The 230,686-nt window shown below is 69.4% G+C and carries 204 protein-coding genes and 5 pseudogenes (1 of these 209 cut by a window edge); 120 read left to right on the top strand and 89 right to left on the bottom strand.

The window, feature by feature from the left end:
* Positions 1–36 carry the beginning of a MarR family winged helix-turn-helix transcriptional regulator gene (locus AC1DWC_RS05510; RefSeq protein WP_477906523.1) on the bottom strand. It extends 471 nt beyond the left edge of the window, so 36 of the gene's 507 nt are visible here — the first part of the coding sequence; it begins with the start codon at positions 34–36; the stop codon falls past the left edge of the window.
* Between the two features lie 248 nt (positions 37–284).
* On the opposite strand from AC1DWC_RS05510, the pseudogene AC1DWC_RS05505 reads away from it, so the two are divergent.
* A pseudogene (locus AC1DWC_RS05505) lies at positions 285–1,215 on the top strand (NAD(P)/FAD-dependent oxidoreductase).
* A gap of 296 nt (positions 1,216–1,511) precedes the next feature.
* Here AC1DWC_RS05505 and AC1DWC_RS05500 read toward each other — a convergent pair.
* From AC1DWC_RS05500 to AC1DWC_RS05490, 3 genes are all read right to left on the bottom strand, one after another.
* Positions 1,512–2,321 carry an SGNH/GDSL hydrolase family protein gene (locus AC1DWC_RS05500; protein ID WP_477906522.1) on the bottom strand — a complete coding sequence of 270 codons (810 nt, stop codon included), beginning with the start codon at positions 2,319–2,321 and terminating at the stop codon, positions 1,512–1,514.
* Positions 2,318–2,980 (bottom strand): hypothetical protein, encoded by a 663-nt coding sequence (locus AC1DWC_RS05495; RefSeq protein WP_477906521.1) that lies wholly within the window; start codon positions 2,978–2,980, stop codon positions 2,318–2,320. The genes AC1DWC_RS05500 and AC1DWC_RS05495 overlap by 4 nt, the downstream gene beginning before the upstream one ends.
* Positions 2,981–3,114: 134 nt before the next feature.
* Positions 3,115–3,888 carry an SDR family NAD(P)-dependent oxidoreductase gene (locus AC1DWC_RS05490; RefSeq protein ID WP_477906520.1) on the bottom strand — a complete coding sequence of 258 codons (774 nt, stop codon included), beginning with the start codon at positions 3,886–3,888 and terminating at the stop codon, positions 3,115–3,117.
* 50 nt (positions 3,889–3,938) lie between these two features.
* Between AC1DWC_RS05490 and AC1DWC_RS05485 the strand changes: the two genes are divergently transcribed.
* Positions 3,939–4,427 (top strand): MarR family winged helix-turn-helix transcriptional regulator, encoded by a 489-nt coding sequence (locus AC1DWC_RS05485; protein WP_477906519.1) that lies wholly within the window; start codon positions 3,939–3,941, stop codon positions 4,425–4,427.
* A gap of 73 nt (positions 4,428–4,500) precedes the next feature.
* On the opposite strand, the gene AC1DWC_RS05480 is transcribed toward AC1DWC_RS05485, so the two are convergent.
* Entirely contained in the window at positions 4,501–5,133 is a 633-nt protein-coding gene (locus AC1DWC_RS05480; protein ID WP_477906518.1) for an NAD(P)-dependent oxidoreductase, read from the bottom strand.
* A gap of 113 nt (positions 5,134–5,246) precedes the next feature.
* Positions 5,247–5,966: a DUF4386 domain-containing protein gene (locus AC1DWC_RS05475; RefSeq protein WP_477906517.1), complete on the bottom strand. Its 720-nt coding sequence runs from the start codon at positions 5,964–5,966 to the stop codon at positions 5,247–5,249.
* Between the two features lie 117 nt (positions 5,967–6,083).
* On the opposite strand from AC1DWC_RS05475, the gene AC1DWC_RS05470 reads away from it, so the two are divergent.
* The 3 genes from AC1DWC_RS05470 to AC1DWC_RS05460 all read left to right on the top strand — a co-directional run bounded on the left by AC1DWC_RS05470 (position 6,084) and on the right by AC1DWC_RS05460 (position 8,358).
* Complete coding sequence (locus AC1DWC_RS05470) at positions 6,084–6,782, top strand: TetR/AcrR family transcriptional regulator (RefSeq protein ID WP_477906516.1); 699 nt, start codon at positions 6,084–6,086, stop codon at positions 6,780–6,782.
* 90 nt (positions 6,783–6,872) lie between these two features.
* A complete protein-coding gene (locus tag AC1DWC_RS05465) occupies positions 6,873–7,451 on the top strand; it encodes a transposase (protein ID WP_477906515.1) in 579 nt (192 codons plus the stop codon).
* Between the two features lie 484 nt (positions 7,452–7,935).
* Complete coding sequence (locus AC1DWC_RS05460; protein ID WP_477906514.1) at positions 7,936–8,358, top strand: hypothetical protein; 423 nt, start codon at positions 7,936–7,938, stop codon at positions 8,356–8,358.
* Between the two features lie 235 nt (positions 8,359–8,593).
* Here AC1DWC_RS05460 and AC1DWC_RS05455 read toward each other — a convergent pair whose 3' ends face one another.
* The 4 genes from AC1DWC_RS05455 to AC1DWC_RS05440 are packed head-to-tail and all read right to left on the bottom strand — an operon-like array spanning position 8,594 to position 12,453.
* Positions 8,594–9,175 (bottom strand): GTP-binding protein, encoded by a 582-nt coding sequence (locus AC1DWC_RS05455; protein ID WP_477906513.1) that lies wholly within the window; start codon positions 9,173–9,175, stop codon positions 8,594–8,596.
* 6 nt (positions 9,176–9,181) lie between these two features.
* On the bottom strand, positions 9,182–9,571 hold the full coding sequence (locus tag AC1DWC_RS05450) for a DUF742 domain-containing protein (RefSeq protein WP_072847197.1): 390 nt from the start codon (positions 9,569–9,571) through the stop codon (positions 9,182–9,184).
* Positions 9,572–9,577: 6 nt separating this feature from the next.
* A complete protein-coding gene (locus AC1DWC_RS05445; RefSeq protein WP_477839173.1) occupies positions 9,578–9,991 on the bottom strand; it encodes a roadblock/LC7 domain-containing protein in 414 nt (137 codons plus the stop codon).
* Positions 9,992–9,993: 2 nt separating this feature from the next.
* Positions 9,994–12,453 (bottom strand): sensor histidine kinase, encoded by a 2,460-nt coding sequence (locus AC1DWC_RS05440; protein WP_477906512.1) that lies wholly within the window; start codon positions 12,451–12,453, stop codon positions 9,994–9,996.
* Between the two features lie 979 nt (positions 12,454–13,432).
* Here AC1DWC_RS05440 and AC1DWC_RS05435 point away from each other — a divergent pair.
* Positions 13,433–14,377 carry an esterase/lipase family protein gene (locus AC1DWC_RS05435; RefSeq protein ID WP_477906511.1) on the top strand — a complete coding sequence of 315 codons (945 nt, stop codon included), beginning with the start codon at positions 13,433–13,435 and terminating at the stop codon, positions 14,375–14,377.
* Between the two features lie 362 nt (positions 14,378–14,739).
* Here AC1DWC_RS05435 and AC1DWC_RS05430 read toward each other — a convergent pair whose 3' ends face one another.
* Positions 14,740–15,180, bottom strand: coding sequence for a VOC family protein (locus AC1DWC_RS05430; protein WP_477906510.1), 441 nt, complete (start codon positions 15,178–15,180; stop codon positions 14,740–14,742).
* Between the two features lie 179 nt (positions 15,181–15,359).
* Positions 15,360–16,223: a hypothetical protein gene (locus AC1DWC_RS05425; protein WP_477906509.1), complete on the bottom strand. Its 864-nt coding sequence runs from the start codon at positions 16,221–16,223 to the stop codon at positions 15,360–15,362.
* Positions 16,224–16,685: 462 nt separating this feature from the next.
* On the opposite strand from AC1DWC_RS05425, the gene AC1DWC_RS05420 reads away from it, so the two are divergent.
* The 4 genes from AC1DWC_RS05420 to AC1DWC_RS05405 all read left to right on the top strand — a co-directional run bounded on the left by AC1DWC_RS05420 (position 16,686) and on the right by AC1DWC_RS05405 (position 19,337).
* Positions 16,686–16,883 (top strand): hypothetical protein, encoded by a 198-nt coding sequence (locus AC1DWC_RS05420; RefSeq protein WP_477906508.1) that lies wholly within the window; start codon positions 16,686–16,688, stop codon positions 16,881–16,883.
* Positions 16,884–17,072: 189 nt separating this feature from the next.
* Complete coding sequence (locus AC1DWC_RS05415) at positions 17,073–17,657, top strand: hypothetical protein (protein ID WP_477906507.1); 585 nt, start codon at positions 17,073–17,075, stop codon at positions 17,655–17,657.
* Between the two features lie 195 nt (positions 17,658–17,852).
* Entirely contained in the window at positions 17,853–18,728 is an 876-nt protein-coding gene (locus tag AC1DWC_RS05410) for an alpha/beta fold hydrolase (protein ID WP_477906506.1), read from the top strand.
* A gap of 156 nt (positions 18,729–18,884) precedes the next feature.
* Positions 18,885–19,337, top strand: a complete 453-nt coding sequence (locus AC1DWC_RS05405; protein ID WP_477906505.1) for a hypothetical protein — start codon at positions 18,885–18,887, stop codon at positions 19,335–19,337.
* Between the two features lie 282 nt (positions 19,338–19,619).
* Here AC1DWC_RS05405 and AC1DWC_RS05400 read toward each other — a convergent pair whose 3' ends face one another.
* Complete coding sequence (locus tag AC1DWC_RS05400; RefSeq protein WP_477906504.1) at positions 19,620–20,138, bottom strand: hypothetical protein; 519 nt, start codon at positions 20,136–20,138, stop codon at positions 19,620–19,622.
* Positions 20,139–20,244: 106 nt separating this feature from the next.
* On the opposite strand from AC1DWC_RS05400, the gene AC1DWC_RS05395 reads away from it, so the two are divergent.
* From AC1DWC_RS05395 to AC1DWC_RS05385, 3 genes are all read left to right on the top strand, one after another.
* A complete protein-coding gene (locus tag AC1DWC_RS05395; protein ID WP_477906503.1) occupies positions 20,245–20,508 on the top strand; it encodes a hypothetical protein in 264 nt (87 codons plus the stop codon).
* Between the two features lie 193 nt (positions 20,509–20,701).
* Positions 20,702–21,220, top strand: coding sequence for a hypothetical protein (locus tag AC1DWC_RS05390; RefSeq protein WP_477906502.1), 519 nt, complete (start codon positions 20,702–20,704; stop codon positions 21,218–21,220).
* A 255-nt stretch (positions 21,221–21,475) separates the two neighbouring features.
* Complete coding sequence (locus AC1DWC_RS05385; protein ID WP_477906501.1) at positions 21,476–22,147, top strand: hypothetical protein; 672 nt, start codon at positions 21,476–21,478, stop codon at positions 22,145–22,147.
* A gap of 326 nt (positions 22,148–22,473) precedes the next feature.
* Here the strand turns inward: AC1DWC_RS05385 and AC1DWC_RS05380 are convergent, their stop codons facing one another.
* Positions 22,474–22,971, bottom strand: a complete 498-nt coding sequence (locus AC1DWC_RS05380; RefSeq protein WP_477906500.1) for a TetR/AcrR family transcriptional regulator — start codon at positions 22,969–22,971, stop codon at positions 22,474–22,476.
* A gap of 726 nt (positions 22,972–23,697) precedes the next feature.
* Between AC1DWC_RS05380 and AC1DWC_RS05375 the strand changes: the two genes are divergently transcribed.
* Entirely contained in the window at positions 23,698–23,901 is a 204-nt protein-coding gene (locus AC1DWC_RS05375) for a hypothetical protein (RefSeq protein ID WP_477906499.1), read from the top strand.
* A gap of 4 nt (positions 23,902–23,905) precedes the next feature.
* Here the strand turns inward: AC1DWC_RS05375 and AC1DWC_RS05370 are convergent, their stop codons facing one another.
* Positions 23,906–24,346 (bottom strand): DUF7832 domain-containing protein, encoded by a 441-nt coding sequence (locus AC1DWC_RS05370; protein ID WP_477641358.1) that lies wholly within the window; start codon positions 24,344–24,346, stop codon positions 23,906–23,908.
* A gap of 379 nt (positions 24,347–24,725) precedes the next feature.
* Entirely contained in the window at positions 24,726–25,496 is a 771-nt protein-coding gene (locus AC1DWC_RS05365; protein WP_477906498.1) for an IclR family transcriptional regulator, read from the bottom strand.
* Positions 25,497–25,753: 257 nt separating this feature from the next.
* Here AC1DWC_RS05365 and AC1DWC_RS05360 point away from each other — a divergent pair, with 257 nt between their 5' ends.
* From AC1DWC_RS05360 to AC1DWC_RS05350, 3 genes are all read left to right on the top strand, one after another.
* The gene (locus AC1DWC_RS05360; protein WP_477906497.1) at positions 25,754–26,572 is read left to right on the top strand and encodes an SDR family NAD(P)-dependent oxidoreductase; all 819 of its coding nucleotides are present in this window, start codon (positions 25,754–25,756) and stop codon (positions 26,570–26,572) included.
* Positions 26,573–26,611: 39 nt separating this feature from the next.
* Complete coding sequence (locus AC1DWC_RS05355; protein ID WP_477906496.1) at positions 26,612–27,526, top strand: NAD-dependent epimerase/dehydratase family protein; 915 nt, start codon at positions 26,612–26,614, stop codon at positions 27,524–27,526.
* A 72-nt stretch (positions 27,527–27,598) separates the two neighbouring features.
* Positions 27,599–28,462 carry an SDR family NAD(P)-dependent oxidoreductase gene (locus AC1DWC_RS05350; RefSeq protein WP_477906495.1) on the top strand — a complete coding sequence of 288 codons (864 nt, stop codon included), beginning with the start codon at positions 27,599–27,601 and terminating at the stop codon, positions 28,460–28,462.
* A 45-nt stretch (positions 28,463–28,507) separates the two neighbouring features.
* Here the strand turns inward: AC1DWC_RS05350 and AC1DWC_RS05345 are convergent, their stop codons facing one another.
* On the bottom strand, positions 28,508–28,894 hold the full coding sequence (locus tag AC1DWC_RS05345; protein ID WP_072846856.1) for an HsmA family protein: 387 nt from the start codon (positions 28,892–28,894) through the stop codon (positions 28,508–28,510).
* Positions 28,895–29,100: 206 nt separating this feature from the next.
* On the opposite strand from AC1DWC_RS05345, the gene AC1DWC_RS05340 reads away from it, so the two are divergent.
* Both AC1DWC_RS05340 and AC1DWC_RS05335 read left to right on the top strand, forming a co-directional pair.
* Positions 29,101–29,901, top strand: a complete 801-nt coding sequence (locus AC1DWC_RS05340) for a lysostaphin resistance A-like protein (RefSeq protein WP_477906494.1) — start codon at positions 29,101–29,103, stop codon at positions 29,899–29,901.
* Positions 29,902–30,009: 108 nt separating this feature from the next.
* On the top strand, positions 30,010–30,498 hold the full coding sequence (locus AC1DWC_RS05335) for an SRPBCC family protein (protein WP_477906493.1): 489 nt from the start codon (positions 30,010–30,012) through the stop codon (positions 30,496–30,498).
* A 130-nt stretch (positions 30,499–30,628) separates the two neighbouring features.
* Here AC1DWC_RS05335 and AC1DWC_RS05330 read toward each other — a convergent pair whose 3' ends face one another.
* Positions 30,629–32,005 (bottom strand): flavin-containing monooxygenase, encoded by a 1,377-nt coding sequence (locus AC1DWC_RS05330; protein ID WP_477906492.1) that lies wholly within the window; start codon positions 32,003–32,005, stop codon positions 30,629–30,631.
* Between the two features lie 132 nt (positions 32,006–32,137).
* Here AC1DWC_RS05330 and AC1DWC_RS05325 point away from each other — a divergent pair, with 132 nt between their 5' ends.
* Positions 32,138–32,980 carry a poly(ethylene terephthalate) hydrolase family protein gene (locus tag AC1DWC_RS05325; protein ID WP_477906561.1) on the top strand — a complete coding sequence of 281 codons (843 nt, stop codon included), beginning with the start codon at positions 32,138–32,140 and terminating at the stop codon, positions 32,978–32,980.
* 511 nt (positions 32,981–33,491) lie between these two features.
* On the opposite strand, the gene AC1DWC_RS05320 is transcribed toward AC1DWC_RS05325, so the two are convergent.
* Complete coding sequence (locus AC1DWC_RS05320; RefSeq protein ID WP_477906491.1) at positions 33,492–34,736, bottom strand: MFS transporter; 1,245 nt, start codon at positions 34,734–34,736, stop codon at positions 33,492–33,494.
* Between the two features lie 79 nt (positions 34,737–34,815).
* Between AC1DWC_RS05320 and AC1DWC_RS05315 the strand changes: the two genes are divergently transcribed.
* Both AC1DWC_RS05315 and AC1DWC_RS05310 read left to right on the top strand, forming a co-directional pair.
* Positions 34,816–35,715: a LysR family transcriptional regulator gene (locus AC1DWC_RS05315; RefSeq protein WP_477906490.1), complete on the top strand. Its 900-nt coding sequence runs from the start codon at positions 34,816–34,818 to the stop codon at positions 35,713–35,715.
* Positions 35,716–35,898: 183 nt separating this feature from the next.
* Positions 35,899–36,522, top strand: coding sequence for a LysE family translocator (locus AC1DWC_RS05310; protein WP_477906489.1), 624 nt, complete (start codon positions 35,899–35,901; stop codon positions 36,520–36,522).
* Between the two features lie 26 nt (positions 36,523–36,548).
* On the opposite strand, the gene AC1DWC_RS05305 is transcribed toward AC1DWC_RS05310, so the two are convergent.
* The gene (locus tag AC1DWC_RS05305; protein ID WP_477906488.1) at positions 36,549–37,358 is read right to left on the bottom strand and encodes a class I SAM-dependent methyltransferase; all 810 of its coding nucleotides are present in this window, start codon (positions 37,356–37,358) and stop codon (positions 36,549–36,551) included.
* 168 nt (positions 37,359–37,526) lie between these two features.
* Between AC1DWC_RS05305 and AC1DWC_RS05300 the strand changes: the two genes are divergently transcribed.
* The gene (locus AC1DWC_RS05300; RefSeq protein ID WP_477906487.1) at positions 37,527–38,210 is read left to right on the top strand and encodes a class I SAM-dependent methyltransferase; all 684 of its coding nucleotides are present in this window, start codon (positions 37,527–37,529) and stop codon (positions 38,208–38,210) included.
* Positions 38,211–38,311: 101 nt separating this feature from the next.
* Here AC1DWC_RS05300 and AC1DWC_RS05295 read toward each other — a convergent pair whose 3' ends face one another.
* The 3 genes from AC1DWC_RS05295 to AC1DWC_RS05285 form a co-directional block, all read right to left on the bottom strand.
* Entirely contained in the window at positions 38,312–38,797 is a 486-nt protein-coding gene (locus AC1DWC_RS05295) for an SRPBCC family protein (RefSeq protein ID WP_477906486.1), read from the bottom strand.
* Between the two features lie 3 nt (positions 38,798–38,800).
* Positions 38,801–39,142 (bottom strand): ArsR/SmtB family transcription factor, encoded by a 342-nt coding sequence (locus AC1DWC_RS05290; protein ID WP_477843800.1) that lies wholly within the window; start codon positions 39,140–39,142, stop codon positions 38,801–38,803.
* Positions 39,143–39,312: 170 nt separating this feature from the next.
* Complete coding sequence (locus tag AC1DWC_RS05285) at positions 39,313–40,221, bottom strand: hypothetical protein (RefSeq protein WP_477906485.1); 909 nt, start codon at positions 40,219–40,221, stop codon at positions 39,313–39,315.
* A 257-nt stretch (positions 40,222–40,478) separates the two neighbouring features.
* On the opposite strand from AC1DWC_RS05285, the gene AC1DWC_RS05280 reads away from it, so the two are divergent.
* From AC1DWC_RS05280 to AC1DWC_RS05270, 3 genes are read left to right on the top strand one after another with little or no spacing between them, the layout of a single operon-like run.
* On the top strand, positions 40,479–40,997 hold the full coding sequence (locus AC1DWC_RS05280; protein WP_477906484.1) for a cysteine hydrolase family protein: 519 nt from the start codon (positions 40,479–40,481) through the stop codon (positions 40,995–40,997).
* An 11-nt stretch (positions 40,998–41,008) separates the two neighbouring features.
* Positions 41,009–41,443, top strand: a complete 435-nt coding sequence (locus AC1DWC_RS05275; protein WP_072846848.1) for a MerR family transcriptional regulator — start codon at positions 41,009–41,011, stop codon at positions 41,441–41,443.
* Entirely contained in the window at positions 41,440–42,474 is a 1,035-nt protein-coding gene (locus AC1DWC_RS05270; protein ID WP_477906483.1) for an aldo/keto reductase, read from the top strand. Before AC1DWC_RS05275 ends, AC1DWC_RS05270 begins: the two co-directional genes overlap by 4 nt.
* Before the next feature lie 24 nt (positions 42,475–42,498).
* Here AC1DWC_RS05270 and AC1DWC_RS05265 read toward each other — a convergent pair whose 3' ends face one another.
* A complete protein-coding gene (locus tag AC1DWC_RS05265) occupies positions 42,499–43,122 on the bottom strand; it encodes an IMPACT family protein (protein ID WP_477906482.1) in 624 nt (207 codons plus the stop codon).
* 175 nt (positions 43,123–43,297) lie between these two features.
* On the opposite strand from AC1DWC_RS05265, the gene AC1DWC_RS05260 reads away from it, so the two are divergent.
* The 6 genes from AC1DWC_RS05260 to erm all read left to right on the top strand — a co-directional run bounded on the left by AC1DWC_RS05260 (position 43,298) and on the right by erm (position 49,521).
* The gene (locus AC1DWC_RS05260) at positions 43,298–44,251 is read left to right on the top strand and encodes an STM4015 family protein (protein WP_477906481.1); all 954 of its coding nucleotides are present in this window, start codon (positions 43,298–43,300) and stop codon (positions 44,249–44,251) included.
* A complete protein-coding gene (locus AC1DWC_RS05255; protein WP_477906480.1) occupies positions 44,248–45,342 on the top strand; it encodes an STM4014 family protein in 1,095 nt (364 codons plus the stop codon). Before AC1DWC_RS05260 ends, AC1DWC_RS05255 begins: the two co-directional genes overlap by 4 nt.
* On the top strand, positions 45,329–46,195 hold the full coding sequence (locus AC1DWC_RS05250) for an STM4013/SEN3800 family hydrolase (RefSeq protein ID WP_477906479.1): 867 nt from the start codon (positions 45,329–45,331) through the stop codon (positions 46,193–46,195). Before AC1DWC_RS05255 ends, AC1DWC_RS05250 begins: the two co-directional genes overlap by 14 nt.
* Positions 46,192–47,556, top strand: coding sequence for an STM4012 family radical SAM protein (locus AC1DWC_RS05245; RefSeq protein WP_477906478.1), 1,365 nt, complete (start codon positions 46,192–46,194; stop codon positions 47,554–47,556). The genes AC1DWC_RS05250 and AC1DWC_RS05245 overlap by 4 nt, the downstream gene beginning before the upstream one ends.
* Before the next feature lie 2 nt (positions 47,557–47,558).
* Positions 47,559–48,440, top strand: coding sequence for an STM4011 family radical SAM protein (locus tag AC1DWC_RS05240; RefSeq protein ID WP_477906477.1), 882 nt, complete (start codon positions 47,559–47,561; stop codon positions 48,438–48,440).
* 268 nt (positions 48,441–48,708) lie between these two features.
* Entirely contained in the window at positions 48,709–49,521 is an 813-nt protein-coding gene (gene erm, locus AC1DWC_RS05235) for a 23S ribosomal RNA methyltransferase Erm (protein WP_477906476.1), read from the top strand.
* A 170-nt stretch (positions 49,522–49,691) separates the two neighbouring features.
* Here erm and AC1DWC_RS05230 read toward each other — a convergent pair whose 3' ends face one another.
* The 4 genes from AC1DWC_RS05230 to AC1DWC_RS05215 form a co-directional block, all read right to left on the bottom strand.
* On the bottom strand, positions 49,692–50,207 hold the full coding sequence (locus tag AC1DWC_RS05230; RefSeq protein ID WP_477906475.1) for a putative immunity protein: 516 nt from the start codon (positions 50,205–50,207) through the stop codon (positions 49,692–49,694).
* 49 nt (positions 50,208–50,256) lie between these two features.
* The gene (locus AC1DWC_RS05225) at positions 50,257–51,906 is read right to left on the bottom strand and encodes a GMC oxidoreductase (RefSeq protein WP_477906474.1); all 1,650 of its coding nucleotides are present in this window, start codon (positions 51,904–51,906) and stop codon (positions 50,257–50,259) included.
* A gap of 48 nt (positions 51,907–51,954) precedes the next feature.
* Positions 51,955–52,611 carry a hypothetical protein gene (locus AC1DWC_RS05220; protein WP_477906473.1) on the bottom strand — a complete coding sequence of 219 codons (657 nt, stop codon included), beginning with the start codon at positions 52,609–52,611 and terminating at the stop codon, positions 51,955–51,957.
* 211 nt (positions 52,612–52,822) lie between these two features.
* Positions 52,823–53,677, bottom strand: coding sequence for a hypothetical protein (locus AC1DWC_RS05215; RefSeq protein WP_477906472.1), 855 nt, complete (start codon positions 53,675–53,677; stop codon positions 52,823–52,825).
* Positions 53,678–53,966: 289 nt separating this feature from the next.
* Here AC1DWC_RS05215 and AC1DWC_RS05210 point away from each other — a divergent pair, with 289 nt between their 5' ends.
* Positions 53,967–54,308, top strand: a complete 342-nt coding sequence (locus AC1DWC_RS05210) for a Rieske 2Fe-2S domain-containing protein (protein ID WP_477906471.1) — start codon at positions 53,967–53,969, stop codon at positions 54,306–54,308.
* 3 nt (positions 54,309–54,311) lie between these two features.
* Here the strand turns inward: AC1DWC_RS05210 and AC1DWC_RS05205 are convergent, their stop codons facing one another.
* From AC1DWC_RS05205 to AC1DWC_RS05180, 6 genes are all read right to left on the bottom strand, one after another.
* The gene (locus tag AC1DWC_RS05205; RefSeq protein ID WP_477906470.1) at positions 54,312–55,931 is read right to left on the bottom strand and encodes a hypothetical protein; all 1,620 of its coding nucleotides are present in this window, start codon (positions 55,929–55,931) and stop codon (positions 54,312–54,314) included.
* Positions 55,928–56,299, bottom strand: a complete 372-nt coding sequence (locus AC1DWC_RS05200) for a DUF4259 domain-containing protein (protein WP_477837564.1) — start codon at positions 56,297–56,299, stop codon at positions 55,928–55,930. Before AC1DWC_RS05200 ends, AC1DWC_RS05205 begins: the two co-directional genes overlap by 4 nt.
* Before the next feature lie 90 nt (positions 56,300–56,389).
* Positions 56,390–56,821, bottom strand: a complete 432-nt coding sequence (locus tag AC1DWC_RS05195) for a hypothetical protein (protein ID WP_477906469.1) — start codon at positions 56,819–56,821, stop codon at positions 56,390–56,392.
* Positions 56,822–56,877: 56 nt separating this feature from the next.
* A complete protein-coding gene (locus tag AC1DWC_RS05190) occupies positions 56,878–57,285 on the bottom strand; it encodes a hypothetical protein (RefSeq protein ID WP_477906468.1) in 408 nt (135 codons plus the stop codon).
* 93 nt (positions 57,286–57,378) lie between these two features.
* A complete protein-coding gene (locus AC1DWC_RS05185) occupies positions 57,379–58,401 on the bottom strand; it encodes a MerR family transcriptional regulator (RefSeq protein ID WP_477906467.1) in 1,023 nt (340 codons plus the stop codon).
* 14 nt (positions 58,402–58,415) lie between these two features.
* The gene (locus tag AC1DWC_RS05180) at positions 58,416–59,081 is read right to left on the bottom strand and encodes a HEAT repeat domain-containing protein (protein ID WP_477906466.1); all 666 of its coding nucleotides are present in this window, start codon (positions 59,079–59,081) and stop codon (positions 58,416–58,418) included.
* A 172-nt stretch (positions 59,082–59,253) separates the two neighbouring features.
* On the opposite strand from AC1DWC_RS05180, the gene AC1DWC_RS05175 reads away from it, so the two are divergent.
* Together AC1DWC_RS05175 and AC1DWC_RS05170 are read left to right on the top strand one after the other, a co-directional pair.
* On the top strand, positions 59,254–60,054 hold the full coding sequence (locus AC1DWC_RS05175) for an IclR family transcriptional regulator (protein WP_477906465.1): 801 nt from the start codon (positions 59,254–59,256) through the stop codon (positions 60,052–60,054).
* Positions 60,055–60,161: 107 nt separating this feature from the next.
* Positions 60,162–63,497, top strand: a pseudogene (locus AC1DWC_RS05170) (NAD-glutamate dehydrogenase); the annotation flags it as partial.
* Positions 63,498–63,548: 51 nt separating this feature from the next.
* Here the strand turns inward: AC1DWC_RS05170 and hutC are convergent.
* The gene (gene hutC, locus AC1DWC_RS05165; protein ID WP_477906560.1) at positions 63,549–64,322 is read right to left on the bottom strand and encodes a histidine utilization repressor; all 774 of its coding nucleotides are present in this window, start codon (positions 64,320–64,322) and stop codon (positions 63,549–63,551) included.
* A 177-nt stretch (positions 64,323–64,499) separates the two neighbouring features.
* On the opposite strand from hutC, the gene hutU reads away from it, so the two are divergent.
* The 6 genes from hutU (at position 64,500) to AC1DWC_RS05135 (ending at position 71,452) form a co-directional block, all read left to right on the top strand.
* Entirely contained in the window at positions 64,500–66,194 is a 1,695-nt protein-coding gene (hutU, locus tag AC1DWC_RS05160; protein ID WP_477906464.1) for a urocanate hydratase, read from the top strand.
* Positions 66,195–66,197: 3 nt separating this feature from the next.
* Positions 66,198–67,394, top strand: coding sequence for an imidazolonepropionase (gene hutI / locus AC1DWC_RS05155; protein ID WP_477906463.1), 1,197 nt, complete (start codon positions 66,198–66,200; stop codon positions 67,392–67,394).
* On the top strand, positions 67,391–68,353 hold the full coding sequence (hutG, locus tag AC1DWC_RS05150) for a formimidoylglutamase (protein WP_477906462.1): 963 nt from the start codon (positions 67,391–67,393) through the stop codon (positions 68,351–68,353). The genes hutI and hutG overlap by 4 nt, the downstream gene beginning before the upstream one ends.
* Before the next feature lie 278 nt (positions 68,354–68,631).
* On the top strand, positions 68,632–69,819 hold the full coding sequence (locus AC1DWC_RS05145; RefSeq protein WP_477906461.1) for a hypothetical protein: 1,188 nt from the start codon (positions 68,632–68,634) through the stop codon (positions 69,817–69,819).
* A gap of 68 nt (positions 69,820–69,887) precedes the next feature.
* A complete protein-coding gene (locus AC1DWC_RS05140; RefSeq protein ID WP_477906460.1) occupies positions 69,888–70,427 on the top strand; it encodes a TetR/AcrR family transcriptional regulator in 540 nt (179 codons plus the stop codon).
* A complete protein-coding gene (locus AC1DWC_RS05135; RefSeq protein WP_477906459.1) occupies positions 70,424–71,452 on the top strand; it encodes an SDR family oxidoreductase in 1,029 nt (342 codons plus the stop codon). The genes AC1DWC_RS05140 and AC1DWC_RS05135 overlap by 4 nt, the downstream gene beginning before the upstream one ends.
* Before the next feature lie 50 nt (positions 71,453–71,502).
* Here the strand turns inward: AC1DWC_RS05135 and AC1DWC_RS05130 are convergent, their stop codons facing one another.
* The 6 genes from AC1DWC_RS05130 to AC1DWC_RS05105 form a co-directional block, all read right to left on the bottom strand.
* Entirely contained in the window at positions 71,503–72,099 is a 597-nt protein-coding gene (locus AC1DWC_RS05130; RefSeq protein WP_477906458.1) for a HutD family protein, read from the bottom strand.
* A 23-nt stretch (positions 72,100–72,122) separates the two neighbouring features.
* The gene (gene hutH / locus AC1DWC_RS05125; protein WP_477906559.1) at positions 72,123–73,670 is read right to left on the bottom strand and encodes a histidine ammonia-lyase; all 1,548 of its coding nucleotides are present in this window, start codon (positions 73,668–73,670) and stop codon (positions 72,123–72,125) included.
* Positions 73,671–73,757: 87 nt separating this feature from the next.
* Positions 73,758–75,152 carry an amino acid permease gene (locus AC1DWC_RS05120; RefSeq protein WP_477837552.1) on the bottom strand — a complete coding sequence of 465 codons (1,395 nt, stop codon included), beginning with the start codon at positions 75,150–75,152 and terminating at the stop codon, positions 73,758–73,760.
* A gap of 575 nt (positions 75,153–75,727) precedes the next feature.
* Positions 75,728–76,174, bottom strand: coding sequence for a hypothetical protein (locus AC1DWC_RS05115; protein ID WP_477906457.1), 447 nt, complete (start codon positions 76,172–76,174; stop codon positions 75,728–75,730).
* Between the two features lie 172 nt (positions 76,175–76,346).
* A complete protein-coding gene (locus AC1DWC_RS05110) occupies positions 76,347–77,480 on the bottom strand; it encodes an alanine racemase (RefSeq protein ID WP_477906456.1) in 1,134 nt (377 codons plus the stop codon).
* Positions 77,473–78,186: a GntR family transcriptional regulator gene (locus tag AC1DWC_RS05105; RefSeq protein WP_477906455.1), complete on the bottom strand. Its 714-nt coding sequence runs from the start codon at positions 78,184–78,186 to the stop codon at positions 77,473–77,475. Before AC1DWC_RS05105 ends, AC1DWC_RS05110 begins: the two co-directional genes overlap by 8 nt.
* A 254-nt stretch (positions 78,187–78,440) precedes the next feature.
* Here AC1DWC_RS05105 and AC1DWC_RS05100 point away from each other — a divergent pair, with 254 nt between their 5' ends.
* The 7 genes from AC1DWC_RS05100 (at position 78,441) to AC1DWC_RS05070 (ending at position 87,776) form a co-directional block, all read left to right on the top strand.
* Positions 78,441–79,589 carry an ABC transporter substrate-binding protein gene (locus AC1DWC_RS05100; RefSeq protein WP_477906454.1) on the top strand — a complete coding sequence of 383 codons (1,149 nt, stop codon included), beginning with the start codon at positions 78,441–78,443 and terminating at the stop codon, positions 79,587–79,589.
* Complete coding sequence (locus tag AC1DWC_RS05095; RefSeq protein ID WP_477906453.1) at positions 79,586–80,515, top strand: ABC transporter permease; 930 nt, start codon at positions 79,586–79,588, stop codon at positions 80,513–80,515. The genes AC1DWC_RS05100 and AC1DWC_RS05095 overlap by 4 nt, the downstream gene beginning before the upstream one ends.
* On the top strand, positions 80,503–81,336 hold the full coding sequence (locus tag AC1DWC_RS05090) for an ABC transporter permease (protein ID WP_477906452.1): 834 nt from the start codon (positions 80,503–80,505) through the stop codon (positions 81,334–81,336). The genes AC1DWC_RS05095 and AC1DWC_RS05090 overlap by 13 nt, the downstream gene beginning before the upstream one ends.
* Positions 81,333–82,454, top strand: a complete 1,122-nt coding sequence (locus AC1DWC_RS05085; protein WP_477906451.1) for an ABC transporter ATP-binding protein — start codon at positions 81,333–81,335, stop codon at positions 82,452–82,454. The genes AC1DWC_RS05090 and AC1DWC_RS05085 overlap by 4 nt, the downstream gene beginning before the upstream one ends.
* Before the next feature lie 59 nt (positions 82,455–82,513).
* Positions 82,514–83,197, top strand: a complete 684-nt coding sequence (locus AC1DWC_RS05080) for an HAD family hydrolase (protein ID WP_477906450.1) — start codon at positions 82,514–82,516, stop codon at positions 83,195–83,197.
* Between the two features lie 2 nt (positions 83,198–83,199).
* A complete protein-coding gene (locus AC1DWC_RS05075; RefSeq protein WP_477906449.1) occupies positions 83,200–85,065 on the top strand; it encodes a phosphocholine-specific phospholipase C in 1,866 nt (621 codons plus the stop codon).
* A 92-nt stretch (positions 85,066–85,157) separates the two neighbouring features.
* Positions 85,158–87,776, top strand: coding sequence for a LuxR C-terminal-related transcriptional regulator (locus AC1DWC_RS05070; protein WP_477906448.1), 2,619 nt, complete (start codon positions 85,158–85,160; stop codon positions 87,774–87,776).
* Positions 87,777–87,821: 45 nt separating this feature from the next.
* On the opposite strand, the gene AC1DWC_RS05065 is transcribed toward AC1DWC_RS05070, so the two are convergent.
* From AC1DWC_RS05065 to AC1DWC_RS05050, 4 genes are all read right to left on the bottom strand, one after another.
* Positions 87,822–88,685, bottom strand: a complete 864-nt coding sequence (locus AC1DWC_RS05065; RefSeq protein WP_477906447.1) for an RNA polymerase sigma-70 factor — start codon at positions 88,683–88,685, stop codon at positions 87,822–87,824.
* Positions 88,682–89,260, bottom strand: a complete 579-nt coding sequence (locus tag AC1DWC_RS05060) for a carboxymuconolactone decarboxylase family protein (protein WP_477906446.1) — start codon at positions 89,258–89,260, stop codon at positions 88,682–88,684. Before AC1DWC_RS05060 ends, AC1DWC_RS05065 begins: the two co-directional genes overlap by 4 nt.
* A gap of 219 nt (positions 89,261–89,479) precedes the next feature.
* Complete coding sequence (locus AC1DWC_RS05055; protein WP_477906445.1) at positions 89,480–90,931, bottom strand: carotenoid oxygenase family protein; 1,452 nt, start codon at positions 90,929–90,931, stop codon at positions 89,480–89,482.
* A 373-nt stretch (positions 90,932–91,304) separates the two neighbouring features.
* Complete coding sequence (locus tag AC1DWC_RS05050; RefSeq protein WP_477906444.1) at positions 91,305–91,958, bottom strand: hypothetical protein; 654 nt, start codon at positions 91,956–91,958, stop codon at positions 91,305–91,307.
* 270 nt (positions 91,959–92,228) lie between these two features.
* On the opposite strand from AC1DWC_RS05050, the gene AC1DWC_RS05045 reads away from it, so the two are divergent.
* The 5 genes and pseudogenes from AC1DWC_RS05045 to AC1DWC_RS05025 form a co-directional block, all read left to right on the top strand.
* Positions 92,229–92,630: a GntR family transcriptional regulator gene (locus AC1DWC_RS05045; RefSeq protein WP_072846814.1), complete on the top strand. Its 402-nt coding sequence runs from the start codon at positions 92,229–92,231 to the stop codon at positions 92,628–92,630.
* Positions 92,627–93,487: an ABC transporter ATP-binding protein gene (locus AC1DWC_RS05040; protein ID WP_477906443.1), complete on the top strand. Its 861-nt coding sequence runs from the start codon at positions 92,627–92,629 to the stop codon at positions 93,485–93,487. The genes AC1DWC_RS05045 and AC1DWC_RS05040 overlap by 4 nt, the downstream gene beginning before the upstream one ends.
* Complete coding sequence (locus AC1DWC_RS05035; RefSeq protein ID WP_477906442.1) at positions 93,484–94,542, top strand: ABC transporter permease; 1,059 nt, start codon at positions 93,484–93,486, stop codon at positions 94,540–94,542. The genes AC1DWC_RS05040 and AC1DWC_RS05035 overlap by 4 nt, the downstream gene beginning before the upstream one ends.
* A gap of 97 nt (positions 94,543–94,639) precedes the next feature.
* The gene (locus AC1DWC_RS05030) at positions 94,640–94,993 is read left to right on the top strand and encodes a glyoxalase superfamily protein (protein ID WP_477906441.1); all 354 of its coding nucleotides are present in this window, start codon (positions 94,640–94,642) and stop codon (positions 94,991–94,993) included.
* Between the two features lie 170 nt (positions 94,994–95,163).
* Positions 95,164–95,940 (top strand): annotated as a pseudogene (locus tag AC1DWC_RS05025) (metallophosphoesterase); the annotation flags it as partial.
* 34 nt (positions 95,941–95,974) lie between these two features.
* Here AC1DWC_RS05025 and mqo read toward each other — a convergent pair.
* The gene (gene mqo, locus AC1DWC_RS05020) at positions 95,975–97,573 is read right to left on the bottom strand and encodes a malate dehydrogenase (quinone) (protein ID WP_477906440.1); all 1,599 of its coding nucleotides are present in this window, start codon (positions 97,571–97,573) and stop codon (positions 95,975–95,977) included.
* A 93-nt stretch (positions 97,574–97,666) separates the two neighbouring features.
* Here mqo and AC1DWC_RS05015 point away from each other — a divergent pair, with 93 nt between their 5' ends.
* Both AC1DWC_RS05015 and AC1DWC_RS05010 read left to right on the top strand, forming a co-directional pair.
* Positions 97,667–98,590, top strand: coding sequence for a LysR family transcriptional regulator (locus tag AC1DWC_RS05015; protein ID WP_477906439.1), 924 nt, complete (start codon positions 97,667–97,669; stop codon positions 98,588–98,590).
* 153 nt (positions 98,591–98,743) lie between these two features.
* The gene (locus AC1DWC_RS05010) at positions 98,744–99,289 is read left to right on the top strand and encodes a hypothetical protein (protein ID WP_477906438.1); all 546 of its coding nucleotides are present in this window, start codon (positions 98,744–98,746) and stop codon (positions 99,287–99,289) included.
* Between the two features lie 75 nt (positions 99,290–99,364).
* Here AC1DWC_RS05010 and AC1DWC_RS05005 read toward each other — a convergent pair whose 3' ends face one another.
* A complete protein-coding gene (locus tag AC1DWC_RS05005; protein WP_477906437.1) occupies positions 99,365–99,949 on the bottom strand; it encodes a TetR/AcrR family transcriptional regulator in 585 nt (194 codons plus the stop codon).
* A gap of 88 nt (positions 99,950–100,037) precedes the next feature.
* On the opposite strand from AC1DWC_RS05005, the gene AC1DWC_RS05000 reads away from it, so the two are divergent.
* Complete coding sequence (locus AC1DWC_RS05000) at positions 100,038–101,075, top strand: beta-ketoacyl-ACP synthase III (protein WP_477906436.1); 1,038 nt, start codon at positions 100,038–100,040, stop codon at positions 101,073–101,075.
* Between the two features lie 131 nt (positions 101,076–101,206).
* Here the strand turns inward: AC1DWC_RS05000 and AC1DWC_RS04995 are convergent, their stop codons facing one another.
* Positions 101,207–101,953, bottom strand: a complete 747-nt coding sequence (locus AC1DWC_RS04995) for an SMI1/KNR4 family protein (RefSeq protein ID WP_477906435.1) — start codon at positions 101,951–101,953, stop codon at positions 101,207–101,209.
* Positions 101,954–102,001: 48 nt separating this feature from the next.
* Between AC1DWC_RS04995 and AC1DWC_RS04990 the strand changes: the two genes are divergently transcribed.
* A complete protein-coding gene (locus tag AC1DWC_RS04990) occupies positions 102,002–103,255 on the top strand; it encodes a DUF4303 domain-containing protein (RefSeq protein WP_477906434.1) in 1,254 nt (417 codons plus the stop codon).
* A 73-nt stretch (positions 103,256–103,328) separates the two neighbouring features.
* Here AC1DWC_RS04990 and AC1DWC_RS04985 read toward each other — a convergent pair whose 3' ends face one another.
* Positions 103,329–105,650 carry an FHA domain-containing protein gene (locus AC1DWC_RS04985; protein WP_477906433.1) on the bottom strand — a complete coding sequence of 774 codons (2,322 nt, stop codon included), beginning with the start codon at positions 105,648–105,650 and terminating at the stop codon, positions 103,329–103,331.
* A gap of 583 nt (positions 105,651–106,233) precedes the next feature.
* On the opposite strand from AC1DWC_RS04985, the gene AC1DWC_RS04980 reads away from it, so the two are divergent.
* Complete coding sequence (locus tag AC1DWC_RS04980) at positions 106,234–107,472, top strand: DUF4303 domain-containing protein (protein WP_477906432.1); 1,239 nt, start codon at positions 106,234–106,236, stop codon at positions 107,470–107,472.
* A gap of 17 nt (positions 107,473–107,489) precedes the next feature.
* Here the strand turns inward: AC1DWC_RS04980 and AC1DWC_RS04975 are convergent, their stop codons facing one another.
* Both AC1DWC_RS04975 and AC1DWC_RS04970 read right to left on the bottom strand, forming a co-directional pair.
* Positions 107,490–108,422, bottom strand: a complete 933-nt coding sequence (locus AC1DWC_RS04975) for a hypothetical protein (protein WP_477906431.1) — start codon at positions 108,420–108,422, stop codon at positions 107,490–107,492.
* 96 nt (positions 108,423–108,518) lie between these two features.
* Positions 108,519–108,923 carry a DUF4259 domain-containing protein gene (locus tag AC1DWC_RS04970; RefSeq protein ID WP_477906430.1) on the bottom strand — a complete coding sequence of 135 codons (405 nt, stop codon included), beginning with the start codon at positions 108,921–108,923 and terminating at the stop codon, positions 108,519–108,521.
* A gap of 266 nt (positions 108,924–109,189) precedes the next feature.
* Here AC1DWC_RS04970 and AC1DWC_RS04965 point away from each other — a divergent pair, with 266 nt between their 5' ends.
* Both AC1DWC_RS04965 and AC1DWC_RS04960 read left to right on the top strand, forming a co-directional pair.
* Positions 109,190–109,960, top strand: coding sequence for a class I SAM-dependent methyltransferase (locus AC1DWC_RS04965; RefSeq protein WP_477906429.1), 771 nt, complete (start codon positions 109,190–109,192; stop codon positions 109,958–109,960).
* Positions 109,961–109,965: 5 nt separating this feature from the next.
* A complete protein-coding gene (locus AC1DWC_RS04960; RefSeq protein ID WP_477906428.1) occupies positions 109,966–110,862 on the top strand; it encodes a mycobacterial-type methylenetetrahydrofolate reductase in 897 nt (298 codons plus the stop codon).
* 40 nt (positions 110,863–110,902) lie between these two features.
* Here the strand turns inward: AC1DWC_RS04960 and AC1DWC_RS04955 are convergent, their stop codons facing one another.
* Positions 110,903–112,366 (bottom strand): flavin-containing monooxygenase, encoded by a 1,464-nt coding sequence (locus AC1DWC_RS04955; RefSeq protein WP_477906427.1) that lies wholly within the window; start codon positions 112,364–112,366, stop codon positions 110,903–110,905.
* A 207-nt stretch (positions 112,367–112,573) separates the two neighbouring features.
* Between AC1DWC_RS04955 and AC1DWC_RS04950 the strand changes: the two genes are divergently transcribed.
* On the top strand, positions 112,574–113,440 hold the full coding sequence (locus AC1DWC_RS04950) for a hypothetical protein (protein WP_477906426.1): 867 nt from the start codon (positions 112,574–112,576) through the stop codon (positions 113,438–113,440).
* A gap of 119 nt (positions 113,441–113,559) precedes the next feature.
* On the top strand, positions 113,560–115,977 hold the full coding sequence (locus AC1DWC_RS04945) for a cellulase family glycosylhydrolase (protein WP_477906425.1): 2,418 nt from the start codon (positions 113,560–113,562) through the stop codon (positions 115,975–115,977).
* 95 nt (positions 115,978–116,072) lie between these two features.
* Here AC1DWC_RS04945 and AC1DWC_RS04940 read toward each other — a convergent pair whose 3' ends face one another.
* The 5 genes from AC1DWC_RS04940 to AC1DWC_RS04920 form a co-directional block, all read right to left on the bottom strand.
* Complete coding sequence (locus tag AC1DWC_RS04940; RefSeq protein WP_477906424.1) at positions 116,073–117,401, bottom strand: MFS transporter; 1,329 nt, start codon at positions 117,399–117,401, stop codon at positions 116,073–116,075.
* Between the two features lie 13 nt (positions 117,402–117,414).
* Positions 117,415–118,350 carry an alpha/beta fold hydrolase gene (locus tag AC1DWC_RS04935; protein WP_477906423.1) on the bottom strand — a complete coding sequence of 312 codons (936 nt, stop codon included), beginning with the start codon at positions 118,348–118,350 and terminating at the stop codon, positions 117,415–117,417.
* 73 nt (positions 118,351–118,423) lie between these two features.
* Positions 118,424–119,971, bottom strand: coding sequence for a long-chain-fatty-acid--CoA ligase (locus AC1DWC_RS04930; RefSeq protein ID WP_477906422.1), 1,548 nt, complete (start codon positions 119,969–119,971; stop codon positions 118,424–118,426).
* A gap of 266 nt (positions 119,972–120,237) precedes the next feature.
* Complete coding sequence (locus tag AC1DWC_RS04925) at positions 120,238–120,828, bottom strand: hypothetical protein (protein WP_477837517.1); 591 nt, start codon at positions 120,826–120,828, stop codon at positions 120,238–120,240.
* Between the two features lie 82 nt (positions 120,829–120,910).
* The gene (locus AC1DWC_RS04920) at positions 120,911–121,801 is read right to left on the bottom strand and encodes a TauD/TfdA dioxygenase family protein (RefSeq protein ID WP_477906558.1); all 891 of its coding nucleotides are present in this window, start codon (positions 121,799–121,801) and stop codon (positions 120,911–120,913) included.
* Between the two features lie 465 nt (positions 121,802–122,266).
* Between AC1DWC_RS04920 and AC1DWC_RS04915 the strand changes: the two genes are divergently transcribed.
* Positions 122,267–123,259, top strand: coding sequence for an AraC family transcriptional regulator (locus AC1DWC_RS04915; RefSeq protein ID WP_477906421.1), 993 nt, complete (start codon positions 122,267–122,269; stop codon positions 123,257–123,259).
* Positions 123,260–123,271: 12 nt separating this feature from the next.
* Here the strand turns inward: AC1DWC_RS04915 and AC1DWC_RS04910 are convergent, their stop codons facing one another.
* Positions 123,272–123,922 carry a TetR/AcrR family transcriptional regulator gene (locus AC1DWC_RS04910; RefSeq protein ID WP_477906420.1) on the bottom strand — a complete coding sequence of 217 codons (651 nt, stop codon included), beginning with the start codon at positions 123,920–123,922 and terminating at the stop codon, positions 123,272–123,274.
* 99 nt (positions 123,923–124,021) lie between these two features.
* On the opposite strand from AC1DWC_RS04910, the gene AC1DWC_RS04905 reads away from it, so the two are divergent.
* The 11 genes from AC1DWC_RS04905 (at position 124,022) to AC1DWC_RS04855 (ending at position 135,691) form a co-directional block, all read left to right on the top strand.
* A complete protein-coding gene (locus tag AC1DWC_RS04905) occupies positions 124,022–125,167 on the top strand; it encodes an Rv3169 family protein (protein WP_477906419.1) in 1,146 nt (381 codons plus the stop codon).
* On the top strand, positions 125,160–126,191 hold the full coding sequence (locus tag AC1DWC_RS04900; protein WP_477906418.1) for a phosphotransferase family protein: 1,032 nt from the start codon (positions 125,160–125,162) through the stop codon (positions 126,189–126,191). The genes AC1DWC_RS04905 and AC1DWC_RS04900 overlap by 8 nt, the downstream gene beginning before the upstream one ends.
* A gap of 797 nt (positions 126,192–126,988) precedes the next feature.
* Positions 126,989–127,870 carry a MurR/RpiR family transcriptional regulator gene (locus AC1DWC_RS04895; RefSeq protein ID WP_477906417.1) on the top strand — a complete coding sequence of 294 codons (882 nt, stop codon included), beginning with the start codon at positions 126,989–126,991 and terminating at the stop codon, positions 127,868–127,870.
* Between the two features lie 150 nt (positions 127,871–128,020).
* Positions 128,021–129,154, top strand: coding sequence for an ABC transporter ATP-binding protein (locus AC1DWC_RS04890; RefSeq protein WP_477906416.1), 1,134 nt, complete (start codon positions 128,021–128,023; stop codon positions 129,152–129,154).
* 37 nt (positions 129,155–129,191) lie between these two features.
* Positions 129,192–130,556 (top strand): ABC transporter substrate-binding protein, encoded by a 1,365-nt coding sequence (locus AC1DWC_RS04885; RefSeq protein ID WP_477906415.1) that lies wholly within the window; start codon positions 129,192–129,194, stop codon positions 130,554–130,556.
* A 41-nt stretch (positions 130,557–130,597) separates the two neighbouring features.
* On the top strand, positions 130,598–131,335 hold the full coding sequence (locus AC1DWC_RS04880; RefSeq protein ID WP_477906414.1) for a tyrosine-protein phosphatase: 738 nt from the start codon (positions 130,598–130,600) through the stop codon (positions 131,333–131,335).
* A gap of 45 nt (positions 131,336–131,380) precedes the next feature.
* On the top strand, positions 131,381–132,271 hold the full coding sequence (locus AC1DWC_RS04875; protein ID WP_477906413.1) for a phosphodiesterase: 891 nt from the start codon (positions 131,381–131,383) through the stop codon (positions 132,269–132,271).
* A gap of 27 nt (positions 132,272–132,298) precedes the next feature.
* Entirely contained in the window at positions 132,299–133,270 is a 972-nt protein-coding gene (locus AC1DWC_RS04870; RefSeq protein WP_477906412.1) for a carbohydrate ABC transporter permease, read from the top strand.
* Between the two features lie 63 nt (positions 133,271–133,333).
* On the top strand, positions 133,334–134,230 hold the full coding sequence (locus tag AC1DWC_RS04865) for a carbohydrate ABC transporter permease (protein ID WP_477906411.1): 897 nt from the start codon (positions 133,334–133,336) through the stop codon (positions 134,228–134,230).
* A gap of 76 nt (positions 134,231–134,306) precedes the next feature.
* Positions 134,307–134,972 (top strand): MspA family porin, encoded by a 666-nt coding sequence (locus AC1DWC_RS04860; protein ID WP_477906410.1) that lies wholly within the window; start codon positions 134,307–134,309, stop codon positions 134,970–134,972.
* A 50-nt stretch (positions 134,973–135,022) separates the two neighbouring features.
* Positions 135,023–135,691: an MspA family porin gene (locus AC1DWC_RS04855; RefSeq protein ID WP_477906409.1), complete on the top strand. Its 669-nt coding sequence runs from the start codon at positions 135,023–135,025 to the stop codon at positions 135,689–135,691.
* 7 nt (positions 135,692–135,698) lie between these two features.
* On the opposite strand, the pseudogene AC1DWC_RS04850 reads toward AC1DWC_RS04855, so the two are convergent.
* Positions 135,699–136,095: pseudogene (locus AC1DWC_RS04850) on the bottom strand (IS3 family transposase); the annotation flags it as partial.
* Between the two features lie 213 nt (positions 136,096–136,308).
* Here AC1DWC_RS04850 and AC1DWC_RS04845 point away from each other — a divergent pair.
* Positions 136,309–137,910: a hypothetical protein gene (locus tag AC1DWC_RS04845; protein ID WP_477906557.1), complete on the top strand. Its 1,602-nt coding sequence runs from the start codon at positions 136,309–136,311 to the stop codon at positions 137,908–137,910.
* A gap of 179 nt (positions 137,911–138,089) precedes the next feature.
* Positions 138,090–139,475 carry a flavin monoamine oxidase family protein gene (locus AC1DWC_RS04840; RefSeq protein WP_477906408.1) on the top strand — a complete coding sequence of 462 codons (1,386 nt, stop codon included), beginning with the start codon at positions 138,090–138,092 and terminating at the stop codon, positions 139,473–139,475.
* A 51-nt stretch (positions 139,476–139,526) separates the two neighbouring features.
* Here AC1DWC_RS04840 and AC1DWC_RS04835 read toward each other — a convergent pair whose 3' ends face one another.
* From AC1DWC_RS04835 to AC1DWC_RS04820, 4 genes are all read right to left on the bottom strand, one after another.
* Positions 139,527–141,152 carry an AMP-dependent synthetase/ligase gene (locus tag AC1DWC_RS04835; protein ID WP_477906407.1) on the bottom strand — a complete coding sequence of 542 codons (1,626 nt, stop codon included), beginning with the start codon at positions 141,150–141,152 and terminating at the stop codon, positions 139,527–139,529.
* A 71-nt stretch (positions 141,153–141,223) separates the two neighbouring features.
* A complete protein-coding gene (locus tag AC1DWC_RS04830; protein ID WP_477906406.1) occupies positions 141,224–142,741 on the bottom strand; it encodes a flavin-containing monooxygenase in 1,518 nt (505 codons plus the stop codon).
* A complete protein-coding gene (locus AC1DWC_RS04825) occupies positions 142,738–143,958 on the bottom strand; it encodes a serine hydrolase domain-containing protein (protein ID WP_477906405.1) in 1,221 nt (406 codons plus the stop codon). Before AC1DWC_RS04825 ends, AC1DWC_RS04830 begins: the two co-directional genes overlap by 4 nt.
* A gap of 73 nt (positions 143,959–144,031) precedes the next feature.
* Positions 144,032–144,760 (bottom strand): SDR family NAD(P)-dependent oxidoreductase, encoded by a 729-nt coding sequence (locus AC1DWC_RS04820; RefSeq protein ID WP_477906404.1) that lies wholly within the window; start codon positions 144,758–144,760, stop codon positions 144,032–144,034.
* A gap of 248 nt (positions 144,761–145,008) precedes the next feature.
* Between AC1DWC_RS04820 and AC1DWC_RS04815 the strand changes: the two genes are divergently transcribed.
* The 4 genes from AC1DWC_RS04815 (at position 145,009) to AC1DWC_RS04800 (ending at position 148,878) form a co-directional block, all read left to right on the top strand.
* Positions 145,009–145,899 carry a crotonase/enoyl-CoA hydratase family protein gene (locus AC1DWC_RS04815; RefSeq protein ID WP_072843270.1) on the top strand — a complete coding sequence of 297 codons (891 nt, stop codon included), beginning with the start codon at positions 145,009–145,011 and terminating at the stop codon, positions 145,897–145,899.
* A 43-nt stretch (positions 145,900–145,942) separates the two neighbouring features.
* Positions 145,943–146,497 (top strand): TetR/AcrR family transcriptional regulator, encoded by a 555-nt coding sequence (locus AC1DWC_RS04810; RefSeq protein WP_477837507.1) that lies wholly within the window; start codon positions 145,943–145,945, stop codon positions 146,495–146,497.
* 158 nt (positions 146,498–146,655) lie between these two features.
* Positions 146,656–148,176, top strand: a complete 1,521-nt coding sequence (locus tag AC1DWC_RS04805) for a long-chain-fatty-acid--CoA ligase (protein WP_477906403.1) — start codon at positions 146,656–146,658, stop codon at positions 148,174–148,176.
* Positions 148,177–148,275: 99 nt separating this feature from the next.
* Entirely contained in the window at positions 148,276–148,878 is a 603-nt protein-coding gene (locus tag AC1DWC_RS04800) for a TetR/AcrR family transcriptional regulator (RefSeq protein ID WP_477906402.1), read from the top strand.
* Here the strand turns inward: AC1DWC_RS04800 and AC1DWC_RS04795 are convergent.
* Genes AC1DWC_RS04795 through AC1DWC_RS04770 form a run of 6 tightly spaced genes read right to left on the bottom strand, consistent with a single transcriptional unit; the run spans position 148,852 to position 155,350 of the window.
* Positions 148,852–149,673, bottom strand: a complete 822-nt coding sequence (locus AC1DWC_RS04795) for an SMP-30/gluconolactonase/LRE family protein (protein WP_477906401.1) — start codon at positions 149,671–149,673, stop codon at positions 148,852–148,854. The two genes, AC1DWC_RS04800 and AC1DWC_RS04795, sit on opposite strands and share 27 nt — an antisense overlap.
* Position 149,674: 1 nt before the next feature.
* Positions 149,675–151,918 carry an acyl-CoA dehydrogenase gene (locus AC1DWC_RS04790; protein WP_477906400.1) on the bottom strand — a complete coding sequence of 748 codons (2,244 nt, stop codon included), beginning with the start codon at positions 151,916–151,918 and terminating at the stop codon, positions 149,675–149,677.
* 12 nt (positions 151,919–151,930) lie between these two features.
* Complete coding sequence (locus tag AC1DWC_RS04785; protein ID WP_477906399.1) at positions 151,931–152,911, bottom strand: SDR family NAD(P)-dependent oxidoreductase; 981 nt, start codon at positions 152,909–152,911, stop codon at positions 151,931–151,933.
* Positions 152,908–153,723, bottom strand: a complete 816-nt coding sequence (locus AC1DWC_RS04780) for an enoyl-CoA hydratase/isomerase family protein (protein ID WP_477906398.1) — start codon at positions 153,721–153,723, stop codon at positions 152,908–152,910. The genes AC1DWC_RS04785 and AC1DWC_RS04780 overlap by 4 nt, the downstream gene beginning before the upstream one ends.
* Positions 153,720–154,733: a TIGR03617 family F420-dependent LLM class oxidoreductase gene (locus tag AC1DWC_RS04775; RefSeq protein WP_477906397.1), complete on the bottom strand. Its 1,014-nt coding sequence runs from the start codon at positions 154,731–154,733 to the stop codon at positions 153,720–153,722. The genes AC1DWC_RS04780 and AC1DWC_RS04775 overlap by 4 nt, the downstream gene beginning before the upstream one ends.
* Positions 154,730–155,350: a TetR/AcrR family transcriptional regulator gene (locus AC1DWC_RS04770; RefSeq protein ID WP_477906396.1), complete on the bottom strand. Its 621-nt coding sequence runs from the start codon at positions 155,348–155,350 to the stop codon at positions 154,730–154,732. Before AC1DWC_RS04770 ends, AC1DWC_RS04775 begins: the two co-directional genes overlap by 4 nt.
* Before the next feature lie 93 nt (positions 155,351–155,443).
* Between AC1DWC_RS04770 and AC1DWC_RS04765 the strand changes: the two genes are divergently transcribed.
* Genes AC1DWC_RS04765 through AC1DWC_RS04755 form a run of 3 tightly spaced genes read left to right on the top strand, consistent with a single transcriptional unit; the run spans position 155,444 to position 158,899 of the window.
* Positions 155,444–156,919 (top strand): aldehyde dehydrogenase family protein, encoded by a 1,476-nt coding sequence (locus AC1DWC_RS04765; RefSeq protein WP_477906395.1) that lies wholly within the window; start codon positions 155,444–155,446, stop codon positions 156,917–156,919.
* 58 nt (positions 156,920–156,977) lie between these two features.
* A complete protein-coding gene (locus AC1DWC_RS04760) occupies positions 156,978–158,114 on the top strand; it encodes a thiolase family protein (protein ID WP_477906394.1) in 1,137 nt (378 codons plus the stop codon).
* Between the two features lie 20 nt (positions 158,115–158,134).
* The gene (locus AC1DWC_RS04755; RefSeq protein WP_477906393.1) at positions 158,135–158,899 is read left to right on the top strand and encodes an SDR family NAD(P)-dependent oxidoreductase; all 765 of its coding nucleotides are present in this window, start codon (positions 158,135–158,137) and stop codon (positions 158,897–158,899) included.
* Between the two features lie 99 nt (positions 158,900–158,998).
* Here the strand turns inward: AC1DWC_RS04755 and AC1DWC_RS04750 are convergent, their stop codons facing one another.
* Positions 158,999–159,991 (bottom strand): poly(ethylene terephthalate) hydrolase family protein, encoded by a 993-nt coding sequence (locus AC1DWC_RS04750; protein WP_477906392.1) that lies wholly within the window; start codon positions 159,989–159,991, stop codon positions 158,999–159,001.
* Positions 159,992–160,123: 132 nt separating this feature from the next.
* Between AC1DWC_RS04750 and AC1DWC_RS04745 the strand changes: the two genes are divergently transcribed.
* From AC1DWC_RS04745 to AC1DWC_RS04725, 5 genes are all read left to right on the top strand, one after another.
* The gene (locus tag AC1DWC_RS04745; RefSeq protein WP_477906391.1) at positions 160,124–160,741 is read left to right on the top strand and encodes a TetR/AcrR family transcriptional regulator; all 618 of its coding nucleotides are present in this window, start codon (positions 160,124–160,126) and stop codon (positions 160,739–160,741) included.
* 148 nt (positions 160,742–160,889) lie between these two features.
* The gene (locus tag AC1DWC_RS04740; protein ID WP_477906390.1) at positions 160,890–163,316 is read left to right on the top strand and encodes a glycoside hydrolase family 3 C-terminal domain-containing protein; all 2,427 of its coding nucleotides are present in this window, start codon (positions 160,890–160,892) and stop codon (positions 163,314–163,316) included.
* 24 nt (positions 163,317–163,340) lie between these two features.
* The gene (locus tag AC1DWC_RS04735) at positions 163,341–163,943 is read left to right on the top strand and encodes a TetR/AcrR family transcriptional regulator (RefSeq protein WP_477906389.1); all 603 of its coding nucleotides are present in this window, start codon (positions 163,341–163,343) and stop codon (positions 163,941–163,943) included.
* A 22-nt stretch (positions 163,944–163,965) separates the two neighbouring features.
* Positions 163,966–165,510, top strand: a complete 1,545-nt coding sequence (locus AC1DWC_RS04730) for a flavin-containing monooxygenase (RefSeq protein WP_477906388.1) — start codon at positions 163,966–163,968, stop codon at positions 165,508–165,510.
* Positions 165,507–166,322, top strand: coding sequence for a mycofactocin-coupled SDR family oxidoreductase (locus AC1DWC_RS04725; protein WP_477906387.1), 816 nt, complete (start codon positions 165,507–165,509; stop codon positions 166,320–166,322). The genes AC1DWC_RS04730 and AC1DWC_RS04725 overlap by 4 nt, the downstream gene beginning before the upstream one ends.
* Positions 166,323–166,374: 52 nt before the next feature.
* Here AC1DWC_RS04725 and AC1DWC_RS04720 read toward each other — a convergent pair whose 3' ends face one another.
* The gene (locus tag AC1DWC_RS04720) at positions 166,375–167,001 is read right to left on the bottom strand and encodes a pyridoxamine 5'-phosphate oxidase family protein (RefSeq protein WP_477906386.1); all 627 of its coding nucleotides are present in this window, start codon (positions 166,999–167,001) and stop codon (positions 166,375–166,377) included.
* Positions 167,002–167,081: 80 nt separating this feature from the next.
* Here AC1DWC_RS04720 and pdxR point away from each other — a divergent pair, with 80 nt between their 5' ends.
* Positions 167,082–168,527 carry a MocR-like pyridoxine biosynthesis transcription factor PdxR gene (gene pdxR, locus AC1DWC_RS04715; RefSeq protein WP_477906385.1) on the top strand — a complete coding sequence of 482 codons (1,446 nt, stop codon included), beginning with the start codon at positions 167,082–167,084 and terminating at the stop codon, positions 168,525–168,527.
* Positions 168,528–168,554: 27 nt separating this feature from the next.
* Here pdxR and katG read toward each other — a convergent pair whose 3' ends face one another.
* The 3 genes from katG to AC1DWC_RS04700 all read right to left on the bottom strand — a co-directional run bounded on the left by katG (position 168,555) and on the right by AC1DWC_RS04700 (position 173,481).
* Positions 168,555–170,714, bottom strand: coding sequence for a catalase/peroxidase HPI (katG, locus tag AC1DWC_RS04710; RefSeq protein WP_477906556.1), 2,160 nt, complete (start codon positions 170,712–170,714; stop codon positions 168,555–168,557).
* Between the two features lie 428 nt (positions 170,715–171,142).
* Positions 171,143–172,837, bottom strand: a complete 1,695-nt coding sequence (locus AC1DWC_RS04705) for an alkaline phosphatase D family protein (RefSeq protein ID WP_477906384.1) — start codon at positions 172,835–172,837, stop codon at positions 171,143–171,145.
* Between the two features lie 272 nt (positions 172,838–173,109).
* Positions 173,110–173,481: a hypothetical protein gene (locus AC1DWC_RS04700; RefSeq protein ID WP_072843290.1), complete on the bottom strand. Its 372-nt coding sequence runs from the start codon at positions 173,479–173,481 to the stop codon at positions 173,110–173,112.
* 522 nt (positions 173,482–174,003) lie between these two features.
* Between AC1DWC_RS04700 and AC1DWC_RS04695 the strand changes: the two genes are divergently transcribed.
* Positions 174,004–174,402, top strand: a complete 399-nt coding sequence (locus AC1DWC_RS04695) for a hypothetical protein (RefSeq protein ID WP_477906383.1) — start codon at positions 174,004–174,006, stop codon at positions 174,400–174,402.
* Between the two features lie 29 nt (positions 174,403–174,431).
* Here the strand turns inward: AC1DWC_RS04695 and AC1DWC_RS04690 are convergent, their stop codons facing one another.
* Positions 174,432–175,586: an RNA polymerase sigma factor gene (locus AC1DWC_RS04690; protein ID WP_477906382.1), complete on the bottom strand. Its 1,155-nt coding sequence runs from the start codon at positions 175,584–175,586 to the stop codon at positions 174,432–174,434.
* A 15-nt stretch (positions 175,587–175,601) separates the two neighbouring features.
* The gene (locus AC1DWC_RS04685; RefSeq protein WP_477906381.1) at positions 175,602–176,021 is read right to left on the bottom strand and encodes a YciI family protein; all 420 of its coding nucleotides are present in this window, start codon (positions 176,019–176,021) and stop codon (positions 175,602–175,604) included.
* A gap of 153 nt (positions 176,022–176,174) precedes the next feature.
* Here AC1DWC_RS04685 and AC1DWC_RS04680 point away from each other — a divergent pair, with 153 nt between their 5' ends.
* The 8 genes from AC1DWC_RS04680 (at position 176,175) to AC1DWC_RS04645 (ending at position 184,810) form a co-directional block, all read left to right on the top strand.
* On the top strand, positions 176,175–177,179 hold the full coding sequence (locus AC1DWC_RS04680) for a LysR family transcriptional regulator (protein ID WP_477906380.1): 1,005 nt from the start codon (positions 176,175–176,177) through the stop codon (positions 177,177–177,179).
* Between the two features lie 181 nt (positions 177,180–177,360).
* Positions 177,361–178,698 carry an MFS transporter gene (locus AC1DWC_RS04675; RefSeq protein ID WP_477906379.1) on the top strand — a complete coding sequence of 446 codons (1,338 nt, stop codon included), beginning with the start codon at positions 177,361–177,363 and terminating at the stop codon, positions 178,696–178,698.
* Entirely contained in the window at positions 178,695–179,885 is a 1,191-nt protein-coding gene (locus AC1DWC_RS04670) for a CaiB/BaiF CoA transferase family protein (RefSeq protein ID WP_477906378.1), read from the top strand. The genes AC1DWC_RS04675 and AC1DWC_RS04670 overlap by 4 nt, the downstream gene beginning before the upstream one ends.
* A gap of 50 nt (positions 179,886–179,935) precedes the next feature.
* On the top strand, positions 179,936–181,084 hold the full coding sequence (locus AC1DWC_RS04665; RefSeq protein ID WP_477837477.1) for an acyl-CoA dehydrogenase family protein: 1,149 nt from the start codon (positions 179,936–179,938) through the stop codon (positions 181,082–181,084).
* A gap of 82 nt (positions 181,085–181,166) precedes the next feature.
* Positions 181,167–181,931 carry an SDR family NAD(P)-dependent oxidoreductase gene (locus AC1DWC_RS04660; RefSeq protein ID WP_477837476.1) on the top strand — a complete coding sequence of 255 codons (765 nt, stop codon included), beginning with the start codon at positions 181,167–181,169 and terminating at the stop codon, positions 181,929–181,931.
* Positions 181,928–182,707, top strand: coding sequence for a crotonase/enoyl-CoA hydratase family protein (locus AC1DWC_RS04655; RefSeq protein WP_477906377.1), 780 nt, complete (start codon positions 181,928–181,930; stop codon positions 182,705–182,707). Before AC1DWC_RS04660 ends, AC1DWC_RS04655 begins: the two co-directional genes overlap by 4 nt.
* Positions 182,708–182,737: 30 nt before the next feature.
* Positions 182,738–183,898: a thiolase family protein gene (locus AC1DWC_RS04650; RefSeq protein ID WP_477906376.1), complete on the top strand. Its 1,161-nt coding sequence runs from the start codon at positions 182,738–182,740 to the stop codon at positions 183,896–183,898.
* On the top strand, positions 183,899–184,810 hold the full coding sequence (locus AC1DWC_RS04645) for an SDR family oxidoreductase (RefSeq protein WP_477906375.1): 912 nt from the start codon (positions 183,899–183,901) through the stop codon (positions 184,808–184,810).
* Between the two features lie 75 nt (positions 184,811–184,885).
* On the opposite strand, the gene AC1DWC_RS04640 is transcribed toward AC1DWC_RS04645, so the two are convergent.
* A complete protein-coding gene (locus AC1DWC_RS04640) occupies positions 184,886–185,443 on the bottom strand; it encodes a TetR family transcriptional regulator (RefSeq protein WP_477906374.1) in 558 nt (185 codons plus the stop codon).
* A gap of 204 nt (positions 185,444–185,647) precedes the next feature.
* Here AC1DWC_RS04640 and AC1DWC_RS04635 point away from each other — a divergent pair, with 204 nt between their 5' ends.
* Positions 185,648–187,165, top strand: coding sequence for an LVIVD repeat-containing protein (locus tag AC1DWC_RS04635; protein WP_477906555.1), 1,518 nt, complete (start codon positions 185,648–185,650; stop codon positions 187,163–187,165).
* The gene (locus AC1DWC_RS04630) at positions 187,162–187,821 is read left to right on the top strand and encodes a DUF305 domain-containing protein (protein WP_477906373.1); all 660 of its coding nucleotides are present in this window, start codon (positions 187,162–187,164) and stop codon (positions 187,819–187,821) included. Before AC1DWC_RS04635 ends, AC1DWC_RS04630 begins: the two co-directional genes overlap by 4 nt.
* A gap of 23 nt (positions 187,822–187,844) precedes the next feature.
* Here the strand turns inward: AC1DWC_RS04630 and AC1DWC_RS04625 are convergent, their stop codons facing one another.
* Positions 187,845–188,717, bottom strand: coding sequence for a class I SAM-dependent methyltransferase (locus tag AC1DWC_RS04625; RefSeq protein ID WP_477906372.1), 873 nt, complete (start codon positions 188,715–188,717; stop codon positions 187,845–187,847).
* 47 nt (positions 188,718–188,764) lie between these two features.
* On the opposite strand from AC1DWC_RS04625, the gene AC1DWC_RS04620 reads away from it, so the two are divergent.
* Positions 188,765–189,355 carry a helix-turn-helix domain-containing protein gene (locus AC1DWC_RS04620; protein WP_072843303.1) on the top strand — a complete coding sequence of 197 codons (591 nt, stop codon included), beginning with the start codon at positions 188,765–188,767 and terminating at the stop codon, positions 189,353–189,355.
* Positions 189,356–189,388: 33 nt separating this feature from the next.
* On the opposite strand, the gene AC1DWC_RS04615 is transcribed toward AC1DWC_RS04620, so the two are convergent.
* Entirely contained in the window at positions 189,389–189,856 is a 468-nt protein-coding gene (locus AC1DWC_RS04615) for a PaaI family thioesterase (RefSeq protein WP_477906371.1), read from the bottom strand.
* Between the two features lie 181 nt (positions 189,857–190,037).
* Here AC1DWC_RS04615 and AC1DWC_RS04610 point away from each other — a divergent pair, with 181 nt between their 5' ends.
* A complete protein-coding gene (locus AC1DWC_RS04610) occupies positions 190,038–190,418 on the top strand; it encodes a hypothetical protein (RefSeq protein ID WP_072843305.1) in 381 nt (126 codons plus the stop codon).
* A 106-nt stretch (positions 190,419–190,524) separates the two neighbouring features.
* Here the strand turns inward: AC1DWC_RS04610 and AC1DWC_RS04605 are convergent, their stop codons facing one another.
* On the bottom strand, positions 190,525–191,136 hold the full coding sequence (locus tag AC1DWC_RS04605) for a hypothetical protein (protein ID WP_477906370.1): 612 nt from the start codon (positions 191,134–191,136) through the stop codon (positions 190,525–190,527).
* A gap of 317 nt (positions 191,137–191,453) precedes the next feature.
* Complete coding sequence (locus AC1DWC_RS04600; RefSeq protein WP_477906369.1) at positions 191,454–191,861, bottom strand: hypothetical protein; 408 nt, start codon at positions 191,859–191,861, stop codon at positions 191,454–191,456.
* A 549-nt stretch (positions 191,862–192,410) separates the two neighbouring features.
* On the opposite strand from AC1DWC_RS04600, the gene AC1DWC_RS04595 reads away from it, so the two are divergent.
* From AC1DWC_RS04595 to AC1DWC_RS04580, 4 genes are all read left to right on the top strand, one after another.
* Complete coding sequence (locus AC1DWC_RS04595) at positions 192,411–192,614, top strand: cold-shock protein (RefSeq protein ID WP_072843309.1); 204 nt, start codon at positions 192,411–192,413, stop codon at positions 192,612–192,614.
* A 243-nt stretch (positions 192,615–192,857) separates the two neighbouring features.
* On the top strand, positions 192,858–194,591 hold the full coding sequence (locus AC1DWC_RS04590; RefSeq protein WP_477906368.1) for an Ig-like domain-containing protein: 1,734 nt from the start codon (positions 192,858–192,860) through the stop codon (positions 194,589–194,591).
* A 38-nt stretch (positions 194,592–194,629) separates the two neighbouring features.
* On the top strand, positions 194,630–196,339 hold the full coding sequence (locus tag AC1DWC_RS04585) for an Ig-like domain-containing protein (RefSeq protein WP_477906367.1): 1,710 nt from the start codon (positions 194,630–194,632) through the stop codon (positions 196,337–196,339).
* A gap of 188 nt (positions 196,340–196,527) precedes the next feature.
* Positions 196,528–200,106 carry a protein kinase domain-containing protein gene (locus AC1DWC_RS04580; RefSeq protein ID WP_477906554.1) on the top strand — a complete coding sequence of 1,193 codons (3,579 nt, stop codon included), beginning with the start codon at positions 196,528–196,530 and terminating at the stop codon, positions 200,104–200,106.
* A gap of 60 nt (positions 200,107–200,166) precedes the next feature.
* On the opposite strand, the gene AC1DWC_RS04575 is transcribed toward AC1DWC_RS04580, so the two are convergent.
* Positions 200,167–201,186, bottom strand: coding sequence for a beta-ketoacyl-ACP synthase III (locus tag AC1DWC_RS04575; protein ID WP_072843311.1), 1,020 nt, complete (start codon positions 201,184–201,186; stop codon positions 200,167–200,169).
* A gap of 333 nt (positions 201,187–201,519) precedes the next feature.
* Here AC1DWC_RS04575 and AC1DWC_RS04570 point away from each other — a divergent pair, with 333 nt between their 5' ends.
* From AC1DWC_RS04570 to AC1DWC_RS04560, 3 genes are all read left to right on the top strand, one after another.
* On the top strand, positions 201,520–202,590 hold the full coding sequence (locus AC1DWC_RS04570; RefSeq protein WP_083577063.1) for a DUF4185 domain-containing protein: 1,071 nt from the start codon (positions 201,520–201,522) through the stop codon (positions 202,588–202,590).
* A 35-nt stretch (positions 202,591–202,625) separates the two neighbouring features.
* On the top strand, positions 202,626–203,225 hold the full coding sequence (locus AC1DWC_RS04565; RefSeq protein WP_477906366.1) for a class I SAM-dependent methyltransferase: 600 nt from the start codon (positions 202,626–202,628) through the stop codon (positions 203,223–203,225).
* Positions 203,226–203,324: 99 nt separating this feature from the next.
* On the top strand, positions 203,325–205,160 hold the full coding sequence (locus AC1DWC_RS04560; protein ID WP_477906365.1) for an acyl-CoA dehydrogenase: 1,836 nt from the start codon (positions 203,325–203,327) through the stop codon (positions 205,158–205,160).
* A gap of 96 nt (positions 205,161–205,256) precedes the next feature.
* Here the strand turns inward: AC1DWC_RS04560 and AC1DWC_RS04555 are convergent, their stop codons facing one another.
* Both AC1DWC_RS04555 and AC1DWC_RS04550 read right to left on the bottom strand, forming a co-directional pair.
* Positions 205,257–207,704 (bottom strand): VanW family protein, encoded by a 2,448-nt coding sequence (locus tag AC1DWC_RS04555; protein ID WP_477906364.1) that lies wholly within the window; start codon positions 207,702–207,704, stop codon positions 205,257–205,259.
* A 709-nt stretch (positions 207,705–208,413) separates the two neighbouring features.
* Entirely contained in the window at positions 208,414–209,247 is an 834-nt protein-coding gene (locus tag AC1DWC_RS04550; protein WP_477906363.1) for a glycoside hydrolase family 19 protein, read from the bottom strand.
* Positions 209,248–210,047: 800 nt separating this feature from the next.
* Between AC1DWC_RS04550 and AC1DWC_RS04545 the strand changes: the two genes are divergently transcribed.
* Positions 210,048–211,589, top strand: a complete 1,542-nt coding sequence (locus AC1DWC_RS04545; protein WP_477906362.1) for a GMC family oxidoreductase — start codon at positions 210,048–210,050, stop codon at positions 211,587–211,589.
* 141 nt (positions 211,590–211,730) lie between these two features.
* Here the strand turns inward: AC1DWC_RS04545 and AC1DWC_RS04540 are convergent, their stop codons facing one another.
* Entirely contained in the window at positions 211,731–213,077 is a 1,347-nt protein-coding gene (locus AC1DWC_RS04540; RefSeq protein WP_477837457.1) for an acetyl-CoA C-acetyltransferase, read from the bottom strand.
* A 131-nt stretch (positions 213,078–213,208) separates the two neighbouring features.
* On the opposite strand from AC1DWC_RS04540, the gene AC1DWC_RS04535 reads away from it, so the two are divergent.
* Together AC1DWC_RS04535 and AC1DWC_RS04530 are read left to right on the top strand one after the other, a co-directional pair.
* Positions 213,209–214,555 carry a 3-oxoacyl-ACP reductase gene (locus AC1DWC_RS04535; RefSeq protein WP_477906361.1) on the top strand — a complete coding sequence of 449 codons (1,347 nt, stop codon included), beginning with the start codon at positions 213,209–213,211 and terminating at the stop codon, positions 214,553–214,555.
* Positions 214,555–215,361: a MaoC/PaaZ C-terminal domain-containing protein gene (locus AC1DWC_RS04530; protein WP_477906360.1), complete on the top strand. Its 807-nt coding sequence runs from the start codon at positions 214,555–214,557 to the stop codon at positions 215,359–215,361. The genes AC1DWC_RS04535 and AC1DWC_RS04530 overlap by 1 nt, the downstream gene beginning before the upstream one ends.
* On the opposite strand, the gene AC1DWC_RS04525 is transcribed toward AC1DWC_RS04530, so the two are convergent.
* Both AC1DWC_RS04525 and AC1DWC_RS04520 read right to left on the bottom strand, forming a co-directional pair.
* Positions 215,358–215,957 carry a TetR/AcrR family transcriptional regulator gene (locus AC1DWC_RS04525; protein ID WP_072843320.1) on the bottom strand — a complete coding sequence of 200 codons (600 nt, stop codon included), beginning with the start codon at positions 215,955–215,957 and terminating at the stop codon, positions 215,358–215,360. The two genes, AC1DWC_RS04530 and AC1DWC_RS04525, sit on opposite strands and share 4 nt — an antisense overlap.
* A gap of 130 nt (positions 215,958–216,087) precedes the next feature.
* Positions 216,088–217,290, bottom strand: coding sequence for a glycoside hydrolase family 3 N-terminal domain-containing protein (locus AC1DWC_RS04520; RefSeq protein ID WP_477906359.1), 1,203 nt, complete (start codon positions 217,288–217,290; stop codon positions 216,088–216,090).
* 89 nt (positions 217,291–217,379) lie between these two features.
* Here AC1DWC_RS04520 and AC1DWC_RS04515 point away from each other — a divergent pair, with 89 nt between their 5' ends.
* The 5 genes from AC1DWC_RS04515 (at position 217,380) to AC1DWC_RS04495 (ending at position 225,244) form a co-directional block, all read left to right on the top strand.
* Positions 217,380–217,847 carry a universal stress protein gene (locus tag AC1DWC_RS04515; protein WP_477906358.1) on the top strand — a complete coding sequence of 156 codons (468 nt, stop codon included), beginning with the start codon at positions 217,380–217,382 and terminating at the stop codon, positions 217,845–217,847.
* Between the two features lie 47 nt (positions 217,848–217,894).
* Positions 217,895–218,986, top strand: a complete 1,092-nt coding sequence (locus AC1DWC_RS04510) for an isochorismate synthase (RefSeq protein ID WP_477906357.1) — start codon at positions 217,895–217,897, stop codon at positions 218,984–218,986.
* Between the two features lie 105 nt (positions 218,987–219,091).
* Entirely contained in the window at positions 219,092–220,546 is a 1,455-nt protein-coding gene (locus AC1DWC_RS04505) for a glycosyltransferase 87 family protein (protein ID WP_477906356.1), read from the top strand.
* Between the two features lie 41 nt (positions 220,547–220,587).
* Positions 220,588–220,758, top strand: coding sequence for a DUF2613 domain-containing protein (locus AC1DWC_RS04500; protein WP_477837451.1), 171 nt, complete (start codon positions 220,588–220,590; stop codon positions 220,756–220,758).
* 13 nt (positions 220,759–220,771) lie between these two features.
* The gene (locus AC1DWC_RS04495; RefSeq protein ID WP_477906553.1) at positions 220,772–225,244 is read left to right on the top strand and encodes an alpha-(1->3)-arabinofuranosyltransferase domain-containing protein; all 4,473 of its coding nucleotides are present in this window, start codon (positions 220,772–220,774) and stop codon (positions 225,242–225,244) included.
* Here AC1DWC_RS04495 and AC1DWC_RS04490 read toward each other — a convergent pair.
* A pseudogene (locus AC1DWC_RS04490) lies at positions 225,214–226,317 on the bottom strand (acyltransferase family protein); the annotation flags it as partial. The gene AC1DWC_RS04495 and the pseudogene AC1DWC_RS04490 sit on opposite strands and share 31 nt — an antisense overlap.
* Positions 226,318–226,523: 206 nt before the next feature.
* Here AC1DWC_RS04490 and pgfA point away from each other — a divergent pair.
* Both pgfA and AC1DWC_RS04480 read left to right on the top strand, forming a co-directional pair.
* Positions 226,524–227,720: a cell envelope lipid trafficking protein PgfA gene (gene pgfA, locus AC1DWC_RS04485; RefSeq protein ID WP_477906355.1), complete on the top strand. Its 1,197-nt coding sequence runs from the start codon at positions 226,524–226,526 to the stop codon at positions 227,718–227,720.
* Between the two features lie 131 nt (positions 227,721–227,851).
* The gene (locus AC1DWC_RS04480) at positions 227,852–228,607 is read left to right on the top strand and encodes a Mut7-C RNAse domain-containing protein (RefSeq protein ID WP_477906354.1); all 756 of its coding nucleotides are present in this window, start codon (positions 227,852–227,854) and stop codon (positions 228,605–228,607) included.
* An 84-nt stretch (positions 228,608–228,691) separates the two neighbouring features.
* Here AC1DWC_RS04480 and AC1DWC_RS04475 read toward each other — a convergent pair whose 3' ends face one another.
* Positions 228,692–229,903: a polysaccharide biosynthesis protein gene (locus AC1DWC_RS04475; protein WP_477906353.1), complete on the bottom strand. Its 1,212-nt coding sequence runs from the start codon at positions 229,901–229,903 to the stop codon at positions 228,692–228,694.
* A 32-nt stretch (positions 229,904–229,935) separates the two neighbouring features.
* On the opposite strand from AC1DWC_RS04475, the gene AC1DWC_RS04470 reads away from it, so the two are divergent.
* On the top strand, positions 229,936–230,686 hold a 751-nt coding region (locus AC1DWC_RS04470), incomplete at its 3' end, for an MmpA family trehalose lipid delivery protein (protein ID WP_477906352.1).

Here is a 230,686-nt window from a genome sequence, read left to right as displayed (position 1 = left end):
CTCGCAGGTGCGCGATCGAAGAGTGGAGTCAGTCATCGCCACCATCTTTGTTAACTAGTAAACAGTCTGTTAGGTTCCCAGCGTAGCCCACCGCCTCCGCCGACGGCGGGCCGCGACGGCCGGTGGGGGCTCCAGTGGAGGCGCGGCGAGGAACGAACGCCTGATAGAGGTCGCGAACCTCGCCAGCAGTGGCTGAATCGAAAGCCTTTGAAGGTTGCGGAAGTTCGACATCGACGGACTTAGTGGACGTGCTCGCGCCATGCATTGGCAAGGGCGGGAGGGGAATCGCAGTGGAGTACGACGCAGTGGTGATCGGCGGCGGTGCGGCAGGGCTGAGCGCTGCGACGGTACTGGCCCGCGCTCGCCGTCGGGTGGCCGTGGTTGATGCCGGCGAACCCCGCAACGCCCCGGCAGAACACGTCCACGGCTTCTTGTCTCGGGACGGAATGTCCCCCGCGCAGCTGCTCGCCGTCGGCCGGGCCGAAGTGATTGGGTACGGCGGCGAGGTGATGCAGGGCCGAGTGCTGGCCATCGAGAAACTCGGTGAACGTCGGTTCGTCGTGCGTCGAAGCGGCGGACCTGACATAGCGACGCGTGGGGTCATCGTCGCCACCGGACTGCGCGACGAATTGCCCGAGATCCCCGGCCTACGCGAGCAGTGGGGAATCGGCGTCCTGCACTGCCCCTACTGCCACGGGTACGAGGTTCGGGACACGCCCATCGCAGTGCTCGGCGGCGACAACAGGCCGTTCACAATCCACCAGGCGTCACTGGTGCGCCAATGGTCCGCCGACGTGACCTTCTTTCCGAACCGGATCGTCCTGGACACCGAAGAACGCACCCGACTTACCGCCCGCGGGATCCGCGTCGTCGACGGAGACGTGACACGAATCGTGATGGAGGACGGGCAGCTGTGCGGTGTCGAGCTTGCGGACGGCCAGGTCGTGCCCGCGGTCAACGGTGTTCGTTGGCCCGCGCTTCGTGCCACATGACGACCTGCTCACCGATCTGGGGTGCGACACGGGCGAGGACGGTTGGGCGGCAACCGATCCGACCGGGCTCACCAGCGTGCCCGGAGTGTGGGCTGCCGGCAATGTCGTCGACTCGCCGGCCCAGCTGATCACGGCCGCCGGCGCGGGGTCGAAGGCCGCCATCGCGCTCAACCACTACCTTCTTGCGCAAGATGTGGAGCAAGCTGTGGCGACAGTCCACTGAGTGCGCGGGCACGGCCCGCGGGGGGGCCAGTGGGCAATTGCGTTGAGGTGGATCGCCGCTGCTCATGTCGGACACCTGATCGCACGCATTCCTGCCACAAACTGGAAATCATCCAGATTTGTGTGATCTGGAGCCCTCCTTAGGTGTGATTACCGACTGGTCAACCTACTCAATCCGCATGCAGCCCAGAACGAACCGCCATTGGTGAACACCCCTCCATTCACGCCGCTAGGAGACATGCCTAGGTCGAGGGTGATCTCACGCATGCGGACCATCCTGACCCATCCGCTACCTCGTCACCGGGTCAATGCGTCCAAGACCAGGCCCGCCACGGCCGCCTGGGTCGCGGCCTGGGGATGGACCCCGTCCTCGAGCAACGATTCGGGCCCCGTGACGGCCGGGCTCGTGTCGATAACCAGGTCCCGGTCCCCCGCGATCCGGCGGATCGCACCGCCCGTGCGTCGGACGTCGTCGTTGGACCAGTGCAGTCCCGCGCCGCCGAAGAACGGGAACGCGGCGACTGCCGCCTCGTCCACCGGCGGCGGGGTCAGCCAGATCCATTGCGCCGCATCGCCGGATGCTCGCTCGCGGAGAAGCCTCAGGTTCCGCTCGGACTCGGCCTCGCTGACCAGCCGCGGCCCGTCGACACCGTACCGCTGGATGTCGTTGCCGCCCAACAGGATGAACACCCGATCCGCCGGCTGCCTGCGGATCCCGGCCAGTCCGGCCAGCGTCCCCGTGGTGGACGCCCCCGACACCGCGAGGTTGATCAGCTCCAACCCCAGGTCGGGCCGGTGCCGAGCGATCAGTGTGCGTAGCACCTCGAACCAGGACAATCGGTCGGCCGTGGTGCTCTCGCCGATCGCCACGATGCGTTCCCCCGCGGCGAACGGCAGGCGACGCAACCGATCCGCCACCCCCGCGTCCGCGATAAGCCGGTCGGCGGCCTCGTCCCGCTGGCGATCCAGATCGGCCAGCGCGGCCTCGTATCCCGCCAGGTCGGTGCCGAACACCGCCGCCTCGGTGGCCCGGTCCGGCCGCGCCCATGGCAGCGCCCGCTTCGGCCGCTGAAACCGCACCAGCTTGGGCAACATTGGATTGCTCATCGTGAACTCCCTTGATTCGCAGTGGTTTCGCCACGCCGGGCCCGCCGGCGCGGCAGCAAGAAGGCCGCCGACACGATCCAGGCGAAGGCCGGGAAGCGGGCGATCGGCAGCAGGATCGACAGGCCGGGCAACGCCACAGACAGCGTCGCGACCATCGCCACCGCCGCGATCACCAGGCCCGCCCAGGCGTGCCAGCGGGGCAGCAACCGGGCCAGCAGCCCGGGCACGGCGATGCCGGCCACGAGCAGTCCCAGCGGCACCACGAACCCGGCCCCGCCGGTGACGAAGGCCAGGTCGTGCATCAGCCGGATCAGTTCGTCGTGCGCCAGGACCTCCGGCCGGGTCACTGCCCAGCTGAAGCCGGCCGACATCGCCAGCGCAGCCGCGGCCAGAACGCCGCCCGCGAAACCGATCCGGGGACCGGGTGCCTGCACCCCGAGCCGGCCCAGCCGAACCGACACGACCGCGGCGAAGACGGCCAGCGGCAGCGAGGCGGCGAACTGCAGCAGGCTCGCGACCAGCACCTGGTCCGAGTGGTCCCGGAAGTAGCCGACGATCTCCTCCCCCGGGGCGAACGGCGAGGGGTAGACGGCCCCGCCGCCCAGCACGATCGGCAGCACCAGCGAGGCCATGAACAGCGCGACGGCGGCGATCGCCACCGGCGGTAACGGCGGCCCGTCCTGCCGCCGTCTCCCTGGCGCCGGGCCCGGCGCCCGGTCGAGTGTTTGCACGCCGCCCGACGGTCCGCTCGGTCGCTGTCCGACGGCACTCCTCGTGTCACTCGCGCTCTCGTTCACAGCGTCATCCCTCCGGTGATGTCGATGGTGTTCCCGGTGATCCAGCCCGCCGCGTCCGAGACGAGAAACGCGACGGTCTCGGCGATGTCGGCGGGTTGGCCGATGCGGCGCAGCGGCACGTGTCCGGCGACTGCGGCCAGCTGCGCAGCGGACATTCGGTCCCGCAGCGTGTCGGTCTCCACGATGGACGGCGCCACGCAGTTGACCCGAATGCCGTTGCCTGCGTGCTCCTTTGCCAGGTGCTCGGTCAGCATGACCACGCCGGCCTTGGCCGCGGCGTAGGCGGCGTTGGCCTGCGACGCTCGGCGTCCGGCGCTGGAGGCGACGGTGACGATCCGCCCGTCACCGCGCTCGACCATTCCTGGCAGCACGGCCCGCAGGGTGAGGAACGTCGAGGTCAGGTCGAGTTCGACGACCTCACGCCAGCGCTGCGCGCTCATCGCCGCCGACGGTTCCGGCGCGCCCGCGCCGCCCGCCAGCGGGACCGCGATGTCGATCGGCCCGAGGTCCGCGGCCACCCGTTCGGTCAGCTCCGCCAGGTGGTCGGGGTCGCGCACGTCGCCGAGGTGCACGGCGGCCGTGCCCCCGGACCCGCGGATCTGCTGGACCAGCGCGGTCAGCCGGTCCTCGGTCCGACCGTGCACGGCGACCGCCGCGCCGCGGTCGGCGAGGGCGCGACTGACCGCCGCCCCGATCGATCCGGACGCCCCGGTCACCAACGCCACCCGACCGGTGAGGTCGGCTCTGTCGAGCTTATTAGTTCCAGTCATGCAATCATTCATAGCACAGAATGATTGCGTGTCAATGGTATGGTGCGGGCATGGCCACCGACCCCGCGGCGCAGCCGTTCCGACCGCCCGCGCAGCGGGTCAGCTTCCTGTTGTCCCAGCTCGGCATGTACGCCACCGCCCGATTCGCGGAGCGACTGTCCGCGCTGGAGTTGCAGCCCAGCGACGTCGGCCTGCTGCGGCTGATCGCGACCGATCCCGGAATGAGCCAGCAGGCGCTGGCGACCAAGCTCGGCGTGGTGCCGAGTCGGGTGGTGGCCTTGGTGGACGGCCTGCAGGCCAAGGGGCTCGTGGAGCGTCAACGCAGCGCCCGGGATCGTCGCAACTACGAACTGCACCTGTCGGTGGGCGGACGCGCGGTGATGGCGCAGATGCGCGAGATCGGCGAGGCACACGAGGCCGACCTGGTCGAGGCGCTGTCGGCCGAGGAGCGACGCACCCTCGGCGAGTTGCTGGCGAAGGTGGCCACCAGTCACGGCATCGAGCCGGACGTGCACCCCGGCTACCGCGCCCAATCCTGAGCGGCCCGCGCCGGCCCCACCCGCCTGCGCCGCGCAACGGAAAGCGTCGCGCGGTGCAGGGCCGACGTTTCGGTCAGGCCGAGACCTCGACCGTCCCCTTCCAGGTCGTGGGTTCTTCCAGGATCCGAACCGCATAGTCGGCCAGGGCGGCACGGCTGATCGACCGAGGCTTGTCCAGGTGCCGGTTCACGGCCGCCCGGGCCTCACCCGTCGAGGCGGCATCGGTCAGCATCGGCGGCCGGATGATGGTCCACCGCACGTCCTGCGCCGAGACGAACTCCTCCATCCGGGCCATGTCGGTGTATCCGTGCCGGAACCGTGGCTGGATCACCAGGTGGGTCACCATCCGCTGGGCCCACGGGGTGCCGGGCGCGATCTCCAGGCCCGCCGAGGACAGGCAGACGAGCCGCCGCTCCGGCCCGCCGGCCAGCGAGTCCAACAGGTTCGCGGTTCCCTGCGAGTAGACGGTGGTCGGATGCTTGCGATCCGTGCTGCCCAGGCAGGACAGGACAGCCCGGCAGTCGCCGACCTCCGATTGCCACTGCCCGCCCTGCAGGACGTCGCCCCCGATCACCCGCAGTCCCGGCCGGGCGGCCACCGCCTCCGGTCGGCGGGCGACCGCCACCACCCGATGCCCGGCGTCCAGCGCCCGCTCCAACGCCAGCTTCCCCGTGCCGCCGGTCACCCCGGCCATCAACAGGTCCATCGCAACTCCGATCGCAGCAGTAAATGATTCACTTCACTGAATCATAAACTCATCGATCACGCACGCAATCGACATCGGACAGAGGGCTCCCGCGGGCCAGGAAGGCGCAGGGGTCACGCCATGGACGGTTCGGGGCGCAGGTCGCCCGAGGCAATGATGCGGTCGGCGACGGGAACTGCCTTGAAGCCCTTGGCGATCAGGTAGACGGCGAAGCTGACCTCCCACGCGAACACCGGCAGCGCGGAGATCGCATGGGCGGCAGGGCCGTAGAGCCCGAAGAGCACGGCGATCGCGGAGACGGTGACGAGCGGTCCGCCGACGAGCCCGAGCACGGCGATGGGCCGGGGCGCGAGGTCCGACCGGTACACCAGGTAGGCCAGCAGCAGGCTGTTCACGCCCAGCACCACGCTCGGGCCGAGCAGGAACGTCCAGTCGTGGATGGCGACCAGCGCCTGCCCGACCGCGCCGAGTGCGCCCTCGTCCGCGCCTGCGGCCGCGCCGTCCTGCCGCAGCGTCACCAGCGACAGCACGCTGACGATGCCGACGGTGATGATGGCGGCCTCGAGGATGCGGCCGGCGACGTGACCGAGGGCGAGGCCCTCGTTCTGCCTGCGGATGACCGGGTACAGCGTGACGGCGGTGCCGATGATGGCCGCGATCAGGATGAGCTCACAGAGGGCGCCGAGCAGCACCCGGCCGTCGGCACCGGCGCCGCCGACATAGCCGGGATCCGAGAGCGCCGGCTGATAGAGGGCCAGCCCCGCGATCGCCGAGACCTCGGTGATCAGGAACAACACACCGGCGGCCATTGCAGTCCTTCTTGCTGAGGTCATCGCGCAACTCCCTAGGGATCCAGAGGTGTACGTAGTACACCATCGGCCAGAACGCTAAGGTGTACGAAGTACACCTGTCAACCGACGGCGGGTGGCCCGCAGGAGAGGACGGAGCCGATGGCCCGCAGCAAGGCGGATGCCCGCCGCACCCCCCTGAACCGAGATCGCGTGCTGGCCGCCGCCATTGCCCTGGCCGATTCGGACGGGATCGAGGCGGTGAACATGCGCCGGCTGTCGCAGGAGCTGGGCGTGGTCCCGATGGCGCTCTACAAGCACGTGGCCAACAAGGACGAGCTCCTCGACGCGATGGCGGACACCGTCGTGACCGAGATCGACGCCCCGGACCCAAACCTGCCGTGGCGGAACGCGATCCGGTCCCGCATCCTGTCCGCCCGCGCGATGCTGCTCCGGCACCCGTGGGCGCGACGCGTCATGGAGTCGAGGACCGCCCCGACCCCGGCGGTGCTGGCCTACATGGACTCCACCATCGCGACGTTCACCGCCGGGGGCCTGTCCGTCGACCTCACCCATCACGCGATGCACGCGCTGGGGAGCCGCATCTTTGGGTTCACCCAGGAGCTCTACACCGACCCCGCGGACGCCGATCAGGAGATCCCCGCGGCCGCCGCCGCGCAGCTGGCCGAGGCCTACCCCCACATCGCCGCGGTCGCCGCCAGCCGCCCGCACGACGGACACTCGGTGGTGGGCACGGGCTGCGACGACCAGTTCGAGTTCGAGTTCACCCTCGACCTCCTGCTCGACGGCGTCGAGCGGCTCCACCGACAGGCCTGGAGCTCCGGCGGAACACCGACCTAGAGCGTGCTCCCAACTGGCAGTAGCGGGATCAAATCAGCGACACTGGGCGTCGTGTCACGTACCGAGTACCTGTCCGACGCCTAGTGGGCGTTGATCGAGCCGCTGCTGCCGTCTGTTGGCGAACAGGGTGGACGCCCGTTCCGCAACCACCGTCGAGTCGTCGAGGGCATCGTCCATCGGCACCGGGTCGGTGTGCCGTGGCGTGACGTGCCTGCCGAATTCGTTCCGTGGCAGACGATCTGGAAGCGTCACCGCCGCTACGCCGGCGACGGAACCTGGGACACGATCCTGGCCGCGCTCCTCGCCAACGCCGACGCGAACGGCCTTCTCGACTGGACTGTCTCGGTGGACTCGACGATCTGCCGCGCCCACCACGAAAGTCAACCGGACCCTGCTCCGATCGCGGGGTTTCGAGGCGGTGATCGCCGAACCGGAGGACCAGAAACGCAACAGGCTCCGAAGGGGCAGTCGCGGTGGCCGCCCGGTCCGGCTCGATGCCGAGAAGTACAAGGGCCGCAACGTCGTCGAGCGGTCGTTCTGCACTCTCAAGCAGTGGCGTACGCTGGCCACTCGCTACGACAAATTGGCCCTCACGCACCGAGCTGGGGCGCTCCTGTCAGCGGTGTGCACCTGGGTCAAACACCTCGCAGGCTAGGAGACATGCCCTAGTTCAGCCGATTCGTCACCCCGCTCGGGGGGCAATCCCTCCCGTCGCCGTTCAGACGGCGCCGGCAAGTCGTCGAACCGGTGATGGCGTACCCGACTGCCCCAACCTGGAGTTCATCCAGATCTGCGCGATCAGGGGCCATCCTTAAGTGCGACTACCGACTGGTCGACCTATCCAATTCACATGCAGCCCAGAACGAACCGGCATTGGTGAACACCCCTCCATCCATTCCATCCCCCCGTCCGTCCGGTGTCCTACGTCCGCACCCGGGAGACCTGTCGAACGTGCCGACCCCCACGGCTCCGTCACTGATGGCTACCGTCGCCCTGGAGAAGAACCGACGCTGGGATGGGAGGGTCTGTGGGGGCATTCCTCGCTCCGCTCCTGTCGCCTATAGGCCTGGCGCTTGCGCTATTGGGCGCGATTATCTGGCTATCCTTCAGCGCCGCTGGTCGACACGCACGCAGGTCTGCGGCTGCAACCTCTGTGCTGCTGTCGATCGGTGGATCGATCGCCGTCCTCGTGTTCGCCAGCATCGACGACTACAACGACTACCCCGGCTATACCTGCTCCCAACGCGACGGGCACGTGCCGGACGGCTTCCCCTCCGACCGACTCCCTCCACCAGATCCGGACCTGGTGAGCAGGTTCCATCCCAATATCGCCTGGTCCCACGAATACGAGCTCTTCCCTGCCGGCGTGCGCTGCACCTACTGGACCAAGGACGGCCCCCGCATCACCGCGGTCACCCACAGCCCCTGGGCGTACTCGGTGTGGGTCTATGGACTACTCATCATCACCCTGGCCCAAGCCGCGCGAGCGGTCAACCCTGACCTGCTCACCCCGACACGACGACCAACCCACGACGGCGAAAACGCCGATCGATGCGATGCCGAAGACCGGCCTTAGTTCACATAGTCCTGTCGCCCTCGCTCTCTCCCCCTCAATGCTGCCCTCCGAACTCTGCAGGCAGCCACCAGAGCTGCGCTCTCTTTGCCAGACCGGGCGCCGCCGATGACTCCTCGTGTTGCACCGAGGCGAAGTGACAGCGCCGCCGGCGTGGTGTGTGCTCTGGTTCCGGCTCACCGAGGAACCGGCCCCACGGATCGAGGCAATCCGGCCGCGACGACGAACGTTGCGTTGCTCAGGCCACTGAGCTGCTGGTCTGGGCGATGAGGTGTTCGACAAGCGTTATCAGTACAGACTTGCACGAATCGCGATCACGAGCGTCGCAAAGCACGATGGGGGTTCTGGTGTCGAGGTCGAGTGCTTCGCGAACCTCGTCAGTTGTGTAGGCCTCGGCACTGTCGAAGCAGTTCACCGCGATCGTGAACGAGACTCCGCGCCGTTCGAAGAAGTCGATGGCAGCGAACGAGTTCTCCAACCGACGGGTGTCTGCGAGAACGACGGCGCCGAGGGCCCCGCGCACCAGTTCGTCCCAAAGGAACCAAAATCGGTCCTGTCCAGGCGTGCCGAACAGGTACAGAACTAGGCTTTCATCGAGGGTGATACGACCGAAGTCCAGGGCCACGGTGGTCGTGGTCTTCCCCTCCACGCCCGACAAATCGTCGATGCCGGTGGACAATTCGGTAATCGTTTCCTCGGTACGTAGTGGTGCGATCTCACTGACGGAGGACACCATCGTGGTCTTACCGACTCCGAAGCCGCCGGCTACGAGGATTTTGACCGAAGCAGCCAGGTCGGCTGAGGACGCATTGTCATGCATAGTTGTCTACAGCTTTCGGATTCCATCGAGTACTGCTTGCAGAATGTTCAGGTCGCCGATCCCGGCAATGTCGTTGTAGGAGTCGCTGCTGGCGGGAGCCCGGAAGTTCAGCATTCCCTCGGCGATGAGATCACCGACCAGGATTTTGGTTACCGCCAGAGGCAGATTCAGGTGCGCGGAGACCTCGGCCACCGACTGCGCAGTACAGCACAACTGAACGATCTCCGCGTACTCCGTTTCGATGTGCTGCAGCCGCGGAGCGGGGGACACGGTCACTACGAGCGTGAGCATGTCGAGATCGTGTCCCGCACCCATCGTGCGGCCCCGCGTGACGGCGTACGGGCGGACCAGAGGACCGGCCGCGTCGTCGAACCACGGTTGACCTATTCGTGTCACGGCAATCTACGCTCCATGCTCGGCCACACCGTTACGAGGATTGGCAGACAGATAGCTACCGACACGCTGCACAGTCATGTTCATTTCATACGCGACCATACCCAGATTCGCGGTGTCGTTGGCTTGCAATGCGATACATGCGTTGCTTCCGGCCGCCGTCACGAACATCACCGCATTCTCAAGTTCGATGACGGCTTGGCGAACGCTGCCGCCTTGAAAGCGATGTCCCGCGCTGCGTGCCAGCCCGTACAAAGTGGCCGACATGGCACCGAAGTGCTCGGCGTCCTCACGGCTCATGGACGTGGATCGGCCCAGCAGCAGCCCATCGGTGGAAAGCACGACTGCGTAGCGCACCCCGGCAAGACGATTGACTAGATCGTCGAGAAGCCAGTTCAGGTCACCTGAGTTAGAAGTCGTCACCTTCACCTTCCTTCACCTTCCATTTCGTCCCTGGTTGTATACCCGGGCGGGGGTTCCGAATGCCGAGCCTGCTGGGTACCGTACGCGATGGCGGACATCAGATCTCGCGCTTGCTCCGCCGACCGTGACGGCTGCTGCGCTTCCACCTCGAGCCGAGGATCGTGCGCCAGCTCCGGCGCCAGACTGGCCTGCCGGCGACGGCGAGGCAGGCTTGGGCGAACGCCACCGCCGTTGTCGGGCAACGGTTGCGGGGTGAGGGACTCCGGTTCGACAGCGGGGGTCGGCGGCTCGTGCCACGGGGTTGCCACAGAATGTTCTGTGTACTCGGCGTGTGGCGCGCTATCGATGTACTCGACGTTCGCCCACGCCTGCGGCGGGGCCACCGACTGCACCGGCTGTTCGGCGGGAGACACTGGAGTCGGGGGCGCAAGTGTCGCGACACCCACTGCAGCCGAGACAGATTCGGCAGAATTGGGTTCCGGGATCGCGCTGGCTATCCGCCCTTCGGGCCGACGTCCGGCGAACCGATCTGGCACATGGCCAGCCACAGGTGTCGCATCGGCGGCGACCACCGAGTTCGGCACCAGCACGATGGCACGAATGCCGCCGTACTCGGATTCGGTTAGCTGCACAGAGATTCCGTGCCGTACACCCAGCTGCGAAACGATGAACAAGCCCAGACGTGAAGTCGCCGAGAGCGTGTCGACACCGAAATCCGGTGGATTGCGCAGCATCTCGTTGACGCGGTCGAGTTCTTCGGCGGTCATTCCCATGCCCTGATCAGTGATCTCGATCGCGACCCCCTTGCCGACCACGTTGCCGCTCACTTCGACGCGCGACTGCGGCGGGGAGAACGCCGTCGCGTTGTCGACCAGTTCGGCGATCAGGTGGATGAGGTCGGCGACCACGTTGCCGACGATGAACACCTGAGGCATGCGGCGGGTGTGCACCCGCGTGTAGTCGAGGCTCTCGCCGATCGCGCTACGCACCAGATCGGACAGTGGCACCGGACTCCGCCACTGGCGGCCGGGCTCGCCGCCACCGAGGATGATGAGGTTCTCGGCGTTGCGGCGTTCGCGGGTCGCCAGGTGGTCGAGTCGGAAGAATGTCTCCAGCAGGGCAGGATCCTCTTGGCTTTGTTCGGCCTCGTCCAGGACCTCGAGTTGCCGGTGCACCACCATCTGGCTTCGGTGGGCGATGTTGAGGAACACCGCGCGCACGCCCTCGCGGGTGCGGGCCTCGGTGACCGCGGCGGAAACGGCCGCTGTGTGTGCACGGTTGAAGGCCTGTGCCACCGAGCCGATTTCGTCGTCACCGAAGTCCAGGTGCGCAGCTTTGGGATCGATTTGCTCGCCCGCGCCCAGCTTGCGCATGGTTTCAGGCAGTTCGACCTCTGCCAGGTCCAGTGTTTCCTTGCGTAGGCGCTTGAGCCGCCCGATCAGTCGGTTGGCCAGCCACAGCGACAGCAGGAACGCCACGAGCGCAAGCGCGAGCACGGCGGCACCCGCCCACAGTGAGTTCGCCGCGGTGCGTTTGCCCTCGTCGGCAGCGATCTGGTTCGCATGGTCGTTCAGGCCCGTCCATGCGCCGATCACCGCTTCAGACAGCGGTTCCTGCGCGGTGCGCCACTCAGCGAAGGTCATTGGCGGTGCCGGGACGTCACCGTTTTTGTCCGGCTCCGGCGGGTTGATGAGGTAGTCCTCCATCGCGGCCACCTGCTGCCAGCCGGGAGAGGCCAGTGCCGCCCGGATCTTCTCAGCTGCTGGATCAGCGCCCAGGTCGGCGGCGAGCTGCGGAAGTACGGTCCGGTAGAACCCGACCAGATTTCGATAATCGTTACGCATTGGACCGCTGCTGAGCTGTCCCTGAAGTTCGGCAGCGGTGAGCGCGGCGGAACGTGACATTCCCTCCATCGCGTGCAGGACGCGCACGCCATTGAGGAGCGTGACGCCTACCTGGGCGTCGGGCGCCTTGGAGGTGATGAGGTTGGTGCCGAGCGCAACTGCATCGAGAATGCTGTTGTAGAGGGCGTATGTGTCGTCGATCGACATTCTTCCTGCATCGATCAGACCGCGAATCTGGGGCAGGCGAGCTATCAAGGTGTCGAATCCGCCAGTGTCGGCACCCATGGTGCCCTCCGACACGCTCTGCAGCCTTGATTCGTAGGGGGCCAGCGCCTCGAACGCGGCGTCGAGCCTGTTCCGTGCTGCGCCGAGCGCGGCCGGATCGCTCTGTTCACCGGACAGATGCCACAGCGACAGCATCCGTTCCTGTTCTACCCCGGCAACCACGTCGCGAGCGTGGTTCACGGCATCTCCGTTCGCTGCCGCCCATTGTTCGGACTGTCGGCCCTCACGTATCAGGTATCCCGCTGTGCCTACACCGATCCCGAGCAACGCCAGGCTTGGAACCAGTGCGATGGCCAGGACCCGAGCGCGGATACCGAGGCGCACTTTCAACATCCGGGGAATATAGCGGGTCGAATACCTCACGTGTACTTCGGCCTCACTACCCCGATCTTTCTTGATTCGACTGGGCCGCTTGGTGTTTAACCCTATCGTCGGGCGGGCGATGTGGATTGCAAGGCTAACGAATTTCTCTATTCGTAGTGCTTCTAGAGACGATGGCGGACCTGGCCGACGGGGACTGCCCCGGCGGCGTCCCGTGCGGCCGGCCTGATCGAAGCGATGCGCGCGAGTGCGTTGAATGATCGGCCCGTGGAACGCGAAGGAAGGCGGGCCCGGCCTGCCCCCTTTCGTCGCCCACCGGCGAGGCGACTGAGCCGACGGGTAGCCCAATCCGCCCCGGTCCTAGGCGGGGCCTCAGAGCCCGTTACCCCAACCATGCGAACAGGGCCAGGCCCCGTGTGCCGTCGCGCGGCTGCGGTCGGGGCAGAGAGAGGACGGCGCCGAAGACGGCGAACAGCGAGTAGCAGCGACTGTTCGTCATGCCGCCAGCCACCAACGATTCACCCACCTGACATTCGAGGAATACCGCGCAGGCGTGCCCGGCCGCGGCTGCGGGGAACTCTGATCACCAACCGGCCAACCTAGTCAATCCGCATGACGCCCACCGCCACCCGCCAGTGGTGAACACCCCTCCACTCCATCCACCACCACTCTCTCCATCTCATTCCGTTCTCTCTGGCTGGCTGCCATGCACCGGACCAGCGTCCTGCCATGCGCCGGACCAGCGTCGCAATGGGACCGCTGGGCGGACCAGGCGTGAACCGCCACGTACGACCAAGTCACAGCGGCGAGGGCCGCAAGGCCCCGTCCGACCAGCGGGCTCCCCGAATGTCCAGGCAAATTCAGGTCGTAGTCGAGACGGGGGTTTACAGAGCATGGCGTGGTCTGACACGACGTATGCCGAAACTGTTGGGCTATGCAGACAAACGAACGATCGATAGGTTCAGTGACCTGTACAACAATCGGAGGCCAAGTGTTCCGGGTATCACGTGTCGCAGTCTTCACGCTCTCGCTGATCGCGTTGGTGTTGCCGTTCGGGACGGGTGCGGCGAACGCGGTGCCGCTTCCCGAGAACAACAACTTCTCCGCAGGCGACCCGAACGAACTGACCAATCCGGGCGGATCGCTACCCGGATCCAACGACTTCAGCTGTAAGCCCACTGCGGAGCACCCACGCCCCGTGGTGCTGGTGCACGGAACGGGCAGCTCGCCAGCGTCCTGGAGCGCTTACGTCCCGCTGCTCAAGGACGCCGGATTCTGCGTGTTTGCCCTGACCTACGGTGCGATTCCCGATGCGCCGGCGTCGAACTCGGCGGTCGGCGGGCTGATGCCGATCGAGGGCAGCGCGCAGCAGTTCGGTGTCTTCGTCGACCAGGTCCTCTCGGCAACGGGCGCGTCGACGGTAGACGTCGTGGGGCATTCGCAGGGCACGGTCGTACCCGGCTACTACGCAAAAGTCCTCGGTGGGCAGTCGAAGATCTCGAACTACGTGTCGCTGGGTCCGGCATGGATGGGAACGAAAGCGCTGGGAGTCGACGCGATTACGGCACTTCTCCACCGGCTTGGGCTTCCGGACACCGCGGTCCCGGTCTGCCAGGCATGCGGCCAGCTCACTTCGGAATCGGACTTCATGCACAAGCTCAACGCCGGCGGCACCCCTTACGTCAAGGGCATCAAGTACACCAACATCAGTACCCGGTACGACGAAGTGATTCAGCCCTTCACCCAAGGTCAGGTGCCCGGACCTCCCGGCTACGACGTGACCAACATTGTCGTCCAGGACGGCTGCCAGCAGGACTACTCCGATCACCTCTCGATCGCTGGCTCGCAGAGGGCGGCCTACATGGTCCTCAACGCCCTCGACCCGGCCCACCCGCGTGAGGTGCCATGCACGTTCACGCCCCCGTTCACGCGATGATCCACACAGCCAGCGCGGTTCGATGAGCGAACGGTGCGGGCGTCGACCACGGTCACGAGCGCGTTGCGGACATCCGCACCGAGCCGCAGCAACCTGATCGCGCGCATGACTGACCACAACCTGGAACTCATCCAGATTTGTGTGGTCCGGAGCCGTCCTTGAGTGTGACTACCGACCGGTCAACCTAGCCAGTACGCATGCAGCCCAGAACGAACCGCCATTGGTGAACACCCCTCCATCTCTCCATCCATTCCGCTCTCTCTTCCTCTCCCCTCTCTTCTCTCTCTATGCACGCCAACGATGTCGAGCTACCGCCACGTCCATGGCGACGGATTGACACACGTGGGCAATGCGCACGCGCGTCAGCCGATCTGCTCGAACAGGGACACGATGATCCCTTCGGGCCCACGCACGTAGGCCATCCGCACGCTGTTCTCGTACTCGCCGATGCCGCCGATTAACCCGTACCCGTCCGCAGCCACCGCGTCGACGGCCGCCTGGAGGTCTCCGACCTCGAAGGACACGTTGCGCAGCCCAAGCTCGTTGGCCATCGCCGTTGGCGATCCGGGCACGTGGTCGGGTGCGACGAAGGTCGCGAGCTCCAGCCGGGACCCTCCGTCGGGCGGCCGCAGCATTGCGATCTCACAGTGCGCGCCGGGGATGCCGCAGACGGTCTCCACGAACTCGCCCTCCACGGATCCGGTGCCCTCTACCTCGAGACCCAGTCCGACGAAGAACGCCGTTACCGAGTCGAGGTCCGCGACGGTGATGCCGATGTGGTCGAGACGTTGTACGTGTGCCATGGATCCCATCCTCCAACTGTTGTCTTGCCGATTCGATGCTGGGACGGAGCCGGGGCTGGGATCTCGACATGTTCTTGCCGCAAAGCTGCGGTCAACCCAGGGTTTCGAAAGGTCGTGCGGGACGACATGTTGCTGCCGATCAGGGCGGTGGTCGGCGCGGCGACAGCGCTCCGCCGCGATCAGGTGTCGAGTTCGGCGGCGAGCTCCCGAGCCCGCGTCAGCTCCGCGGCCGCGCGCTGGGCAGCCTCCTCAGCCGAGTGGCGTGCGGAGTCTGCGAACCGGCTCTCCTGCTCGGCTCGCATCAGTTCGTCCCGGAGTTCCTCGACCCTGTGAGTTGCCTCCGCCGCCCGCTCGGTTGCCACGTCGAGGTCAGACGCAGATTCACGAGCCGCGCGTGCTGCATCTGCGACCGCCGGCGCTTGACGCCGCACCGCCGCCTCGCGTGCGTTCCGCCTTGCCTCTTCGCCGGCCCCTTCCTGCGCCTGGCGAATGTCGTCTGGCGGCCGCTCCGCCGGCGCGGTGGCTGACGGCGGCGGTGCAGGAACTGTGTCGGGCACCGCGGCGAGCACTGCGGGCCCGAATCCGCTGTAGGACACCGCACCAAGCATCCGGCCGCGCCGCAGGTCGGCGCCGATGTCGGGGTCGGCGAGCGCCGCCGACAGCGACTGGCCAACCTCCCGCAGCACGGTCTCGGACAACTCGTGGCCGCGTTCCCTCGCCGCGGCCGCCGCACGGTCCGTCAGCGCCGAAAGTGCTGCGGCGCGTCGGGTTGCCAGCGACCGCAGCTCATCACCACGTAAGGCCTGCTGCGCTGAGCGCAGCGCAGCCCCGAGGTCGAGAAGACGCTCGACGCCCTCCGGCTCGGCCCGGACGATCACGTTGAGGGCCCACCCGGTAGTCGTTGGCTTCCGCAAGCCGGCCAGTTCCTTCGCCAACGCTTTGTCGCCCGCCTCCTTGGCACTCGCAATCGCGGTACGTCGAGCGGCGACGAAGTCGGACGGGGCGACCGCGTAGAGCTCATCGGCGACGCTGTCGAAGTCCACCCGTTGATTGTGGCATCGCGTACCCCTTGACGCGGTCCGTGGTGCAGCAGCAGCCCGGGCCACGCGCCCTGCCGCCGCCGGGTATGCCCTACCGGACAGCGGCGCCGATGCCGGCATCCGACGTGACACCGGTGCGCCGCACCTTGCCGTCCCGGACAGGCCGGCTCCAGGCATACTCGCGACCCACAACCCGGAACTGGCTGCCCAGTGGCATCCGACGAAGAACGGTGACCTCCCCAACACCAGGGTGTTCACCCATGAACACCGTCTGGGTTCACCAATGCGCGCGCAGCGAATGATCCGACCGCCCCTGAATGGTCGGGCTGTGTGTGTCCGCGGGTACGCATTTGCATGGGTACCGCCGGGTTCGCCGAGTCCCGTGATCTTGTCCAGTCGCCGATGGTCGGTACCACCGTGCCCTGGAACCTGATCCGGTCGCCAAACCAGCTATATCATGGGCAAATGGGCACGAACCCTGCTGCGGATCAAGTTGCTCGCCTCCTGGTTGAGCGGGAGGAGGTCCTGCTCCGGGTCCGCGAACTCGAGGCACTCCTGGACCGATCGCGGCGCCAGCTCGACGACATGAACGCAGAGATCTCCTCGCTGCGCCGAGTCGAGGGCGAACTGCTCCGGCGCCACCCTGAGCTCGAGCAGCAATGACTGCGAAACGTCGTCACAGAGGGACAACGCGGCCGTCAACAAGACTGACGTTGGTTGCCGTCGACAACGATCATGAAACAGGACAACGGTGGGGGTGGTCACCGGTTCGCCGAGACGTCGGCGTGGGTGCGGCCTACCGATGCCATCGCTGGGCAGTTCGGGTGCGGAAGCACGTGTCACACTGGCCCGATGAACAGGATCGCCTTCGCGGCGATATCCGTGCTCGAACAGGCCGGTGTGGAACTTGCACCTGGCCTGACCGGCGGCGAAATCCGTTCGGTACGTGAGCGATTCGGATTCGAGTTCGCCCAGGACCACCTCGATCTACTTTCCTCAGCGATGCCGGTGGGCGATCGATGGCCCGACTGGCGCGGCGGGGACGATTCTGAATTGCGACGGATGCTCGACTGGCCGATCGACGGCTTCGTGTGGGACGCCCTCAATCAGGAGCCACCCTTCTGGCCGCCGTCTTGGGGTGCGCGACCGAAGAACACTACGGAGGTTGAGCGCACCGTCCGAAGCAAACTCGCCGAACGGCCGACCCTGGTGCCGATACACGGGCGCCGGTACACACCGGCCGCCCCAGCCCCCTCCGGTTCTCCAGTGTTCTCTGTGTACCAGACCGACGTCACCTACTACGGCCCCGATCTGGTCGAGTACCTCAGGAACGAACTCGGCATCGGGGCTGCACCGAGGGACACCTGGTCGTTTCGGACCAAGGTTCCGTTCTGGTCGCGGTTCGTAGAATCAGCGAACCACGCTGACTCCATCTGACCGACCGATGTCGTGGACCCAGCAGTCGCGGCCCATCCCTTCCTTCTCTTCCGCCCTCTCGTCGTCATCTCCTCCGAGGCCGAATGACGGGGCGTCCAGCGCCCATCCACGCCGGCCAGCCGGTGGTGCTCCGCGACAGTAGTCGGCACCAAAAACCCCTTGCGAAGCCCGGCGCTGCAGGCGACGATCGCGACCATGTCTGTAGATATCTCGGCCCCGGCCCGGCTGGGCGAATCGCTTCTCGCCGACGGGCGAGTGATCGGGTGGGCCGAATGGGGCCGCCCGGACGGGGTTCCGGTGCTGCTGAGCCCGGGCGCCGCCACCACCAGCTCGCTCGGGTTCGGCGCCGGCGTCGTCGATTCGCTCGATGCGCGGATCATCTCGCTCGACCGTCCGGGTCTCGGCCGGTCAACACCACTTCCTGGTAGAACATTTCGGCACTTTGCGGCCGATGTCGGCGAGTTCGCCGCGCTGCGCGAGCTCGGCAGGCCGGCGATCGTGGGCAACTCTCAGGGTGCGCCCTTCGCGCTCGCATGCGCGGCGGCGGGTGTCTGCGCCGCGGTCGCGATCGTGTCCGGCAGCGACGAGGTCGCGGCGCCGCGGTTCGCCGATGGTCTACCGGCGCCGCTGCGTGATCTCGTCGAACTGACCGCTTCAGACCCTGACGCCGCGGAGCGCCTCTTCGCGACATTCGATGCGGACGCCCTGTGGCAGATGGTGATCGACTCCAGCCCCGCATCCGATCTCGCAGTCTATCGGGACCCCGCCTTCGAACGTTCCTACCGTGGCAGCATGCTCGAGGCGTTCGCGCCGGGCCCCGCCGGCTACGCCCGCGACACGGTACTGGCGATGGGCAACTGGACCTTCGACCTCGCGACGATCCGTGTCCCCGTAGACCTCTGGTACGGCGACCAGGACACCAGCCACTCACCCGACCACGGCGAGTCGCTGGCCGCCCGCATCCCCGGAGCCGTACGCCACTTATTGCCTGGTATCGGCGGGGCCGTCTTGTGGACACACGCCGAACCGATCCTGCGCACGCTGCTCGGTCATCCAGATCCGCGGGGCTAGGACGTATGCGGTAATTGCGCCGTGGTGAACAGGCGAGGCTCGGTGTGCGACTCGCCGCGCTGTGTTCACAACAACCACCTCCATCATCGACCATTCGAATCCAGGAGGTGATCCGACCTCGGCCAGAGGGGGCGTATGGATCCCTATGATGTGGGCATGTTCGAGTTCGTTCTCTGGGGCTCCACGGGGCTCATCGTGGCGGGGCTCCTCGCATTCTGGTGGCGTCAAGATGCCCGAGAACGCAAGGAGACCGAGCTCTTCAAGCGGTGGGCCAACGCGACGGTCTGGAACAGCGATCCATCGGCGAAGATCGTGGTGATAACTCGGACGGTCGAGGATGTCGTCTCGCTCAGCGACGGCGTCGTGGAGATCGAAGCGGTCTTGACCTCAGACTCGCCAGTAGTCGCGGAAGCGGGATGGTATCTCCTCGTCACGGGTTGGACGGATGCTCGAGACCGTGCGAAACGACGCGAACCCATCGCGATCGGGCCCGCTGAGATCCTCGACTCGTTCCCACCCCACACGCCTGAGCTCGTAGATCGACTGAGAGGGCGAGGGGATCGACCACCTCGACTCGCGAGTCGACTGCTCGGGCTCAGGGGACTCTAGGGTGCGTCTCCTACCGCGGTGAGCCAGAGCATGATGGCTCGTCAGGACGGCTCCGCCGCGGTATGTGAGGGCGAGTTTGTCGTAGCGGGTGGCGAGCCCGCGCCATTGCTTGGTCTCGTTGAACGCGCTCGATGACGTTGCGACCCTTGCAGTCCTCGGCGTCGTAGGTGACGGGGCGACCGCCTCGGGAGCCGCGCCGCTTGCGGTGCCCCTGCTGATCAGAGGGTTCCGGGATGACGGCGACGATCGCGCGAACCATCACCGACATTTAGGAGATACGCCCTAGGTGTCGTACTCTCCGTCATCCCATGGGGCGTAGAAGGCCATGTAGTCGCCCGGTTCGACCGTGACATTCCAGTACCACTCATGGTCGTCCTCCGAATCCGGTCCGTTGAGGATTAGGCCGAACTCGTGCCCGTGCGCCGTGACGGAGAACGGGGCGACGGTGATGTCGCAAAACGAGACGGGTTGAATCGCCGAAAGCAGGCGCTCGACGGCATTCCCCTGCTCGTCGAAATGCGCGACGTTACCGGGAGGCGAACCACCCCCGGGCCGGGTTCCCAGTGGAACAATCGTCGAATCCACAAGCGCCCCACTCGTATCGAACAGGTATCTGGCTGCGAACTCCGCCCCGGACGCGTCATCGATCGCCCACGCAAACGGAGTCGTGACAAAGAACTGGCGGCCGTCAGCAGTGGTCCCGACAAACGCCGCGTGGTAGTCGTCATGCGCAATCACAAGGAGCAGGGGAGCCAACTGCCCATCAGCGTCGCGCATACCAGCATCGAGATGATCGGTCACCGAAGAATGATAGCGATCGATCAACAGCGCTGTTGGGGCCAACTCGACGTGGACGCGCTGATCCCTTCCGAGACAATGACATGCTCCGGCGCTTCAGTGGCCGCAGTTGGCGGGGTGGCGGGCCCTGAACGGCACCGGTGATCCGGTCGAGGTCATCGAGAAGATGATCGACGTCCTCGCCCATCACGGGGGTTTCGACGGGGACCTGCCGTACTGGCGGGAGTTCCGCGACGTGGCGTCGGCCGGGGACCGGGCGGCCACCGTGCGGTGGCTCGACGGGCAGCGGCGCCGCATGCTCACCGATTTGCTCAACTTGCCCGACCGCTACGACGCTGACGTCATCGACGCCGACGGCCATCCCCCGACCTGACACGTCCCTCTCAGGAGCCTCCTCAAGGGTGATCACCAACCGGTTGACCTAACCAATCCGTGTGCAGCGCAGTACGACCCGCCATTGGTGAACACCTCCCTCTCCGCGAGGATCCATCCGTCGACCCATCTCCCATGGCCCAGCAGTTGGGTAGGGACGTCTGCGGGGCGGCGGCGGGAAATAGGCTTTTGAGGTGACGGATCTGATTACGAGCGGGGTTGCAGCCTTGCGTGCTGCTGGATGGGCGTGGAAGTCTGTGGGCGACCGGCAGGTGGTGTTTCCAGGGTCTCGTTATGAGGTGGTGCCACCGGAATTCTTGGCGTGGTCGTCTGCCTTTGGCAGCCTGTCGAATGCGGAAGAGACAGTGTGGTTTCTGTCCGTGGGCGACTACTCGTGCGTCGGGGATGACGCTTTTGCGTGGAACGAGATCGAGACTATGAGTTTGGGCGCCGCGACAACCGACGCGCAGGTGTCGGCCGTGGTTCGTTTCTGGGATCGTCACCTTCCGGTTCTGTTGTCGGTGAAGGACGGTTATTCGTATGTCGCACTCGTGACGTCGGGCGAGGGTGCCGGAAGGACGGTCTTCGGCGAGGAGCCGGAGTTCGAGGAGACAGTGCCGCTAGCGGACGACTTTGACCAGTTCCTCGCCATAATCGCAGGCAAGCGGGAGCCTGCCGATGCGCATCCTTGGAACTCACTCTTCGACAAGTGAGCCGGTTCGTGCGTGGTTGAGTCGGTAAGAGGCGGTTCCGGTTTCGACCGAGTTGCCGTGTCGCTCACATCGCGCTCAGCGACCTGCTGCGCCAAGGACGCGGATGCCGTCGCGCAGGGACCCAGCCAACCTGCCACAGCCGTTCCACGGTCCAGCGGGACTGATCCCATACGAGGTCGTTTGAAGGCACGGGCGGCGTATCATTCGCCCGGTTGCCGAAGGGCGGCAACGGTCTCGACGGGTGGGGAAACACGAATGGTCGAACGTCCTGAGCAGCTCTGTGGCCGGCGGGCCGGAAGCTCGGCACCCAAGATTCTCGCCGCGTGCGTGCTGGCTACCGGCATCGCGCTGGGGGGTACGGGAGTTTCCGGGGCCGAACCCGATTCGGGTTCCTCGTCCACACTGGACGCGGAGTGGGAGGCCTCGTGGGCGGCCTATGAGTTCGAGCAGAGCCACGCCGGCCCGGCACTGGTGACCGTGAACGTCGACCTGCCCGTCACCATCGACGCGCCCATCGATCGCGTGTTCCCGGCGTATTCGAACTTCTCCAACAGCTTCGGACGGCACCCGTTCCTGAAGGGCGTGCTCGATCGCCGCAAATACACCGAGGGCGGCGCCGAAGTCTGGGAGTTCATCGCCCTCGAGGACATCCCGGCAGGTCCGGTAACGATCCCGGGACGCACCGTCGGGCAGCAGCGGGTTTACGCCGCCGACCACTGGTACAGCACCGATACCTGGGACATGCCCGGCGTGATCACCCACCAGAAGGTCACCTTCGCCGAGGACGGCGACGCGACCGCGGTCACCGAGCACCTGACGTTCTCGGCGCCGGCGGCGCTGATCGAGTTCACCGTGCAGAACGGCGTGTCCTCGCACATCGCGAACCAGCAGGCCATGCAACGCGACATCGAGAACGGCACGCTCTAGACACTGATCGCGACAGTCGAAGGCCAACCGCGCTCATCTGCGATCACGAGGCATCGAGGCGGTGATCGCCGAACCGGACGACCAGAAGCGCAATTGCCTCCGACGAGGCAGGCGCGGTGGCCGTCCGTCGGCTTCGATGCCGAGAAGCACAAGGGACGCAACGTGTCGAGCCCTGGCTACCCGCTACGACAACTGAAGAATAATGTCAGAGTGCCCACCCATGGCATCACCCGCACAACTAGAGGGCGGGACAGTGACGGACATGGGCGAGGAGGTCGTGTTCCAGGTTGCCTGGAGGGCTTACCGACACTCTCCGCGCCCGCCGCTCAGCGCATCGAAGGACCGAACCGGTCGATCATCCTCTCGGGATCCACCGTCTCCGGCACCCTCCGCCGCAGCAGAGCATCCAGCACGAGCCCGTCCATCCCCGCGACCAGCTCGGCGGCGTCGACGGGAGCCATACCGCGTTCCATCAACGTGGCGACAAATCGATCCCGGCCGAGCACAAGTTCCGCCGCGAGCTCGGCATCGTGGAAGGACGCGACGATCAGTTCGTAACGGGCCCGGGTCCGGCTCGACTCCGGCCCCAACCACCGTGCGATCTGCTGCCGCGGCGTCTCCCCTGGCCGAGGCAGGTCGCCGCCGAGCAAATGGTGCACCAACTCCGACACCAGGCCCCGCTGGTTCGCGAAATAGTGCCGCGCGCTGCCGTGGGGCACACCCGCCTCATCCTCGACGCCACGCATCGACCAGCCTCGAAACCCCACCCTTCCGAGCAACTCGAGCCCGGCGTCCAGAATTGCCTCCCGCGTCGACTTCTCCACGCAGAGAAGATACCGTGCTACCTTCTTCTCCGTGCGGAGAAATTCTCCGAACGGAGAACGAATCGAGCCGACCGCACCCAAGAGAGGAACGCATGCTCATTCTCTTCGACATTCTGCTCTTGCTCTGCGTCGCCATGGTCACATCGTTCGGTGGGTACGCCATCTATCGCTTGGTGTCCGACGAATCGGGTCGACGGTAGCCTGGCTCGATGCGGCGATGCCCCACTCGGACGCGCCCGCCGTCAGCAAACATGGAACCGGATTTGTGTGATCAGGAGTTCTCCTCAACTGTGACTACCGACTGATCAACCTGTCCAATCCGCATGCAGCCCAGACGAACCGCATTGGTGAACACCCTTCACTCTCACCGCCGGCACGATGAACCATGTGTGACATTTGGAGATTTTCGACAGCTCTGAAGAGAGCTACTGAACCTCGGAGACAGCATGAGAATCGGCGGGGTGCAATACCCACTCGAAGCACCGCATGCTGCAGGACCGGCGGTGAGCGACGGCATGGAGTCCGGAGCAGATCTCGCGGCGGCCTGGTGCTGCGTTCGGCCAGGGCGCCCCACCGCACCGGCTCAGCAATCACCGACTACCGGCCGGCGGCTCGTTCAGCGCAGCACGGCGAACTACGCCCGGCGAGCTGCCGACGGTCCGGGTGAATGCCCGACTGAACGATGCTTCGGACAGATACCCCGGTTCGGCTGCGACTGCTGCGACGGTGGCGTCACCCGCGGCCGTCGCATCTGAGCTTCGGCTGACGTGGCTGATCGGGCACGGCGCCTTCGCGCTGCGCGAGGTGCGTCGGGCCCAGAAGCCGTGCGGCGCCCTGCATTTCGCCGAACACGGTCGCACCCCCACTTCTCTCTCCAACCCCTCCACTGCGGAGCGGAGCGAGCTGCAGCCGGCGCTGACGCTGCTGTGACCCGCTAGCCGAGGTAGCGCGGCCGTCCGGCGTCCACCCAGTCGCGGAAGCGGGCGTCGATCCGGTCCGCGATCACGACGTACGTTTCCCAGCTGTCCTCGACCCGGTAGATATCCGCCGCGGTGGTGTCGAACGCGTCGAGGTAGTCGTCGATGAATCGGGAGTCGTCGTTCTCGCCGGCGTAGTACGCGACGGCGAAGGCGCTGCCATCGGCGGTGAGATCGTCGCTGACGAACTTCTCGTCGAGCACCTTCATCAAAAAGGCGCCGGGCGTCGCCTCCCGCGACTCGAGCGGTTCGAGTTCGTCCTCGACGTCCTCCCCCGCGAAGCCGCTCAACAGGCACCACGCTGCAAACATGCCGATGTGAGTGCCACCGGCAGCATTCGGCAGATCGTCGGGAAACTCGCCGCCGTAATGCCAGGCGGCGTCGTCGTACTTCGTCACGGATTCGCTTCCTTCGGTTCGGCCCGCGTTGCAGTGCCCCACGATCGACATCGTCGCCACAACTCCTCGAGAGGAGCCATGCGGAGCCGTCCGATCACCTGGAACGGGGCCCTTCCAGAGTGAATGCGCTTCGTACGTGAGTACGTCGGAGCCGAACTGGACATGTTCCTCCGACGCCGCGATTCCGCCGAGGTCTGGCCGCCGGAGACCTGAACGCGCACCTGACCGGCAACAACATGGAACTCATCCAAATTTAGGTGATCAGGAGCCATCGTCAAGTGCGACTACCGACTGGTCATCCCAGGGATTCGCATGCAGCCCAGAGCGAACCGGCAAGTCGAACGCCCTCCCTTCGCTCTCGTGCGGTGTCCGGGAAGCCCTACCCGAGGGCGTCCCTGATCCGCCGCACTGCCACCGTGAGGGCGGGGGTCAGAGAGTTCAGCCGCGCCGGGTCGACGTGACCGCGGAGCGAAACGCAGGCCATGGACACCGGCCCACCGTCGTCGTCCCGAACAGCCACACTGACCGCGGACTCGCGGCGCTCCAGGTGTCCGAACATCAGCGACATGCCATTTCGGCGACGAATCGTGAAGAGCTCCTCGTGCAGAACCCCGAGATCGACCCCGTGGTCGTTCCGCCCGGCGTAGAGCGCATCGACCTTCTCGATTGGCAGTGTCGCGAGCACCGCCCTGCCCTCCGGGGTCTGATGTGCAGGGGCGCGCCCGCCGACACGGGTGCGGATCGTCGGCGCACAACGTCCGCCCACCTTGTCCAGATACACGACATCCGTTCCCTCGAGCACGGCGAGGTGGGCGATGAGCTTGGTCGCCATGTTCAGATCATGGAGGTGGGGAGCGGCCGCCGCCCGCAGGTCGTCGCGCCCGCCCGAACCGCCCAACTCGAGCGCCCGGCAGCCGAGACGATAGAGCCGGCCCGTGCGCGTGAGCCAGTGCAGCTGGGCCAGTTGCTCCAGGATGCGATGGGTGGTCGATCGGGGCAGCCTCGTCCTGGCCACGACATCCTCCGCGCGCAGGTGCGACGAGGGCCCCTCGAACGCGCCGAGAATCAACGTCAGGCGCGCCGCGTACGACGGGTCGCCGGCGTGGATCCCCGCAGGGGGCCGCATACCGGCAAGGTCTTCGGTGTGCATGGGGCTCCTATCCGGGTGGCGGCCCCCATTCTGTCAAACGCCCGGACATCCGGCTGTCCGCCCCAAAAGTGTCACGCGCCAAGGAAAAAGGCTCCCGCTGAGCGGACCGGCACCTTGCCTTGATCCCTTCCTGGTGATTTCGCGGGCAACGACGAGCGCCGCGCCGATCGCGGCCTCTCGGCCGGGTCCGACCAGGGTTTCTCACTCATCGGGAATTCCTCACGATCGCGGAGCGACGCTCGGTGTGAGATGGGCGCATGTCACACCGAGCAGCCTTCACCCCCGGCGCGATGCTGACCGGGCGGCGCGCGGTCGTCACCGGCGGCGCAGCGGGCATCGGCGCGGCCATCGCGCGCAGCTTCGCCGCGCATGGCGCGGACGTCCTCGTGGCCGACGTCGACCCCGTCGGAGACCTCGACTACGACCCCGCCGCGGGCGGGCGACTTCACGCGATCGAGGCCGACGTCTGCGCGCAGCAGGTTCACCCCGCGCTGATCGACCACCGGCCCGACATCCTTGTGAACAACGTCGGACACTTCCTGCGCGGACCGCAACCCTTCACCGCGGACACCGCCGAGCAGTGGTCCCGACTACACGAGATCAACCTCGGCCACACCTTCCGCCTGACACATGCGCTGCTGCCGGGAATGACCGAACGCGGACGCAGCGGCACGATCATCAACCTCACCACCGTCGAGGCGCACCGGGCCATCCCCGGGCACACGGTCTACTCGGCGTACAAGGCTGCGCTGATGCAGTTCACCCGCTCGCTCGCGGCCGAAGTGGGCCCGGCGGGCATCCGGGTCAACGCGATCGCCCCGGACCTGATCGACTCCGCGCAGGTGCCCTACGACGACATCGTGCCCACCGAGGATCTGCCCCTGTGGCCCACCTGGTCCCCACTCGGCGGTCCGGGCCGGCCAGAGGACGTCGCGGGTGCCGCGCTGTTCCTCGCCTCCGACCTGTCCCGCTTCGTCACCGGCAGCACCATCCACGTCGACGGCGGAACCCACGGCTCGGGCGGCTGGGTGCCGCGGGCCGCGGGCGGCTGGACCAACCGCCCTCGCAACCCCTGACCCTGTTCTCATCGGTTAACACTCGAAAGGTCCACTGCTGTGAAGATTCTGGTCCTCGGAGGCACCGGCATGATCGGTGCCCACGCCGCCCTCCATCTGCGCGAACGGGGCAGTGACGTAACCCTGGCTGCCCGCGGTCCGATCGCGGATGACTCCCCGGTCGCCGGGTTTCCCGTGTTGGTCGGCGACTACACCGGCCCGTCCTTCACGGTGGAGCAGCTGTCGGGGTTCGACGGGATCGTCTTTGCTGCCGGCCAGGACGTGCGGCACAAGGGCCCCGACGTCGACGACGGCCCGTTCTGGGAGCGAACGCAGAGCGTCGGCGTCCCGCGATTCGCGGCGCTCGCCAAGAAGGCCGGTGTTCCCCGTTTCGTACAGGTCGGAAGCTACTACCACCAGCTCCGCCCCGACCTGGCCTCGAACAACCCGTACGTGGCCGCGCGGCAGGCGGCCGACGAGGGGGCCTGCGCCCTCGCCGACGAATCGTTCAACATCTCCACCCTGAATCCCCCCTCCATCATCGGTGCCGTCCCCGGTGCGTCCGCCAAGCGCTACCGCCGGATGATCTCGTGGGCGGCCGGGGATGAGCCCGGGATTCCCGACTTTGCCCCGGCCGGCGGGACGAACTACATGTCGGCTCGTTCGTTGGCGGAGGCGATCTGGGGCGCTCTGCACAATGCCGAGCCGGGCGCGGCCTACCTTGTCGGCGACCAGAATCTCACCTTCCGCGAGTTCTTTCAGATGCTCGTCGATGCCGCGGGCGGCAACCGGGTCATCGACGAGCGCGACGAGGAACACCCGCTGCTGCCGGACCCGTTCATCGTCCAGGGTCGCGGCAACACGCTGGCATACGAGGTGGGCTCGGAAGTCACTGCCCGGCTCGGATACGCGCGCGACGACTGCGCTCGTGCAGTCGACGATCTCGTCCGGGTGGTACGAGCCGCATCTCGCTGATCCGTCGACGAGTGTCCCGCTCGACAATCGACAATCTTGCAAGTCTCCGCCCACCTCGAAAGGTGCACCCATATGAAGCTCGATCTGAGCGGTAGGACGGCGCTGGTCATCGGCGGAGCCGGCGGCATCGGCGGCGAGGGGGCTCGAGCGCTCGTGTCGGCGGGCGCATCGGTGACGATCATGAGCCGGGACGAGTCGAGGATCGCGGCGTTTGCGGCCGAACTCGCATCGCATGCCCCCGACGGCGCCCGCGTCGATCACATCGCCGGCGACTCACTGGTCGAGGACGACGTCGCCGCCGCCGTCGCGAGGGCAGGCGGGGCTGCGGGACTCGACATCTGCGTGAGCACGGTCGGCCGGGGCAGCACCACGCCGCTGCTGATGAACAACGCGCGCGACTTCACCAACGAGCTGCAGGTCAACATCACCAGCGCGTTCGTCGCGATCAAGTCCTGCGTGCCGGCCATGGCGAGGGCGGGCGGCGGATCGATGGTGTTCACCTCGTCGGTAATCGCCGCCCAGACCTTTCCGTACATGAGCGGCTACTGCGCGGGCAAGGCCGGACTGGAGGCACTCATCCGCACCGCCGCAGACGAATTCGGCCACCTCGGCATCCGCATCAACTGCATCAGGCCAGGCCTGGTGAACTCACCGGACAACCCCAAGGTCGCCGCCAGCTTCGAGGGCGGCCGGCCGACTGCCTTCCTCGAGCAGACCCCACTCGGGCGACTCGGCGTGCCGACCGACATCGCCGGCGCCATCCGGTTTCTCGCGGGCCCGGAATCGTCCTGGGTCACCGGCACGGCGATCACCGTCGACGGCGGCGCCCACATGCGCAGGGCGCCCGACGTCACGAGCCGGCTGCGGGAGGAGCTCGGCGACGAGACCGTGGAGATGCTGCTCGCGGGACAGGTGCCGAACCACCGGGGCCGCTGACCCGCGGGCAACGAGCGTCATTCTTCGGCCGTGGCTGAGCACACGCTAGCCGGTCATGGCGCCGATGGCCCCCGTGAAGTAGGGCACCAGCCAGATCGACCACACGACCAGGCTGAACTGGTGGAACTTTGCCTTCTCGGAGGGGCGATCGCGGAGCAGGACAATGACGGCCCACACCAGGTGAATGGCCATGAGCACGATCGCCAAGGCTCCGGTGACGATCATGATCTGGTCAAACGTGGATGTTCCGGCTTCCGATGACTCGTCGGAGATTTTGCTCATCAGGAAGGTACCGGTGGCGTCGCAGACCAGGCCGAGCGTGAAGGCGCCGGCATGCCACCACTTCAGGGTCTTTTGGATGCGTTCCGACCACACGCCGATTGAATAGAAGACTAGGGCAAACGTGATGACGATGATCGCGGTGGCCAGCATGCCCCGAGACTAGCCGGGGCCTGTTGCCGATCCGCGACGCCTCGCTGCCGCTGTCGCCGAAAGCTGAGACAAGGATCTGCGAGAACTCTCGACGAGACGCTCGTGGGGGCGAGCGTTGAAAGGCGGCGGGATGACCCCCGGGCATCAGGAACGGTTGATACCGAGGGTTGATGTGCTCCCGGGGGCGCCGCGGGAGGCTCTGACGCATGACTTCACCACCGCCCCGGATATGCGCGCCGACAACGGTTTACACGCTCGTCGTGTTTCTGGTCGGCGGCATCCTCGTCGCCACGCAGTCCGCGACCGGCCCCGATCCGGACCTGCTCGAATTGGTGCAGTTCGCACCCGCGGTCGCGGCGGGGGCGGTCCTGCTGGCGTGGCGGGGCCGGTGGGCTGCACCGCTCGAGATGAGTCTGTGGCGGCCCGACACGGCTCTGACGGCCACCGCCGCCGGATCGGTGCTCGTCGTCCTGGCCCTGCCCGCGGTGGTGTTGGCCGCGCTCGGCGGCAGCGTCAGACTCTCCGCGGTGCACGCCGGGTCGGCGCCGATCGGACTGCTCGTCCTCGCGCAGTGTGTCGGCGCCTGCGGCGAAGAGATTGGATGGCGCGGTTTCCTGCAGCCCTACCTGCGCAGCAGGTACTCCGTACTGGTCACCGGCGTGCTGGTCGGGACCGTGTGGGGGGTGTGGCATGTGCAGATCTTCACGGTCGGGATCGCGTATGCGGCCGCCTTCCTGATGGCGACGATTGCCATGTCGGTGCTGTTGGCGGTCCTCTTGGACCCGTACCGCAGCGGGAACCTGCTTGTCGCCACCCTGTTCCATGCCGTCGTCAACCTGGGGCTGCTGGCGTTCGGCGATGCCGGCGGCCGGGAGCCGCTGCTCTGGATGTCGATGGCGGTCGGCGCGGCGTGCTGCGCCGCCGCGATCGCGGCGGTCAGGACCTTCAGAGGCCGCTCAGGCTCGGCGAACGTGGACACGGCCAGAGCGGCCCCAATCCACATATGACCCAACACGACCCGCCGTTGGTGAACCCCTCTCTCCTCTTCCTTCTCTTCTCACATAGCATCGGCACCGCCTTGCCCCCGAACACCGAATCCAGCCCGGAGGAGCCTCATGCGTCTGCGCGATACCCCAACCGTCGAGGTCGCCGAACGTCTGGACTGCAGTCCCGAGCACGCCTGGGCGCTGATCACCGACATCGAACTGCCCACCCGTGCCGACGGCGAACTGCAGCGGGTGGAGTGGCTGGACGGGGCAAACGGGGTCGCCGTCGGCGCTCGATTCCGTGGGTACAACGCCAACCCGCAGGCCGGAGAGTGGCACACCGAGCCGGAGATCATCGAGGTCGAGGAGGGCCGTCGCTGGGTGTGGCGTGTGGGCCCAGCGGACGAGCCGCTGGCAGTCTGGGGCTTCGAGGTCGACTCCGACGGCGACGGCGCCGTCGTTCGACAGTGGGCAAAGGCGGGCACAGGGCGGTCACCGCTTTCCGACTTCATCGAGCAGTACCCGGACAAGGAGGGCACGATTCTCGCCCACCGGCTGGCCGTGTGGCGGGACGGCATGGCCGCCAACCTTGCGGTCCTCAAGCAGCTCGCCAGCTGACGTACCAGACCGTCGGCATACCTGTGTGATCCGACGCCCTCGTCAGGCGTGACTGTCGGCCGGTCCACCACCCAAGTTCATCCCGTTGTGGGCCGGTCACCATGACCGCGCGTGCCCCTCGCACTGCCGGTCAGCGCGTGGCGCCGGCACGGCGGGCGCCGCGCCGTCGCTCCCGGTCGAGACTCCAGAGGTAGTGCTCGAAGTCGACCTCCATGGTGTGCCGTGGGGAGTTGTAGAACCGCCGCTTGGCGCGATCGTGCTCGGCCGTCATCTGCGACCGGATCTCGGCGTCCGGCGGCGGTAGGTACCGGCCGGCGAGGGTCTCGGCGATCCACGCGCTCTGCGCCTCGGCGAGCGGCATCACCGCGCCGAGCGGCTGCAGAAGCCCGACGAAGTACAGGCCGGGAAGATCCGGGTGCACAGTTCGCTTCCACAGCGGCAGGTCGTTCTCGGGGGCGGCGACGAGCTCCGGGTCGAAGAACGGAAAGCTCACCCGGTAACTGGTGGCCCACACGATCAGGTCGGCCCGGGACCGGGTCCCGTCCTCGAAAATGACTGTGTCGCCGTCGAACCGGTCGATCTTCGGGCGTGGGCTGATCGCGCCGGCCCGCAGTCGCGCGCGGATCTGCTCGGACTGCACCGGGTGCGCTTGACCGGGCCGATGCGTCGGCCGCGGAAGCCCGTAACGGGTCAGGTCACCACCGGCGGTGAGGGCGGTGACGCGGAGCCCGGCAGAGATCGCCCAGCCGGGTACCCAGCCGGGCATCACAAATCGGTCGGCGGGCTTGCCGAGCAGCATCTTGCGCATCACCCAGTGGCTGCGCCGCACCGCCAGCGTGGTGCTGCGCGCGACCTTGGACGCCTCGACCGCGATGTCGAGACCCGAGTTCCCCATGCCCACGACCACCACGTCGCGGCCGGCGAGCTGGTCGGCGGTGTGGTAGTCGTGGGAGTGGATCTGCTCGCCCGCAAAGGTCCCCGGAGTGGGGCCCGGCCAGCGGGGGTCCCAGTGGTGCCCGTTCGCAACCAGCACGGCGTCGTAGCTCTCCACGCGCTCGCCGGCGGGGCCGGTCGTACGGACCGACCACGTGCCGTCCGGGGCTTGCTCGACCTGCTCGACGGTGGTGCCGAACGTGATGGTGTGCCGGAACCCGAAATGCTCTACGTAGGACTCGAAGTAGGCTCGGACCTGGTCGTGGCGCGCGTAGGGCGGATAGGCGGCGGGCATCGGGAAGTCCGAGTACGCCATCCGCGGGCAGGACGTGTTGATCTCCAGTGTCTCGTAGCAGGCGGACACCCCGTTCGGGTTGTCGTAGACCCAGTTGCCGCCGATCACGCTTCCCTGCTCGAAGCAGTCGAACGGAATTCCGGCGACGTGGAGCGCCTTGGCCGCGGCGATGCCCGACGATCCCGCACCGATGACGCACACGCGAGGCAGGGTCTCGACGTTCGGAGCCGGGGTGGCGGCGGCCGGGGCGCTGTGCCGGGGTTTGACAGATTTGGGCATGGCGGCCAGGTTCGCACGAGATTCCGCCACCGACGCTGGGTAGGATGGGTTTTCGTGACGATACGGCGACCTCTGCTACCCACCACCCGACACACCCGGACACTGCTCCTCGCCGCGATCATCGCGATCCCGATGGCGTCCGGATTCTCAGCCCCGGTCCTCGCATCGGTTCCCGCGGCAGGTCCAGCGGCGCCGGCGGCTCCCGCCGCTCCGGAACGGCAATCCGTCAGCGAGTGCTATGCGGCCACCGGCCTCCGTGCCGTCACATCGGTTGCGGTGCCCGGATACCAGGTGTTCCACCCTGCCGACATCGCCACCAGCCCCGAGCGCCATCCGGTGGTCACCTTCGGCAACGGAAGCCACGCGACGTACGAGCAGTACGAGGAGTTGCTACGCCACCTGGCCTCCTGGGGCTTCGTCGTCGTGGTCGCCGACAGCAGCGTCACCGGCGACGGGACCGAGATCCTGGCGGCAGCGCGGTACATCCTGGCGCAGAACGACAACCCGGAGAGCGTCTTTCACGATCGCATCGACGTCGCAAACGTCGCCGCCGTCGGACACTCGCAGGGCGCCGGGGGGTCGATCAATGCCAGCACCGACTCCGACGGACTCATCACCTCCACCGCCGTGCTCGACCTGCCCGATCCCTGGTGGGCCACCCGGCCCGTCGACGTGGTCGACGTGACTCGCCTGACAGGTCCGGTGTTCTACCTGACCGGGGCAGAGGATCCGGTCTCGACGGCCATACCGCAGGCCGCCTATCACGCCGTGAGCCCGGTGCCCGCGGCTCGCGGCCGCCTGCTGGGGGTGGGGCACAACTGGCCCACCGACGGAGGTGGATTCCGCGGGTACCTCACCGCGTGGCTGCGCTTCACCCTCACCGGCGACACCGACGCCGCGCGCGCCTTCGTCGGTCCGGCACCGGAACTGTTGGCCGATCCACGGTGGGACGGGACTGCGGTCAAGGGCTTGTGAATCGACGGTTCGGGGCGCGGCGTCGATCGCGTCGTCGACGTCCGGCCTGCTGGAACGGTCGCCCGCGGCGGTGACGATCGCGAGGCATCGACCGGGTGACCGCCCTCGATGTCGACCGTGGTGGCCACGTCGGCCAGCGGTGCCGGTGTCGGTGGCGTGCGCGCCCAACCGGTACCGGCCGGTGCGCCTTCCCGGCTCCAGCAGGGCGGGCGAGCTCAGGTATGCCCAGTCCGTGCCGGTATCGGCGCGGCACGCCTCGAGCTGGTCGGCGCACGCCCGCGCGATGCCGAGCAACGTCGCGGGGAACTCGGGGTCGTCCATCACCGTTACGCCGGCCGTGCCGGGCATGGTCAGGGTCGCGGCGCCACCCACGACGAGCAACCTGACACCGGTCCGGGCGAGCCCGGCCAGCAGCACCTTCGTGGCCGTGACCAGTTCGGCCTCACGGCCCTCGTTGTTTCACTCCTACCGGATTGAGAATGGAATACCGGACCGCCCGGAATCGGTGCGATCACGCCGACAGGGTCGGACGACGCCGCGCGGTGCTCACGCGTTCGGCGACCCACACCAGGAAGGTGGCGCCGGCCAACGCTCCGCCGAGGACGCTCACCCCGGACCATCCACCACGCACCCAGGCGACGGCGGTCATCGCCGAGCCGACGGCGCCGCCAACGAAGAACGCCGTCATGAACGCGGAGTTCAGCCGGTTGCGGATCTCGGGAGCGAGCGCGTAGATGACGTTCTGGTTGCTGTTGAGCACGGACTGCTGCGCAACGGTCAACGCGATCGCTCCGCCGAGCAGCCACACGAGCGAAGTCCCACCGGCGCCGATGGCGATCCAGGACAGGGCCAGCAGCGCCGTGCCCACCCCCGCCACCCAGTGCACGTATCCGCGGTCGGCGAGCCGGCCGGCCACCGGGGTGGCGATCGTCCCCGCGACACCGACCAGTCCGAAGAGTCCGATGACCGCCTCCGACCACCGGTAGTGGTCCCCGACCAGCAGGAAGGTCACCGCAGTCCAGAACACGTTGAACGAGGCGAGCGAGAGCGCGGCAATGCCTGCACGCCAACGAAGTACGGGTTCGGTCCGCAACAGGACCACGGTCGAGCGGAGCAAGGCGGGGTAGGACATCCCGGCGGGCGTGTGCAGTCGGGGCAGGACGCGCCACAGCAACACCGCCACGACGGCCAGCAGGATCGCGTTGACCCAGTAGACCGTCCGCCAGCCCCCGAACTCGGACAACACCCCCGAGATCGTCCGTGCCAGAAGGCCTCCGAGCAGTAGTCCGCTCATCACCGTCCCCACCACCCGGCCGCGATGCTCGGGCGACGCGAGGGCAACGGCGAATGTCACAAGCACCTGAGCCGACACCGAGGTCACGGCGGCGAGGGCGGTGCCCGTCAGGAGCACGGCGCCGTTGGGCGCGGTGGCCGACATCAGCAGGAACACCGCGGTGGCGCCGAACAACCCCACCGTCAGGCGGCGCCGCTCCAGGAGGTCTCCCAGCGGAAGCAGCAGGATCAGACCCACGGCGTAGCCGGCCTGGGCGGCGGTGACGATCAGCGCCGCCATCGACGGGCTGAGTTCGAGGTCCCGGCGGATCACGTCCAGCAGCGGTTGCGCGAAGTAGTTGCCCGCCACCACGAGGCCGGTCGAGACCGACATGAGCAGCAGCAGCCCCCGGCTCAGCCCTCCCCCGGCCTCCGGGGCGTCCACGGGGCCGCGCTGCCCGGTTCGCGTCATCGAGTTCGTCATGCACGCAAGCCTGGCCAGGATTGATCAATGAGTCCAACACATGTTTGTCACCGGAACGATCGTGATTCAAGATAGATGGATGGAGCTGCAGCAGATGCGTTACGTCATCGCCGTCGCGGAGACGAAGAACTTCACCCGGGCCGCGGAGCGCTGCCTGGTGGTCCAGTCCGCCCTGAGTCACCAGATTGCCCGCCTGGAGCGCGAACTCGGCGCCAAGCTCTTCGACCGGACCAGCCGTAGAGTTCAACTCACACCCGCCGGCGAGGCATTTCTCCCCGCTGCCCGGCAGAGCGTGGAAGCCGCCGAACGAGCCCGCGCGGAGGTCACAGCCGCCGCCGGCGAGATCCGCGGCCGGCTCGCGATCGGCGCGATCCCGACTGTCGGCGCGATCGACCTCGCCGCGTCGCTGAGGGACTTCCGTTCGCTCCACCCGCAGGTGCGGATCAGCCTGCGGATGGGCGCGAGCGGCGACCTGGTCGACCACGTCCGGCAGGGCGCCCTGGACGTCGCCTTCCTCGGTTTGGCACCGGGCATCCAGCCGACGGGGGTGCGAAGAATCGAGCTTGCGCGTGGCGAATTGGTTGCGCTGGTGCCGGCGGGCCACCCGCTGGCCGAGGACCGCGGGGTGGACCTGCGCCGGCTGTCCGGCGAGACGTTCGTCGACTTCCCGGCGGGATCCGGCGGCCGCGCGCAGTCCGACGAGGCCTTCGCGGCGGCCGGCGTTCGGCGCGAGGTCGCCTTCGAGGTGATGGCCGTGGACTTCTTCGCCCGCCTGATTCGGCAGGGCCTGTGCATCGGCCTGCTGCCCGCATCCGTGGTGTCGCAGTTCCCCGACCTGTGTGTCGTCGAACTGCTCGACCCCCCGACGAGGATCGAGCACCTGGTGTGGAGCCGGCTGCGGCCGGCGCCGGCGGCCGCGGCCTACCTGTCCGGGCTGGGGGTCGCGGAGGAGGACCTGCAGTCCACACCCGGAAGCTGACCGCTGAGGAGACCGCGGCCGCCCACGCGAACAGCGGCCGCGCCGACCTCCGGACCGCCCGACCTCGAGCAGGTGGGCCCGGCGGCCGACCAGGCAGTCCACTCACTCCCAAGTGGATCTTGGCGCCGGAACCCACCCGAGGTTGACTCGACGAGTCCGCATGACGAGTCAAAGGAATTGACGATGGTGACAACGGCCGCGATGGCAGGAGTGGCACTCGTTGCCCTGACAATGGTCCTGACCCCGGGACCCAACATGATCTACCTCGCCTCTCGCAGCATCAGCCAGGGGCGGCGTGCGGGAATGATGTCGCTCAGCGGGGTGGCCGTCGGCTTCCTCGCCTATCTGACCGCTGCCTCACTGGGACTGACCGCCGTGTTCTTCGCTGTCCCCGCACTGTTCGTCGTGATCAAGATTGCCGGCGCGGCCTACCTGGGCTATCTCGCGTGGCGCATGCTCAGACCAGGCGGAAGGTCCGCGTTCGAAGTTTCAGAACTGGAGCGCCACAGCAGTTTCCGACTCTTCGGAATGGGATTTGTCACCAACATCCTCAATCCGAAGATCGCCCTGATGTACGTCGCACTCATCCCGCAGTTCGTCGATCCGTCACGCGGCCCCGTCTGGCAGCAGTCCCTCCTCCTGGGAACCATCCAGATCCTGGTCGCGGTGGCCGTCAATGCCATGATCGTTCTGGCGTCGTCGTCCATCTCGTCGTTTCTCACACGGCGGCCGGTCTGGTTGAGCATCCAGAAGTGGCTCGCCGGGGGGATACTCGGAGTATTCGCGGTGCGGATGGCGCTGGACTGAGTACCCCGGCCTGGTTGCCGCGGGCGCTACACGCTTACGCGGCAGAGGATCTCACTGTGGAGCAGGGCGAACCAACCGTCGTCGTCGGCGGTCCAAGTTCGCCAGCCTCCCGAGAGGCGCGCGAGGTCATCCGGGGCGGCGAGTCCCAGTTCGACGGCCCGGTCGGCGTAGTTCGAGTGCAGGACCCGGTCGGCCCACGACCCGCCCCACCATTCCCTGTCGTCGTCGGACGAGAAGCACCACGTGCTCGCCGTTGTGACCACGTCGTCGAGGCCGGCGGCGTGCGCCCAGGCGCGGAGGCGCCTGCCGGCGTCGGGCTCGCCGCCGTTCGCGCGGGCGATGTCCTTGTAGAGCGACAGCCACCGGTCGAGCTCGGGATTCTCGGGGTACCAGGTGAAGGTGCCGTAGTCGGCATCACGGGCCGCGACGATGCCACCCGGCCGGCAGACGCGGGCCATTTCGCGCAGCGCCTGCACCGGGTCGCCGACGTGTTGCAGGACCTGATGGGCGTGGACGACGTCGAAGGTGTCGTCGGGGAAATCGAGCGCGTGGATGTCGGAGACGACCGCCTCCACGTTGGTGACGCCACGCCGCGCGAATTCCTCCCGGGCGAGGTCGAGTGCGCCGTCGGTCTTTTCGACGGCGGTGACCTGAGCGACGAGTCCAGCGAGGTCGGCGGTGATTGTCCCGGGACCACATCCGACGTCGAGGAGGGTCATGTCCGGCCGCAGGCTCGGCACCAGGTACGCGGCGGAGTTCGCGGCCGTCCGCCATCGATGATTGCGCAGCACGGACTCGTCGTGACCGTGCGTGTAAACGGTTTCCTCGTTGCCCATGGCTCAAGCGTACGCATTCGTTCATTCAGTGGGATTGCAATCCCATAATGCAAGATTATCGATATGCGCCGTCGAGCCCGCCCGCGCAACGCAAGTCGCCGGCCCAATGCCCTGCGTGACCGTAGAATGCTGGGACAGGCGGGAATTGCGAGCAATGGGGAGGCTGCCATGGGGTTCTACGGGGATCAGATCGTTCCACGACTGGTGAACAGCTCGTGTGGGATGTCATTGACCGAACCGTCACGGAAGCGGGTGTGCGCCGGACTGCACGGTCGCGTGATCGAAATCGGGTTCGGGTCCGGTCTCAATGTTCCGTTCTACCCCTCCACCGTCGATTCCGTCGGCGCCGTCGAACCCGCGGACCTGGCGTGGAAACTGGCCGGCAGCCGACTCGCGGCCTCCCCCGTCCCCGTCGAACGCTCCGGGCTGGACGGCCAATCACTTCCCTACCCCGACAACACCTTCGACACCGCACTGTCGACCTGGACGATGTGCACCATCCCCGACGTGGACGCCGCCCTGCGCGAGGTGCGGCGGGTCCTGAAGCCGGGCGGCACCCTGCATTTCGTCGAACACGGTCGTGCCCCGCACGAGAAGGTCCGACGCTGGCAGCACCGCCTCGAACCGATCCAGAGGGCCCTTGCGGGCGGCTGTCACCTCACCCGCGAGATCCCAGCTCTCGTGCGAGCAGCCGGGTTCGAGATCCGCGATCTCGACACGTTCTACGAGAAGGGCGCCCCGAAGATCATGGGCGCCCTGTCACTCGGTCACCGAGCCCCTCGTCGGTTGATCTCCGCGCCCCTGGGCCAGTCGACGCTCGAACTCCATCACCGGTGCTTCGCGGCGACGTAGGTGGTGGCGGCACCGGCTACCACGATGCTCGGGGTCAGCCGGCCGGCGATCCGCCCGGACCGCCCCCGAGACCCTGGGGACGGTCCGGCGCCGGCGCGCTCTCAGGCGGAGATCAGGTCGTCGATCTGGTTGATCGCCGACGAGGCACCCTCGACCACACCCATGTCCAGCACCTGCTGCAACGCCTCGACGGACTCGTAGGTGCTCACGTAGGTCGCGCGCGTGCCGCCGTCGTGCTCGGCGAAGGTGAAGACGTTCTTCGAGACCGGCATCGCGGGGTTCGGGTTGAAATCCTCGTCGGCGAAACCGTCGTCGAACGAGAAGCTCGTCGGCTCGTCGACCGCCGAGATCTCCCAGTAGCCGGCGAACTTGCCGCCGTCCGGGCCGGTCATGAAGTACGTGACGCGGCCGCCCGGCGCGAGCGCGTGGTCGACCACGGTCGCCGGGTAGGTCGGCGGGCCCCACACCTTCTCCAACTGGCGCGGGTCGGCGTAGACCTGCCAGATGCGCTCCACCGGCGCGGCGAAGTCTGCGGTGATGGTCAGGGTGCGGTTGTCGAGGTCCTGCTGGACGTCGGTCACAGGCATGGTTCAGCCCTCCTTGGGCGAGTCGAACGCGATGAGTTCGTCGATACGTGCGATGCGGCCGCGCCACACCTGCTCCAACTCGGTGAGCATGGCCGCCACCGACCGCAACGCCGTCACGTCGCCGCTGGCGAGATGCTCTCGACCGCTGCGTCGCTTGGTGATCAGGCCGGCCTTCTCCAACACGGCGACGTGCTTCTGCACCGCGGCGAAGCTCATCTCGTACTTCGCGGCGAGCGCGGAAACCGAGTGCTCCCCGGCCAGCACCCGACGCATGATGTCGCGCCGCGTCCGGTCGGCGAGCGCACGGAACAGGGCGTCCGCGCGGTCCTCGTCGTCTCCGTTCACCCAACAAACATACAACCAACTGGTTGTAAGTTGTCAACCCCTGGCGCGGCGTTGGCGCGGGCCGACGAACCCCAAGCGACCGGTCCCATCAGGGTTGACCGCCGAGCAGCTCGGCGTGCCGGACCTACCGCCGGTGAACGACGAGACCTCGCCGGGGCTTCGGAATCGAATCAACGGAAGTAGGACGCATAGTCGCTGAAAGGAACCTGGCCGGTGGGGCTCGACCTCACGGCGTCGGCAACCGCCGAGGGAATGGGGGCCCAGTGGGCGGGCATCGCGGCGGCCAGGGAAGGCTTCAAGATGTAGAGCAGGGCGAAGTTCACTATCCACAGCGGCGGCGCCATCGACATGCCCACCTCCGAGCTCACATCCCCCTTGGTGTTGGTCACCAGTTGGGCTGTGCCCGAAATCTGTTGCGCCGCGAAGCCGTACACCGCTTGCACCGTGTACGCCGACCGGTAGAGCGCTGTCAGGGTCCGTGTCGCACCGTTGTCCCTCAACCACGTGCCCACAAAACCGCCGGGCGCGATCAATGAGTTCACCTGCCGCGTCGGCGCGGCCGCGTTGGCCGGACTCTCCAGCAGCCCACCGGTGTTCACGTAGAGCCCGTAGCTGGCCAGAACCGACGGTGCGGGGTGGCCGTCGACGTCGGCGTAGAGGGGACGACCGGTCGTATTGGTGAGGATCCGGGCGCATGCATCGATCACCTCGCCGGCCTCGCGGCTGCCGCCGACTCCGCCGCCGGCGACGAGGTCGCGATACTGCTGCTCGGACAGGGCGTCGGCCCTGCTGAGCCCCACCTGGCCGGCAATCTCGTCCGCCGCTTGCTGTCCGAGTGGCTCGTTGAGCTGACCCGGGCTGGTCACCTGCGTCGGCGCCAGGTGCTCGTAGCCGGGCGCCCCGGCAAAGGGGATCGCGAACCCGGTGTCGACGTTCCCTGCCGCTGGTTCGGCCCCGGCCGTCTGGGTAGTCGCCTGGGAGAGGATGCACGCTCCAACCAGTGCCAGTACCGCGACGGTCCTGCGGCGGGATGATGCGCCGCGTCGATGCCCCGGACCCGCCAACCCTGTGCCGCGCATACGTCAACCTCCCAGACCGTCGGGCGAGCCAACACAAGCTTGCGTCCCAGTCAACGGCCGCGGCTGACGTCGTGTCAAGACCCACGTCGACTCGCGCGGAGACGCTGGGGAGCAGGCGATACCGGAACCGCCACAGCGGAAGTGGACGACGACCACCTCCCCGTGGCGCTCCCGGTGGGGACTGCCCCGGTTCGGGTGAGCCGACCCGGCGCACGGGGCTTGCGCTGGAGCGCTCTCCAGCCGCTAGCGTGCCGCGAATGGCCACCACCGCACTGATCGAGATCGACTTCCAGCACTGGATCGTCGCGCTGGCGCACGACCGCGAGGTCGTCGGCCGGGCGGCGTCGGCCCGCGCCCGGCTTCGGACCGAGGGAGCGGCGGTTGTGTGCACCCGGTACGTGAGCACGGACCCGGCCGATCCGATGCGGTCGGATCCGGCGGGCCACGGCGCGTCGTTTCATCCGGGGTTGGCGCCGGACGAGGGCGATCTGGTGCTGACGAAGTACGAGCGCGACGTCTTCACCAACCCCGACCTGGACACGAACCTGCGCCTGCGTGGGATCACCGATGTCGTACTCACCGGCATCGCGACCGAGCACGGGGTTGCGCTCGCGGCGGGGTCGGCTCGCGCGCTCGGGTACCGCGTGTCCGTCGTCGCCGATGCCTGCGCGGGCACGACTGCCGGGTCCCATCGCCGGGCGCTGGCCGCACTGGCGAAGGAGGGAATCACGGTGATCCGAGCCGACGCTTGCGCTGGAGTGCACTCCAGCACCTAGCGTCGGTACCCATGACGACGGCACTGGGCATCGCGGAGGTCTCCGAGGCGACCGGGCTGACCCGCGACACGCTTCGCTGGTACGAGCGTGAGGGTCTGATCCCGCGGGTCGAGCGCGGGAGCGACGGGCGCCGCCGATACGACGACGCCTCACTGCGGATGATCCAGCTGATCATTCGGCTCCGCCGCACCGGCATGCCGGTGGCGGAGATCCGGCGGTTCCTCGAACTCTACGAGGAGGGCGCAGCCAGCCACGGACGCCGGATGACGCTGCTGCTCGCGCATCGTGAACGAGTCCTCGCCCAACTCGACCAGCTGCACCAGGACCTCGGCGCGATCGACGACAAGGTCGAGCACTACCGAGGGCTGATCGACCGCGGCCTGGACTGCGGCAACGCGCCGATCACCGACCTCACCGTTCTCGAACGACAAGGAGATTCGCTATGAGTCAGGCATCGACGGTCGACCTCGGCCACGGGCTGGCGGTCAGCCGCATCGGCTTCGGCGCGATGGCGCTGAGTCACGTCTACGGGCCGACCGATCCGTCCGAGGCGCTGACCACCCTGCACCACGCGCTCGACATCGGCGTCACCTTCATCGACACCGCCGACGTGTACGGCCGACCCCGCCCGGACGCGCTCGGGCCTGCGGGCACCAACGAGGAACTGATCTCCCAGGTGCTGCGCACCCGCCGCGACGAGGTTCAGCTCGCGACCAAGTTCGGAATCACCGGAAGAATCGGCGACCAGCCCGGGGACACGCCGACCCGCGGCGACCGCGACTACATCCGGTCGGCGTGCGAGGCCTCGCTGCGGCGGCTCGGCACCGACGTCATCGACCTGTACTACATGCACCGGCGTGAGCTCGGCCGGCCGATCGAGGAGACCGTCGGCGCGATGGCCGAACTGGTCGAGGAGGGCAAGGTGCGGCACCTCGGACTGTCCGAGGTGACCGGCGACGAGCTGCGTGCGGCCGCGGCGGTGCATCCGATCACCGCGGTGCAGAGCGAATGGAGCATCTGGTCGCGCGATGTCGAGCGTCAGGTGGTGCCCGCCGCGATCGAGGTCGGGGCGGGTTTCGTCCCCTACTCGCCGCTCGGTCGCGGATTCCTCACCGGCACGCTCACCAAGGACAGCGTGTCCGGTTCGATGCGCAAGGGACAGCCCCGATTCGACGAGAACTTCGAGGCGAACCAGGTCGTCGTGGACGTGGTGCGCGCGGTCGCCGACGAGGCGTCGTCCACGCCGGCGCAGGTGGCGCTGGCATGGCTCTTGGCACAGGGCGAGCGGCTCGGTGTGCCGGTCGCGCCGATCCCCGGTACCCGCCGGGCGGCGCGGGTCGACGAGAACGCGGGCGCGGTCCGGGTGTCGCTCGGCGACGACCAGATGTCGAGGCTCGACGGCGCGGCGGATCTGGTCACCGGCGATCGCAACCTGACCTTCAATGGACCGCAATGGATCTCGGCGGGGCGAGAGTGACGTGAACATACGCTCGCGGCCTGCTCACACGTCCACCCACCGCGCACCCGCCGGGACGAGCTCGCCTGCGCCGGCAGTGATTTCGGCTACCGTGTCGGCCAGCCGGGCGGGGTCCCGGGTGGCGAGGGTGAGGGTGACGGCCGCGCCGTAGTCGGTGTCGACGACGGCGACTCCGCGACCGCGGAGTTCGGCCTCCACCCTGCCCGCGGTGTCGTGACCGACCTCGAGCGTCAGCAGCTCGAGGCGTTGGCGGCCGACCAGTGGCGCCGCGTCGACCACCGCCGCCACCGCCCCCGAGTACGCCCGCACGAGCCCACCGGCGCCGAGTTTGACACCGCCGAAGTACCGCGTCACGACTACTGCGACGTCGACCAGGTCCCGGGTGCGCAGTACCTGCAGCATCGGCACCCCGGCGGTTCCGCCGGGTTCCCCGTCGTCCCCCGCGCGTTCGGCCCGCTCCGATGGCTCGTTTCCGGTGATATAGGCCCAACAGTGATGCCGCGCATCGGGATACCGGCGTCGCTGCTCGTCGAGGAAGTCCTGCGCCTCGGCTGCTCGGTCGACACGCCGCAGCACCGCGATGAACCGGGAGTGTTTGACCTCGGTCTCGACCAGGATGTCGGTGCCTGCAGGCAGAGTGAAGGGCATGAGCCATCTTCCCCCGGGTGCATCCCTACGTGCGCACCCCACCGAAGCCGGACTCGAACACAACCACTGAATGCGTCTCTCGAATTGACACCCATCCACCCGGTGGGTTCATCTCGACCTTCGCAAGTCCGGCATAATCCCCGTCGAATCCGCCCGAGAACCAGGAGCGCCCCAGGTGATCACAGAGCTGCAGACCGAATTCCACGGCCTTCCCGTCGTGGAATTCCCCATCGACACTGCCACCGCCCCCACCGTGCCCGACCAGGGCCCGGTCGCCTGGCGAATCTCCGTGCCCACGTACGAACCGCCCTTCGACTGGCCGGAGGCGTTCGCAAAGTTCCGTGCCGCGGTCGAGGCGGCGAGCGTGCAGGCGATCGTCGTCGGCGGCTGGTCCGATCCGTACGACGAGGGCTCCGCTCCCGTGGTGGCGGCTCTCGCCGCGGCCGCCGGCGAACTGCCCGCATTGCGGTCCCTGTTCCTCGGGGACATGACCTCCGAGGACTGCGAGATCTCGTGGATCGTGCAGTCGGACGTCACGGCCCTGCTGACGGCGTTTCCTCGGCTGGAGCACCTGGGGGTACGCGGCGGCAACCAGCTGGAGCTGACCCCTGTCCGGCACGAGAACCTGCGCAGCCTGGTGATCGAGACGGGTGGCCTGCCCGCCGACGTGGTCCGCGCCGTGGCCGCTTCGGATCTGCCGGCCCTGACCGAACTGGAGTTGTGGTTGGGCACAGAGGAGTACGGTGCCGATTCGTCCGTCGAGGACCTCGCCCCGATCCTCTCCGGTGAGAAGCTCCCGCGGTTGACCCGCCTCGCACTCTCGAACAGTGACCAGCAGGACGCGGTCGCGGCCGCCGTCGCGACGGCGCCGATCCTCCCGCAACTGCGCGCCCTGGATCTGTCGAAGGGCGTGCTGCTGGACGCGGGCGGCGAGGCGCTGCTCGCCGGGCAGTCGCTCACCCACCTCGAATCGCTGGACCTGCACCACAACTACCTCAGCGACGGCATGCGGGAACGTTTTCGGGCGGCACTCGAGCCGTCCGGGGTGGAACTGAACCTCGACAGCGAGGATGCCGACGAGGACGAATACGACGGAACGATCTACCGGTCGGTCGCGGTCGGCGAATGACACGTCCCCGCCTGGCGGTAGTGGGCAATCCGGAGAACCGCCGCGTGACGATGCTGCTGGACGCCGCGGCCCGCTCCGGCATGCCCACCCCGCGGGTGGTGTCCTGGCGCGAGGTACTCGCAGAGCGCGGCGCACGGTTCGACCCCGACGAGTTGGTGCGCCTCGACTCGCCCGGCGAAGACCCCGAGGTGGACGCGCTGCTGCGCGGACCCGGAGATCCGACCCGCATCGCCGGCGGCCCTCGGTGGTACGCGTCGCTGCTCGCCGCGGTCGGAACGCTGCGCGGCGGACGACCGCTGACCGATCCGGACGATCTGGCCGTGCTGTTCGACAAGCGACGGTGCCACGCGGCCCTCGCGGCCGGGGGCGTCCCGGTGCCGCCCTCCCCCACCTCGGGCGGCGATGCGCCGGTGCCGCGGGACTGGCCGGAGGTGCGCGAATTGGCCGCCGCCGCCGGGTTGCGGCGGTTCTTCGTCAAACCCGCGCACGGATCCTCCGCGGCCGGGGTGGTCGCGGTGGAGACCGCATCCGGTGACCGGATACAGGCCCGCAGCAGCACGGAGATCGCGGCGGACGGTGTCTACAACTCGCTGCGCGTCCGCCGATTCACGGGAGAAGCCGAGGTCGGCGCCCTCGTCGACGCCCTGGCCGCCGAACTCCTGCACATCGAGGCGTGGTTGCCGAAGCCGTCATGGCGGGGCGCCGCCGCGGACCTGCGCATCGTGGTGGTCGCCGGCCGGGCGACCCACGCGGTGCTCCGCACCAGCGCCCACCCCATGACCAACCTGCACCTGGGCGGGCAACGCGGCGACCTGGAGATCGCGCGGGCAGGTTTCGACGCCGCGGGATACGGCTGGGAAAACGCGCTCGCCGTCGCGGAACGGGCCGCCGCACAGTTCCCGCGCACCCTGTGCGTCGGGGTGGACCTGCTGCCCGCCGCGAACTGGCGCGGCGCCGCGGTCGGTGAGGTGAACGCGTTCGGTGACCTGCTCCCGGGACTGAGCGGGCTCCCGGGCCGCGCCGACGGGCTCGACACCTATGCGGCGCAACTGGCCGCGGTCACAGGATGGGCCGATCATGTCGCGGCCTGACGGGGTGCCCGCCGCACCGCCGGAATCGACTGCGGCACAGCCGGACATGAACGCCGTCGTCGGCTCCGACGACATCCTGCTGGTCACACTCGACACCCTGCGCTACGACGTGGCCTGCGAGCTGGCGGCCGCCGGGCGGATCCCGAACCTGGCGCGGCACCTGCCCGGCGGCCGATGGGAGGAACGCCACTCCCCCGGCAGCTTCACCTACGCCACGCACCAGGCGATGTTCGCCGGGTTCCTCCCCACCCCGGCCCGGCAGGGGCCGCACCCGCGGCTGTTCGCGGCCGAATTCGCCGGGAGCGAGTCCACTGCGAACGGGACCTTCGTGTTCGCGGAGTCGAATCTGGTCGCGGGCCTCTCCGCCGCCGGCTACCGCACGGTGTGCATCGGCGGTGTCGGCTTCTTCAACCGCCAAGGTGCGCTGGGTTCGGTGCTTCCCGATCTGTTCGACGAGGCGCACTGGTCTCCCGAACTCGGGGTGACCTCACCGACCTCGTTCGAGGCACAGGTGGACCTGGCCGCCCGGGCAGTGGCTCGGCTTCCCGCCGATCGCCGCCTCTTCCTGTTCGTCAACGTTTCCGCGCTGCACCAACCGAACTGGTTCTTCACCGACGGAGCCACCGCGGATCACGGGGACACCCGGGCGACGCACGCGGCGGCGCTGGAGTACGTGGATCGGCACATCGGTCGGCTGTTCGCGGCAATGTCGAGCCGGCGCCGGTGTCTCGCGATCGTGTGCTCCGACCACGGCACCGCCTACGGCGAGGACGGGTACACCGGGCATCGGCTCGGCCATCCCATGGTGTGGACGGTGCCCTACGCCCACTTCTTCCTAGAGGGACCACGATGACCACGATTGACCTGCCCCTGCCGATGCCTCCGGGCGTGGCGCCGACGGGATACGTTCCGCCGTACCAGAACTACGTGTACGCGTATCCGCACAAGACGGCGTACCGGCCGCTGCACCCGCGTCCAACCCTGACCGAACTGTGGGCGGACGAACCACAGGACGCACTGTCGCTGTACCTGCATGTGCCGTTCTGCGAGGTGCGCTGCGGCTTCTGCAACCTCTTCACCCGGGTCGGCGCACCGGGCGAGCTGACCACCCGATACCTCGACGCCCTCGAGCGGCAGGCCGAGGCGGTGCGCGAGGCCCTGACACCGTCGGCCCGGTTCGCGACGGCGGCGTTCGGCGGCGGTACCCCCACCTACCTGACCGCGGCGGAACTGAACCGGCTGTGCGACATCGCCGAAGGCATGGGCGCCGACCTGCGGGCCGTCCCCCTGTCGGTGGAGGCGTCCCCGGCCACGGCCACCGCCGACCGGCTCGCTGTGCTGGCCGAGCGCGGCGTCACCCGGCTCAGCCTCGGGGTGCAGAGTTTCGACGACACCGAGGCCCGGGCGGCGGTCCGGCCGCAGCGGCGCTCGGACGTCGAGGCCGCCCTGCAACGGATCCGCGACGCCGCGATCGCGGTCCTGAACATCGATCTGATCTACGGGATCGACGGCCAGACACCGGAATCCTGGATCGCCTCCCTCGACGCCGCGCTGGCCTGGCGTCCCGAGGAGTTGTACCTGTACCCGCTGTACGTGCGGCCGCTCACGGGTCTGGCCCGCCGCGGGGCCGGGCCCGATCCGGCATGGGACGCCCACCGCCTGGACCTGTACCGCCGCGGACGCGATCACCTGATCGCATCGGGCTACGTCCAGGAGTCGATGCGCATGTTCCGCCGCGCCGACGCACCCGATTTCGGTCCGAACGACTACGCCTGCCAGACCGACGGAATGATCGGACTCGGTTGTGGCGCAAGGTCGTACACCCGAGGGCTGCACTACTCCTTCGACTACGCGGTCGGCGCGACGGAGGTACGCGCCATCATCGACGACTTCGTGGCGGGCACCACCTCGGACTTCCGCCGCGCCGTGGTGGGCCACACCATGACCGAGGACGAGGCCCGACGCCGGCACCTGCTGCAGTCCGTGCTGCAGGCGGCGGGAATGCCGTTGGCGGACTACCGTTCTCAGTTCGGCGTCGACCCGCATGAGCATTTCGGCGCCGAGCTGGACCGGTGGACCGAACGCGGATGGCTTCTCTCCGACGGTGACCGGGTGCGGCTGACCGCACTGGGACTGGCCTACTCCGACGCCCTCGGACCGGAGCTGTTCTCACCGCAGGTCCGGGCGGCGATGGCCGAGTACGAAGGCCGCTGACGGTGCTGACCATCCTGTACCGGGGCCCGCTGGCGTCCTGCGACTACGACTGCCCGTACTGCCCGTTCGCCAAACGCCGGGACACCCCCGAGCAGCTGCGCGCCGACCGGGCCGACCTGGACCGGTTCTGCGCGTGGGTGGCGGACCAGGACCGGGAGCTCTCGATCCTGTTCACTCCGTGGGGCGAGGGGCTGGTTCGGTCCTGGTACCGGCGAGCCCTGGTGACGCTGTCGCGGCTGCCCCGGGTTCGCAGGGTGGCGATCCAGACCAACCTCAGCTGTCGCACCGGCTGGCTCGCCGACGCCGACCGCGACGCGGTCGCGCTGTGGTGCACGTACCACCCGGGTCAGACTCCCCACGACCGGTTCCTGACCAAGACCGCCGAGCTGACCGCGCTCGGCGTGCGCTTCAGCGTGGGTGTCGTCGGACTGCCGGAGCATCTCGAGGCGGCCCGGCGGCTGCGCGCCGAGCTGCCCGATTCGGTGTACCTGTGGGTCAACGCCGCCGAGGGCCACGAGTACACCGACGCCGACGCGGCCGACTGGGTCGGGATCGACCCGCTCTTCGGGTTCAGCCGGCGTCCGCACCGGACGCGGGGGCGCGCGTGCCGCACGGGGGACTCGGTGGTGTCCGTCGACGGTGCCGGCACCGTCCGGCGCTGCCATTTCGTCCCCGAGGAACTGGGCAACCTGTACGACGGATCCTTCGAGCAGGCGTTGCGGCCGCGCCCCTGTCCGCTGGACGTGTGCGACTGCCACATCGGCTACGTGCATGCCGAGCAGCTTCCGATGTACGACGTCTTCGCCGGCGGTGTGCTGGAACGGATCCCGGCGGAGCCGGTGTGGCTGCCGCTCCCCGCGCGTCGACAGCACGAGAACGATTAGCCGTCCGACCGCCGTCACCGGGGCCGGCCTCGCGCCGCAACCCGGACGCTGTCCGTGAAGTGGTTCGAATCCGATTGAGGCCGCGGCTCAATTAATTGCGTTGCCGCGGCAGGGACGACGCCGTACGTTCTCTCGCATGCATTGTCTTCACTTCATCCGCATCCGCCACAGCCGGGCTCTGGCCCGCTAGCGGACCCCCCGGTCGCGCCGGCGCGCCCAGGGCCCTTCGAGACCTTCTTTCACTCGAGGACCCGGAAGGGCAGCAGCTGTGGCATCACAGTCATTCGCACACGGAAACTATTCACACACGCAGACGAAGGCTCGCAGCAAGGGCGGTCACACGCCCAGAGACCGAGCCAGGCGCGAGCTCTCGCAGAACTTCCTGACCGACAGGCGCGCCGTCGACCAGGTGGTCGAGGCGGCCAGACCGGTCGGCCTCGTCCTGGAGCCCGGGTCCGGCAAGGGCGCGCTCACCGTCGCCCTGGCCGGAACCGGAGCCGATGTCGTCGGCTACGAGATCGACCCGCTACTGGCCGTCCAGCTCAAGGCCAGGACCGGGCTCGAGGTCGTCAGGGGCGACTTCACCGCAGCCCGGCCGCCGCGCGAGCCGTTCGCGGTGGTCGGCAACATCCCGTTTTCGATCACGTCGAAGATCGTCGACTGGTGCCTGCGGGCCCCGTCGCTGACATCGGCGACACTTGTCACGCAATTGGAGTACGCGCGCAAACGGTCCGGCGACTTCGGCCGCTGGAGCCTGGTCACGGTCGAGAGCTGGCCGTGGTTCACCTGGGAGTTGCTCGGACGGATCGGCCGGGAGAGCTTCAGGCCGGTGCCGTCGGTCGACTCGGCGATACTGCGGATCGAGCGACGGCCCGGACCGCTGGTGGCCGAGAGCCCCGCCTACCAGGACATGGTGAAGTTGGGTTTCGCCGGCATCGGCGGGTCGTTGCACGCATCGTTGTCCACGCGATACACCGGAGTGGACGACGCCTTCGCACGGGCGGGGATCGCCCACGACACAGTGGTGGCTTTCGTCCATCCAGACCATTGGATCACCTTGGCTGACCGATTGCTCCGCTGACCGGGCGCACACCCGGGTGTCGAGCCCCATTGATGCCCGGGTGTGCACGCTTCGCTCGCATGGGTTCGGCTACGCGAACGGGCCGTTGCCGGGGACCTCACTCGACTGTTGTCCCGACAACGACCCGCTCGACCGACACTGCTCCGCGTGTGGCGGTGCGGGCGACGCACTCAGCAGTCGAACACCGACCAGCAGATGTCGTTCCGCAACCGCTGGTCGTCGAGGACCAGCTCGCGAATTGCGTCCGGGAGCTGGTCGCGCTGCCACTGGCACTCGAGTCGCCCTGCGGCCTCGCCCTCGCCCTCCGGCGCGGCGGCACGCGCGGCCTTGATCGCATAGGCGGCCGCGCCGAGCTCGTGCGCGGCGACGTGTGCGACGGCCCCGGCCTGGCCGGCGGCGTACGCGGCGTGCCGCGGCGCCCCACGCAGGTCCCTGGCCGCGCCCATTGCATGGCCGCCCGCCGCGCGGGCCTGCATCATCTTGACCTCGCCACCCACCCAGGCTCGGGCGTGCTCGATCGCCTGCCGCGGCCGCGGGTCCTGCGGCCGAGCCGACTCGAAGAGACCCAGGACGTGCTCCGCGCACGATGCCGCCCAGAGGGCGAGGAGACGGTGATCCGAATCGGTGAGGGTCCCGCCGCGTCGGATCGTCACGAAGCGAGGGTCCCGGACCTTCGGGAGGATCATGGTCGGCACTCCTTCTGCTTGCATCCGCCCGACACCCGAGGGCGTCGCGTCACGATCGGGACTGCACGAACCGGTCCAGGCAACGTTCGGCCACCGCCGTGATTGTCAGTGCCGGGTTGACCAGCGCCGTCGACCCGGGCAGGAGGGCACCGTCGACGACGAACAGGTTCGGGTACCCGTCGACCTTGCCGTCGAAGTCGCAGGCCTGCCCCATCACCGCACCGCCGAGTCCGTGCCAGGTGCAGCCCGAGCCGAAGTCGCTCAGCCGGGTGTAGACCGGGATCCCGGTCGCGGGCGAACCCTGCCGGACCTCGGTGCGCTCGTGGAAGCGGCCGGCGAAGTTCCTGCCGCGCGCGTCGACGTCACTGTTCGCCTCGCCGAACGGGTAGTTGAGTTCGGCGCGGCCCGTCGCCGGGTTGTAGTCGACGCTGCCGCGTTCGTCGGTGATCACCTGGATCAGGTTGGCCATCATGCCGCCGCCGGCGACGTCCGGGAACGGCGAGGCCTCCCAGGAGATGGAGATGGGCCCGTCCGGATTGTCGTCGTCGTACATGACGGCGACGCCGGGCCCACCCTGCTTGGCACCGCAGTCGCGGCGCAGGAGGACTCGCGACATCAGGAAGTCGCCGTTGGTGCCGTATCCCTTGCCGACCTTGTCGTTCAGCCGGGTCAGCGTGCCCTTCGCCTTCGCGGTGGCCAACAGCGAGCTGGTGTAGAACGAGCCGGCGGCCATGAACACGAAGTCGGCGACGAACGTCTTGTGTTCGAGCACCGCGCCGGTCTCGTCGATCCGCTTGGCCGACACCTCGAAGCGGTCCTGCCCCGGCACCTCGCGAATCTCGACCACCTCGTGCAACGGCAGGATGGACACGTTTCCGGTGGCCTCGGCGGCTGGCAGGTAGTTGTGGTCGACGCTGTTCTTGGCGCCGGAGTTGGTGCCGTACGGGCCCTCCCCGATCGAGTAGGACGCGGGCCTGCGCCCGGCGAGCTCGTCGCGGACGACGTCCCAGTTGACGCAGAAGTCGTGCAGGACGGGTTCGCCGCCGAAGTCCTCGATGTAGTCCAGCCAGGCCCGCGCCCCCCGGTAGTTCGGATGCGCGAGCAGGTCCGCCGGCAGCGGCGAGGTGCCCAGCATCTTCCGGGCCCGCGGGTAGTAGGTCCGATCCAGTTCGTCGTAGTCGATCTGGGCGGGAAAGACCTGGGTGAAGTCCTTGCGCCGCGGCTGCGGGGTGAACGCGCCGAACGCCAGTGAGCCGCCGCCGACCCCCGACCCGTACAGCGCGTCGATGCCGTTGCCCTTGACCCGGTCGATGAGGCCGGGGTAGCGGTCGATGCGCGTGAACTTGGTCAGCGGGTTGATCGGGGACTGGTCGGCGAACCAGGCGGCCCGGCGGTCCGGTTCGTTGACGGCGCAGAAGGTGTTGCCGGCCGGGTCGATCGGCCACCGCCGACCGCGCTCGAGGACCGTGGTCTGCACACCGGCCTGGCCGAGGCGCAGTGCCGCGACCGCGCCCCCGAACCCGCTGCCGACGACGACCGCGGTCTTACCGCGCAGCGCCGTCGGCGCCGCCCCGACCTGCGCGTTGGCCAACGGTCCGACGACGGATCCGGCGGCGATGGCACCCAGGCTCAGGGCCGCCCCGCGGAGGACGGATCGTCGGCTGTGCGGGACGCGTGCTGCAAACTCGGCTGTGGTCACTCGGTGGAAGATACGCGCCCACGGCCGCGCGCGGGCGTCGCTACGCGTTCAGTCCGCCTGCACGGGATACCGGAGCGCCGCGACGTCGGCAAGGACCCCGGTCGCGTCCGCCGCGGGATTCAGGACGGCAATGTGCTCGTCGGTGAGCGGGAGCGACGCCATGAGGTGGTGCGCGACAGCCGGACTCATCTCGCCCCCGTAGTAGGCCGCGTGGTCGAGGAAGCCGTCCAGGGTCCAGTCGGTCAAGGCCCCGAACATCCACGACGCCCCGTCCGCGTAGACATCGCCGTCGGGATCGGCGAAGTCCGAGCAGTTCCACGACGAGTCACCCACCGCCCACCACAGGCACACCGTCATCGTCGGCACGCCGTCGAGAGTGAAATCATCTGTGTAGGAACGAAACACGGCGGGCAGGTGGTCGACGAGCCCCGGCCAGAGGGCGGCATCGGCCCGGTCGTAGGTGTTCATGACCGATTCGTGGTCAAATCCCCGAATGTAGGTTCCGTTGGGACCGAAGACGATCGAGTACTCGTCGCCGGCGCCGTTGTCCATCGAGGCCAGCGACTCGTCGGCCCGCCAGCCCGGTCGGTACATGTACTTGGAGGCACCGGTGGTCATGACCGCGTCGAGTGCGGCCAGCACGATGCTGCGGCGCCGCAACTCCTCGGGGTCCGGGAGCGATTCGAGGAGCTGAGGGGTGGGCACGTGGAGACCTTCCTGTCGTTTCGCCGTCGGTCGGACCGCACTTCCCTTGCTGCCCATCGGCATCGGATCGGTCCGTCGACCCGGAGCCTTGCACCTTCGAGGGGCGGGTTGTCGACCCAGGGTGCGGCAAGATGCGTTGCACGACTGGGCGACGCCACATTCATACCCGCTCTGCCGCAGGACGGCCCGGCCTGCACCGGCCGAGGGTCGGCTACCGCTCGGCCTCGACCGCAGTCGCTCCGCATTCACCACACGCGGGCGACGGCGCCGCGACGCGCGACTGTCCCGCACCGGCCCTCGACCGCACCGGGAACAGCGGCGGCCACGGCCAGTGCTGGCCGAGGCGGCCCCGCGCACGCAGGAAGCCCAGGCCGAGCACGAGCCCGAAGATCAGGTGCCCGATCAGCGACAGTGTGATCGTCGTCGGCGTGAGCGGAAACATGTCCTGTTGACCGCGCGGCGACAGGGCCACCGTCCCGATGAGGCCGGACCAGACGGGGAACACCGCGAAGGCGACGAATGCGAGGAGGACGGTGCGGCGTGACCGATGCTGGAGGCCGAACGCGAGGGCGATGAGGAAGAAGGCGATTCCGATTCCGCCGCCGTCGCCGAGGTAGCGCCACAGGTAGCCGACGATCGCGCCGGTCCGGGCATCGGTTCCCGAGTGGAGCCACGTACCCATGTGCGGAATGAAGTCGCCCCAGAGGCCGAGCAGATACACGGTGTCGAGACGGAAGACGTCATAGGCCAGACACGCGAACATCCCCCAGCCGAGGCCATGGCCGACGATGCGGTCGATCGGGTGCGGAGCGAACACGCACAACACGGCGAGGGTGGCCGCGAGCGGAATGATCACCAGCGGACCGGTGGCACTCATCGGCACCACACCGAACACGTGAGCCGAGATCGCAAGCAGCGGCAGGGACGCGAGCAGCAGGTACATGCCGATCCGGGCGTAGGCCCAGTGGTGGCGGACCGCCTTACGGACGGATTCGACGGCGGGCAAGGCGACCGGCGGCCCGTGTTCATGTACGTCAGGGACGGTGGTGCCGAGGATGCGTGGCATGGCGGTGGGTTCCTTCCGGTCGAGGGGCCTCTCCCAGCGAGTGGTCGACGTCAGATCCCCAGCATCCGTCGAGTGCCCGGCATGCGAACAGTCCCCTGAGGGGTGGCAACAGCCACCCCTCAGATACGCACCACTTGCGCGGCTCGATCCCTCCCGCCCTGCGGGAGAAGTCGTTCCATCTCGGCCACGGCCGTTTCTACGCTTGCGTCAATCGACGCCTACGCCGCGCCGCGCCGCGCGACTGGACCCTGGACGGTGCGCGCCTACACCAGGAACGAAGGGACGCACGTTGACCGCTGTCGAGACGGGATGGCACTGCCTCGGACCGGCCGAGAACTACCGCGACGGCAAGCCACATGCCATCGCGATGTTCGGCACCAAGCTCGTCGCGTTCGCCGACAGCCGGGGCGAGATCAGGATTCTCGACGCCCGCTGCCCGCACATGGGCGGCGACCTGAGCAACGGCTCCGTCGTGGGCGGAACGATCGACTGCCCGATCCACCGCTGGCGCTGGGACGGAAACGGCGAAGCGGCTGGCGGGTCACCACACCCGACGCCCACCCGCGCGTGGGCGACCCGCGAGCGGGACCAGCAGCTGTTCGTGTGGCACGACCCGGAGGGGCTTCACTGACGTTCAGTCGTCCAGCGCGTCCTCGATGAGCGGTTCGAGAGCGCGACCAGCTTCGGGGGAAAGACTCTCGGTCAGGGCGTTGACGGCGTCGATGACCTCATCGCGTTCCAGGGTGTAGAGGAATTGATGCTTGCGGTTGAGAGTGGCGATTGTGTCGAGGAACTCCGTGACCGCCGTGATGACCGATTCGGTGTGCGTGGGTTCGTCGGTGCCGCAGGCCTCGCGGACCTGACGGAGCGCCGCGACGAACGCTGCGCGGGCCTTCTTCGAGACCGCATCGGGGATGCCGTCACGGCCGTCCCAGTGGCGGAGCGGGTTCTCCAGGTTCTCGGCCAGCCATTCGGGTTTGCGAGGTTTGCGGACGGTGAGTTCGACCCGCGGCACCAACGCGTACTGGGCGCGCACGCCGGTGGCGACGTCTGCGGGGATGCTGTCGAGGTCGAGGCCGGTGAGGGACGGGAGCTCGTCGGGCCCCGGGAAGTCGGAAGGGCCGTAGCCGAACAGGTCGCAGATCCACAGGGTGTCCAGCCGCGGCAGCCTCTGCAGTTCCTCGAGTTCGTCGAGCAGACCGGGGGCTCCGAACAGGTGGAGCCAGGAGGCCTCCGGGAAATGCTCGGCGACGTCACCGAGCGCGAGCTCCTCGATGGCGCTGATCCGCAGGCCGTGCGTGCGCTCCAGGCCGCGCACCGGCGGCACGGCGCCGGTGAGGTTCACCGTGATCCAGCGGCCGTCCCGCTCGGCGACCACCTGCAGCATCTGCTCCGACGCGGGCTCCTCCGCGCTCAGCTCGTCGATCATTGCGTCCAGCGAGTCGAAGCTGTTGACCGCGCCTTCGCCGCGCAAGGTGAGGTGGTCGAGGCTCTGCGGGAGCACGAGTCGTTGTAGTCCCGTGATGTCGATCTGGAGTTGGTCGAGGTTCGTGCGGGAGAAGTCGAGTTCCCGTTGTCCGTGACCGGTGAGGCTCAGTTCCTTCACCAGCAGTGAAGCTTCCAGGAACGGCAGGAGGTCGTCGCGCCACGCGTGGAGCTCCACCTGGTAGAGGGCGGGCCAGGCGCGCAGCGATTCCAGGCTGAAGTCGTCGCCGATCCGGTAGCCGGCGTCGTCACTGAATCGGCGGGCATGGGCCAGGCGCGCCTCGTACTGTTCGCCGCTGCGCGAGTCCGTGAGGCCCGGTGTCGGCGCCATTTCTCCACCGTCCAGCGCGGCCGAGAACGCGGTCCTCGTCTCGCTGGGAATCGAGTCCCAGCGGCACTGCCGCTCGACGTCCCGGTCGAACTCCCACGCGAAGTAGGCACGGGAGACGGTCTCGCCGGTCACGGGGAGCGAACCGATCCGAAGGTAGGAGGCGGGAACGCGCAGGGGGACGTTCCTCAACATCTCCTCCGGGGTCCAGAACATGTAGTCCCGCACCATCCGCGGCACGCCGGCCAGCGTGGTGACGTCCGGAATCTCGGTGCCCGTCCAGGCGAGGACTGCGGCCGTCGCGAGATCCCGGGACTCGTCGACCGCGACGACCTGGCAGGCTCCGTAGCGACCAATCCGTTCGAGGGGGAAGACGAAGACATCGCCGGGTGCGGCAGTGGACGGTGATTCGGATTCGGTCAGTGTGCGCTCCGTGCTCATCCCTCGCGCCTCGCCAACTCCGCCAGTTGGTCGAAGGTCCGCACGAGGACCTCGCGCCGCCGCTCCTTGTAGTCCGGCTTGGGCTCCAGCCCGTCGATCGCCCCCTCCCAGACGGCCAGGAACCGGTCCTTCCATCCCACGATGGTCTCCGGGTCGGGCAGGCTGACCCCGACGTAGGGCTGCTGCGCGAGCAGGTGAAGCAACTCCAGGTTGCAAGGCACCGCGACGCCCCAGTACTCGTCCGGCTCGATCTCGACCGCGTCACCGGACATCGCCTTGGTGACCTCGTCGACGAGCCTGCCGGTCAGGTCCGAAAGATGATCGGCGGCGGTGTCGTCGTCGAAATTGCCGCTGCCCCAAGTCCCCATGGTGTCCTCACCCTCCCGCGTCCGATACTGGCGACATTGAACCAGACAGCACCGACGTTCCGCCGATCGACGGACCGGGTCCCGGGCGACTCAGTTGGTTTGGGCGAGAGCTCCGATGACGGTGGCGCGCCGGCGTGTTACCGGCCCGTGGGCTCCGAGCGTGCTGAGGTCATCGTCGTCGTCGACGAGCCGCCAGAAACTCGATTCGTCGGCTGCGGTTCCGAGGACAAGCCACGTGGGTCCGTATCGGGTTGGCGCCCACCAGAGCTCGGCGGCTGTCACGGTGTCGTCGAAGAGGATGTCGCCGACTGGGTACCCCTCGAGCGCGCCGATGAACGTGAATGGTCCGCGCTCGGAAGGCATGGCGTCGAGCAGGTCACGGGTAATGCGGTCGGCTTGGTTCCCTGCGTGGTCTTCACTGTCAGCGTTCGTGGACGAAAAGGCCGGCATCCGAAACCTGACAAGGACCGCGCTCCCGGACGCGTCGGAGAACAGCCGGAACACGGGGAAGCCGCCTGCCATTTCTTCGCCTCCTCTGCACGGCGTGTCGGCCGTACTCGTCAATTCAAGTGCGTCGCTCAGCGCTCGACCGGTTCGAGGGCTGCCTCGACCTTCTCGGTAGGCAGCAGCATCTCGGCGACGGCGTTACGGTCATCGTCGTCCGCATCCAGTTCCCAGAGGTCGGTGAGTACTTTGCGTACGGCGGCCGCGAAGTCGGGGTAGGTGTCGAGCGGTTCGTCCGGGTGCTCGGCGCTCCACCAGTGCACGGTACCGTCGGGCGCGGCGAGCACCGCGGTGGCACCCGAGCCCCACAACGGCACGAGTTCGGGATGCCGCTCGACGATCGACCAGGCCGGCGCCCACACCGAGTCGGCCTGGTTCTGCAGGACCGGGTGCACGGTCACGCCACCCTCGAGGGCGATGCGCACGACTACCTCCGGCAGTCCCAGTGAGCGGATGCGGGCAGCGTGCTCCTCCGGCGTCATGCCTATTTCCTATCGCATTCCTGTCGCCGCGAGCTGGGGCCACCAGTCAATCCAGCGGCGTCGCGGCGTGCCGCGTACCTCGACGTTCGACTATCACGATGGGCGGCGCCGTCGCCGTCCGCGGTCCCGTGTATTCACGATCGCTGCCGCGGTGCCCGCGACCGTCGGATCACCGTCGCCGGCCAGCCGTGCCAGCGCCTCCCGTGCCGCCGGCCCGGGAATCTCCGCCAGCGCCTGCGTGATTCGCAGCCGCATGCCCGCGTCATCGACACTGTCGAGCTTGTCCTGCAGGACCCCGACGACGTCATCGTCGCCCGGCGAGACCTCCGTCAGCAGGCCCAACACCTCGGCGGCCTCGACATCACGCCGCCCCTCGACGACCATCTCGAGGAGGACAGGCGTCGAGTCGACGCTCCCCCGAGAGCCCAGCGCGAGGGCCGCACGCCCGCGGACCGTGGCGTCGGAATCATCGAGAGCACGTCTCAGCAGCACCGTTGCCTCCGCAGTCTGCACCGCCGCTATCGCGACAGTCGCCCGACGCCGGACGTCGACGTTCTCCGAGTCGAGACCGGTGGCCAGGCCCGCGAGTCCCCGACCACCGGCCCTCGCCAACGACCACCGCAGTGCTCCGGCCACATTGGGGTCGTCCTCCGACAAGGCCGCCTCGACCAGAGCCGCGACGGGCAGCGCCGCGTTCCCGTCCTGAGACAGGATCGCCTGCTGCCGCCGGGCCCCGGACTCCGATTCCAGCGCGCGCAACAGGGAGATGAGGCGCAGGACATGGTCCCACTCCGCCGGCGAGGCGGCGTCGACGCGTTCGAGCTTGGTGAGCAGTTCCTCCTCGGCGGCGATCCGCTCCCGCGTGTGACGGATGAGGTCTGCCACCAGATCGCCCGGCGCGAAATCGGACTCGTCCAGTGCGCGCCTCGCCTCGTTCAACGACAGCCCGAGGGTCCGAAGGCTCTCGACGTGGAAGAGGCGGCGGATGTCGTCGGCGGAGTACTCGCGGTAGCCGCCGGACGTGCGGCCGGTGGGCTTCACCAGCCCCAGCGTGTCGTAGTGCCGCAGCATCCGCGTGCTGACGCCGGACCGCCGCGAGACCTCACCGATCAACATCCCGTCTCCTCCCGCTACGTGTCCGGGCCGGTGACCGCGACGCGCTTCGCCATCTCGAGCGAGAGGGTGAACGCACTGTCGGGGTCGTGGCAGAGCTGCTTCGTGGCATCCGCGTGCGCACGGATACGCGGATCGGGACTCGCCCCGGCCGCGTCGAGGACCGGCAGGACGGCGTCCCCGAGCGCCACCAGCGCGCGGCTCAGACTGAGCTGCATGTCGCGGTCGCCCCGTCCGAGCTCGGTCGCCAGATCGGCCGCGAGCGCGACCTCGTCGTCGGGCGGCACGAGCGCCACGGCCGCCCGCCACGCGCTGCGCGCGACCTCGTCGTGCTCGTCGTGCAGCAGTGCCGACGCCGCGGGCCAGGCGAGCCGATCGCCGATCTTGGACAGGGTGTGCAGCGCCTGACTGCGGGCCTGCGCGGTGCCGGACCCGAGCTCCTGGACCAGTCTCGGCGCCGTGATCTCGGCCGGCAGGCGGCACAACGACCAGGTCAGCATGTCGCGGACGAAGAAGTCCGGTTCGACGGCACACCGAGCGACGAGAGTTTCCGTGAGACCGGGATCGCGACCCGTGCCTGCAGCGAGTGCCGCCCGCAGCCGAGCCGACGGGTCGGCTGCGGCCAGGGCGTCGACGAGGTAGGCATTCGACCCACCGCGGTTGGTTGTGTTCACGACAACCACCTCCTTCGTCGACCATTCGAGTCCTTGTCACTGTGTCAGGGTCAAGTCCCGGCGTCAGGGGCGCAATGGTCAGCATGCAGGACACGCCGCTGGAACCAATCCAAATCCGCATGCCACGACCGCTCGGGCCGAGCTCGGTGACGATCGCGCCCGGGCTGGCAGAATCGGCAGCGTGGTCAGGCCAGCGAGTTCCAGCGCATCGCCGGCGGTCGGTCGCGCCCTCGACATCCTGGTGCGACTCGCGCAGCGCCCGGGTCCGGTGCAGGCGGCCGCGCTCGCCCGCGACCTGGATCTGCCGCGTTCGTCGGTGTACCACATTCTGTCCGTGCTGGTGGAGCGCGGCTTCGTGGTGTACGTGCCGGGCGAGCAGGCGTACGGGCTCGGGGTGACGTCCTTCGAGATCGGCTCTGCCTACCTGCGCCACGAGCCGCTCGAGCGGCTCGCGCAGCCGATCCTGCACCGACTGGCCATGCAACTCGGACAGGCCGTGCACCTGGGGATCCTGCACGGCAACGAGACCGTCTACCTCCTCAAGGAACGCCCCACGTCCGGCCCCGCGGCCGAGGTCTCACTGATCACCGATATCGGGGTGCGGCTGCCCGCGCACCTGACCGCCAACGGGCGCGCCATCCTCGCCGCCCTGCCCGACGCTCAGGTCAAGGCGCTGTACTCCCGGCGCGGCGACTTCATCACTCGGACCGGGCTCGGCCCGCGGACGCTGACCGAACTGCGCCGCATCCTCGCGGAGGCCCGCTCGCGCGGGTGGGCAGAGGAGGTGGACCTGGTGACGACGGGCCTGCGGTCCGTTGGCGCCGCGGTGTTCGACCACAACGGCCGTGCGGTGGCGGCGCTGAGCACCACCTGGCGCAAACAGTTGGCCTATCCCGAGCCGGACGCCGTGGGTCAGATCCTGCTGGGCGGCGCCGAGCGCCTGACCTCCCACATCTCAGGCCACGTCCCCGCTCCACGCTGAGCGAGCAGGCACCACGATTCGACCCCTTGTGAGGCAGTTCACATGGTTGTATGGTCCTGTATATACAACTGCCGCCGCACGAGGAGAAGCCGACGATGACGCAGGACTGGGACGACGACTTCCGCGACCGGATGGCAGATCCGGTGCTGGCGAAGTCCTACACCGACTCCCTGCCGGAGGCATACAAACACGACTTCGACCCCGAACGCGCCGTCGCGGACGTCACCCGAATCGAGGGGTTGCGCTCCGACTCGTTCGAGGTGGCCCTGCACCCGCCGACGGGCGCCGCACGGGGCCACCTGCGCCTGACGCTCTACATCGACGGAGCAGCAGTCTCGCTCAGCCGAATCCTGCCCGTGATCCAATCCCTCGGCGTCGAGGTGCTCGACGAGCGCCCCTACCCGATGGCCGACTCGGCCGGCAGCCACTGCTGGATCTACGACTTCGGCCTCGCCCTCGACGTCGATCCCGCCCCGTCCGACCCCGGCATGGCCGCACGATTCACCGACGCCTTCGCCGCGGCATGGCGCGGCGATGCAGAGGTCGACACCTTCAACCACCTGGTGCTGCGCGCGGGTCTGACCTGGCGGCAGGCGTCGATGCTGCGCGCCTATGCAAAATTCCTGCGCCAGGCCAGTTTTCCGTACAGCCAGGTGAGGATCGCGGAGGTCCTCTCCGCACACCCCGAGTTCGCCCGGTTGCTGGTCGAGCTGTTCGGAGCCCGCTTCGACCCGACGGCGAACGACGAGGACCGGCAGGACGCACTGACCGGCCGGCTCGACGACGCACTCGGCAGCGTGGTCAGCCTCGACGAGGACCGAATCCTGCGTGCCTTCACGACACTCATCCGAAACACCCTGCGCACCAACTATTTCACCCGCGGGGGCAGCTCGCCGTTGCTCTCGTTCAAGTTCGATCCGCAGCAGATCGACGAACTCCCCCGCCCCCGGCCACGATTCGAGATCTTCGTCTGCTCGCCGCGGGTCGAAGGGGTGCACCTGCGATTCGGTGCCGTGGCCCGCGGCGGCCTGCGGTGGTCGGACCGCAAGGAGGACTTCCGCACCGAGGTGCTCGGACTGGTGAAGGCGCAGGCGGTGAAGAACGCGGTCATCGTGCCGGTGGGCGCCAAGGGCGGGTTCGTCGTGAAACAACCGCCCGCGCCGACAGGCGTCGACGCCACCGATCGCGAGGCGCACCTCGCCGAGGGCGTCGCGTGCTACCGGCAGTTCATCGCCGGCCTGCTCGACGTCACCGACAACATCGACTCGGCCGCCGGCGCCGTCGTTCCCGCCCGCGACGTGGTCCGCCACGACACCGACGACACCTACCTCGTCGTCGCCGCGGACAAGGGCACCGCCACCTTCTCCGACATCGCCAACGAGGTCGCCGCCGAGTACGGCTTCTGGCTCGGCGACGCGTTCGCCTCCGGGGGTTCGGTCGGGTACGACCACAAGGCGATGGGCATCACCGCGCGCGGCGCCTGGGAGAGCGTCCAGCGGCACTTCCGCGAGATGGGCCGCGACACCCAGAGCGAGGACTTCTCGGTCGTCGGCATCGGCGACATGAGCGGCGACGTGTTCGGCAACGGCATGCTGCTCAGCACGCACATCAGACTGGTCGCGGCCTTCGACCACCGTCACATCTTCCTCGATCCCACCCCGGATGCCGCGACGTCGTTTGCGGAACGCAACCGACTGTTCGGCCTGCCCCGCTCCTCCTGGGCCGATTACGCCCCCGCGCTGATCAGCGCGGGCGGCGGGGTGTGGGCGCGCTCGGCGAAATCGGTCCCGATCAGCCCCGAGGCGCGAGGCGCGCTGGGTCTCGCCGACGACGTCACCGCGCTCGCGCCCGCCGCGCTGATCGGCGCGATCCTGCGCGCCCCGGTGGATCTGGCGTGGAACGGCGGCGTCGGCACGTACGTCAAGGCCTCGAGCGAGTCCCACGCCGAGGTGGGAGACAAGGCCAACGACGGGGTCCGGGTCGACGCATGCGACCTGCGAGCCCGCGTCGTGGCGGAAGGCGGAAACCTGGGGCTGACGCCGCTCGGCCGCATCGAGTTCGCCCGCGCCGGGGGCCGCGTCAGCACCGACGCGTTGGACAACTCGGCCGGCGTCGACTGCTCCGACCGCGAGGTCAACATCAAGATCCTGCTCGCCGGCATGGTGGCGTCCGGAAACCTCGCCGCGGGTGAACGGGACGCACTGATGCGCTCCATGACCGACGAGGTGAGCCGACTCGTCCTGGCGGACAACCGCTCCCAGAACCGGATCCTCGGCGTGAGCCGATCCACTGCCGCCGCCGCGCTCGGCGTACACGCCCGGATGATCGCCAGGCTGGAGAACGACCGCGGACTGGTCCGCGCGCTCGAGGCGCTACCGGACAAGCGCGAGCTGTCTCGGCGTGCGCAGGACCGCCAGGGGCTGACCTCTCCGGAACTGGCCACCCTCATGGCGCACGTCAAACTCGCCGTCAAGGACGAACTGCTGGCCGGTGACCTGCCGGACGATCCGGCGCTGCGCGACCGGCTGCGTGCGTACTTCCCGGATGCCCTGTGGGAACGCTTCGGCGACCACCTGGACTCACACCGGCTACGCCGCGAGATTGTCGCGACAATGCTGACGAACGACGTGATCGACCACGGCGGAATCACTTTCGCGTTCCGCCTCGCGGAGGACTCGGCGGCGATCGGGTCCGACGCCGTGCGCGCCCACGTCGTCGCGGCCCGGATCTTCGACCTGAACCGGTTGTGGGCCGACATCGACGAGAGTGGACTGCCGACGGCCGTCACCGATGCCCTGGTGGTCGACACCCAGCGGGTGCTCGACCGAGCCTCGCGCTGGCTGCTGGCCAACCGGCCGCAGCCCCTCGACATCGGCGCCGAAGTCGCCAGGTTCGCGCCCCGACTCGCCCGCCACGCACACGTGGTCCCGGACTGGCTTCGCGGACAAGAGCTTGCCGATCTGCACGCACGGGTCGCCACGTCGGTCGACGCCGGTGTCCCGCACGATCTCGCTGCCCGGGTTCACCTGCTGCTCGACCAGTTCGGCCTGCTCGACATCATCGAGGTCGCCGACGTCAGCGGCCGAGAGGTGCCCGAGGTCGCGGAGCTGTACTACGCACTGAGCCAACATCTCGGCGCGGTGCACCTGTTGCAGTCGGTGTCGAGACTGGCCTACGACGACCGATGGAACTCACTTGCCCGCCTTGCGATGCGGGACGAACTGTACGGCTCCCTGCGCGCGCTGTGCCTGGACCTGCTCGGTCACCCGGCGGGCGCCGGGGAATCCGCCGCCGAGATGATCGCGCGGTGGGAGGAGCGGAACTCCACCCGTCTCCTGCGGGCACGCTCGACTCTCGACGCGATCTTCGAGAACTCGTCCGTCGATGTCGCGGCCATGTCCGTTGCGGTGCGCCAGATCCGGAGCCTGGTCGGTAGCGTCTGAGCCGATCGCCGCCGGGGCGAGCGGCCGCGGCTCACCGCGGCCGCTCCGGGTTCACTGCGTCTCGAAGGTGCCCTCGAGCCGGTAACGCGAGCCCGGGTGTACCAGTCGTGCGGTGCTCACCAGCCTGCCCTCGGACCAGGTGCGTCGGTGGATCAGCAGGCACGGCTCGGCCGCGCCGATCGCCAGGAGCCGGCACTCGTCCGGGGTCGCGAGCACCGACTCGACCACGTGCTCGCCCCGGCCGAGCGGCGCGACCGACATCAGGTAGTTGTTGGGCGTCTGCGCGGCGAAGTCCTGGTCGAGATACTCGGGCGCGATCTCCGGATTGACGTGCCGATCTTCGACCTGGATGGCCAGATCGTCCTCGAAATGCACCACCCGGGAATGGAACACCGGGCTCCCGTCGGGCACTCCCAACTGGTGCGCGATGATTGCCTCGGCGGGCTCGGCGCGGAGGAAGTCCACCTCGCTGCGATGCCGGTGTCCCCTGTGCGTCACCTCGTCGGCGATGTTGCGTACCTCGAAAAGTGCTGAGCTGACCTTCTTTTCGGCGACGAACGTGCCGACACCCATTAGCCGCACGACCAGCCCGTCCGCGCTCAGTTCGCGCAACGCCCGGTTGACGGTCATTCGAGACAACCCCAGGCTGTTGACGAGTTGGTTCTCCGATGGCAGCTGGTCTCCCTCCGGCCAACGGCCCGAGACGATCTGCTCGGCAATGAGGTTCTTGACCCGCTGATAGGCGGGCGCGGATTCGTGCCCGCGGGCCCGATAGAGCGACGCCACATCGGACTCGTCAATCGCCACCCTGATCCCCGTCCACATCCGCCCGTTGGTGGGCACTCTCGTTTCACCCCAGTCTATCGGCCCGACTGATCGGCACCCGACCGGAGGCGCTCAACTCAACCTGTCTCGTATCCGAGAATTCTCGGCGGAGGCACTGTTCCGCGTCGCATCGAACAGGTGTCATGGGGGTCACACACCATCGTCAGGAGACCCGAGATGACCAACCACTCCCCCACCGGACCCCGGCCCGTCCGGGCCCCGCGCGGCCCCGAACTGACCTGCCTCGGCTGGCAGCAGGAGGGCGCCCTGCGGATGCTGATGAACAACCTCGACCCCGAGGTCGCGGAGCGACCCGACGACCTGGTGGTCTACGGCGGCACCGGTCGCGCCGTGCGCAGCTGGGAGGCCTACGACGCCATCGTCCGCACGCTGCAGACGCTGAAGTCCGACGAGACGATGCTCGTGCAGTCCGGCAAGCCGGTCGGGGTCTTCCGTACCAACGAATGGGCGCCGCGGGTCCTGCTCGCCAACTCCAACCTGGTCGGCGACTGGGCCAACTGGGAGCATTTCCGCAAGCTCGAGGCCGAGGGCCTGATGATGTACGGCCAGATGACGGCCGGCTCCTGGATCTACATCGGCAGCCAGGGCATCCTGCAGGGCACCTACGAGACCTTCGGCGCGGTGGCGCGCAAGCTCGCGGCCACCGGTCGCTACGAGCACAGTGGCGGCACCCTCGCCGGAACCATCACCCTCACCGCCGGCGTGGGCGGCATGGGCGGGGCGCAGCCGCTGGCGGTCACCATGAACGACGGCGTGGCCATCTGCGTGGACGTCGACCCGTCCCGCATCGACCGCCGTATCGCCCACGGCTACCTCGACACCAAGGCCGAGAGCATCGACGCCGCGCTCGCGCTGGCCGTCGAGATGCGCGACGCCCGCAAGCCGCTGTCCATCGGCCTGGTCGGAAACGCCGCCGAGGTCTTCCCGGCCCTGCTCGAGATGGGCGCCCCGATCGACATCGTCACCGACCAGACGTCCGCGCACGATCCGCTGTCCTACCTGCCGGTCGGGATCGCGCTCGAAGACTGGCACGCGATGGCCGAGAAGGACCCCGAGCACTTCACCCTCGAGGCACAGAAGTCGATGGCCGCGCACGTCGAGGCAATGGTCGGGTTCATGGATGCCGGCGCCGAGGTGTTCGACTACGGCAACTCGATCCGTGACGAGGCCCGAAAGGGCGGATACGACAGGGCATTCGAGTTTCCCGGTTTCGTTCCCGCCTACATTCGGCCGCTCTTCGAGGAGGGCCTCGGACCGTTCCGGTGGGCGGCGCTCTCCGGCGACCCCAAGGACATCGAGGCCACCGACCGCGCGATTCTCGAGCTCTTCCCCGAGAACGAGCACCTCAAGCGCTGGATCACCATGGCGGGCGAGAAGGTTCAGTTCGAGGGCCTGCCCGCCCGCATCTGCTGGCTCGGCTACGGCGAACGCCACAAGGCGGGTCTCAAGTTCAATGAGATGGTCGCCTCCGGCGAGCTGTCCGCGCCGCTCGCCATCGGCCGCGACCACCTCGACTCCGGATCGGTGGCATCGCCCTACCGCGAGACCGAGGCCATGGCCGACGGTTCCGACGCCATCGCCGACTGGCCGCTGCTGAACGCTCTCGTCAACACCGCTTCCGGCGCGTCCTGGGTGTCCATCCACCACGGCGGCGGCGTCGGTATGGGCCGGTCCATCCACGCCGGTCAGGTGTGCATCGCGGACGGCAGCGACCTGGCCGCGCAGAAGCTCGAGCGGGTCCTCACCAACGACCCGGGCATGGGCGTCATCCGGCACGCCGACGCCGGGTACGAGTACGCGACGCAGGTCGCCGCCGAGCGCGGCGTTCGCATCCCGATGCGGGAGGCGTAACCCATGCTCGACGCACCCGGGCAGGACGGCCGTTGGACGGTCGTCGACAACATCGGCACCCTGGTCACCAACGATCCCGAGAACGGCGACGGCCCGCTCGGCCTGATCCACGACGCCGCTGTGGTCATGGGAGCCGGGCTCATCCAGTGGGTGGGCCCCCGATCCCGAATCCCGGAGGGCAGTGCCGGATCCCGATACGACCTGCGTGGCCGGGCCGCCCTGCCCGGGTTCGTCGACAGCCACGCCCACCTCGTCTTCGGCGGCGAACGGGCGGAGGAGTTCGCGGCCCGGATGACCGGCGCCCCGTACGGAGCAGGCGGTATCCGGACCACCATTGCCGCCACGAGGGCCGCCTCGGACGGCGAACTGGGCGCGAACGTGGCCCGGCTCGTCGCCGAGTCGCTGCACTCGGGCACCACCACGATCGAGACGAAGTCCGGCTACGGGCAGTCGGTCCCGGACGAGTTGCGCAGCCTCGAGGTCGCCGCCGCACACACCGCGGAGACGACCCTGCTCGCCGCGCACGTCACGCCGCCGGAATTCGCGGGACGCAGCGACGACTACGTGCGGATGGTGGTCGAGGAAATGGTCCCCAAGTGTGCCCCGCACGCGAAGTGGATCGACGTGTTCTGCGAAGAGGGCGCGTTCGACGCCGACCAGTCGCGGGCCGTACTCGAGGCCGGCATCGCCGCCGGGCTCACCCCGCGGGTGCACGGCAATCAGCTCAGCTACGGCGCCGGCGTTCGGTTGGCGGTCGAGTTGAACGCCGCGTCCGTCGACCACGTCACCTACACGACCGACGCCGATGTCGAGGCGCTGGCGGCGAGCGACACCGTCGCCACGTTGCTGCCCGGAGCCGACTTCTCCACGCGCAACAAGTACCCCGACGCCCGCGCTCTGCTCGACGCCGGCGCCACCGTCGCACTGGCCGCGGACTGCAATCCCGGAACCAGCTACACCACCAGCATCCCTTTCTGCATCGCGCTGGCGGTGCGCGAGATGCACATGAGCCCGGACGAGGCCGTGTGGGCCGCGACGGCCGGCGGCGCCGCGGCGTTGCAGCGCACCGACATCGGGCGCATCCAGGTCGGCGCCCGAGCCGATCTGATCGCGCTGGACGCACCGTCCCACCTGCACCTGGCCTACCGGCCCGGGGTGGCGCTGGTGCGTGAGGTCTGGAAGGACGGGCACCGACGATGAGCAGCGCGGACATCGCCCCCACGGCCTGGTCGGGGCGCGACGACGGCCCCGGCGACGAACACCTGCGCTGGCACCGCGCCGTCGCACCGCTCGAGGGCCGAACCGGCTCCGGCGCAGGCGTTCTCATCGGTTTCCGCAGCGACGAGGGGGTGCGCCGCAACAAGGGGCGTCCGGGCGCCGCCGACGGCCCGGCCGCGCTGCGTACCGCGCTCGCCTCCATGTCGCTCGCTTCCCCGGTTCGGGTGTTCGACGCGGGTGACGTCGAGGTCGTCGGCGAGGATCTCGAGGGGGGCCAGGACCGGCTCGGCTCGGCCGTCACCGGCCTGCTCGACGCCGGGAGCCTCGTCACCGTCCTCGGCGGCGGACACGAGGTGGCGTACGGCAGCTATCTCGGCATCGCGAACTCGGCGGCCGTCGCATCGGGTGCGCGCCTCGGTGTCCTGAACCTCGACGCACATTTCGACCTTCGGAGCGACCCCCGGCCGAGCTCCGGAACCCCGTTCCGGCAGATGGCCGACCGCGAAATCGCTCTGGGCCGGGCCCTCGACTATGCGGTCCTGGGCATCTCGCAACCCAGCAACACCTCGGCGCTGTTCGCCACCGCGGCCGAACTCGGCGTGCGCCACCTCCTCGACGACGACTGCACGGCGACGAATCTTCCTGCGGTACAGGCGTTCGTCGAGGAGTTCCTCGACGACGTCGACGTGGTCTACCTGACGATCGACCTCGACGTGCTGCCCGCCGCGGTCGCCCCCGGGGTCAGCGCCCCGGCCGCGTTCGGTGTACCGCTCGAGGTGATCCAGCGGGTGTGCGACCTGGTGGCGCGCAGCGGCAAGCTACGACTGGTCGACGTCGCCGAGCTGAACCCCGCTCTCGACGTGGACAACCGCACAGCGCGGACCGCGGCGCGACTGATCCACCGGATCGTCACCACCGCGCTCGCCCCCCGGACGCACTGAGTCCGAACCCCCAAACGTCCTCGGCTCGACGCCTGCGCCTGCCGCCGCGTCGAGCCGAGGATTTCCAACGTTTCGGCCGAAACAGTCCCCCAACCGAACATGTCCGTTTCAGGGAACTGGTCGAGTTACCGGGTTCGCGACACTGCCATGAGCGTGTCCGTTGACGGAGTTGTGTCTGACGCGGTGCTGCCGGGGGCCCGCTCAGTTAGAGTCCGACTGACGGGTCTTGAGCAGGTGGCCATGCGGACGAGTCCGCCGTCGCCGCCGGAGAGGTGACCATGTCCGGTTCGACTTCCGAGCATCTGGCGTTCGGCGTGGCCGCGAAAAGGATCGTCCGTTCCGTCGCGATGACCGCCGTGCTGGCGTCGCGGCGACGCGTCCGCCGCCGTACCTCGTGGGTCGGCGAGCAACTCAGCTTCGACGACGCGCGCGGCCGGGTCTACCGGGAGACCGTGGTGGTGCAACCTCCGACAGCCGACCCGTGCGTGCTGGTGGTCGAATTCCGTCTCCGTGGGATCCACGGACGGGCACACACGTTGTTCCGGTGGGAGAGCCTGCTCAACACCCCTCTGTTCGTGGGGTTTCCCGGATTCGTCTCGAAACTGTGGGTCGCCCACGACGAGCGCGAGGTCTATCGGGGCGTGTACGAATGGGACGGCCCCGAGCGGGCGGAGGCGTACGTGCACGCACTGTGGTGGCTGCTCGCGCCGGTCAGCATCCGTGGCTCGATCCGGCATCACGTGGTCCCGGGCCTGCGCCGCGACCAGTGGCTCGCCCAGCGCGGACACCGCCCGCCCGCGGAGACGGACGTAGCGGTCCGCGCCGGGGCGGTCGCCACCGACCGCGCCCACACCGTGGTGGAGTCGGTCGGCGGCGCAGTCCTGATTGCGGCGCACCTGCTCGCGCGACCTTTGCGCCACTGGCGCGCCACCTGGGGTGCCACGGACGAGGAAGCCGCGGCCGCCTTCCCGGGCGACGACCTGGTCCCCGACGCGACCTGGAGTTACACCCATGCGATCACCGTCGCGGCACCACCGGAGCGGTTGTGGCCGTGGATCGTTCAGCTCGGCCAGGGCCGCGGCGGGTTCTACAGCTACCCCGGTCTCGAGAACCTCGTCGGCTGCCACGTCCGGAACGCCACCGAGGTGCTCGACCGGTTCCAGCACCTCGCGGTGGGTGATCCGGTGCTGCTGCACCCCAAAGCGCCACCGCTGACGGTCGCCGCGATAGAGCAGGGTCGGCATCTGGTGCTGATCGGTTCGTCGCCCGACGGCGCCGACGCGTCGCTGTGGGCGTTCCACCTGCTCGACGACGGGGGCGGGGGCACCCGCCTGATCGAGCGGGGACGCTACGCCCACAGCGGTGGGCGGGCGAGCAGTCTCGCGTTCGGCCCGACCCTGCTCGAACCGATCAGCTTCGTGATGAGCCGCAAGATGCTGCGCACCCTTCGCGCACTGGCCGAGTAGCGCGGGACCCGAGCCGCCCCTTGCAGCCACACTGGGCCAAAATATGTAGACCGGTCTATACTGAACCCATGAAGAAGGGCGAGGAGACCAGACTGCGGATGATCACGGTCATGGCGGCCGCGGTCGAGGAGAAGGGCGTGGCGGCGACCGGCGTCACAGAGGTGCTCGAACGGAGCGGGGCACCGCGCGGCTCGCTCTACTTCCACTTCCCGGGCGGCAAGGACGAGTTGGTCGAGGCCGCGCTCCGGCAGAGCGCGGGCACGCTCGACGACCTGATGGCCGACTCCCTCGGCGGCTCGCCGGCGGACGTCGTCACACGGCTCCTGGAAGCGCTCGCCGACCGGCAGGTCGCCTCCGACTTCACCAAGGGATGCCCGATCGCGACGGTCGCCCTCGAGACTGCGGGCACCGCCCCGCTCGGCGGGGTGTGCGCCGAGATCTACGCCGACTGGGAATCCTCCCTCGCGGACCTCCTCGGCGACGCCGCGTTGGCCACCGAGGTCTTCGCCCTCATCGAGGGCGCACTCCTCGTCGGCCGGGTGCGGCGGTCCCGCGAACCCATCGACGCGGCGGTCCGCGCCGTCCGGAAACTACTGGAGGCCTCATGAGCACGCCCGACACCCTCGTCATCGGCTCCACCGGACTGATCGGCCGATGGCTGGTCCCCGAACTCACCCGACAGGGCAGGCACGTCGCCGCCATGGTCCGGAACGCGGCCGAACGCGGCGACGAACTCCGCGACTGGGTGGCCGCCCACGGCGGGAACACCGAGCGGCTGACCGTCGTCGACGGGGACCTGACCGCGCCGGGCCTCGGCCTGGACCCGTTGCCCACCGTGCGCGACGTCTACAACCTGGGCGGGCGGTTCGCCTTCGGGCTCACCGAGAGCGAGGCTCGCACGGTCAACGTCGACGGGGCCGTGGCCGCGCTGCGCTGGGCGCAGGAACTGCCGCAGCTGCGCCGGTTCGTGCACATCAGCGGGTATCGCGTGGCGGGCGTCACCGTCAGCCCGACGCTCTACCGAGACAAGGGCGCCTACGAGGCCAGCAAGGTCGAAGCCGACCACGCCGTGCGCGATCACGCCGAGGCGCAGGGCATCCCGTACGCGATCGTCAACCCGTCGACGATCATCGGCGACTCCGGGACCGGCGAGACCACCCAGTTCATCGGGCTGGCCGCGATGGCCCACGACCTCCACCGCGGCAAGCTCCCGGTGATCCCCGGCGGCAAGGATGTCTGGGTCCCGGTGGTCACCGCGGACTACTTCGCCCGGTTCCTCGCCGCCGTGCCCGAGCACGCGGAACCCGCTGCGGCGCTGTGGGTTCTGGACGAGGACACCCCGCTGCTGGGCGAGCTGCTCCGCGACGTCGCGCAGACACTCGGCGTGCGACCCCCTCGATTCCACGTGCCGGTCGGGGTCATCCGGAGGCTGCCCGCACGGCTGACCGGCGCGGATCCGGAGACCCTCGGCTTCCTCTCCGCCGACCGGTATCCGACCGAATCCGCACGGGCACTCGCCGAGCGGGCCGGACTGGTGCCGCCTCCGGTGCGGCCCGCGTTGCGGGCCTGGGTGGACTACCTGGTCGCGAGCGAATTCGGGACACACATCCCCACTCGAACACCGGTTCGCTAGTCCGCCAAACGCATTCGTGGGACGGGTGCGTTCGAGCCTGCGGACCATCGTCAGTGCGTCGACGACACCCGAAGTGCGTGCGGCCCGGCGGGCGATATCGAGATGAGCGCGCACCTTCCCCGAGGCACGGGCGGCATCGGTTCGCCGGGCGGCACGATCAGGGCGGCCTCGGTCACGAGGTCGAGGAAGATCCGGACCGAAGCCGAGTCGTCGGGGATCTCGGTGGAGCCGATCTCCACCGTCATGTCGACCTCTCCCCGCCGACCCATGACGTTGAGCGCCCGGGTGCGCGAGGACGCCTTCGACGCCGGCGCCCACTCGCCCGGAAAAGCCAAGGTGTGCAACGGATCGACGACATGGCGCACCACGGTGGCCGCGTCGACCGAGCCCGGTGGGGCGGCGAAGGGCGGCCCGGTGAGTTCGAGGGACACCGATCCGATGGGTGTGATCAATCGGTCGTATCCCTCGATGACCGAGAACCTCGACTCGGTCGGTTCCTCGGCGATGCTCACCCGCCACTGGTCGGTCGCCGCGACCACCTGGGTGGTGCCTCGGCCGTTGAGCCAGGGCACCACCCTGCGGTCGGACGCCGCGGTACGGAACGACGGTGTCCCGTACTCGGTTTCACCGGAAGTCCGATTCGTCATTCGACTGCGGCGAGCGGAGCGGGTCAGCTGAGCTTGCCGACCACGGCCTCGGCGCTGTCGAGCAGCGCCCCGGAGGCGACCAACTGCACCGCGGCCTCGATCTCCGGTGCCAGGTGGCGGTCCGTGCCCGGTCCCTGGACCTGCTCACGGATCTTGTCGCGCACGGCGGCGGTCGCGGGCGACGGCTCGAGCGGGGCACGCAGGTCCAGGCCGCGGGCGGCGGTGAGCGCCTCGATGGCGAGCACCCGGGTGAGCCCGTCGACGGCACGCCGCAGCTTGCGGGCGCCCGACCAGCCCATCGACACGTGGTCCTCCTGCATGGCGGACGAGGGGATCGAGTCGACGCTCGCGGGCGCAGCGAGCCGCTTGAGCTCGGACACGATCGCGGCCTGCGTGTACTGCGCGATCATGTGCCCGCTGTCCACGCCGGGGTCGTCGGCCAGGAACGGCGGCAATCCGTGGTTGCGTGCGACGTCGAGGAATCGATCCGTGCGGCGCTCGCTCATGCTCGCCAGGTCGGCGACGACGATCGCGAGGAAGTCGAGCACGTAGGCGACCGGCGCCCCGTGGAAGTTGCCGTTGGACTCGACCCGGCCGTCGAGGGTCACCACCGGGTTGTCGACGGCGCTCGCCAACTCGAACGAGGCCACCCGCTCGGCGTGTGCGAGGGTGTCGCGCGCGCCGCCCGCGACCTGCGGCGCGCACCGCAGCGAGTAGGCGTCCTGCACAACCGTGCAGTCGGGGGTGGCGTGGCTGGCGACGATTCCCGATCCGGCGAGCACCCGGGTCATGTTCGCGGCCGCCACGGCCTGACCGGGCTGCGGGCGCAGCGCCTGCAGGTCTGCCGCGAACACCTTGTCGGTACCGAGCAGCCCCTCGACGCTCATCGCCGCGGTGACGTCCGCCAGGGAGAGCAGCTTGTGCAGGTCGTGGCAGGCCAGCACCAGCATGCCCAGCATGCCGTCGGTGCCGTTGATGAGGGCCAGGCCCTCCTTCTCCTTGAGCTCGACCGGCTCGATGCCGGCGGCGGCCAGGGCTTCGGCGGCCGAGGTGAGCTCGCCGTCGGCGTCCCGCACCGTGCCCTCCCCGATCACGGCCATCGCCACGTGCGCCAGTGGCGCGAGGTCGCCCGAGCAGCCGAGGCTGCCGTACTCGTGGACGACCGGGGTGATACCGGCCGACAGCAGCCCCGCGTAGACCTGGGCCACCTCCGGTCGGACGCCGGTCCGGCCGGTCGCCAGCGTGGACAGCCGCAGCAGCATCAGCGCCCGGATCACCTCGCGCTCCACCTCCGGACCGGATCCGGCGGCGTGCGAGCGGATCAGGCTGCGCTGCAGCTGTGCGCGCATCTCCAGCGGGATGTGCCTGGTAGCGAGCGCACCGAATCCGGTCGAGACCCCGTACACCGGCCTCGGGTCCTCGGCGAGGGCCTGGATACGGTTGCGGCTGGCCCCGATCGCCGAGAGCGCCTCGTCGGACAGTCGTACCGGTGCGCCGAACCGGGCGACGCGCACCAACTCCTCCGGCGTCACGGCGCCGACTCCGACCACGACGGGCTCATTCATGTCCATTGCGCGCTTCTCTGTGTGCGGGAGGGTGTTCGTGCTCATGATTGTTCTCCGTTTCGAATGAGCGGTAGCGAGAATTTTGTCGGTGGGTCAGGACACGCGGTCCGCGTGTAGGGGTTCGGCCGGCGCCGGCTCGGGTCGCACCCACCGGCGGAAGGCGAGGGCGAGCAGTGCCAGCCAGACCGCACCGACGACCAGTGCGACGCGGGTGTCGGCATCGAAGGCGAGCACCGCGATCACGAACACCAGGAAGCCGATCGCGATCAGCTGCCCGTACGGCCAGAACGGCACCGGGAACTTCAGCGCGGCCACCTCGGCCGGATCCATCCGCTGCCGCGAGCGGTAGTGCGAGAGCAGGATCATCAGCCAGACGAAGATCGTCGCGAAGGTCGCGATCGACGCGATGACCAGGAACACCTTGTCCGGGATGAGGTAGTTGAGGAGCGCTCCGAAGAGCAGCGTGATCGTCATGATGACCACCGTCATCCAGGGCACCCCGTTGCGGGAGACCTTGCCCATCGACGCGGGGGCCTGACCACGCTGGGCCATACCGAACATCATCCGTCCGGCGCCGAAGATGTCGCTGTTGATCGCGGACAGAGCCGCCGTGATCACCACGATGTTCAGCACCGTCGCGGCCGGTCCGATGCCGAGCCCCTGGAAGATCTGCACGAAGGGACTGCCCTCGGATCCGATCGACTGCCACGGGTTGATCGCCATGATCACGGCGAGGGTGAGTACATAGAACAGGATGATGCGCACCGGGACGGTGTTGATCGCGCGGGGAATGGTGCGCTCCGGGTCCTCCGCCTCGCCCGCGGTGATGCCGATGATCTCAGTGCCGCCGAAGGCGAACATGACGATCGCGAAGCAGCTGACAAACCCGCCGAACCCGGTGGCGAAGAAGCCGCCGTCGGACCAGAGACTGCTCACTCCGGCGCTGGTGTCGTGGATCCCGAACCCGAAGATCAGGATCGCGATTCCCCCGGCGATCATCGCGACGATCGCGACGATCTTGACGAGGGTGAACCAGAACTCCACCTCGCCGAAGACCTTGACGCTGAGCAGGTTGATCGCGCCGATGAAGAAGATGATGGACAGCACCCAGATCCACCGCGGCACGTCGGGGAACCAGAAGCCCATGTAGACGCCGAATGCGGTCACGTCGGCGAGGCACACCACGATCATTTCGAAGGTGTACGTCCAGCCGGTCATGAATCCGGCGAGCGGCCCCAGGTGCTTGCTCGCGTACTCTCCGAACGAACCCGACACGGGATTGCTCACGGCCATCTCGCCGAGCGCGCGCAGCACGATGTAGATCGCCGCACCACCGATGAGGTAGGCGAGCAACACCGACGGACCCGCCCGGTTGATTGCTTCCGCCGATCCGTAAAATAGTCCGGTCCCGATGGCCGAACCCAAGGCGATGAACCTGATGTGGCGTGCTGTCAGACCTCGGGTCAGGGCCGCGGCGGTGTCTTTCACAATCGATCTCCCTGGACTGTGCTGGTGGATCCGGCCGGGCCGGCCCCTCGCGCTGTGCGGCGAGTCACACCATCGCGATATGTATAGTCCTGTATATACAGCTTCGTCAAGGGTTCGCCGCCACTCAATTCGGTCGAGTACCGGTAACCCGCCGGCGGTCGACCACTCGGCGAGCGAGTCGGGATACCCGACCTGCCGCACGTGGAGCGGCCTCCGACCGGCACCGCCGACACCGCCGGACAGGCCCTCCCCCCATGCAGTAGACAACGTGGCCGTCAGCCAACAGGGCCGCGTCGACCTCGCCCATGACCTGGGCGTGAGCGCGCTCGGAGCCGGCACGACTGGCACACGACAGCTACGAACTCCGCGACGGCCGCTGGCAGGCTGTCTGGTCACAAGCAACGGAGACCCAGGCGGTGCCACAGGCCACATGACCGCCGGCGAACGGCCCGCAAGGCGTGGATACGCGCATGGGCACGCCAGCGTTGTGAATCGTCAGTACGAGACGGAAGTCCCCTCACCCACGCACCGCGGATGAGGGGACCACGAGCAACCGGAACCGCCAGACCGGCCCGCTAGGTGATGAGAGCGATTCCGATGCCCGGGCCACCGCCCGGCAGCTGCACCAGCGGACTGTTGGTGAAGCGCTGATCGGTCTGCTCGAATCCCACCATCGGGAACGCGACGTTGTCCTGGTGGTGCCAGGTCCTGTTGATGCTGATCACCCCGGGGACCGAGTCCGGCGACACCCAGAAGGTGTCCGGCCCGACCGCACCCACGGCCACGAACTTCGTCGTGGGCGAACTCAGGTCGTAGTCGCTGGACACCCGCCGGTACTCGATCATCCAGAACGCCCTCTTCGGAGCCTGGTACAGAACCTTTTCCGCCGCCTCGTAGATCGGGAACCCGGCGTCGCGGGCGGCGGTCAGCGTCTTGACGGTCATCCCATAGGGCGCCTCGAGGCTGGAAGCCGCCGCCGTGACGGGCGCCAGCGGATCGGTGGCGGCACCCGCCGGAGCCACCGCCCCTGCACCAATCGCGACCGCGGCCGCGCCCCCGGCGAGTACGCGCCTAGCTCGAATACCCATCATCGATGAATCCCCCTCCGTCGAATGACCGAAACCTACCGATACATCCGATTTGCCCGCCCGACCGTTACCCCTGCCCGGCCGGCGACGCATGCCTCGCCTCGGCTCAACGGAACTGCGGGTGCCACACGTCCCGCGCCCGGCCGTCCTCGACCACCGTGATGTCGGGCCAACGGTCGAAAGCCGAACAGGGATGGGAGATCCCGAGGTCGACGACGTCACCGACGTCCAACCCCTCGGCGTCGGTGAGGACGAGGTGGTGGTCGTAGATCTGGGTCGCGGTCGCCCTCGCCGCCGGGCGTGGGACGCCCCGGGCGTCGGTGGCCGACACCAGGACCGGCAGGCCCGCGTCGTAGGGCAGTTCGCGCTTGCCGGCGCCGACCACGATCCGCCCCGGTTCGGGCGCGGACAGGACCACGGCCCGGACCGTCAGGGCCGCACGCAGCCCCGGCACCGGGGACACCTCCGCGTACGTGCCGTGGTCGTGGGTCACGTAACAACCCGACCGCAGCACCGGGATCACCCGCGCGCCCCGGTCCGGGAGGTCCGCGACGGCCTCGACGACCCGGTCCGGGAAGGCCGAGCCGCCCATGCTGAACACGGGCCGTTCGGCCCGGATCCACGGCGACACCGCACGGAAGGCCGCCACCGTCTCCCGGCAGTGCTCGTCGACCTGCGCGACGACGTCCGCGTCCCGCCGGTTGGGTCGAACGCCCTCGTACCCCGCGACGCCCGCCAGGGCGATTCCCGGCGTGTGCTCGCACTCCCGCGCGAGGTCCGCCGCAGCCGAGACCGCACGGACACCGGTTCGCCCGCCCGGGGTCCCGACGTCGACTAGGACCCTCAGGCGATTGACGGCACCCCGCATGACCGACCCCGCCAGGCTCAGGCCCGCCGTCGAGTCCACCAGCAGGTAGAGCTCGAGTGTCGGGTCCGCGTCCAGCCACCCCCGCAATTGTTCGAGGTCGGGGCGATGGATCACCTCGTTGGCGATGAGGATGCGCCGCGTCCCCCATTCGAGGGCGAGTGCAGCCTGGCGAACCGTGGCGACGGTGACGCCCCACGCGCCGGCGCGCATCTGCCGCTCGACGATGGGGCGCGTCATCGTCGTCTTGATGTGCGGGCTCAGCTCGACGCCGCGGTCGCGGCACCACGTCGCCATCAGCTCGACGTTGTGCCGGAGCGCCGGGAGACTGAGCCGCAGCTCCGGCAGCGACGCCGGCCCACCGGGGCTAGCCACGGCGACGGGACAGGGCCGTGCTGGCCACCGAGTTGTGCACGGTGAACGAGACAGTGCCGGGGAGGAAGCGGTCGTCGGACCACAGCAGCGGGGTGCTGGCCGGGTCGGTGACGCGCCTGCGCTCGCGCAGCAGAGGCGAGCCCTCGACGCACCCCAGGTGACGGGCGTCGTCCACCTCCGCCTCGACGAGGTCGACGGTGTGATCGGCGTCGGCGAACACGACGCCCGCGTCCAGCAGGGGGGCCGCGTGCGACGTGGCCTCCGGCGGCAGGTCCGCGACCAGTTTTCCGATCTGCTCCGGGTAGATCGCGCGCTCGAGCATGACGGGGACACGCGAGAGAGTCCGCAGCCGCACCACCTGGTAGATCCGCGATCCCGATGCGAGCTGGAGCTGCTCGCACTCGAGCGGCAGGGCGACCCGGTGCTCTACGGCGACCGTTCGGCTTCCGGGATCCTCGCCGATCGAGTGCGCCCAGCCGCTGAAGCTGAGCAGTTCGAAGAAGCTCTGCGTGCGCGCCGTCCCGAGAATGACGCGGCGGGTGCCACGCCGTGAGGTGACCAACCCGTTCGCACGCAGGACGGCCAGCGCCTGACGGACCGTGCCACGCGAGACTCCGTACGTCCCGGCGAGGCTCTCCTCGCTGGGCAGCCGGTCCCCGGAGCCGAACTCCCCCGATGTGATCGCCTCCCGCAACTTGGCTGCCAACTTTTCGTACTCGGCCCCGGGGCGTTTGCCCCTTGACTCAGCCAATGCTCGTCTCCCTCCTGGCCCGGTCATCTTGGTCCCGATCGTAGCTCCCAGAACTCTTCACACAGGTCACAGGCACACATCCGTAGGGATGCGACGGTTCCTGGCCGGTGAATCTTCACGGCTCGATTACGACTCGTTCACCCAGCGGCCACGTCGCTCTGGCGAAATGAGGTCACGTTGTATAGACAACATTGATCCCGGGAGACACCATGCGACTACACCACCTTCGCCGGGCGAGCCTCGCTTGCTCGCTGGCGATCGCCCTGTCGGCCCTCGCCGGCTGCGGACTGACCACCACGAAGGCGGACGGCGACGCCGGCACGGCCGCGACCGCCACCTCGGCCGAGGACTTCGGCGGCATGGACGGCCTCATCGCCGCTGCCAAGGAGGAGGGCAAGCTGAACGCCATTGCCCTGCCGCGGGACTGGGCCAACTACGGCGAGATCATCGACACCTTCGAGGCGAAGTACGGGATCGACGTCGAGGTCGAGAATCCGGAGGCCTCCAGTCAGGACGAGATCAACGCCGCGACCTCACGCAAGGGACAGGAGCGGTCGCCGGACGTCCTCGACGTGGGCCACGCCTTCGGCATCAGCGCCGCCGAGCAGGAGATTCTGTCGCCGTACCGCGTCCAGGCGTTCGACGACATCCCCGAGGGGCAGAAGGACACCGACGCGCGGTGGTACAACGACATGGGCGGGTACGTCTCGATCGGCTGCAATGCCCGTGTCGTGAAGTGCCCGAAGACTTTTGCCGAGCTTCTCGATCCGCAGTACAAGGGCATGGTCGCGCTGACCGGCAACCCCACGCAGTCCGGCTCCGCATTCGCCGCCGTCTACGCGGCCGCGCTCGCCAACGGCGGCTCCTTCGACAACATCGCGCCGGGTCTGGACTACTTCGCCAAGCTCCGCGAGGTCGGCAACCTCAACCCGGTCGAGTCGACGCCCGCGACCATCCAGAAGGGCGAGACCCCCATCAGCGTCGACTGGGACTACCTCAATGCCGGCTACAGCGACGCGCTCCGCGACAAGGGGGTCGACTGGCAGGTCGCCATCCCGGCCGACGGCCTGTTCTCCCAGTTCTACTCGCAGGCAATCGTGAAGTGGGCGCCGCACCCGGCGGCGGCGCGACTCTGGCAGGAGTTCCTCTACAGCCCCGAGGGCCAGAACCTCTGGCTGAAGGGCTTCGCCCGGCCGGTGCTCATGCCCGCGATGGAGCAGGCGGGGACGCTCGACGCCACCGCGGCGGCCAGGCTGCCCGAGGTCGACGCCGCCGCACCGGTCTTCCCGACGGAGGAACAGTCGACGCAGGCCAAGGCAGTCGTCGGCCAAGGCTGGGGCGGCGTGCTCGCCAGATGAGCATCCAGATGACCGCGGCCGGGAGTCGGAGCACCCCGGCCCCCGCCGCTGACACCCCGTCCATCCCCCGTCGTCGCGGCCACCGGGCGGCGGCGGGGGGCTGGCTCGGCGTCCTGCCGCTGCTGCTGTTCGCGGCGGTCGCGTTGGGCCTCCCCGTCGCCACGATGGTGATCGGCGCGTTCACCACACCCTCGACGGGTTCCGGCGAGGGCGGGCTGACGACGGCCAACATGACTGCGACGCTGCAGGATCCGTACCGGTCGAGCTTGATCGGCAGCATCAAGCTCTCGGCGACGGCCGCGGCGATCGGGGCGGTCGCCGGCCTGCCGATCGCGCACGCCATCGTGACGTCGCGGTTCCGGGCCCTGCGCGAGGCGGTCTTGGCTGCGGCCGGTGTGCTCGCGAACTTCGGCGGGGTTCCCCTGGCCTTCGCGTTCGTGGCGACCCTCGGCAACGCGGGCGTCCTCACCAACGCCTTCCACCTCGGCGACCTCGGCTGGACCCTCTACGACATGCGGGGACTGACCGTCGTCTACCTCTACTTCCTCATCCCGTTGATGGTCCTGACCCTCACCCCGGCGTTGGAGGGTCTGCGCGTGCAGTGGCGTGAGGCGGCCGCAAACAATCGCGCGAGCACGGTGCAGTACTGGCGGCACGTGGCCTTGCCGATCCTGCTGCCGTCGTTGCTGGGCGGGTTCGTCCTGTTGTTCGGGACCGCATTCAGCACCTACGCCACGGCGGCGGCGATCGCCGGCAGCACCGTGCAGCTGGTCACGGTGCAGATCGCGGCCGGCCTGTCCGGCGACGTCCTGGTGGGGCAGGGCAACATCGCCCTCGCGCTCGGACTGGACATGGTGCTGATCGCGGCGATCGTCATGGCCGTCTACCTGCCGCTGCAGCGAAGGAGTGCCCGATGGCTGGCGTGACGTCGACCGGGCCCGGCCACGGCCGACGGCTCGTGCTCCTGATCGCCGGCCTCTACTTCGTGGTCCCGATCGCGTGCGCGCTCGCCTTCAGCGTGGGTATCGGATCGCCCGGCCAGCAGGTCAGTCTCGACGCCTACACCGGCATCGGCGGCGCGAAGGGCCTGGCCGGCAGCCTCGTGTTGACCCTGAAGGTGGCCGCGGCGACGATCGCGGTGGTGCTCGGCGTGCTGGTTCCGGCGCTGCTCGCGGTGCGGATCGCCGCACCCCGTCTGCGCACGCTCGTGCAGGCGGTGTGCCTGCTACCGCTGGTCGTCCCGGCCGTCGCCCTGGGCGCCGGCATCACCACGCTGCTGAGGTGGGGCGCGGATCGCTACTACGGCACACCGCTGTTCGACGGCCTGGTTGCGTTGCAGGACCCCGAGTTTCCCGTGATCCTGGTGCTCGCCTACGCGCTGATGGCCCTGCCGCTTGCCTACAGCACGCTCGAGGCCGGCCTGTCCTCGCTCGACCTTCGGGTTCTCGTCGAGGCCGCGCGGTCGTGCGGGTCCTCGTGGCCGCGCACCTTCATCCACGTCCTGCTGCCGAATCTGCGCGGCGCGCTGCTCAATGCCGCCTTCCTGACCCTCGCCCTCGTCCTCGGCGAGTACGCCGTCGCCGCGCTCCTCGGCTACCAGCCGTTTGCCGTGTGGACCGTCGTCATCAGCGGTTCCGAGGCACAGATGTCGGTGGCCGTGTCCATCGTCGGCCTGCTCGGCACCTGGGCACTGCTCATGCTCGTCGCCGCAGCCGGACGCACCAAACGCCTCGAGGAGGCCTCATGACCGCGCTACTGACCGACCCGACGCCCGCCACCACGACGGGGGCCGGTTCCACCGTGGAATTCCGCGGACTACGCCGAACCTTCGGTGCCACCACCGCATTGGACGGGCTGGACCTCGAGATCCACCCGGGCGAACTGCTGGCCATGCTCGGCCCGTCCGGATGCGGCAAGACAACCGCTCTGCGCACCGTCGCCGGATTCGAACGTCCCGACGCGGGCATGGTGCTCATGGACGGCGAGGACATCACGAACATCCCCGCGCACCGGCGGGACGTGGGCATGGTGTTCCAGTCCTACAGCCTCTTCCCGCATCTCACCGCCGTCGACAACGTCGCGTTCGGCCTGCGGATGCAGGGGGCGGGCAAGTCCACCCGGCGCGTCCGCGCGATGGAACTGCTGGAACTGGTGGGTCTGGCCCAGCACTCCGCGCGGTACCCGAGCCAACTCTCCGGTGGCCAACAGCAGCGAATTGCCTTGGCGCGTGCCCTTGCGCTGCAGCCCCGCGTCCTCCTGCTGGACGAGCCGCTGTCCGCTCTCGATGCGCAGGTGCGGCAGACCCTGCGGGAGGAGATCCGCCGGCTGCAACAGCAGTTGGGCATCACGACGCTGTTCGTCACCCACGACCAGGAGGAAGCGCTCTCCATGGCCGACCGGGTTGCGGTCATGCGGTCCGGGCGGATGGAACAGTGTGCGCCGCCGACCGAGCTCTACGAGCGCCCTGCGACGGCGTTCGTCGCCGAGTTCGTCGGGGTGATGAGCCGGATCCCGGGACAGCTCGAGGCCGGTGGGCGGGCGGTGCACGTCCTCGGCCGCAGTCTGCCCGTCCACGGGGAGCTTCCGGGCTCCACCGGATCCGGGAGCGGGGCTCGCAACGTCGACGTGCTGGTGCGCCCGGAGACGCTCGGCGTCACGGCCGACGACGACGGAACGTCCCGCATCGCCGCCGCGACGTTCCGCGGCGCCACCACCCGTCTGACCGTGCGGTTGCCGGACGGAGGCGAGGCCTTTGCGGACGTGTCCACCGCCGCCGCCACCGCGCTCGGCGCGGGCACGGCCGTGACGCTCTCGCTGCCGAACAGCCCGGCCCTGGTGGATCGCCCGCGCGGAGCCGCCGGATGAACCAGAAGCGCAGTACAGCAATAGGTTTCAACCACTCCCCGACCTCGGAGACGCGCACGATGAGCCAAGACATCCGACCCGACGGCCTGGCCGCCGTCCTCTTCGACATGGACGGGACGCTGGTCGACACCGAGCGGCTCTGGTGGGACGCGGTCGAGCAGGTCGCCGCGAGGATCGGACGCCCCCTGTCGCCCGCCGACGCGCCGGATGTCCTGGGGCGGCCCTCCGATCACACCGCGGCCCACCTGTGCCGGGCCCTGGGACCGGCCGCTCCCGACCCGGATGCACTTGCCCGCGAACTCGATTCGGTGTTCACGGCCCTGGTCGCCGACCAGGTCGTGCCCCGCCCCGGCGTGCTGTCGCTGCTCGACGACCTGGTCCGCGCAGGGACGCCCACAGCGATCGTGACGGCGTCACCGCGACGCGTCGTCGACCTGGTGTGTGAGACGCTGGGTGCGGAGCGGTTCACCACAACGATCGCGGTCGAGGACACGGCCCGTTCCAAGCCGGCGCCGGACCCCTACCTCGCGGCCGCGGCGGCCCTCGGGGTGGACCCGCGCGCGTGCGTCGCGGTCGAGGACACGCCCGTGGGCGTGACGGCGGCCGAGGCCGCGGGATGCGCGGTCCTCGTCGTCCCCTCCGTTGCGGTACCGGCGGCGGCGGGACGGACAATCCTGGACTCGCTCGAGGGCACCGACGCCGCCTTCCTCGCCTCCCTGTTGCACCCGGCCGAAAGGCATTGAGCATGGACGACATCCGGCACGTGGTGATCCTGATGCAGGAGAACCGCAGCTTCGACCACTACTTCGGCACGCTCGGGGGCGTCCGCGGCTTCGACGACCGGCAGGCCCTGACCTTCCCCGACGGCGACAGCGTCTTCCGCCAGCCCGCGCGGTCCCGCACCGACGGCGGCTTCCTCCTGCCGTACCGGATGGACTCCACCCGGTACAACGCCCAGAACGCGGAGGGCCTGCCGCACGACTGGGAGAGCGGCCACGACGCCATCAACCGGGGTGCGATGAACCGCTGGACCTCGGCCAAGGGCGAGCAGAGCATGGGCTACCTCACCCGGGAGGACATCCCGTACCAGTACGCACTCGCGGACGCGTTCACGATCGGCGACGCCTACTTCTGCTCCATCGCCGGCCCCACCAGCCCCAACCGCCTCTACCTGTGGACCGGGACGGTGGGACCGGGTCGCGACGGCACGACCGGACCGTGGATCGACAACACGCCGCTGCCGACGACCCCGGTGTGCGACTGGACGACGTATGCCGAGCGTCTCTCCGACGCCGGCGTCTCCTGGCGCGTCTACCACACGCCCGGCCTGGACGAACGGGACGGCAACTACGAGGACAACGCCCTCGAGTACTTCCCGCAGTTCCACGGCTTCGCCGAGGACGACCCCCGGTACGTCAACGCGATGACGCGATGGGACCTGACGGACTTCGACGCGCATTGCCAGGACGGGACGCTGCCCACGGTGTCCTGGCTGGTGTCGCCGTACCTGTTCTGCGAGCACCCCGATGCCAGCCCCGCGTACGGGGCGCACTGGGTCGACACCGCCCTGCAATCGCTGTTCGCCAATCCCGAGGTGTGGCGGCACACCGCGTTCCTCCTCATGTACGACGAGAACGACGGCTACTTCGACCATGTCGTGCCGCCCTTCCCGGCCGCCGGGACCCCCGAGGAGTTCGTCGACGGGCAGCCGATCGGGCTCGGCAACCGGGTGCCGCTGCTGGTGGTCTCCCCGTGGTCACGCGGCGGCTGGGTGAACTCCCAGGTGTTCGACCACACCTCGGTGCTGCGCTTCCTCGAGCTCGTCACCGGGGTACACGAACCCAACATCAGTGCGTGGCGGCGAGCGGTCTGCGGCGACCTGACGAGCTGCTTCGACTTCGCCGATCCCGACTACTCGATCCCCGCGCTGCCGGACACGAACGCGCTGATGGCGGCCGCAGATGCCGCCGTGGACCTGCCCCCGGTGCCGCTGCCCGCCCCGGGGTCCCAGGTGATGCCGACGCAGGAGCCGCGGACGCGGCCACGCCGGCGGCTGCCGTACCGGCCTTGGGCCGACGCCGTCGTGGATCGCACCACCGGCCGGGTCCGCGCCGAGCTGACGAACGAGGGGAGCGTGGCGTTCCACTTCACGGTGTTCCCCAACGCGCACCGGCCGTTCGCGGGGACTCCGTTCACGGTCGCGCCGCGCGGCGCGGACGCCTACGAGTGGGATGCCGCCCGCACGGCGGGTCGCTACGACTTCACCGTCCACGGCGCCGACGGCTTCCTCTGCCACTTCGCGGGCGCCCTGCCCCAGGCCGGCGACGCGGCCGATCCGCACGTCAGCGCGGCGCTGCGGGGAAGCGGGCCCACGGACGCGTGGGTAGAGCTGGAGCTGGCCAATCACGGTACGACGACACTGACCTTCGCCATCGCGGCGCAGGAGGGCGGCGGGGAACCGCGCGATTGCGAGGTCGGACCGAACGGGCGAGCGAGCGTCCGCTGCCCCACGGTCGACGGCCGCTACGACGTGACCGTCACGACCGACGACGGCACGTCGTTCACCCGGCGCTACGCGGGTTCGGTGCACGGATCCGAGCTGGCCAGCTGACAGTCCGCATCGGTTCCGCGGTCACATGCTCGATCGCGGCTCGACAAGGTGAGGCATAGCCCCAGGGCGGTCGCCCCGCATATCATTCGAGTATGCGGGGCGTTTGGCCGTTGACGGGGCGCACCGAGGAACTGCGCTTTGTCAATGGGGCAATATCCGGAACCGGGAACCACCGCGGCGTGGCTGTGGTCGGGCCTGCCGGTGTCGGCAAGAGCCGGCTCGCCCGTGAGGCACTCGATTCTGCTGCGGCCAGGGGATGCGTCGTGCGATGGGCCGCGGCAACAGCGTCCGCACGCTCGTTGCCGTTGGGTGCGTTCGCGGAGTGGACCGGTGATCCGGGAACGGATCAGCTGCAACTGGTCCGGGGCGTGATCGGCGCACTGACCGAGAGACCAGCGGAGACAGAGGTCGTCGTCGGTGTCGACGATGCTCACCTGCTCGATGACCTGTCCGCCTTCGTGTTGCACCAGTTGGTGCTGCGCGGCGACGCGAAGGTGATCGTCACCATCCGCTGCGGCGAACACGTACCCGCCGCCATCCGGTCGCTGCTCGAGGACGGTCTCCTCGACCGGCTCGAACTTCAGCCACTGTCGCAGAAGGAATCCACCGCCCTCGTCTGCGCGGCACTCGGTGGGCCGCTCGACCCCAGTGACATGCGACGGTTGTGGAAGCTCACCCGCGGCAATGTGCTGTACCTGCGCAACGTCGTCGAGCAGGAATTGTCCGGAGGCCGCTTCACCGAGCTCGGCGGGCTGTGGAGCTGGACGGGTGAGCCCGTCTCCTCCCCCGGTCTCATCGAGTTGATCGAGGCACGGATGGGAGTACTTCCACCGCCGATAGCGGATGTCGTCGACGTGCTCGCCGTGGGAGAGCCACTCGACACCAGCTTGCTGGCACGGATCACCGATCCGGCCGCAATCGAGGAGGCCGATGCGCGTGGACTGATCGCGATAGAGCGCGCCGGAACCGGACGCGAGCTGCAGGCCCGGGTGGCGCACCCGCTGTACGGCGAGGTGCGCCGTGCTCGCGCCGCGTCGATGCGGCTGCGCCGGCTACGGGGCAAGGTGGCGAGAGCATTGGGGGACGTCGGAGGCGAAGAAATGCGGGTCACCGTCCGCCGCGCGGCACTGAGCCTGGACTCGGATCTCCCCGCCGATCCCGAGCTGTACACCACCGCGGCGAATGGCGCGATATGGCGGGCCGATCTGGTTCTGGCGGACAGGCTGGCCGCCGCCGCGATCGCGGCCGGCGGCCCCGTCGAGGCGAGTTACATTCGCGCCCATGCATTGTCATGGCTCAGTCGCGGCGCCGAGGCGGACACCGTGTTGGCCCAGATTCCGACCGCCGGATTCTCCGATCGCGAGATTTCGCGGGTCGCCTTCCTTCGGGCGATCAACATGTTCTACGCACTCCGGCGCCCCGAGGACGCGAAGTCGCTCATCGACATCGCCGAAGCAAGTTCTCCGCCGGACGGCCGGGCACCGCTCACGGCGTTCCGCGCGGTCTACTGGGCGGCGGTGGGACACCCACTGAAGGCGATCGAGCTGATCCGGACGCTGGAGGTGATGCGCCTCCCCGACGTCGTGGAGGCGGTGACCCTCTGGGCGATGGTGGTCGCGCTCGGCGATGCCGGCAGGACGGAGGAGGCCGAGGCCGCCGCCGAAGAGGGAGACGCCCTGGTCGCGCGGTCCTTCGAGGCGGCGCAGATGCGGTTCGTGCTGACCGACGCACACGTGGGGGCGTTGTCGCTGGCCGGGCGGATCGCGGCCGCCGAGAACGCCGCACGCCACCTGCAGCAGCTGTCCGTGGACCTTCCCGGGGCCGCCCACATCCTCGGCACGGCGATCGCCGGTCGCGCCGCGCTGGAGGCCGGGCGGATTGCCACCGCCCTCCCTCTCCTCGACCTGTCGGTAAAGGCACTGTTCGCGTCCGGCGAGACGAACGGGTTCGGCTACCGCTACCAACTCGCGAGAACCCAGGCCCTCGCCATCTCCGGGGATCGAGTCGCAGCGGCACAGGCGCTCGTCGAACTCGAAGCACATCGGCACCCCAGTTGGGCCTACCTCGAACCGGAACGCCTCCTTGCCGGCGCCTGGGTGTCGGCAGCGCACGGGGCGTCGACCGAAGCAATAGCGCACGCCCGCAACGCATCCGACATCGCCCGCGCGAACGGCCAGTCGGCTCGTGAGGTTCAGTGTCTGCAGGTGGCAACGCAGTTCGGGGATCGGACGACGGCGGCACGACTGACCCGACTGGCCGCCGTGCTCGACGGTCCACGCGTACAGGCCGCATCGGCATTCGCCGCCGCCCTGGCCGCCGACGACGGCGCCGCACTGCACGCGGCGTCGGTCCGACTCGAAGAGATGGGTGACCTGGTGGCCGCCGCCGACGCCGCCGCTCACGCGGCCATCGCGTACCGAAATCAGGACCTGCACGGATCGGCCATCACCGCCGCCTCCCGAGCGGACAGAATTGCACAGGAATGCGGTGACCCGACCACCCCCGCCTTGCGGGAAGCGATGCAACCCGGACCGCTCACCTCTCGGGAACGCGAGATCGTTTCCCTTGTCGGACTGGGATTGTCGAACCGCGACATCGCCGAGCGCTTGACGCTCTCGGTCAGAACCGTCGAAGGCCACGTGTACCGCGCCGCTTCGAAAACCGGTGCCTGCAACCGCGAAGAACTGGGCGCCACCCTGATCGGAGACTGACCGGACGGGCCCGGGGTACCGCGGCCCACGCAGGCGCCGACCCGGTCACCGCCGCAACTCCGCGACCTTGTCCAGCCAACCCAGCTTGTGCGGGTTGCGGATCGCGTAGATCCGGACGATCCGGCCGTCCTCGACCACCAGGCTCACCGCGGTGGGCGAGCCCCCGGCGTCGATCCGGGCGGCGGGCATCCCGTTGAACCAGGCGGTGGACACCACGAGATCCGTGACCTTCGACGCCCGGGCCAGGAACGCCGCCACCCGCGCGGACCCGACGATGGGCTTCCGGGAGGCCGCCGCGAAGCCGCCGCCGTCGGCGATCACCACCACGTCCGGGGCGAGCACCTCCACCAACGCCTGCACGTCGCCGGTGGAGACCGCGGCCAGGAACTTCTCGACCGCCGCCTGCTGCTGGGCGCGGTCCACCTGCATCCGCGGCCGCCGCGCACCGACGTGTTCGCGGGCGCGATGCGCGATCTGCCGGACCGCCGCCGGCGTCTTGCCCACCGCCTCGGCGATCTCCGGGAACGGCGTCTCGAAGACCTCGTGCAGCACGAACACCGCCCGCTCGACCGGACCGAGGGTCTCGAGCACCATGAGCATCGCGATCGAGACGTTCTCCGCGAACTCGACGTCCTCGGCCACGTCGGGGCTGGTGAGCAGCGGCTCGGGCAGCCACTCCCCGACGTACTCCTCCCGGCGGCGGGAGACCGACCGAAGCCGGTTCAGCGCCTGGCGGGTGACGATCCGGACCAGGTAGGCGCGCGGGTCGCGGACCTCGGCCTGGTCGACCTCGGCCCACCGCAGCCAGGTCTCCTGCACGACGTCCTCGGCGTCGGCGGCGGAGCCCAGCATCTCGTAGGCGACGGTGAAGAGCAGGCTGCGGTGGGTGACGAACGGGTCGTCGGTCATGTCGTCGAGCGTAGTGCGAGGGGCTCGAGGCCACACGCGGCCGAGAAGCCCTGCGACTCGATGCCGAACGCGGTGTTGGTTCGGGTCATCAGGTTCGCCACCGCGACGAACGCGGTCAGCTCCACCAGCGCGGGCGCGCCGAGCTGCTCGAGCAGCCGCGCGGACATCCCGTCGGTCACCGTCGGCGGGGTCTGGGTCATCGCCTCGGCGTACTCCATGACGTCACGCTCCAACGGCGTGAACACGTCCGACTCGCGCCAGCGCGGCACCTCCCGCGCCTTGGTCAGGTCGAGACCCTCGTTGCGGGCCTGGAAATAGCCGAAGTCCAGGCAGAAGCTGCAGCCGACGAGGCTGGCCACCGCCATGTGTGCGAACGACTTCAGGTTCTGGTCGCACCGGTCCCACTTCTGCACCTTGCGGCCGACGGTGAAACTGAAGTTCAGCACCATCCGGTTGTGCCAGGTCACCTCGACCGGCTCGGCCACCTCGCCGAGCATCTTGCGGGACATCCGCTTGACCACCGCGCCGTAGACGCCGGTCAACTCCGCCTTCGGGATTCGGGTAGTGCTCGTCATGATTCCTCCTCCGATTCGTTGCTCTCGGCATGAAGACACCGGCCACGAGTCGAATGTGACACCCGAATGCACCGACATTTCGCGCAGTCAGGGATTTCACGAGGCGGGAGGCCAGGCCCCCAGCTGTTCGAGGAGGGAGAACAGGTTGGCGACTCCCCAGTGCGTCGTCACCAGCTCGCCGTCCGCGGACTGCCAGTGGATGACCGCATTCAGTGGCTCTCAGGGTGACTGCTGAAGCCAGTTGCCGTGAAAGCCCGCGGGGACGCGCTGAGGCAACCGCACCGTCGCCACGTCCTCGAGGGTCTGGGCGTCGAGAATCCGCAGGTCGGTGACCTCCTCGGCGAGGTCGGTCACGAACCCCATCACGACACCGTCACCCTCCGGCGCGGTCGGCGAGGAGGGAACAAATGTGAACTCACCTGCGGCAGAATGCTTCCCGAAGTCCCGTTGAGCGACAACCCCGTCGACGGCATTCGTTCGCATCAGGCGGTGTTCACCGGACAGGTTGTCGGTGCCTCCCACCGCCCACCCGTGCCGGCACGCGCCGGTGGCGTGCCGCTCGTCGATCCGGGGAAACTCCATGTGCTCGTCGGCGAGACGGTCACGCCGGAGCGATCCGGTGCGCACGTCGATACGCCATCGTTCCAGCCTGGGCCGCCCCTCGGTCGGACCGAGCGGATCGGCATCGAAGACGCGCTCATGGACGACCAGGTCGATGTCGATGCTGCGATCGTCGTTGTGGGCATTCATCGGGTGGAATACGTAACAGGGCCGGTCGAGCTCTGCCCACCTCACGGCGGTCGCGTCATCCGAGTCGCGTCGCAGCACTCCCACACGCGCCGGGTAGTGCGGGTTCCATCGGTACGGGAAGCGGCCGGCAGGCACCCTCGGCATTCGATTCATGGCCACAGGCGGTATTCGCACCCTGCCGACGACGGAACTCAACGCCAACCGGGCGAGCGGACGCAACGGCCGTGGCACACCGACATGCACCGCGGCACGCGGATCGAAGGTGACCGGCAGGTCGTACAGGACGACGTAGTCACGGGTCAGCGAAAACGCGTGCATCATCGGACTGCCCTGCACCGGGACTGCCGTCTTGCGCCGAAGCCGTCCGTCAGGACCGATCACCGTGTACTGCACAGTGTTTCCACGACCGAAGTGATACGAGACCGCGTGCAGCTCCCCGGTGACCGGATCCAGCACGGGGTGCCCGGTGTAGCCACCGCGCACGGTTCCGTCGAAGTCACACACGTCGACCGTGTCGAGATCGGCCGACAACTCTGCGCATGCGGCACCGCCCTCGACCAGGGCCAACGTTCGACCCGCGAACCCGATGACGTTCGTGTTCGCGGACGGACCGTGCAGCGGCGACCTGCCCCGCTCGTCGGGACTCGCCCGATGCAGCAGTCGCGACGTCACTTCCGAGTCGACCCACCGATTGCGGTACCAGACGGCGTCACCGTCTGACAGCCGAATGCCGTGGACCATCCCGTCGCCGGTGAACCAGTTGTACTCGTCGGGCGCGACGTCAGCGACGGGGTTGGGTCCGTTGCGGACGTACCGGCCGTCGAGCCACTCTGGGATCACCCCCCGGACGTCGAGGTCGTATTCGACCAGTTCCTTCCGCACCGGGGCGAACCGGTCCGCGACAAAGTTCCCCACAGGCATCCCCCTCGTAACGCCGGACGATTCTGTCGCCCGGGACGATTTTGTCCGCGCTGGCCACCCTTGCAGATGCATCCGCGGTGTTGGGGCGAAATGCGGCGCCCGTTTGTGGGTCCTACCCGCCACGTCGCGGTCAGGGTTTGTAGACGCTGATGTCCCTCCCGACTCCACGCATCGAGGGTTGGATGACGGATTCGGATCGAGCGGGCCCTACCGGGTCAGCCGGTCACCAGGGCCAGGTGACGGACGACGAGAAGAACGCGGGGAACAACGCACGCCAGAACGGCCAGTCCCACGGACGGTCGAACGGGTAGAAGCACATCGGGTCACAGATCATCACGGCCTCCGGATGGGCGGCCCCGCCGCCTCGTTCAGACTATTCCGAAGCCGGGCGAGTCGCCAGAAGCCGCGAGATCCCCACCGCCAGCACGAGGCCGACGGCCACGACACCGACGCCGCCGAACACCGCGAGGGGCGCGTCGAAGTTCCGCCACCTCGTGACGGCGACGCCCACGCCGGCACCGAGCACGGCACCCACCGGAAGCAGCACGGCGAGCCACCGCACGGTCGACGTAGCGCGAGGATCGCCGTAGTTGTGAAGGACCCGCCACACGAACAACAGCGCGCCCAGATATCCCAGGATCCCGGACGAGACATGGAGCAGGCGTTCGTACTGTCCCACGTGGATCGCCGACAGAGGCGACAGCCCGGCGAGGAGCACCAGCAGAGGAAGGGTCATGCCGGCCGCGATGCCGACAACCGCGGCGGGAACCACCAACTCCAGTCGCAAGGCGCGGCCGCACATCCCACGCCGGTGCGCCCGCTCCCGAAGCATCTGCACGCTCTCCTCGCCCGGGAACGCGGTCAGGCCGTGATCGTCGGGGTGCTGCTCGCGGAGTTCGGTCTCGAGTTCAGCGAGCAGCACCCGTCGATCCGCCCCACGGACACCGGCACGTCGCCAGAGCGTGTCCGCCTGCCGGATGATCTCGGCCCGTTCGGTGCCGTCGGTGCGTACGAGCGTGGTGTTCATGCGACGTCCGTTCTGCGACTGTCCGCTCTCCCGTGTCCCGGCCAACCAGGGCCACGTGAAGGAGTGCTCCCCCCAGAGCTGTTGCGCGGCAACCATACCTGGCGCCTCCGTTCTCGGGGCAGCATCGCGCCGGCTCGTCGGCCGGGTTCGGCCTTCGCGGCCCCAGCGCATTCGGCAGACACACCACGACGACTCGTGGCCACCTGTTGACAACCAGCCCCCACCGCTGCAATATCCATTTCACTATTGTCATAGTGAAATGGAGATTCGATGGTCGAGTTCCACATCAACCGTCGATCCGGCATCCCGGCGTACGTCCAGTTGGTCCTCCAGGTCAAGCAGGCGCTGCGCCTCGGCGACCTGAATCCGGGCGACCGACTCCCCACCGCGAAAGAGGTGGTCGCGGCCGTCACGGTCAACCCCAACACCGTGCTCAAGGCGTACCGAGAGCTCGAGAACGACGGGCTCGTCCAGGCCCGGCCGGGCCTGGGCACCTTCGTGACCCAGTCCCTGATCAAGCCCGGCATGGCGGAACGGCAAGCGCTGCAAGACGAGCTGACGACCTGGGCTCGTCAGGCCGCGTCAGCGGGCCTGGACCGGTCGGACCTCGAGGCGTTGGTCGCGGCGGCACTGGACACCGAATTCGGCGAGGACACAGGAGAGTTCACATGAGTGGAGCGGCGGACAGCGCACTTTCCATGCGCGCGGTCGACAAGAGCTTCGGCAGCAAGCAGGCGCTGCGGCAATGCTCGTTCGACATCGAACGCGGCAGCGTCACGGCCATCGTCGGCGCGAACGGGGCGGGAAAGTCGACACTGATGTCCCTCGCGGTGGGACTGCTCGAGGCCGACTCCGGGGAGGTGTCGGTGCTCGGTCGCAGTCCCGACCGGAACGGCATCTGCCCGGGACTGGCCTACGTGGCCCAGCACAAGCCGCTCTACAGCGGGTTCACCGTCACCGACATCCTGCGATTCGGCTCGAAGTCGAACGCCCAGTGGGACAACGCATATGCGCTGCGTCTGATCGACGATGCGCAGATCCCGCCGTCGGCACGGGTGAAGACGCTCTCCCCCGGCCAGCGCACCCGCGTAGCGCTTGCCCTCGCGCTCGGCCGCCGGCCGGAGGTGCTGCTCCTCGACGAGCCGTTGGCCGAACTGGACCCCGTCGCGCGCCGGTCCGTCGTGCGCGCCCTGATGACGGACGCGGCGGAGCGCGGGACCACCGTCGTGCTGTCCTCGCACGTGCTGTCCGAGGTCGCCGAGATCGCCGATCAGCTGCTGATCCTCGGCTCCGGCAGGGTCCGCCTGTCCGGGGCCGTCGACGAACTCCTCGGCGAGCACTACCTGCTCACCGGGCCGGCCGATCCCACGGCGCTGATCGGCGCCGGCGCGATCGTCGAGTCCCAGCAGCGCGCCCACCTCGTGCGTGGACCGCGCCCGGACCGGATCGACGGCTGGCGGGTGGAGCCGCCGAACCTGGAGGACATCGTCCTCGCCTACCTGACCACCACTGACGAAGAGGCAGCATGATCTGGGTTACCTGGCGGCACCATCGAACGACGATCCTCGCCGCGGTCGGGTCCGTCCTGCTGCTCACGGCCGTGGCGGCGCTCTGCGGGCTGGTCGACCGGCGCTTCGACGCCCCGACGCCGTACGGCGCCTTCTTCGGATGCGTGCCGGGCGGAGGTTCGAAGGAGTGCTGGGCGGAGTCGACACTGACGGCGATCAGCCTGGTCACCGTGTTCCTGCCGGTCCTGCTGGGACTGCTGGTCGGCATCACGGTGTTCTCCCGCGACATCGAACGGGGCACGCATGTGCTGGGACTGTCCCAGTCCGTGAGCCGTGCCCGCTGGTACTGGACCCGGGTGCTGGTCGTGTTCCTCCCGATCACCGCCGCGGTGACGGTGCTCGGTACCGTGCTCGAGTGGACCCGGTCGGCGGGAATTGCGCCGAACCTCTCCGGCGGCGGCTACGGCGGGTACTCGCCGCTGACCTTCCCGCTGTTCCAGTCGACCGGCCTCGTCGCCGGCGCCTACACATTCCTCGCACTGATCCTGGGCAGTTGCGCTGCGCTGGTGCTGCGCAACACAATCGGCGCGATGGTGCTGACGCTGGTCGCGATGGCGGCGGTACTCGTCGGGTTCCAGGTCGGTGCACGCCCGCACTACGCGACGGCCACCGTCGAGGTGCGGCACCTCGATCTGTCGAACCAGTTCCTCGCCTATCCGCGAGACACCCCGAACCTGACGTCCTGGCTGCTGGATTGGGGCTACGTCGACGCCGCGGGCAGATCGGTGGCGATCGACTTCTCCCGGTGCGCGACCGTCGGCTCCGACCCAGACTGGCAACAGCGACCCGACGAAACGTTCGCCCAGTACGAGACCCGCCAGGACGCCCTCGAGGTAGTGGCGCAACGCGAACACGCCGACTGCGTCCGCGCACAGGGTGCGGACCGCCACGAGATCAGGTTCCACCCCGACAACCTGCTTCGGCGATTCCAGCTGATCGAAGCGGCTCTGGCACTGGCACTCTCGGTCGTCCTGTTCGTCCCGTCGTTGTGGGCGCTGCGCAGACTTCGCCCCTGACGCGCACCGTGGGCGGTCTCGGCGGCACGGCGCCGAGTCGACACGCCACCGGTTTTGGACGATCATCGTCCGCACCAGTTGCAGGCAGGAGAACCGCATGCGCGCCACCCGCATCACGACCAATCTCCGCGTAGCCGACGTCGACGCGGCGAAGTCCTTCTACACCGACTACCTCGGGCTGAGCACCGAGGAGTTCAACATGGGATGGGTCGCCCGCTACACCTCGCCCGAGACGGGGGTTCACGTCCAACTCGTGACGCGCGACGCCAGTGCGCCCGAGGACTCGGTCGTCTCGGTCCACACCGACGATGTCGATGGTGCGTACCGGGAAGCGCAGGAACTCGGCTACGAGATCGTGCACCCGCTGACGACGGAGCCGTGGGGCGTGCGACGGTTCTTCGTCCGGGCGCCGGACGGCAACGTCCTCAACATCGTGAGCCACAAGGATTGAACCGCGGCGGGACCTGCGCGGCGCCGTTCTCGCCGGGTCGCCCCGTGCGCGGCTTTCGCCTGAAATATGGGTGAACAGCCGGCGACTTTCGGCCCGCACAGTTGAACAGACGTCCATCTTCGGGTTTGCTCTTGTCAACGCCCACCCCTTTCCAGACGAACGAGGACACGATGACGGAGTTCCACGGGATCGACCGACGCCGATTCCTGGCCGGTGCGGCGGCCGCAGGTGCCGTCGTCCCCCTCGCCGCGATGACGCCGGCACTCGCCGGCGCGACCACGCCCACCGCCGGCCCGGACAAGTTCCCGTTCCCGACCGATTCCTCGCTGCGGGTCCTCCTCACCGGCGACGCGGGGACCGGCACCCCGGCGCAGTGGGCGGTGACCGACGCGATCCGCGACCTGCACGGCCGCGCTCCCCTGTCGATGGCGCTCGGTCTCGGCGACAACATCTACGAACTCGGCCCCAACGGCGACGACGACGTCCAGTTCAAGACGAAGTTCGAGGACCCGAACCACGGGCTCGACTTCCCGTGGGTGATGGCCCTCGGCAACCACGACAACAGCGCGATCTTCCCCGGCGACGGTGGTTGGCTACTGCGCGGCGACGACGAGGTCGACTACCACCAGCGTTCCCGCAAGTGGTGGATGCCCAGCCGGTTCTACTCGGTCCGCGTGCCCGAGCAGAACCCGGTCGTCGAGTTCTTCGTCCTCGACCTCAACCCGCTCGCCGCCTACCTCCCTCCGCTGCTCGCACCGTACTGGGCTCCCGACGGGCAGTTCATGAACGAGCAGCGCGCCTGGCTGGACGCCGCGCTCGCGTCGTCGACGGCGAAGTGGAAGATCGCGGTCACCCACCACCCGTACCTCAGCAACGGGTCCCACGGCGACGCCGGCAAGTACGACGGGATCCCGCTCGAGCCGATGAACGGCGTCCACGCGAAGCGGTTCTACGAGGACCACGTCGTCGGCCGATGCCAGTTCATCCTGTCCGGGCACGATCATTCGCTGCAGATCCTCGAGCCGACGACGGCCTCCAAGGGCACCCGGCAGATCGTGTCCGGGGCCGCCGGCAAGAACAGCCACGGCAAGGCCGGTGCCGAGGTCGGTCGCAACAACCTCTTCCAGAACCACACCGACGTCGGGAGTCGACTCCGCCCCCGACGCCCGGCATGAGCGCCAGCAGTGTCGGCGCCCAGCCCTCGTGGCGGGCCGGGAAGCAGCCGGCCAGCAGATCGAGCATCACGGACGGGGCGATCGAGGCACCGGGTGACGCACCGAGCAGTCCGGCGATGGTCCCGTCGGCGCCGGTGACCAGCTCGGTCCCGAAGGTCAGGACGCCGATCTTGCGGGGGTGCGGCTTGATCAACTGGGCGCGTTGACCGGCCTGGACCAGCTCCCAGTCCGCCGGGTCGGCGCCGGGGTAGAACCGCGTCAGCTGTGCGAACTTCCGTTTCCGCGACGCCAGCAACTCACCGATCAGGTAGCGCACGAGCGGCAGGTTCTGCACGCCGACGGCGAGTAGCGGCGCGATGTTGTGCAGCCGGACGGTGGTGAACAGGTCGACGAGGCGGCCGCGCCGCAGAAGGCGGGTGCTGAACGTGGCGTAGGGGCCGAACATCAGCGCGGGGTTGCCCTCCACGACGCGCCTGTCGAGGTGGGGCACCGACATCGGCGGGGCACCGACGGAAGCCTGGCTGTAGACCTTCGCGTCGTGCCGCGCGACGACGTCGGGGTTGCCGGTGCGCAGGAACTGCGCGCCGAGGGGGAAGACCGCGTAGCCGCGGACCTCCGGGACCCTGGCCTTCTGCAGGAGCTTGAGGGCGTACCCGCCCGCGCCGACGAAGACGAACCGGGACCTGATCCCGAAGCGGTCGCCGCAGCCGCGGTCGCGGCCCGTCACGGTCCACAGACCGTCGGCTCCCCGGGAGAGCCCGGTGACCTCGTGTCGCAGGCGGACCTGCGCCCCGCGGGCCGTCATCGCGGCGGTCAGGGCGTGGGTCAGCGCGCCGAAGTCGACGTCGGTACCGCCGGCGTACCGGGTCGCGGCCATCGACTCGGTGCCGGCGCGGCCGTCCATGAGCAACGGTGCCCACCGGCGGATCGTCTCGGGATCCTCGGTGTACTCCATCGCCGAGAACAGCGGCGAGCGCCGCAGGGTGGCGAACCGGCGGCGCAGGTAGTCGACGTCGCGGTCGCCGAAGACGACGTCCATGTGCGGCGTCGGGCTGATGAACGATGCGGGCGCCGGCAGGTCACCGCCCTCGACGAGCGAGGCCCAGAACTGGCGCGAGAGGTGGAACTGACGGCCGATGTCCTCGGCCTTCGCCGAGTCGCCGGGGTCGGGCATGTAGTTGAGCTCGCACAACCCGGCGTGGCCGGTGCCGGCGTTGCTCCACGGACCCGAGCTCTCGCCCGCGAGTTCGTCGAGGCGCTCGAGCATGACGATCGACCAGTCGGGCTGCAACCTGGCGAGCAGTGCTCCCAGCGTCGCGGACATGATCCCCCCGCCGACCAGGACGACGTCGACCACCTCGCGGTCGACACCTGTTCCCGCGCTTACCGATTCACTGTGGTCCATGGGATCGAACTCCTTGTCGCCGACGGTGGACCTCAGGGTGCTCCCCCACAACTCATCCGTCCAATGATCAAATCAAGGTCCTATGATCCGAATATGGATCGGTTCCTGTCGGACGAGGCCGCGGCCACGGTGCCGCTGCTCGCGGCCTTCGACGCCGCCGCCCGCGAGGGCCACATCACCCGCGCGGCAGGCGTGCTCGGCGTGCCGCAGTCGTCGCTGAGCCGGCGCCTCAAGGCGTTGGAACAAACGATCGGCGTGCCCCTGTTCCAGCAGGTCGGCCGCGGGGTCTCCCTCACCACCGCGGGCCGCGAACTCCACGAGCGCACCAGAGACATGGTGTGGGCACTCGACGACGCCGTGAGCGCGGTGCGCAGCAACGCCGACCCCGACAGCGGACTCGTGCGTTTCGGGTTTCCCCACACCCTCGGACCGGTGAGCGTCCCCTCGCTGCTCGCCGAGTTCCACCAGGATGCGCCGAAGATCCGACTGCACCTCGTGCAGGCGCATGGCGAAGCGCTCGCCGGGATGGTGCGCGACGGCCGCCTCGATCTCGCGGTGATGATCCCGCCGCCCGACGACCTTCCCGTGACCGTCCTGGGACACCAGCGCATCCTGCTCCACGTCGCCCGCACCCATCCACTGGCCGGACGCACACAGGTGGACCTCGCGGAACTCGCAACGGAGCACTTCATCGCGAGTCCGCCGTCGTACCACCTTCGCCAGATACTCGACTCGTGTTGCACCGACGCAGGATTCACCCCGCACGTGACGTTCGAGATCAGCGACCTGGAGACGATCCGTGCCCTCGTCGGGCACGGCCTCGGCATCGCCGTGCTGCCGGCCGCGGAAACCCCGCACCCCGATCTCGTGAGCGTCCCGCTATCCGGGGTGAGCGACCGGGCCATCGGACTCGCCACGGGCAATCACCTGGCGACCGCGGCCGTGGCACGGCTGCGTGGCCACATCGTCAGCCGAGCAAGCGAATTCATCGCAAACACCGCGGGGCCCGCCACCTGAAGATCAGTCGCGCGTGGCGGCACTCCCGAATTCGGTTGCGCGCGTAGGGTCCGGTTCGCACGATTTGTAACAACTCCGTACGCCGACTCGATGGACGGGGTGCGCGGCGGACGCCTCCGTTCGCGCGAAAATCGGATCAAAAGGGGAGTGATCATGACTAATCGACCGCTGCGCCGGATGGGCGCCACGGCACTCGCCACCATTGCGCTGGGGACCGCGATGGTGGCCGGAGGGGGCGCCGTCGCCAGCGCGGAGCCCGCGCCGCCGACGTCGACGAACATGACGTGCACGAGCGCGAATCCCCTCTTCTGGGCACCGTCGTTCACCTGGAACATCAACGCCGCGTCCGGGGAGTCGCTGCGTCCCGGCGGAGCCGCACTGGAGCCGGCCATCCTGCTCAGCGGCGGAAACGAACTGCCCGCGCCGCCCCCCGGCCTCCTGCCGAGCTTCGGCGTGAACTGGTACGGCACGCGGGTGCTGGTCGACTGGACCAACAAGACGACAGGTCAGTCCGGCCGCAGCGTCAGCGACGAGCCGGCCCTGCAGCAGAAGCCCGGGATCCCGATCAACCGGACCTGGACCGGAACCGGCGAGGTCGACTTCACCGTCACCGTCCAGACCGGCGGGGGATGGTGGTTCGTCAACCCGCAGAACGCCGTCTGCAAGGGAACGATCTCCGTGGTGCCCGGGCGACCCTGATCGGCCCACAGTCCGGGCCGCCGGCCGCGKGTGTTCACGGCCGGCGGCCCGGATCGCGCCGCGACGGCCGGGTGCTCAGCGGGGCGTGAGGTGCTGGCCCAGCAGGACCCCGAGCTGGGCCTTTGCATCGTCGAACGGCTGGCTCGACTCGAGCGCACGGGCCTGCACGATGGCGCCCTCGATCACCGACAACAGCAGCCCCGCCATCGAGCGCGCGGCCGCGGGTTCGATGCCGGCCGCGACCATGCCGTCGGCGAGCCGGGCGGTCCAGTCGGTGAACGCCTGACCGGCGGCGGACTGCACCGCCGGGTCCAGCTCGTCCAGTGCGGCCGCCATCATGAACGAGCCCAGCCGGTACTCGCTGGACTCGAGCGGTTCGACCCAGAAGGCGAACAGCTCGTCGAGCCACTGCTCCACCGACGGCGCGCTCGCCAGCTTCTCCGCCATCACACTCAGGTGTGAATGAACCACCCTTGACACGATCCGGGTCGCGGTCTCCACGAGCTGACCCTTGCCGGACGGGAAGTGCTGATACAGCGAATTGCGTGACGCATTGCTGCGTTTGAGCAGCTCGCTCAGGCCAGCCGCGTTCACCCCGAGCTCCTGCACCATGGTGATGGCGCTCGACAGGAGTCGAGCTCGCGGTCGTGCCGTGGTCATGCAGGCCCCTTCCGACCTTGTGTGAACCGATTGGTTCATGTTAGATCTCAACAGTATGAACCGATCGGTTCACATGGAGAGGATCGCCGTGCCCGCCCGTATTGCCACCGCCAACCCCGTCACCCATGCGGCCCTGCTGGGTCTCGGGGTGTACCGGCCCCGCCGCGTCGTCCCCAACGCCGAGATCGTCGACCGCATCGACTCCACCGACGAGTGGATCCAGACCCGGTCCGGCATCAAGGCCCGCCGCTGGGCGGACGCCGACGAGTCCATCGTCTCGATGAGCGTCGCGGCCGCCAACGACGCGCTCGCCGCCGCGGGCCTCGCGGCCGAGCAGATCGACGCCGTCGTGCTGGCCACCTCGTCACAGATGGTGCTGGGACCGTCCGCCGGGGCGATTGTCGCCACCGAGCTCGGGATGCACGACACCGCGGCCTACGACATCTCCGCCGGTTGCGCGGGCTTCTGCTACGCGCTCGGCAACGCCGCGAGCCTCGTGCGCGCCGGGCAGGCCCGCCACGTGCTGGTGATCGGTGTGGAGCGGCTGTCCGACCTCCTCGACCCGAGCGACCGGACCTGCGCGTTCATCTTCGCCGACGGCGCCGGCGCGGTCGTGGTGGGGCCCTCCGACACCGAGGGCATCGGCCCGGTCGCGTGGGGCTCGGACGGCAGCCAGACCGCCGCGATCAAGCAGGACAAGGACTTCAAGCAGTACTTCGCCGAGGTCCAGGCCGTCGAGGCGGGCGGCGACGCCCCGGAGCGGCCCTACATCCGAATGAACGGCCAGGCGGTGTTCCGGTGGGCGGTGACCTTCCTGGAGAAGGCGTGCCGCGACGCCCTGGAGAAGTCCGGCGTCACGGTGGACGACCTGGACGCCTTCGTGCCGCACCAGGCCAACAGCCGCATCACCGACGCGCTGATCCGGACGCTGGGACTGCCCGACGACGTCGCGGTCGCCCGCGACATCGTCGAAACCGGCAACACCAGCGCGGCGTCGATCCCGATGGCCATGGAGCAGCTCATCCGGTCCGGCGGCGCCAAGCCCGGCGACACCGCGCTGCTGCTCGGCTTCGGCGCCGGACTGGCCTACGCCGGACAGGTCGTCCAGCTCCCCGTGATCGCGTGAGCCACCGGGCCTGACGGGCCCACCGCGCGGAGAGCACGACCCGCGATCCGGCCGGCGCTAGGCGTCGGCCGGATCGGCGATGGCACGGATCGGGACTCGAGCCCGGCGGCGGCCCGTCCGGACGCCCCGTTTCATCCGGTGCCCAACCAGTCCAGCAGGTTGTCGGTGAGCAGTTCGCCGTCGACGGCGAGGTCCCCGCCGATCGCACCGAGGTCGAGCAGGCGGACGCTGCGCCGGTCCCGCCCGTGGTGCCGCATGAAGAGGCCGCGGCCACCACTGTCGTCGCCGACCAGCATCCAGTCGGGTGCGTACCGTCGCACCTCGAACGTCTCGTTGCGCTCCTGGATCTGGTGCGGTCCGTACAGGAGCACCCCGTCATCGCGCAGGACGCCTGGCGTCGAGCGCCACAGCGCGGCGATCGTCGGGTTCGGGCCGTCCCGGAGCCCGCGGGCGATGGCGTCCTGCACCGCGAGGAATCCCGCGAAGGTCTCCGCGACGGGGTACTCGGCGCCGTCGAACCGGTCGCGGCGCACCACGGGCCACTCGCCGTCGGAGCCGCGCCGATCGAGCGCGAAGTGGTGCTCGTCGCCGTCCTCCTCCGTGTGGAAACACAGCCGGGGCCCCGCCGACCGCCACCCGGCGGTGATCGCCTCGTCAGACTCCTCGGCGGACTCCACCGGCGCCACCGTCGCAATGGGGGCACCGCCGAGCCACCCGGCTCCGTACTCGCCGAGCCACCACCGGTACGACGGGGGCAACGGACCGAGGCGGGTCTGCGCATTCTCGATCCGGTCCCGCGGCGCCGGACCGGCCGGGCGTTTCGCCAACCCGGGCGACGCTTCCAGCAGGGAACGCAGCTGTTCGAGATCCGGTCTCACCGGGGCAGCCTATCCGGGGCGTCCGTTCCCTCCACTACGGTCGGGCGGGTGGACTGGGCGAGCGTGGAGGCGGCCGTACGGGATCAGATCGTGGCGTTCGTGCGCCGGATGCGCGCAGAGCACGTCGACGACCGGATCTACGGCGCCGCCGTGCACGAGTTCTGCGCCCAGGCCGGCGGCGTGATCGCGTGGCCGGTGATCGGGGTCGCCAGCGAGGAGTCCCTCGCGTCGGTCGCGACCGACCGCCACGACGCCGACGCGCTGCGGTGGAGCCCGGCGGACTGGCCGTGGCAGCTCGACCCGGGCGAGACGGAGGACCGCTTGGCCGAGCGCGTCGAGGCCGCCGCGACGGCCGATGACGGCGAGCGCTGGCATGCCGTCCACCACCGATTCGAGCGCACGGTCGCCAAGGCCTGTAAGGCGGCGCGCCGCACACTGATCGACGAGGAGGTCGTCGGCCGGGACTTCGTCGCCGTCGCCATGGACGAGGCGTGGGAGCTGATTCCGCTGAGCCTGACCAAGGCCCAGGTGCGCAGGCACTTCCCCGAACTCGACGAGGAACAGCGGGCGCTCGACCGGCTGGCCGCGTTGCCGCCCGACCTGAGGGTGGTCGAGTTGATCGCGATCGCCGACTCCCCCGTCCCCGCGCCTCCGGGCGCCGAACGCGCACGCGCCTGGCTCCGCGAGCTGGGAACCGACGCGGTGTCCGCGATACTGGAACATCTTCCGGTGGCCCGCGAGAAGTGGTTGTGGGCGAAGCTGCTCGGCGAACTCGGCGTCTCCACAACGGAAGTGGTCGCGGCACTGGATGCGATTGTGGGCAGCCGTCGACTGGGGGAACCCGATCGAGCCTGGGCAGCGGCGGCGCTCTCCCGTCTCGGCCGGATGGACCTGGTGACGGCCCGGCTCGATCGGCTGCCCCGGGAGGTCGCCGTCCGCGGGCTCACCGCCCCGTACACGTCCTTCCGGGACGTCGGCGTCCACCAGCCGTTGGACTACGGCCCGTTGGAGGCTGCGCTGACCGAGCATCCCGCGCTGCACGACGCGGTGTGCGATCGGCTCTCTCCCGGCAGCGGGTACTGCACGATCGACGCGGACGAGGCCGAGGCCGCGTTCGTGGGACTCGCTTCGCCCTGGGCCGCGGTGCGGCGGCACGGCGTGTTCGTGCTGACGGACACGGCGCTCACACCGGACGCGCGCGGGCGATACGACGCCGAGCTGCGCCGCCTGGCGACGGATCCGGATGCCCTCGTCCGCGATGCCGTCGCAATGGCCGGCGATCGCGGTCCAGCCGTGCGTTGAGCCACGGCTCTGGTGGAGCCCGGCCGACTGCGACAACACTCACGCACACCAGCCGGGCCGCCGTCGTGGTCGGTCAGCCCCGGCGCGGACGGCGCAACCGGAGCCGGCTGTAGGTGACGACTGCGAGCACGCAACTGATGAGCACCAGCATGGCGATGCTGAGCAGCCACCACGATGCGGTGTGCTGCCACAGCGTGTCCGGCTCGGTGCCGGTGGCATTCGTGACCAGGTCCACCGTCGAGGCCGCGGCCGAGAACCCCCAGCGGGACGGGAAGAGCCACGCGAACTGTTCGAGTACGGCGCGTCCGGTGATCGTGATCAACCCTCCGCACATCACCAGCTGCGCCATGATCGTGACCACCAGCATCGGCAGTACCTGCTCGTTCGAGCGCGCCACCGACGACAACGCCAATCCGACCAGCACGCAGGAGCAGGTGGTGACGGCGATGTCGACGATCAGTTCGACGGAGCCGGAGGGGATCATGCTGCCGTGACCAGGGAAACCCTTGCCCACGTAGACGATCAGCACCATGATCACCGACTGCACGATCGCGGCGGCGCAGAACACGACGATCTTCGCCGTCAGATAGGCGGACGGCATCAGCCCGGCGGCACGTTCGCGCTGATAGACCATGCGCTCTCCGACCAGGTCGCGGATGGTCAGTGAACAGCCCATGAAGGCGGCACCGAGAATCAGCACAACCAGGATCTGGGTGAGTTCGCCGGATACGTCGGCACCCGACGGCCCGAACCCGGTGTCGCCCGGCACGAGCAGGGCCAAGCCGCCGAGCACGAAGGGCAGAAGCGACAGGAAGATCAGGTAGCCCCGGTCGGCGCGGATCAGCCGAACCTGGCGCCGGGCGACGGTGCTCAACTGCTTGCGCCGCGACGTGTGCGCGGGGCTGCCGAGCGGCCCCGGCGAGCTCGGTGGTGGCGCCTCCACCACCGGGCGGGTGGCGCGGTACTCGGCGAACACCCCGTCGGGGTCGGAGGCGACACGGGCGAAGATGTCGGCCCAGTCGGTGCTGCCGAGCGCGGCCCCCACCCGGTCCGGCGGTCCCACGTAGGCGGTCTTGCCGCCCGGTGCGAGCAGCAGAACCTGATCGCACATCTCGAGGTACGACAGCGAATGCGTGACGATGACGACGACGCGGCCCGCATCGGCGAGGCGGCGCAACGTCGCCATGATCTGCCGGTCGAGCGCGGGGTCGAGACCCGAGGTCGGTTCGTCGAGGATGAGTAGTGACGGACCCGTCAGCAACTCCAGCGCGACGGAGGCGCGTTTGCGCTGTCCGCCGGACAGGCGGTCGACCCTGGTGGCGGCGTGTTCGGACAGCTGCAGTTCGTCGAGCACCGCCGCGATCACCTCCTCACGGTCGGCCCGGCTCGTGTCCGGCGGCAGCCTCAGTTCCGCGGCATAACCGAGCGCCTGCCCGATGGTCAGCTGCCGGTGCACGACGTCGTCCTGGGGGACCATCCCGATGCGAGAACGCAGCACCTGGTATTCGACGTGCACGCTGCGGCCCTCGAACTCGACCACGCCTTCCGTGGGTCTTTCCGAACCGGAGATGATGGTGGCCACTGTGGTCTTTCCCGCGCCGGAGGGACCGATCACTGCGGTGAGACTCCCCGGCTGGGCGGTGAAGGTGACGTCCTCGAGCAGCCGCCGCCCGCCTTCGATGGTGAGTCCGACGCCGTCCACACGCAGACCGCCGGCGGTCGGGGGTATCTCCTGCCGTGGAACGAGTCGGCCTTCCTGCACGCTGAAATCGGTGTTGCCGATCGTGACGACGTCGCCGTCGGTCAGCTGCGCGCGCGACACCCGGGTGCCGCCGACGAACGTTCCGTTGACGCTCCCCAGGTCGTCGATCTCGAGGCCGGACGGCACGTTGTGGACGATGGCGTGATGGCGTGAGGCCAGCACGTCTCGGACGACGATGTCGCTGTCGGGCGACCGTCCCACCGTGAGGGATCCCGCCGGGACCGCCTCGTGCGGTGTCGGGGGCGGGGCGCTCGAGGCCCCTACCTCGATCGTCGACTCGTCCCATCGACCGCCCACGTCCTGTCGCGTCGCGTCGGGATCTTCGACCGAGATCCGCACGACGGGCCCCTCGACCGCGTCACCCAGGCGGACGAGGACGGGGCTCGTGACGGGGACCTTTTCTCGGCGCTCGCCGTCGACGTAGATCCCGTTCTTGCTGCCGGAGTCGACGAGCTGCCATCCCTCGTCCCACCTGAGCCGTGCATGCTCGCGCGACACCACCGGATCGACGATCGTGATCTCCAATTGCGGATCCCTGCCGATGCGTACGGCCTTGCCCGCGCTGTAGCTTGCGCGGCCGTGTTCGGTCTCGACCACGGCCCGCGGGTGCTCTTTGTTCGCCCGGTCGTCCATCGCCACAGCCTCCGGTCACCGTCATCGGGTGTAGAGCGTCGACTCCTCCATGGTCGCACGCACGCCAGAGCGTCGCCCCCTCCTCGGTGTCCGATGGGCCGTTGGACGCCGTCGTAGGCAACCGTCGGATTCCGGAGCCCGATCGCGCCTGTCCCCGGCGGCGCTCGCCCGCCTCGGCCGGATGGATCTGGTGACGGCCCGCTGGAGGCGGCGCTGGCCGAGCACCCCGGTCTGCACGACGCGGTGTGCGATCGACGCGGACGAGGCCAGGGCCGCATTCGCGGGCCTCGTCTCGCCGTGGGCCACGGTGCGGCGTGTTCGTGCTCGCGGACACACCGCACCCGAACCGCCGCCTCCTGGTGGTCACGCACCGCCTTGGCGAGAGTGAATGAACTGGTGACGAAGAAGAGCAGGGACATTGCGAGAAAGAACCCTGCGTAATTCGTGCCCCCCGAGCTCCAACCCGGCCGGGCGTTTCGCCAACCCGAGCGACGCTTCCAGCAGGGAACGCAGCTGTTCGAGATCCGGTCTCACCGGGGGCAGCCTATCCGGGGCGTCCGTTCCCTCCACTACGGTCGGACGAGTGGACTGGGCGAGCGTGGAAGCGGCCGTACGGGATCAGATCGTGGCGTTCGTGCGCCGGATGCGCGCAGAGCACGTCGACGACCGGATCTACGGCGCCGCCGTGCACGAGTTCTACGCCGAGGCCGGCGGCGTGATCGCGTGGCCGGTGATCGGGGTCGCCAGCGAGGAGTCCCTCGCGTCGGTCGCGACCGACCGCCACGACGCCGACGCGCTGCGGTGGAGCCCGGCGGACTGGCCGTGGCAGCTCGACCCGGGCGAAGCGGAGGACCGCTTGGCCGAGCGCGTCGAGGCCGCCGCGACGGCCGACAACGGCAAGCGCTGGCATGCCGTCCACCACCGATTCGAGCGCACGGTCGCCAAGGCCTGTAAGGCGGCGCGCCGCACACTGATCGACGACGGGGTCGTCGGCCGGGACTTCGTCGCCGTCGCCATGGACGAGGCGTGGGAGCTGATTCCGCTGAGCCTGACCAAGACCCAGGTACGCAGGCACTTCCCCGAACTCGACGAGGAACAGCGGGCGCTCGACCGGCTGGCCGCGCTGCCGCCCGAGCAGAGGGTGGTCGAGTTGATCGCGATCGCCGACTCCCCCGTCCCCGCGCCTCCGGGCGCCGAACGCGCACGCGCCTGGCTCCGCGAGCTGGGAACCGACGCGGTGCCCGCGATACTGGAACATCTTCCGGTGGCCCGCGAGAAGTGGCCGTGGGCGAAGCTGCTCGGCGAACTCGGCATCCCCACAACGGAAGTGGTCGCGGCACTGGATGCGATTGTGGGCAGCCGTCGACTGCCGGTGCCCGATCGAGCCTGGGCAGCGGCGGCGCTCTCCCGCCTCGACCGGATGAACCTGGTGACGGCCCGGCTCGATCGGCTGCCCCGGGAGGTCGCCGTTTGCGGGCTCACCGCGCCGTACACGTCCTTCCGGGACGTCGGCGTCCACCACCCGCTGGACTACGGCCCGCTGGAGGCGGCGCTGACCGAGCACCCCGCGCTGCACGACGCGGTGTGCGATCGCCTGGCTCCCGGCAGCGGGTACTGCACGATCGACACTGGCGAGGTCGAGGGCGCGCTCGCCGGCCTCGCCTCACCGTGGGCTGCGGTGCGGCGACACGCCGTGTTCGTGCTCGCGGACACGCCGCTCACACCGGGCTGCCGCGAGCGGTACCGCACCGAACTGCACCGACTGGCGACGGACCAGGACGCCCTCGTCCGCGATGCCGTCGCCATGGCCTCGGCCTGGTGACGTTCGCGGGCGCAGGCTCACACCACCGGACCTTGCCACAGGCGCACCGTTCCCGAAGGCCAGTCACAGCTCGCGCACAATCCGTCGATGCCACCGACGAGACGAGCGTCCGAACCCAGACCGGCCGGCGGATCGACCTGCCTCCAGGATCCCAGATCCGCTGCGCCGGAAACGAACATCTGATTCTCGTCGTCGCCGACGCACACGACGAGTCGATCCTCGGAACCAACCGCCCAGTGGAAGGGCACGAACTCTTCGATGCCGGAATCGATGTCCTCGGAACGTATCGACACGAACGAATCCGAGTCCACGGTCGACCGCACGCGCATGACATCCGACTCGTGCGTCAGCGTCACGATCGAATCGAACCGGCCGACGTCGAGAACGACCTCTTCGTCGTACACGATCGGATCGAGATCGTTGCCGAGCCGCATCGGGTCGATCCAGTAGACCGCACAGCCGTCCTGCCCTGCGCCGACAGAGAGCCCGAGATGCCCTCTGCGGGTGCGGTAAACGTATGAACCTCCCGCGGTCAGCTCGGTGAGTTCAACGGATGCCACCATCTCTCCGGCACGGACAAGACACCAACGATCACTGTCGTGACCCGGCTCGGTGAACGCGAGCGTCTCGCTGACCGAATCCCAGTACGCGGAACCGGTTCCCCACTCCGGCCAACCGTCGTGGACGTGCTCCCACACGATCGATCCGTCCGGCCTGCGCAGCTGCGCCCGGTCGCGAAGGCTGACCGCCGTGTAGTCGAGTGCGTCGGACACCGTCGAAGCACCGCATCCTTCGAATGCTGCCGAAAACAGCGACCGACCGAAAGTCGAATCGAACACCTCCAACCCTTCGGGCGACGATACGAGCCAACCGGCCGGATGCGAGGTGACCGTGCTCCGCTCCGGCATCATCAACTCGGCGCCCACAGGCGTCAGGAATCCGTTCGACATGGGCGCAGCCTACAAACACTCGAACCCGGCGCCTGACCCCGACGGTGATTGTCGTAGCGGCGAAGTCGACGGGTTCGCCACTCGGCCCGGCCGAGCTCAGCTCAGCGCCCTGAGGCTTTCCAACCTGTTCAGGATCGGCGCCCTCCATGCCTCGAGATCCTCCGGACCGTTCTCGGCCCACAGCTCGTGGAGCTCCGAGGTGTCGCTGTCGGCGATTGCGCGCTCGAGCGTCGTGAGGATCCGCGCGCGCTGCGCCGGGGTCAGGGATTCGGTGTACGCGGCGGCGTCGATGCCGTCGAGCTGCGGGGGCGCCCCCCGGAGCCCGTGGGCCACCGCGACGACCTCCGCGAGCGCGACCGCTGCCTGCGCGTCGTCCGCCTCGAGGTACTCCTCGCCGACGTGCGCGAGGTAGTCGTCGATGTCGGGGTCGCCGGCCCGGAGCGCCGCGAGCAGGTCGCCCGCCCCGTCGTTTTCGAACGGTCCGTAACCCCAGGTCCCCATGCCCCGCACCTCCCGATCCGCGGGCCGCTCAGCCCGTCGTGCCGACTCTACGATCGACCACCGACAGTCCGCACAGGCGGCCGGCGCTCGGCCCGGGTCGTACTGCCTCAACGGTGTCGTCCCCCCGAGGGGCGAGAAGGTTCACTTTGCGATCGGTCGGGCCTAGACTCGGACGCGATCGGCTACTCGACCAGCCAAAGCCTCTGCGCGAATCCGACGATGGGCGATGCGATGGAGCAGACAAGACGCGGCACGCGGAGCACACCGTGAGCGCCGAAGTCCCCCTCCCCGAACAACCCAGCCCTGCCGCATTCGATGCGCTGTACCGCGGCGACTTCGAGACCTTCAGGCGCGCCGCGCCGCCGTCCGACACCGCGCGGTACACCGAGTTCCAGTTCGACCGCGTGCCGTGGGACATCGGCGAAGCCCAGCCGGTGGTCCGCGATCTGGAGGCCGACGGCCAGATCGCCAGCGAAGTCCTCGACATCGGCTGCGGGCCCGGCGAAAACGCAATCTTCCTCGCCGGCCGCGGATACCAGGTGTGCGGACTCGACGCCGCACCCGCGGCCATCGGCATCGCCCGTGAACGCGCCCGGCAGCGCGGGCTCGGAGAGGCCGTCGTCTTCGACGTCGCCGACGCCACCACCCTGACCGACTACACCGACCGGTTCACGACCGTCGTCGACAGCGCGCTCTACCACTGCTTCCCCGAGGACCAGCGCCACGGCTACGTCGCGGCCCTGCACCGTGCCGCCCGCCCGCACGCCCGGCTGCACGTGGTGTGTTTCTCCGACCGGGTCCCCGACGAGTTCCCCGGCCCCTTCCGCATCAGCGAGGACAACCTTCGTGGCACGCTCGCCGACGCGGGCTGGGTGGTCCGACGGCTCGAGGCCGCCACGTACACCACCGCGTTCACCCGAGCCGACCTGGCGCAGCAGCCCACGTCGGCGCTGGCGGCCGTCGCCTCCGGACTCGGCTTCGACTCCGACGACCGCCTCCTCGCCCCGGCCTGGCTGGCCACCGCCGACCGTTCTTGACCGCGATGAACACGGTGGCACTGGAGTTGGTGCCGCCCGAGCTGCGGGCGGGCGTGGGCCGGGCCGTCGAGGAGGCTCACGCGGCGGCCGAACTCGGCGGCCGCCACGGGCTGACCGACCGCGTCGGCCACGTGATGATCCCGGGGATCATCTCCGAGGACTCGGATCGTCCCGTGGCGCTGACGCCGCGGATGGACGTGCTGGACTTCTGGGAGGCGGCGCGACCGTCGCTCGGCGCCGTCGCCGGCCTGTGCACCCAGGTGACCGTGTTCCAGGACGGGCCGCAACTCGCCGGACGCGTCCGGCGGTTGCGCGACGCAGGCATGGACGGCATCGTCTTCGTCGGCAAGCCACACGGGCTGCCCGCCGCCGACGCTCCCGGCGTGACCCCCGACGAGGCCCTGGCTGGCTGCCGCGACCTGATCCCGCACCGCGGTGTGGTGCTGATCCCCACCCGGCGAGGCGAACACGACAGGTTCGCGGTCAAGTGCGCCAGCGGGGCGACCTTCGCCCTGACCCAGTTGCTGTACTCCGAACGGATCGTGGGATTCCTGCGTGAGTTCGCGACCCGTTCCGAGCACCGCCCCGAGATCCTGCTGTCGTTCGGGTTCGTCCCCGAGATGGAACAGCAGGTGCGACTGATCGACTGGCTCATCCGCGATCCGGGGAACGAGTCGGTCCGTCGGGAGCAGGAGTATGTCGCACGCACCGCGACCGGCTCCCCGCGGCAGCGTCGACGCGACCTGCTGGACCTGTACCGCCGCGTCGTCGACGGCATGCGCGATCTCGAATTTCCGCTGAGCGTGCATCTCGAGGCGCCCTACGGAATCTCCGGGGCCGCGTGCGAGACCTTCGCCGCGATGCTCGACTACTGGTCACCGCGGGGGGCGGCGGGTCGGTGACGAGACACCCGGCGGTGCGGTGTGCGGCCGGGCACGGCGTTCACCGCACGGCCGAGCGCTGCGCGGGCGGCTGCGACTCGAAGTCGGCGTCCCGCAGTCGGCGGGTGGCCAACCGGTAGGCAAACGTGAATCCCGGCCAGTTGTTGGTGTTTCGGCCCGAGTCCGTCGTGTACCAGCTGGTGCAGCCGCGATCCCACACGGTGGCACTGATGCGCCGCTGCACCACCGCATTCGACTCGCGCTGGCTCTCGGCACGGACGTCGAGCCGCCGCACCTCACCGCCCGACAGTCGGCCGACTGCCTGCATCACGTAGCGGATCTGCGACTCGAGCATGAACACGATGGAACTGTGCCCGAGGTTCGTGTTCGGTCCGTAGAGCAGGAAGAGGTTCGGGAAGCCGGACACCGTCATGCCCAGATGCGCCTCGGCTCCCTCGGCCCACTGCTCGCGCAGTTCGCGACCGTCGAGTCCGGTGATGTGCATCGGGGCCAGGAAGTCCGTTGCGGCGAAACCGGTCCCGAGGATGATCGCGTCCACCCGGTGCCGCGTACCGTCCCCGGTGACCAGGCCGTCGGGCGTGACGGTCGCGATGGCGTCGGTGACGACCTCGACGTTCGGTCGGGTCACCGCGTCGTAGAAGTCGCTGGACAGCAGGATCCGTTTGCAACCGATCGGGTCGGTCGGTGTGAGCCGGGCGCGCACGCCGGCGTCCTCGACTCCGCGGCGCAGGTGACGCCGGAACCGAAGATCGACCGCGGCCATCAGCCGCGGGACGCGGGTGAACGCGATGGCCCGCGCCTCGAACGTCCAGTAGGTGAACCAGCGCGAGAGCCGTTGCAGGGCAGGAACCCTCGCGAATGCCGCCAGCACGGCCGCAGGATAGGGGTAGTCCACCTTGGGCAGCACGTGCGCCGCCCCACGCTGGAAGAGCCGGAGCTGGTGCACCCGCGGCGCGATCTGCGGCACGAACTGGATCGCCGAGGCGCCGGTGCCGATCACCGCCACGTCCTTGCCGTCGAGGTCGTACTCGTGATTCCAGTTGGCCGAGTGGAAGATCTCGCCCTCGAATGACTCGATGCCGGGAATCCGCGGCCACGCCGGGCGGCTGAGCTGCCCGCAGGCCGACACCAGGACGTCGGTGAGATGGACGGTGCCGTCGGCCAGTCTCACGTCCCAACGGTTGCCCTCGGCGTCGAAGCGCGCGCCGGCCACCTCGGAGCGAAACCGGATGTGCCGCAACACGTCGTACTTGGTCGCGCAGTGCCGCAGGTAGTCCAGGATCTCGCGTTGCGGGGCAAACCGGCGGGACCAGTCCGACTTGGGCTCGAAGGAGTACGAGTACAGGTGCGACGGGACATCGCAGGCCGCACCCGGATAGGTGTTCTCCCGCCAGCAGCCGCCGAGGTCGTCGGCCTTCTCGAAGACGGTGATGTCCTCGATGCCGGCCTTCCGCAGGGCGATCGCCATGCCCAGGCCGCCGAATCCACTGCCGATGATCGTCACGGACGGTCTGTGTGATCCCATTTCCCTGCCCCCGTTCGTCGTCGTTCCAGGTATGACGCCATGGGCGCAGCCGCGTGAGCGCTACCACCGGTGCTCCCCGGCCGAGAAGTTACCGGATTCGGCAATGCATGGATCGGCGACGGAGAGGGAGCGGTCCCCCGCTCATGCTGCTTGCACGGTCACCGGAAGTGCGACCATCATTCAAAGATGACGGAACTCTCGGCCGCCGATCTGGCTCTCGAGCAGGTGGATGCCGTACGAGAACGGCCCGTGAAGCGTCTCGAACTGCTCGCACGGACCTATCACGGCCCGCACGGGCGGGCGCCCGACCACTTGCCCTTCCGTCGTGCTGCTCTCGCGTTCATGCGCTGGGAACTGGCGCGGGGTGTGCTCGCGTCACTGCACACGACGCCCGCGGGCAGCCCGTGGTGGCGAGCGGTCAACGAGCGCTTGCTACGGGACGGCTGCGAGGCGGTTGCGCGGAGCGCCGGACTTGGGGGCGCCCCGTCGTCCCCGGTGATACGCCTGTGGATGTCCTTTGTCGCGGATCCTCATGGCCGGACCTGGTACCGGGCACACAACGCGAGCATCGTCGCCGCCTACCTGGAAAACCGTGACCTCGCCGAGCAGGAGAACGCGGCCGAGCGCTTCTTCCTCAATGTGATGTTGCTGCGGATGCTCTATGCGCATGCACTGGTGTCCGCGCCCCGGCTGGCCCTGCGGCGATTGAGCGGAATCGGTCCGGCACTGGGCGATCCCACCGTCGCCGTGACCGGAGTGTTCCTCTCCCTCGCCCGCATCGTGCCGGACAGGTATCCGCTGGAGCGCGACGTTCACGAGTACATCGCCGACGAGAACCCCCTGGGCCGGATGCTGGACTACGGGATAATCCAACCCCGATTGCAGCGTCTGTACGAGTGGTCTGCGGAAGAATTGCGCGAACCCGGGGTACTCGGGCTGGTGTGCGATGGAAGTCCTGTCTACGCATGGCCTTTCGAGGACCGGGACGTGTGGGAGCCGGTGCGGCCGACCCGGACCGTCCGCACACTCCGGCGCCTGCTCCCTGCCGACTGATCACGACCGGACCCGATCGCGGACCATCCCACAACTTGGACCACCGTCCAGCTCCGGCCGGTCGGCGGGCCCGGCAGCACCTAGGCTGGCGCATCGTCCCCAACCGAAGGGAAGTACCGGTGCCCGCAAATCGCCTCGCCTGGCTCGCAACACTCGCACTGAGCGTGCTGGTGATCGCGCAGGCCGCCGCTGATCCGAGCGGCCTGCTGAGCCTGCTCGGCTGGACGGGGGCTCACCTCTGGCCGATCCGGGCGCCCTGGCAGGTCGCGCCCTTCGTCGTCTACCTGCCGGTGCTGCTCGGACTCACGTGGTGGACGGTGCGGACGATCGCCGGCACCCGCTGGCTGTTCGCGGCCACCGCCTCGGGTGTCGTGCTCGCCGTGCTGCTGGCCAAGCTCGCGATGTCGCTGGTGGCGGCGGGAGACCTCACGGCCGCGGCGTGGGGCAGCGGTTTCGCCCTCGCCAAGGCGATTCCCGCCGCGTTGATCGTCGCGGGCGTCGTCGCGGTGGCCGGCCGACGGCGCCAGGTCCCCGACCCGCTCCCGAAGGCGCCGTCGGTCTGGGTCGGGGCCTTGGCCTTCGGCGCCCTCGCCCCCGTCCTGGCGGGACAGTGGTGGGCCGGCGCCCCGTACGACCGGTGGATGCCCGCACCCAACACCCTCAACGGGGCGTTCGCCACGATCGGCGGCGTCGTCGTGCTCGCCCTCGGGGCGATCGGCTGCCAGCGGGTGCTCGGTCGCCGGGTGGCGGGCGGGCCTGCCGCGACCTTCCTCGCCGGGTGGTTCGCGGCGATGGGGGCCGGCGCGCTGCTCGCCCTGGCCGCGACGCTCGTCGGACTGCTCTCCGACGACAGCTTCGCCGGTGACCTCTGGCCGCTGATGGCCACCTACATCCGGCTCGCGGACGGCGTCTCCTACGGCGCCTGCACCGGCTGGATCGTCGGGCTCGCGGCCGTGTGGGCCCGGCGTCGTCCGGCGCAGCACGACGCCGAGCAGTCGGCGCCCGGTCCGGCCCGCCGCCCACTGGTGCCCGTCGGCGCGGTCGTGGTCGCCGCGCTCGTGGTCGCGGTGCCGTTCCTGGCCACTGCGGACGCCGAGCCCGCGCCGCCCGCCACGGCCGACGCGATCGCCGCCGCCGAGACCGGTGCCCTTCTCCCCCTGCATGTCTCGGGTGACACGATCACCGACACCGCGGACCGTGAGGTGCTGCTGCGCGGCGTCAACGTCAACCAGCTCGTCGACTTCTACGCGCCCCGCCCGGAGGTCCCGTCGACCCTGCCGCTGACCGAGCAGGACTTCGCGGGCATCGCCGCGGACGGGTTCAACGTGGTGCGGCTCGGCCTGTCCTGGTCCGCCCTCGAGCCGGATCGCGGCCGCTACGACGAGGCGTACGTCGACCGGATCCGGGTCGCCGTCGCGCAGGCCAAGGCACACGGCCTCTACACCGTGCTCGACATGCACCAGGACGGCTGGTCGAACGCGCCGTCGCCCGACGACGTCAGCTGCCGGCCCGGCACCTCGCCGATGTGGGGCTACGACGGCGCCCCCGAGTGGGCCACGATCACCGACGGCGCGCCGCGCTGCCAGTTCACCGGCCGCGACATCTCCCCGGCGGGCGGGCGCGCGTTCAACAACTTCTACTACGACACCGACGGCGTGCAGGACCGACTGGTGCAGGCCTGGGCGATGCTCGCGGGCGAGTTCAAGGACGAGCCGGCCGTCGCGGGGTACGACCTGCTGAACGAGCCGAACTTCGGCGAGACCGCGCCGCTCACCTCCTCGCTGCTGCTCGGCCGCTTCTACGACCGGACCATCGACGCCATCCGGGAGGCCGGCGCCGAGCAGATCGTCTACTTCGAGCCGAGCATCCTGTGGTCCGGACTCGGGTTCGACAGCGGCCCGCCGCCCGGCTTCACCGACGACCGCAACATCGTCTTCTCCCCGCACCTGTACGCGGAGTCGATCACCATGGACGCCTCGCTGGGCCTGCCGACGATCGTCAGCGTCGAACGGGGCTTCACCCTCGCCGACCGGGTGGCCCGCATGTACGGCGTCCCGTACTGGAGCGGCGAATTCGGCTTCTGGGGCGACGGACTCGTCGACAAGGCCACCCGCTTCGCGACGGCGCAGGACGCGCACGCCCAGGGCGGCGCCTACTGGGTGTGGCGGCAGGCCTGCGGAGACCCGCAGAACGGCATCCAGGAGCTGGGCGACGGGCTGATGCCCGTCCTGTGCAGCACCGGGGCCGACGCCCCGCGGAACACCGCCCTGCTCGACCAGCTCACCCGCGCCTACCCGCGATTCGCGCCCGGGCGGATCACCCGCCTCGCGGCCGACGGCGACCGACTGGAGCTGACCGGCCGCGCCGGCGACGGCAGCTGCCGACTCGAGGTCTGGTTCCCCGGCGAGCTCGGCGGCGGCGCCTCGGCCCTCGACACGATCGGGATCGAGAACGTCGAGACCGCCCCGACCGGTGGCGGAATGCTGCTCACCGGTTGCGCCACCGGGGATTACGAGTTGCACGCCGACGGTTCCTGACCGGAAGGACCACACCCATACCCGTGACCCACGTCTACTCCTGAACGCCACGCGTTCCCCAATCTGCGTGGGTGAAGCCGCATGGGTCGGGACGTTCACGGAGACGGTGTGCCCGCGCCTAGGGCAGCGAACTTTCGAACCCCGGCCGGATAGAGGCGCTTGCCGGCGACAAGCGCGGCGATCGCGCCGAGGTACACCAATGGGCAGATTTGCAGCGCAGCGAGGAGCCCGTAACGGTCGGCGAGAACACCAACGACGAAGGGGCCCAGTGCCATCCCCAGCAGGTTGTAGGCAACTGCGAGCGTACCCATTGCAGAGGCCCGCACAGAGGAGTGCGTGAGGTTCGCTACCATCGCCGCCGACGGACCCGACGCGCCACCGGAGAACAAGGCTCCGATTCCGATCAGGACCAGCTGCACGGGCCCGGTACCGACGTGAAATCCCAGCGTCAGGAACACGAGCGAGATCATGCAGAAGACAATCGCGGCAGTCCATTTGCGGCTGGTGTCCACACGACCGACTCGGTCGGTGATGATGCCGCAGATCACCATCCCGCTGCCGACGAGCAGAACGAAGACTGCCGCCACCACCCCTGCCTTGGCAGGGGCCAAGCCGTAGTAGCGGTTGAAAAAGCTTGGCAGCCAAGACAGCAACACCCCGGCAGTGAACAGATGCAGTCCGCCGCCGACATAGGCGCACACAACCGCCGGATTGGTGAACAGGCTCGAGACCGGCACCCGGCCCCTCGTCGGTGTCGCAGCAACGACTGCGGGCATGTCGTCAACCGCGTGCTGGGCGAGCTTGTGTTCGGTGATCAGTGCGCGGTACAGCGCCACCAGGATCAAACCGAAGATCGCCATGGCCGCGAACGACCAGCGCCAGCTCAGGTGGACGGCGATGACACCGCCGAGCGCGACACCGATGACCGATCCGAATGATCCTCCGGCCATGAATGCTCCGCTGAGGGTGGCGTGCAAGCGGGGCGCGAAAACGCTGAGCACGACCGCGATCCCGACGCTGGTGTACGCGGCCTCGCCCACTCCGACGAGGAACCGGGCTCCGAGCATCTGTTCGTAGCTGCCGGCCACCGCACACAACAAGGTGGCCATGCTCCAGAGAAGCGCCATGAGAATCAGACTATTGACCCGGCCCCACCGGTCCGCCAACAACGACAGCGGCAGGGTGAGGAGGCCGACCATCAGCGCAACGATGCTCGAGAGCGAAGCGAGCTCGGAATCAGACAGAGCCCATTCGGTTTTCAAGAACGGGAAAACAGCGCTGAGAACCTGCCGGGACATGTAGTCCGCTAGCAGCAGACCGAAGGTGAGGGCGAAGACGATCCACGGATACTTCGACGACCGGGCACCCGGACCGACGATGGCTACGTCGGCCGAGTGTTCGAGGGAGTGGGCACGCAGTCCCATTGGTGCTCCTAGACTAATGGCCGACCGTGGCCTCGGGCAGGTCGCGGCACGTGACACCGGCCGCATCGGATGACGCGTCGTCGAGCTGCGCATGAAGGAACGGCAACACAATTTCGTTGACCTTGTCGGGCGCATCCAGCCAGGGCCAGTGCCCGGCTCCCGGCACAATTTCGACCTGCGCGCCCGGGAAGCTCTCCAACTGACGCCGGGCAAAGTCGACGGGGAAGAAAGGGTCGTCCGCGCCCCACACGACGAGCGCCGGAACTTCCAGATCCCGCAGCGGGTCCGTCAAGCTGCTCTCGAGGAGGAAAAGATCCATTGACCGATACATCTGGAGCACTGCCTGTTTGGTGCCAACCGGGGCGGCGTGGTCCACAATCTGGTTCAGCCAATTCTCGGGCAAGGCGGGGTTCTTTCGCCCGATTATCTCCCGGTTGACCCGGCGGGTCATCAGCAGTTGCACCAGTTCCCCGACGAACGGAGTTCGCCACAGCCGAGCGAACCCGTGCCAATGCGAGTCTCTGTTGACGCCGGTGTCGATGAGCGTGACGCTCGCAACCTGCTGCGGATGAGCGGCGGCCCAGGCGAGACCCCACGGACCCCCGAAATCGTGGAGGACCAGGTGCGCACGCTTGACGCCGAACTGCTTGACGATGCCGTCGAGGTGTTCCGCCTGCGACTGCACGTCGTAGGCTTGATCCGCTCGACGCTCGGCGTCGCCGAAGCCTGGCATGTCCGGGGCGATCACCCGAGCGAAGGTGGCGACTTTCGTCAGGATTGGATCCCAGTCGCCGGCCGAACCGGGATTTCCGTGCACGAAGAGCACGACCTCATCGGAACCCAAGGGGCAGTTGGTCTTTACCGGCGACCGGACGTCTCCAACCACAATTTGCATCTCTTCAAGCATCGCCTTCTCCAGGTAGCATTGCCCCATCGGGCCAGTGATCATCAGGTATTTGGCTGCCGTCCGGGTCGCATTACGAATGGACCACGGCTGCCGGCGCTGTCGGATGTGTCTACGCCTAGACGAGGCTGCGTTTGAGAATCTTCCCCGTGGCGGTCATCGGCAACGTGGCCACGAACTGGATCTGCCGCGGGTACTTGTAGGCGGCCATCTGTGTCTTGGTCCAGTCGATCAGCTGACTTTCGGAGATTTCCGCATCCTTGTCGAGGATGATGAAGGCCTTGACCTCCTCGCCATGACTTTCATGCGGTACTCCGACCACCGCAGCCAACGAGACCGCCTCGTGCGTCATGAGTACCTCCTCGATCTCCCGGGGGTAGACGTTGAAACCACCCCGCACGATCATGTCCTTGGCCCGGTCGACGATGTAGTAGTAGCCGTCCTCGTCGCGGCGGGCGAGGTCCCCACTTCGGAACCAGCCGTCACGCAGCACTTCCTCGGTGGCCTCGGGCCGGCTGTAGTAACCCTTCATCACGTTGTGGCCTCGAATTGCTATCTCTCCCACGATGTCCGGCCCGTTGACAATATTCCACTCCGCATCGACCAGCCGGACCTGCACGCCCCAGATCGGCGTGCCGATCGACCCCGCTCGCGCGTCTCTCTCGGAATCGCTGAACACCGCGAGCGGTGATGTTTCCGAGAGTCCGTAACCCTCGAGGATCTGGACCCCGAATCGCTGCCTGAACTGCTTGAGGATCTCTACCGGCATCGATGCGCCGCCGGAGATCGCCTTGCGCAGATTCGTCGCGATTCGTTCCACGTCGATTCCGTCGTCGACCGTGCCGAGCGTCTCGAGCAGACCCCAGTACATGGTCGGCACGCCCGCGAAGACCGTCACGTTCTGTTCGTTCATGATCTGCAAGGCGGACTTGGCATCGAACCGCGGCAACAGGATCAACGTCGCAGCCACCGAGAACGCGGCATTCATGTTCACGGTCTGACCGAAAGTGTGGAATAGAGGTAGCGCGGTCAGATGCGTGTCGTGATGGTGTGGCTGAGAGTCGAAGAGGCGGTTTGACGCCAGCGCGTTGAGCACCATGTTCGAGTGCGTGAGCTCGGCACCCTTGGCCCGGCCGGTGGTGCCACTGGTGTACAGGATCACCGCGGTGTCGGTGGCCTCGCGAATCACGCTCTCGAACTCGTCGGACTGGTCCGCCAACGCCAGAGTGGCGCTGTCCGCACCCCCAGGCACCTGGTCCGCGCCGACGACGAACAGACGTTCACAGTTCGGCGTGTCGTCAAAGCCCTCGCGGGCGAACTCGGCAATCGGCAGGTCCGACGTCCCCTCGAAGCAGAAGTACGCCTTGGCATCCGAATCGGCCAGGTGATAGGCGATCTCACGGCCCTTGAGCAAGACATTCAGCGGCACCACAACCGCGCCGGCCTTGAGGATCCCGTTGTAGAGAATCGGAAACCACGGCACGTTCGGGAGGGAAATCGCCACCTTGTCGCCGGGCTGAATCCCGCTCGACACGAGCAGGTTGGCTACCTGGTTCGAGGCGGAGTCGACCCGGGCGTAGGTGAACCGTTGTTCGCCGTGGACGAGCGCGTCACGGTCCGGAAACCGACGAGCGGAATCCTCGAGGAACATGGACAGATTGAGCATGTGGCATCTCTCTCGGTTTGGCACGGCCGACGGTTGATCTGCGATTTCGCCGGCGGATACATCGGTCTGGTGGCGCCGGCGCCCGCCGGGGAAGTGGCCGGCGGGGAATCTGGTCGGTCTCGGACAGCCCTACTGGGAGCTCGCGCGGCCCGGCGCAGATGCGTCCACGCCGGGCCGCCAAGTGTGCGGCGGGCCGTCCCGGGGCATTGACGGAGCGGTGTCTCGCTTCCCGCCAACAGCTTCGGCGGGGCAGAGGCGAGGAATCCCTAGAAGGGGCGCTCCGGCAACGGCGTGATCAGGTGCTCGAGCAGCGGCGCCGACTGTGCACAGGTGAGTACCTCGGAAGGGGCGAGTCGGATGTACTCGCGGGTCGATGCGTCGACCTCCCACACGTCCTCACCGATGAGGCGGCCCTCGTCGTCGTAGGGCCAGTTCATGTACTGCCGGTTCTTCATCAGGTAGGTCGCCTGCGGGTCGACGTCGACACCCTCAGCCACCAGCGAGGCCCCCGGAGTCTGCTGGTAGAGCACGAAGTCGGTGCTGATCAGGTTGTCGCCGACAGCGATCTTCTCGTCCTCGACGTAGAAGATGCACTCCCCGGTGCCGGCCCATTCGCTGTAGATGCTCTTGATCGCATCGGCACCCTCGAGCCGAACCGTGCGGCCGAAGGTGCTGAAGTTGTAGACAGGGTTCTCGACCATCATGTCCGGCGCGAAGATCTCCTCCCACCGGCCGGCGACTTCGAGGTTGCGGTGCCGGTTGTAGGCATGCAGCAAGTACTTGTGCCGCGGGTTGTCGGTCCGCTCGATCAGCTGCGCGACCGCGATATTCGTCTTGGTGACGTCGAACTTGCTCATTGCGATTCCTTTCAAAGGCTGAAAATGGGGTGTACATGCCGGGCGGGTCCAGCCCGCAGCAAATACGTCAGAATGGTGAATCTCAGAACGGCTTGTCGCCCGCAATCGTCGCGCGCTCCATTTTTCGGACGGCGGGCCAGTAGTCCTGCACCGCGTAATGCTGTGTTGATCGGTTGTCCCAGATAGCGATGCTGTCCGTCGTCCAGGTCCAGCGAACCTGGTACTCGGGGATCGCTGCACGACTCTTCAGGTAGTTGAGCAAATCGCTTCCACCCGGTGAGTAGTCGGCACCGTAACGGACGCGGTCCGGGGTGTGAAAATTGGTGAAGTGCGTGGCGAAGACATTCACATAGAGGATCTCCTCCCCCGTCTCGGGATGCGTGCGCACCACAGGATGCTCGGCATCGGGGAATCGTTCTCGAAGTTCGTACCGTTCTTCCAGCGGCTTGGCGGCGCCGAATACCGCCTCGAAGCTGTGCCGGGCACGCAAGGACCTCACGTCCTCCTTGACCCGGTCCGGAAGCTCCCGATACGCCTCGACCATGTTGACCCAGACTGTGTCGCCACCGATCTCCGGCTTCTCCACGCAGCGCAGAACCGAGCCCATGGACGGACACTCGCGCCAGCTGGTGTCACTGTGGTAGGCGTTCTCGTAATGCCCCTCACTCGAGTTGTCCTTGTACAGCAGGACCACGCCCGAGTCGGCATCCGTGTTCGGGTGGCCGTCTTCGAGCGCACCGAACTTCTTCGCGAACTCGACGTGCTGAGCCCGTGTGATGTTCTGATCCCGAAGGAAAAGCACCTTGTGCTTCAACAGAAGCGACTTCATTTCGGCGAAGAGCGTCTCGTCCCGCGTGATGTCAGGGAGTTGCACGTCGAACAGTTCGGCGCCGATGTGGCGGGTCAGCTGCTTTGATTTGATCAAGGAATTCTCAACTTTCACGGATCCCTTGACTTCGACGGAAGTTTGCATGGAGGCCAGTCCTTTACCTTCGGGCGGATGGAAGATTTTCGAATTGGCCGGCGAGGCCAAGATCAACTGCCGGCGTTCGTCAATTGCGGACCAAATGGTTGGATTCGCAGTACCGGATGCCGAAACTGTAGCGGTCACTCGATCGGATAATTTGACCTCGAGTTACATCTCGGTTGACGCGCTATTACTCCGCACAGAGCACATGGCCACGACGAACGGCGAGGTCGGCGCCTGGCGGGAACGGCCCGGAGCAGCTCCGGAGGCTGTCCACGCCCGGATCTGCGAGGTACCCTCGATCACCACCACGCGAACCGTGCGCAGTCGCATGATCCCAGCGCAGGAGGCACTCGGCCTCGTCCGCTGGAAAACCTGACCTCGTTGCGCACGCCGGGGATAACCTGTCCCGTCGATCACGACTGACGGAAGGCCACTCCGCCGTTCCACAAGAATCGGAAAGACGCCGCGATGACCCTGCTCGTCCGCAACGCCGCCCTTACCGGCTATCTGGATCTCATGCGGTCACGGAAGGTTGACCCGCTGCCCCTCCTCAGGTCAGTGGGACTCCAGACGGCTGACCTGGCCATGCCGAACCAGTGGATCGCCATTGATGCCGCGGTTCAACTCCTCGAGCGGTCGGCGGTGGCGACGGGGCTCGAGGATCTCGGAATTCGCCTGGCCGAAAGCCGCAAGATGACCAACTTGGGTCCCATCAGCGTCGCCGCGCAGGGCGAACCTGACCTGCGCGGCGTGCTGACACTGCTCGGCCGGTATCAGCACATTCGCAGCGAGGCCATCCGCATCCGGATCGCCGAGGCGGACGACGTCGCGACGGTCCGGGTCGACTTCAACACCACCGACGGCGCCTCGAGGCACTTTTCCGAGATGACCGTCTGGGCCCTTGCACGGCTGGTCAAGATCATCGTCGGCAACAACTGGAATCCGCTCAGCATCTACTTCACCCACGCCAGTCCAGCCAACCGGACACTTCACCTCCAGACCTTCGGAAGCGCGGTCCACTTCGGCGAGAACTTCAACGGCTTCGGATTCCATGCCCGCGACCTCGACCTCCCGAACATCCTGTTCGACCCGCTGTTCCAGTCCTTCGCGAAGGAGTACATCGACACGATCGCCAGACCACGGCCTGTCGATGACCTCGATCGCGTCCGTGAATTGATCGAGACGACGCTCCCCACCGGCCGGTGCTCACTGCAACATGTCGCGAAGACGCTCGGAGTCAACCGGATCACGGTCCATCGACAGCTGGCCCGGGCGGACACGTCATTCTCGGAGATCGTGAACGCCACCCGGGCGGAGCTGGCCCAGAGGTACGTCACTCAACAGACGCGCTCCCTGACGGACATCGCCGGACTGCTCGGGTTCTCCGAACTCTCCGCATTCTCGCGATGGTTTCGAACCGAGTTCGGATCCAGTCCCACGGCATGGCGGGCCGCACTCTAGAACGGAACAGCCTCAGTTCGCCGAATCCGGCGCCGGCCCGGCACCCAACTCGGCGCGGTCCACCGTGACCAGCAGCGCCAACGAGTCGGCGGTGCGGGCGCAGAAGGCGTCGACGTCGGCGAGCCCACTGGTGAGGCCTCGCATGGTGGTGGCCGCCATCAACAGGTCGAACGCGGCCTCGGAGACCGCGGCGTTGGCGTCGTCGGAACGTTCCGGGAAGGCCGCGGCCACCCGCGCGGTCAGCGCGGCACGGGCGGGGTCCTCGGATCGCGTGACCAGGCGCTCGTAGACGCCGTCGTCGGAATGGTAGGCGGACAGCAGCCCCGGGATCGCCGCCCGGGTCGCGGGTTCCGCGATCCGCACGAGGAACATCCGGGTCCAGGTGAGCAGGTCCGCGTGCAGGTCGTCGGTGGCCTCGGGCAGGGCGACGTCCTGCATCCCGAAGATCGCGTCCTCGATGAGCGACTCCCGGGTCGCCCAGCGCCGATAGATCGCGGCGGTGCCCAGCTTCGCCCGGCGGGCGATCGCGGTGATGGTGGTCTTCTGATAGCCGCATTCCACCAGCAATTCCCTGGTGGCGGCGAAGATGGCCTCGTCGACCTGCGGATCGCGAGGTCGTCCCACTCCGGCGGTGCCGGTTCGGCGATCTCTGCGTTCATCCACAACCGCGGACAGTACCGGACGTCTTTCGGCAAAACCAATACGTTGCGGAGCGCTCCGTAATAGATTGTCGTCAGGCATCCATCGACGAAAGGGCAGGCCATGATCACCCCGCACGACGAATTGCTCATCCACCAGCTCCCCACGACCCTCGATCACGTCTCGCAGAGCGACCTGCGCTGGACCGAGCGCATCGTGATGTACGGCTTCGACAAGTCCGGCGAGATCAGCATCATGACCGGCATGGCGAAGTACCCGAACCGCAACGTCCTCGACGCCTACGCCATGGTCACCCGCAAGGGCGAGCAGGCCCGCGTGGTCCGCCTGTCCACCGAGCTGAACCCCCAGACCGGGGCCCTGAACGCGTTCAGCGTCGGCCCGTACACGTACGAGATCGTCGAGCCGCTGCGCAAGGTGCGCTCCACCGTCGAGTCCAACGAGCACGGCCTGAGCCTGCAGCTCGACTTCACCGGCGACTTCCCGGTCTACGAGCAGACCGCGGCCTTCCACCGCAGCCGCGGCCGGGTCCGCGAGGATGCGCGCCGGTTCTACCAGAACGGCACCATCACCGGCTGGATCGAGATCGACGGCGAGCGCATCGAGATCGACCCCGAAAACTGGTGGTTCGGCCGCGACCACTCGTGGGGTGTGCGCCACGGCGGCGGCGGCGGCAGCCTGCCCGAGGGCGGGAACATGCAGCCCTCCGAGGTGCCGGCCGGCGTCCTCTACTACATGGGCATCTTCCAGTTCGACGACGAGGTGGTGCACTTCGCACAGCGCGAGACCCACACCGGGGAGCGCTGGCAGTTCGAGGGCGAGGTGCTCTTCCCGATCGACTCCGGCAAGGAGCCGCTGCCGATCATCGACGTCGAGCACGACCTGGACTTCCGCGACGACCTCCGCGTCGTCAAGTCCGGCACGTTCACCGTGCACCGCGCGGACCGCACGACCGACGTCATCGAGGTCAAGCCCGTGTGCGACTTCTGGCCGGGCCTCGCCGGGTACGACGAGTACAACGGCTACGCGTCGGGCATGTACCGCGGCAAGGACTTCAGCGACAGCTTCGACGTCGACATCACCGACGTCAACGAGATCCGCAAGGTGAGCATGCTCAGCGAGACGCTCGTCGAGGTCCGGATGGGCGACAAGGTCGGACACGGACTGGTCGAGATGGTGTTCATGGGCGTGAACCCGCGCTACGGCTACACCGACTGGAGCGCCAACCGATCCGGTGGGAACAATGGCTGAGCGGGTCGCGCCGGAGAACCTGGCGGCCGCCCTCGAACCAATTGTCCAGCAGCGCATTCCGGGTGCACAGAACGCGAAGATCATCGACTGGAAGCGCACCGAACGCGGGTTCTCCACCGAGACCTACCTGTTCAACCTCGAGGGTGCCGATCACGAGTCGGCCGGGTACGTCTTCCGGCGGCCTCCCGAGGTCTCGCTGTTCCCGGACTACGACCTGCGGCGCCAGTACCTGGTCTCGGAGCGGCTCGCGCCGACCGATCTCCCGGTCCCCAGCGTCCGGTGGATCGACGCGGACGACAACCCGCTCGGCACTCCGTACTACGTGATGGACCGCATCGGAAATGCCGAGGCGCCCAGCGACTTCCCGTCGTACCACACCGCCGGCAACTACTTCGAGGCCGACGAGCAGGGTCGGGCGAAGATGTGGTGGGAGTGCGTCGAGACGATGGCGCAGGTGCATCTGCTGGACCCCGAGGAGCTGCGGCTCGGGTTCCTGGCGATGCCCAAGTTCGGGGACAAGCCGGTCGAGCAGATCGTGAACTACCTCGACTGGGCCGTGCGCTGGGCGGCACCAGAGGTGCCCCCGGTGATGGAGAAGGCCCTGACCTGGCTCAAGGCCAACCTCTACGACCCGGAGCACGTGACCCTGGTATGGGGCGACGCCCGCATGTCGAACATCCTGTACACGCCGGACCTTTCGGTCGCCGGCGTACTCGACTGGGAGATGGCGTACCTGGGCGACCACGAGGCCGACCTGGCCTGGGTGCTGTTCCTGGACTGGGCGTGCAGTGAGCACGAGGGACACCCGGCCCTGCCCGGCACCCCAACGCGGGAGGAGACCGTCGCCCGCTACGAGGAACTGACCGGCTGGAAGGTGCAGAACCTGCTGTTCAACGAGGTGCTCGGCGCGGTGCTGCTCTCGGTTCCGCTGCTGCGCCTGTCCACCCATCTGAACCTCGGTGACAACGTCAGCATCACCGGGTTCTGCATGGCGCGACTCGAACAACTCCTGGGCGAGGCCTAGAAGTTGTTCACCCCCCGGCGAACTGGATGGAGTTCGCCGGGGGCACGGGCCTCGGGTGTCGGTGGGTGGTCGCCAGACCGCACGCCGACACCAGGGGCCCGGCGTTCACGTAGGCCGAGGGCTGCGACGGCACCGCCCTACGATGATCACGTGGCGATGACGGCGTCGAGGTGGTCTTCCCCCGCGTCTACGACGAGATCGCGACCCGGGCTCGAGCGTGTCTCCTAATCGGCGGTAGTCGCATCAGCGACACCGAGCGTCGTGTCGGGGAGACCTGTCGAGTTACAGGAACCTGCGGGCCGAACCCGGTGACCACGCACTCGGTCGTTCCCGCGGCAGCCGCGGCACGAAGATCCACCAGTATTGAGGCGGTGATCGCCGAACCGGTCGACCAGAAAACGCGGGTCGCTTCCGACGACACGGTCGCGGTGGTCGTCCGGTCCGGTTCGAAGCCGAGAAGCACAAGGTCCGCAATGTCTTCGAGCGATCCTTCGTCACCATCAAACAACGGCGGATGACCCACCCGCTACGGCAAATTGGACCTCCCATACCGCGCCGGGGTGCTGCTGTCAGCGGTGTGCGCCTGGCTCAAACGCCCCGCCGGTTAGGAGACATGCTCAAACGGAGGACAGCTCCCGTCCCGGTCGCGGCGACGTAGTCGACGCCGAGGTCCGCGTCCAGACGTCCCCGGCGACGAATTTGAAGAGAAGGTCAAAGATGACCGCTGCGCCGGCATCTCCACCGTCTCAGTTGCAGTGGAGGTGTTGCCGTTCACGTCGCTGTGCTAATCAGAGCGGGTGCAACCCTCAGCAACGGACCCGCCAGTCGGTACCACTCTCGCCGCCGTCCGGGCGCGGGCGTCGTCGCTGGCGCCGAGCGAGCGTCGGGTCGCGGACGTGTGCGTAGACCGGCCCCGCGAGGTGGCGTGGTGGTCCGCGGCGGACCTCGCCGAGCACGCGTCCACCTCGACGGCGACGGTGGTCCGAGCGTGTCAGAACCTTGGTTTCAAGGGTTTCCAACACCTGCGCATGCTGTTGTTGCGCGATCTCGGCGCCGCGTCCAACGGTCCCGTCGGCACCGCCGCCGCGACCCAGCCCGGGGTCGGGATGGTGCGGTCGGTGTTCGGCGAGGTGGCCCGAGACCTCGGCGCGGCGTTGGCTCCCCTCGACGAGGAGGCTTTTGACGCCGCGGTCCGGGCATTGGGGGCGGCCCGCCGCGTACTGCTCGTCGCGAACGGCGGGTCCGCGCCCAGCGCCGCGGCCATGGCGATTCGATTCGTGACCAACGGCCGCCCGGCCGAGGCGCCGTCCGACTCGATCGTGCAACAGCTCACCGCCCGGCACCTCGGCGCCGAGGACGTGTGCCTCGCAGTCAGCGACAGCGGGATGAACAGCTACACCCTGAGCTCGGTCATCGCGGCCAAGGAGGCCGGCGCAACGGTGATCGGGGTGACGAGCTACGCCCGATCCAGCCTGGTGGAGCACTCTGACATCGCATTGGTCATCGGCGGAGGTACGGGTCCGTGGAGCGCGCACGGAGCCTCGTCAACGGTAGTCCAGCTGTCCTTCCTGATCGGATTGCAGATCGCGGTCCGCGAGGCGAATGGCGGTTCACTGGACGCGGAGGGTCGAAGCATGGAACAGGTTGTGACACTGCTGAATCCACCCCCACCGCGCTGATCACGCCCGTGGGGTAGCCGTTGCCCCAAGAGTCATGAGCGCTTGTCGGAGCATTCGGCTCCAGTTCACCTTGTACTGGCTAACTCTTCGATGTAACGAGATTCCCAAACGAACCGAGTTTGGGTAACGCCATTTCATCGGGAGTTGAGCATGGGCAGCATTCGCATCGAGGGTCTGAGCCGAAAGTTCCAGAACGTCACCGCGGTCGACGACATCTCGATGGACATCCGGGACGGCGACTTCCTGGTGCTCCTCGGACCCAGCGGCTGCGGCAAGACCACGCTGCTCCGGATGATCGCCGGGCTTCTCGAACCGACCGCCGGACGCATCGTCCTCGACGACGAGGACATCACCGCCGCCCCCGCCAAGCGCCGCGACGTGGCGATGGTGTTCCAGAGCTACGCCCTCTACCCGCACCTGTCGGTCGCCAAGAACCTCGCCTTTCCGCTCCGAGTGAAGAAGGTGCCCAAGGACGAGGCGAAGGCGCGGGTCGACGAGGTGGCTCAGCAACTCGACATTGCGCACCTGCTCGACCGCAAGCCCAAGGAACTCTCCGGCGGTCAGCGTCAGCGCGTCGCGGTCGGGCGAGCAATCGTGCGCAAGCCCAAGGCATTTCTGATGGACGAGCCGCTGAGCAACCTGGATGCCAAGCTGCGCACCGCCACCCGCCGCGAGCTGACGGACCTGCACCGGCGGCTCGGCGCGACTTTCGTCTACGTCACCCACGACCAGGTCGAGGCGATGACGATGGCAACCCGGATCGCGCTTCTGAACGACGGGCGGGTGGAGCAGATCGGCACCCCCGAGCAGGTCTACGACGCCCCGGCGTCGGTGTTCGTCGCAGGCTTCCTCGGCAGCCCTCCGATGAACCTGCTCGACGCCACTGTCGGCTCGCGGGACGGAATCGTCACCGCGACCGGTGACGGAGTCGACGCCCAGCTGTGGCCCGGCGAATCTGCAGACCGCGCAGTGATTCTCGGCTTCCGACCCGAGCACCTGGCCCCCGTCCGAGTCACCGACGGGCCAGGAGCCAGGCTGCATGCCGTCGTGGAGTCCGTGGAGAACCTCGGCAGCGAGCAGATCGCGTACTGCGCGGTCGGCGCGCACACGGTGTGCGTGCGGGCACCGCGCCCCATCGCGCTGCACGTCGGGCAGACGGTGGTCCTCGCCGCACCGGCCGAGCGTGTGCACCTGTTCGACGCCGGGACCGGACGTCGCCTCGAGTGGGTGGACGTGCCCGAACTGACCGACTTCGACACCCGTGTGCTCAGCGGGCAGCTCTGAAGTACCCCCTCCCCCAACAAAACTCCCAGGAGAATCCATGCGTAACACGAAGGGGCTGGCGCTCGTGGCGATGTCCGCCGCCGCCCTCACCCTGACCGGCTGCGCCACCGGATCGGTCGACGCCGTGGCGTCCGGTTCGGGCGCCACCGTCCCCGAGCTCGCACCGGACCAGAAGGTCGAGATCGTCTTCGAGTCCTACAACCTGACGCAGGCCGGTGCCTGGACCGACACGATCATGAGCCTCGTCGACGAGTTCGAGGCCGCGCACCCGAACATCACCGTCAAGGCTCAGGCGCCGCAGGGCACGCCGGGAGCGGGCGGCACCGCGAGCGCCAGCAGCGTGCAGACCCAGATGCTCGCCGGGACCCCCCCTGACGTCGCCCAGATGACATTCGACTCCGTCGACTTCTCGATCAACCAGCTCAAGGCCAGCAGCCTCGACGACCTGGTCGGCAAGGAGACGGTGCAGGAGAACTTCGGCGGCGACCACCCGTACCACCCGAACACCACCACGCTCGGCGACTGGAAGGGCGAGACGTACGGCATGCCGTACGTGTTCTCCACCCCGGTGCTGTTCTACAACGCGACCACCTTCGAAAAGGCCGGCGTGCCCGCGGATGCGGACCTGTCCACCTGGCCCAAGGTCGCCGAGGCCGCGAAGAAGATCACCGCCACGACCGGCAAGCCGTCGCTGTCCGTCGGCTGCTCGGTCAAGGGCGGGAACTGGTGTATGCAGGCGCTGTTCCGCTCCGCGGGCGGCGGTGTGCTCTCCGCGGACCGGGAGTCGATCGAGTTCGGCGAGCCGGCATCGGTCGAGGCCGTCGCCATGCTCCGCGAACTGTTCGACGACGGCGTGCTGGCCAACCAGTCCGCGGCTGCACAGGTCGAGGCATTCATGAAGGGCGACACCGCAATCACGATGAACTCGTCGGCAGTCCAGGGCAACATGCTCAAGGCCTCCCAGGCGGGCGGATGGGAGCTGCGGAACACCGGGATGCCCGCGTTCGAGGGACACCAGGCAGTCCCCACGAACTCCGGCTCCGCGCTGTTCGTCTTCTCGCAGGACCCGGCCAAGCAGCGCGCGGGCTGGGAACTGATCAAGCACATGACCTCCGACCATGCCTACACCGAGATCGCCAGCAAGATCGGATACCTGCCGCTGCGCACGTCGCTGACCGAGGATCCCGCCACGCTGAAGCCGTGGGCCGACTCGAATCCCCTGCTCGCGCCGAACCTCGCGCAGCTCGACCGACTGGAGCCGTGGGTGTCCTACCCGGGCAACAGCTACGTGCAGATCGACGACATCCTCGCTACCGCGGTGGAGGAGTCCGTCTTCTACGGCAAGGACCCCGCCGCCACCATGGCCGCCGCGCAGCAGCGCGCACAGGACCTACTCCGCTGAATCGCGGACGTTCTCTTCCCGACAACAGATTTGGACTACACATGACCGCGACACTCGCCACTCGGCGAATCCCCCTTTCCGGTACGTACAACCTGCGCGACGTCGGCGGCTACCCCGTCGGAGACCGCACCACCCGCTGGGGCGCGCTGCTTCGCTCGGACGCCCTGCACAAGGTGGACCAGGCCGGCCGGGACACCCTGCGCGAACTGAACCTGGCGCTGGTGATCGACCTGCGCGAGGCCCAGGAGGCCGAGTCCGCGCCGAACGCGCTGGACGGAGTCGGGCACCGGTCGGTGCACCGACCGGTGTACGACGCGGCTCTCGACACCCACGCCGACGGCTTCGGCCTGGGCCCGCTGTACCGGCAGATGATCACCGACCACGCTCCCGCGCTCACCGCGGCGGTCCGGCTGGTTGCCGGGGCGGGCCCGGACCCGGTGCTCGTCCACTGCACCGCGGGCAAGGATCGCACCGGACTCGTGGTGGCGCTGGCCCTGGCGGCGGTCGGTGTGGACGAGCGTGACATCGTCGCGGACTACGCGCTCTCCGAGACCATGCTGGCCGGCGAATGGGCCACCACCATGCTCGCGAACTACGAGGCGATGGGTCTGCCCGACGACCTCGACATGACCGAGATGGTGTGCGCCAGTCCGGCGTCGCTGATGCGGGAGACCCTCGCACAGATCCGGGCGGATCACGGCGATGTGCACGGCTTCCTGCGTGCCCACGGCATGACCGACACCGAGCTGTCCGTGCTGACCGCTCGTCTCGTTGCCTGACTTCTTCTTCCCACCAAACAACTTCGGATACAGAGGAGCACTTCCATGTCCCAGTACGGTCAGCCCGAACACTACGTCCTGCACCTGAGCGACACCCACTTCGTCGGCGACGGTGACCTGTTGCACGGGATGGTCGACAGCGACGCCAAACTCGCGCGCCTGTTCGACCGACTCGACCGCGCCGGCCAGCGCCCCGAGGCCATCGTGTTCACCGGTGACCTCGCCGACGCCGGCAACCCGCAGGCCTACACCCGGCTGCGGGCGATGGTCGAGCCCGCAGCGGAGAAGCTCGGGGCGAAGGTGATCTGGGTGATGGGCAACCACGACAGTCGACCGGAGTTTCGCGCCGGCCTCCTGGATGCCGAACCCACCCAGGAGTCCGTCGACATGGTCCACGACATCGACGGCCTGCGGATCATCGCGCTCGACAGCACCGTCCCGGGCCACCACCACGGTGAGATCACGGACGAGCAGGCCAATTGGCTGCGCGAGATTCTCGCTACCCCGGCGCCGCACGGAACCCTGCTGGCCCTGCACCACCCGCCGGTGCCGAGCCCGCTCGCCCTGCTCGAGTTCGTCGAGCTGCGGGAGCAGAACAAGCTCGAGGATGTGCTGCGCGGCACCGACGTTCGCGGCATCCTCGGCGGCCACCTGCACTACTCGACCACGTGCACCTTCGCCGACATCCCGGTGTCGGTCGCGTCCGCCACCTGCTACACCCAGGACCTGTTCCCGCAGGGCGGCGGAATGCGCGGACAGGATGTCGGGCAGTCCTTCAACCTCGTGCACGTGTACTCGGATCGGGTGCTGCACACCGTTGTTCCGGTCGAAGAGGGACCGACGCTCTATGAGCTGACCGCCGACCGTCTCCAGGCGCTGCAGAACATGTCTGCCGAGGAGGCAGTGCTCGCGATGTCCCAGCCCGCCGCTCACTGACGACGCGTAGCACCGGAGGAGAACATCATGTTCGTGGAAGCTCGAACCGCCGACGATCCGGCCGGGGTCGCGGCGCGGCCACCGAAGACCACCTCTCGGCGCGACGAGTGGTGGTCCAGGCTCCGCAGTAGCGGCGTACCCCTGCTGTACCTGCTGCCGGCGGTGGTGTTGCTCGTCGTGTGGGTGTACAAGCCGCTGGCCGAGACCGTCGGGCTCTCGTTCTACCAGTGGAACATGATCCCCACCACGCCGAAAGTGCCGGTGGGACTGGACAACTACACCACCGTACTGGCGCTGCCGGAGTTGCACCAGGCGCTGTGGAACACGGTGTTGTACGTGCTGGCGTTCATGGTGTTCTCCCTGGTGCTCCCGGTCGGTATCGCGTTGCTGTGCGGTCAGGTCACCGGGCGGGCCAAGACGTTCTACCAGGCGCTGATCTTCGTGCCGTTCCTGATCACACCGGTCGCCAGCAGCGCGATCTGGCGGTGGTTGTTCACCCCCGAGTCGGGCACCATCCCGCGGGTGGCGGCCACGCTCGGTTTCGAGATGGGTGACGTGTTCCGCGATCCGAAGGTCGCGCTGCTCGGTGTGGTCGTGGTCGTGGGCTGGCAGATGCTTGGCTTCGGCGTGCTGGTGATCTCCGCCGGAGTGGCGGGAATCAACCCCGACTACGGGCTGGCCGCTTCCCTGGACGGGGCCTCCCAATCACTGATCACGCGGCGCATCACCCTCCCGTTGCTCTCGCCGACGTTGGTGTTCATGGCGCTGATGACCATCCTGCTCGGAGCGCAGTGGGCCTATCCGATCATCGACGTGCTCACCCAGGGCGGACCCAGCGGATCGACCACCAACATCTACTACCTGTTGTACGAGTTCGGGTTCCGCAACTTCGATGCCGGCCTGTCCGCTGCGGCGGGCACCCTGTTCTTCGTCGGATTCGGTGTCATCGCATTTGCGTTCGTAAAGATCTCCGACAAGCTCGCGTTCTACGACAACTGAGGTCCCCGCCCTCGCGAGAACTGAGGGCTCGCCCTCCCCAGACACGAAAGGCTCAGGACAGTAATGGCTTTCATCACCGTCGAGGGTCCGGCGCGCACCATGCCGGCCACTGCGCACCACACGGCGGATGTCGGCGACCTGCCGGTGGCCGCCCGCTCCCGCCGCCGTATCGCCACCGGGCACCTGATTCTGGCGCTGGTGGCGCTGGTGAGCGTGTTCCCGGTGTACTGGATGTTCGCCACCGCATTCCGGCGGCCGGAGGACTCGTTGTCGTCCAGCCTGATGCCGTGGCCGCCGAGCCTGGAGAACTTCAGGTACGTCTGGGAGACCATCCCGATGGCATCGATGCTCGTCAACACCTTCCTGATGGCGGCGGCGATCGCGGTCAGCCAGCTGCTGGTGGCGATCTTCGCGGCGTACGCCTTCGCGCGCTGGACCTTCGTCGGCAAGCAGTTGCTGTTCATGCTGTTCGTCGGGTCGTGGCTGGTTCCGTTCCAGGTCACCATGATCCCGAACTATCTGCTCATCTCGCAGATGGGCCTGTTGGACACCGTCGCCGGTGTGGTGGTGCCCAACCTGTGCGCCGCCTTCGGTGTGCTGCTGCTGCGCCAGCACATGGAGGCGTTCCCCCGGGAACTGCTCGACGCGTCGATGATGGACGGGCAGAGCTCGTGGGCGACGCTGTGGAAAGTGGTGGTGCCCAACCTCAAGCCGGCGCTCGCCGCGTTGGGGATCATGCTGTTCATCTCGGCATGGAACGAGTACCTCTGGCCCGCCCTCGTGCTGCGAAAGTCGGATGCATTGGTGCAGATCGGCATCCGCAGCTTCCTCGGCGCCGAGGGCGACAACTGGGGTGCGGTGATGGCGGCGTCCGGGCTGGCGTGCCTGCCGATCTTCTTCATCTACATCTTCCTGCAGCGGTACGTGGTGGACGCGTTCGTGCGATCCGGACTCAAATAGTCACCTCACGCGCCATTCACCCACTGCACTCACCTCGACCGCAACCATGGATGCACAACCCGACCAGAGGAACAGAATGCACTTCAACCGCACGTCCGGTCCGCTCGGACTCCGCATCGCAGGCCTCGCGGCCGCCGCCGTGGCGATCGGCCTGATGACGACCGGCACCGCCTCCGCCGACACCGTCGTTCCGCTTCCCGACGGCGACAAGGCCGCCCCCGGTGTCGTGGTCACCCGCACCGGCGAGAGCGCCCTGATCTCGCCGTCGCTGGCCTCGAACGGCGCGGGCCGCACCGCCTGGGTCTCGGGCACCGTCACCGGCGACGTCACCGGCATCACCAAGGAGACCGAGGCCGGCCCGACCAACGCCGCTGCCAACCTGCCCGGCACCAACAACTCCTCCACCCACGGTGTCTCCCGCATCAACACCGGCTACATCGTCGGCTGCCAGGTCGACATCACCGGCCTCAGCGGCTCCTTCGGCGGCGGCATCAGCCTCGACGGTCCCTCGATGTCCGGGTCGCTGACCGTCCCGATCTCCGCCGGTCAGGTCAAGTTCGTGAGCGTGTCCGGCAAGGACATCAAGAAGAACGGCAAGTACTCGCTGCAGTACCAGGACACCCAGCTCGAGGTGCAGAACTGCGGCGGCTACGCCCAGGCCCGCGCGTACACGGTCGTCGAGATCGTCGGCGACAACTACTCCAAGACCACCCTGTACGGCCAGCCGTTCAGCATCGGCTGAGCGCACGTTTCCGCACAGAACTTGAAACCTCGACCCTCAAAGGGAGATTCATGAACGCCAGCAAGACCGGCCTGCGTCGCGGACTGCGAATCGTCTCCGCCGGTGCGGCCGCCGCCGTCGCCGTCGGTGTCCTCTCCGCCGGCGCCGCCAACGCCGACACCCTCGTCCCGCTGCCCGACGGCTCGATCACCCAGACCCTGGTCGACGGCACGGTCGTCACCGTCACCCGCACGGGTGAGTCCGCGAACATCTCCCCCTCGCTCGGCGCCACCCCGCTGCACCGCAACGCCTGGGTCTCGGGCTCCGCGAAGGTCTCGCTCTCCGGCCCCGGCGGCGGCACCATCCAGCCCGGCTACATCGTGGCCTGCCAACTTTCCCTCGGCGGCAAGACTGGCACCGACGCCGCCATGACCTCGAACTACGCCGGCGACAAGACCATCCAGACCGGCAAGAGCACCGGCAACGTCACCATCGCCCCCGGACAGGCCGTGGACTACAAGATCCTCGACCTCGAGGTCGCCGACGCGTTCGGCGCCGAGCAGCACCGTGCCGGCAATCCGTTCAAGGGCAACGGCAGCGTCACCTGGTCGGACTCCACCATGTCGGTGAACGGCTGCGCCGGCTACGCACAGGCCCGCTCGTACGTCAAGGTCGTTGTCAGCACGGCGAAGGTGCAGAGCACCGTCACCCTGTGGGGGCAGCCGTTCAGCCTCGGCTGAGCGTCGCTAGTTCGTCGGCGATGAAGCGGTATCCGAATGCGGGAGGGCAATGTCTATCAGATTCGCGTCCCAATCGCGTTGTGTCACCGTATCTTTCTTCCACTTGTCGAACGCTGGGTCGAGAATCCGAGAACCCGGCAGGTCACCGTGACGGGCTCTCCGTCATCGGCGAGGTCGAGGAGCTTGATCCGTTTGCGGTCTTCCCGCAGCTCTGCAGACTCGTCTGAATCGGTGGGCTTCCTGCCGGCACTGATGCCGTCCTCTCGGTCGGCGATCTTCGGCCAGCGGTGCAGGCACCCTTCGTGGATTCCGAAGTCCTTCGCGATCTGACCCAGCGGGGCCTCGCCCTTGCGGGGCGCCCGCGATGACGTCCGGCGGAACTCCTCGAGAAACGCTTTCGGCATGGGGACATCCATCCATCGTGAGGAGCGATCCGCACAGATCAGATGTCAACCAAACCGGGGGGCAGTCTCTTTCAGACTGACCGGAGTCCTGCGCACTGCCAACCTGCGATGTGTAACAAACCATCGACGCCAGCCTATTGTCAGATCGTGAGCATTCCTACCTATCTCGACGACGCCCCCCGGTTTCGGGTTCGCACCGCCCTCGTCTGCTCGATGGCGGTCGTGGGTCTAACCGCGGCGGTACCGGCCGCGACGGCCGCACCCGTATCGAGTGCACCCGCCGACTGCGTCCCCTTCGGCACCGCGCAGGTGCCGCCCGGTCTGCCGTCGTTCGGAGCCAGGGATGGGTTGGCGGGCCTGCCGGAGTTTGCGGGGTCGGGCGCCCCGGCGAGCGTCGAACTACGTACCCAGACCACACAGTTCAACAAGTTCTGGGACTACGCGCTGGCCGGGAACGCGCTGCTGACCCGGCCCCGGGTGTGGAACGGCGCCAACCCCGAGCCGTGGCGATACGCGCCGTTGCCGACGTGCCTGCGCGATCGCCTGGTCGGGATATCGGTGGACGACGACGAGTTGATCGCGGTGGACGAGGACGGGTGGATCTACACCATGGACAACGCCTCGCAGGCTCCACTGTTCTGGAACTGGACCTCGTCGTTCGGGGCGCCGCTGTGGACCGGTCGGGGCAAGCAGTTGCCCGGCGGCGATCCCGGCACCTGGGCGCTGAGTGTCGGATCACCTTGGGACAACCAGACCTATGCGGACGTCGCGGGCCGGATCCACTTCTTCGGGCTCGCGAAGATGACGATGGTGCCGGCACTGACCGGGGACGGCAGCCGCATCACCTACGCCGACCCGTGGCTGCCCGACGACGACAGCTACGAGATCGGTGGCCCGGTGGGCGGACGCTTCCAGTCGATCGCGCTGTCCTCCTCGGCCTCAACCACTTTCGTGATGAACAAGTACGGCGACATGTACACCCGCAACTACGACATCGACGGTACCGGCGGCGACTCGGTGTTCTTCCGCTACAGCTGGGACGATCAGAGCGGTAAACCCACCGCGCCGAACTCCGCGTTCGAGTCGTGGTTCCACCACTTCGCGGCGATCCAGCTGCCCGCCCAGGACTGGGTGCACCAGCCCAAGGTCCCCGGCGAGATCACCTCGGCCATCAGCGTGCACTCCACCGGTGTGGGCCCGGACCGTCGCGAGCTGCGGGTCGCGGGCCGCCGGGGCGGCGAGTCCGGCTTCTGGCACAAGAACCTGAACGACCCGGCCTGGTCGTTCACGGCCACCGGCGCGCCCCTGCCCGGAACCCCGCTGAAGAATCCGCCGTCGGATCGGTCGTCGGACACCCTGGCGCCGCCCGCGCCGTGGAATCTGTCGGCGCCGTTGCCCGCTCGCGACACCCTGGTCGACGCCGAACTGCTCGTCGAGGCACAGGTTCCGTACTCGATCCTCGATCCGCGCCTGCTCGACGAGGCCGGCTTGCACGCCGGGCCGTCGGCGTACCGGCTGTCCGTCGAGCATTTCGACCCGGCCGCGACCACCCGGCCCGCCACGGTCACCGCACCCGACGGGAAGACGATCCCGGTGCTGCTGCACACCGCGGACGGCCTGCGCCTGGGGCCGCGCGGTACCGGCCTCGACGACCAGCCGAGGCATCTGGTCGGTGCGATCGAGGTACCCCGCGCCGCCTTCGACGCGCGGGGCACGGATCCCACTCTCGACGCGTTCGTGCGGGACTGGTCGCGGGGCAAGCGCGTGGCGCCCATCACCCTCAGCGCCACCGATCACGACCTGGTCGTGCGATAGCCACACACGCTCCTCCCGATGATCGCGGATCCGCAAAGGACGCTCCGCCCGAAGCTGACGTCCGCCAGTCGACCAGCAGGCAGGCGATCGATCGGGCCGGCCGGCGTGGCGGCAGGATCAACTCGTCGCGGTGCAAGCGAGCACCAGAGCGGACACGATTGCCCAACTACGATGATCCCGTGTCAACGACGAGAGAGACCCTCCTGGCCGCCGCGACTCCCGTCCTGGCACGCGACCGGGGCGCCGTGCCGGGCTTCGGGCGCCGCAGCGCCGAAGTCTCGACGCCGCCATCGGGTTCCGTCCTGGTTGTCGGGGCGGGCATCGCGGGGCTCACCGCGGCGCGCGACCTGGCCCGAGCAGGACGCCCGGTGACGGTTCTCGAGGCGCGCGACCGGGTGGGGGGCCGACTGTGGACCGATCGCGACTGGCCGGACCTGCCCCTGGACCTGGGCGCCTCCTGGATCCACGGGGTCGACGGCAACCCCGTCACCGAGCTGCGCGACGAGTTCGGCCTCCCTACCGCGGTTCTCAACACGAACCAGGTCACCGCCTACAGCGGCGGCCACCGCCTGGGCCCGGCCGCACGGTCCGAGTACGAAGCCGACGCCGAGGCGGCCATGGCCGCGATAGACGAGCTGTCCGCACAGCCGGCGTTCGCGAACAGGTCCTTCGCGGCCGCCGTCGACCAGGTGCTGACGCAGTTGCGCCTGACCGGGATCCGCGCCGACCACGTCCGGGACACCGTCCACCAGTTTGTCCAGGACGCCTTCGGCGCCGACGCCGACCGGGTCCCGCTGTGGATCACGCGGCACCATGAGGGCCACGGCGGCGACGAGGTGGTCTTCCCCCGCGGCTACGACGAGATCGCGACCCGGCTGGCCGAGGGCCTGGACGTGCGCGTGGGCCACGTCGTCGACCGCATCGTCCACGACGCCGCCGGCGTCCGGGTGCACACCGACCGCGGTGTCTTCGACGCCGATCACGTGATCGTCACCCTGCCGCTGGGCGTGTTGCAGGCCGGTGCCGTCGCTTTCGACCCGCCGTTGCCCGCGGCGAAACAGGAGGCGATCGGGCGCCTCGGCATGGGCGTCTACAACAAGCTGTACCTGCGCTTCGACACCCGGTTCTGGGACGACGCCGAGGTCATCGCCCAGTTCGGTCTGCCGGACGAACCGATGGCCGCGTGGTATCCACTGCACGGCGTCACCGGTGTCCCGGTGATCGTCGCGCTACGCGGCGGGTCGGTCGCGCGCCGCATCGAAAGCCTCGACGACACAACCACCGTCGCCGAAGGGATGCTCGCTCTGCGTGCGATGTACGGCGAGAGTGTGCCCGAGCCCCGCGCCTACCGGATGACGCGCTGGTCGTCCGACCCCTTTGCCCGCGGCTCCTATTCCTACCCCGGCATCGACTCGACGCCGGACGACCGGACCACCGTCGCCGAACCGATCGGCAACCGAGTCTTCTTCGCCGGCGAGGCCACCCACGCCACCGAGGCCTCGACCGTCCACGGCGCGCTGCTGTCCGGCCGCCGCGAAGCCGGCCGCATCACCCGGATCGGATGACGATGTCGCCGCGCCGCCTCGCCCCGGTTCGATCCGGGGCGAGACGGATCGCTACGTGTACAGCGCGTCGAACACGTCGCCGTACTTCTCGTGCACGGCACGCCTCTTGATCTTCAGGCTCGCGGTGAGCTCCCCGCCTTCCGGTGTCCACTCGGTCGGCAGCACCCGGTAGCGCTTGACCTGTTCCACCCGCGCGAGGTCCTCGTTGGCGATCTCGACGGCACGGTCGATCTCCGCGATCACGTCGGGATGCGTCGCGAGGTCCGACGGCGACGCGACGTCGATGCCCTGCGCGGCAGCCCACGCCGTCACCGCCTCCTGGTCGAGCACGATCAGGGCCACCACGTACGGCCGGCGGTCGCCGTAGGCCAGCGACTGACCGACCAGCGGGTGCTTGGTCAGCAGCGCCTCCACCGCGGCCGGCGCGATGTTCTTGCCGCCCGACGTGATGATCAGGTCCTTCTTGCGGTCGATGATGTAGAGGTGCCCGCCCTCGTCGACCCGTCCGACGTCGCCCGAGTGCATCCAGCCCTCGTCGTCGGTCACGGAGACGACGGATCCGTCCTCCTGGAGGTACCCGGCCGACACGATCGGGCCGCGCACCAGGATCTCGCCGTCCTCGAGCAGCCTGATCTCGGTGCCCGGGATCGGGGTGCCGACCGAACCGAACCGGAAGTCCGTCTCGCTCGTGGAGGTGGCCACGCCGGTCGTCTCGGTCATCCCCCAGGCCTCGACGATCGCGATGCCCTGCTCCCGGAAGTACTCCTGCACGTCCACCGGCAGCGGCGCGGCGGCGCTGCACGCCCAGGTGACCTGGTCGAGCCCGACGTCCGCGAGCGACGAACCCGGTCGCGACCGCAGTGCCGCGGCGAGCTTCTCCCAGATTCGGGGGACGCCGAAGACACTCGTGGGGCGCGTCTGGCGCAGCACCCCGACCAACTGACTCGGATCGGGGCAGAACGTCACGTAGCCGGCCTTGTGGATGGCCATGTAGACCGACACCATGCGTTCGGCGATGTGCGCCAACGGCAGGTAGCAGACGCTGCGGAAGTGCTGGGGCGTCGGCGCCGCCGCATCCCTGGCCTCGGCATTGGCGATCACGTTGCGGTGGGTGAGCAGCACGCCCTTGGGGACGCCGGTGGTGCCGGAGGTGTAGATCAGCGTCACCGGATCGTCCTCGCCGATCTCCCGCCACGCGGCCTCGAACGCGTCGAGGTCGGTCTCCTCCGTCACCACGTCCGACCATCTGACGAAGCGTTCGTCGTCGGCAACGCACGCCTCGGGATCCAGCACGACCACGCGCTCGAGTTCGGGCAACTGGTCGAGCACCGGCAGCCAGCGTTCGACCTCGGCGGCGCCCTCGAGCACCGCAACCCTGGCCCGGCTGTGCTTGGCGAGGTACGCGATCTGGGAGGACGGCATCGTGCCGTAGACCGTCGCCGGGAGCGCACCGAGATGCACGACCGCCTGGTCCGTCAGCCAGTGTTCGGGACGGCTGGACATCATGATCGCGACGCGATCACCCTTGTGCACGCCCAGGCGGGAGAGCCCCAGCGCGATCCTGGCGATGCCCGTCCGGGTCTCGCTCCAGGTCTGGACCTGACCGTCGTGGGACAACGCGGGCATGTCGCCGTACTGCTCGGCGTTGCGGTGGAGTAACTCGGGAATCGTCGACATTGCAGAGCCTTTCACTGAAGTGCGGCCGGAGCCCGCTCGGGTCGGATCGAACGAAGTGCGGAGAAGGTGCGTCAGCCGGCGGTGACCGACGGCTGGGTGGATCTGGTGCTGGCCTGGCGGAGATAGTCGGCGCGGCGAAGGAATCGGGTGCGCACCCAGTACGACAACGTCGACCTGGGCCACAGCAGCGTGTTGCGCCCGGTGACGGGATCCTGGTACCAGCTCTTGCATCCACCGGCCTGCCATACGGTCGAGGAGAGCCTCCCCTGCAGGAACTGGTTGAAGCGGTCCTGGGCGTCCCGCCGAACCTCGATCACTCCGCCGCGGCCCGCGTACCGCAGGCACTTGGCCATGTACCGGGCCTGGGCCTCGATCATGAAGACCTGCGAGTTGTGCCCGAGGCCCGTGTTCGGGCCGCAGAGCAGGAAGAGGTTCGGGAACCCCGCCACGGTCGTCCCCAGGTACGCCTCCGGACCCGACTCCCACTGCGAACCGAGGGCCACGCCGTCGCGGCCGCGGATCGGCACCCGGCTGAGGCTGTTCTGCGCGTCGAAGCCGGTGCCGAAGATGAGGACGTCGGCGTCGTATTCGGTTCCGTCCGTGGCGACCACGGACTGCGCACGGACCTCCTCGACGCCGGCGGTGACGACGTCGACGTGCGGCTTGGCGAGGGCCGGGTAGTAGTCACTGGAGATGAGCAGTCGCTTGCAGCCGATCTCGTAGTCCGGCGTGAGCTTTGCCCTCAGCTCGGGATCGCGGATCTGCCTCTGGAGGTGTCCCGAGGCGAGGGCCTTCGTGGGACCCATCTTGGACGTGTCCGAGACGAATCCCTTGGCCCGCTTCTCGTGGATCCAGAACAGGCGCGCGCGGCGATTCCATCGCTTGATCGGGTTGCGGCGCATCTCTTCCCGTTCGTCCTCGCTGAACGCGCGATTGACCTTGGGCACGATCCACGGGGCGGTCCGCTGGAACAGCGCGAGCTTGGCGGTCTGGTCGACGATGGCGGGAACGAACTGGATCGCGCTCGCACCGGTGCCCACGACGGCCACTCGCTTGCCGTCGAGGTCGCACGAGTGATCCCAGTGCGCGGAATGGAACAGCGGGCCCTGGAAGTTCTCGATGCCGGACAGCTTCGGGTAGGAGGCGTGGTGCAGGACCCCCATCGCGGACACCAGGAATCGTGCCCGGAAGACCGCGCCGTCCTCCGTGTCGACCCTCCAGGACCCGTCCTGCTCGTCCCAGTCGGCACCGGTGACCTTGGTGCCGAAGCGAATACGCTCGGTGATCCGAAGTTCCGCACTGGTGTCGCGGAGGTACTCCAGGATCTCCTGCTGCGGCGCGAAGAGGTGTCGCCAGCCCGGGTTCTGCCGGAAGGAGAACGAGTAGAGCGGCGACGGGATGTCGCAGGCACACCCGGGGTAGGTGTTCTCGCGCCACGCGCCGCCCACGTCGTCGCCCTGCTCGAGGAGCAGGTAGTCGAGCCCGCCCGCGCGGGAGATCGTCGCGGCCGCCGCGAGGCCGGAGAAGCCGGCGCCGAGGATGAGCACGTCTGTCCGTGTCAAATCATCTTGTGCGTTGGGAGAAGTCATCGTTGATCCTGTTCGGGTTGCGGCTCCGGTGGCGCCGGCGGCGGCGGGACGGACTGGCCGAGTGAGCGGTAGATGGCATCTACGAGGGCCCGTCCGCGCTCGTTGAGCAGCGTCCCCGGGCCCTGCTTGTTCATGGTGTAGCCGACGCTGAGGCCGAGCTCGGGGTCCGCGAACCCGATCGAGCCGCCCGACCCGCAGTGGCCGAAGGCACGGCTTCCGATCCGCATGCTGTGGCCGTCGCCGAGGCGCGCACCGTTGTCCATCGACAGCATGAACCCGCCGCGGAACCTGGTCCGCATCAGCAGGGTCGCGTCCAAGCCGTCGGACACCGGCATCGAGTGCGCCGGAGCCGATTCGAGACCCCCGAGACTTCCCGCGACGGGACCGCGAAGGACGTTCGCGTACATCTGCGCGAGTCCTCGCCCGTTGGTGACACCGTTCGCCGCGGGGATCTCCGCGGCCCGGCCGGCGCGGGTGTTCACGCCCACGCGAGACCAGTCCCCCGAGTTGAACACGAAGAGATTCGGGATCGAACCACGCTGGTGGAGTGCGGCATCGAGGAAGGGCGTGGTGGTCACCTCGCCGGCGATCCCCTTGACGATCGGAGCGACGCGCGGCTCGATCTCCGGCGGCAGGCCGATCCAGAAGTCGAGCCCCTGCGGACCGGCGATCTCCGACGCGAAGAACCCGCCGATCGACGAGCCGGTGACGCGGCGCACCACCTCGCCGAGCACAAACCCGAAGGTCACCGGGTGGTAGCCGTGCCGCTCGCCCGGCCGCCAGAACGGCGCCTGGTCCGCGATCCGGCCGACCATGTACTCCCAGTCCTCGAGCATGCCGGATCCGAGCGGCTCGCTGAGCACGGGGATCCCCGCCGAGTGATTGAGCAGCATTCCTATCGTGATGTCGCCCTTGCCGTTCGCGCCGAACTGCGGCCACACCTGCGTCACCGGCATGTCCTCGCGAATCTCGCCGGACGCCAGGAGCAGGTGGACACAGAGCGCGACCGCGGCCTTGGTGCACGAGAACACGACACCGACCGTGTCCCGTTCCCATGGCCGGCCCGTCGCGGGGTCGGCGACACCACCCCACAGGTCCACGACCGGCCTGCCGTCCACCAGCACGTGCAGGGACGCTCCCACCTCGCCGCGCGCGGTGAAGTTCCGGTCGAACTCCTCCGCCACCGCGACGAAGGCCGGGTCGACCACGCCACTCACCGGCGCTACGGCTCCTGCTCGATCGCAATTCGTCATTGCGACAGCTCCTTTCACGAGCGACGAGGAAGTCTGGTCAGCGGTAGAGGCCCTGGGTGTTGATCCCCGCGCCCCCGTCGACCCGCAACGACTGGCCGGTGATGGCGCCGGCCCCGGACGACATCAGGAACAACACCGACGCCACCACCTCGTCCACCTCGACCAGTCGCTTCATCGCGACGTTCCGCAGCACCCGGTCCCGGGTCTCCTCCGGCATGGAGAGAACCTTGGGGGTCGCGACCAGCCCGGGGACGATCGCATTGACCCGGATACCGGCGTCGGCCCACTCGGCCGCCAACGTGCGGACCAGCCCGAGCACTCCCGCCTTGGCGGCTCCGTACGAAACCTGACCGGGCAGACCGTCCAGAGCGCCGGTCGAGGAGAACAGGACCAGATTCGCGCGACTGCTCTCGGCCAGCGCGGCGTAGGCGGCCTGCGCGGTCCAGAACTGGGACATCAGATTCGACTCGATGTCCTGACGGAAGACGTTCGGGGAGAACGACTTGGCGCGGTGGACGGTCGCAACGCTGGCGGCGGCGCCGATCAGACAATCCAGCCCGCCGAGGCGAGACACCGCGCCTTCCACCGCGCCCGCCGCAGCCGTCTCGTCCGCGAGGTCGGCCTCGAAGAGCGGGATCGACGCGAGATCGCCCGGCAGGGCCGTTCCCGGGCGATCGATTCCGGCGACCTCGCATCCGAGTGCCGCGAGGGCCCCGATCAGCGCGGCACCGATCCCGCCGGCCGCACCCGTGACGATGACCTTCATGCCGGGACCCGGGCCCGTTGCGGGACCAACTGATGACAACTCCATGGCGGACAACCGCCTTCCTGTGTACATCGACCTACTGGATGATGTTTGCGCCCAATGGCATTGGGTCGATCAAACGATCGACCGCTCGAATGCGCATCAAGTTACCCACGTCACTGCGACTCCGTCAATGGGGCGCGACGGGGGTAGACAACCGCGCCGATCCAAAGCTAAAGTGAATTCAGTTTACCAACGAGAGGTGGAACATGTACGAGACTTTGATCTACTCCGTCGCAGGCCCCGTGGCCACGATCACGTTCAACCGCCCGGATCGCCTGAACACCATCGTTCCGCCGATGCCCGACGAGCTCCAGGACGCGATGACGAAGGCGAATCGCGACCCGGAGGTCAAGGTGGTTGTCGTCCGCGGCGCCGGCCGATCATTCTGTGCGGGTTACGATTTCAGCGGCGGGTTCAAGCACTGGGACGACCAGCTGACGACCGACGGCAAGTGGGACGCCGGCAAGGACTTCGTGATGGCGACCGCGCAGTCGGAGTCCCCGACCCAGAAGTTCATGAGCATCTGGCGTAGCCCCAAGCCGGTGATCGCCCAGATTCACGGCTGGTGCATCGGTGGCGGCAGCGAGATGGCCCTCGGCGCCGACATCGTCATCGCCTCCGAGGACGCCCGGATCGGCACGCCGTACGCGCGAATGTGGGGCTGCCACCTCTCCGGCATGTGGATCTACCGACTCGGGCTGGCGAAGGCCAAGGAGTACGCTCTGACCGGCAAGCCGGTCTCGGGCGTGGAGGCAGCGGAGATCGGACTCATCAACAAGGCGGTGCCGTTTGCGGAACTCGAAGCCGAGGTTGCACGGCAGGCCGCGCAGCTCGCCAGCATTCCCGTCTCCCAGCTCTCCGCGATGAAGCTCATCGTGAACCAGGCGTACGAGAACATGGGCCTGGCCAGCACCCAGATGCTCGGACCGATCCTCGACGGCCTGATGCGCAACACCCCCGAGGCGCTGGAGTTCATCGAGCTCGCCGAGAACCAGGGCGTCGGCGCTGTCACCACCCTGCGGGACACGCCGTTCGGGGACTACAGCACCGCACCCAAGGAAGAGCAGCCGGACCCGAACAATGTCATCATCCCCTGACAGATCCCCCCACGCACTGACGGCCCGAGGGGGCGCCACTCGGTTGCGCCTCATCGAGGCCGCCCGTGCGGAACTGCTGGAGACCGGCGGCACCCTGGAGGTGGCCAAGGTCGCGGCTCGCGCCGAGGCCTCTCCGGGGCTGCTCTACCGGTACTTCGGCGCAAAGGACGGCCTGGTCGCGGCCGTCGTCCACGCCTTCTACGACGCCTATGACGACGCGGTGTTCGCCGTCACGGTGTCCGCGGACCTGGGCTGGATCGAACGGGAGCGGCTGCGGCTGTCCAGGGAGATCGACTTCCTGCGCGAGGATCCGCTCGCGCCGATCGTGGTGGGCAGGCGGCTACGCGAGCCGTCGGCCTCCCAGGCCGATGCCGAGCGGCTCGCCACCCAGATCGACATGGCCGCGCGCAACATCGCGCACGCGCAACGCAGCGGCGAGGTCGATCCCGCGGTCGACGCACGACTGGCCGCGGCCGCGTTCCTCGGGGCGTTCCGCGAACTCATGGCCGAGGCCATGAGCCGCGAGGTCACCCCCTCACGGCAGGACCTGCTGGACACCATCTGGCGCCTCGGCACCAGCATCATCCCGGGCACCTGAAACATCGGAATCCTTCGTGCACAGTCGATTTCATCGAACTTGACTGTGCACGAAGGCCCTGAACTCACGAATCGGCGCTGCTACCCTGCCGCCAGTCCCGGTCATTCGACACCGCCGCACGAGCCATGCCCGCTCGCGTGCGGCCACAGGAGACAAACATGGGAAACCTCGCACTCAATCTCGCGGCCAGCGCCGCGAACACCCCGCATGCGCCGGCCCTCCGACTGGGCGACCTCACGCTGGACTACGCGGCCGTCGATGCCGCCGCCGCACGGGTCGCCGGACTGCTCCGGGACCGGGGAATCCGGCCGGGCGATGTCGTCGGGATCTGTCTGCCGAACGTGCCGTCCTTCGCGATCTGCTACTACGGCGTGCTCAGGGCCGGCGGTGTCGTCGTCCCGCTCAACCCGCTCCTGAAGGAGCGTGAACTGACGTACCACCTCGCCGACTCGGGCGCCAAGGTGCTCTTCGCGTGGGAAGACGTCGCGGAAACTGCCCAGGCCAGTGCCGCCGCTGCCGGTACCGAACCGATCATCGTGACCGCCAACGGGTTCGACGAGCTCCTGGCCCTGGCCGCGCCCGCGCCCGCGTACGAGGAACGCGACGACAACGACACCGCCGTCATCCTCTACACCTCCGGCACGACGGGCAAGCCCAAGGGCGCCGAGCTGACCCACGCGAACCTCTCGGCCAACTGCGACGTCGTCGCAGAGGTCCTGCTCAACCTCTCGCCGAGCGACGTGGTCCTGGGCGCGCTCCCGCTGTTCCACGTCTTCGGCCAGACCTTTGCGTTGAACACGGTCGTCAAGGTCGGCGCCCTCCTCACGATGTTGCCCCGGTTCGACCCGACGGCGGCTCTCGAGGTGCTGGAACGGGACCGCGTCACGGTGTTCGAGGGTGTCCCGACGATGTACACCGCGCTGCTGCACCATCCCGACGGCAAGTCGTTCGACCTGTCCGGTCTGCGGTTGTGCGTGTCCGGCGGTTCGGCGATGCCGGTCGAGGTGATGCGCGGTTTCGAGCAGGCCTTCGGCTGCACCGTGCTCGAAGGGTACGGCCTGTCGGAGACCAGCCCGGTCGTCTCGTTCAACCTCCCCGACCGCGAACGCAAGGCCGGCTCGATCGGACTTCCGGTGCCCGGCGTAGAGATGCGCCTGGTCGACGACGCCGGACGCGAGGTGGGCGGCGACGAGGTCGGTGAGATCGCCATCCGCGGCCACAACGTGATGAAGGGGTACTGGGGCAACCCGTCCGCGACCGCCGCGGCGATCCCCGACGGCTGGTTCCGCACGGGCGATCTGGCCCGCCGCGACGGCGACGGCTACTACTTCATCGTCGACCGGAAGAAGGACCTCGTCATCCGGGGCGGATACAACGTCTACCCCCGAGAGATCGAGGAGGTGCTCTACGAGCACGAGGATGTCGCGGAGGTCGCCGTCATCGGCGTCCCCGACGCGAGACTCGGCGAGGAGGTGTGCGCCGTGGTGGCACTGCGGCCCGGTGGCACCGCGACCGCCGAGGACCTGGTCGAGTACGCGAAGCGCCGAGTTGCCGCCTACAAGTACCCGCGCCATGTGGTGCTGGTCGACGCACTGCCGAAGGGTGCGACCGGAAAGATCCTCAAGCGGGAGATCGTGGTGCCGTCCGACCTCGGAAGCGATCTGTCCGGCATCCGCTGAGTGTGGGCGAATGCCGACCGGTTCCAGGCGTCGGTCGTCCTGCTAGATTTTTCCTGCAAGACGCCCGGAACCGGTTGGTGGTTCACGTCGGAGGTGGAAGTGGCGAGAAACCTTGGCCTCGAGGCCGGTGTCGACGTGGCCGAGCAGATCAGAGTCGAGGCGGCTCGGCTCTTCCACCAACGTGGGTACGGCACGACCACGATCCGCGAGATCGCCGAGGCTGCAGGGATCTCGTCGTCGACGATGTATCACCACTACCGGAACAAGCAGGATGTGCTGTTCGCGATATCCCGGCAGTTCATGATCGACTTCAACGACGCGCTCCTCCCGGTGCTCGGCGACTCGACGCGTCCGCCACGTGATCGACTCGACGAGGCGATCACGCTCCATCTGAAGATCAGCAGCGCGCGGCGCACCGAACTGCTCACCATTCGGGGCAACCGCGGTGCCCTCTCCCCCGACCAGTTGGAAACCGTCGTCGGTCTGCAGGCCACCTACCAGCGGGCGGTTCGCGACACCGTCACCGCCATCCGCGGACCGAAGGTCGGCGGAGGCGATGTCGAGATCACCACCCTGGCACTGATGGATCTGATCAACGGGGTGTGCCAGTGGTTCGACCCGTCCGGGCGGCTGTCGATCGACGAGGTCGCGGACCGTTACCGGCACATCGCCCGATCACTGGTGGTCGCTGCGGCCCCCTAGCCGGAGGACGGCGCCCGTCCCGGCCGCGGTGACGTAGAAATCCCCCGAACCGGTTGCACCGCAGCAGATGTTGGTGGGCATGCTGCCCGCCGGCAGACGGCAACTTTCCTCGAGTTCACCCTCGGGACCAATCACGTCGATGCGGTCGCCGCTGGTGGTCGCGACCCAGAGTCGACCGGTGTCGTCGACGGCGAGCCCGTCCGGATGCCCTCCGGCCACCGTGTGCACAAGGGCCCGACCGATGGGACGACCCTGTGTCACATCATATTTCGCTATCTGGCCACTGACGGTCTCGGTCAGGTAGAGCTGGTCGCCGTCAAAGGCGATCCCGTTGACGAAGACCGGGCCCTCGAGCTGCAGTTCCGCTTCGCCGCTGTCGATGTCGACGGCCCAGACCCGACCGGGCAGCGCGCCCTCCGGGTGGGCAAAGTCGACCTCCTCCCGCGAGTCGGTGACCCACAGGCGCCCGTCCGGCCCGAAGACCAGGTCGTTGGGCGCGTCCATCCCCGTCGCGAGGTAGGACACCATCCCGTCGCGGATGACCTGGATTCCCGGCTCGGCCGTGCCCTGCGCCGCCCAGATACCACCGTTCTGGGCGACGTAGAGCGTGCCGTCGGGACCGAGCGCGAGACCGTTCGGGCCGCCGCCCACCCGATGCTCGACCGCGACCGTTCCGTCGGGGTCGAGGACGAGCACCGATCCGCGACTCATCGACACCACCGCGATCCTGGTGTCGGGCAGGACGATCGGCCCCTCGGTGAAGCCGAGGCCATCCGCGAGCAGCGTGACGTCCATGTCAGCGCGGCAGGCCGAGCACGCGCTGCGCGATGACGTTGAGCTGGATCTCGATGGTGCCACCGCCGATCAGCACCGCCGGGACGCCCAGGTAGTCCTGGACGTACGGCTGCTCAGGGCTGCCGACCAGGCCCAGCGGCCCGAGCAGCCGAATCAGTGCATCGGATCCCTCGCGCTGGGCGATTGCGTGGAAGACCTTCTGCACGCTGGTCGCCGCTCCCGAGGCGTCCTCGGTGCCGTGCAGTCGGTGCAGCACCGACTTCAGGTTCATCGCACCCACCGAGAGCTCGCGTGCGGTGTTGCGGCCGAGCACCCGGACCACCTCGTCGCGGGTGGCGCCGTATTCACCGCCGTCGAGCAGCTGCCGCACCGTCGTCGCCGCGCCGTGCCCGAACTTCGCCGTGCCCATCTTCAGCCGCTCGTTCGACAGGGTGGTGACGGCCAGGCGCCAGCCGTCACCGGGGCCGGCGACGACGCAGTCGTCGGGCACGAACACCTCGTCGAGGAACACCTCGTTGAACTCCCAGACCCCGGTGGCCTGCTGCAGCGGCCGCACGTCCACACCCGGCGAGGCCATCTCGATCAGGAAGTACGTCAGGCCCTTGTGCTTCGGTGCGTCCGCGTCGGTCCGCGCCAGGCACACGCCCCAGTCCGACTCCCGCGCTTGCGAGTTCCACACCTTCTGCCCGGTGAGCACCCAGCCGCCGTCGACCCTGCGTGCCTTGGTGGACAGGCCCGCGAGGTCCGATCCGGCGCCCGGCTCGGAGAACAACTGGCACCAGATGAGCTCGCCGCGCAGCGTCGCGGGCACGAACCGGTCCCGCTGCTCGGCGGTGCCGTGCGTGATGAGGGTGGGCAGCACCCACTCGGCGATACCCGTGTTGGGCTGGTCGAGGCCGCGGCGCGTGAACTCGTCGGCGATCACCGCCTGCTCCACCGGGCCGGCGTCCTGCCCGTAGGGCAACGGGTAGTGGGGCGCGGCCAGGCCCTCCGCCGCAAGCCGGGCCCGCCGCGCGCCGCCGCGGGTCGGTGCCCAGCCCTCCGTCGCGATCTCGTCGTCGGGAAGAGCGAGAACGTCGTCGAGCACCGCGGCGACCCGCGCCCGCAGCTGCGGCAGCGTGTCGTCGTCGATGAACGAGAAGTCGCGCTGGGTGTGCAGGGCAGCCTCCCCCAGCCGGGTCGACCAGGCTTCCTCGGTCCCCACCGCGGAGGCGACGGCAACCGCCCGCCGCCAGTACAGGTGCGCGTCGTGCTCCCAGGTGAATCCGATACCGCCGAGCAGGCTGATGCAGTCGAGCGCCTGGTCGACGCCGGCCGGCGCGGCGGTGAGTGCCGCCTGCGCCGCGACGAGTCGCTGCTGGTCGGAGGCGCCGTCGGCGGCGCGGGCCGCGTCCCACACTGCGGCGCAGGTGATCTCCGACCGGACCAGCATCAGTGCGGCCTTGTGCTGGACCGCCTGGAAGCTGCCGACAGGGCGCCCGAACTGGTGCCGGGTACGCACGTAGTCGACGGCGGTCTCCACACACCATGCCGCGATCCCGCTGGCCTCCGCCCCCAGGAGCGAGGTGACGATCAGGTCGACCCGGGCCGGATCTACCCCGGCCAGCGCCCGGTCGTGCGGAATCGGGTGACCGGCGAGTTCGAGCCGCCCCACCGACCTGGTCGGGTCGAGCGCCTCGCAGGCCGTCAACTTCGCGGTCGTACCGGGCCCGTCTAACTCGGCGCGGTCGAGCCAGAACCACAGGTCCCCGCCGGGGGTGTCCGCCAGTGCGGCGCGCACGAGAACCCGCTCGGCACCGGGCAGACCGAGGGTCGGGTCGGAGGTCCCCTCGACCTCCCATCCGCCGGCCACCGGCCGCGCCGTCAGCCGGCTCCCGGCGACGAGTGCACCGGTGGCGCCGCCGTCGAAGGCGACGAGCAGGTCGTCGGCGCCGTTCGATGCGGTCGATGCGACGGCACTGGCCAGCACCGTGGGAACGTACGGTCCGGGGAACATGGCCTTGCCCAGTTGCTCGACCACCACCGCGAGCGCCGGAAGCCCACACTCCGAACCGCCCACCGCCTCGGGAAGGTGCATGTTGTGCAGGCCCTGACGCACCACGGCCTCCCACACCGGGTCGGGGCCGGTACCGGCAGACAGGGCATCGAACTGGTTGCGGGTCTGCGCAATCGGCGCGCTCCGGCGGGCGAAGGCCGCGACGGAATCCGCGAGCGCCCGCTGATCCTCGGTGATCGGTAGAGCCATGGGGTGGTCCTCCTAGTGCACGTGGGTGGTCAGCCTGGTGGACAACTCCCACAGGTCTGAGGCGGTCGCGGGGTCGGTGGCGTGGTCGCTGGCCGCGCCGACTCCGCAGTCGGCGAGGTAGGCGCCGCCGACTGCGTCGAGCTCGGGCGCGGTTGCTCCCCACACCGTCGTTGCCGCGGCGGCGGGGATGGATTTCAGCTTCGTCAACACGTTCGGGGTGCCGGCCGACATCCGCTTCATCTCCGCCATGTCACCGGAGGACATGTGGCGCGCGAGTCCGGTGGCGCACACCCCCGGATGAACGGAGAAGGCATGCACGCCACAATCTCCGGCCCGTTGCTCGAGTTCGACGGTCATCAGGACGTTCGCGGCCTTCGACTGGGCGTAGGCGACGAATTTGTCGTAGGCGCGGCTCTCGAAGTTCGGATCGACGAGATCGACGGGGTGCGCCCGGTGCGCGTCCGAGGACAGCGTGACCACCCGAGCCGGGACTCCGGACCGGTCGGCGGCAGCCGTCAGCATCGGCAGCAGCAGCGTGGTGAGCGCGAAGTGGCCGAGGTGGTTGGTGCCGAACTGCAACTCGAATCCGTCCCGGGTGCGTTCGAACGGCGTGTACATCACCCCGGCGTTGTTGATCAGGACGTCCACCGACATCCTCTGCTCGGACAGCCGAACCGCCAGGGCACGAATGCTTTCCAGATGTGCGAGGTCGACACCGAACACGTCGGGATCGGCGGCGGGGTGCGCTTCGCGGATCGCGGACGCCACGACGCCGGCCGCGGCGGTGTCGCGCGCGGTGAGGACGACGTGTGCGCCCGCGCCGGCGAGCGCCCGGGCCGTCTCGCCGCCCAGACCGCTCGTCACCCCGGTGACGAGAACGGTGCGACCGCGCAGGTCGACTCCGGCGAGGACGTCGTCCGTGGTGAGCGCGGCGCCGGTGGAGCGCGGGGCACCGGGGGTGGTCGCCGTGCGCTCGGAGGGCCGCGGCGTCATTCCGGCGCGACCTCCCGCCACTGCGTGGACAGCCGCGAGGTCCACCGGGGGTCACGGCGCTCCGTGAACGCGCGAACGCCCTCGGCGGCATCGGGTTTGCCCATCACCCGCAGGTGCAGCTCCGTCTCGAGGGCCGCCACCTGCTCCGGCCCGTACCCGTGCCGGACGGTCTGCCACAGCAACCTCTTCGACAGCGCGGCCGACATCGGTGCCACGTTCACCGCGATGTCACGAGCGATGTCCATTGCGGCGGGCAGCACTTCGTCCGCCGGCAGGCTGCGGCTCGCCAGGCCCAGCCGGACCGCCTCGGCGCCGTCGAAGGTGCGACCCGTCAGCAGGATGTCCGCCGCGGTCGCCACGCCGGCGATGTGCGGAACAGTCCAGTGCGACATGGCATCCGGGATTACCCCGCGGCGCACCTGCGGGATCGAGTACTTGGCGTCGGTGGCGAAGATCCGGATGTCGGCCTGCATCGCGAGCGTCAGCCCGATCCCGATGGCGTGCCCGTTCACCGCGGCGACGACGGGCTTGCGGAGGTCGAAGGCCGGCGGATTGACGGGTGATGCCGTGAACGTGTCGCTGTCGGGTGCGGCGAAGGTACCGTCGCCGCCGGCCAGGTCGGCGCCCGCGCAGAACGCCGGCGGCGCGCCGGTGAGGACGATGGCCCGGACTTCGTCGTCTTCGTCGAGTGTCCGATAGGCCTCGCCCAGCGCGCGGCCCATCGCGCTGGTGAACGCGTTGCGCCGCTCGGGCCGATCGAGGGTCACCACCGCGACCCCCTGCTCGACCGTGACGGACACCCCGGCCGTCATCGAGCCGCCTTCACGGCCGAGATCATCTCTGCGACATGGAGATCCGAGACCGGGTAGCCGGGGAAGTAGCAGCACACGCGGTCCGCATGGTCGCCGAAGCGGGCGACGATCTGCGCCGCGCACTGCTCGGGGGTCCCGTGCACCGCGAGGGTGTTCATCATGTCGACGTCGATCAACTCCGTCATCGCGGCGAACTCGCCGCGCTTGGACAGCGCGTTGAGCTCCGGCTGCACGTCCGCCCAGCCCTCGACCTCCAGCACCGGCCGGTACGCCGGGGTGGATCCGTAGAACCCGAGCAGGCCCCGCACACCACGCGCGGCGGCGTCGAGCTCCTCCGGCGTGCGGCCGACACCCACGATGACCTGGGGGTAGATCGCGAGATCCGATCGCGACCGCCCGCCGCGCTCGAGACCCTCCTCGACTGCAGGCATGGTCCGCTCGCGGAAATGCCGGGGACTGTTGAACGGCATGACGAGCAGCCCGTCCGCGACCTCCGCGGCCGCCCGCGTCATCAACGGCCCCAGCGCCCCGAGACAGATCTCCGGGGGACCGTACGGATTGGGGCCGGGGTTGAACGTGGGCGGCATCAGGGTGTGCGTGCTGAACTCGCCCTCGAACCGCAGCGGCGTCTGGCCCTCCCACGCGGCGAAGATCGCCTTGATCGCGAGCACCGTCTCACGCATGCGGGCGGCGGGCTTCGACCACTGCGTGCCGTACCGCTTCTCGATGTGCGGCCGGATCTGCGAACCGAGTCCCAGTCGGAACCGCCCACGGCTCAGGGTCTGCAGGTCGTAGGCGGTATGGGCAAGGTGCAGGGGACTACGAGGCAGCGCGATCGCCACGTTCGTCATCAGGTCCGCCGAGGTCACGGTCGACGCCGCGACGAGCGGGACGAACACGTCGTGCGCGCCCTCGAAGGTGAACAATCCGTCCGCGCCCAGCGCGACGAGTTCACGCGCCCGCCCGGCCGCGTCCTCGGGCCGGCCGTTCAACTGCACGTCGATCTTCACCGGTGCACCGCCTTGGTGTCCGCCGCCTCGGCCGCGTGCGCGGCCAGGACGTACAGGGCGCCGGCGAGCGAATCGACGAAGCTCGCCTCGTCCGCCGCACCCCGGGTGAGGCCACGCATCGTCGTGGCGCCGGAGAGCAGGTCGAACAGGAACATCGCATCCGCCCCGGCGTCGATCTCCCCCCGGGCGACGGCGCGGTCCAGCAGGTCCCGGAACGCCTGGCGCACCGGCCCCCCGATGGCGAGCAGGCGCTGACGCGCCTCCTCGGACTGGGAATCGGCAAGCAGGCCCGGCACCCCGGCGCGCGCGGCGGGACGCGCGGCCCGGACCAGGAAGACCCGTACCCACGTCGCGAGGTCGGCGCGCAGGTCTCCGGACTCCTCGGGCAACGGATGCCCGCCCGTGCCGTGCACGGCTTCCTCGATCAGCGCCTCGCGGGTCGGCCACCGCCGGTAGATGGCGGGCGTGTTCACCTCGGCCATTCGGGCAATTGCGGCGACCGTCGTCTGCTGGTACCCCACCTCCGCCAGCAGGCGACGGGTGGCGACCAGTACCGCCTGGTCCTTACTCAGGTCACGTGGGCGCCCTGCGCGGGCCGAGATCTCAGGCTTCACCATTACATAGTAACCCGTTACATTAGTAGGGGCGGACGCTTCGCACGAATACGAACCGAGAACGACTCGACACGGTGGATACACCGAGGAGACACGATGGACGACAACCTCGCGGACAAGGTCCCACCTTCCCGCCGGAACGGACGCCTGCCGGCAGGGCTCGTCGACATCCCCTGCACCGGATCGGGTCTCACGCAGTCCGGACGCAGTCGCCGTATACCGCAGCCCGACCCGTGGCGGACGAGCCCGGCGCTGACGTGCGTCAACCCGGCGACCCTCGAGCAGGTCGGGACCGTCGCCGTCACCACCCCGGATCAGCTCGACGACATGCTTGCGCGAGCGAAGCGGGCCTTCGCCCCCTGGCACACCGATCGTGAGGCTCGACGGATCTGTCTCGCCGACTGCGCCCGCGAGCTCCTCCGCTCCGCCGGCACCCTCGCGCCCCTGCTGACCATGGAGCAGGGCAAACCACGGAGCGCATCCGAGGACGAGATTCGACTCGCCGCCAAGTGCCTGGCCGATGCCGCCGACATCGGCTGGGACGACGATGCCCTCGCCCACCGCTACGACGGACGCACCGCCGTGGTGGAGTACCGGCCGGTCGGGGTCGTCGCCGTACTCGTCCCGTGGGACCTGCCGATCCTCCGCATGGCCGCAAAGGTGGGCCCCGCCCTGGCCGCCGGCAACACCGTCGTCGTCGAGCCTCCATCCACCGTTGCGCTCTCGGTAACGCGAACCGTCGAGATTCTCAATTCCGTTCTCCCGGCAGGGGTTCTCGACGTCTCGGTCGGCACCCGCAGGGCCAGCAGCGCCCTGGTCGCGCATCCGAACGTCGGCCTGGTCTCCTACGCCGGCACCCGGGGTGGCGCGCAGCGGATTGTCGGCCAGGCGGCCCGGACCCTCACTCCGGTGACGACGACCACGGCCTCCGGCGCGACCGCGCTACTCCTCTGCGATGCATCCGTCGACGACGCGGCGGCAGCACTGGCCAAGAGCGCCTTTGCCAACTCGGGGCAGACACTGGACGCCCCCAAGAGTGCCTACGTCCCCGCCGATCTGGTGGACGACTTCTGCGACGCGTTCGTCGAGGCCATCCGGCCGCTGACCGTCGGCGACGGCATGACCCCCGGCGTCACGGTCGGCCCACTGCACAGCGCCAGGCAGCTGGCCGTCACCGAAGACCGTCTCCGCCAGTCCATCGCGTCCGGCGGGGTGCTCGTCACGGGCGGCGGCCGCGGCACCAACCTGCCGGGACACTTCCTGGAGCCAACCCTGTTGCAGGACAGGGACGGATCGGCCACCACCGAGACTGCGAACAGCGGCCCGGTATTCACCGTCATCGGCTACCACGACCTCGACCAGACACTCGACCGCCTCAACGAGCCCTCGCATGTCCTCAGCACCTCTGTGTGGGGGTCCGACCTCGACCGGGCCGCCAAGGTTGCCGAGCGCATCGACGCCGAATTCGTGTCGGTCGGCCGGCGCGAAACCACCGGTACGGCATGGCCGTTCGAGGCCTACGCCGACCGCGCCGTCGACGAGTTCCTGCGCCGACGCGTCATCACGCACTGACCCGAGGCCCCTGCCCCCTTCGCCACCACCAGACCCAACCCACCACAGGAGGAACAACATGCACGACGCCGTCATCGTCGACGCCGTTCGAACGCCCATCGGAAAGCGCGGCGGGTCCCTGTCCGACCTGCACCCGGCCGACCTGTCCGCCCACGTCCTGGCGGCCCTCACCGGCCGCGTCGGCATCGACCCCGCCGAGATCGAGGACGTCATCTGGGGATGCGTCGTCCAGGCCGGTGAGCAGGCGGGCAACATCGCCCGCACCGCCGCGCTGGCAGCCGGCTGGCCCGAGTCCGTCCCGGGTACCACCGTCAACCGCGCCTGCGGCTCGAGCCAGCAGGCGTTGAGCTTCGCCGCCGCATCGGTGATCGCCGGGCACACGGACTTCGTCGTCGCCGGTGGCGTCGAGTCCATGAGCCGGGTGCCGATGGGCAGCGCGGCCAAGGAGGGCAGTTCGGCCACGCCGCCGAGCGTGCAGGCGCGCTACGGCGTGGACAGCTTCAGCCAGGGCCTGGGTGCCGAGATGATGGCCGAGCGTTGGAACCTCGACCGCCGCACCCTCGACGAGTACGCGCTGCGCTCGCACGAGCTCACCGCCCAGGCCATCGACACGGGGGCCTTCGACTCGCAGCTCGCGCCAATCGAGGGCCGGCTCGCCGTCGACGAGGGGCTGCGCCGCGGCGGTTCGATCGACAAGCTCGCGACGCTGAAGGCCCCGTTCAAGGAGGACGGGGTCATCCACGCGGGCAACGCATCCCAGATCTCCGACGGGGCGGCGGCGCTGCTGGTCACCACCGGCAAGATCGCCGCGGACCGCGGCCTGTCCCCCATCGCCCGCATCCACACCGTCGCGGTCACCGGCGACGACCCGGTGATGATGCTCAGCGGCCCCATCTCCGCCACCGCGAAGGCGCTCTCCCGCTCGGGCCTGTCCATCGAGGACATCGGCGCGTTCGAGGTCAACGAGGCCTTCGCCCCCGCGCCACTCGCGTGGCTGGCCGAGACCGGCGCCGACGAGAAGCGGCTGAATCCCCTCGGCGGCGCCATCGCCGTCGGACACCCGCTCGGCGGTTCCGGCGCGATCCTCATGACCCGGCTCGTCCACCACATGCGCGACAACGGAATCCGCTACGGACTCCAGACCATGTGCGAGGCCGGCGGCATGGCCAACGCGACCATCGTCGAACTCCTCTGACCTCGAAGGACTCTCGCATCATGGAACTCAAGGGAATCTCCGTCGCCGTCACCGGCGGCGCCTCCGGACTCGGCAACGCGACAGCGAGGCGGCTGATCGACGCCGGCGCCTTCGTCACGCTCGTCGACCTGCCGACCTCCGACGGCGACGCCGCCGCACGGGATCTCGGCCCGAACGCCCGCTTCGCACCGGCCGACATAACCGACACGGAACAGTTCGCCGCCGCACTCGACGTGGCAACCGAGGAGGGCGAACTCCGCGGCCTCGTCCACTGCGCGGGCAGCGGCCGCGGCATGCGGATCCTCGACAAGCACGGCAACGCCGGCTCGCTCGAGGACTTCGAGCACGTCATCAGGCTCAACCTGGTCGGATCGTTCAATGCACTGCGCCTCGGCGCCGAGCGCATCGCGAAGACCGACGAGGTCGACGGCGAACGCGGGGCGATCGTGATGACCGCCTCCGTCGCGGCCTTCGAGGGGCAGATCGGCCAGATCAACTACACCGCATCCAAGGCCGGGATCGTCGGCATGACCCTGACCGCCGCCCGCGACCTGGCGACCCGGCGCATCCGGGTGTGCACAATCGCGCCGGGCATCATGGACACACCGTTGCTCGCGGGGATGCCCGACGCGATGCGCGCCGGCCTCGAGGCCTCGGTGCCCAACCCGTCGCGACTGGGGCGTGCGGACGAATTCGGTCAGCTCGCCGTGTCGATCCTCGAGAACCGCTACCTCAACGGCGAGACCATCCGGCTCGACGGAGGAATCCGCATGGCGCCCCGGTGACCTGCTGACGCACAAAAACACGCGATCGGTTCCTGCCGCTGGCAGGAACCGATCGCGTGGAAGATCTTCAAGTTGCGCCGATCGCCGGCGCCGCCGGGGTCAGCCGGTGATGTTGCTCGCCTGGTTGCTCCAGGCGGTCTGGCTGAAGAGTTCGCCGGTGCCGGAGACGAAGGCGCCGTGCGCGTACTCGTCGCCTTGCAGCTTGTCCATGTTCCAGGCCGTGAGGACACCGAGGAACCCCTGCACGCCACTGACGCAGCCCGGGTCGTTCGGGGGGCAGCCGGGCTGGCCCTGAATGTCGTTGTGGTTAGGGCCGTTCAGCGTGGCCATCGCCTTCTGCACCGAATCCGGAGTGGCGGCAAAGTAGCCCTGCGCGGACTGGGGGCCGATCTGCTCCAACGGAAGCGGCTGGGTGGACGGCGAGATGGGGCTGCCGGAGCCGTTGACGTAGAGGACGGAGCCGGTGGTGAGTTTCGTGGGATCCGCGCACACGGTCATCGCCGGTTCCAGCTTCGGCATGTTGAGCGTGCACATGAACTGCCCGGGGAGCTCGATCGGGACCGCGGTCTTGATGGCGCCGCCGGAAGTGATGGCGGCGTTGAGGGTGCCGACCGCGCCCTGGGAGTGGCCCATCGCGCCGATGTTGTCGGTGTCCAGCGTCTGGTAGAAGACGCTCGACGGGTCATCGTTCTGCCCCTTGAGGAAGTCCACCGCCTGCAGCATCTCCTGGCCCGAACCCGTGTTGGTGTTGTCGGGTGCGATCACCACGAAACCCCAGGACGCCAGGTGCGAGAGCAGGTAGTCGTACTGGAAGGGATGCGCCCAGGTGCCGTCACCCCAGGTGATGATCGGGTGCTCGGTGCCGTCCGCACCGAGGTCGGTGGGGTACCAGACGTCGAACTTGTGGCCGGAGGAGTCGCAGCAGCCGAACCCCTGCTGCTTGGTCACCTCCCACGGTCCACGTTCCGAGTACGTGGCTTCGACGGACTTCGTCGGCGCGGCGCCCGGCGCGGGTGCACCGGCCTGCGCCGTGGCCCCGGACCCCAGCAGAGCCAGGGTTACCGCGGCGAGGAGCACTACACCTCTACTCAAGCGACTTTTCATACACCTGAGACTAGCGACCACACCTAACGCGCCTTAGGTCTTGTTATAAAATCGTTATGAATGTCGGGGCCGCCGCAGGTCGCCGCGCCGGAGCGCCCCCCTCGTCGTTAGGCTCGCCTTGTGACTGAGCGACAGCGGGGCGGACGAGCAGCCAAGGCGGAAGCCAGGCGCGAGGCCATCCTCGACGCCGCGATGGCCGAGATCGCGGAGCGCGGGTATCGCGCCACCACGCTCGCCGCGGTGGCCGCGCGCGTCGGACTGACACAGCCGGGCGTTCTGCACTATTTCCCCAGCAAGAAGCACCTGCTGATCGGCGTACTCGAGGCCCGCGACCAGTGGGACACCGCGGCCATTCTCTCGAGATCGACGGACGTGAAGCTGTCCCACCTCGAACAGATCGTGGAGTTCAATGCGGAACGCCCTGGCGTAGTCCAGACGTACACGGCACTGGCGGCGGAGAGTGCGACGGGACAGCATCCGGCACGCGAGTTCTTCACCGAGCGGTACGCCGCAGCCCGCGAGGCCTTCACCGGCTTCCTGCACCAGGAGTTCGGCGACCGCATGCCGGGCGGGCTCACCCCCGAGCAGGCGGCACCGCTGCTCATCGCCGTGCTCGACGGCATTCAGATCCAGTGGCTGCTGGCCCCGGACGAGGTGGACATGCCCGCGGCCTTCCGCAACCTCGTCGCCCTGCTCACCGCGGCCGAGCGGGCGGAGGACCCGGCCGACCTGCGCTAGCCGAGGCCTCCACTCGATGCGGCATCGATAACTTTTTCATAACGACGCCTAATAAACATTAGGTCAAATGTAGCCTGGCTGTATCGCCTATCCGGCGGACCCGCGCCCGCGCCCGCGGCGTCATGGTCGCACCACGAAGGAGTTCACGATGGAAGACGAAGCGACCCGCGAGGCCGTCGAATCGGCGCTCGCCAAGCTGGATCTGGACGCGAAGGCGCGACTGCTCCAGGGGCAGGACATCTGGACGCTGCCGCCGCTCCCCGAGATCGGCCTCGGCTCCGTCGTGATGTCCGACGGCCCGGTCGGCGTGCGCGGGGCCAGCTGGGGTCCGGAGGACCCGTCGGTCCTGCTGCCCTCGCCCACCGCGATGGCCGCGTCGTGGGATCCCGAGCTGATCGCCCGGGCGGGGACACTGCTCGCGCAGGAGGCCCGCCGCAAGGGCGTGCACCTGCTGCTCGCCCCCACCGTGAACATGCACCGCACCCCCGTCGGCGGCCGGCACTTCGAGGCGTACTCCGAGGACCCGCTGCTCACCGGCGCCATCGGCTCCGGCTTCGTCCGCGGCGTGCAGTCCGGCGGCGTCGGCGCCACCGTCAAGCACTTCGTGGCCAACGACGCCGAGACCGACCGCATGTTCGTCGACAACATCGTCTCCCCCGAGGCCCTGCGCGAGATCTACCTCGCACCCTTCGAGGCGATCGTCCGCGACGCCGGCCCGTGGGCGATCATGTCCGCCTACAACAGCGTCAACGGCACCACGATGAGCGAGCACGCCGAGCTGCTGCGCGGCGTGCTCCGCGACGAGTGGGGCTTCGACGGCATCGTGGTCTCCGACTGGATGGGCACCCGCTCGACGGTGGGCGCGATCCTCGGCGGCCTCGACGTCGCGATGCCCGGCCCGGTGTCCGTCTACGGCGAACTCCTGGTCAAGGCGGTCCGGGACGGCGAGGTCGACGAGTCCGTCGTCGACGACGCCGTGCGTCACGTCCTGCTGCTCGCGGCACGCGTCGGACTGCTCGAGGGCGCGCCGGCCGCCGTCTCCGAGCTTCCCGCCGCGGTCGACGGCCGCGAGATCGCGCGCGAGGTCGCCCGCCGCTCCTTCGTGCTCGCCCGCAATGCCGAGCTCGACGGCGATCCCGTCCTGCCGATCGACCCCGCCGGGACCTCCGTCGCGCTGATCGGCCTGGCCGCACGCGAAGCCCGGGTGCTCGGCGGCGGCTCCGCCATGGTCTTCCCCGAGACCGTCGTCTCCCCGCTCGACGGGCTGACGGCCGCGCTGCCCGAGGGCGCGCTGAGCTACAACGTCGGCACGGTGCTGAGCGAGGAGATGGGCGTCGCCGACCGCGGGTTCACCCTGCGCGCCCGCTGCCTCGCCGCCGACGGCACGCTGCAGCGCGAACTCCCGATGGCGGACGGCAACATCATGTGGATGGGCGACCTTCCCGAGGGCCTCGACTACGCGTCGCTGCAGACCATCGAGATCCTCGGCACATTCACGCCGGAGCTGTCCGGCCCGCACCGCTTCGGCACCAAGGGCATCGGCCAGTTCACCCTGACCGTCGACGGCGAGACGGTGTTCGAGGGCGAGCAGGCTCTCGAGAGCTTCGACCCGTTCGAGATGTTCTTCGGCTCGCCGAAGGACCGCGCCGTCGTCGAGCTCGAGGCGGGCCGCCCCGTCGAGGTCGTCCTGCGGTACGACCCGATGAAGATGGAAGGCGCGCCGATCGCCATCGTCAGCTTCAGCCTGGGACACCTCGAGCCGCAGCGCGACCCCGAGGAGCTCATGGCCGAGGCCGAGGCCGCCGCGGCCGCCGCCGATGTGGCCGTCGTCGTCGTGGCGACCACCGACAAGGTGGAGTCCGAGGGCTTCGACCGCACCACCCTCGCGCTGCCCGGACGTCAGGACGAGCTGGTCTCCCGCGTCGTCGCCGCCAACCCGCGCACGGTGGTGATCGTCAACTCCGGCGCCCCCGTGGAGATGCCGTGGCGCGACGACGTCGCCGCGGTGTTGCTGAGCTGGTTCCCCGGACAGGAGGCGGGCTCGGCGCTGGCCGAGGTGCTCACCGGCGCGGCCGAGCCCGGCGGCCGGCTGCCCACCACCTGGCCCGCCACCCTCGCGGACTGCCCGGTCACCGAGGTCACCCCGACCGACGGCAAGCTCGCCTACACCGAGGACCTGTTCATCGGCTACCGCGCCTGGGACCGGTCCGACGTCGCGCCCGCGTACTCGTTCGGGCACGGCCTCGGCTACACCACCTGGGAGTACGAGGACGTCGAGCGGGACGGCGAGACCGTCACGGTCCGGGTCCGCAACACCGGATCCCGGCCGGGACGCGAGGTCGTGCAGGTCTACCTCGCCCCGGTCGACGGCGACCCGTCCCGTCCCGCCCGCGCGCTCGCCGGCTTCGCGAGCGTGGAGGCGGCCGCCGGCGAGACCGCAACGGCGACCGTCACTCTGCCGCAGCGCGCCTTCGAGGCCTGGGAAGAGGCGAGCCGGAAGTGCCACCGACTCATGGCGGTGGGCCGGCGTGTTTGCGTAGCTGCCCGAGTTATCTCGATTCGGGCGCCGCCTTGAACACTTTGACGTAACTTGTTCAACATGCTCAGCGAGAACGGTGGGGCGCGGGTCGCCGACCCACCCCTGGAGTTGGTTCGGGTAGCCGCAGAATGCGTGCGACGCAACGGGGTTCGGCGATTCCGGCTGAGCGAGGTCGCCACGTCGGCGGGGGTGTCCCGGGGGACGGTGTACAACGCCTTCGGCGACAGGCAGACCGCCGTCAACGCCGGCCTCGCCTACCTGTGCAGTGCCTTCATCGACGGGTTGGCAACGGCCGTGGTCCCCAAGGAGACGCTGCGAAGCCAGGTCGGCGAGGCGGCCGCCCTCATCTACCAACACGCCACCACCCCGCAGGCCCTGGTCCCGCCGCTGCGCACCGAGAGCATCATCGCGACGCTTCTCGAGCACTACGGCGACCAACTCTGCCGCACCTGGGCCGCCTTCTGGGCCACGCTTGTCGCCGACGCCCAGCGGCGCGGCGAGGTGGACGCCGGCCTGGACACGATGCACGCGGGCGACCTGATCGTGCGGGTCCTCCTGAGCCTGGAGATCCTGCCGTTCTCGGTGGCCGGATTCAGCAGCGCAGACGATGCCCGGACACGCATCGGCGACCTCATGCTCGACGGGTTGGCACCACGTCACTGACGACCAACAGGAATGAGTTGGCATGACACACGAGTACGTCGACGTCGCCGTCATCGGCGCCGGGCCCGGCGGCATCACCGCCGCGCACCACCTGCAGAAGGCCGGCATCGAGAACTTCGTCATCCTCGAACGCAGCGACGACTTCGGGGGCAGTTGGCGCGACAACGTCTACCCCGGCCTGTCCGTGGACGTGCCGACGCTGTTCTACCAGTTCCCCTTCGCGCGCAAGCCCGACTGGTCGCGTCTCTTCCCGACGGGCCCGGAGATCCAGGAGTACAACCGGAGGGTCGCCGACGACCTGAACCTGCACAAGTACTTTCGCGGCAACTGCACCGTCCGCCGCGAGGTGTGGGACGAGTCGGAGCGGCTGTGGGTGCTGCACCTCGACGACGATGCCCCCGTGCGCGCGCGGTTCGTCATCAACGCCGTGGGTGGCTACGTGAACGCCAAGTCCGCGAACGACATCGAGGGACTCGACGAGTTCGCCGGAACCGTCCTGCGCCCGAACGCCTGGGACCCCCACTACGACTGGTCCGGCAAACGGGTCGCGGTGATCGGCACCGGCTCGAGTTCGGTGCAGATCGTCCCGGCCATCTACCAGCAGGCCCGCAGCGTCGAGATCTACCAGCGGACACCGTCCTGGATCCTGCCCAAGCCCGACGTAGCGCTGACCGCGCGGGCCCACCGCCTCCTCTCGATCCCCGGCGCCGGCGCCGTCGTCAACGGGTCCGCGCTGGCCGCCATGGAACTGCCGATGCAGTTCCTCTGCAACGTGCTGCCGCTGCTGCCACGCAAGTTCCTTGCCACGGTCATGCCGCAGTACGACCGGATCTGGCAGTCGATCTACCGATCCCTGTTGCGGCGCAACGTCACCGACGATGGCATTCGCGATGCTCTGGTTCCCGACTACGGCATCCTCGCCAAGCGGCCGGTGCTGTCGAGCAGCTTCTTCCCCGCGCTCGCGGATCCGTCCGTGTCGCTGGTCGTCGACCCGATCGAACGGGTCACCGCCGACGGCATCCGCACCTCGGACGGCACCGAGCGCCCGTACGACCTGATCGTCGCGGCCACCGGATACGAGTTGTTCACCGACCCGGAGACGTACCGCAGCGGCGCCGTCGTCGGCCCCCACGGGTTCGACCTGGCCGACGACTACCGCCGCAACGGGCTGCGCAGTTACGGCGGCAGCGCGCACCCGGGCCTGCCGAACCGCTGGTCGCTGGTCGCCCCACAAGGGTACGTCGGCATCGCGTGGCACACGTTCGTGGACCTGACCGCGCGGCACGCCGTGCGGATGATCACCGAGACCGGACGGAGGGGTGCGACGGTGGCACAGGTACGCACCGAGGCGTTCGCCCGGTGGGTGCGCAAGATGCACCGCCACGGCAAGGCGATCAGCGCCTACACCGTGGACAGCAACCCGGGCCTGCGCACCTACTTCGTCAACTCGCAGGGCGAGGCCCTCTACTACCGGCCGCAGACCATCAGCGGTGCCTTCTGGTTCAGCCGGTTCTCATCGTTCGACGACTACTCATTCGACTACACACTCACGGAGGTTCAGACATGAGCTCACTCGCAGGGAAAGTCGCCTATGTGACGGGAGCGGCTCGGGGACAGGGCCGTTCGCATGCGGTTCGAATGGCGCAGGCGGGAGCGGACATCGTGGCCGTCGACGTGTGCGCGCAGGTCGCCGAGTTCAGCGGCTACCCGATGGCCGAGCCCGCCGATCTCGAGGAGACCGCGCGGTTGATCGAGTCCGAGGGACGCAAGGTCCTGACCCGGCAGGTCGACGTGCGGGACCTGGCGGGCCAGCAGGCGGTGGTGGCCGAGACCATCGAGACCTTCGGCCGCCTCGACGTCGTGGTCGCCAACGCGGGTGTGTGCAACTGGGGCCGGATCTGGGAGATCTCGGCCGAGCAGTTCCAGGAGACCGTGGACGTCAACCTGACCGGGGTGTGGAACACGATCAAGGCGACGGTGCCGGCGATGATCGAGGCCGGCAACGGCGGGTCCATCATCACGGTCGGCTCGTCGGCGAGCGTGAAGGCGCCTCCCGGCTGCGGTCACTACGCCGCGGCCAAGTTCGGGGTCGTCGGCCTGACCAAGGCCCTGGCGGTGGAGCTGGGCGAGTTCGGCATTCGCGCGAATTGCGTTCTGCCGTACGGTACCAACACGGCACTGGGCAACGACACGTCGATGTACAAGCTCTTCGAGCAGTACCCCACGTACGTCTACAGCTACCCGCCCAACCTGCTCAAGACCGACGCTCTGGTGGAGCCCGCGGAGATCTCGGAGGCCGTCGTGTGGCTCGCCGACGACGCCTCGGCCGTGATCACCGGCGCGCAGATACCGGTGGACAAGGGGTTCCTCGCGCGCTGACCGAACCGGGTTCACCCGGTGGGGTCGGCACCGTGCCGACCCCACCGGCACTTCACATGTGCACGAGCTGGCGCACCGACTCGGGCGGCGGGGTGCCCCCGGCCACCCACGGTGCGGGCACCGGCTCACCGGCGACCGTCCGCAGCGGGACCACGCCGGCCCATCCGCCGGAGTCCGTCGACGGCGCGGGCGGCGGCGCGTCGCGCACCTTGACCGTCCAGCATCCGGGTTCGATGGGCAGGGCCATAGCCAGCGTCGCCGCGAGCTCCTTCTTCAGGTTGGTACGCACCTCCGCGCTGCGACCGGGGATCAGCGAATCGGACAGCAGGTCGAGGGCGCGCACCGCCTCGTCTCCGCTGAAGCCGGTCAGGCAACCGCGTACGACGGCCGACCGGTAGTTGGCCGTGGAGTCGAAAAGCGTGTCCGCCACCACGATTCCGTCGAGCATCGTGACGGAGAACGCGGCGGGCGCACCGGCCGCGACGTGCCGCAGTGCACCGGCGCCCGTCGAGCCGTGCAGCACGATGCGGTCGCCGTCGCGGGCGTAGAGCATGGGTACCACCCACGGCAGTCCGTCCACCACCGTCGCGAGGGTGCCGACCGCCGCCGCGTCGAGCACCGCGTCGAGGTCGGGCCGGTGGCCACTGGCGAGTTCTGGGTATCTCCTGATCCGGTCCATGCACCGAATCGTGCCGGGTTTCTGGACTGCCTAATAGGTCCAGAATTGCACTAAACAGCCAGACCACTAAGTTGGCAGACATGTCCCGCCACTCCCCCGACCTGAACCTCGCGTTGCGACTGCCGGTCAGCGCGTCGCCGCTGCGGCACCGCATCGCGGAGGCGATCGTCGAGCAGGTCCGGCTGGGCCGGCTCGGCCCCGGGGACGCGCTCCCGTCGACGCGCACGCTGGCCGCCGACCTCGCGGTGGCCAGGTCCTCCGTGGTCGACGCCTACGACGAGCTCGTCGCCGCCGGCTACGTCGTCGCGCGTCCGGGTTCCGGCACCCGGATCGCGGAAGGCGCGGACTCCGCGGCCACCGCGGGGGCCGCCTCACACGTCCCGACGACGGCCGCCGTGACCGCGCCGGCCCACCCGCCGCGGCGACCCCCGCCGACGTGGGATCTCACCCCGGGCCATCCCGACACCTCCCTCGTCTCGACCACGGACTGGCGCCGGGCCTGGCGGGCGGCCGCCGCCGCACCCGTGCAGTTCACCCCGCCGGGTCCCGGTGGCCACGCCGAGCTCCGGCTCGCCCTGGCCGGACACCTGCGCCGCACCCGCGGCATCGTCGCGGACCCGGACGACCTGGTCGTCGTGCCGGGTGTGGCATCGGCCCTGCGTGCCATCACCGTGGCGGCCGGGCTCGCGGGACGCGATGTCGCGTTCGAGGAGCCGGGCTATGTCGACGCCCGCCGGGCGCTCCAGATATCCGGCGCCCGAACGCGTTCCGTCGAGGTGGATGGAGACGGCCTCGACCCCCTGTCGCTGCTCGAGACCGATGCGGCCGTGTACTGCACGCCCGCACACCAGTACCCGCTCGGCGCCCGCCTCCCCGCACCCCGTCGTGCCCGACTGGTCGAATGGGCCGTCGAGGCCGGGAGGCTGCTCATCGAGGACGACTACGACGGCGAGTTCCGGTACGACGTGTCCGCGCTGCCGGCGCTGCGCAGCCTGGACGGCGGCCGCGAGTGCGTGACCTACATCGGCACCGCCTCCAAGGTCCTCACCCCCTCGCTGCGGCTGGCCTGGCTGCTGCCGCCGCGAGCGCTGCGGGAGCCGGTCTCCGAGGCGCTCGCACTCAGCGGCGAAACCGCCTGCGCCGTCACCGGACTGGCGTTCGCCCGGTTCATCGAGTCGGGCGCCCTGACCCGGCACCTCGCGCGAGCGTCACGCACCTACTCCGCGCGCCGGGCGGCGCTGGTCGCCGCGCTCCGGCGGCGCGGCAGGGGCGTCCGCCTGGACGGCGTCGAGGCGGGGCTGCACCTGGTGCTCCGACTGCCGGACGGATGCGACGACGCCGCGATCGCCGCGGCGCTGAGTCGCCGCGGGATCACGGTGCCGCCGCTGTCCGCCTACCTCGCCGACCCGGGCGACCCCCGGGGGCTGGTGTGCGGCTACGCGCGTCTCCCGGAGACCCAGGCGGACACCGTGGCGGCGGTCATCGCCGACGTGGTGCGGCGGCACCTCGGCCGAACGGACAGCTGACGTCCGCGCGCACCCCGCCGACGCAGGTCAGGTCAGGTCGAACCGGTCCAGGTTCATCACCTTGTCCCACGCGGAGACGAAGTCCGCCACGAACTTCGGCTGCGCGTCGTCGCTCGCGTACACCTCGGCGAGCGCCCGCAACTGCGAGTTCGACCCGAAGACGAGATCGACGGCGGTCGCCGTCCACCTGGCCTCGCCCGTGCCGCGAGCGCTGCCCTCGTACACGTTCTCCGACTCGGCGGACGCCTTCCACTCCGTGCCCATGTCGAGCAGGTTCACGAAGAAATCGGTGGTCAGCGCCTCGGGCCGGTCGGTGAGGACGCCGTGGGCGGACTGTCCGTAGTTGGCGTTCAGGGCGCGCATCCCGCCGACCAGCACCGTCATCTCCGGGGCCGTCAGCGTCAGCAGGTTCGCCTTGTCCACCAGCAGTCGCTCGGCGGGGGTCTTCTCCCCCGCGCGCAGGTAGTTGCGGAACCCGTCGGCCCGGGGCTCGAGCACCTCGAACGCCTCCACGTCGGTCTGCTCCTGGGCGGCGTCGGTGCGACCCAGTGCGAACGGGACCGTGACGTCGTGCCCGGCGTTTCTCGCCGCCTGCTCGACGGCCGCGCAACCGGCCAGGACGATCAGGTCGGCCAACGAGATCCTGATGCCGTCGGACCGCGCGCCGTCGAAGTCGGCGCGTATCCGTTCGAGGGTCGCCAGCGTCTCCGCCAGCGCGGCCGGATCGTTGGACTCCCAGTCCTTCTGCGGTGCGAGACGGATCCGTGCCCCGTTGGCGCCGCCGCGGTTGTCGGTGCCGCGGAAGGTGGCCGCCGACGCCCACGCGGCCGCGACCAGCCGGGGGACGGACAGCCCCGAGGCGAGGACCGTGGCCTTGAGCGCGGCGATCTCGTCCGGCCCGACCAGGTCGTGGTCGACCGCGGGGACGGGGTCCTGCCACAGTTGCGGCTCCGGCACCCACGGACCGAGATAGCGCGTCACCGGCCCCATGTCACGGTGCAGCAGCTTGTACCAGGCCTTGGCGAACTCGTCGGCCAACTCCTCCGGGTGGTCCAGCCAGCGCCGGGTGATCGGACCGTAGGCCGGGTCGAGCCGCAGCGAGAGGTCCGTGACCAGCATCGTCGGGGCCCGCCCCGCCGACGCATCGAACGGGTCGGGAATCGTGCCCGCACCGGCACCGTCCTTGGCCGTGAACTGCCAGGCACCCGCCGGGCTCTTCGTCAGCTCCCATTCGTAGCCGTACAGGAGCTCCAGGAAGGTGTTGTCCCACTTCGTCGGCGTGGGCGTCCACACGACCTCGAGGCCGCTGGTGATCGCGTCCTTGCCCACGCCGGTGCCGAAGGCGCTCTTCCAGCCGAGTCCCTGCTGCTCGATCGGCGCGGCCTCGGGTTCGGGTCCGACGAGGTCGGCCGGGCCCGCGCCGTGGGTCTTGCCGAAGGTGTGACCGCCGGCGATCAGTGCGGCGGTCTCCACGTCGTTCATCGCCATCCGGCGGAAGGTCTCCCGGATGTCGACGGCCGCGGCGATCGGGTCCGGCCTTCCGTTGGGCCCTTCCGGATTCACGTAGATCAAGCCCATCTGCACGGCGCCGAAGGGACCGGTGAGATCCCGGTCGCCGGTGTAGCGCTTGTCGCCGAGCCAGGTGTCCTCCGGACCCCAGAACACCTCGTCCGGCTCCCAGATGTCGTCACGGCCGAAGCCGAAGCCGAACGTCTTGAACCCCATCGACTCCATCGCGCAGTTGCCGGCGAAGACCAGCAGGTCCGCCCAGGAGAGCTTGCGGCCGTACTTCTGCTTGACCGGCCAGAGCAACCGGCGCGCCTTGTCCAGGCTCGCGTTGTCGGGCCAACTGTTGACGGGGGCGAACCGCTGGGCACCCTCGCCGGCACCGCCCCGGCCGTCCGCGATGCGGTAGGTGCCGGCCGCGTGCCAGCTCATCCGGATGAACAGCGGCCCGTAATGCCCGTAGTCCGCCGGCCACCAGTCCTGCGACGACGTCATCAGCTCGATGACGTCCCGCTTCAACGCGTCCACGTCGAGCGTCTCGAACGCCGCCGCGTAGCTGTAGTCCTCGCCCATGGGATCGGCCAGCGGCGAGGGCTGGCGCAGCGCCTGCAGGTCCACCTGATTGGGCCACCAGTCCCGGTTGGTCCTGGGCTGGTGTTCCTGCGGCGACGGGGAGTCCATTGCCGGGCATTCGCTTTCACTGTTGGACACGGCGAACCTTCCTTCCGGGAGTGCGTGAATCGGTAGTCACCGACGTGGTCGCGAATCCAGTGATGTCGACTCCGCAGGAGTGGCGGACGAGACGACGGTGGGCCCCGGCACGGGGCTTCTGCCGCGCGACGGTGCCGACGGGTGGACGGTCGCGCACAGCCTCTGGTCGCGCGGCCCGCGGGCGGGTCGCGCGTAGCTCAATCAGACGCAGCGGCGCTGCGTAATCCCCCGTCGAGGGCACACCTACACAATGGCGCGTTTTTCCGGAGTGAGTCAAGAGTTCGGGCGACCGTGGTCGCCCCGGCGTCCGCGATTCGAAGGAAGGCAGTCCGAACGGGAGGACGCGGCGGGGACGCGATCGAATCGACGCCCCGCCGCTCGCCGCCAGTCCGGGTGCGTCAGGCGGACTCGACCACCGACTGTCCCGCCGGCGTCCGCACGGTCTTCGACGTGGTCACCCCGGCATTCGGGTTCAGCTTGTCGACGGACCGGAACTGGAATCGCGTCTCGTCCCGGTCGACCGAGAGGACCCCGTAACCGTGGCTGACCATGTCGACGTGCTTGACGTGCGGGTTCTTGTCCCGCCGGCTGATCTCCTCGGCACGCGCGGCGCCGGTGTTGTCACCGCTGCCGGTGGCGCCGCCGTCTCCGGTGTTGGCGGAAGTGACCGACGGGACCACGAACTCGACGCCCGCGCGCCGGGTGCCGGGCGCATTGACCTGGGCGCCGCTCGTCGTGCCCGGCGCAAATCCGGTGTCCCACAGCTCACCGGCCCACCCGTCGTGGTCGTCGCCGGTGACCAGGACCAGGTTCTCGACCGACTGCGCCGCGGTGGACAGGATCTCGGTCCGCTCGGCGCCGTACCCGTCCCAGGTGTCCAGGTATCCCCGAGCGCCGTCGTCCGCCACCACCATGCCCATCATCATGCTGGCGTTCGCCACGACCTTCCACCGCGCGTCCGACTGGGTCAGGCCGTCGAGCAGCCAGCGCTTCTGCGTCGCGCCCAGCATGGTCCGGCCTGCCGCCTCGGTGTCCGCGCAGGCGGTGGCGTCCACGTCGCCGCACGGCTGCCCGTCGCGGTACTGCCGACTGTCCGGAGCGAACAGCTCCACCGTCTTGCCCACCCGCAGCGAGCGGTAGGTCCGCAACGGGTCGTCGGAGAACCGCGGCACCGGCATGTGCTCGAACCACGACTGCCACGCCCACTGCTTCTTCTGCTGGAAGCCGACCGCGCTGTCGATCGGTGCGACCACCGGGAAGGTCCAGCCGTCCTTGCTGTAGTTGTTGCGGAACTCGTGGTCGTCCCAGATCGGGATGAAGGCATGCTGGCTGTGCATCAGCCGCAGGTCGGCGTCCGCGCGGTACTTGCGGTACTTCGCCCGCATGCCCTCTATGGTCTGCGGGAACGGGTTGGTGTCGAGGCCCCGGACACCCGGCTTGGTGAACTCGTACACGTAGTCGCCGAGGCACACGACGAAGTCGAGGTCCTCCTCGGCGAGGTGCCGGTGCGCGCCGTAGTAGCCCTCTTCGAAGCCCTGGCAGGTGAACCAGCCGATGCGGACCGGCTCGTTGGAGTCGGCGGGCCGCAGCGTTCGGAACCGACCGACCTCCGACTCGCCCCCGTTGCCCCGGAACTGGTAGTAGTAGGACTCCCCCGGAGCCAGCCCGTTCACATCGAAATGCACTGTGCCATCGGCTTCTTCGCGAACCTGCACCCGCTCGGCGAGCACCGGGCTGGACAGGTCCTCACGCTTGGACACGATCAGCGCCAGCTCGCCGCCCGCCGTGCTGCTGCCGGCGCTACCGGCGCTGCCGGCCCCCAGGCTGCCGGGATCGATGCTGCCGGTCCCCAGGCTGCCGCTGCCGCCCGCGCCGCCGACCCGCGTCCACAACGTCGCCCCATCGGTGCGCGGCACCCCGGCCATGACGCCGTTGCCGAACTCCGGGTTGCGGATCAGCCCCGCCCCGGCGTCCGGGGCCTGGCGCAGCACCGGCGTGGCGTTCGCGGTGGCGGGCAGCAGGCTCGCGCCGGCGAGCGCGGACAGGCCGGCCAGGAGGGCGCGACGGGAGACGTTGCGGGACGGAATGGGCACGGGCCACCTCAGAGATGTAGGAGGGTAGACGCTCAGACCCTAATCCCTGGTTCACAAATTGTTGGGTAATTGTTCATCGAACGCGGGTAGCGCCTGGACGGATCCGTCGTGCCCGGGTCGCCGACGGCAACGTGGGGGCAACGGCCCTCACCAGCACCGTTCCATGGACGACCTCCGCGCGGTGGTCTGGACCGGGACCGCGCGCCCCTCGCTGCTGATCCTGTTCCTCACGATGCTGCCAGTGAGTTGGTGGTCCAGAGCATCAACGCACGTCAGGACACAACCGCACCCGAGGACACCGCACAGGGCAGAATGCCGACCACCATGCTCACCACCGGACCCGTTCCGACGCTCGCCGGCGGGGCGTTGAGGAACGCGAAGCCCTGGGACCCGGTGGTCATGTTGGTCCACTGGACGACGGCACCGTTCCACTTCGACTGTGGCGCCGTGGTGGTGTAGTTGATCCGGTCGGGCGCCACCCGGTCGGCGGTGAACGTGAGCCACTCACCAGGTGCGCAACTCGATATCGAGGACGGCAGGAAGGGGGCGGGAGCAGCCGACGCAGCGGCAGGAACCGCCAGCGAGAGCGCTCCGGCCGCCGCGATCAGGGCCGCCGTTCGACCAAAAGCTTTGCGGGTGAACATTGGAATTCCTTTCGTCGAACCCGGGTTCGCCTGCTCCAGTTCGCGAATCCGCATCACTTAGAGTGGCCGTCGTCCTTCTTCCCGTGGTCCGCAGAGAAGCAAGCCAGACAATCGTATCCCCGATGACGCTGAGTTCCGCCGAACCGATTGCTGCCCAGCCGAACCCGAGCTCCGCCTGTACACCGTCGAAACTCACCACCTCGCGCTTCCGGACCGCGAAGCGCCGCGTCCTCCAGCCGAGGAGCGGCCGATGCCGACATGATCGGCCGATGAACCGGAACACGGATCCACGACGGGTCGGTGCGCTGTACACCGTCGAAATTCTCCTCGAGGCCATCTCCAAGGGCGATCGCTGGTCGATTTCGCGCCGGGCAACCGGACCACTGCTGGGACAACTTCTCGCGGCCGAGGGCTCCGGAGGTTCGCCCCCCCCCCCCGCACCTGCTAGGGGCGCCGCGACTGAGCCTGACCGCACACCCTCTCGCGGTCGTCGACGACGACGTGGCCGTGGTGCTCGGCGCCGTGACGGAGCCGACCCACCCCGACCCGACACCACTCGTCGCCGTCCTGATCCGCTCGACCGCAGATCCGCGATCATGGCTCGTCGCGGCACTCGAGACCACCGCCGAGATCGCCGAGGAAACCCGCCACGCGGTCGTCCTCGGCGAGTACACCGAGTCGGCCGACGCCGCGACCCTCGCCGCTCACGGCCCCCTCGACCCGACTGCGGCGGCGATCGACTGGGACGACCGCACCGCGGTACTGCGCACGCATGCGAACGGGACGGTCACCGTCGCGGATGCCCTCGCCGAACTCGCCGACCACGTCCGGTCCGCGTGGCCGCGGCTCGCCGACGAGGCATTTACGTTCTGCGGCCTGTACCTTCGCGCCAACCATCCCGAGCTGGTCCGCGAGCACTGACCGCCGAACCGTCCGAACGCGACAACGGGTCAGCCGAGATCGGCGAGCTTGCGGACCAGCACCGCCCGCTCGCGTTCGTTGCCGCACAACCGAACTGCCCGCTCCAGTTCGGTGCGGGCCTCATCGGCGCGCCCCAGCCTGGTGAGCAGCTCGCCGCGGACCGTCGGCAGCAGGTGCGAGGTCGACAGCGCCCCGGCGGCCGCCAGTTCGTCCACGATCCGCAGCGCCGCCGCCGGCCCCTGCGCCATCGACACCGCCACCGCCCGGTTGAGGTCGACCACCGGCGACGGCGCGAGCCGGCCGAGCGCCTCGTAGAGGAGCACGATCCGCCCCCAGTCCGTCGCCGCGACCGACGTTGCGACGGCATGGCATTCGGCGATCGCCGCCTGCAGGCCGTAGGCACCGAGGCCCCGGCCTACCTGCTCCGCCCGGACCAGGGCGGCGCGTCCCCGTCGGATCGCGGCGCGGTCCCAGCGGCGGCGGTCCTGGTGCTCGAGCAGCACCGGCTCGCCGTCCGGACCGGTGCGGGCGGGGAAGCGCGCCGCGGTCAGCTCGAGCAGCGCCAGCAGTCCGTGGACCTCCGGTTCGTTCGGCACCAGCCGAGCCAACACTCTGGCGAGCCGCCGCGCCTCGCTCGCGAGGTCGAACCGGATCAGGTCGCCACCGGAACTGGCCGAGGACCCCTCGGTGAAGATCAGGTAGACCACACTGAGCACCGAGCCGAGCCGCTCGGCGCGCTCGGGCGCCGGCGGCACCTCGAACGGCACCCGCGCCGCACCGAGGGTCTTCTTCGCCCGGGTGATCCGGGCCTGCACGGTGGCGGTCGGGACGAGGAACGCCCGGGCGATCTCGTCGCTGGTCAGGCCGCCGACCACCCGCAGAGTGAGCGCCACCCTCGCCTCCTTCGACAGCACCGGGTGGCGGGCGGCGTACCTCTCGTCGAGGGCGGAGCGACGGCGGAACGCGTCGATCGCGCGGCGCCGGCCGACGGTGAGCAGCCACCCCGCGGGGTTACGGGGCACGCCGTCGCGGGGCCAGGTCACCAGCGCCTCGGCGAGCGCCTCCTGGGCGAGGTCCTCGGACAGCGCGAAGTCGCCGGTGTACCGCGCGAGCGCACCGACAATTCGCGCGGACTCGATCCGCCAGACGGCGGCGACGGCCTCACGGCCGGTGGGGTCGACCATCGCCTGCCGGTCCGCTCAGAGCTGGCCGGTGGCCTCGCGCCACGCCCGCTCCTTCTGGATCCACTCGTTTTCCTGCGGGAACTCGTCGATCGAGGGGACCCGCCGGATCTCGGTCTTGAAGCCCGGACCCGCCGACGGGACCCGCTTGGCCCACTCGACCGCCTCCTCCTTCGACGCCACCTCGAGGATGTAGAAGCCGCCGAACAGCTCCTTGGTCTCGCCGTACGGGCCGTCGGTGACCACCGGCGGGTCGGAGGAGTAGTCGACGACCACGCCCTCGGCGGCGTCGTCGAGCCCCTCCGCGGCCACCAGCACGCCCGCCCGGACCAGCTCGTCGTTGAACCGGCCGACGGTCTCGAGCATCTCGTTCATGTCGGCGTTCACCATCCCCGCGTAGGCCTCGTCCGTCGCGCGCATGATCAGCATGTACTTCATGGTTCTTCTCTCCCTCGGTTACCGGGCCCTCCCTCGGACCCTCTCACCCATAGGTCGAACGGGGAATGCCGTGGATCGACACCCCGTCGATCTTCTTTCTCCGTCGAACGCCGGTCCGATCGCGACACGCCCAGCGGCCGATAGATTTGGGCCATGGACTTGCGCCAGATGGAGTACTTCCTCGCCGTCGTCGACTTCGGCGGGGTGACCCGCGCCGCGACGCAGCTGCGGGTGGCACAGCCGTCACTCTCGCAGGCGGTGCGCAAGCTCGAGAAGGACCTGGGCACCGAATTGTTCCACCGCGTCGGCCGCGGACTCGTCCTCTCCCCCGCCGGCGAGGCGCTCGTGGGCCCCGCCCGCGCCATCCTGCGCGACGTGGAATCGGCGGAGAACGCCGTGCGCGACGTCGGCGCGATGCGCGGCGGCCGCATCGACATCGCCTCGCTGTCCGACCTGTCCTCCGACCCGCTGTCGGTGTGGGTCGCCAAGTTCCGGCAGCAGTACCCGAACGTGCGCTTCCACATCGAGGAGCGCGACGAGACCGCCGACGTGGTCTCGCTCGTCCGGTCCGGGGCCTGCGAGCTGGGCATCCTGTCGCTGCCCCTGCCGACCGACGAACTGGTGGGCGAGGAGCTGATCGACCAGCAGCTGGTGCTGGTGTGCCCGCCCGGCACCGAATCGCGCTGGCCCGACCCGGTGCCGATCAAGGAGCTCTCGCGCGTCCCGTTCGTCATGGGCGAGCGCGGCACCGCGACCCGGGACTTCATCGACCGGTCGCTGCGGATGCACGGCGTCGAGCCGGACGTCGCGGTGGAGGTGCGCCAGCGTGGCGCCGTGCTGCCGATCGTCCTGGCCGGCGGCGGGGTGTCGATCGTCGCGCTCCGCACCGGGCTCGACGCGTTGCCGCGCGGCGGGGTGGTACGTGAACTCGCGCCGCGACTGACCCGCCGGATGGGCGTGGTGCGCCGGCCCGGGCGGACGTCCGCGGCCTCGACGGCGTTCCTGGCGTGCGCCCGGGACTCCTTCGGGGAGTTCGCCGAGTCCGTCGTCGGCCACATGACCCTCGGCCGGTCGTTGGTCGAGGCCGCGAGGCTGACCCGGGACGCCGGCGACCGCCAGATGCGCGAACACAACGCAGCATCCGACCTCGATTCATAGGCGATTGCAGTATTTCTGCAACATTTTTTGTCTTTGACCCAATCGGTCGCTGCACTTTCAATGGTGTGTACCCGATCACACCGCCGCGGCGCGACTGACGATCCACACAGGCAGTCACCTTCCGATCCTGGCCCACACGCACGCCGCCGGTGTCCCCATCGTTTCCTCCGAAGGGACCACCATGACTCAAACCACCGCGCCGCCGATGGCCTCGGCGTCACCACCGAAGCCGACGAACAAGCGACGTGCCTGGATCGTCGTCGGCCTCCTGGTCCTCTTCATGCTCATCAACCACGCCGACAAATCCGTCATCGCGTTCGCCGGTGTCCAGATCCAGCAGGACCTGGGGCTGAGCCCGCAACAGTTCGGCCTCCTGCAGAGCAGCTTCTTCTGGCTGTTCGCGGCCGGCGCGCTGTTCTTCGGCTGGCTCTCCTCCCGGGTGAACCTCCGCTGGCTGCTTGCCGGCCTGATGCTGACCTGGGTCGCCACCATGATCCCGCTGCTCGGCACGGTCAGCTTCGGCGTCCTCATCGCCTGCCGGGTGATCCTCGGATTCGCCGAGGGTCCCGCGTTCGCACTGGCCAACCACGCCGCGCACTCCTGGTTCCCGCCGGAGAAGCGGGCGATGGCCGGCGGCTTCGTCTCCTCGGGCGCCTCGATCGGCACCCTGATCGCCGCACCGACCCTCACCTTCATCATCTCCAGGTGGAGCTGGCACGCCGCGTTCTACGTGCTGATCGCGATGGGCATCCTGTGGGCCGCGGCCTGGCTGATTTTCGGCCGCACCGCCGGTGACGACGACGAGGCCCCGGTCTCGACGGTCGTGGTCGAGACGGTCGATGCCCCGTACAAGGCGATTCTCAAGACCGGCACCGTCGTCGGCATCGCCATCCTGATGTTCAGCTCGTACTGGTCGACCACGCTGAAGATCGCCTGGCTGCCCGTCTACCTCCAGGAGGGCCTGGGCTACGACACGGCCACCACCGGTCAGCTGATGATGCTGCCCTACGGGCTCGCCGCCATCGGCGCCATCGCCGCCGGCTGGTTCTCCGGACGGCTGGTCGCGCGAGGCGTCTCCCGCCGGATCGCCCGCGGCTACCTCAGCGCGGTGCTCGTCGCCGGTGCCGGCCTGTCGATGGCCGGGTTCACCTTCCTCCAGCAGGGTATGCCGCAGCTGATCCTGATCGCCCTCGCGTTCTCGCTGAACACCGCGGCCTTCGGCGTCGCACTCTCGGCGATCGCCGACGTGGTCCAGGCGAAGAAGCGCGGGATGGTGCTCGGCATGCTGTCGGCGGTCGCGAGCATCTCCGGGATGGTGGCACCGCTGGTGCTCGGCTTCGCCGTCGGCTCGTCCGTCGACAAGATCACCGGCTACGCGATCGGATTCCAGTCCAGCGGCGCCCTGATGATCGTCGGCGCGGTGATCGCCGTGTTCCTCGTCAACCCCGAGCGCGACATCGCCGTCATCCGCCACCGCGTCGAACAAGCCGCACGACCCAGTGTCGAGGAGACAGCATGATCGTCAACAAGCCCCTGGACGGCGTTCGCGTCGTCGACTTCGGACAGTTCATCGCCGCCCCGGCCGCGACCCAGATCCTCGTCGACCTCGGCGCCGACGTGATCAAGGTCGAGCCGCTGCACGGCGAATCCGCCCGCGGCATCGGCCCGGCCGGCGAGGCCATGCTGCAGAACTACAACCGCGGCAAGCGGGCCATCGCCCTGGACCTGAAGGACCCGAAGGCACAGGAGATCGCCCGGAAGCTGATCGCCGGCGCCGGCATCGTGGTGCAGAACCTGCGCCCGGGCGTCATGGAGTCGTTCGGGCTCGGTGCCGAGGATGTCCTCGCGGCCCACCCGTGGATGGTCTACGCCACCGTCAGCGGATTCGGCCTGCACGGACCGTCGAAGTACCGGCCCGGGCTCGACATCGCGGCGCAGGCCGAGAGCGGGATGATGTGGGTCACCGGCGAGGCCGACAGCGAGCCACAGAAGGTCGGATCCCAGATCGTCGACGCCGCTTCAGGTTACGTCTGCGCGCAGGCAATCCTGGGGGCCTACGTGCGCCGGCTCCGCACCGGCGAGGGCGACACCGTCGAGGTCTCGCTGCTCGAGGTCGCGATCCATCTGCAGGGCACGAACTGGGGTCAGTACCTGATCACCGGCGAGGAGCCCATGCGCAAGGGCAACGGGCAGCCCAGCATCGCCCCCGCCGCGGACGTGATGACGACCAAGGACGGAAGCCTGGTCCTGTCCGCCTACTCGGACGCGCACTTCGGCCGGCTGTGCCGCCTCATCGGGCGTCCCGACGTGGCCGAGGACCCGCGCTTCGCGAGCAACACACTGCGGGTGGCGAACCGGAAGGCAATGCTCGTCGAGCTGCGCGGCGCATTCTCGACGATGACGAGCGACGAGGCCATGGAGCTCCTGACCACCAACGGCGTTGTCGCGGGCAAGATCAACACCTACCCCGAGGCCATGCGGAGCGCCGATGTCGAGGCGTCCGGGTTGTTCATCGAGGTCAGCGGAACGGACGGGGTGCCGAACACCGCCCTCGGTTCGCCCTGGCACCTGGGCAGCATGCCCAAGCTCTCGACCGAGGGCGACCCGGACCTCGGCCAGCACAGCGCCGAACTGCTGACCGAGCTCGGCTACCCCGCCGACGAGGTCGACGCGCTCGTCGCCGACAAGGTCGTCGGCATCCGCTGACCACCGGCACCCACCTGCCGCCATCCACACTTTTCGAATAGGGAAACACCATGCAGCGCAGCATCTTCACCGAAGACCACGACGCCTTCCGCGACTCCGTCCGCCAGTTCATCGCCAAGGAGATCACCCCGAACCTGCCCGACTGGGAGGCCGCCGGTTCCATCCCCCGCGACTTCTACAAGAAGACCGCGGAGATCGGCATCAACGGCCTGCAGGTGCCCGAGCAGTACGGCGGCGGCGGCATCGACAGCTTCCTGTTCAACACCGTCGTCTACGAGGAGATCGGTTACGCCGCAGCCTCTCTCGGCGGGTTCCAGGTACACCTGAACACCGTGCTGCCGTACTTCCTCGAGTACGCCAACGAGGAGCAGCGCGACCGCTGGTTCCCCGGCTTCGCCGACGGCGGCCTGGTCAGCGCGATCGCCATGACCGAGCCCGGCATCGGTTCCGACCTGGCCGGCGTCACCACCACCGCCGTCCGCGACGGCGACGACTTCATCCTCAACGGCAACAAGACCTTCATCACCGGCGGCATCAACGCCGACCTGGTGATCGTGGTGGCGCGCACCTCGAAGGATCCCGAGAACCGCCGCAAGGGCCTGTCGCTGCTGGTCGTCGAGGGTGACATGCCCGGCTTCATCCGCGGTCGCAACCTGCACAAGATCGGCATGAAGTCGTCCGACACCGCCGAGCTGACGTTCGACAACGTCCGCGTGCCGGCCCGGAACCTGCTCGGCGAGGAGGGCAAGGCGTTCGGCATGCTCGCCCACAACCTGCCGCAGGAGCGACTCTCGATCGCGATCACCGGCCTGGCCACCGCCACCGCCGCCGTGAACCTCGCCATCGACTACGCCAAGGAGCGCCTGGTGTTCGGCAAGCCGCTGGCCGACTTCCAGAACACCAAGTTCGTGCTCGCCGAGTGCGCGACGGAACTGCAGGCCGGGCAGGCGCTGGTCGACCAGGCGCTGATCGCGCTGGACGCCGGCACCCTCACCCCCGCCGACGCCGCCAAGGTGAAGCTGTTCTGCACGGAGATGCAGGCCCGGGTCATCGACAAGTGCCTGCAGGTGCACGGCGGCTACGGCTACATGAGCGAGTACCCGATCGCGCGGCTGTACGCCGATGCCCGGGTCACCCGGATCTTCGGCGGCACCAGCGAGGTCATGAAGAGCGTCATCTCGAAGTCGATGGGCCTGTAGGCATCCCATCCGGCCCCGGCGGGCCACACCCCGTTCCCAACCCGGACGCCCCGCGCCCGGACCGCATCGAAGGATCATCGACATGCAGATCAAGGACACCAACGCCGTAATCACCGGCGGCGCATCCGGACTCGGACTGGCCACCGCAACCCGCCTGGTCGAGGCCGGCGCCACCGTCACCCTCCTCGACCTTCCCGGCTCGGCCGGGGCCGAGCAGGCCGCGGCGCTGGGCCCGGCCGCGCAGTTCGTCCCGACCGACGTGACCGACCAGGATGCGGTCGCCGCGGCGTTCGCCGCCGCCTCCGAGCGCGGCCCGGTGCGGTCCGTCGTGCACTGCGCCGGCCGCGGTCGGCCCATGCGCATCCTCACCAAGGAGGGCAAGGCCACCGACCTCGAGCCGTTCGAGTCGGTCATCCGGCTCAACGTCATCGGCACCTTCAACGTGCTGCGGTTCGCGGCCGAGGCGATGGCCAAGAACGAGCTGCAGGACGGCGACCGCGGCGTGTGCGTGCTGACCGCCTCCGTCGCCGCCTACGAGGGGCAGATCGGGCAGATCAACTACGCCACCTCCAAGGCCGGCGTGGTGGGCATGACCCTGCCCGCGGCCCGCGACCTCGCCGGCGTCGGGATCCGGGTGTGCACCATCGCGCCCGGCGTCTTCGCCACGCCGCTGCTGCTCAACGCCCGCGACGACATCCGTGACGCGCTGGCCGCCTCTGTCCCGCACCCGCAGCGCCTCGGCGAGCCCTCCGAGTTCGCCGCGCTGGCCGCGCACATCATCGAGAACGGCATGCTCAACGGCGAGACGATCCGCCTCGACGGCGCGATCCGGATGGCCCCGCGATGACCGACGCGGCACCCGCACCGGTCGTGTTGACCGAGCGGGTGGGACCGGTCCTGGTGATCACGCTCAACCGCCCGCAGGCCCGCAACGCGGTCGACCGTGAGGTCGCACAGGCGGTTGCCGCGGCGGTCGACCTGCTCGACACCGATCCCGGCCTGCGGGTGGGCGTGCTCACCGGATCCGGTGGAAACTTCTGCGCCGGAATGGATCTCAAGGCCTTCCTGCGAGGCGAAAGTCCCCGCGTGGAGGGTCGAGGGTTCGCCGGACTGGTCGAGGCCCCGCCGAGCAAGCCGCTCATCGCGGCCGTCGAGGGCAACGCCCTCGCCGGCGGCTTCGAGATCGTGCTGGCCGCCGACCTCGTCGTCGCCGCGCCGACCGCGACCTTCGGCCTGCCCGAGGTCCGGCGCGGCCTGGTGGCCGCGGCGGGTGGGCTGACCCGGCTGCCGGCGCGACTGCCCAGGGCAATCGCGCTGGAGATGGTGCTCACCGGCAAGGCGATGACCGCCGCGCAGCTGCACCCGCTCGGCCTGGTCAACCGCCTCGCCCCCGAGTCCGCGGTGCTGGCGGCCGCGATCGAGCTCGCCGAGGAGATCGCCGCCAACGGACCGCTCGCGGTCCAGGCCAGCAAGCGGGTCGTCGACGAGTCCCCCGCCTGGCCGGTTGCGGAGCACTTCGAGCGGACCCGGCAGATCGTGATGCCGGTGTTCGGCTCCAGCGACGCGCGGGAAGGGGCGGCCGCGTTCACCGAGCGCCGCGCCCCGGTCTGGACCGCGACGTGATCACCGAGAACGACAGAACAGGAACACACCATGCGTGATGCAGTCATCGTCGAAGCCGTCCGGAGCCCCGTCGGGCGCCGCAAGGGCGGCCTGGCGGAGGTCCACCCCGTCGACCTGTCCGCGACCGTCCTGAACGCGCTGCTCGACCGGGCGGGCATCGACGCCGGTCTGGTCGACGACGTCGTGTGGGGCTGCGTGGGCCAGGTCGGCGAGCAGGCCGGCAACATCGCCCGCAACGCCGTCCTCGCCGCGAACTGGCCGGAGTCGGTGCCGGGCACCACGATCGAGCGTCAGTGCGGCTCCAGCCAGCAGGCGCTGCACTTCGCCGCCGCGGGCGTGATCTCCGGCCAGTACGACATCGCGGTCGCCGGTGGCGTCGAGTCGATGACCCGGATCCCGATGGGATCGGCGCGACGCGTCGGCCTCGGCGATGCCAACAGCGACGCGATCAAGCAGCGTTACGGCGGAATCGAGTTCAACCAGATTCGCGGCGCCGAGTCCCTCGCCACCAAGTACGAGCTGAGCCGCACCTGGCTCGACGAGTACGCCCTGCGCTCGCACCAACGGGCTGCCCGCGCCCTCGACGAGGGGCGCTTCACCGGCGAGATCGCATCCGTGATCCTCCCGGACGGGACGAAGCTCGAGTCCGACGAGGGAGTTCGCCGCGCCTCGACCCTCGAGAAGCTGGGCCAGTTGGACCCGATCTTCCCCGAGGACGGCCGTATCACCGCGGGCAACGCATCGCAGATCTCCGACGGCGCGTCCGCGCTGCTGGTGATGTCCGGGGAGCGGGCCCGGCAGTTGGGGCTCACCCCGATCGCCCGGGTGCACACCGCGACGGTGGTCGGCGACGACCCCGTCACGATGCTGGCCGGTCCGATCCCCGCCACCGCGCGGGTGCTCGAGCGGGCCGGGCTGACCCTCGACGACATCGGCGCGTTCGAGGTCAACGAGGCGTTCGCCAGCGTCGTCGGCGCGTGGCTGCGAGCCACCGGGGCGCCCGAGGACCGGGTGAACCCCCTCGGCGGCGCGATCGCGCTCGGCCATCCGCTCGGCGGGTCGGGTGCCCGCCTGGCCACCACCCTCGTCCACCACATGCGCGCCGAGGGTGTGCGCTACGGACTGCAGACCATGTGTGAAGGCGGCGGGATGGCCAACGCCACCATCTTCGAGAACCTGGCCGCTTGTTGAGTGGCAGCGGGACAACTGGACGGACGGGTGGCACTGGTCGCCGGGGCGACCCGCGGCTGTGGGCGGGCGATCGCGGTCGAACTGGCCCGGGCGGGTGCGTACGTGTACGCGACCGGGCGCAGCAGCAGGGAGCACGGCCGCTCCGAGATCGACCGGCCGGAGACCATCGAGGGAACCGGCGACCTGATCGCGGCCGCCGGCGGCAGCGGCACCGCGTTGCGCGTCGACCACCTGGACGTGGGCCAGGTCGAGGCGCTGATCGACCGGATCCGGACCGAACGGGGACGACTGGACGTCCTGGTCAACGACATCTTCGGCGGCGACCGTTACGCCGAGTGGAACAAGCCGATCTGGCAGCACGACCTCGCCGGCGGGCTGCGCATGCTGGAGATGGGCGTGCACACGCACCTGATCACCCTGGCCCGGGCGATGCCGCTGGTCCTGGAGACCGGCGCCGGCCTCGTCGTGGAGATGACCGACGGCACCCACGAGTACAACCAGAACTACCGGCAGCTGGTCGGCCCCTACTACGACCTCGTCAAGGCCAACGTCGAGCGGATCATGACGGGCATGACCGCCGAACTCGCCGACACCGACACCACCTGTGTCGCAGTCACTCCCGGCTGGATCCGGTCGGAGGCAATGCTCGAGATCTACCGGGTGACCGAGCCGACCTGGCGCGACGCCCTCGTCGCGGAACCCGGCTTCGCCATCTCCGAGTCGCCCGCCTTCGTGGCCCGCGGTGTCGCCGCGCTCGCCGCCGACCCCGATCGCCGCCGGTTCGCCGGGCAGGTGCTCACCTCGCACGGGCTGGCAGTCACCTACGGCCACACCGACGTCGACGGCAGTCGGCCGGACTGCTGGGGACACATGGCCGCCGGCAGCCCCGAACCCGTCGACGACTGGCGCTGAGCGGGCTGGTCCTGGCGGCGAGTGGGGCTCGCACCGCCCGACTACCTCGGCGCACCGACCGGTCCGGTGGTGACGCTACGGCCGCAGCCCGCGCCGGAGCATCCACCACGCCCGCGCCGCGACCTCGCGGCGGGTCGGCTCGTCGGCCTCGATCAGGATGGCCGCGAACATCGCCAGCGCCAGGACGACGTCGCCCGCGTCCACGTCCGCGTGGACCGCGCCATCGCGGCGTGCACCGTCGAGCTTGCCTGCCAGCAGTTCGGTCAGCCGCCCGCTGACCTCGATGATGCGGGGATCGTCGGTGCCGATGGGGCGCACCATCGCGATGAACGCGGTCGAGGTGGTGACCTGCTCGACGAGCGCATCGAGGACGTCGTCGAGGGTGGACTCCGGTCGCAGGGCCAGCTCCTCGACCACGGCGATGTTCTCCTCGAACACCGCGAGGACAACACTGTCCCGGCTCGGGAAGTGCCGGTAGAGGCTGCCCTGGCCGACCCCGGCGGTGCGTGCGATCAGGCTCATCGGCACGTCGAACCCGTGCTCGGCGAACACTTCTCTCGCGGCGGCGACGATCGCGGCGCGGTTCTCCGCGGCGGCCTTGGGTCCTCGGTTGACCCGACGCACAGAGTTCACGCCCGCCAGCGTAATGACGCCGGGCACGCGGTCGCCCGCCGAGGCCGCCGTCGCGGCGGCGAGGCGGGTCCCGGCCCGCACTATTGACTCCGCCACCCGGTGTGACGCACACTGCATTTCCATCCGGACAGAGGTGTCCGGTTTGAGGGGAATCGAAACGTGAAGTCCTTGAACGCCGTTCGCGCGGCCGCCGGTGCGGCCGCCATGGCGCTGCTGCTGCCGGTCGTCAGCGACGCCGCCGCACCCCGACCCGACACCTCGGGTGTGGTGATCGAGTCGCACGAGGTCGGCCGGAGCATGGCCAAGTCTGCGGACTGCGGACCGGGCTCACGACCGGAGACGGGAATGCAGGGCGACGTGCCCGCGGCCGACCGGGACAGTGGGCGCAGCACCGAGGGCTACAACTGCAACATCTCCCGGGTCGGCGGGTTCGCCGGCCGCGGCGCCGGCATCATCTCGGCCAGCTTCGACCACTGCGCCTACCTGGGCACCATCTTCCCCGGCGACCTGCTCGGGCCCGCCCCGGGCGTGCAGGTCCTCGACGTCTCCGACCCCGCGAACCCGGTGCCCACCGTGAACCTGACCGAGCCGGCCATGCTCGCCGGTACGTGGGAAAGCCTGAAGGTCCACTCCGGGCGGAAGCTGTTGGTGGGCACCGGTGTTCCGGCGCTCACCGGCTCCGGCCTGCTCTCGGTGTACGACATCTCCGACTGTGCACGCCCGAGACTGCTCAACCCGGGAACCGGCACGAACCTGCAGATGCCGCTGCCCATCACCTCCCACGAGGGCGGGTTCTCACCCGACGGCATGACCTACTGGTCCTCGGGGGTGGTCCCGGGACTGGTCAGCGCGGTCGACCTGACCGACCCCGCCAACCCGCGGGTGATCTGGCAGGGCCTGTCCGGTCCGTCGTCACACGGCTTCGGCATGAGCACCGACGGCAACCGGATGTACCTGGCGGACAACGCCGGCGGCCTCAGGGTCCTCGACACCAGTGCGGTGCAGCGCCGCGACCCGAATCCGCAGGTGCCGGTGCTGGCCCAGATGACGTGGACCGACGGATTCGCCACCCAGCACAGCGTCCCGGTGACCTACGACGGCCACCCGTACCTGTTCACCGTCGACGAGGCCGCGTCCGGCGGGGTCAAGCTGATCGACGTCGCCGACGACGCCAACCCGAAGATCGTCGGTGGCATCAAGCTCGAGATCAACCTCCCCGAGAACATCGACAGCCAGATGGCGTCGGCCTCGGGCGGATCGGCGTTCGCCTACGACTCGCACTACTGCACGGCGGACCGGCCCGTGGATCCGACGGCCCTCGCCTGCGGCTGGGCATCCTCGGGCATCCGGGTGTTCGACGTCCGAGATCCGTTCGCGGCGAAGGAGATCGGCTACTTCAATCCGCCGGCCATGACGGGCCGCAACCTGGAGCGCTGGAACTCGCCACACGCCTTGGCATCGATCCTCGGATACCCCGCGCTCGCCGCACTCGCCGTGCCGGCGGCCAAGGATCGCGGAGAGTTCGATCCCGCCCAGGCACAGAGCAGGCGCACCGGCATGACCCTCGGCGGCGACCTGTCCACCGACTGGTGCATGTCGCCGCCGGAGTGGCGCGGCAACGACCTCTGGGTCACCTGCTCCGACAACGGCTTCCTCGCCCTGCACCTCGACGAGGACGTCTACACCCCGCCGGCGAACCAGCGGTCGACCCTCGGGTCATGACGAGGTCCACCCTCGTGCGCGGGGTCGCGTTCACGTCGCTGGCAGTGCTGCTGCTGGTGATCGGCGCGGCCCTGCGGCCGTTGGTCGCCCCCGCGGACCCGCCCGTCGCCGACCCGGTGCTCAGCGCCACCGAGATCGGCTTCGTCCAGGACATGGCGGCCCACCACCAGCAGGCCATGCAGATGGCGCAGCGCCTCGATCCGGGCGTCGACCCGGGTATCGCCGCCCTGGCCCGACAGATCCACGACAGCCAGTCCGTGGAGATCGGCATGCTCCTCGGCTGGCTTCGCCTCGCCGACGCGTCGCCCACCAACCGGCAGCCGATGTCCTGGATGACGGCGGATGCCGCTGGCGCACACCACCATCCGGAACCCTCGGCCGCATCCGACCCCTCGTCGGGTCTCATGCCCGGCATGGCGACCATGGCCGAACTCGACGCCCTCTCCGCCGCCCGTGGCCGCGACGCCGAGGTGCTGTTCCTCCAGTTGATGTACCGCCACCACCTGGGCGGCGTCGCGATGGCACAGGCCGCCGACGCGATGCTCACCGGCGGACCGGTCAAGCAGGCGGCTCGCGACATGATGGCGACCCAGCGACAGGAGGCAGGGCTGATGAGCGTCCTCCTGGCCCAGCGCGGCGGGCAACCGCTCCCTTAGGTGATCCGGCCGGCCGATCGGAGTCAGGGGCGACGCGCCGCCCAGGCGGTGCGGCTGCCCCGGACCGTCAGGTCGCCGCGGCGCAGGAGCGAGCCGGGGTTCTCGTCGTCCAGGAGGTGGTCGAGCGCGGCCAGGTCGTCGGCGTCCAACTGGCCGTCGAGGAACGCACGGATGCGGGTGAAGTAGGCGCGCGCATAGAGCCCCGTGCGCGGCGGTGCCGGGTTCGCATCGACGGCGAAGCTGCGTTGCCCGGCGACCTCGAAGCCGGCCCGGCCGAGGTGCGGCCGCCAATCCGGGTGTGCGTTCCAGTCCGCCTTGTCCAGCAGCTCGTGGCAGCGTGTCTCCAGCCCGGGCGTGCCCATCCCCAGGTCGTCCGGCAGGAAGCGCGGCAGCGCGTCCATCTCGACGACCACCAGCAGGCCGCCCGGATTCAGTGCGTCGTGGATCTCGCGTAGCACCCGGTCGGGGTCGGCGACCTCGTGCAGCGACGAGGCCGCCCAGGCGAGGTCCATCCCACCGACTGCGGCGGGCCAGCCGAGGTCGAGGTCGGCCTGCACGACGCGCATCCGCTCGGCCACGCCCTGCCCGCGGGCGGCCGCCAGGACTCGGTCGAGCATCACCGGCGACCGGTCGATCGCGATCACTTCGGATGCGGGGAACTGCCTCGCCAGCGCGAGGCTGCCGGTGCCCGTCCCCGCGCCGACGTCGACGACCGTGCTCGGCGCGTCGGGAGTGTGGCGTCCCAGCCACTCGGTCAGGTCGCCGAGGTACGAGCCGTGCACCTCGGCGTCCAGGTCCAGCAGGTCCGCCAGATCCGCGTCGTTGTGATGCCCGTGCCCGTGCCCGTGCTCGTGGCCGTGGCTTCGGTGGCGGTCGTGGTGGTCGTGCTGTGTCATGCCTCCACAGTAGGGCCGAAATGCGCAACAGGCATACCATCTTGCCTATGACGCAAGAAACCGATGTGGACGCCCTGATCCGCCAGCGCATCCGCGGACTGCGGCTGGCCCGGGGTTGGTCGCTGGACGCGCTCGCCGCCCGCTGCTTCCTGAGTCCCTCCACCCTCAGCCGCATCGAGACCGGGCACCGCCGGATCGCTCTCGACCAGCTGGTCCCCATTGCGCGTGCCCTCGGCACCACGCTCGATCAGCTCGTCGAGTCGGCCGACGACGAGGATGTGGTGATCCGGCCGCAGCCGGAGCACACGCGGGGGCAGACGATCTGGCTGCTCTCCCGCGAGGGCGCCCTGAACGGCGTGACCGTGGCGAAGATGCGCATCACCCCCGAGCGGTCGACCGGCGAAGGTCGGCTGGGCGTGCACCCCGGCCGCGAGTGGTTCACCGTGCTGTCCGGCACGGTGCGGCTGCACCTGGGTGAGCGGACCCTGTTGATCCAGCCGGGTGAGGCAGCCGAGTTCTCGACGATGGTCCCGCACGCCATCGTCGCGCACGACGGCCCCGTGGAGATCCTCACCATCTTCGACCGCGACGGAGAGCGGGCCCACCTACACACCTCGGACGACGCTCCGCAGCCGTGATCGTCCGTGCCCCAAGGAGACAGGACCGGTTGGTTACCGCCCGAGCGCGCGCAACTGGTAGAGCCCCGTCGTCACCGCAACGACCACGCCGTCGGCGTCGCTGACCGTCGACTCCAGGGTGAAGTCGGACTTTCCCGCCTCGTCCGCCTCCCGCGTGACGCGGATGATCGTGTCCTCGTCCAGCGTCGCCTCGGCGCGCACGTCCGACGTCGCCGGGCGCTTGAACGTGATCCTCAGGTCCTTCACCAACGGGTAGTAGCGGGTCCCGTCGAACGAGGCCACCGCGATCGCCCCACCGAGCATCTCCGCGACCGTGAACAGCACGCCCGCATACATGACGCCGAAGTGGTTGCCGTTCCCCTCGACCGGGACCATGCTCGACGCATACCCCCTCCTGGCCGAGGTCGCCCGCACACCCATGTTGTGCACCACCGGAATCGCCGTCTCGACGACGCCGTTCACGGCCTGGGCGAACTCGGAATCCTCACTGGTACCGGACATCTCTGTGGCGCCCCCTCTGATGGGTGGATCACGGCTGGACAGATCGTCGACGGCGGCCGGCCGCGGACGAACTGCGCGTCACGGTATCAACTTCGATGCCATCGGTCGGCGACAATGAGGTACTGCCACCGTTGGCAGATTCCCCCTTGGACACGCGGCCTTCCGGGTGTGCAATTGAGGAATGAACACCCTGGAAATCACACCATCCGAACGCCGCCGGACCGCGCGGGCAGCGGTAGAGGCACTGGGTCCTCAGCGCAGCGACCACGCCCTGGTCCGGGTCACCTGCCCGTCGAGTCATCGGGTGGCCACCGTCTACAAGACGCCCGAAGGCCCCGCACTGGTGTCCGGGGGCGGACCACACGCGCACGGCTCGCGCGACTTCGTCGACACCGCTCATCACGGAGACAGCCTGGGCTCCGAATTCGTCGACATGCTCGCGGCGACCGCGTTCGAGGACGACGCCGTCCCGGCCCGCTGCGCCTGCGGCCCGCACACCCTGTCGCGGCGCGAACTACTGCAGGCCGTCAAGTCACACACCCACGTCCTGCCGCTGCCCTGACCGGCCGGCCGCGGCCGCCCAGCCGAGACCTGGCTCGGGCGGCACCTCATCCCCCGCCACCGGAGAAGCCCCCGACACTCCGGGGGCTCCATCGCTTGCGCCAGTGTCACTTTCGGCGCGCCGAGACCAGCATCGGCTCGTGCAGGTCGTGGTAGGACACCTCCCCCATCAGCTTCCGCTCCTCCTCGAACAGCGAACGCAGGTCGTCGGGGATCTCCACCTTCTCGTGGGTGCGTGCGTCCGACTCGGAGGTGAAGTACACGGCCTCGACGTAGTCGCCGTCGGCGTCGGCCGCGAGGGTGCCGCCGATGATCTCCGGCCGCAGCCGGTGGACCTGATCGCCCGCCTGCGTCAGCACGTCCCGCAGCCGGCCCGCATCGGGCGTGTGCCCCTCCATGACCTGTACGAAACCCGCTTCGTCCGAGCCGCCACCCATCCACTCGGTGACGTCCGGGCAGTCCATGAAGGTGCAGGGGCCGTCGAAGCAGCGCTCCGTCTCGGCCCACCACACGCCCTGTTCCGGCCGCTCACTGTTCCGGCGAGCCGCGTCCGCGGACTCGAACCGGGCCAGCATGATGAACGTCCCGTCGTCGGACGTTCCGCAGGTGAAGCCCAGGTAGCCGGTCGCCCCCGGCTGCAGTTCCTCGGTCCAGCGGTCCATGCACCGGCGCAGGCCCGCCTCGTCCGCAACCTTTCCCTGAATGACTTGGATGAACATGTCTGCCTCCTCGGGCGGGGCAACGCGGCCCCGCCGTGAGTGCGATCTCCGGCGGCCGGGACGTCGCGGTCCACCGTTCAGCGGGCACCACACGGCCCGCGGCAGCGGCCACCACAAGACCAATCCTTCGCGCAGGCCCGAGCCGATGCAAGGGCTCACGGACCGTGAGTCAGCTCGACCGCTCGTGAGCGCACTCGCCCAAGGGAGCAGCCTCCGAAAATGCTGTGCCGAAACCACTTCCGGCGATCGCGACAACCGGGAGACGCAGCCGAATCTGCCGAGCGAGTGCGCCGCCGCAGGCCCGCTGCCACCCAGCGCTACGATGCGCTGCCGGTGCCGAACGGCGACTCCAGGACGTCGAATGCCATTGTGGTAGTGGCGGGATCGCCGACCGGCGGAGCGAAGGTGAGGACTGCGACATAGCGGCCGGCCTCGTGCACCGAGGTGGCCACTGTCGCACCACCCAGCGTGAGCGCTGCCGTCAGCGTGCGATGGTCGCCGTCGGGTTCGGTGATGTCGATGACGACCGGGGTGGATCCGGCCGCACCGACGGGGCTGGGGGCGACCACGACCGCAAGGGTCGTGACGGTGTCGGAGTAGATGGTTCCGATCGGCGGCACGGCGGTGATCTGGTAGCTGGTTGCCGCCGACGCCGCGGGCGCAAGGGCAAGGCAGGCTGCGCCGGCAAATGCGAATACGGACAATGACTTTCGAGTCATACTCATACGAAATCCCTACTGTCGGCGGCCCTGCTTCGAGTCATGGAAAGCGCCCCCTGAGGGTATGGCAGCACGCCAGATCCCGCCGAGTTCGACACTCCACCCCGGAGCCGCCCAAATCAGGTGAGACCGAGAGCATCTCGACCCCGCATCAACCTGCCCCGCGACGGCGCGAGTCGTTCAAACTGCAATCAATTATGAGGAATGACCTGACCCGGAACGGAATCCGCAGTCCCCGGCACGCGGATGCGGGCGGCCACAGCCCGGCCCTGGCGACGGCATCTCGGACGACCGACCGGCTGCCCTGCCGACTGAATTCAGGACCGCCCGAAGCGGGGCCGACCGCCCCTCGCCACGGCCTCCGGGAGGCCGGCACCAGTGCGGATATAGCGTTATGTGATGAAGGCCACATAATGCCCCGGAGCACTGCAAACCCGGCGCGGTGAACCTCAAAGCATAGACCCGCCGTAGACGCGGCGGCCGCGAGGTGGCACTCTGTAGTCGAGACCGGGATCCTCGACCTGAGGTTCGGCTCGCAGTAACAGGAGTAAAAAAGTGGCACAAGGCACCGTCAAGTGGTTCAACGGCGAAAAGGGCTTCGGCTTCATCGAGCAGGACGGTGACGGACCCGACGTGTTCGTGCACTACTCCGAGATCCAGGGCAGCGGCTTCAAGACCCTCGACGAGGGCCAGCGCGTGGAGTTCGAGATCGGCCAGGGCCAGAAGGGCCCGCAGGCCACCGGCGTTCGCACCGTCTAAATAGCGACTTCGTCTAGGGGACCTCGCCGACTCGGCGACGCGTCCACCTGACCACCGAAGGGCGCCTCCGTTCACGGAGGCGCCCTTTGCGTTGTCCGCATCCGCCCCCTGAGCGCACACCCCGACAGGGTAACTGGGACGGGCGTACAACTGTCCGACTCATTCGTATCATCCGCATGGTTAGAACATGTTCTACTTTCTCTCAAATCTCCGCCCATCACCACCTGAGAGACCGGTATACCCATGCCTCGATCCAGCCTGCACCGCACCACCGCGCCCCTCGGCGTCGTCGCCCTCACCGCAGGACTCGCACTGATCGGCGCCCCCGCGAACGCGGGCACCGTCAACTTCCAGACCGCCTGCCAGGCCACCCCCTCGAAGTTCGCCGGCCCCCAGCACCAGGTCGCCGCCGCGTCCGTCACGGTGACCGCCCCCGCCACCGTCGCCCCTGACGAGACGTTCACGTACCGGATCCAGCACGGTCCCGGCTCCTACCCGGACTCGCAGTCCGGCGGCACCACCACCAACCTGTCCCGGATCAAGTTCGACTTCGAGATCCCGGCCAACACCACCCTGGTGAGCGCCACCGTGGTGCCCGGTACCGGCGCCAACCTCGACAACATCGCCCCCAACGTGCTGCGCGTGAACAACGCGGGCAGCGTGGACGCGAACGGCCCGATCCTGCGGCTGTCCGGCAACAACGAGGTGATCGGCAACAGCCCGAGCAGCAGCGGTGACAGCGAGGGCGGCATCCGCGCGCCCAAGTGGAAGAAGAACCTCGACGGCTCCGCCAACTCCGGCGGCAACAGCGTCTTCCAGCTGCCCGCGGTCGATGTCACCGTCACCGCCGTCGCCCCCGGAACCATCACCCCGAAGCTGCGTACCAGCGGCAACGCCGCCGGCTACAGCGCCGACGAGAACTACAGCACCTCGCTGGCCAAGGCGTCGGCACCGGTCGTCGGCACCGTCTGGGCGCCCACCCGCTGCGTGCCCCGGGACAGCCAGGGCGGCGCGCTCAACGCCGGCGCCAAGCCGCTGGCCACGATTCAGGTCGTCGCGCCCGCCGTGGACACCACCACCACGCTGACCGCGCCAGCCGACGCCACGATCGGCGCCGCCGTCACCCTCTCGGCCGAGGTCGCACCCGCCCCCGCGGGCGGCACCGTCCAGTTCAAGGACGGCAACACCAACATCGGCGCACCGGCCACGGTCGTGGGCGGCACCGCCGCGCTGCGCCACACCTTCGCCACCGAAGGCGCGCACACCCTGACCGCCGTCTTCAACGGCACCGACGGGTTCACCGGCTCGACCTCCGCGGCCCAGACCGTCAACGTCGCGCCCGCCGCGGTCGTCGCCGCGCCGACCGCGACCACGCTGACCGTGCCCGCCACCGCGACCTCCGGGTCCGCGGTCGCCCTGTCCGCGACGGTCTCGCCCGCACCCGAGGGCGGCACCGTCCAGTTCGCCGAGGACAACACCCCGATCGGCGCGCCCGTCGAGGTCGTCGGCGGCGTCGCCACCCTGGCACACACCTTCGCCGGCGCAGGCCACCGCAACATCACCGCGTCCTACCAGGGCTCGCTCGGCTTCGCCGCCTCGCAGTCGGCCTCGGCCACCGTCGACGTCAGCGCCCCGGCGCCGTCCGACGTCGCGACCGTCACCAAGGTGACCGCCCTGCCCACGGCCACCGTCGGCAAGTCCGTCGACCTGTCCGCCACCGTCTCCCCCGCCTCCGCGGGCGGCACCGTCCAGTTCATGGACGGCACCGACAAGATCGGTGGACCGGTCACCGTGGTCAACGGCGCGGCGATCCTGCCACACACCTTCACCACCGCGGGTGGCCATTCCGTCACCGCCGTCTACAGCGGTGCGGCCGGCTACGTGGCCTCCACCTCCGCCCCCTTCGCCGTGACCGCGTCCGAGGCGGGCGACGGGGCCGGCGGCACCGGTTCCGCCTCGCTGCCGTTCGGCTCGTGACCACCCGCCACCCTCGCACCACCACCTCAGGAGTACTCATGTCGCACGCGCCCATGCGCCGCGCAGTGGCGGTCCTCGCGGCCGCCGGGATGGCCACCGGCGGGCTGTTGTTCGCCGCCCCCGCCTCCGCCGCACCCACCAACACCGACTTCACCGCCGCCTGCTGGGGCAAGTTCAAGAGCCTGCTCGACACCACCGACAAGACCATCGCGGCCGGCGTCACGGTCGACGCCCCGGCCACCGTGATCACCGGTGACACCTTCACCTACCGGCTGCAGCCGAAGGCGATGACGCTGCCGGGCAAGGGCGAGAACCTGCGCAACCGCGCCAGCGTCTCGCGGCTCAAGTTCGACTACGAGATCCCCGAAGGCGCACAGTTGGTCTCCGCCGCCGTGGTTCCCGGCACCGCCGTGAACCTCGCCGGCAAGGCACCGTCCGTGGTGCGGGTCGCCGAGAACGGCAACCCGGATCCGGCCGGGCCGGTGCTGCGCCTTTCCGGCGGCAACGAGACCGTCGGGAACGGGCCGAGCAGTAACGACGGCGCCGAGGGCGGCATCGTCGTCAACGCCAGCGGTGACACCACCTACCGGCTACCGGCGATCGAGGTGACGGCCGTGGCCGGCCCCGTCGGATCCGTCGTGGAGCCGAAGGTCCGTACCGCCGGCAATGCCGGAAACTACAAGGCGGACGAGAACTTCTACACCTCGCTGATCCGCGAGAAGGACCCCGTCGCCGGCGTGTCCTACTGGTCCGCGACCCGCTGCTCACCGCGCGACAGCGGCGGCGCGGCGCTGAACGCCGGTGCCGGCCCGCTCGCGACGATCAACGTCGTCGCCCGCCCGGACACCGCCACCACCACCACGCTCGCGGCCCCCGCGACCGCGGACAACGGCGCGACCGTCGACCTCACCGCCACGGTGAGCCCGGCCACCGTCGGCGGCTCCGTTCAGTTCAAGGACGGCGACGTGAACCTCGGCGCACCGGTCGCGCTCACCGGCGGCACCGCGAAGCTCCCGCATGTCTTCGAGACCGACGGCACGCACACCGTCACCGCCGTCTACCTCGGCGCACCCGGGATCGCCGGGTCCACCTCCGCGGCCCGCACCGTCACCGTGAGCACCGTCGTCCGCGACACCACCACCGTGCTGACCACGCCGAGCCACGCCAAGACCGGGGTGGCCGTCAGCATTGCCGCGACCGTCGACCCGGCCCCGGCCGGCGGCACCGTCCAGTTCTTCGACGGCACCACCGCGATCGGCGCCCCCGTCGCCATGGCCGGTTCCGTCGCCACGCTGGCGCACGAGTTCGAGACCGCGGGCACGCACGCGATCACCGCGAAGTTCAACGGCACCAAGGGATTCACGGCGTCCACCGCCGCCGCCCGCAGCATCGAGGTGTCGGTCCCGGCGCCGAACGAGGTCCGCACCACCACCACGCTCGACGCCCCGGCCACCGCGACCGCGGGCCAGACGGCGACGCTCACCGCGACCGTGGCCCCGGGCCAGGCCGGCGGCACCGTCCAGTTCTTCGACGGCACCACCGCGATCGGCGCTCCGGTTCCGGTGACCGGCGCGACGGCGACGCTGACCCACAGCTTCACCGCGGTCGGCGCGCACGGCGTCACCGCCGTGTACAGCGGCGCGGCCGGCTTCCTCGGCTCGTCGTCGGACGCCTCGGTGGTCAACGTGACCGCCGTCGAGACCCCCGGCGGCGGCGGCTCGGCGGACGGCCTCTTCGGATCGTCCTGACCACACCGCACCACCTCTGATCCCGGGCAGCGGGCACGTCACCACGACGTGGCCCCGGCCGGCTTTTTGCCGCCGTCAACGGGCTTCCTCCCGCCCTGGCCCGGACTACCCTGAAGGGGACTCTGCACCAAGAGGTGATCAGATGAGGACGGGTCATTCGGTTGGGCGAGACACACGCGCCCGAAGCCATGTACGGGGCTGAGTCGATGTCCGGTCACCCGCACGAGTCCGCGCCGGGCGTCATGGCGGAACTTCATGCTGCCGGGTTCGTCGACGCCGAGGAGATCGGCCGCGGCGGCTTCGGCGTGGTGTACCGGTGCCGAGAGGCCGCGTTGGACCGTGCGGTCGCCGTGAAGGTGCTCAGCGGCGCACTCGACCCGGACAACCTCGAACGGTTCCTGCGCGAACAGCAGGCGATGGGGCGGCTCTCCGGGCATCCCCACATCGTCAACATCCTGCAGGTCGGCGCCACCTCCGACGGCCGGCCGTACATCGTGATGCAGTACCACCCGCGCAACTCCCTGCAAGAACTGCTGAGGAAGCAGGGCCCGCTCGACTGGGCCGCGACGCTGCGGGTCGGGGTGAAGATGGCCGGGGCGCTCGAGTGCGCGCACCGCGCCGGCACCCTGCACCGGGACGTGAAGCCGGCGAACATCCTGCTCACCGACTACGGCGAACCGCAGCTGACCGACTTCGGCATCGCGCGCATCTCGGGCGGATTCGAGACCGCCACCGGGGCGGTCACCGGCTCCCCCGCCTTCACCGCCCCGGAGGTGCTCGCGGGACGGACGCCCGACCGCACCGCCGACATCTACAGCCTCGGCGCCACGCTGTTCTGCGCCCTGACCGGGCATGCCGCCTTCGAGCGCCGCGAGGGCGAGAAGGTGGTGTCCCAGTTCCTGCGGATCACCCGCGAACCGATCCCCGACCTGCGCACCGACGGCATCCCGTCCGACGTGTGCACCGTGATCGAAGAGGCGATGGCGCAGGACCCCGAGGTCCGGCCCGCCTCCGCCGCCGAGTTCGGCCACGCGCTGCAGGCGACCGAGCGCAGGCACGGACTCGATGTCGACGAGATGGCACTGCCCAGCGGCACCGAGGCGGAGGTCCTCCCCGACAGCCGCGACGGTGACGCGACCGTCTTGCGGCCCGCGGTCGCGGATACGACGGGCTACCTCTCCGGCCGGTCCCGCCGGTTGTCCTACGCCAGCCGCCGCCACACCACGAACCTGACGCCGCCGGCGCCCGCCACGCGCTTCCGGCCGCCCACCCCGGTCCGCGCCCTGGTCTCGCGCAAGCGGCTGATCGACCTGCTGCAGGTCGGAGATCGTCGCCGGCTCACCGTCATCCACGCCCCCGCCGGATACGGCAAGTCCACCCTGGCCGCGCAGTGGAGCGCCGCGCTGGCCCAGCAGGACGTCGCCGTCGCCTGGCTGACCGTCGACCACGACGACGACAACGTGGTGTGGTTCCTCTCGCACCTCGTCGAGGCGATACGGCGGGTCCAGCCGACCCTCGCCGAGGAACTGGGACAGGTGCTCGAGGACCACGGTGAGGACGCGGAGGCCTACGTGCTGACGGCGCTGGTCAACGAGATCCACTCCGCCGGCCGTCGCGTCGCGCTGGTGATCGACGACTGGCATCGGGTGAGCAGCCCCGCCACCGTCGCCGCGCTGGGCTACCTGATCCAGCACGGCTGCCACCACCTACAGGTGGTTGTGACCAGCCGTAACCGCGCGGGGCTGCCGATGAGCCGGATGCGCTTGGACGACGAGTTGATCGAGATCGACTCCACCGCACTGCGTTTCGATTCCGACGAATCGCGGCAGCTGCTGGTGGACCTCGGTGGCCTGCAGCTCGCCGCCGACGACGTGGAGGGGCTGCTGCGGTCCACCGACGGGTGGGCGGCGGCGCTGCAACTGGCCTCACTGTCGTTGCGGGGCAACGAGCGTCCCGCCCGCCTGGCCGAGATCATCGAGCACCTGGCCGGGCACCAGGCCATCGGCGAGTTCCTCGCGGAGAACGTGCTCGACGCCCTGGAACCGGAGATGCTCGACTTCCTGCTGACCACCTCCGTCAGCGAACAGACCTGTGCGTCCCTCGCCTCGACGCTGGCCGGGGTACAGCGTGGTCAGGCAATCCTCGAGGAGGTGGAGGATCGAGACCTGTTCCTGCACCGTGTCGATGCCCGCGGCGAGTGGTTCCGCTACCACCACCTGTTCGCCGAGTACCTCCGGCGCCGGCTCGAGCGCGATCAACCGGGCCGGACCGCGGAGCTGCACCTCGCCGCGTCCAAGTGGTTCGCGGAGCGGCGCCTGACCGGCGAGGCCGTCGACCAGGCCCTGCTCGGCGGCGATCCCGACCGGGCGGTGGAGCTCGTCGAACGCGACAGCTACCACCTGATCGAGCACTCCAGGATGTCGACCCTGCTCGGGCTGGTCGCCAAGCTGCCCGGGGCGAACGTCGCGCGGCCGCGGCTGCAGCTCGCGGTGGCCTGGGCGAACGTGCTGCTGCAACGACCTGAGGCCGCACGCGCCGCACTGGACGTCGGCCGCACCGCGGTGCGGGCCCACCCGGGCTCCGAGAACAGAGCAGAACTGCGGATCGAGGCCAATGTGGTGCGTGGCGTGATGGCCGCACACCTGGACCGGCTGGTGGTGTCCGACAAGCTCGCGGCCGAGTGCCTGGCGCGGCCCGAGGGCCGGCCGCCGTGGGTGGTCGCGGCCGCGGCGAACCTGGCGTCCATCGCGGCGCTGTGCCGGTTCGACTTCGACGGTGTCCGGCACTGGCAGGACTGGAGCGAGGACCACTACCGGCGACTGGGTGGGCCGTTCAGCGCCACGATCGGATACTGCTTCGCCGGCATTGGGGCCAACGAGCAGCTCGACCTGGTCCGGGCCGAGAAGCTGTTCCGGCAGTCACTGCAGCTGGCCCAGGAGTCGGCGGGCCGGCAGTCGCACGCCGCCCGGCTGGCCGGGGCGCTGCTCGGCGAGCTGTTCTACGAGCAGGGCAAGGTGGCCGAGGCCGAGCAGCTACTCGACGAGAGCTGCGAACTGGGCGCGGAGGGCGGCGCCGTCGACTTCATGCTGGCGCGGTACGTCATCGGCGCCCGGATCAAGGCCCTGCACGGCGACCTGCCGGCGGCGGCGGCCCGGCTGGCGAACGGCGCGCGCGCCGCTGCGACGCTGGACCTGCCCCGGCTGCGGGCCCGCATCGAGAACGAACGCGTCCTCCTCGGGCTCGACGTGACCGTCCCGCCGCGCCCACCGCAGATCGAGACCCTGCGAGCGGCCGGGGTCCCCCCGATCGACGGGATCGCCGAGATCACCGCACAGCTCGAGGACGCGACCGCCGCGCGGCTGCTGCTGCGGTCCGGGACCGCGGAGGACGCCGACAAGGCACTGGGCCTGGCCCGCGCATGGGTGGCACGGCTCGCGCCGAGCGGACGGAACCGGGTGCTGCTGCAGGCGAACCGCCTGCTCACCGCCTGCCTGTTCGCGGCGGGCCACGACGACGAGGCCAAGACGGTACTGGCGGCGACCGCGGCAACCTGCGCCGACCACGGCATGGTCCGATACCTGGTGGACGGCGGTCCGCTGGTCCACCGGGGCCTGGTTGCGTTGCAGGCGGACATGCGAGCCGGACGGTGGGACGAGAGCCACCCCGAGGTCCCGGGCGAGTTCCTCGACCGGGTCGTCGCGTTGGCCGAGGCGGAGTCCGGTGGCCCCGGCTCCGGCACTTCCGCCGCCGAGCCCGCCGACGACTGAGGGCGCCCTCCCACGCGGTCGGAACCGCGTGGGGGACGCCCCCGCCTGGAAGATCGGGTGTCAGGCCTGCGCGAGCGGCGGCATCTTGACGACCTGGCCGGCGTAGGCCAGCCCGGCGCCGAACGCCAGCAGCAACGCGGTGTCGCCCGCCTTGGACTTGCCGGTACGGAGCATCTCCTCCATCGCCAGCGGGATCGACGCGGCCGAGGTGTTGCCTGTCTCGGCGATGTCGTTGGACACCGCGACCGTCTCCGGCAGGTGAATGCTGCGCGCGATCACATCGGTGATGCGGGCGTTGGCCTGGTGCGGGATGAACGCGTCCAGGTCCTCCATCGTCACACCGGACCTGTCGAGGGTCTGCAGCGCGATCTTGCCCATTTCGAAGGCCGCCCAGCGGAACACCGAGGTGCCCTCCATCTTGATCCACGGCCGCTGCTGGGCCGGGTTCTCGGCGAAGTCCACCCAGTTCGGCTCCTGGCGGATGGCGGTGCCCTGCGCGCCGTCCGAACCCCACACGACGGGTCCGATCCCGGTCTCCTCGCCGCGGCCGACGACCACGGCGCCCGCGCCGTCACCGAAGATGAAGCGCACCGAGCGGTCGGTGGGCTCGGTCGAGTCGCTCATCCGCTCGACGCCGATCACCAGCACGTAGTCCTGGCTGCCCGCGCGCACGAGGTCGGAGGCGAGGCCCAGCGCGTAGCAGAATCCCGCGCAGCCGGCGGCCACGTCGATCGCGCCCGCGCCCCCGGTGCCGAGCGCGTCCGCGACCAGGGCGGAGCACGCCGGGGTCTGCACCGGGTAGGTGGACGTGGCGACGATGACCGTGCCGATCTGCTGGCTGCTGACGCCCGCGGCCTCGAGCGCCCGGCGACCGGACTCGATCGACATGGCGAGCACCGACTCGTCCTCGCCCGCGAAACGACGGCTCTTGATGCCGGACCGGGACTGGATCCACTCGTCGGTCGAGTCGATCTGCTCGCAGATCTCCTCGTTCGTCACGACACGACGCGGGCGGTACGCCCCCAGACCGAGCATCGCGGAATGCCGAAGCTCCGTTGAGTTGGCGATCACTGCACCCATTTGCCTGTCTCCTCTGTTTCAAAAATGTCGCACCGGATGCTCGGGCACACCCACGAACTACTCAGGACACCGTACTGTGCACGACCCTCACGCGGTCACGGAGTCGGGCATGAACCTGTGTCAGTTTCTCGATTCGCGCGGCGTCCGAACCCTCGCAATTCACACGAGCCCCGTTGCTCACACGGACAAATGTGTTCCGCATCACTAACATGTGTCCCAGGCGGCGACCCGCTGGTCCCGTCTTGTTCCGACGAGAGCAGACACGGAATGCCGAGGGGGTTTCGCGTGAACGCAGGGCACGCCAGGACATTCGTACAGGCATCGATTCTCGGGATGGCGACGCTGCTGGCCTTGGCCCCGCCCGCCGCCGCCGACCCCAACACGGTGAACCCGATTCCTGGGCTCAACGGCACGAACGGACTCCCTGACCTGCGCGGACGGACAACCGCCGTGGCCCAGGCGACCGGCATGCTCAGTGCCAACCGCACCCAGGACAGCAATGTCCTCGGCACCGACCTCGGCATCATGTGGGACAACGGCAGCGGCCAGACCCTGACCGCATTCGGCGACTCGGCGGGCCTCGGCGTGCCGAACCTGCTCGCCGGCAGCCTCTGGTCCTGGCGCAGCAACACGCTCTACCGGAGCAACGACCGCAACCTTGCCGACGGCATGGCCTTCGACAGCACACCGCGCGACCTGCTGGGCCAGTCGAAGGAACTCGTTCCCAGTCCGAAGATCCCGTTCATCGAGATCAGCCGGATCCCCACGGCGGGTGTGGCGGTCGACGGAGTGCAGTACATGTCACTGATGTCGGTGAAGAACTGGGGCGACCCGGGGCACTGGGAGACCAACTACTCGAGCCTGGCGGTCTCCACCGACAACGGCGAGAACTGGGTGCAAGCCCCCGAGACCAACCGCCCCAGCGACGGCGCCAACCGGAACTTCCAGATGAACGCCTTCCTCAAGGACGGTGGTTTCGTCTACGAGTACGGCACGCCACCCGGCCGCGGCGGGCTCGCCTACGTGGCCCGGGTGCCGGAGAAGCAGATTCGCGACCTGGCCGCCTACGAGTACTGGAACGGCACCGAATGGAAGAAGGGCGACGTCAACGCCGCGGCACCGATCGTCTTCGGCGGCGTCGGCGAGCTGTCGGTGCAGTACAACGAGTTCCTCGGTCAGTACCTGATGCTCACCACCGACAACTTCAACTCGGTGGTGATGCGGCGCTCCCCGAGCCCGACCGGACCGTGGGGTCCGGCGGAGGTGCTACTCGATGCCCGCGAACTGCCCACCGCCTACGGGGCGTACATGCACCCGTGGTCGACCGGTCCCGACCTCTACTTCCTCACCACAGTGCACTCGAACTACAACGTGCTGCTGATGCGCACCACGCTCAACCGCTGACCGACGGGGCCGACCCCGCCACTACGGTCACGCGCATGGATGCACACGACTGGGACGCCCGGTACGCGGGCGACGAACTCACCTGGGGTGCGGCCGCCGACCCGACCGTGGKGGCGGTGGCCACGGCCCTCACCGCCGGCCGGGCCCTCGACCTGGGCTGCGGCGAGGGCCGGAACGCCCTGTGGCTCGCCAACCGGGGATGGCAGGTGACGGCGGTGGACTTCTCCACGGTCGCACTGACCAAGGGCCACCGCGCGGCGGCGCATTCGCCCAGGTCGGTGCGCGATCGCGTCGACTGGGTGCGGGCCGATGTGACGCAGGTCGAACTGCCGCCGAACTATGACCTCTTACTCCTCACGTACCTGCATCTGCCCAGGTCGCCGCGGCGTGCGCTGCTGCGCCGGGCGGCGGCCACACTGGCCCCCGGCGGCACGTTGCTGCTACTCGGACACGCCGCCGTAGCGCATGCGCACTTCCCCGTGGAACCCGAAACACTCTGCCTCCCAGAGGAACTGACCGAAGACCTCGACGGCACCGGGCTCCGGGTCGTGGCCACGCCGCAGCGCGGGGGCGACGATGCGGGCGTCGCGACGGACCTGGTGGTGATCGCGACAAGACCATCTCTTGGCAGCTAACTGAATCACGAGTAACATCGCCTAAGTTACCGACGAGTAGGTACACTTGGGCGGTACTGACACAGCGAGACCGCACCTCACCGGGAGAGTTAAGAAGACATGGGCCATTACAAGAGCAACGTCCGTGACCTGGAGTTCAACCTCTTCGAGGTGCTGGGTCTCGAGAACGCACTGAACGCAGGCACCTGGGGCGACCTGGACGTCGCGACCATCAAGGACATGCTGTCCGAGGTCGCGCGCCTCGCCGAGGGACCGCTGGCCGAGTCGTTCGCCGACGCCGACTGCAACCCGCCGGTGTTCGACACCGAGACGCACGAGGCGACCCTGCCGGAGCCCTTCAAGAAGTCCTTCAAGGCCATGTGGGACGCCGAGTGGTACCGCATGGGCCTCGACGAGGAGATCGGCGGCGTGCCGGTCCCCCGCGCCCTGGTGTGGGCCATCGCCGAGATGATGCTGGGCGCGCAGCCCGCCGCCTTCATGTACCAGGCCGGCCCGTCGTTCGCGAACGTGCTCTACACCAACGGCACCGACGAGCAGAAGCAGTGGGCGGCCACCTGCGTCGAGCGCGGCTGGGGCGCCACCATGGTCCTCACCGAGCCGGACGCCGGCTCCGACGTGGGCGCCGGACGCACCAAGGCGATCAAGCAGGACGACGGCACCTGGCACATCGAGGGCGTCAAGCGTTTCATCACCTCCGCCACCTCGGACGACCTGTTCGAGAACATCTTCCACCTGGTGCTGGCCCGCCCCGAGGGCGCCGGACCGGGCACCAAGGGCCTGAGCCTGTTCTTCGTCCCGAAGATCCACTTCGACTTCGAGAAGAACGAGCTCGGCGAGCGCAACGGCGTCTTCGTCACCAACGTCGAGCACAAGATGGGCCTGAAGGCGTCCACCACCTGTGAGCTGACCTTCGGCGGCCACGGCGTGCCCGCACAGGGCTGGCTGGTCGGCGAGGTCCACAACGGCATTGCCCAGATGTTCGACGTCATCGAGCACGCCCGGATGATGGTGGGCACCAAGGCCATCTCCACCCTGTCCACCGGCTACCTCAACGCGCTCGACTACGCCAAGGCTCGCGTGCAGGGTGCCGACCTGACGCAGATGACCGACAAGGCCGCGCCCCGCGTGACCATCACCCACCACCCGGACGTCCGTCGCAGCCTCGCGATGCAGAAGGCGTACGCGGAGGGCCTGCGCGCGGTGTACCTCTACACCGCGGCACACCAGGACGAAGAGCTCGCCAAGCTGGTCTCCGGCGCCGACAAGGACACCGCGTTCCGCGTCAACGACCTGCTGCTCCCGATCGTCAAGGGTGTCGGTTCCGAGCGGGCCTACCAGTACCTGACCGACAGCCTGCAGACCTACGGCGGCTCCGGCTTCCTGCAGGACTACCCGATCGAGCAGTACATCCGCGACTCGAAGATCGACTCGCTGTACGAGGGCACCACCGCCATCCAGGCGCAGGACTTCTTCTTCCGCAAGATCGCCCGCGACCGTGGCGTCGCCCTGGCCCACGTCGCCGGGCAGGTCAAGCAGTTCATCGACAGCGAGACCGGCGACGACCGCCTCAAGGGCGATCGCGCCCTGCTCGCCACCGCCCTCGAGGACGTCCAGACCATGGCCGCCACCCTCACCGGGTTCCTGATGGGCGCGCAGGAGCAGCCGACCGAGCTGTACAAGGTCGGCCTCGGCTCCGTCCGCTTCCTGATGGCCGTCGGCGACCTGCTGATCGGCTGGCGCCTGCTGGTCCAGTCCGAGATCGCCCTCGCGGCTCTCGACGCCGGTGCGTCCGACAAGGACAAGGCGTTCTACGAGGGCAAGGTCGCCATCGCGTCCTTCTTCGCGAAGAATGTGCTGCCGGAGCTGACCGCGAGCCGCGCGATCGTCGCCGCCGTCGACAACGACATCATGGAGCTCGACGAAGCCGCGTTCTGAGCCTTCGGTTCACCGCGGGTAGACCCCTGACAACAGCGCTGCCGCGCACCGGATCGTCGGTGCGCGGCAGCGCTGTTTGCGTTGCGGCTGTTGCGCCTACTCGCACTTGACGATGGGCACCGGGTCGTACTTCACCGTGCGGGTGTGACGCGAGATCTCTTCTCCCGTCTTGTGATCGGAGATCACCCGGGTGTCGCTGGTGGTGAATCCCTTCGCGCCGCCGGACGGGACGCAGCCGTCGCCCTTGGGCAGGTTCACCGTGTTCGGCGATGTGTCGGCGTAGCGCTCACCGGCAATGGACTCCACCTCCACCGACTTCGTTCCCCAGAACCGCACCGTCACATCGGAACTCGTACCCACCGCCTCGATCACCACTCCGGTCGGTGCGGTATTGGTGAACTGCAGGTCGATCGCTCCGTCGAAGACGGTGGCCTCGCGGGCCGCGGGGTAGCGCGAGATGTAGTAGCTGTGCTCGGTGTGGCCGGCATCCTTCATGCCCGCGAAGTACGACGCGTTGTACAGCGTCGTCGCGAGCTGACTGATGCCGCCGCCCACGGCCTTGTCCGGTCGTCCGTTGTTGATGATCCCGGACTCGACGTAGCCCTCCGCGGCGCCGCGGGTACCGGTGTGACCGTTGAGCGAGAAGGTTCCTCCCGGCTTGACCAGGGCACCGTTGATCTCGGCCGCGGCGAGGCGGATGTTCACGCCGGACGCGTACTCGAAACCGCCGGTCGTGTACTCCGAGATGACCTCCCGGATGCCGAGCTTGTCCGCGGCTGCGGTGGTGAGCTCCGGTTCCTTGGCCTCGTAGACCGCCGCGACACTGCGGTCGCCGGGCGCGGCCAGCAGGTCCGGCAGGCCGCCGAGGGTCTTGTGCCACTCCACGACGTTGCCGGTGACGGACGGCACCACCTTCGGCGAGCCGCCGGCAAAGCTGAACGTCGCGTCCTTGGGCTTGACCTCGGTCGGCGCCAACTGCGGCGCCAGCAGGGCCGCCGCGGCGTCGACGTTGTACCCGGGGGCCAGTCCGCCGCTGCCGTCCGGCGCGAAGGTCAGTACCGCACCGATGTCGTTGCGGCGCAGGACAGCCGACTTGCCGTCCTTCCCGGTCACCGTGACGTCGGCAGCCGCGGCCGGGGTCGCGATGTCGCGCAGTGCGCGGTCCACGCCGTCCTGGGTCACCGCGACCGGTGCCACGTTCACCGGCACCTCGACGCCGTCGACGCCTGCCCACTGCTCGGCGAGGGCCGAGGCCGCTCCCTCGGCGTCGAGAGCCTGGCCGGCGCGTGGCGAGACACCGGTCGGGGTGGGGCCGTCGAAGGCGATGCCGCCCTCGACCGGGGCGCGGTCCACCTGAGGGCGGAGCCCCTCGACTGCGGCGGCCAGTGCCGCCTCGTCACTGGTGGACACGACCCCGATCTCGCGGTGGGAGAACAGTGAGGTCAGCCGGGTGACCGGGTTCAGCGGCTGGGCGCCGGCCCGGTCCAGCGTGGCGGACCAGTCGATGCCCAGGCCGGCCTGCTCCGGCACCACCTGCGCCTGCGCGTCGCCCGCCCGGACCTCGACGGGCTGCTGCACGCGCGGACCGAGCTCGGTGCGCAGCATCGCCTCGGCATCGGCCGGGTTCATCCCGCCCACGTCTACCCCCGCGACGGAGACGCCGCGCGGTACCTGGTCCGAGGACATCGCGTAGTCGACCCCGTAGGCGAGGACGCCGACGGCGAGCGCGGCGGCCGCACCGATCGCGACCTTCACGCCGGTGGACCGACCGGACCCGCCCGCGCGGTCGGCGGGCACCGGGTCGGCGTTGAGTGGCCGAGGCTCCGAGGGCGGCGGGGTCTGAGGCTGGGGCTGAGCCTGCTGGGGCTGAGCCTGCTGGGGCTGGGCTTGCTGGGGCTGGGCCTGCAGGGGCCCAGGCTGCGAGGGCGGGGTGATCGACCGCGGCGGGGCGACGACGGTGGTCGGAGGCTCCTCCGGTGACTGGGCGGCCGGCGGCTCGACGCGCACCACGGACATCACCTCGGTCTTCACCTCCTCCGGATCAACGGCGGGCGCGGTGAACGTCTCCAACGGCGCGACGGAATCATCGGGCGCGTCGAGGTCGGCATCGCGGTCGGGACCTGGGGACGGTGCCGCCGTGGTCGGGTCGGCGTCGGCCGCGGGCCCCGCGTGGGTGGCGACCTCGTTCACGGGCTCTGCGTCGCTCACAGACTCCGTGTCGCGCGCTGCCTCGGCGTCGGCCGCGGGTTCGGCGGCGGTCCTGGACTCGGCAACCTCGTCGGCCGTGGACTTCGAGTCGGCCGCGCGCTCGGGGTCGGCGTCCGGTTCCGGCGCGACGGCGTCCGCCCGGGGCGCCGATTCGGTCGCCCTGGTCAGTCGGGCCGTCCGGGCGTCGTCTGCATCGGGCTCACGCGAGATCCGCACCGTCTGCGCCTCGTCGACATCGTGCGCGGCGTCGTGCGCGGCGTCGTGCGCATCCGATTCGGGGCCGGTTTCCGCCCGTTCGCCCGAATCTCCACCGATACCGCCGTTGGCGCCGAACATCACGGCCCTCCCACTGATTGCTTCACCCCGCCGAGGCCAGGTCGTTTCCGAGGCTCAAGGGTAGACGGGACAAACCGTGCACCGCCCAGACGATGGCCGGGAGCTCGACGGCGGGGGCACAGAAGACGGCCCGCAGAAATAGGTAGTCCCACGCTGCAGCCGGGTCGGGGGTCTGGCTGCAACGCGGGACTACTTGGGTATCGGGGTCGGCTCACAAGGCGTTACACATCCATCACAAAATATTTCCAATCCGGGTCCCGGCGACGCGATTCGTGCCACTACCAGGCATTACACGCGGATCCCGAGCCGCAACCGCCAGAGTGCTGCGACTGCCGACCGCTGCCGTGCACCCGCCGCGACCGTCCGTGCTCGACGATTCCCGGCGTAATCGAACGGGTGTCTGGGCGGACTCTCGAGGCAGGAGCCGCTCGCCGGAGGTCTGACGCCGAAATCACCAACACGCGTCCATGTCCAACGCGTCACCTCCGGGCTGCCGTGTGGCCCGGACAGACGCTGTACATCGTCGTCGGGGGCTGCGGCGCGAACGAACCGACAGGACGACCAGGGCGACATGAGCGGTGGCTGCGCCGCCGGCGGCAGCCGACCCGGCGCGAACAGACGCAGGGCCCTCCGGTTCGGTGCGTACCGATCCGGAGGGCCCTGCGTGGTGGGTCGCGTCAGCGCTCGGTCGCGGCGCTCGCTGTCCGCGTCACGGCTGGAGCAGAACGTCCAGGCCGCGCTGGAAGTCCCGCACCCGCCGATCGAGGGCGTGGTGGCCGCCGTTGACGAGCTCGGACACCCGGACGATTCCGGCGGTGTCGGCGACCTGGTTGAGGTTCCTCGAGGTCCAATACCAGGCGGCGGTGGTGAAGGCGTTCTCCGGTGCCTCGAGAAGCTCGGGCTGCGCGACGAAGTCGACGCCCGTGTACGCGCTCACGCTCTCGTAGTTGTGGCGGCCGGTGATCTGGATGGCGCCGCGGCCCTTGTAGCGCTCCCCGTCGCCGGCATGGGTGTTTCCGAGGTCCGCTCGACCCTCGTAGGCGCGCCCGGACGCGTACTCCTCGAATGTCCGGAACGAGTCGGACTCGACGGCGAGCTGCGCGATGAAGGCCGCCTGGCGGACGGGGTTGTCGATACCGCCGCGCGTCATCGCCGCGTTCAGAGGCTCGACGTACGCCGCGATCTTCTCCGCGGGGATGCCGGGCACGATGCGCGCCAGCTCGTCCGGGGTCACCGCGAGCGGGGGCGGCGGGGGCGGGGGTGCCGGAGCCGCCTCCGGCGCCGGGGCCGGGGCCGTCTCCACAGCTCCGGGCTGAGCCTGGTCGGCCGACCCCGAGGCGGCACCGGGAAGGGTTGGGAACTGGAGCACCTTGAACAGGTCCCCGGCTTCGTGGAACCGGACCGGAGCAGCGACGACGCCCGCGGCGGCGGTGTCAGTGGTGTCGGCGCTCGCGACGCCGGGGCCGACGAAACCGACGACACAGGTGGTCAAGGCGGCGGCGGCAATGGCCGCACGGAAATGGCGCGAGTGTGAAACGTGCAAGGTCGTACTCCAAGATTCGGCCGAAAGGCACGTCGGCCTGGCGAACGGATGCCGCGGGTGTTGCGAAGGACTTCCCCATCCCTCTCAGGTCACCGTCACGCAGCAATTAGGTCACAACCAGGTAACGTCGCAGGTAGCCCAGGTTTCAACCAATCGAGACGAGCGTCACATTCTTTCTTCTGGCGTGTCGGGTTGACATTCGGCCGAATCCGATCCGTCCCGACGACACTCGGCGTGGCGGCACTCCGACGCCCGCACTGCCGCCGTCGCCCCACCCGCGGATCGGCGCGTCGAACCACCGTGAGGCAGCCCGGAATTGTTGTACTGCAATTAGATTCACCCAACGATCCGACGCGGGCGAGCGGCCCGATCCCCAGCGCTCACGACGGCCGTCGGCGCCGTTCCGGAGCGGCCTCCCGCCCCAGGCGCCGGCCACCTTCGCGGCCCGCAGAGGGCGGGCACGAGGCACCCGGTCAGTGCCCTACCTAACATCGGCAACCGGTCCGGGTGCGGCGCTTGATAACGACGCGAACACCATCCGGAGCGCGTCCGTGACCTTCCCGATACCGAACACCCGCCCCACCCGCCCCAGGCCGGCGCCCCCGAATGTGCGCCCGGCCGGACTCGGCGAACGGTTTGCGACCGAAGTCGGACGGGAACGAAGGGCTTGTTCGCCCTCGCCGTGCAGACCTACGCTGGACGGGGTGACTGTCGTGCGAGGACCGCGGTAGTCGGGCCTCAGACACCGGCCTTCCGGCTCCAGCGACGCCAGCGGCTTCCGATGAGAACGGAGCTTGCGCGTGACGACATACGACTTCGTCGTGGTCGGGGTCGGCTCTGCCGGCTGCGCGGTTGCCGGGCGGTTGGCCACAGAATCCGCGTCGACCGTCCTGTTGATCGAAGCCGGCGGATCGGATCGGCGGCTGACGATCCGAGCGCCGCTGGCGTACCCCCGGCAGTTCGGGACCTCGTTGGACTGGGCCTACGAAACCGATCCAGAGCCCGGCTGCGCCAACCGACGGATCGCGCAACCCCGCGGACGGGTGCTCGGCGGCTCCAGCGCGATGAACGCGATGATCTGGGTCAAGGGCAGCAGTCTCGACTACGACGGCTGGCAGCTGCCCGGCTGGGGCTGGAGTGACGTGGCGCCGGTGTTCGCTCGGATCGAACAGGGCCCGATGCGCGTCACCCGCGTGCCGTGTCCCGACGAGCTGTCTCGGCGTTTCGTCGCCGCGGCGGGTGCGGCAGGTGTCGGCGCCAACGACGACGTCAGCGGACCCGACCTCGACGGTGCAGCGATCTCCCCCGTCACCATCCACAGCGGCCAACGCTGGAGCGCGGCGCGCGGCTACCTCCGGCACCAGAAGAATCTGACCGTCGTCACCAAGGCCGAGGTCCGCCGGGTGATCATCCGCGACGGCCGCGCCGTCGGCGTCGAATACCGCCGGCGTGGACGGATCCAGCGGGCATTCGCCGACCGGGAGGTCGTCGTGAGCGCCGGCGCGTTCGGCACGCCGCAACTACTGCAGTTGTCGGGAATCGGTCCGGCGGACCATCTCCGCAGCGTCGGGATCACCCCACGTGTCGCCAGCCCCCGCGTCGGTCAGGGCCTGACCGACCACCCGACTGCGTTCGCGATCTGGGCTCTCGCTCCCGGATACGTCGGCTTGGCGGATGCCGGGAAGCCGAAATGGTTGCTGCAGTGGCTGTTACGCAGGCGGGGCAAGCTCACCAGTAACGGCGCGGAAGCAGTGGCGCACATCCGGTCGACGGCCGGACTCCCGGCATGCGACTTTCAGCTGATCTTCACCCCGTCCTACGCCCTGGCCGACCCCAAGGAACGAAAGCTACGGCCCGCGTTGTCCGTGTTGCCCTCGTATTGGACACCCAAGAGTCGCGGCAGTGTCCTGGTTCGCTCATCGGATCCCGCGACACCACCGGCGATCCGGCTGAACCTGCTTTCCGAGCGTGAGGACGTCGATGCGCTGGTGCGGGCGCTGGAGCGCACGCGCGAGATCATCGCGACCGAGCCGATCGCATCCGCCGTCGGGCGGGAACTTCTCCCCGGCCCGGGCTCGGACATCGAGGCGTGCATCAGGGACAACACGGTCACAACAAACCATCAAGCCTGCAGCGTCGCGATGGGTCGGGAACCCGACAGTCCCCTGGACGAGAAGCTCCGTGTCCGAGGTGTGGAGAACCTCCGCGTCGCCGACGCCTCGGCGCTACCGCGGATTCCGCACGCCAACACCAACGCCCCGTCGATCATGATCGGCGAACGCTGCGCGGACTTCCTGCTCGCACAATCGTCTGCCGGGCCGTCAGCTGTGGCGCACCGCTAGGGGTTTGGATTCATGCCGCCACCGGCTGGCCGCATCCCGCCCAAAGGCGCACGGCCCGCGAATCAGACTGATTCCCGGGCCGTGCGCCGACGGCCGAGCAGGGCTCGGCGACCCCTTACCTGGGTCCAGCGGTTGTTCGGTCTAGCGCTCGATGATCGCCGTGACGCCCTGGCCGCCCGCCGCGCAGATGGAGATCAGGCCACGGCCCGACCCCTTCTCCGCGAGCATCTTCGCCAGCGAGGCCACGATCCGGCCGCCGGTCGCGGCGAACGGGTGGCCGGCCGCGAGCGAGGAGCCGTTGACGTTGAGCTTGCTGCGGTCGATGGAGCCGAGCGCGCCGTCCAGGCCGAGCCGCTCCTTGCAGTACTCGTCGGACTCGAAGGCCTGCAGGGTCGCGAGCACCACGGAGGCGAACGCCTCGTGGATCTCGTAGTAGTCGAAGTCCTGCAGCGTCAACCCGTTCCGCGCGAGCAGCTTCGGGATCGCGTAGGTCGGCGCCATCAGCAGTCCGTCGGGCCCGTGCACGTAGTCCACTGCGGCGGTCTCGGAGTCCACCAGGTGTGCGAGCACCGGCAGGTTGCGCTCGGCGGCCCACTCGTCCGTGGACAGCAGCGCGGCGGAGGCGCCGTCGGTGAGCGGGGTGGAGTTGCCGGCGGTCATGGTGGCGTCGCCGAGCTTGGTGCCGAACACCGGCTTGAGGGTCGCGAGCTTCTCGACGGTCGAGCCGGGGCGCAGGTTGTCGTCGCGGGTCAGGCCGAGGAACGGGGTGATCAGGTCGTCGAAGAAGCCGCGGTCGTACGCGGCGGCCATATTCCGGTGACTGGCGGCGGCCAGTTCGTCCTGGTCCTCGCGCCGGACGCCGAACTCCTTGGCGGTGATCGCGGCGTGGTCGCCCATCGACATCCCGGTGCGGGGCTCGCCGTTGCGCGGGATCTCGAGTCCGACCATCGCGGGCCGGAGGTGGCCGAGCAGCTTGACCCGGTCCGCGGTGGTCCTGGCGCGGTTGACGGAGAGCAGGAACTCACGCAGGTCGTCGTTGACGCCGATCGGCGCGTCGGAGGTGGTGTCCACACCGCCGCCGATGCCGGCGTCGATCCGCCCGGCCGCGATGGCGTCGCCGACGGCGACGATCGACTGCAGGCCGGTGCCGCACGCCTGCTGCAGGTCGAAGGCCGGGGTGTACGGGCTCAGCGCGCTGCCGAGGACGCTCTCGCGCATCAGGTTGAAGTCCCGGCTGTGCTTGAGCACCGCGCCGCCGACCACCATGCCGAGCTTCTCGCCCTGCAGGTTGAACCGGCTCACCAGTCCGTCGAGGGTGGCGGTGAACATGTCCTGGTTGGACGCCTGCGCGTACGCCTTGTCGGAGCGTGCGAAGGGGATACGGTTGCCGCCGACGATGGCGACGGGACGAAGTTGCCGGCCGGCGGGCGTGGGGGCCGCACTCTTGGATGCAGCGGCCGGCTTGTTGTTTCGGGCTCTCGGGGTCACGTCGGTCTCCATGTATGTGCGATCCGGCTCGGCGGTGGGATCCTGCCTCGACATTGAACTTACTCCAGAGTAAGTTCAATGTCGACACCGCACCCGGACGCCGGGTGCCCGATCGACGAAGAAGGTGGACCGTGGCAGCCAGCAAGGGCGCTCCCGATCTCTACTCCCAGTTCCTCTCGTCCGCGCCGGGCGCGTTCATCGCCAAGCAGACCGGGCTCCCGCAGCCCGAGAAGCTGCGCCGGTACCGGGCGGGCGAGCCTGCACTGGCCGGCCCGCTGCTGATCGGCGGCAACGGCAGGCTCGTCGAGCCGGTGCGAGAACTGCTCTCCGACTACACGTTCAGCCAGCCGCACGACGACCGCAACGGCGCGCTGGTGTTCGACGCCACCGGCATCAGCCAGGTCACCGAACTCGAACAGCTCTACGAGTTCTTCGCCCCGCAGATGCGCAAGCTCGCCTCGTGCGCCCGCATCGTCGTCCTCGGCACCACCCCCGAGCAGGCCGGCGGCGTCGACGCCCAGATCGCCCAGCGGGCACTCGAGGGCTTCACCCGCAGCGTCGGCAAGGAACTCCGGCGCGGCGGGACGGCCCAGTTGGTCTACGTCTCCCCCGACGCCGCGACAGGCCTGAGCGGGCTCGAGTCCACCCTGCGCTTCCTGCTGTCGGCGAAGTCGGCATTCGTCTCCGGCCAGGTCATCCGGGTCGGCGCCGCCGACTCCGCCGCTCCGGCCTCGTGGGACCGTCCGCTCGAGGGCAAGGTCGCCGTGGTCACCGGCGCCGCCCGCGGCATCGGTGCCACCATCGCCGAGGTGCTCGCCCGCGACGGCGCGCACGTGGTGTGCGCGGACATCCCGGCCGCCGGCGAGTCGCTGTCGGAGACCGCGAACAAGGTCGGTGGCACCGCCCTCGCCCTGGACGTCACTGCGGCCGACGCCGCCGAACGACTGGCCGCGCACCTGCTCGAGCGGCACGGCGGCGCCGACATCATCGTGCACAACGCCGGCATCACCCGCGACAAGCTGCTCGCCAACATGGACGAGAGCCGCTGGGACCTGGTCATGAACGTCAACCTGCTTGCCCCGCAGAAGATCACCGAGCACCTCGTGGCCAAGGGCGCACTGAAGAAGGGCGGCCGGGTGGTGGACGTGTCCTCCATCGCGGGCATCGCCGGCAACCGCGGGCAGACCAACTACGGCACCTCCAAGGCGGGCGTCATCGGCCTGGTGCAGGCCACCGCCCCGGTGCTGGCCGAGCAGGACATCACCATCAACGCGGTCGCCCCCGGGTTCATCGAGACCGCGATGACCGCGGCCATCCCGTTCGCCACCCGCGAGGCCGGCCGCCGGATGTCCTCGCTGCTGCAGGGCGGGCAGACCGTCGACGTCGCCGAGACCGTCGCGTACTTCGCCAGCCCCGCGTCCAACGCCGTCACCGGGCAGGTCGTCCGGGTGTGCGGCCAGTCGTTGCTGGGCGCCTGATGACCGCGAAGGTGGTGCGGCTGCGCGAGCGGCCCGGCACCCTGGACGTCTACGCCCGGGCCGCGCTGGGCGCGCTCCCGCTGCGCCGCTCGGGCGGCCGCCGGAGCCTGCCCAAGCAGGCCCTCGCCCTCGCGGGCCTGCGGGTGGACCCCGACAACCTGGCCGCCTACGCCCGCGCCTGCGGCCTGCGCTTCGGCGACGCCCTGCCCGTCACGTACCCGTTCACGCTGGTGTTCCCGCTGGCGATGAAGCTGATGGTCTCGAACGAGTTCCCGTTCCCGGCAATCGGTTCCGTGCACACGGAGAACGTGATCGAGCGGTTCCGGCCGATCTCGGTGTCCGAGCCGTTGGACCTGTTGGTGCACGCGGAGAACCTGCGCGCGCACCCCAAGGGCACCCAGGTGGACTTCGTCAGCGAGGTCTCGGTGGGCCGAGAACTGGTGTGGCGTCAGGTCAGCACGTTCCTGAAGATGCATCCCACGAATGCGCCGAAGGAGCCGCGGGAGGCGCGCACCGAGGAGGCGCCGCCGCGGCCGATGCGCACGCTGCGGGTGGACCAGTCGACCATCAGCCGCTACGCCGCGGTCTCGGGCGACCGCAACCCGATCCACGTCTCGTCGTTGGGCGCCAAGGCCTTCGGGTTCCCGCGGACCATCGCGCACGGCATGTGGAGCGCGGCGGCGGTGCTCGGCGCGGTCGAGGGACGGATCGCCGACGCGGTCACCTACCGGGTGAAGTTCGGCAAGCCGGTGGTGYTGACGGGTCCCCAGACCCGTCGACCGCGCACGAGCACCGCAGGTGCCTAGTGGTCGCGCTTCTTGCCGGCCAGGCCGCGCCAGGCCAGGTTCTCCAGCAGGTCCGCCGCCGCGGCGACGGCGATCTCGCCGCCGGCCACGCGGTCCGCGACCGCCTCGCCCGCACCCACCAGCGCCACGGCCATGATGCCGAAGTCGGTGCCCTCCTCGGGATCCTTCGTGCTGGACTCGAGCAGCTTCGCGGTGAGCTCGATCAGCCGCTCACGGCTGCCGCGCACCTGACTGGCGAACGCCTGCTGCCCCATCGACTGCCGGTACAGCACCATCCAGGACGACCGGTTCGAGTCGACAAAGCCGAGGAACCCCACCAGCGCGGCCCGCAGCTGCTCGCGGGGCGTCAGGTGCGGGTCGGCGGCCGGGGTGATCGCCTCGACGAAGCGCACGCCCTCGCGCTGGATGCACGCCGTGAACAGCTCGTCCTTGGACCCGTAGTACAGGTACAGCATCGGCTTCGATATCTGCGCGGTCGCGGCGATCGCGTCCATCGACGTGTCATGAAATCCGTTGGCTGAGAACACTTCGACGGCCGCGTCGAGCATCTGCTGCTCGCGTACCGCCCGTGGGAGCCGCTTCGTGCCGCCAGCCATGTGTCCTCCAGAGTCGGGGCCCACTGGATGCGGGTACCCCGAGATCGATCTTACTCTAGAGTAAGAATGAGCGTCTGCCGTGGAACATTGTCCCTGACCCGCGGAAACCGTCCGACACCGCCCTCGCCGGTCAGCAGCTGAGCACGCCCTTCGCCCGGGCGACCCGGAGCACCGACGCGTCCACCTGCGCGGCACTGAGTTGGCCCGACGCCATCAGCTGCTGCAGGTGGTCGAGCACCTGCGGCACCTCGGCGGTGGTCAGCCACAACGCCACGTCCGCGCCCGCCGTCAGCGCCGCCCCGACCGCCTGCGGGACGTCCATCCGCGCGGTGATCGCCTTCATCCCGCTGAGGTCGTCGGTGAAGATCGGCCCGTCGAACGGCGGCGCCCCGTAGCCGGTCCCGGTCCGCAGCAGGTTCATTGCCGCCGGGCTGATGCTCGCCGGCACGCCGGGATCGGTCAGCCCCGGCACGTCCAGGTGCCCGACCATCACGCCGACGCCGGTGGTCACCAGCGTCCGGTACGGCACCAGGTCGCTGGTCTGAAGCTGGTCCAGCGGCGGCGTCGTCACCGCGCCGGTGTGCGAGTCGCCGGACGCGGAGCCGTGGCCCGGGAAGTGCTTGATCACCGGGAGCACACCGGCGTCGCGCAGGCCGCGGGCGTACTCGCCGGCGTACTCCGTGACCACGGCCGGGTCGTCGCTGAACGACCGGTCCCCGATCACCGAGTCCGCGGGCTGGGAGCTCACGTCCACCACCGGCGCGTAGTCGACGGTGATGCCGAGGTCGCGCAGGCCCCGGCCCCGGGCGAGGGCCAACCGGTAGGTCTGCTCCGGCGTCATGGTCTCCGCCACCGTCCGCGGCGCGGGATCCTCGCCGAGCAGGTCCGCGACGCGGGACACCCGGCCGCCCTCCTCGTCGATGGTCACCATCAGCGGCACCTCGGCGGCCGCCTGCACCTTGGGCACCTGCCGATCCCGCAGCATCGACTCGTCGGTCCAGCTGCCCACGAAGATGCCGCCGACCTGCTCGCGCCGCACCACGTCGATCGCGTCCGCGGTGGACGCCACGCCGACGTTGAGCAGCTGCGCCAGCTTGTGCCGCTCCGACATCCGGTCGAGGAAGTCGGCGCCGCACACGGCCGGCAGGTTCTGGTCCCGGGCCCCGGTGACCGGGTCCGACCCCGGCGCCGCGGGGGCGGGTTCGACCCTTGTGGACGTCACGGTCGCGGTGTTCTCGGTGGCCGTGTTCTCGGTGGCGGGGGAGCCACATGCGGCGAGCAGGCCCAGACCGAGGAACAGGGCGACGACACGGGGCAACCGGGTGGACTTCACGACGTCGAGCCTAGGTCAGATCGAGGCCCCGGGACACCGGCCAGCAGGTAGCCTGGCGGGTAGATCGCCCCCGGAACGAGGAGGTCTCGATGCCCGCCGATCTGATTCTCATCGCCTACGACGGATCCGACAACGCCAAGCGCGCCATCGAGTACGCGGGCCGTTTTCTCAGCGCACGGCGCGCGGTCGTGGTCACCGCCTGGGAACCGATGGTCCGCCAGGCCGCCCGGATGTCCGGGCTCTCGGGCGTCATGCAACCGGAGTGGGTGCCGGACGAGGACAGCGAGGACATCGCCCTCACCGACGCGAAGACCACCAACGCGGAGGGACTCGACCTGGCCTTCGCCGCGGGACTCAACGCGGAGGGCCGCTGCGCGGAGTGCACCGCCACCATCTGGACCACCATCGTCGAGACCGCCGACGACCTGAACGCCGACATCGTCGTCACCGGCACCCGCGGCACCACCGGGCTGCGGTCGCTGCTGCAGTCCTCGGTCGCCGACCACGTGCTGCGGCACAGCCACCGGCCGGTGCTGATCGTGCCGCCCGGCAAGTAGCCGCCTGAGCCCGGGACCGGGCGCGCCGACTATCGTCGGGAACCGACATGAACGGTTTCCTGCTCTCGCGCGCCAACCGGACCCTGCGCACCTCCGGCAGCCGGGACCAGTACCGCGGAATCGACGCCGCCGCCGAGGCTCTCGCCCGACGCACGGTGCCGTTGGTGGTCGGCGCGCTGCCGTTCGACCCCGCCGGGCCCGCCGCCCTCACCGCCCCCGAGACCGCGCACCGCAGCGCCGGTCCGTGGCGGCCCGACTCGCTGCCCGCGCTGCCCGCGGTCCGGATCACCGGCGAACTGCCCACCCCCGACGAGCACCGCGCCCGGGTGGCGCGGCTGGTGGCGCGGCTGCGCGCCGGCGAACTCGACAAGGTGGTCGCGGCGCGGTCGGTGGTCGTCGAGGCGTCGGAACCGGTGCGACCGTGGTCGCTGCTGGCCCGGCTGGTCGCGCAGGACCCCGTCGGCAACGGCTTCGGGGTGGACCTGAGCCCCGCCGGCGGCGAGTACGTCGGCCGCGCCCTCGTCGGCGCCAGCCCCGAACTGCTGCTGCGGCGCACCGGCCGGGAGGTGGGGTGCTTCCCGCTGGCCGGCACCGCCCCACGGCACGCCGACCCCGCCTCCGACCGCGCCGAGGGCGACCGGCTGCTGGCCTCCGGCAAGAACCGCGCCGAACACGCCTTCGTCACCGACTGGATCCGCGACGCGCTGGCGCCGGTGTGCACCGAACTGACCGTGCCCGACGCCCCGCGGCTGGTCAGCACCCGGCAGGTGTGGCACCTGGCCACCCCGATCAGCGGCGTGCTGCGCGAGCCCGCGCCGACCGCGCTGGAGCTGGCCCGGCTGCTGCACCCCACCCCGGCTGTCGGCGGCACCCCGTTCGCCGCCGCGCTCGCCGCCATCCGCGAGACCGAGGAACCCCGCGGCTTCTACGGCGGCGCGGTCGGCTGGTGCGACGCCGACGGCGACGGCGAGTGGGTGGTCGCGATCCGGTGCGCCGAGGTGGACGCCGACGGACTGCGGCTGCGCGCCTGGGCCGGCGGCGGCATCGTCGCCGAGTCGGACCCCGACGCCGAGCTCGCGGAGACCTCCACCAAGCTGGGCACCCTGCTCGGCGCGCTGGGCGTGGCCGGAACCTCCTGACCCGGGACCCCCGACCCGGGCCCCGGCGCCGATCCGGGCCGCCCGGCGACACCCCCGTTCGCCGGTCCCGCACCTCGTCGTCGTCTCGACGTAGCGTCGTTGCTCGTGTTGACCAAGCCACCGGGAACACCCGCCGAGGCGCCTGTCGTCGGCTGGCCGCTGGTGGCCGCCGCCGCGGTCGCCGCGGTGGGGGTGCTGGTCTTCCACGTGGTCGCGGTGCCGCTGGACAACCCGTTCTACGGACTGTTCAGGAACTACGCGGACCTGGCGATCTACCGCGCGGGCGGCGGCGCCGTCGTGCAGCGCACCGGTGTCTACGACGGCCCGGTCCTGTTCGGGATGCAGTTCACCTACACGCCGTTCGCCGCGATCGTGTTCGCGCCGCTCGCGCTGATCACCCAGTCCGCCGCGAACGTCCTGTGGTGGTCGGCGACGTTCCTCGCGCTGGCCGCGACCGTCGCACTGAGTTTCAAGAGCCTCGGCTACCGGCTCGACCGCCGGGTGCGGCTGCTCAGTGTGCTGCTCGCGGTGGCCGCCACCGCGCTCGAACCCGTCCGCACGACCGTCTGGCTCGGCCAGGTCAACGTCTTCCTGATGCTGCTGGTGCTGTGGGACCTGACCCGGCCGGCCGGGTCCCGCCTCAAGGGCGTCGGTGTCGGCGTCGCCACCGGCATCAAGCTCACCCCAGGCTTCTTCCTGGTCTACCTCGCCGTCACCCGGCAGTGGCGCAGCTGCGTGACCGCGGTCGGCGCCCTCGCCGCCACCGTCGCGGTCGGGTTCGCGGTGATCCCCGGCGACGCCTGGTCGTACTGGACCGGCCAGTTCCGCAGTACCGAACGGGTGGGCCCGGTGGACGCGCCGAGCAACCAGTCCGTCAACGGGGCGCTGGGGCAGCTGCTCCGCTTCTACGACGTCGCCCGGTACTCGAACCCGGACAACGCCGGGGTGTTCGAGCCGCCGACCTGGATGTGGCTCCTGTTCGCGGTGCCCGCCGTGGTCCTGGGTGTCGCCGCCGCGCGGGTCGCGCACCGTCGCGGGCACGAACTGCTCGCCGTCGTGCTGACCGGGATGACGGCGGCCACCGTCTCCCCGTTCTCGTGGGGACACCACTGGGTGTGGTTCGTGCCGCTGTTCGTGCTGGCCCTGCACTTCGCGCTCACCTCCGCGGCGCCGTTGCGGTGGCTGGTGCCGATCGCGGCGGCCCTCCCCGCGCTGACCTGGTGGCACGACTACCCCGAACGCGCCGGCCTGCACGGCGCCGAGCACCCGATCGGCATCGGGCTGTTCATGATGCCGTTCGACCCAGACCGGTGGTGGGCGCACGTCCTGGCACCGGTCTACGCGGGCTGCTACCCGCTGGCGTTCGCCGTCGTCGCGGCCGCGACCCTGCTGGTCCGATCCCGCGGCGCCGTCGACGACTTCCCGCTGCCGGCCGCCGTCGCCGGCGCGGGCCCCGGCGACAATGCCCTGGAAGGCACGGCGCCGGAGCCGATCCGGCCGACGCAACGGGCCGACGAGGGGGAAGCGGACCCGACACCGGCGGCCCGGGTGATACCTTGACGCGACACGTTGTCCAGGCAGCAGTAAATGGGAGATCCGAGATGAAGTTCCTTGTCCCCGGTGTGGCAAGTGCAGTGGTCGGCGCGATCCTCGGCTTCGGCGCCGTGTTCGGCATTACCGCGGCCGCCTCGGACAACACCCGTCCGGACGTCGACACCAGCGGCAACAACACGTCCTCCCTGCTGAACCAGGTCGAGTACGGCAGCCGCTAACCGCTCCACGACAATCCCGGTTACCCGCACCACCGAAGTCTCGACGTCCGAGGCGCCGAACACCGAACCCCTCTCGAGGCGGTGGTTGTTCGGCGCCTCCGTCGTGGCACTGGTGCTCGTCTTCATCCAGTCCCCCGGACTGCTCGTCGCCGACACCAAGTACGACCTCACCGCGAACCCGATCGGGTTCCTCGCCCGCGCCTCCCACCTGTGGAGCAGCCAGGCACCGCTAGGCCAGGTGCAGAACCAGGCGTACGGCTACTTCTTCCCGCACGGCGCGTTCTTCGCACTCGGCCAGCTCGCGCACGTTCCGCCGTGGATCACCCAACGGCTGTGGTGGGCGTTGCTGCTGGTCGCCGGCTTCTGGGGCGTCGTGCGGGTCGCCGAGGCGCTCGGCGTCGGCAGCCGTAGCTCCCGGATCGTCGCCGCGGTCGCGTTCGCCTTCGCGCCCCGCGTCCTGACCACCCTCGGCTCGATCTCCTCCGAGTCGCTGCCGATGATGCTGGCCCCGTGGGTGCTGCTCCCGGTGATCCTGGCGACTACGTCGCCTGTGCGCCTGTCCGGTAGTCAGCACGACCAGAAAGGCGCACAGGCGCGGAGCGCCTCGATGCCGCGACTGGCCGCGCAGTCCGCGCTGGCCGTCGCGCTGATGGGCGCGGTCAACGCCGTCGCCACCGCCGCCGCCTGCCTGGTCGCCGCCCTGTGGTGGGTGGCGCACCGGCCGAACCGCCGCTGGTGGCGTTTCACCGTGTGGTGGCTGCCGCTGTGCGTCGTCGCCGTCGCCTGGTGGATGGTGCCGCTGCTGCTGCTCGGCCGGGTCAGCCCGCCGTTCCTGGACTACATCGAGTCGTCGGGCGTCACCACCCAGTGGACCAGCCTCGCCGAGGTGCTGCGCGGCACCGACAGCTGGACGCCGTTCGTCTCCCCCGAGCGCATCGGCGGCGCGGTGCTGGTCACCCAGCCGGCCGCGGTGGTCGCGACCGGGCTCATCGCGGCCGCCGGGATGGCCGGGCTGGCGATGCGGGCGATGCCGGCGCGGGGCCGGCTGACGCTGATCCTGTTCGTCGGGCTGGCCGGTCTGGCGGCCGGCTACGTCGGCGAACTCGGGTCCCCGGTCGCGGACACCGTCCGGCAGTTCCTCGACTCCGGCGGCGCCCCGCTGCGCAACGTGCACAAACTCGAACCGCTGGTCCGGCTGCCTCTGGTGCTGGGCCTGGCGCACCTGCTGGCGAAGGTCCCGCTGCCCGGGTCCGTGCCGGGGCCGCGTTGGCGCAGCGCCTTCGCGCACCCCGAGCGGGAGCCGATGGTCGCGGTGACCAGCCTGCTCCTGGTCGCCCTCACCCTCGCCACCTCCGTGGCCTGGACCGGCCGGATCGCCCCGCGCGGCGCCTACCCGGAGGTGCCCGGCTACTGGCAGGAGGCCGCGGACTGGCTCGACGAGCACGCGGGCGGCGACTCCCCCGACCGTTCGGAGGCGCAGCGCGCGCTGCTGGTGCCCGGCGCCCCGTTCGCCAGCCAGGTGTGGGGCCTGACCCGCGACGAGCCGCTGCAGGCGCTGGCCAGCACCCCGTGGGCGGTCCGCGACGTGGTGCCGCTGGTGCCGCCCGGCGCGATCCGTGCCCTCGACTCCGTGCAGCGGCTGATCGCCGACGGCAGCCCCTCCGACGGGTTGGCCCCGACGCTGCTCGGGCAGGGCATCAGCTACCTGGTGGTGCGCAACGACCTCGATCCCGACACCTCCCGCTCCACCCGCCCGCTGCTGGTCCACCAGGCGGTCGAGGGTTCGCCCGGGCTGACCAAGGTCGCGGAGTTCGGCGAGGACGTCGGCCCCGGGCACGTGGACGGCTTCGTCTCCGACGGGGACCTGCGGCCGCGGTACCCGGCGATCGAGATCTTCCGGGTCGAGGACCCAGCCCGGCCCGACCCCGTCGCGGCCGGTCCGTACACCGTGGACCTGGCCTCGGTGCCGGTCCTGCAGGGCGGCCCGGAGTCGTTGCTGCGGCTCAACTCCCGGCCCCCCGACGGCGACACGGCCGTCGCGGGGCCGACCGCCGCGCCCGTGCTGCTGGCCGCCGACGCGGCCCGTGCGGGACTGCCCGTCGAGACGGTCACGGTCACCGACACCCCGACCGACCGGGAGACCGACTTCGGCGAGGTGGACAACCACAGCTCCGCGCTGCGCGCCCCGGACGACCCGCGCCGCACCCACAACCGGGTGCCCGACTACGCGGTGGAAGGCGCGCCCCTGGTCACCGGCCAGTGGGACGGCGCCACGATCACCGTCTCGAGTTCGGCGTCGGACGCCACCCAGCTCGGCGGTACCGCACCCGGCGCGGGGCCGGCCGCCACCGTGGACGGCGACGAGTCCACCGGCTGGTTCAGCAACGGACTCGAAAGCGCTCTCGGGCAGTGGCTTCGGGTGGACCTCGACGCCCCCATCACCCGCGGGCTGCTGCACCTGCGCACCAGCGCCGCCGCGCTCGGCACCCCCGTGAAGTTGATCGAGGTCACCACCCCGAACGGCAGCACCATGGTGCGGGTGACCGAACCCGGGGCGCAGCTGACGGTCTCACTGCCGCCGGGGCCCACGCCGTGGCTGAAGGTGACCGCCGTCAGGACCGAGGACGGCTCGGCGGGAATGCAGTTCGGGATCAGCGAGCTGGGCGTGGACGACTACTCGGACTCGGACCACGCCGTGCCGGTGCCGATCCGGCACCGCACCGTGCTGCCCCCGACCCCCGCCGGTGCGGCCGTGTCCGGCTGGGACCTGGGACAGGAACTCCCGGGCCACACCGGCTGCGTGGACGCCGCGGACCGGGTGCGCTGCCAGGCCGGCCTGGCACTGCACCCCGAGGAGCCCGGGGTGTTCGACCGGACCCTGTCGGTGCCCCACGACACCGCCGTCGCGCCGCGACTGCTGGTGCGGTCCCGGCAGGGCGCGGCGCTCGACGCGCTGCTCGCCGACCCCGACCGGGCACTCGCGGTGGGCAAGGCCGCGATCGGCGACGCCCGCGGCGCCGCCTCCGCCGCCGTCGACGGCGACCCCCGCACCACCTGGATCGCCCCGTCCGAGAGCGCCCGCGGCCGGGGCGCGAAACCGACTCTGACGCTGACGCTTCCGGAGCCCACCCTGGTCACCGGCCTGGACCTGACGGCGAGCCTCGGCACGCTGCCCGCCGCGCCGACCTCGGTCGCGGTGGACCTCGGCACCGGACCGCAGGTGCGAGAAGTCAACGACGGCAAGGTCATTCGACTCGAACCAGCCGTCACCGACCGAATCGAGCTGAGCATCGTCGGCTGGGAGGACCTGCTGGACCGGACGGCCTTCGGGTTCGCCCAGCAGCAGCCGACCGGACTCGCCGAGGTCGGGGTGCTCACCACGGGCGACCGCCTGGTCGCCGGCACGGGCGACGACCCGTGGTCGGCGACCGAGCGCACCGTCACCGTCGGCTGCGACGACGGGCCGGCCGTCTCGTTCGCCGGTCACGTGCTGCGGACCTCCGTCACCGCGACCGTCGGCCAGTTGCGTTCCGGCGCACCGGTGCCCGCGACCGTCTGCTCGGTCGAGGGGCCCGACGGCGCCGTCACCGCCGACCAGGACTCCCTCTCGGGCGGCGTCGGCGTCTCGGTCCCGCTGACGGCAGGACGGCAGGACGTGGTGGTGGTGCCCGGTCCGGCGTTCTCGGTGGACGCCCTGGCGCTCACCGCGACGGGCGGCGCCGCGGCCCCGGCCGTGCCCGCCGCCCTGCCCGCCACCCGGGTGCCCACCGACGGCTGGTCCGCCGACCGCCGCGACCTGCGCGTCGACCCGGCCGCCGCCGACCGGCTGCTGGTGGTCCCGGAGTCGCACAACGTCGGCTGGGTCGCCGCCGCGGCCGACGGCACCGAGCTCGCCCCGGTGGTGGTCGACGGCTGGCAGCAGGGCTGGATCCTGCCCGCCGGCACCGACGGCGCCGTCACCCTGACCTACCCCACCGACCGCTGGTACCGGCTCGGCATCGGGGTGGGACTGCTCGCCCTGATCCCGCTGCTGGCGCTCGCGGTGTGGCCGCGCCGTCGTCCGCGCACGGAGGACGGCCTCGGCCCGGCCCCCCGCACCTGGCGCAGCGTCACCGTCGGCTACCTCGGGGTGCTGGCGCTGGCCACCCTCGTCGCAGGCCCGGTCGGCACGCTGGTCGCGGCGGCGGTGACCGCGCTCGCGGTGACGGTCGGGGTGCGACGCTCGCCCGCGACGGCCGCCCGCGTCCTGGTGGGCATCGCCGGCGCCGGCACCGCGCTCAGCGCCGTGCTGCTCTCCACCGGGCCCTGGCGGTCCCCGACCGGGTACGTCGGGCACTCGGCCCTGGTTCAGCTGGCGGCGCTGGTCTCGGTGGTCGCGGTGGGCCTGGCGGTGCTGCCGATCTCGGCGCGGGCGGCCCGGGCGGCCCGGCGCCGGCTCTACCAGCCGGCGAGCGCACGCCGCACCGGCTCCTCCACCAGCGCGTAGCTGGCCGACGCGACCGCCAGGCTCAGCACCAGCGTCAGCACCAGCACGAACACGAAGCTGCCGCTGAACGGCGCGATGCCGAACACGGGGAACACGATCGAGAGCACCGCGAGGTGCCAGACGAACAGTCCGTAGGACCAGCGGCCGACGGCCAGCGCGGTCGGGCCGGCCAGCCAACGGTGTTCGCGGGATCCGTCGAGGACGAGCGGCGCGAGCAACGCGAAGCCCAGCACCGCGCCGAGCGCGATCTTGGTCGCGTACTGCCAGGGCGCCGCGCGGGTGAGACCCTCCGGGCCGGCCAGTTCCGTGCAGGCCAGCCCGAAGGCGAGCACCGCGACCGTCGCCATCAGGCCGCGTCGGCGCGCCAGCCGGTGCACCGGCGAGTCCGGCAGCATCACCAGCTCGGCCAGCACCATGCCCGCGCCGAACCACGGCAGGTACCCGGGCAGCCAGTTGTCGGCGTGGATGCCGTCCGGTGTCGGGATCGGCAGAAACCCCCACGCCAGGCTGAGCGCGGCGACACCGAGCAGCACCGGGACCCGCAGCCGGGCGGACGGCCCGCGCAGCCGCACCATCGCCCACGCGAACAGCGGCAGCAACAGGTAGAAGGCCACCTCCACCGACAGGCTCCACATCTGGGTGAGTCCGTCGGTGAGGGTGAGGGGGACGAACACCTGCAGCAACGCGAGGTTCGCCGCCCACACCGTCCCGCCGCCGCCCGCGCCCGGCAGGAACAGCAGCACCACGCACACCACCAGCCAGTACACCGGCAGGATCCGGGCCGCGCGGTGCAGCAGGTAGCGGCCGGTTCCCGGCGCGGCACCGAGTCCGCGGGCCGCGGCGGCGTGCGGGCGCCAGAGCAGGAATCCGGACAGCGCGAAGAACACCGCCACCGCCAGGTCGAAACGGCCCCACACCCGGCCCAGGACGGGTGTCGACGTGGCCCCGGTCTGGAAGGCGACGTGGGTGACGACGACCGCGGCCGCGGCCAGTCCGCGCATGCCGTCGAGCGCGGGAACGAAGCCCCGGGAGGTCGAGGTGGGGCGCTGCGCGAGTGCTGCCTGGGTAGCCATTTGGCGTCCAGTCTGCCCCGGACCGGCGGCGCACACGCGCACGGGCGCGTCTTACGGTGCCCAAAATAGAGCGTGCCAGCTCAATCCGGGGCTGGACACTGTTACTGTCTGGCTCACCGAGTGTCCCAGTGCGGACACTCTTCGCTCGGCGTGGCCTGCGGGCCCCGCCTCGGGGACGTGGCAACGAAGGACTAAGGAGAATCGGTATGGCGGAACGCTCAGGGCCGAGCAGGACACTCGCCTGCATCTTGGTGGGGCTCGGCGCATTCCTACTGGCGGCCGCTCTGCTGATCCCGACCTACACCGTGGGCCAGCTCAAGAAGACCCCGTTGGACCTCGAGGTCACCACGATCGCCGAGGGCAAGGGCGACGTGCTCGACGCGAAGGCCCTGGCCGCGGGCAAGGCCGTCGTCGACACGGGCGTGCCGATCGTCGCGCAGCGCTACGTCACCGTCGTCGACCCGTCGAACGCGGACGAGATCACCGTCCAGGCCGGTCAGACGGTGCGACGCACCGACAAGAAGGGCGACACCGGCCTGCTGACCGCGAGCGTGGACACCATCAGCCTCGACCGCGTCAGCTCGATGCCGATCCCGGGTGGCACCAGCACCATCCAGATCGACGCGGACAAGCCCGCCAAGGAGATCCCGGACCGCGCCGGGCTGCAGTACAAGTTCCCGTTCGACGCGGAGCAGAAGGCGTACCCGTACTTCGACCTGAACGCGCGCTCCACCCATGACATCGACTTCGTCGAGGAGACGGAGATCAACGGACTGAAGGTGTACCACTACAACCAGAAGGTCGCCCCCGTCGACCTCTCCAAGGTGGCACCGTCCGCGACCAACAAGCTGAGCCTCCCCGCCGACACCTGGGGCGTCCCGGGCGGCGCGGCACCGGTCACCATGAGCCGCTGGTACACCAACGAGCGCGACGTCTGGGTCGACCCGGTCACCGGCGTCATCGTCAAGGGCCAGGAGCAGCTGTACCAGTACTACGCCCGCGAGGCGAACAACCCCGAGGTGACCGTCCTCAAGGCGACCCTGCCGTTCAACGAGGAGACCATCGAGTACCAGGTCGGACAGGCGAAGGACGGCGCTGACAAGCTGTCGACCTTCGGCCGGACCGTGCCGATCATCGCCGGCATCCTCGGCGCGATCGCGCTGGCCGCCGGCATCTTCCTCGGTATCCGTGGTGGTCGCGGCCCGAAGGACCCGGCCGAGAACGCCGAGACCGGCCCGGTGCCCACCGAGCCCGGCAACGCCGCGGAGCCGACCTACGGCTCGTACGACTCGCAGGACCCCGCGACGGAGATGATTCCCCGTCAGGACTGGACCGCGGACGAGACCGAGGTCTTCCCGGCCGTCGACCCGCGCGAGCAGGACCCGCCGACCACCCGGCTGTAATCTCGACGAACCACGCAGAGGGCCCGCACTCGACACCGAGTGCGGGCCTTCCGCGTTCTGCCGCGGGCGTACGTTGGCAATCGGGACGAGGCGGTCGAGACCGGTCGCCCGAGACCCCCGGGACGACGCCGATGCGACCACCCCGACACCACTGCGAGTTCCGCTTCTACGAGGAGCTGAACGACTTCCTGGCGCCCGCGCTGCGCCGGCGGACCTTCCCCCACGCCTTCGACGGCACCCCCTCGGTGAAGGACCGGATCGAGTCGCTGGGCGTCCCGCACACCGAGGTCGACCTGATCCTCGTGGACGGCGTCTCGGTGGGGTTCGGGTACCGGGTGCGCGGCGGCGAGCGGGTAGCGGTGTACCCGGTGTTCGAGCGGTTCGACCTGACCGGCGTCACCCGGTTGCGGCCGCTGCCGCTGCGCGAGCCGCGGTTCGTCGCGGACGTGCACCTGGGTCGGCTGGCCGGCTACCTGCGTCTGCTCGGGTTCGACTGCCGGTACCGCAACGACTTCGGCGACGACGAACTGCTCGAGATCTCGCGGGCCGAGCTGCGTACCGTGCTGACCCGCGACGTCGGACTCCTCGAGCACGCCTGCCTCACGCACGGCGCGTTCGTGCACCAGACCGACCCGCGACGGCAGCTGCGCGAGGTGCTCGACCGCTTCGACCTGTGGTCCCGGATCTCGCCGCTGACCCGGTGCGCGCGCTGCAACAGCCCACTCGAACGGGTGCCCCGCGCGGCCGCACTCGGCCGGGTGCCGGACGCCGTCGCGCGCGAGTACCGCGCGTTCACCCGCTGCCCGGGCTGCGGGCGGCTGTACTGGCCCGGGAGCCACCCGGCGCGGCTGCGGGAGCGGCTCGCCGCGGTCGGGGTGGTGCTGTGATCACCCGCCCTGTTCCCCAATGTCACATTGGGGAACCCACGGGCACCCGATGTGACATTGGGGAACGCAGGAAGGGGTCGGCGATCAGTCGGCGGAGCGCAACGCCGCGACGCTCACGACCGCGGCGGTCAGCGCCGCGGTCACCACGGCGACGGTGATCAGCTGCCGGATGCTCGACACGAACCCCAGGATCAGCCCGATCTCCACCGCCAGCCCCACCCACGCGACCAACGCAATCCGGGTCCGTTCGCGGGCGATCGCGGACAGCAACGCACCCTGCAGCACCGCCAGGCACGCGCCGGCGAGGGCGAACGCCCACAGCAGCCCCTGCACCGGGGCGTAGTCCTGCCCGGCCAGCAGCGGCGCCAGCGGCGCGACCAGAGCGGCCCCGACCACCGTCACGGCCCCGAGCCCCACCAGCACGCCGAGCGCGGACCGCACCGCCCTCGCCGAGTCCGCAGGGTTGGCCATCCTCGGGTACAGCACCACCCCGACCGCGGCGGGCAGCCAGAACGCCGCCTTGGTCGCCACCGCGCCCAGCGCGTACTGCCCGGCCTGCGCCTCGTCCAGCACCACCCGGGTCAGCAGCAGGTCCACCGACGACAACGCGATCAGCGCGAGCTGCACCTGCGAGGCCCGCAGCACCGCCGCGACCCCCACCCCCGCAAGCGGGCGGTCCCCCCGCTCCGCCACTCGCTCGCCGGACGGTGCGGCGGCGCCCCGGCCGGCCACCACCCGTGCCCCGACCGCCACCGTCCCCGTCCCGATTGCCGCGGCGGCCAACGCGGCTCCCGGTCCGCCGCCGAGCGCGAGCACCACCACCGCGGGCACCACCTTCGCCAGGCCCGCCGCGGCCAGCACCACGCTCAACTCCCCGAACCGGCCGCGGCCCTGCAGCAGCCCCTGTTCGGTGGCCAGCAGGACCAGCATCGGCGCGGTGAGCAGGGCGGCGCCGGTCGCGCCGACCCCGGTGTCGAGGACCGCGGCGACCGGGACCACCAGCAGCGCGGCGATCACCGCGACGATCGCCGCGCACCGGGTGCCCAGCCTGCGCAGCGCGTCGTCACTGCCGCCGAGGACCACCTCCCGCGCGACCACGGTCTGCAGGGCCAGGGCCGGCACCGCGAGGACCAGCTGCGCGGCGAGCAGGCTCGCGAACTCGCTGTAGCCGGCGGGCCCGAGCAGCCGGCTGGCGAGCAGGGCCAGCAGGTACGACGCCACGTTCGCGGTCATCGAGCCGACCGTCACCATCGTCATCCCCGCCACCGCGGACGGGGTGGCGAGGCGAGGTGTCATCCGCCCATGATCGCACCCGTTAGGGTGCGGACATGATCGCGCGGCCCGCGGGGCTCCTCCGGGCCCGGTTCGACGCGCGCGACGCCGTGCCCGCGGCGTACAGCCTGGTGCTGGCCGCCCTGGTCCTCGGACCGCTGCTCGGGCCCGGCTACCTGCTGTTACGCGACGCGGTGAGCACCCCCCGGTCGTACCTCACCGACTCCGCGCTGGGCCTGACGGACGCGGCCGCCCGGGCGGTCCCGCAGGACGCGTTGCTCGCGGTGGCGTCGACCGTGGTCGACGGCGGTCTGCTGGTCAAGGCGCTGACCCTGCTGTCGCTGTGGCTGGCCGGCTGGGGCGCCGCCCGGATGGTGTCGGCGCTGTCCCCCGCAAGCGAGGGGTGCCCCCAGCCGACCCTCACGCTGGGGCCGCTGCTGCTGGCGTCGACGGTGACGATCTGGAACCCCTACGTCGCGGAGCGGCTGCTGCAGGGGCACTGGAGCCTGCTCGCCGGGTACGCGGCGCTGCCGTGGACGGTGCTCGCCGCGCTGCGACTGCGCCGGTCCGCCGCGCCGTGGTCGCCGCGGGCCTGGTGCCCGCTGGGCCTGACACTCGCCGCGGCCGGCCTGACACCGACCGGCGCGATCCTCGCGACCACCGTGGCCCTGGTGCTGCTGGCACTGCCCGGCGGCGGCGGCGCCCGGACGCCGCGGCTGCTCACCGCCGCCGCGCTGGCCCTCGTCGCGTCGGCCCCGTGGCTGGTCGCGACCGTCCTGTCCGGGGCCGGGGCGCAGGGCTCGGACC

The sequence above is a fragment of the Rhodococcus sp. P4_C10 genome, assembly GCF_056402135.1.
The sequence above is the reverse complement of the archived record's forward strand: the minus strand, read 5'-3'. Positions and strand labels throughout refer to the sequence as shown.

Coding starts and splice junctions, on each gene's coding strand:
- AC1DWC_RS05500 (WP_477906522.1), bottom strand. CDS start 2,321: ATGAGCAATCCAATGTTGCCCAAGCTGGTGCGGTTTCAGCGGCCGAAG.
- AC1DWC_RS05490 (WP_477906520.1), bottom strand. CDS start 3,888: ATGACTGGAACTAATAAGCTCGACAGAGCCGACCTCACCGGTCGGGTG.
- AC1DWC_RS05485 (WP_477906519.1), top strand. CDS start 3,939: ATGGCCACCGACCCCGCGGCGCAGCCGTTCCGACCGCCCGCGCAGCGG.
- AC1DWC_RS05480 (WP_477906518.1), bottom strand. CDS start 5,133: ATGGACCTGTTGATGGCCGGGGTGACCGGCGGCACGGGGAAGCTGGCG.
- AC1DWC_RS05475 (WP_477906517.1), bottom strand. CDS start 5,966: ATGACCTCAGCAAGAAGGACTGCAATGGCCGCCGGTGTGTTGTTCCTG.
- AC1DWC_RS05470 (WP_477906516.1), top strand. CDS start 6,084: ATGGCCCGCAGCAAGGCGGATGCCCGCCGCACCCCCCTGAACCGAGAT.
- AC1DWC_RS05455 (WP_477906513.1), bottom strand. CDS start 9,175: ATGCATGACAATGCGTCCTCAGCCGACCTGGCTGCTTCGGTCAAAATC.
- AC1DWC_RS05440 (WP_477906512.1), bottom strand. CDS start 12,453: ATGTTGAAAGTGCGCCTCGGTATCCGCGCTCGGGTCCTGGCCATCGCA.
- AC1DWC_RS05430 (WP_477906510.1), bottom strand. CDS start 15,180: ATGGCACACGTACAACGTCTCGACCACATCGGCATCACCGTCGCGGAC.
- AC1DWC_RS05420 (WP_477906508.1), top strand. CDS start 16,686: ATGGGCACGAACCCTGCTGCGGATCAAGTTGCTCGCCTCCTGGTTGAG.
- AC1DWC_RS05415 (WP_477906507.1), top strand. CDS start 17,073: ATGAACAGGATCGCCTTCGCGGCGATATCCGTGCTCGAACAGGCCGGT.
- AC1DWC_RS05410 (WP_477906506.1), top strand. CDS start 17,853: ATGTCTGTAGATATCTCGGCCCCGGCCCGGCTGGGCGAATCGCTTCTC.
- AC1DWC_RS05405 (WP_477906505.1), top strand. CDS start 18,885: ATGTTCGAGTTCGTTCTCTGGGGCTCCACGGGGCTCATCGTGGCGGGG.
- AC1DWC_RS05385 (WP_477906501.1), top strand. CDS start 21,476: ATGGTCGAACGTCCTGAGCAGCTCTGTGGCCGGCGGGCCGGAAGCTCG.
- AC1DWC_RS05365 (WP_477906498.1), bottom strand. CDS start 25,496: ATGCACACCGAAGACCTTGCCGGTATGCGGCCCCCTGCGGGGATCCAC.
- AC1DWC_RS05360 (WP_477906497.1), top strand. CDS start 25,754: ATGTCACACCGAGCAGCCTTCACCCCCGGCGCGATGCTGACCGGGCGG.
- AC1DWC_RS05350 (WP_477906495.1), top strand. CDS start 27,599: ATGAAGCTCGATCTGAGCGGTAGGACGGCGCTGGTCATCGGCGGAGCC.
- AC1DWC_RS05345 (WP_072846856.1), bottom strand. CDS start 28,894: ATGCTGGCCACCGCGATCATCGTCATCACGTTTGCCCTAGTCTTCTAT.
- AC1DWC_RS05340 (WP_477906494.1), top strand. CDS start 29,101: ATGACTTCACCACCGCCCCGGATATGCGCGCCGACAACGGTTTACACG.
- AC1DWC_RS05335 (WP_477906493.1), top strand. CDS start 30,010: ATGCGTCTGCGCGATACCCCAACCGTCGAGGTCGCCGAACGTCTGGAC.
- AC1DWC_RS05330 (WP_477906492.1), bottom strand. CDS start 32,005: ATGCCCAAATCTGTCAAACCCCGGCACAGCGCCCCGGCCGCCGCCACC.
- AC1DWC_RS05325 (WP_477906561.1), top strand. CDS start 32,138: ATGGCGTCCGGATTCTCAGCCCCGGTCCTCGCATCGGTTCCCGCGGCA.
- AC1DWC_RS05320 (WP_477906491.1), bottom strand. CDS start 34,736: ATGACGAACTCGATGACGCGAACCGGGCAGCGCGGCCCCGTGGACGCC.
- AC1DWC_RS05315 (WP_477906490.1), top strand. CDS start 34,816: ATGGAGCTGCAGCAGATGCGTTACGTCATCGCCGTCGCGGAGACGAAG.
- AC1DWC_RS05310 (WP_477906489.1), top strand. CDS start 35,899: ATGGTGACAACGGCCGCGATGGCAGGAGTGGCACTCGTTGCCCTGACA.
- AC1DWC_RS05305 (WP_477906488.1), bottom strand. CDS start 37,358: ATGGGCAACGAGGAAACCGTTTACACGCACGGTCACGACGAGTCCGTG.
- AC1DWC_RS05300 (WP_477906487.1), top strand. CDS start 37,527: ATGGGGTTCTACGGGGATCAGATCGTTCCACGACTGGTGAACAGCTCG.
- AC1DWC_RS05295 (WP_477906486.1), bottom strand. CDS start 38,797: ATGCCTGTGACCGACGTCCAGCAGGACCTCGACAACCGCACCCTGACC.
- AC1DWC_RS05285 (WP_477906485.1), bottom strand. CDS start 40,221: ATGCGCGGCACAGGGTTGGCGGGTCCGGGGCATCGACGCGGCGCATCA.
- AC1DWC_RS05280 (WP_477906484.1), top strand. CDS start 40,479: ATGGCCACCACCGCACTGATCGAGATCGACTTCCAGCACTGGATCGTC.
- AC1DWC_RS05275 (WP_072846848.1), top strand. CDS start 41,009: ATGACGACGGCACTGGGCATCGCGGAGGTCTCCGAGGCGACCGGGCTG.
- AC1DWC_RS05270 (WP_477906483.1), top strand. CDS start 41,440: ATGAGTCAGGCATCGACGGTCGACCTCGGCCACGGGCTGGCGGTCAGC.
- AC1DWC_RS05265 (WP_477906482.1), bottom strand. CDS start 43,122: ATGCCCTTCACTCTGCCTGCAGGCACCGACATCCTGGTCGAGACCGAG.
- AC1DWC_RS05255 (WP_477906480.1), top strand. CDS start 44,248: ATGACACGTCCCCGCCTGGCGGTAGTGGGCAATCCGGAGAACCGCCGC.
- AC1DWC_RS05250 (WP_477906479.1), top strand. CDS start 45,329: ATGTCGCGGCCTGACGGGGTGCCCGCCGCACCGCCGGAATCGACTGCG.
- AC1DWC_RS05245 (WP_477906478.1), top strand. CDS start 46,192: ATGACCACGATTGACCTGCCCCTGCCGATGCCTCCGGGCGTGGCGCCG.
- AC1DWC_RS05230 (WP_477906475.1), bottom strand. CDS start 50,207: ATGATCCTCCCGAAGGTCCGGGACCCTCGCTTCGTGACGATCCGACGC.
- AC1DWC_RS05215 (WP_477906472.1), bottom strand. CDS start 53,677: ATGCCACGCATCCTCGGCACCACCGTCCCTGACGTACATGAACACGGG.
- AC1DWC_RS05205 (WP_477906470.1), bottom strand. CDS start 55,931: ATGAGCACGGAGCGCACACTGACCGAATCCGAATCACCGTCCACTGCC.
- AC1DWC_RS05200 (WP_477837564.1), bottom strand. CDS start 56,299: ATGGGGACTTGGGGCAGCGGCAATTTCGACGACGACACCGCCGCCGAT.
- AC1DWC_RS05195 (WP_477906469.1), bottom strand. CDS start 56,821: ATGGCAGGCGGCTTCCCCGTGTTCCGGCTGTTCTCCGACGCGTCCGGG.
- AC1DWC_RS05190 (WP_477906468.1), bottom strand. CDS start 57,285: ATGACGCCGGAGGAGCACGCTGCCCGCATCCGCTCACTGGGACTGCCG.
- AC1DWC_RS05185 (WP_477906467.1), bottom strand. CDS start 58,401: ATGTTGATCGGTGAGGTCTCGCGGCGGTCCGGCGTCAGCACGCGGATG.
- hutC (WP_477906560.1), bottom strand. CDS start 64,322: ATGTGGACGGGGATCAGGGTGGCGATTGACGAGTCCGATGTGGCGTCG.
- hutU (WP_477906464.1), top strand. CDS start 64,500: ATGACCAACCACTCCCCCACCGGACCCCGGCCCGTCCGGGCCCCGCGC.
- hutI (WP_477906463.1), top strand. CDS start 66,198: ATGCTCGACGCACCCGGGCAGGACGGCCGTTGGACGGTCGTCGACAAC.
- hutG (WP_477906462.1), top strand. CDS start 67,391: ATGAGCAGCGCGGACATCGCCCCCACGGCCTGGTCGGGGCGCGACGAC.
- AC1DWC_RS05145 (WP_477906461.1), top strand. CDS start 68,632: ATGTCCGGTTCGACTTCCGAGCATCTGGCGTTCGGCGTGGCCGCGAAA.
- AC1DWC_RS05140 (WP_477906460.1), top strand. CDS start 69,888: ATGAAGAAGGGCGAGGAGACCAGACTGCGGATGATCACGGTCATGGCG.
- AC1DWC_RS05135 (WP_477906459.1), top strand. CDS start 70,424: ATGAGCACGCCCGACACCCTCGTCATCGGCTCCACCGGACTGATCGGC.
- AC1DWC_RS05130 (WP_477906458.1), bottom strand. CDS start 72,099: ATGACGAATCGGACTTCCGGTGAAACCGAGTACGGGACACCGTCGTTC.
- hutH (WP_477906559.1), bottom strand. CDS start 73,670: ATGGACATGAATGAGCCCGTCGTGGTCGGAGTCGGCGCCGTGACGCCG.
- AC1DWC_RS05100 (WP_477906454.1), top strand. CDS start 78,441: ATGCGACTACACCACCTTCGCCGGGCGAGCCTCGCTTGCTCGCTGGCG.
- AC1DWC_RS05095 (WP_477906453.1), top strand. CDS start 79,586: ATGAGCATCCAGATGACCGCGGCCGGGAGTCGGAGCACCCCGGCCCCC.
- AC1DWC_RS05090 (WP_477906452.1), top strand. CDS start 80,503: ATGGCTGGCGTGACGTCGACCGGGCCCGGCCACGGCCGACGGCTCGTG.
- AC1DWC_RS05085 (WP_477906451.1), top strand. CDS start 81,333: ATGACCGCGCTACTGACCGACCCGACGCCCGCCACCACGACGGGGGCC.
- AC1DWC_RS05080 (WP_477906450.1), top strand. CDS start 82,514: ATGAGCCAAGACATCCGACCCGACGGCCTGGCCGCCGTCCTCTTCGAC.
- AC1DWC_RS05075 (WP_477906449.1), top strand. CDS start 83,200: ATGGACGACATCCGGCACGTGGTGATCCTGATGCAGGAGAACCGCAGC.
- AC1DWC_RS05070 (WP_477906448.1), top strand. CDS start 85,158: ATGCGGGGCGTTTGGCCGTTGACGGGGCGCACCGAGGAACTGCGCTTT.
- AC1DWC_RS05065 (WP_477906447.1), bottom strand. CDS start 88,685: ATGACCGACGACCCGTTCGTCACCCACCGCAGCCTGCTCTTCACCGTC.
- AC1DWC_RS05060 (WP_477906446.1), bottom strand. CDS start 89,260: ATGACGAGCACTACCCGAATCCCGAAGGCGGAGTTGACCGGCGTCTAC.
- AC1DWC_RS05055 (WP_477906445.1), bottom strand. CDS start 90,931: ATGCCTGTGGGGAACTTTGTCGCGGACCGGTTCGCCCCGGTGCGGAAG.
- AC1DWC_RS05050 (WP_477906444.1), bottom strand. CDS start 91,958: ATGAACACCACGCTCGTACGCACCGACGGCACCGAACGGGCCGAGATC.
- AC1DWC_RS05045 (WP_072846814.1), top strand. CDS start 92,229: ATGGTCGAGTTCCACATCAACCGTCGATCCGGCATCCCGGCGTACGTC.
- AC1DWC_RS05040 (WP_477906443.1), top strand. CDS start 92,627: ATGAGTGGAGCGGCGGACAGCGCACTTTCCATGCGCGCGGTCGACAAG.
- AC1DWC_RS05035 (WP_477906442.1), top strand. CDS start 93,484: ATGATCTGGGTTACCTGGCGGCACCATCGAACGACGATCCTCGCCGCG.
- AC1DWC_RS05030 (WP_477906441.1), top strand. CDS start 94,640: ATGCGCGCCACCCGCATCACGACCAATCTCCGCGTAGCCGACGTCGAC.
- mqo (WP_477906440.1), bottom strand. CDS start 97,573: ATGGACCACAGTGAATCGGTAAGCGCGGGAACAGGTGTCGACCGCGAG.
- AC1DWC_RS05015 (WP_477906439.1), top strand. CDS start 97,667: ATGGATCGGTTCCTGTCGGACGAGGCCGCGGCCACGGTGCCGCTGCTC.
- AC1DWC_RS05010 (WP_477906438.1), top strand. CDS start 98,744: ATGACTAATCGACCGCTGCGCCGGATGGGCGCCACGGCACTCGCCACC.
- AC1DWC_RS05005 (WP_477906437.1), bottom strand. CDS start 99,949: ATGACCACGGCACGACCGCGAGCTCGACTCCTGTCGAGCGCCATCACC.
- AC1DWC_RS04985 (WP_477906433.1), bottom strand. CDS start 105,650: ATGGACGACCGGGCGAACAAAGAGCACCCGCGGGCCGTGGTCGAGACC.
- AC1DWC_RS04975 (WP_477906431.1), bottom strand. CDS start 108,422: ATGTCGAACGGATTCCTGACGCCTGTGGGCGCCGAGTTGATGATGCCG.
- AC1DWC_RS04970 (WP_477906430.1), bottom strand. CDS start 108,923: ATGGGGACCTGGGGTTACGGACCGTTCGAAAACGACGGGGCGGGCGAC.
- AC1DWC_RS04960 (WP_477906428.1), top strand. CDS start 109,966: ATGAACACGGTGGCACTGGAGTTGGTGCCGCCCGAGCTGCGGGCGGGC.
- AC1DWC_RS04950 (WP_477906426.1), top strand. CDS start 112,574: ATGACGGAACTCTCGGCCGCCGATCTGGCTCTCGAGCAGGTGGATGCC.
- AC1DWC_RS04940 (WP_477906424.1), bottom strand. CDS start 117,401: ATGGGACTGCGTGCCCACTCCCTCGAACACTCGGCCGACGTAGCCATC.
- AC1DWC_RS04935 (WP_477906423.1), bottom strand. CDS start 118,350: ATGATCACTGGCCCGATGGGGCAATGCTACCTGGAGAAGGCGATGCTT.
- AC1DWC_RS04930 (WP_477906422.1), bottom strand. CDS start 119,971: ATGCTCAATCTGTCCATGTTCCTCGAGGATTCCGCTCGTCGGTTTCCG.
- AC1DWC_RS04925 (WP_477837517.1), bottom strand. CDS start 120,828: ATGAGCAAGTTCGACGTCACCAAGACGAATATCGCGGTCGCGCAGCTG.
- AC1DWC_RS04920 (WP_477906558.1), bottom strand. CDS start 121,801: ATGCAAACTTCCGTCGAAGTCAAGGGATCCGTGAAAGTTGAGAATTCC.
- AC1DWC_RS04915 (WP_477906421.1), top strand. CDS start 122,267: ATGACCCTGCTCGTCCGCAACGCCGCCCTTACCGGCTATCTGGATCTC.
- AC1DWC_RS04905 (WP_477906419.1), top strand. CDS start 124,022: ATGATCACCCCGCACGACGAATTGCTCATCCACCAGCTCCCCACGACC.
- AC1DWC_RS04900 (WP_477906418.1), top strand. CDS start 125,160: ATGGCTGAGCGGGTCGCGCCGGAGAACCTGGCGGCCGCCCTCGAACCA.
- AC1DWC_RS04890 (WP_477906416.1), top strand. CDS start 128,021: ATGGGCAGCATTCGCATCGAGGGTCTGAGCCGAAAGTTCCAGAACGTC.
- AC1DWC_RS04885 (WP_477906415.1), top strand. CDS start 129,192: ATGCGTAACACGAAGGGGCTGGCGCTCGTGGCGATGTCCGCCGCCGCC.
- AC1DWC_RS04880 (WP_477906414.1), top strand. CDS start 130,598: ATGACCGCGACACTCGCCACTCGGCGAATCCCCCTTTCCGGTACGTAC.
- AC1DWC_RS04875 (WP_477906413.1), top strand. CDS start 131,381: ATGTCCCAGTACGGTCAGCCCGAACACTACGTCCTGCACCTGAGCGAC.
- AC1DWC_RS04870 (WP_477906412.1), top strand. CDS start 132,299: ATGTTCGTGGAAGCTCGAACCGCCGACGATCCGGCCGGGGTCGCGGCG.
- AC1DWC_RS04865 (WP_477906411.1), top strand. CDS start 133,334: ATGGCTTTCATCACCGTCGAGGGTCCGGCGCGCACCATGCCGGCCACT.
- AC1DWC_RS04860 (WP_477906410.1), top strand. CDS start 134,307: ATGCACTTCAACCGCACGTCCGGTCCGCTCGGACTCCGCATCGCAGGC.
- AC1DWC_RS04855 (WP_477906409.1), top strand. CDS start 135,023: ATGAACGCCAGCAAGACCGGCCTGCGTCGCGGACTGCGAATCGTCTCC.
- AC1DWC_RS04845 (WP_477906557.1), top strand. CDS start 136,309: ATGGCGGTCGTGGGTCTAACCGCGGCGGTACCGGCCGCGACGGCCGCA.
- AC1DWC_RS04835 (WP_477906407.1), bottom strand. CDS start 141,152: ATGTCGACGATTCCCGAGTTACTCCACCGCAACGCCGAGCAGTACGGC.
- AC1DWC_RS04830 (WP_477906406.1), bottom strand. CDS start 142,741: ATGACTTCTCCCAACGCACAAGATGATTTGACACGGACAGACGTGCTC.
- AC1DWC_RS04820 (WP_477906404.1), bottom strand. CDS start 144,760: ATGAAGGTCATCGTCACGGGTGCGGCCGGCGGGATCGGTGCCGCGCTG.
- AC1DWC_RS04815 (WP_072843270.1), top strand. CDS start 145,009: ATGTACGAGACTTTGATCTACTCCGTCGCAGGCCCCGTGGCCACGATC.
- AC1DWC_RS04805 (WP_477906403.1), top strand. CDS start 146,656: ATGGGAAACCTCGCACTCAATCTCGCGGCCAGCGCCGCGAACACCCCG.
- AC1DWC_RS04795 (WP_477906401.1), bottom strand. CDS start 149,673: ATGGACGTCACGCTGCTCGCGGATGGCCTCGGCTTCACCGAGGGGCCG.
- AC1DWC_RS04790 (WP_477906400.1), bottom strand. CDS start 151,918: ATGGCTCTACCGATCACCGAGGATCAGCGGGCGCTCGCGGATTCCGTC.
- AC1DWC_RS04785 (WP_477906399.1), bottom strand. CDS start 152,911: ATGACGCCGCGGCCCTCCGAGCGCACGGCGACCACCCCCGGTGCCCCG.
- AC1DWC_RS04780 (WP_477906398.1), bottom strand. CDS start 153,723: ATGACGGCCGGGGTGTCCGTCACGGTCGAGCAGGGGGTCGCGGTGGTG.
- AC1DWC_RS04770 (WP_477906396.1), bottom strand. CDS start 155,350: ATGGTGAAGCCTGAGATCTCGGCCCGCGCAGGGCGCCCACGTGACCTG.
- AC1DWC_RS04765 (WP_477906395.1), top strand. CDS start 155,444: ATGGACGACAACCTCGCGGACAAGGTCCCACCTTCCCGCCGGAACGGA.
- AC1DWC_RS04760 (WP_477906394.1), top strand. CDS start 156,978: ATGCACGACGCCGTCATCGTCGACGCCGTTCGAACGCCCATCGGAAAG.
- AC1DWC_RS04755 (WP_477906393.1), top strand. CDS start 158,135: ATGGAACTCAAGGGAATCTCCGTCGCCGTCACCGGCGGCGCCTCCGGA.
- AC1DWC_RS04740 (WP_477906390.1), top strand. CDS start 160,890: ATGGAAGACGAAGCGACCCGCGAGGCCGTCGAATCGGCGCTCGCCAAG.
- AC1DWC_RS04735 (WP_477906389.1), top strand. CDS start 163,341: ATGCTCAGCGAGAACGGTGGGGCGCGGGTCGCCGACCCACCCCTGGAG.
- AC1DWC_RS04730 (WP_477906388.1), top strand. CDS start 163,966: ATGACACACGAGTACGTCGACGTCGCCGTCATCGGCGCCGGGCCCGGC.
- AC1DWC_RS04725 (WP_477906387.1), top strand. CDS start 165,507: ATGAGCTCACTCGCAGGGAAAGTCGCCTATGTGACGGGAGCGGCTCGG.
- AC1DWC_RS04720 (WP_477906386.1), bottom strand. CDS start 167,001: ATGGACCGGATCAGGAGATACCCAGAACTCGCCAGTGGCCACCGGCCC.
- pdxR (WP_477906385.1), top strand. CDS start 167,082: ATGTCCCGCCACTCCCCCGACCTGAACCTCGCGTTGCGACTGCCGGTC.
- katG (WP_477906556.1), bottom strand. CDS start 170,714: ATGGACTCCCCGTCGCCGCAGGAACACCAGCCCAGGACCAACCGGGAC.
- AC1DWC_RS04700 (WP_072843290.1), bottom strand. CDS start 173,481: ATGTTCACCCGCAAAGCTTTTGGTCGAACGGCGGCCCTGATCGCGGCG.
- AC1DWC_RS04690 (WP_477906382.1), bottom strand. CDS start 175,586: ATGGTCGACCCCACCGGCCGTGAGGCCGTCGCCGCCGTCTGGCGGATC.
- AC1DWC_RS04685 (WP_477906381.1), bottom strand. CDS start 176,021: ATGAAGTACATGCTGATCATGCGCGCGACGGACGAGGCCTACGCGGGG.
- AC1DWC_RS04680 (WP_477906380.1), top strand. CDS start 176,175: ATGGACTTGCGCCAGATGGAGTACTTCCTCGCCGTCGTCGACTTCGGC.
- AC1DWC_RS04675 (WP_477906379.1), top strand. CDS start 177,361: ATGACTCAAACCACCGCGCCGCCGATGGCCTCGGCGTCACCACCGAAG.
- AC1DWC_RS04670 (WP_477906378.1), top strand. CDS start 178,695: ATGATCGTCAACAAGCCCCTGGACGGCGTTCGCGTCGTCGACTTCGGA.
- AC1DWC_RS04665 (WP_477837477.1), top strand. CDS start 179,936: ATGCAGCGCAGCATCTTCACCGAAGACCACGACGCCTTCCGCGACTCC.
- AC1DWC_RS04660 (WP_477837476.1), top strand. CDS start 181,167: ATGCAGATCAAGGACACCAACGCCGTAATCACCGGCGGCGCATCCGGA.
- AC1DWC_RS04655 (WP_477906377.1), top strand. CDS start 181,928: ATGACCGACGCGGCACCCGCACCGGTCGTGTTGACCGAGCGGGTGGGA.
- AC1DWC_RS04650 (WP_477906376.1), top strand. CDS start 182,738: ATGCGTGATGCAGTCATCGTCGAAGCCGTCCGGAGCCCCGTCGGGCGC.
- AC1DWC_RS04635 (WP_477906555.1), top strand. CDS start 185,648: ATGGCGCTGCTGCTGCCGGTCGTCAGCGACGCCGCCGCACCCCGACCC.
- AC1DWC_RS04630 (WP_477906373.1), top strand. CDS start 187,162: ATGACGAGGTCCACCCTCGTGCGCGGGGTCGCGTTCACGTCGCTGGCA.
- AC1DWC_RS04625 (WP_477906372.1), bottom strand. CDS start 188,717: ATGACACAGCACGACCACCACGACCGCCACCGAAGCCACGGCCACGAG.
- AC1DWC_RS04620 (WP_072843303.1), top strand. CDS start 188,765: ATGACGCAAGAAACCGATGTGGACGCCCTGATCCGCCAGCGCATCCGC.
- AC1DWC_RS04615 (WP_477906371.1), bottom strand. CDS start 189,856: ATGTCCGGTACCAGTGAGGATTCCGAGTTCGCCCAGGCCGTGAACGGC.
- AC1DWC_RS04610 (WP_072843305.1), top strand. CDS start 190,038: ATGAACACCCTGGAAATCACACCATCCGAACGCCGCCGGACCGCGCGG.
- AC1DWC_RS04605 (WP_477906370.1), bottom strand. CDS start 191,136: ATGTTCATCCAAGTCATTCAGGGAAAGGTTGCGGACGAGGCGGGCCTG.
- AC1DWC_RS04600 (WP_477906369.1), bottom strand. CDS start 191,861: ATGAGTATGACTCGAAAGTCATTGTCCGTATTCGCATTTGCCGGCGCA.
- AC1DWC_RS04590 (WP_477906368.1), top strand. CDS start 192,858: ATGCCTCGATCCAGCCTGCACCGCACCACCGCGCCCCTCGGCGTCGTC.
- AC1DWC_RS04585 (WP_477906367.1), top strand. CDS start 194,630: ATGTCGCACGCGCCCATGCGCCGCGCAGTGGCGGTCCTCGCGGCCGCC.
- AC1DWC_RS04580 (WP_477906554.1), top strand. CDS start 196,528: ATGTACGGGGCTGAGTCGATGTCCGGTCACCCGCACGAGTCCGCGCCG.
- AC1DWC_RS04575 (WP_072843311.1), bottom strand. CDS start 201,186: ATGGGTGCAGTGATCGCCAACTCAACGGAGCTTCGGCATTCCGCGATG.
- AC1DWC_RS04570 (WP_083577063.1), top strand. CDS start 201,520: ATGGCGACGCTGCTGGCCTTGGCCCCGCCCGCCGCCGCCGACCCCAAC.
- AC1DWC_RS04560 (WP_477906365.1), top strand. CDS start 203,325: ATGGGCCATTACAAGAGCAACGTCCGTGACCTGGAGTTCAACCTCTTC.
- AC1DWC_RS04555 (WP_477906364.1), bottom strand. CDS start 207,704: ATGTTCGGCGCCAACGGCGGTATCGGTGGAGATTCGGGCGAACGGGCG.
- AC1DWC_RS04525 (WP_072843320.1), bottom strand. CDS start 215,957: ATGGCTGGCGGCACGAAGCGGCTCCCACGGGCGGTACGCGAGCAGCAG.
- AC1DWC_RS04515 (WP_477906358.1), top strand. CDS start 217,380: ATGCCCGCCGATCTGATTCTCATCGCCTACGACGGATCCGACAACGCC.
- AC1DWC_RS04510 (WP_477906357.1), top strand. CDS start 217,895: ATGAACGGTTTCCTGCTCTCGCGCGCCAACCGGACCCTGCGCACCTCC.
- AC1DWC_RS04500 (WP_477837451.1), top strand. CDS start 220,588: ATGAAGTTCCTTGTCCCCGGTGTGGCAAGTGCAGTGGTCGGCGCGATC.
- pgfA (WP_477906355.1), top strand. CDS start 226,524: ATGGCGGAACGCTCAGGGCCGAGCAGGACACTCGCCTGCATCTTGGTG.
- AC1DWC_RS04480 (WP_477906354.1), top strand. CDS start 227,852: ATGCGACCACCCCGACACCACTGCGAGTTCCGCTTCTACGAGGAGCTG.
- AC1DWC_RS04475 (WP_477906353.1), bottom strand. CDS start 229,903: ATGACACCTCGCCTCGCCACCCCGTCCGCGGTGGCGGGGATGACGATG.